Source organism: Sinomicrobium sp. (assembly GCA_029266035.1).
In the GTDB taxonomy this organism is placed as follows: Bacteria; Bacteroidota; Bacteroidia; order Flavobacteriales; family Flavobacteriaceae; genus Sinomicrobium.
In genome coordinates this window covers 1-223357 of sequence record JAJUFH010000002.1, presented here as the reverse complement: position 1 = coordinate 223357, position 223357 = coordinate 1, and the positions used below count along the sequence as shown (strand labels likewise).

At 42.4% G+C, this 223357-nt stretch carries 196 protein-coding genes, 5 tRNA genes and 1 riboswitch; of the genes, 130 read left to right on the top strand and 71 right to left on the bottom strand.

The features are described 5' to 3' along the window. Positions 1-156 precede the first annotated feature (156 nt). The 6 genes from ACYZZR_RS02800 (at position 157) to ACYZZR_RS02775 (ending at position 9581) form a co-directional block, all read left to right on the top strand. The gene (locus tag ACYZZR_RS02800) at positions 157-732 is read left to right on the top strand and encodes an RNA polymerase sigma-70 factor (RefSeq protein WP_461532471.1); all 576 of its coding nucleotides are present in this window, start codon (positions 157-159) and stop codon (positions 730-732) included. An 89-nt stretch (positions 733-821) separates the two neighbouring features. Next, positions 822-2051 carry a FecR family protein gene (locus tag ACYZZR_RS02795; protein ID WP_461532469.1) on the top strand — a complete coding sequence of 410 codons (1230 nt, stop codon included), beginning with the start codon at positions 822-824 and terminating at the stop codon, positions 2049-2051. 160 nt (positions 2052-2211) lie between these two features. Continuing rightward, positions 2212-5775, top strand: a complete 3564-nt coding sequence (locus ACYZZR_RS02790) for a SusC/RagA family TonB-linked outer membrane protein (protein ID WP_461532468.1) — start codon at positions 2212-2214, stop codon at positions 5773-5775. Positions 5776-5786: 11 nt separating this feature from the next. Further along, positions 5787-7304: a RagB/SusD family nutrient uptake outer membrane protein gene (locus tag ACYZZR_RS02785; RefSeq protein WP_461532467.1), complete on the top strand. Its 1518-nt coding sequence runs from the start codon at positions 5787-5789 to the stop codon at positions 7302-7304. Positions 7305-7322: 18 nt separating this feature from the next. Continuing rightward, the gene (locus ACYZZR_RS02780) at positions 7323-8210 is read left to right on the top strand and encodes a zinc-binding metallopeptidase (protein WP_461532466.1); all 888 of its coding nucleotides are present in this window, start codon (positions 7323-7325) and stop codon (positions 8208-8210) included. Positions 8211-8237: 27 nt separating this feature from the next. After that, positions 8238-9581 carry a DUF4302 domain-containing protein gene (locus ACYZZR_RS02775; RefSeq protein ID WP_461532465.1) on the top strand — a complete coding sequence of 448 codons (1344 nt, stop codon included), beginning with the start codon at positions 8238-8240 and terminating at the stop codon, positions 9579-9581. Positions 9582-9800: 219 nt separating this feature from the next. Here the strand turns inward: ACYZZR_RS02775 and ACYZZR_RS02770 are convergent, their stop codons facing one another. Next, positions 9801-10403, bottom strand: a complete 603-nt coding sequence (locus tag ACYZZR_RS02770) for an RNA polymerase sigma factor (RefSeq protein ID WP_461532464.1) — start codon at positions 10401-10403, stop codon at positions 9801-9803. A 96-nt stretch (positions 10404-10499) separates the two neighbouring features. Between ACYZZR_RS02770 and ACYZZR_RS02765 the strand changes: the two genes are divergently transcribed. The 12 genes from ACYZZR_RS02765 to ACYZZR_RS02710 all read left to right on the top strand — a co-directional run bounded on the left by ACYZZR_RS02765 (position 10500) and on the right by ACYZZR_RS02710 (position 29747). Further along, positions 10500-11651, top strand: coding sequence for a FecR family protein (locus ACYZZR_RS02765; protein ID WP_461532463.1), 1152 nt, complete (start codon positions 10500-10502; stop codon positions 11649-11651). 288 nt (positions 11652-11939) lie between these two features. Further along, complete coding sequence (locus tag ACYZZR_RS02760; protein ID WP_461532462.1) at positions 11940-15251, top strand: TonB-dependent receptor; 3312 nt, start codon at positions 11940-11942, stop codon at positions 15249-15251. A 34-nt stretch (positions 15252-15285) separates the two neighbouring features. After that, positions 15286-16698 (top strand): RagB/SusD family nutrient uptake outer membrane protein, encoded by a 1413-nt coding sequence (locus tag ACYZZR_RS02755; protein WP_461532461.1) that lies wholly within the window; start codon positions 15286-15288, stop codon positions 16696-16698. Between the two features lie 111 nt (positions 16699-16809). Next, positions 16810-17856 carry a hypothetical protein gene (locus ACYZZR_RS02750; RefSeq protein WP_461532460.1) on the top strand — a complete coding sequence of 349 codons (1047 nt, stop codon included), beginning with the start codon at positions 16810-16812 and terminating at the stop codon, positions 17854-17856. Between the two features lie 40 nt (positions 17857-17896). Then, a complete protein-coding gene (locus ACYZZR_RS02745) occupies positions 17897-19384 on the top strand; it encodes an alpha/beta fold hydrolase (protein ID WP_461532459.1) in 1488 nt (495 codons plus the stop codon). Between the two features lie 263 nt (positions 19385-19647). Continuing rightward, positions 19648-20208 carry an RNA polymerase sigma-70 factor gene (locus ACYZZR_RS02740; protein WP_461532458.1) on the top strand — a complete coding sequence of 187 codons (561 nt, stop codon included), beginning with the start codon at positions 19648-19650 and terminating at the stop codon, positions 20206-20208. A 234-nt stretch (positions 20209-20442) separates the two neighbouring features. Further along, the gene (locus ACYZZR_RS02735) at positions 20443-21612 is read left to right on the top strand and encodes a FecR family protein (protein ID WP_461532457.1); all 1170 of its coding nucleotides are present in this window, start codon (positions 20443-20445) and stop codon (positions 21610-21612) included. 90 nt (positions 21613-21702) lie between these two features. After that, positions 21703-25188, top strand: a complete 3486-nt coding sequence (locus ACYZZR_RS02730; protein ID WP_461532456.1) for a SusC/RagA family TonB-linked outer membrane protein — start codon at positions 21703-21705, stop codon at positions 25186-25188. Between the two features lie 67 nt (positions 25189-25255). Beyond that, positions 25256-26755: a RagB/SusD family nutrient uptake outer membrane protein gene (locus tag ACYZZR_RS02725; protein ID WP_461532455.1), complete on the top strand. Its 1500-nt coding sequence runs from the start codon at positions 25256-25258 to the stop codon at positions 26753-26755. A 53-nt stretch (positions 26756-26808) separates the two neighbouring features. Continuing rightward, positions 26809-28050, top strand: a complete 1242-nt coding sequence (locus tag ACYZZR_RS02720) for a redoxin domain-containing protein (RefSeq protein ID WP_461532454.1) — start codon at positions 26809-26811, stop codon at positions 28048-28050. A gap of 103 nt (positions 28051-28153) precedes the next feature. Next, positions 28154-29263, top strand: coding sequence for a redoxin domain-containing protein (locus tag ACYZZR_RS02715; protein ID WP_461532453.1), 1110 nt, complete (start codon positions 28154-28156; stop codon positions 29261-29263). Positions 29264-29450: 187 nt separating this feature from the next. Beyond that, on the top strand, positions 29451-29747 hold the full coding sequence (locus ACYZZR_RS02710) for a type II toxin-antitoxin system HigB family toxin (protein WP_461532452.1): 297 nt from the start codon (positions 29451-29453) through the stop codon (positions 29745-29747). A 299-nt stretch (positions 29748-30046) separates the two neighbouring features. Here ACYZZR_RS02710 and ACYZZR_RS02705 read toward each other — a convergent pair. Beyond that, positions 30047-30122 (bottom strand) — tRNA-Phe (locus tag ACYZZR_RS02705). A gap of 100 nt (positions 30123-30222) precedes the next feature. Here ACYZZR_RS02705 and ACYZZR_RS02700 point away from each other — a divergent pair. The 9 genes from ACYZZR_RS02700 to ACYZZR_RS02660 all read left to right on the top strand — a co-directional run bounded on the left by ACYZZR_RS02700 (position 30223) and on the right by ACYZZR_RS02660 (position 40352). Then, positions 30223-30954, top strand: a complete 732-nt coding sequence (locus tag ACYZZR_RS02700; protein ID WP_461532451.1) for a type III pantothenate kinase — start codon at positions 30223-30225, stop codon at positions 30952-30954. Further along, positions 30951-32249, top strand: a complete 1299-nt coding sequence (locus tag ACYZZR_RS02695) for a hypothetical protein (RefSeq protein WP_461532450.1) — start codon at positions 30951-30953, stop codon at positions 32247-32249. The genes ACYZZR_RS02700 and ACYZZR_RS02695 overlap by 4 nt, the downstream gene beginning before the upstream one ends. A gap of 30 nt (positions 32250-32279) precedes the next feature. After that, a complete protein-coding gene (locus ACYZZR_RS02690; RefSeq protein ID WP_461532449.1) occupies positions 32280-33656 on the top strand; it encodes a hypothetical protein in 1377 nt (458 codons plus the stop codon). Between the two features lie 5 nt (positions 33657-33661). Continuing rightward, a complete protein-coding gene (gene lptC / locus ACYZZR_RS02685) occupies positions 33662-34285 on the top strand; it encodes an LPS export ABC transporter periplasmic protein LptC (protein ID WP_461532448.1) in 624 nt (207 codons plus the stop codon). 307 nt (positions 34286-34592) lie between these two features. Then, a complete protein-coding gene (locus tag ACYZZR_RS02680) occupies positions 34593-35870 on the top strand; it encodes a hemolysin family protein (protein ID WP_461532447.1) in 1278 nt (425 codons plus the stop codon). 111 nt (positions 35871-35981) lie between these two features. Beyond that, on the top strand, positions 35982-38093 hold the full coding sequence (locus tag ACYZZR_RS02675; RefSeq protein WP_461532446.1) for a peptidylprolyl isomerase: 2112 nt from the start codon (positions 35982-35984) through the stop codon (positions 38091-38093). Positions 38094-38298: 205 nt separating this feature from the next. After that, entirely contained in the window at positions 38299-38667 is a 369-nt protein-coding gene (locus ACYZZR_RS02670; RefSeq protein ID WP_461532445.1) for a BlaI/MecI/CopY family transcriptional regulator, read from the top strand. Next, on the top strand, positions 38667-40079 hold the full coding sequence (locus ACYZZR_RS02665; RefSeq protein ID WP_461532444.1) for a M56 family metallopeptidase: 1413 nt from the start codon (positions 38667-38669) through the stop codon (positions 40077-40079). Before ACYZZR_RS02670 ends, ACYZZR_RS02665 begins: the two co-directional genes overlap by 1 nt. A 120-nt stretch (positions 40080-40199) precedes the next feature. Beyond that, positions 40200-40352, top strand: coding sequence for an SsrA-binding protein (locus ACYZZR_RS02660; protein WP_461532443.1), 153 nt, complete (start codon positions 40200-40202; stop codon positions 40350-40352). Between the two features lie 13 nt (positions 40353-40365). Here the strand turns inward: ACYZZR_RS02660 and ACYZZR_RS02655 are convergent, their stop codons facing one another. Next, positions 40366-41289, bottom strand: coding sequence for a GYDIA family GHMP kinase (locus ACYZZR_RS02655; protein WP_461532442.1), 924 nt, complete (start codon positions 41287-41289; stop codon positions 40366-40368). Positions 41290-41295: 6 nt separating this feature from the next. After that, complete coding sequence (locus ACYZZR_RS02650) at positions 41296-42618, bottom strand: hydroxymethylglutaryl-CoA reductase, degradative (RefSeq protein ID WP_461532441.1); 1323 nt, start codon at positions 42616-42618, stop codon at positions 41296-41298. A gap of 270 nt (positions 42619-42888) precedes the next feature. Between ACYZZR_RS02650 and ACYZZR_RS02645 the strand changes: the two genes are divergently transcribed. The 3 genes from ACYZZR_RS02645 (at position 42889) to ACYZZR_RS02635 (ending at position 48100) form a co-directional block, all read left to right on the top strand. Beyond that, positions 42889-44025 carry a hypothetical protein gene (locus tag ACYZZR_RS02645; protein WP_461532440.1) on the top strand — a complete coding sequence of 379 codons (1137 nt, stop codon included), beginning with the start codon at positions 42889-42891 and terminating at the stop codon, positions 44023-44025. A 119-nt stretch (positions 44026-44144) separates the two neighbouring features. After that, entirely contained in the window at positions 44145-46307 is a 2163-nt protein-coding gene (locus tag ACYZZR_RS02640; protein ID WP_461532439.1) for a S9 family peptidase, read from the top strand. A 17-nt stretch (positions 46308-46324) separates the two neighbouring features. Beyond that, on the top strand, positions 46325-48100 hold the full coding sequence (locus tag ACYZZR_RS02635) for a peptide MFS transporter (RefSeq protein WP_461532438.1): 1776 nt from the start codon (positions 46325-46327) through the stop codon (positions 48098-48100). Between the two features lie 18 nt (positions 48101-48118). Here ACYZZR_RS02635 and ACYZZR_RS02630 read toward each other — a convergent pair whose 3' ends face one another. From ACYZZR_RS02630 to surE, 5 genes are all read right to left on the bottom strand, one after another. Then, positions 48119-50149: a ComEC/Rec2 family competence protein gene (locus tag ACYZZR_RS02630; RefSeq protein WP_461532437.1), complete on the bottom strand. Its 2031-nt coding sequence runs from the start codon at positions 50147-50149 to the stop codon at positions 48119-48121. 43 nt (positions 50150-50192) lie between these two features. Then, entirely contained in the window at positions 50193-50684 is a 492-nt protein-coding gene (locus ACYZZR_RS02625; RefSeq protein ID WP_461532436.1) for a C40 family peptidase, read from the bottom strand. Positions 50685-50745: 61 nt separating this feature from the next. Then, entirely contained in the window at positions 50746-51870 is a 1125-nt protein-coding gene (gene lpxB, locus ACYZZR_RS02620; RefSeq protein WP_461532435.1) for a lipid-A-disaccharide synthase, read from the bottom strand. A gap of 76 nt (positions 51871-51946) precedes the next feature. Beyond that, positions 51947-52228, bottom strand: coding sequence for a hypothetical protein (locus ACYZZR_RS02615; RefSeq protein WP_461532434.1), 282 nt, complete (start codon positions 52226-52228; stop codon positions 51947-51949). Further along, positions 52221-52997 (bottom strand): 5'/3'-nucleotidase SurE, encoded by a 777-nt coding sequence (gene surE, locus ACYZZR_RS02610; RefSeq protein ID WP_461532433.1) that lies wholly within the window; start codon positions 52995-52997, stop codon positions 52221-52223. Before surE ends, ACYZZR_RS02615 begins: the two co-directional genes overlap by 8 nt. Positions 52998-53309: 312 nt before the next feature. Between surE and ACYZZR_RS02605 the strand changes: the two genes are divergently transcribed. Further along, complete coding sequence (locus ACYZZR_RS02605) at positions 53310-55436, top strand: carboxy terminal-processing peptidase (protein ID WP_461532432.1); 2127 nt, start codon at positions 53310-53312, stop codon at positions 55434-55436. Positions 55437-55532: 96 nt separating this feature from the next. Here the strand turns inward: ACYZZR_RS02605 and rodA are convergent, their stop codons facing one another. The 13 genes from rodA to ACYZZR_RS02540 form a co-directional block, all read right to left on the bottom strand. Beyond that, positions 55533-56834, bottom strand: a complete 1302-nt coding sequence (gene rodA / locus ACYZZR_RS02600; protein ID WP_461532431.1) for a rod shape-determining protein RodA — start codon at positions 56832-56834, stop codon at positions 55533-55535. Continuing rightward, positions 56827-58689 (bottom strand): penicillin-binding protein 2, encoded by a 1863-nt coding sequence (gene mrdA / locus ACYZZR_RS02595; protein ID WP_461532430.1) that lies wholly within the window; start codon positions 58687-58689, stop codon positions 56827-56829. Before mrdA ends, rodA begins: the two co-directional genes overlap by 8 nt. Then, positions 58686-59111 carry a rod shape-determining protein MreD gene (locus ACYZZR_RS02590; RefSeq protein ID WP_461532429.1) on the bottom strand — a complete coding sequence of 142 codons (426 nt, stop codon included), beginning with the start codon at positions 59109-59111 and terminating at the stop codon, positions 58686-58688. The genes mrdA and ACYZZR_RS02590 overlap by 4 nt, the downstream gene beginning before the upstream one ends. A 73-nt stretch (positions 59112-59184) precedes the next feature. Next, positions 59185-60018 carry a rod shape-determining protein MreC gene (gene mreC, locus ACYZZR_RS02585; protein ID WP_461532428.1) on the bottom strand — a complete coding sequence of 278 codons (834 nt, stop codon included), beginning with the start codon at positions 60016-60018 and terminating at the stop codon, positions 59185-59187. 15 nt (positions 60019-60033) lie between these two features. Beyond that, a complete protein-coding gene (locus tag ACYZZR_RS02580; protein WP_461532427.1) occupies positions 60034-61062 on the bottom strand; it encodes a rod shape-determining protein in 1029 nt (342 codons plus the stop codon). Between the two features lie 182 nt (positions 61063-61244). Next, positions 61245-62771, bottom strand: coding sequence for a bifunctional phosphoribosylaminoimidazolecarboxamide formyltransferase/IMP cyclohydrolase (gene purH, locus ACYZZR_RS02575; RefSeq protein ID WP_461532426.1), 1527 nt, complete (start codon positions 62769-62771; stop codon positions 61245-61247). A gap of 282 nt (positions 62772-63053) precedes the next feature. Continuing rightward, entirely contained in the window at positions 63054-64487 is a 1434-nt protein-coding gene (locus ACYZZR_RS02570) for a hypothetical protein (RefSeq protein ID WP_461532425.1), read from the bottom strand. Between the two features lie 152 nt (positions 64488-64639). Then, complete coding sequence (locus ACYZZR_RS02565; protein WP_461532424.1) at positions 64640-65230, bottom strand: hypothetical protein; 591 nt, start codon at positions 65228-65230, stop codon at positions 64640-64642. Positions 65231-65236: 6 nt separating this feature from the next. After that, on the bottom strand, positions 65237-66166 hold the full coding sequence (locus ACYZZR_RS02560; protein WP_461532423.1) for a hypothetical protein: 930 nt from the start codon (positions 66164-66166) through the stop codon (positions 65237-65239). 11 nt (positions 66167-66177) lie between these two features. Continuing rightward, the gene (locus ACYZZR_RS02555) at positions 66178-68010 is read right to left on the bottom strand and encodes a type VI secretion system Vgr family protein (RefSeq protein WP_461532422.1); all 1833 of its coding nucleotides are present in this window, start codon (positions 68008-68010) and stop codon (positions 66178-66180) included. Positions 68011-68250: 240 nt separating this feature from the next. Continuing rightward, on the bottom strand, positions 68251-69609 hold the full coding sequence (locus ACYZZR_RS02550; protein WP_461532421.1) for a DUF5458 family protein: 1359 nt from the start codon (positions 69607-69609) through the stop codon (positions 68251-68253). 8 nt (positions 69610-69617) lie between these two features. Continuing rightward, positions 69618-70079: a type VI secretion system contractile sheath small subunit gene (locus ACYZZR_RS02545; RefSeq protein ID WP_461532420.1), complete on the bottom strand. Its 462-nt coding sequence runs from the start codon at positions 70077-70079 to the stop codon at positions 69618-69620. A 57-nt stretch (positions 70080-70136) separates the two neighbouring features. After that, positions 70137-71174 (bottom strand): PKD domain-containing protein, encoded by a 1038-nt coding sequence (locus tag ACYZZR_RS02540; RefSeq protein WP_461532419.1) that lies wholly within the window; start codon positions 71172-71174, stop codon positions 70137-70139. Positions 71175-71638: 464 nt separating this feature from the next. Between ACYZZR_RS02540 and ACYZZR_RS02535 the strand changes: the two genes are divergently transcribed. The 12 genes from ACYZZR_RS02535 to secDF all read left to right on the top strand — a co-directional run bounded on the left by ACYZZR_RS02535 (position 71639) and on the right by secDF (position 88575). Beyond that, entirely contained in the window at positions 71639-72295 is a 657-nt protein-coding gene (locus tag ACYZZR_RS02535; protein ID WP_461532418.1) for a C40 family peptidase, read from the top strand. Between the two features lie 171 nt (positions 72296-72466). Continuing rightward, positions 72467-73468 (top strand): C40 family peptidase, encoded by a 1002-nt coding sequence (locus ACYZZR_RS02530; protein ID WP_461532417.1) that lies wholly within the window; start codon positions 72467-72469, stop codon positions 73466-73468. Further along, a complete protein-coding gene (locus ACYZZR_RS02525) occupies positions 73461-74387 on the top strand; it encodes a hypothetical protein (protein WP_461532416.1) in 927 nt (308 codons plus the stop codon). Before ACYZZR_RS02530 ends, ACYZZR_RS02525 begins: the two co-directional genes overlap by 8 nt. Positions 74388-74390: 3 nt before the next feature. After that, positions 74391-75254 carry a TssN family type VI secretion system protein gene (locus ACYZZR_RS02520; protein ID WP_461532415.1) on the top strand — a complete coding sequence of 288 codons (864 nt, stop codon included), beginning with the start codon at positions 74391-74393 and terminating at the stop codon, positions 75252-75254. Between the two features lie 46 nt (positions 75255-75300). Next, positions 75301-76509 (top strand): hypothetical protein, encoded by a 1209-nt coding sequence (locus ACYZZR_RS02515; RefSeq protein ID WP_461532414.1) that lies wholly within the window; start codon positions 75301-75303, stop codon positions 76507-76509. Positions 76510-76528: 19 nt separating this feature from the next. After that, a complete protein-coding gene (gene tssO, locus ACYZZR_RS02510) occupies positions 76529-77041 on the top strand; it encodes a type VI secretion system TssO (protein WP_461532413.1) in 513 nt (170 codons plus the stop codon). Positions 77042-77065: 24 nt separating this feature from the next. After that, on the top strand, positions 77066-79588 hold the full coding sequence (locus tag ACYZZR_RS02505; protein WP_461532412.1) for an AAA family ATPase: 2523 nt from the start codon (positions 77066-77068) through the stop codon (positions 79586-79588). A 12-nt stretch (positions 79589-79600) separates the two neighbouring features. Further along, a complete protein-coding gene (locus ACYZZR_RS02500; protein ID WP_461532411.1) occupies positions 79601-80032 on the top strand; it encodes a GPW/gp25 family protein in 432 nt (143 codons plus the stop codon). Positions 80033-80222: 190 nt separating this feature from the next. Further along, positions 80223-82091, top strand: coding sequence for a hypothetical protein (locus tag ACYZZR_RS02495; RefSeq protein WP_461532410.1), 1869 nt, complete (start codon positions 80223-80225; stop codon positions 82089-82091). Positions 82092-82276: 185 nt separating this feature from the next. Then, positions 82277-84214 (top strand): DNA topoisomerase (ATP-hydrolyzing) subunit B, encoded by a 1938-nt coding sequence (gyrB, locus tag ACYZZR_RS02490; RefSeq protein ID WP_461532409.1) that lies wholly within the window; start codon positions 82277-82279, stop codon positions 84212-84214. Positions 84215-84399: 185 nt separating this feature from the next. Next, positions 84400-85320 (top strand): malate dehydrogenase, encoded by a 921-nt coding sequence (gene mdh / locus ACYZZR_RS02485; RefSeq protein ID WP_461532408.1) that lies wholly within the window; start codon positions 84400-84402, stop codon positions 85318-85320. Positions 85321-85569: 249 nt separating this feature from the next. Beyond that, positions 85570-88575 (top strand): protein translocase subunit SecDF, encoded by a 3006-nt coding sequence (gene secDF, locus ACYZZR_RS02480; protein WP_461532407.1) that lies wholly within the window; start codon positions 85570-85572, stop codon positions 88573-88575. 195 nt (positions 88576-88770) lie between these two features. Here secDF and ACYZZR_RS02475 read toward each other — a convergent pair whose 3' ends face one another. Further along, positions 88771-89586 carry a 2,3,4,5-tetrahydropyridine-2,6-dicarboxylate N-succinyltransferase gene (locus tag ACYZZR_RS02475; RefSeq protein WP_461532406.1) on the bottom strand — a complete coding sequence of 272 codons (816 nt, stop codon included), beginning with the start codon at positions 89584-89586 and terminating at the stop codon, positions 88771-88773. A gap of 180 nt (positions 89587-89766) precedes the next feature. On the opposite strand from ACYZZR_RS02475, the gene ruvX reads away from it, so the two are divergent. From ruvX to ACYZZR_RS02440, 7 genes are all read left to right on the top strand, one after another. Next, complete coding sequence (ruvX, locus tag ACYZZR_RS02470; RefSeq protein WP_461532405.1) at positions 89767-90177, top strand: Holliday junction resolvase RuvX; 411 nt, start codon at positions 89767-89769, stop codon at positions 90175-90177. A 32-nt stretch (positions 90178-90209) separates the two neighbouring features. After that, positions 90210-90800: a peptide deformylase gene (gene def, locus ACYZZR_RS02465; RefSeq protein WP_461532404.1), complete on the top strand. Its 591-nt coding sequence runs from the start codon at positions 90210-90212 to the stop codon at positions 90798-90800. A 64-nt stretch (positions 90801-90864) separates the two neighbouring features. Continuing rightward, positions 90865-91314, top strand: a complete 450-nt coding sequence (locus ACYZZR_RS02460; RefSeq protein ID WP_461532403.1) for a DUF5606 family protein — start codon at positions 90865-90867, stop codon at positions 91312-91314. Between the two features lie 35 nt (positions 91315-91349). Beyond that, on the top strand, positions 91350-92129 hold the full coding sequence (mazG, locus tag ACYZZR_RS02455; protein ID WP_461532402.1) for a nucleoside triphosphate pyrophosphohydrolase: 780 nt from the start codon (positions 91350-91352) through the stop codon (positions 92127-92129). 78 nt (positions 92130-92207) lie between these two features. Beyond that, entirely contained in the window at positions 92208-93605 is a 1398-nt protein-coding gene (locus ACYZZR_RS02450) for an MATE family efflux transporter (RefSeq protein ID WP_461532401.1), read from the top strand. A gap of 45 nt (positions 93606-93650) precedes the next feature. After that, the gene (locus ACYZZR_RS02445) at positions 93651-93875 is read left to right on the top strand and encodes a hypothetical protein (RefSeq protein ID WP_461532400.1); all 225 of its coding nucleotides are present in this window, start codon (positions 93651-93653) and stop codon (positions 93873-93875) included. A gap of 51 nt (positions 93876-93926) precedes the next feature. After that, positions 93927-94502 carry a phosphatase PAP2 family protein gene (locus tag ACYZZR_RS02440; protein ID WP_461532399.1) on the top strand — a complete coding sequence of 192 codons (576 nt, stop codon included), beginning with the start codon at positions 93927-93929 and terminating at the stop codon, positions 94500-94502. Positions 94503-94509: 7 nt separating this feature from the next. Here ACYZZR_RS02440 and ACYZZR_RS02435 read toward each other — a convergent pair whose 3' ends face one another. The 9 genes from ACYZZR_RS02435 to ACYZZR_RS02395 form a co-directional block, all read right to left on the bottom strand. Beyond that, entirely contained in the window at positions 94510-95184 is a 675-nt protein-coding gene (locus ACYZZR_RS02435) for a hypothetical protein (RefSeq protein ID WP_461532398.1), read from the bottom strand. A gap of 61 nt (positions 95185-95245) precedes the next feature. Next, positions 95246-96889, bottom strand: a complete 1644-nt coding sequence (locus tag ACYZZR_RS02430) for an ArnT family glycosyltransferase (protein WP_461532397.1) — start codon at positions 96887-96889, stop codon at positions 95246-95248. Then, positions 96882-97505: a lipid-A-disaccharide synthase N-terminal domain-containing protein gene (locus ACYZZR_RS02425; RefSeq protein WP_461532396.1), complete on the bottom strand. Its 624-nt coding sequence runs from the start codon at positions 97503-97505 to the stop codon at positions 96882-96884. The genes ACYZZR_RS02430 and ACYZZR_RS02425 overlap by 8 nt, the downstream gene beginning before the upstream one ends. Further along, positions 97506-98219: a glycosyltransferase family 2 protein gene (locus ACYZZR_RS02420; RefSeq protein WP_461532395.1), complete on the bottom strand. Its 714-nt coding sequence runs from the start codon at positions 98217-98219 to the stop codon at positions 97506-97508. It abuts the gene before it with no gap. 124 nt (positions 98220-98343) lie between these two features. Further along, positions 98344-99396 (bottom strand): methylmalonyl Co-A mutase-associated GTPase MeaB, encoded by a 1053-nt coding sequence (meaB, locus tag ACYZZR_RS02415; RefSeq protein WP_461532394.1) that lies wholly within the window; start codon positions 99394-99396, stop codon positions 98344-98346. Positions 99397-99440: 44 nt separating this feature from the next. Next, positions 99441-100397, bottom strand: coding sequence for an aldose epimerase family protein (locus tag ACYZZR_RS02410; RefSeq protein WP_461532393.1), 957 nt, complete (start codon positions 100395-100397; stop codon positions 99441-99443). Between the two features lie 72 nt (positions 100398-100469). Beyond that, the gene (locus ACYZZR_RS02405) at positions 100470-101261 is read right to left on the bottom strand and encodes a patatin-like phospholipase family protein (protein ID WP_461532392.1); all 792 of its coding nucleotides are present in this window, start codon (positions 101259-101261) and stop codon (positions 100470-100472) included. Positions 101262-101272: 11 nt separating this feature from the next. Then, the gene (locus ACYZZR_RS02400) at positions 101273-102778 is read right to left on the bottom strand and encodes a S10 family peptidase (protein ID WP_461532391.1); all 1506 of its coding nucleotides are present in this window, start codon (positions 102776-102778) and stop codon (positions 101273-101275) included. Between the two features lie 54 nt (positions 102779-102832). Next, on the bottom strand, positions 102833-103621 hold the full coding sequence (locus ACYZZR_RS02395; protein WP_461532390.1) for a TIGR02757 family protein: 789 nt from the start codon (positions 103619-103621) through the stop codon (positions 102833-102835). 65 nt (positions 103622-103686) lie between these two features. Between ACYZZR_RS02395 and ACYZZR_RS02390 the strand changes: the two genes are divergently transcribed. The 3 genes from ACYZZR_RS02390 to ACYZZR_RS02380 all read left to right on the top strand — a co-directional run bounded on the left by ACYZZR_RS02390 (position 103687) and on the right by ACYZZR_RS02380 (position 106224). Continuing rightward, positions 103687-104076: an acyl-CoA thioesterase gene (locus ACYZZR_RS02390; RefSeq protein ID WP_461532389.1), complete on the top strand. Its 390-nt coding sequence runs from the start codon at positions 103687-103689 to the stop codon at positions 104074-104076. A 122-nt stretch (positions 104077-104198) separates the two neighbouring features. After that, positions 104199-105800 carry a DUF4139 domain-containing protein gene (locus tag ACYZZR_RS02385; RefSeq protein ID WP_461532388.1) on the top strand — a complete coding sequence of 534 codons (1602 nt, stop codon included), beginning with the start codon at positions 104199-104201 and terminating at the stop codon, positions 105798-105800. Positions 105801-106026: 226 nt separating this feature from the next. Next, on the top strand, positions 106027-106224 hold the full coding sequence (locus ACYZZR_RS02380; protein ID WP_461532387.1) for a hypothetical protein: 198 nt from the start codon (positions 106027-106029) through the stop codon (positions 106222-106224). 44 nt (positions 106225-106268) lie between these two features. Here ACYZZR_RS02380 and ACYZZR_RS02375 read toward each other — a convergent pair whose 3' ends face one another. Beyond that, a complete protein-coding gene (locus ACYZZR_RS02375) occupies positions 106269-107204 on the bottom strand; it encodes a LysR family transcriptional regulator (protein WP_461532386.1) in 936 nt (311 codons plus the stop codon). Positions 107205-107386: 182 nt separating this feature from the next. Here ACYZZR_RS02375 and ACYZZR_RS02370 point away from each other — a divergent pair, with 182 nt between their 5' ends. Next, positions 107387-107866, top strand: coding sequence for a Dps family protein (locus ACYZZR_RS02370; protein ID WP_461532385.1), 480 nt, complete (start codon positions 107387-107389; stop codon positions 107864-107866). Positions 107867-107973: 107 nt separating this feature from the next. Here ACYZZR_RS02370 and ACYZZR_RS02365 read toward each other — a convergent pair whose 3' ends face one another. From ACYZZR_RS02365 to ACYZZR_RS02335, 7 genes are all read right to left on the bottom strand, one after another. Next, complete coding sequence (locus ACYZZR_RS02365) at positions 107974-108387, bottom strand: DUF2141 domain-containing protein (protein ID WP_461532384.1); 414 nt, start codon at positions 108385-108387, stop codon at positions 107974-107976. Between the two features lie 210 nt (positions 108388-108597). Next, positions 108598-109929 carry a DUF58 domain-containing protein gene (locus tag ACYZZR_RS02360; protein ID WP_461532383.1) on the bottom strand — a complete coding sequence of 444 codons (1332 nt, stop codon included), beginning with the start codon at positions 109927-109929 and terminating at the stop codon, positions 108598-108600. Positions 109930-109961: 32 nt separating this feature from the next. Beyond that, positions 109962-111050 (bottom strand): AAA family ATPase, encoded by a 1089-nt coding sequence (locus ACYZZR_RS02355; RefSeq protein WP_461532382.1) that lies wholly within the window; start codon positions 111048-111050, stop codon positions 109962-109964. Beyond that, positions 111047-112258: a DUF4350 domain-containing protein gene (locus ACYZZR_RS02350; RefSeq protein WP_461532381.1), complete on the bottom strand. Its 1212-nt coding sequence runs from the start codon at positions 112256-112258 to the stop codon at positions 111047-111049. The genes ACYZZR_RS02355 and ACYZZR_RS02350 overlap by 4 nt, the downstream gene beginning before the upstream one ends. Then, the gene (locus tag ACYZZR_RS02345; RefSeq protein WP_461532380.1) at positions 112255-112986 is read right to left on the bottom strand and encodes a DUF4129 domain-containing protein; all 732 of its coding nucleotides are present in this window, start codon (positions 112984-112986) and stop codon (positions 112255-112257) included. Before ACYZZR_RS02345 ends, ACYZZR_RS02350 begins: the two co-directional genes overlap by 4 nt. Then, the gene (locus ACYZZR_RS02340; protein WP_461532379.1) at positions 112983-113915 is read right to left on the bottom strand and encodes a hypothetical protein; all 933 of its coding nucleotides are present in this window, start codon (positions 113913-113915) and stop codon (positions 112983-112985) included. The genes ACYZZR_RS02345 and ACYZZR_RS02340 overlap by 4 nt, the downstream gene beginning before the upstream one ends. Beyond that, positions 113912-114880 carry a stage II sporulation protein M gene (locus tag ACYZZR_RS02335; RefSeq protein ID WP_461532378.1) on the bottom strand — a complete coding sequence of 323 codons (969 nt, stop codon included), beginning with the start codon at positions 114878-114880 and terminating at the stop codon, positions 113912-113914. Before ACYZZR_RS02335 ends, ACYZZR_RS02340 begins: the two co-directional genes overlap by 4 nt. Positions 114881-115113: 233 nt before the next feature. Between ACYZZR_RS02335 and ACYZZR_RS02330 the strand changes: the two genes are divergently transcribed. The 8 genes from ACYZZR_RS02330 (at position 115114) to ACYZZR_RS02295 (ending at position 122471) form a co-directional block, all read left to right on the top strand. Further along, positions 115114-115854 carry an RDD family protein gene (locus tag ACYZZR_RS02330; protein ID WP_461532377.1) on the top strand — a complete coding sequence of 247 codons (741 nt, stop codon included), beginning with the start codon at positions 115114-115116 and terminating at the stop codon, positions 115852-115854. A gap of 38 nt (positions 115855-115892) precedes the next feature. Next, positions 115893-116516, top strand: coding sequence for a trimeric intracellular cation channel family protein (locus tag ACYZZR_RS02325; RefSeq protein WP_461532376.1), 624 nt, complete (start codon positions 115893-115895; stop codon positions 116514-116516). Between the two features lie 70 nt (positions 116517-116586). Next, positions 116587-117462: a Mur ligase domain-containing protein gene (locus tag ACYZZR_RS02320; RefSeq protein ID WP_461532375.1), complete on the top strand. Its 876-nt coding sequence runs from the start codon at positions 116587-116589 to the stop codon at positions 117460-117462. A gap of 66 nt (positions 117463-117528) precedes the next feature. Continuing rightward, the gene (gene radC, locus ACYZZR_RS02315) at positions 117529-118224 is read left to right on the top strand and encodes a RadC family protein (RefSeq protein WP_461532374.1); all 696 of its coding nucleotides are present in this window, start codon (positions 117529-117531) and stop codon (positions 118222-118224) included. 78 nt (positions 118225-118302) lie between these two features. Further along, the gene (locus ACYZZR_RS02310) at positions 118303-119619 is read left to right on the top strand and encodes a polysaccharide deacetylase family protein (protein WP_461532373.1); all 1317 of its coding nucleotides are present in this window, start codon (positions 118303-118305) and stop codon (positions 119617-119619) included. Positions 119620-119648: 29 nt separating this feature from the next. After that, positions 119649-120353 carry a YjjG family noncanonical pyrimidine nucleotidase gene (locus ACYZZR_RS02305; protein ID WP_461532372.1) on the top strand — a complete coding sequence of 235 codons (705 nt, stop codon included), beginning with the start codon at positions 119649-119651 and terminating at the stop codon, positions 120351-120353. Positions 120354-120376: 23 nt separating this feature from the next. Next, positions 120377-121033, top strand: coding sequence for a hypothetical protein (locus ACYZZR_RS02300; protein WP_461532371.1), 657 nt, complete (start codon positions 120377-120379; stop codon positions 121031-121033). Beyond that, complete coding sequence (locus tag ACYZZR_RS02295) at positions 121026-122471, top strand: DUF5723 family protein (RefSeq protein ID WP_461532370.1); 1446 nt, start codon at positions 121026-121028, stop codon at positions 122469-122471. The genes ACYZZR_RS02300 and ACYZZR_RS02295 overlap by 8 nt, the downstream gene beginning before the upstream one ends. Positions 122472-122513: 42 nt before the next feature. Here ACYZZR_RS02295 and ACYZZR_RS02290 read toward each other — a convergent pair whose 3' ends face one another. Continuing rightward, entirely contained in the window at positions 122514-123002 is a 489-nt protein-coding gene (locus tag ACYZZR_RS02290) for a DUF192 domain-containing protein (protein WP_461532369.1), read from the bottom strand. A gap of 10 nt (positions 123003-123012) precedes the next feature. Continuing rightward, positions 123013-123843 (bottom strand): prolipoprotein diacylglyceryl transferase, encoded by an 831-nt coding sequence (gene lgt, locus ACYZZR_RS02285; RefSeq protein ID WP_461532368.1) that lies wholly within the window; start codon positions 123841-123843, stop codon positions 123013-123015. A 165-nt stretch (positions 123844-124008) separates the two neighbouring features. Between lgt and ACYZZR_RS02280 the strand changes: the two genes are divergently transcribed. Together ACYZZR_RS02280 and ACYZZR_RS02275 are read left to right on the top strand one after the other, a co-directional pair. Next, positions 124009-124245, top strand: a complete 237-nt coding sequence (locus ACYZZR_RS02280; RefSeq protein WP_461532367.1) for a ribbon-helix-helix domain-containing protein — start codon at positions 124009-124011, stop codon at positions 124243-124245. Continuing rightward, positions 124242-124574: a type II toxin-antitoxin system PemK/MazF family toxin gene (locus ACYZZR_RS02275; RefSeq protein WP_461532366.1), complete on the top strand. Its 333-nt coding sequence runs from the start codon at positions 124242-124244 to the stop codon at positions 124572-124574. Before ACYZZR_RS02280 ends, ACYZZR_RS02275 begins: the two co-directional genes overlap by 4 nt. A 59-nt stretch (positions 124575-124633) precedes the next feature. On the opposite strand, the gene yidD is transcribed toward ACYZZR_RS02275, so the two are convergent. From yidD to ACYZZR_RS02250, 5 genes are all read right to left on the bottom strand, one after another. After that, positions 124634-124879, bottom strand: a complete 246-nt coding sequence (gene yidD, locus ACYZZR_RS02270; RefSeq protein WP_461532365.1) for a membrane protein insertion efficiency factor YidD — start codon at positions 124877-124879, stop codon at positions 124634-124636. A gap of 32 nt (positions 124880-124911) precedes the next feature. Then, complete coding sequence (cysS, locus tag ACYZZR_RS02265; RefSeq protein WP_461532364.1) at positions 124912-126399, bottom strand: cysteine--tRNA ligase; 1488 nt, start codon at positions 126397-126399, stop codon at positions 124912-124914. A 31-nt stretch (positions 126400-126430) separates the two neighbouring features. Next, on the bottom strand, positions 126431-127111 hold the full coding sequence (gene folE, locus ACYZZR_RS02260; protein WP_461532363.1) for a GTP cyclohydrolase I FolE: 681 nt from the start codon (positions 127109-127111) through the stop codon (positions 126431-126433). A gap of 154 nt (positions 127112-127265) precedes the next feature. Beyond that, a complete protein-coding gene (locus ACYZZR_RS02255; protein WP_461532362.1) occupies positions 127266-128765 on the bottom strand; it encodes an OmpP1/FadL family transporter in 1500 nt (499 codons plus the stop codon). Between the two features lie 190 nt (positions 128766-128955). Then, on the bottom strand, positions 128956-130086 hold the full coding sequence (locus ACYZZR_RS02250) for a hypothetical protein (protein ID WP_461532361.1): 1131 nt from the start codon (positions 130084-130086) through the stop codon (positions 128956-128958). Positions 130087-130187: 101 nt separating this feature from the next. On the opposite strand from ACYZZR_RS02250, the gene proS reads away from it, so the two are divergent. Then, positions 130188-131663, top strand: a complete 1476-nt coding sequence (proS, locus tag ACYZZR_RS02245) for a proline--tRNA ligase (RefSeq protein WP_461532360.1) — start codon at positions 130188-130190, stop codon at positions 131661-131663. A gap of 67 nt (positions 131664-131730) precedes the next feature. Here the strand turns inward: proS and ACYZZR_RS02240 are convergent, their stop codons facing one another. From ACYZZR_RS02240 to ACYZZR_RS02190, 11 genes are all read right to left on the bottom strand, one after another. Next, entirely contained in the window at positions 131731-131868 is a 138-nt protein-coding gene (locus ACYZZR_RS02240) for a 30S ribosomal protein THX (RefSeq protein WP_461532359.1), read from the bottom strand. 97 nt (positions 131869-131965) lie between these two features. Further along, complete coding sequence (gene trpA, locus ACYZZR_RS02235) at positions 131966-132733, bottom strand: tryptophan synthase subunit alpha (RefSeq protein ID WP_461532358.1); 768 nt, start codon at positions 132731-132733, stop codon at positions 131966-131968. A 46-nt stretch (positions 132734-132779) separates the two neighbouring features. Continuing rightward, positions 132780-134012 carry a tryptophan synthase subunit beta gene (gene trpB / locus ACYZZR_RS02230; protein WP_461532357.1) on the bottom strand — a complete coding sequence of 411 codons (1233 nt, stop codon included), beginning with the start codon at positions 134010-134012 and terminating at the stop codon, positions 132780-132782. After that, the gene (locus tag ACYZZR_RS02225; RefSeq protein WP_461532356.1) at positions 133997-134650 is read right to left on the bottom strand and encodes a phosphoribosylanthranilate isomerase; all 654 of its coding nucleotides are present in this window, start codon (positions 134648-134650) and stop codon (positions 133997-133999) included. Before ACYZZR_RS02225 ends, trpB begins: the two co-directional genes overlap by 16 nt. A gap of 5 nt (positions 134651-134655) precedes the next feature. Next, the gene (gene trpC, locus ACYZZR_RS02220; RefSeq protein WP_461532355.1) at positions 134656-135444 is read right to left on the bottom strand and encodes an indole-3-glycerol phosphate synthase TrpC; all 789 of its coding nucleotides are present in this window, start codon (positions 135442-135444) and stop codon (positions 134656-134658) included. A gap of 37 nt (positions 135445-135481) precedes the next feature. Further along, a complete protein-coding gene (gene trpD, locus ACYZZR_RS02215; protein WP_461532354.1) occupies positions 135482-136477 on the bottom strand; it encodes an anthranilate phosphoribosyltransferase in 996 nt (331 codons plus the stop codon). A gap of 190 nt (positions 136478-136667) precedes the next feature. Further along, positions 136668-137252, bottom strand: coding sequence for an anthranilate synthase component II (locus tag ACYZZR_RS02210; protein ID WP_461532353.1), 585 nt, complete (start codon positions 137250-137252; stop codon positions 136668-136670). A 20-nt stretch (positions 137253-137272) separates the two neighbouring features. After that, entirely contained in the window at positions 137273-138667 is a 1395-nt protein-coding gene (locus ACYZZR_RS02205; protein WP_461532352.1) for an anthranilate synthase component I family protein, read from the bottom strand. A gap of 421 nt (positions 138668-139088) precedes the next feature. Further along, positions 139089-139667, bottom strand: a complete 579-nt coding sequence (locus ACYZZR_RS02200; protein ID WP_461532351.1) for a YceI family protein — start codon at positions 139665-139667, stop codon at positions 139089-139091. A gap of 42 nt (positions 139668-139709) precedes the next feature. Then, on the bottom strand, positions 139710-140342 hold the full coding sequence (locus tag ACYZZR_RS02195; protein ID WP_461532350.1) for an NAD(P)H-dependent oxidoreductase: 633 nt from the start codon (positions 140340-140342) through the stop codon (positions 139710-139712). Between the two features lie 48 nt (positions 140343-140390). After that, the gene (locus ACYZZR_RS02190) at positions 140391-140807 is read right to left on the bottom strand and encodes a MarR family winged helix-turn-helix transcriptional regulator (protein ID WP_461532349.1); all 417 of its coding nucleotides are present in this window, start codon (positions 140805-140807) and stop codon (positions 140391-140393) included. 188 nt (positions 140808-140995) lie between these two features. On the opposite strand from ACYZZR_RS02190, the gene ACYZZR_RS02185 reads away from it, so the two are divergent. The 26 genes from ACYZZR_RS02185 to ACYZZR_RS02060 all read left to right on the top strand — a co-directional run bounded on the left by ACYZZR_RS02185 (position 140996) and on the right by ACYZZR_RS02060 (position 165555). After that, the gene (locus ACYZZR_RS02185; protein WP_461532348.1) at positions 140996-141310 is read left to right on the top strand and encodes a rhodanese-like domain-containing protein; all 315 of its coding nucleotides are present in this window, start codon (positions 140996-140998) and stop codon (positions 141308-141310) included. A gap of 103 nt (positions 141311-141413) precedes the next feature. Further along, on the top strand, positions 141414-142709 hold the full coding sequence (locus ACYZZR_RS02180) for a DUF2851 family protein (RefSeq protein ID WP_461532347.1): 1296 nt from the start codon (positions 141414-141416) through the stop codon (positions 142707-142709). 37 nt (positions 142710-142746) lie between these two features. Further along, positions 142747-142974, top strand: a complete 228-nt coding sequence (locus tag ACYZZR_RS02175; RefSeq protein WP_461532346.1) for a PspC domain-containing protein — start codon at positions 142747-142749, stop codon at positions 142972-142974. 166 nt (positions 142975-143140) lie between these two features. Continuing rightward, complete coding sequence (locus tag ACYZZR_RS02170) at positions 143141-144946, top strand: alanine/glycine:cation symporter family protein (RefSeq protein WP_461532345.1); 1806 nt, start codon at positions 143141-143143, stop codon at positions 144944-144946. A gap of 26 nt (positions 144947-144972) precedes the next feature. Beyond that, positions 144973-146646 carry a sodium-dependent transporter gene (locus tag ACYZZR_RS02165; RefSeq protein WP_461532344.1) on the top strand — a complete coding sequence of 558 codons (1674 nt, stop codon included), beginning with the start codon at positions 144973-144975 and terminating at the stop codon, positions 146644-146646. Continuing rightward, positions 146643-146786 (top strand): hypothetical protein, encoded by a 144-nt coding sequence (locus ACYZZR_RS02160; RefSeq protein WP_461532343.1) that lies wholly within the window; start codon positions 146643-146645, stop codon positions 146784-146786. Before ACYZZR_RS02165 ends, ACYZZR_RS02160 begins: the two co-directional genes overlap by 4 nt. A 31-nt stretch (positions 146787-146817) precedes the next feature. Beyond that, a complete protein-coding gene (locus ACYZZR_RS02155; protein ID WP_461532342.1) occupies positions 146818-147666 on the top strand; it encodes a ComEA family DNA-binding protein in 849 nt (282 codons plus the stop codon). A 234-nt stretch (positions 147667-147900) separates the two neighbouring features. Then, entirely contained in the window at positions 147901-149043 is a 1143-nt protein-coding gene (locus ACYZZR_RS02150) for an acyl-CoA dehydrogenase family protein (protein WP_461532470.1), read from the top strand. Positions 149044-149134: 91 nt separating this feature from the next. After that, positions 149135-149329 carry a 30S ribosomal protein S21 gene (gene rpsU, locus ACYZZR_RS02145; RefSeq protein WP_461532341.1) on the top strand — a complete coding sequence of 65 codons (195 nt, stop codon included), beginning with the start codon at positions 149135-149137 and terminating at the stop codon, positions 149327-149329. 109 nt (positions 149330-149438) lie between these two features. Continuing rightward, complete coding sequence (locus ACYZZR_RS02140; protein WP_461532340.1) at positions 149439-150329, top strand: tyrosine recombinase XerC; 891 nt, start codon at positions 149439-149441, stop codon at positions 150327-150329. Positions 150330-150409: 80 nt separating this feature from the next. After that, positions 150410-150712 carry a ribosome hibernation-promoting factor, HPF/YfiA family gene (hpf, locus tag ACYZZR_RS02135; RefSeq protein ID WP_461532339.1) on the top strand — a complete coding sequence of 101 codons (303 nt, stop codon included), beginning with the start codon at positions 150410-150412 and terminating at the stop codon, positions 150710-150712. Positions 150713-150873: 161 nt separating this feature from the next. Beyond that, a tRNA-Tyr gene (locus ACYZZR_RS02130) sits at positions 150874-150955 on the top strand. A gap of 322 nt (positions 150956-151277) precedes the next feature. After that, positions 151278-151350 (top strand) — tRNA-Gly (locus ACYZZR_RS02125). Between the two features lie 35 nt (positions 151351-151385). Continuing rightward, a tRNA-Thr gene (locus tag ACYZZR_RS02120) sits at positions 151386-151457 on the top strand. Between the two features lie 55 nt (positions 151458-151512). Continuing rightward, on the top strand, positions 151513-152700 hold the full coding sequence (gene tuf / locus ACYZZR_RS02115; protein WP_461532338.1) for an elongation factor Tu: 1188 nt from the start codon (positions 151513-151515) through the stop codon (positions 152698-152700). A 73-nt stretch (positions 152701-152773) separates the two neighbouring features. Further along, positions 152774-152844, top strand: a tRNA-Trp gene (locus ACYZZR_RS02110). A 14-nt stretch (positions 152845-152858) separates the two neighbouring features. After that, complete coding sequence (gene secE / locus ACYZZR_RS02105; RefSeq protein ID WP_461532337.1) at positions 152859-153050, top strand: preprotein translocase subunit SecE; 192 nt, start codon at positions 152859-152861, stop codon at positions 153048-153050. Positions 153051-153069: 19 nt separating this feature from the next. Beyond that, positions 153070-153621, top strand: a complete 552-nt coding sequence (nusG, locus tag ACYZZR_RS02100) for a transcription termination/antitermination protein NusG (RefSeq protein ID WP_461532336.1) — start codon at positions 153070-153072, stop codon at positions 153619-153621. A 66-nt stretch (positions 153622-153687) separates the two neighbouring features. Further along, entirely contained in the window at positions 153688-154125 is a 438-nt protein-coding gene (rplK, locus tag ACYZZR_RS02095; protein ID WP_112371059.1) for a 50S ribosomal protein L11, read from the top strand. Positions 154126-154144: 19 nt separating this feature from the next. After that, positions 154145-154834 (top strand): 50S ribosomal protein L1, encoded by a 690-nt coding sequence (rplA, locus tag ACYZZR_RS02090; RefSeq protein ID WP_461532335.1) that lies wholly within the window; start codon positions 154145-154147, stop codon positions 154832-154834. A 25-nt stretch (positions 154835-154859) separates the two neighbouring features. Continuing rightward, entirely contained in the window at positions 154860-155381 is a 522-nt protein-coding gene (gene rplJ, locus ACYZZR_RS02085; protein WP_461532334.1) for a 50S ribosomal protein L10, read from the top strand. 51 nt (positions 155382-155432) lie between these two features. After that, the gene (rplL, locus tag ACYZZR_RS02080; protein ID WP_461532333.1) at positions 155433-155813 is read left to right on the top strand and encodes a 50S ribosomal protein L7/L12; all 381 of its coding nucleotides are present in this window, start codon (positions 155433-155435) and stop codon (positions 155811-155813) included. A gap of 126 nt (positions 155814-155939) precedes the next feature. Beyond that, entirely contained in the window at positions 155940-159749 is a 3810-nt protein-coding gene (rpoB, locus tag ACYZZR_RS02075; RefSeq protein WP_461532332.1) for a DNA-directed RNA polymerase subunit beta, read from the top strand. An 82-nt stretch (positions 159750-159831) separates the two neighbouring features. Continuing rightward, on the top strand, positions 159832-164133 hold the full coding sequence (rpoC, locus tag ACYZZR_RS02070; RefSeq protein ID WP_461532331.1) for a DNA-directed RNA polymerase subunit beta': 4302 nt from the start codon (positions 159832-159834) through the stop codon (positions 164131-164133). A gap of 107 nt (positions 164134-164240) precedes the next feature. After that, positions 164241-164555 carry a DUF3467 domain-containing protein gene (locus tag ACYZZR_RS02065; protein WP_461532330.1) on the top strand — a complete coding sequence of 105 codons (315 nt, stop codon included), beginning with the start codon at positions 164241-164243 and terminating at the stop codon, positions 164553-164555. 226 nt (positions 164556-164781) lie between these two features. After that, complete coding sequence (locus ACYZZR_RS02060) at positions 164782-165555, top strand: hypothetical protein (protein WP_461532329.1); 774 nt, start codon at positions 164782-164784, stop codon at positions 165553-165555. A 27-nt stretch (positions 165556-165582) separates the two neighbouring features. Here ACYZZR_RS02060 and ACYZZR_RS02055 read toward each other — a convergent pair whose 3' ends face one another. Continuing rightward, entirely contained in the window at positions 165583-166293 is a 711-nt protein-coding gene (locus tag ACYZZR_RS02055; protein ID WP_461532328.1) for a rhomboid family intramembrane serine protease, read from the bottom strand. Between the two features lie 45 nt (positions 166294-166338). Here ACYZZR_RS02055 and ACYZZR_RS02050 point away from each other — a divergent pair, with 45 nt between their 5' ends. Continuing rightward, positions 166339-167616: a replication-associated recombination protein A gene (locus ACYZZR_RS02050; RefSeq protein WP_461532327.1), complete on the top strand. Its 1278-nt coding sequence runs from the start codon at positions 166339-166341 to the stop codon at positions 167614-167616. Between the two features lie 187 nt (positions 167617-167803). On the opposite strand, the gene dnaJ is transcribed toward ACYZZR_RS02050, so the two are convergent. Both dnaJ and ACYZZR_RS02040 read right to left on the bottom strand, forming a co-directional pair. Further along, positions 167804-168922 (bottom strand): molecular chaperone DnaJ, encoded by a 1119-nt coding sequence (dnaJ, locus tag ACYZZR_RS02045; protein WP_461532326.1) that lies wholly within the window; start codon positions 168920-168922, stop codon positions 167804-167806. Positions 168923-168961: 39 nt separating this feature from the next. Beyond that, positions 168962-169510: a nucleotide exchange factor GrpE gene (locus ACYZZR_RS02040; protein ID WP_461532325.1), complete on the bottom strand. Its 549-nt coding sequence runs from the start codon at positions 169508-169510 to the stop codon at positions 168962-168964. A 206-nt stretch (positions 169511-169716) separates the two neighbouring features. Here ACYZZR_RS02040 and ACYZZR_RS02035 point away from each other — a divergent pair, with 206 nt between their 5' ends. Beyond that, entirely contained in the window at positions 169717-170364 is a 648-nt protein-coding gene (locus ACYZZR_RS02035) for a DUF1684 domain-containing protein (RefSeq protein WP_461532324.1), read from the top strand. A 22-nt stretch (positions 170365-170386) separates the two neighbouring features. On the opposite strand, the gene ACYZZR_RS02030 is transcribed toward ACYZZR_RS02035, so the two are convergent. Next, a complete protein-coding gene (locus ACYZZR_RS02030; RefSeq protein WP_461532323.1) occupies positions 170387-171421 on the bottom strand; it encodes a GyrI-like domain-containing protein in 1035 nt (344 codons plus the stop codon). A 449-nt stretch (positions 171422-171870) separates the two neighbouring features. Next, the gene (locus ACYZZR_RS02025) at positions 171871-172059 is read right to left on the bottom strand and encodes a hypothetical protein (RefSeq protein ID WP_461532322.1); all 189 of its coding nucleotides are present in this window, start codon (positions 172057-172059) and stop codon (positions 171871-171873) included. A gap of 140 nt (positions 172060-172199) precedes the next feature. On the opposite strand from ACYZZR_RS02025, the gene ACYZZR_RS02020 reads away from it, so the two are divergent. Beyond that, the gene (locus tag ACYZZR_RS02020) at positions 172200-172589 is read left to right on the top strand and encodes a pyrophosphohydrolase domain-containing protein (protein ID WP_461532321.1); all 390 of its coding nucleotides are present in this window, start codon (positions 172200-172202) and stop codon (positions 172587-172589) included. Between the two features lie 117 nt (positions 172590-172706). On the opposite strand, the gene ACYZZR_RS02015 is transcribed toward ACYZZR_RS02020, so the two are convergent. After that, positions 172707-173777 carry a branched-chain amino acid aminotransferase gene (locus ACYZZR_RS02015; RefSeq protein WP_461532320.1) on the bottom strand — a complete coding sequence of 357 codons (1071 nt, stop codon included), beginning with the start codon at positions 173775-173777 and terminating at the stop codon, positions 172707-172709. Positions 173778-173951: 174 nt separating this feature from the next. Here ACYZZR_RS02015 and mnmC2 point away from each other — a divergent pair, with 174 nt between their 5' ends. Together mnmC2 and ACYZZR_RS02005 are read left to right on the top strand one after the other, a co-directional pair. Beyond that, a complete protein-coding gene (mnmC2, locus tag ACYZZR_RS02010) occupies positions 173952-174614 on the top strand; it encodes a tRNA (5-methylaminomethyl-2-thiouridine)(34)-methyltransferase MnmC2 (RefSeq protein WP_461532319.1) in 663 nt (220 codons plus the stop codon). An 88-nt stretch (positions 174615-174702) separates the two neighbouring features. Further along, positions 174703-176478 carry an aromatic amino acid hydroxylase gene (locus tag ACYZZR_RS02005; protein ID WP_461532318.1) on the top strand — a complete coding sequence of 592 codons (1776 nt, stop codon included), beginning with the start codon at positions 174703-174705 and terminating at the stop codon, positions 176476-176478. Position 176479: 1 nt separating this feature from the next. Here ACYZZR_RS02005 and ACYZZR_RS02000 read toward each other — a convergent pair whose 3' ends face one another. Next, entirely contained in the window at positions 176480-177154 is a 675-nt protein-coding gene (locus ACYZZR_RS02000; protein WP_461532317.1) for a PrsW family intramembrane metalloprotease, read from the bottom strand. Between the two features lie 224 nt (positions 177155-177378). On the opposite strand from ACYZZR_RS02000, the gene ACYZZR_RS01995 reads away from it, so the two are divergent. The 9 genes from ACYZZR_RS01995 (at position 177379) to ACYZZR_RS01955 (ending at position 189290) form a co-directional block, all read left to right on the top strand. Next, complete coding sequence (locus ACYZZR_RS01995) at positions 177379-179490, top strand: HEPN domain-containing protein (protein ID WP_461532316.1); 2112 nt, start codon at positions 177379-177381, stop codon at positions 179488-179490. 78 nt (positions 179491-179568) lie between these two features. Continuing rightward, positions 179569-180375, top strand: coding sequence for a uroporphyrinogen-III C-methyltransferase (gene cobA / locus ACYZZR_RS01990; RefSeq protein ID WP_461532315.1), 807 nt, complete (start codon positions 179569-179571; stop codon positions 180373-180375). Positions 180376-180407: 32 nt separating this feature from the next. Then, complete coding sequence (locus ACYZZR_RS01985) at positions 180408-181025, top strand: precorrin-2 dehydrogenase/sirohydrochlorin ferrochelatase family protein (protein WP_461532314.1); 618 nt, start codon at positions 180408-180410, stop codon at positions 181023-181025. A gap of 27 nt (positions 181026-181052) precedes the next feature. Continuing rightward, positions 181053-182111, top strand: a complete 1059-nt coding sequence (locus ACYZZR_RS01980) for an NAD(P)/FAD-dependent oxidoreductase (RefSeq protein WP_461532313.1) — start codon at positions 181053-181055, stop codon at positions 182109-182111. A 227-nt stretch (positions 182112-182338) separates the two neighbouring features. Continuing rightward, positions 182339-182448: riboswitch (SAM riboswitch) on the top strand. 110 nt (positions 182449-182558) lie between these two features. Beyond that, positions 182559-183563, top strand: a complete 1005-nt coding sequence (locus ACYZZR_RS01975; protein ID WP_461532312.1) for a homocysteine S-methyltransferase family protein — start codon at positions 182559-182561, stop codon at positions 183561-183563. A 55-nt stretch (positions 183564-183618) separates the two neighbouring features. Then, positions 183619-186360, top strand: a complete 2742-nt coding sequence (gene metH / locus ACYZZR_RS01970; RefSeq protein ID WP_461532311.1) for a methionine synthase — start codon at positions 183619-183621, stop codon at positions 186358-186360. Positions 186361-186411: 51 nt separating this feature from the next. Continuing rightward, on the top strand, positions 186412-187365 hold the full coding sequence (gene metF, locus ACYZZR_RS01965; RefSeq protein WP_461532310.1) for a methylenetetrahydrofolate reductase [NAD(P)H]: 954 nt from the start codon (positions 186412-186414) through the stop codon (positions 187363-187365). 33 nt (positions 187366-187398) lie between these two features. Next, complete coding sequence (locus ACYZZR_RS01960) at positions 187399-188499, top strand: acyloxyacyl hydrolase (RefSeq protein WP_461532309.1); 1101 nt, start codon at positions 187399-187401, stop codon at positions 188497-188499. Positions 188500-188540: 41 nt separating this feature from the next. Further along, positions 188541-189290, top strand: a complete 750-nt coding sequence (locus ACYZZR_RS01955) for a head GIN domain-containing protein (protein WP_461532308.1) — start codon at positions 188541-188543, stop codon at positions 189288-189290. Positions 189291-189341: 51 nt separating this feature from the next. On the opposite strand, the gene gldA is transcribed toward ACYZZR_RS01955, so the two are convergent. Continuing rightward, on the bottom strand, positions 189342-190250 hold the full coding sequence (gldA, locus tag ACYZZR_RS01950; RefSeq protein WP_461532307.1) for a gliding motility-associated ABC transporter ATP-binding subunit GldA: 909 nt from the start codon (positions 190248-190250) through the stop codon (positions 189342-189344). A gap of 198 nt (positions 190251-190448) precedes the next feature. On the opposite strand from gldA, the gene ACYZZR_RS01945 reads away from it, so the two are divergent. The 11 genes from ACYZZR_RS01945 (at position 190449) to dcm (ending at position 201905) form a co-directional block, all read left to right on the top strand. Continuing rightward, the gene (locus tag ACYZZR_RS01945; RefSeq protein ID WP_461532306.1) at positions 190449-192125 is read left to right on the top strand and encodes a sodium/sugar symporter; all 1677 of its coding nucleotides are present in this window, start codon (positions 190449-190451) and stop codon (positions 192123-192125) included. Positions 192126-192167: 42 nt separating this feature from the next. Then, complete coding sequence (locus ACYZZR_RS01940) at positions 192168-192863, top strand: hypothetical protein (RefSeq protein WP_461532305.1); 696 nt, start codon at positions 192168-192170, stop codon at positions 192861-192863. Positions 192864-193268: 405 nt separating this feature from the next. Beyond that, the gene (locus ACYZZR_RS01935; protein WP_461532304.1) at positions 193269-194096 is read left to right on the top strand and encodes a prephenate dehydratase; all 828 of its coding nucleotides are present in this window, start codon (positions 193269-193271) and stop codon (positions 194094-194096) included. Then, positions 194093-195238, top strand: a complete 1146-nt coding sequence (locus tag ACYZZR_RS01930; RefSeq protein WP_461532303.1) for a pyridoxal phosphate-dependent aminotransferase — start codon at positions 194093-194095, stop codon at positions 195236-195238. Before ACYZZR_RS01935 ends, ACYZZR_RS01930 begins: the two co-directional genes overlap by 4 nt. A 20-nt stretch (positions 195239-195258) precedes the next feature. Further along, positions 195259-196131: a prephenate dehydrogenase gene (locus ACYZZR_RS01925; protein WP_461532302.1), complete on the top strand. Its 873-nt coding sequence runs from the start codon at positions 195259-195261 to the stop codon at positions 196129-196131. Positions 196132-196159: 28 nt separating this feature from the next. Continuing rightward, entirely contained in the window at positions 196160-197242 is a 1083-nt protein-coding gene (locus ACYZZR_RS01920) for a chorismate mutase (RefSeq protein ID WP_461532301.1), read from the top strand. Between the two features lie 94 nt (positions 197243-197336). Next, complete coding sequence (gene rsgA, locus ACYZZR_RS01915; RefSeq protein ID WP_461532300.1) at positions 197337-198287, top strand: ribosome small subunit-dependent GTPase A; 951 nt, start codon at positions 197337-197339, stop codon at positions 198285-198287. A gap of 23 nt (positions 198288-198310) precedes the next feature. Continuing rightward, entirely contained in the window at positions 198311-198763 is a 453-nt protein-coding gene (gene dtd, locus ACYZZR_RS01910; protein ID WP_461532299.1) for a D-aminoacyl-tRNA deacylase, read from the top strand. Positions 198764-198897: 134 nt separating this feature from the next. Continuing rightward, positions 198898-199224: a nucleotide pyrophosphohydrolase gene (locus tag ACYZZR_RS01905; protein ID WP_461532298.1), complete on the top strand. Its 327-nt coding sequence runs from the start codon at positions 198898-198900 to the stop codon at positions 199222-199224. Positions 199225-199238: 14 nt separating this feature from the next. Then, a complete protein-coding gene (gene aroA, locus ACYZZR_RS01900; protein ID WP_461532297.1) occupies positions 199239-200468 on the top strand; it encodes a 3-phosphoshikimate 1-carboxyvinyltransferase in 1230 nt (409 codons plus the stop codon). Positions 200469-200666: 198 nt separating this feature from the next. Continuing rightward, the gene (gene dcm, locus ACYZZR_RS01895; protein ID WP_461532296.1) at positions 200667-201905 is read left to right on the top strand and encodes a DNA (cytosine-5-)-methyltransferase; all 1239 of its coding nucleotides are present in this window, start codon (positions 200667-200669) and stop codon (positions 201903-201905) included. Here dcm and ACYZZR_RS01890 read toward each other — a convergent pair. Beyond that, the gene (locus tag ACYZZR_RS01890; protein WP_461532295.1) at positions 201881-202645 is read right to left on the bottom strand and encodes an Eco47II family restriction endonuclease; all 765 of its coding nucleotides are present in this window, start codon (positions 202643-202645) and stop codon (positions 201881-201883) included. The two genes, dcm and ACYZZR_RS01890, sit on opposite strands and share 25 nt — an antisense overlap. A gap of 742 nt (positions 202646-203387) precedes the next feature. On the opposite strand from ACYZZR_RS01890, the gene queA reads away from it, so the two are divergent. Further along, on the top strand, positions 203388-204437 hold the full coding sequence (gene queA / locus ACYZZR_RS01885; protein ID WP_461532294.1) for a tRNA preQ1(34) S-adenosylmethionine ribosyltransferase-isomerase QueA: 1050 nt from the start codon (positions 203388-203390) through the stop codon (positions 204435-204437). An 86-nt stretch (positions 204438-204523) separates the two neighbouring features. Beyond that, complete coding sequence (gene rlmN, locus ACYZZR_RS01880) at positions 204524-205564, top strand: dual-specificity RNA methyltransferase RlmN (protein WP_461532293.1); 1041 nt, start codon at positions 204524-204526, stop codon at positions 205562-205564. Here the strand turns inward: rlmN and ACYZZR_RS01875 are convergent, their stop codons facing one another. The 3 genes from ACYZZR_RS01875 to ACYZZR_RS01865 all read right to left on the bottom strand — a co-directional run bounded on the left by ACYZZR_RS01875 (position 205565) and on the right by ACYZZR_RS01865 (position 207804). Further along, positions 205565-206479, bottom strand: coding sequence for an arginase family protein (locus ACYZZR_RS01875; protein WP_461532292.1), 915 nt, complete (start codon positions 206477-206479; stop codon positions 205565-205567). A gap of 141 nt (positions 206480-206620) precedes the next feature. Continuing rightward, positions 206621-207193 (bottom strand): uracil-DNA glycosylase family protein, encoded by a 573-nt coding sequence (locus tag ACYZZR_RS01870; RefSeq protein WP_461532291.1) that lies wholly within the window; start codon positions 207191-207193, stop codon positions 206621-206623. Between the two features lie 170 nt (positions 207194-207363). After that, positions 207364-207804 carry a DoxX family protein gene (locus tag ACYZZR_RS01865; protein WP_461532290.1) on the bottom strand — a complete coding sequence of 147 codons (441 nt, stop codon included), beginning with the start codon at positions 207802-207804 and terminating at the stop codon, positions 207364-207366. Between the two features lie 80 nt (positions 207805-207884). Here ACYZZR_RS01865 and pdxR point away from each other — a divergent pair, with 80 nt between their 5' ends. The 9 genes from pdxR (at position 207885) to ACYZZR_RS01820 (ending at position 217358) form a co-directional block, all read left to right on the top strand. Next, complete coding sequence (gene pdxR, locus ACYZZR_RS01860) at positions 207885-209348, top strand: MocR-like pyridoxine biosynthesis transcription factor PdxR (RefSeq protein WP_461532289.1); 1464 nt, start codon at positions 207885-207887, stop codon at positions 209346-209348. A gap of 232 nt (positions 209349-209580) precedes the next feature. Then, on the top strand, positions 209581-210081 hold the full coding sequence (locus tag ACYZZR_RS01855; protein WP_461532288.1) for a porin family protein: 501 nt from the start codon (positions 209581-209583) through the stop codon (positions 210079-210081). 145 nt (positions 210082-210226) lie between these two features. Then, positions 210227-211750: a hypothetical protein gene (locus tag ACYZZR_RS01850; RefSeq protein WP_461532287.1), complete on the top strand. Its 1524-nt coding sequence runs from the start codon at positions 210227-210229 to the stop codon at positions 211748-211750. Positions 211751-212154: 404 nt separating this feature from the next. Further along, positions 212155-212415, top strand: a complete 261-nt coding sequence (locus tag ACYZZR_RS01845) for an outer membrane beta-barrel protein (protein WP_461532286.1) — start codon at positions 212155-212157, stop codon at positions 212413-212415. A gap of 530 nt (positions 212416-212945) precedes the next feature. Then, positions 212946-213767 carry a pyrroline-5-carboxylate reductase gene (proC, locus tag ACYZZR_RS01840; protein WP_461532285.1) on the top strand — a complete coding sequence of 274 codons (822 nt, stop codon included), beginning with the start codon at positions 212946-212948 and terminating at the stop codon, positions 213765-213767. Further along, positions 213760-214530: a glutamate 5-kinase gene (gene proB, locus ACYZZR_RS01835; protein WP_461532284.1), complete on the top strand. Its 771-nt coding sequence runs from the start codon at positions 213760-213762 to the stop codon at positions 214528-214530. Before proC ends, proB begins: the two co-directional genes overlap by 8 nt. Positions 214531-214585: 55 nt before the next feature. Beyond that, entirely contained in the window at positions 214586-215788 is a 1203-nt protein-coding gene (locus ACYZZR_RS01830; RefSeq protein WP_461532283.1) for a glutamate-5-semialdehyde dehydrogenase, read from the top strand. A gap of 182 nt (positions 215789-215970) precedes the next feature. Further along, positions 215971-216387: a type II 3-dehydroquinate dehydratase gene (aroQ, locus tag ACYZZR_RS01825; RefSeq protein ID WP_461532282.1), complete on the top strand. Its 417-nt coding sequence runs from the start codon at positions 215971-215973 to the stop codon at positions 216385-216387. A gap of 53 nt (positions 216388-216440) precedes the next feature. After that, positions 216441-217358: a TIGR01777 family oxidoreductase gene (locus tag ACYZZR_RS01820; protein WP_461532281.1), complete on the top strand. Its 918-nt coding sequence runs from the start codon at positions 216441-216443 to the stop codon at positions 217356-217358. A 50-nt stretch (positions 217359-217408) separates the two neighbouring features. Here the strand turns inward: ACYZZR_RS01820 and typA are convergent, their stop codons facing one another. After that, complete coding sequence (typA, locus tag ACYZZR_RS01815; RefSeq protein WP_461532280.1) at positions 217409-219208, bottom strand: translational GTPase TypA; 1800 nt, start codon at positions 219206-219208, stop codon at positions 217409-217411. 325 nt (positions 219209-219533) lie between these two features. On the opposite strand from typA, the gene ACYZZR_RS01810 reads away from it, so the two are divergent. From ACYZZR_RS01810 to ACYZZR_RS01800, 3 genes are read left to right on the top strand one after another with little or no spacing between them, the layout of a single operon-like run. After that, positions 219534-220466 carry an ABC transporter ATP-binding protein gene (locus ACYZZR_RS01810; RefSeq protein WP_461532279.1) on the top strand — a complete coding sequence of 311 codons (933 nt, stop codon included), beginning with the start codon at positions 219534-219536 and terminating at the stop codon, positions 220464-220466. Then, the gene (locus ACYZZR_RS01805) at positions 220463-221803 is read left to right on the top strand and encodes an ABC transporter permease (RefSeq protein WP_461532278.1); all 1341 of its coding nucleotides are present in this window, start codon (positions 220463-220465) and stop codon (positions 221801-221803) included. The genes ACYZZR_RS01810 and ACYZZR_RS01805 overlap by 4 nt, the downstream gene beginning before the upstream one ends. Before the next feature lie 56 nt (positions 221804-221859). Continuing rightward, a complete protein-coding gene (locus ACYZZR_RS01800) occupies positions 221860-223023 on the top strand; it encodes a sigma-54-dependent transcriptional regulator (protein WP_461532277.1) in 1164 nt (387 codons plus the stop codon). Positions 223024-223357: the final 334 nt, after the last annotated feature.

Below are 223357 nucleotides of genomic sequence, written 5' to 3'. Positions count from 1 at the left end.
TCAACTCGGCCAAATAGCGCTTGCAGGAAGCATCATCCGGGAAAACTTTCAAAAAGTCTATGATATTTTGTCCTTTAAATTGTGTCATTTCCTTTGATTTTTAAGGAATAAAAATATAGAATTTATATACATAACTCAATTAATATTTTAGTTTAAATAATTATCAAATCGAAAAATCAAAATACTACTTTTTCTCAACATTCTTTCAGAGCGCTTTTTTACGAATTGTATCCACGGCTATTATCTAATTGTTTGAAATTTGTAAAAGACGAGTTTGCAGCTGAAGAAATTGTAGAAGACGCTATGTTGGCATTGTGGGATAGACGTGATAAGATTGTGGATATAAAAGACGTTAAATCTTATCTCTATGTGGTGGTTCGCAACAAAGCTTTGGCGTACCTCCGACAAAACAAAAAGGAAATCCCGTTAGATATATCCGGTATAGAGATTGAAGACCACGAGGGATATGACGCCTATATCATAGAAGAGGAGTTGCATACTATGCTGTTTAATGCATTAAAGGAATTACCCGACAGGTGTCGAGATGTCTTTTTGTTGTCTTGTATTTATCAAATGCCATATAAGGAGATTTCCAAAGAATTAGGGATATCTGTAAATACCGTAAAATCACAACGGACCAGAGCTATTGAACTCCTGAAAATGAAGCTGAAAAAACTTTATACCATATTGTTTTTAATTGAATATCCTCCTGAAATTTTAAGAAAAAAGTAATTTTTCTGATTTTTACTTACGCCCAATTGTAAAAATAACTACTCTTTATAAGTGAAACGGATATCTTAATATTCATAATTCACTTTTAAATGTCTGATAAGGATTATATATATCACATTGTAGATTTAATCTATAAATCGATTGCTGAACAGTTGGGGCAAACCGAGCGAGAGGAACTGGATCTCTGGTTGAGCGATGAAAGAAATTACAAACTTTACCAAACACTTATAGACAGAGGAAAATTCGAAAGAAATAAGGAAATTTATGAAACTGTTGACAAGGATAGGGCATATCAGCTCTTTGAAAAAAGGCTGGAGGAAAGAAGGGCAAAAACTGAAAGATTCAAAAAGAGGTATCGCTTAATACAATATGCGGCCATTTTTATCATAGCCCTTTCTGTAAGTGGTTACTTCTTGTTTTATGGAAGAGAAGAGAGTAGTCGAATTGAACCCGGTGTGGAGATCGTAAATACTATTAAGCCAGGGTATGAGAAGGCTACATTGATATTGGCAGATGGAAAAGAAATCAATTTGGAGAAAAATAAGGATCAATTTGTGATGGTCGACGATCTGGTAGAGGTAGAGAATAAAGATAATTTATTGATCTATAGGGGAAAGTCGGAAGCGAAAAGTGATGTCGTAAAGAAGAAGTACAATACCTTACACATCCCTAAAGGAGGGGTTTATAAGTTGGCGTTGCCCGATGGTTCTACAGTGTTGCTAAATTCTTCATCTTCCTTGAAATTCCCGGAATCTTTTTCGGAAGATACAAGGGTAGTTGAACTGGAAGGAGAGGGGTATTTTGATATTGTGAGAGATACATCCCGACCATTTATTGTAAAAACAGCTGTAAGAGATATCACTGTTCTCGGAACCCAATTTGATGTAAGTGCCTATATAGAGGATAATTTCTTCACGACCACTTTGGTCGAAGGTAGCGTAAAACTCGATAGTCCAAAAGATGAGGTTGATGACGGAACCTATTTGTCTCCAGGAGAGCAGATAATACTCGATATGGAAAATGGAACTGCAAATGTAAAAAAAGTAAATGCACAATTGTACACTGCTTGGAAAGATGGCAAGTTCTACTTTGAAAAGGAACGCTTAGATAATATACTCGTAAAACTTGGGCGATGGTATGACTTCGATTTTACTTTTACCAATCCGTCTCTTAAAAAAAGACTCTTTATAGGAGTAGCTAAAAGAGATTATTCGCTCCATCAAATCCTCGATATGATTGCGAGGACATCAAAAATAAACTATCAAATCAAACACCACAAAAACCGAAATGCCTATGAAGTAATTATTAGTGAAAATTAGGCGAAAAAAGGGGAATGTTGCAGCATCCCCCTAAGTATTTAGCCGCCGATTGTATGTAGATGCATTAATCAACAAACTAAAACGTAAAAGTATGGAAAAAATAATACCTGCAAAAATATGTGGGTTCTTGCAAAATCATAAGCTATTAATCTTACAGATTATGAAAAGATCTCAGCTTATATTGCTGATTTTGTTCAGTGTTTCGTCTTTCGCTTTTCCTCAGAAGATAACTGTCAAAATGGGGGAGGTGACACTTTCAGAAGCACTAAAAAAAGTCAGTGATGAATCCAATATCGACTTTTTTTACAATGCAGAGGTCTTCGACATGAAAAGACTGGTGAATGTCGACTTCGAAAATATGGATGTAGTAGATATCGTAGAGCGTATAGTAGGCGGCAACTACATTGTAGAACGTCAAGGAGATGGCGTTTTACTGATTATTCCCAATAAAGAAGCAAAACAACAACAACGAATCCTAGTCAAGGGAACAATAGTAGATGAAAACAGAGTAGCCTTACCTGGTGTTACGGTTATAGAGAAGGGTTCCGGCAACGGAACGACGACCGACTTTGACGGTAATTACGAGATTCGTGTGAGTTCTGATGCGGTGTTGATATTCAGTTATATAGGATATGTTAGCCAAGAAGTTCCGGTTGAAGGAAAAGAAGAAATTTCTCTTGAGATGGAACCCGATATTTCTGAATTGTCTGAAGTAGTAGTAACAGGGTATCAGAATATTCAAAAGAAGTTGTTTACAGGAGCTTCTTCTACTATTAATCCGGTAGATATACAGCAAGCTGGGGTGCCGGAAGTTTCCAGAATGCTTGAGGGTAAAGTGGCAGGAGTTTCTATCCAAAACGTCTCAGGAACTTTCGGTACCGGCCCGAAGATTACTATTCGAGGAGCCTCATCCATATATGGTGAAACCCGCCCTCTGTGGGTGGTAGATGGAGTAGTGCTCGAAAACGTAGTCAATATTACAGCGGATCAATTGTCTTCCGGAAATGCTAATACGGTAATAGCGTCGTCCATAGCTGGATTGAATGCCGAAGATATAGCATCTATAGAAGTACTTAAAGATGCTTCGGCGACCTCGCTTTATGGAGCTCGAGCAATGAATGGAGTTGTAGTAGTCACTACCAAAAGTGGAAAAAAAGGGAAGTTGTCTGTTAATTATTCAGGGCAATTTTCGGTAAACCTCAAGCCTACTTACAACAATTATAATATTATGAATTCCCAAGACCAAATTTCGGTACTTCGAGAGATGGATGCCAAAGGAAATCTGAATATTACCGATGTGGCAAATAATAGGAATGGAGGAATATTTAACTTGTATTACAATTCATTAGATCTCCTAAATAGCGATGGCTCTTTTGTTTACGATAATACCCCGGAAGGAAAGGCGAAATTTTTACAGCGTTATGAGTTGATAAATACAGATTGGTTTGATGAATTGTTCAATCTGTCGCAAACACAAACACATTCACTGAGCCTCTCCAGTGGAAGCGAGAAATCTCAGGTATATGCTTCTACTAGTTATTACCACGATCCAGGCTGGAGTAAAGCTAATAATACCAAAAGGTTGACAGCTAATATCAACGCTAATTTTCAGCTCAGTGAAAAACTGCAGTTTGGAGCACAAGCCAATCTATCTCTGAGAAAACAGCGATTACCCGGTACCTTTTCTAGAACTACTGATGTGGTTAATGGGCAATACGAAAGGAACTTTGATATCAATCCTTTCAGTTATGCCTTAAATACTAGTAGAGCTTCGCGAATATATGACGAAGAGGGAAATTATGAATATTACCGCATGAACTGGACCGATTTTAATATTCTCAAAGAGCTGGATAATAATTATATGGATATGGATGTGTTGGATACCAAAATTCAACTTAGCCTGAAGTATGATATTACTGATGATTTGTCGTGGAATTCCATTGGAAATATGCGTTACGTGAAGACTTCTCAAAAACATATTATAACTGAGAATTCCAATGCGGCAAATGCCTATCGAGCTGCCGACAATCCAATAGTACGTGAGGCCAATGTTTTCCTCTTTGAAGATCCGGATTACCCCAACCGATTACCTCAGGTAGTACTGCCTTATGGAGGGTTTTACAACAGGAATAATATCGACTTAGAGAGTTATTATTTTCGCAATACCCTCAATTATGAAAAGAATTTTAACAACCTACATGACTTGAATGTTTTTGTAGGACAGGAATTGCGATTTATAGATCGAGATTTTTCTCAATTCGAAGGTGTTGGAATACAATATGATAAGGGAAGTACTGTGTATGTAGATCCTAACTTTTACAAATTCCGGTCACTAACCAGCTCCAAGCCTTTTGGCGTAAGTGAAGAAAGGGAGCGTTTCCTCTCCTATTTTGCTCGTGTTAATTACGCTTATGACAGTAAATACATACTTACACTCACAGGAAGGTACGACGGTAGCAATAAACTGGGGAGTTCGCGTGAGGCACGCTGGCTACCTACCTGGAATATAGGTGGAGCCTGGGATATTAAAAGAGAAGCCTTTTTAGAAGATGTAGATTTTCTATCGAGGTTGAAATTACGTGCTACATATGGGCTTACGGCCAACTTAGGTGTGGCAGAAAATGCTTTGGCAATCTATCGATCATCGACTACCATACGAAGAGATGCAAGTCGTGTAGAAAACCAGATATATATCGATGCGTTAGAAAACAGTGAACTGACGTGGGAAAAACAACACGAATTGAATTTAGGACTGGATCTCGGATTCTTTAACAATAGAATCACACTGAATACAGATGTGTATTTTCGAAAGGGATTTGATCTTATAGATTATGTTAAAACTTCAGGAATAGGGGGGCAATACACCAAAGCGGCAAATTTTGCAGATATGTCTACTAATGGCGTAGAACTAACCTTAAGTACCAAAAACTTTAATACGGAAGATTTTAAATGGTCTACCAACTTTACTTTAGGACTTTATAAACAGGAAATTACTCGTCTGGAAAATGCACCAAGAGTAGTCGATTTGGTTTTAAGCGGAGGTGGCGCGTATGTAGGAGGGCCTCAGCGAGGGCTGTATTCTATTCCATTTGCAGGTTTGAATCAAGAAGGAATACCTACTTTCTACGGCGAGAACGGAGAGCGTACACAAGAGGTGAATTTTCAATCGATAGATGTAGACTTTCTCAAATACGAAGGACGTGTAGATCCCAATTTGACCATGGGTCTTACCAACCGTTTTCGATATAAGAATTTTGAGCTCGATTTTTTCCTGTCGTATCAAGGAGGAAATGTGATCCGTCTAGATCCGGCTTTTTCTGCCTCGTATAGCGATTTAAGTGTGTTTACCGAAGAGTTTAAGAACAGATGGTTGATTCCCGGGGATGAGAAAAGGACTAATATTCCCACTATTTTGTCTACTCCTCAACTCAGCAAAAATTCTAGTTTGAGAGTTACGTACAACAATTACAACTATTCTACGGAACGAGTGGCAAAGGGGGATTTCCTTCGGTTAAAAACAGTAGGTTTTACATATCACTTTGACGGTAGTACCTTGTCCAATTTAGGACTGTCCAATCTTTCCATGCAGCTACAGGCCGTAAACCCGTGGCTTATATTTTCGGATAAAAAATTACGCGGACAGGACCCGGAGTTTTTTAGGTCGGGAGGTGTTGCATACCCGATTACCAAAATAATCACTTATACCCTTAGAGTAGGGTTTTAAAATTGGAAATGATGAAAGCAATATATAAAATATTTAGTCTTTTGATTTTGTTGATGGTATGGGGGTGTGATGGATACCTCGATGAGGTGCCGGATAACAGGACTACGTTAGATTCTGCAGAGAAAATTAGAGAGTTATTAGTTGATGCTTATCCCCAGGCACTATATGTTTTTTTTACAGAATATATGAGTGATAATGCTGGTGACAAGGGGATTATTAGACCAGAAGCACATCAGATGTCTACCGATTCCTATTTTTGGAGAGAGAATTTTAGTTACATTAACCAAGATAGTCCGCAGTATTTCTGGAATAACAGTTACGCAAATATTGCAGCGGCCAATCAAGCCTTAAAAGGGCTAGAAGAGATAGAAGCCGATGAAGAAGAAGAGAGAGTGCTCCGGGCAGAGGCTAGGATTCCCCGAGCTTATGCACATTTTATGTTGGTAAACTTATGGGGAAAAACTTATAACCCCTTAACGGCCGATTCTGATCCGGGAGTTCCTTTGGTTACGGAACCTGAAACTGTTGTTTTTGAAGATTACAGCAGGGCTTCTGTACAGGAGATCTACGATTTTATAGAAAAAGAAATAGAAGAATCCATACCGGATATTCGAGATGATGCTTATGTGGTTGATGCAGTTAAATTTCACTTCAACAAGGAGGCTGCAAATGCTTTTGCTTGTCGTTTTTTTCTGTTTAAAGGCGATTGGGAAAAGGCAGAAACATATGCCAATGCTGTGTTAAGGGGAGATGTGATGTCGCGGCTTAGAGATTGGAACGGCAAAAAAAGCACAGATACCTTCGAAGAGCTAAAAGCAGAATATACTGATCCTACCAACGAAGCTAATTTAATGGTTACTGAATCTACATCGTGGTGGGGTAGGCGCTATACCAATCAAAGGTATGGAATTACCGTAGATATTCGAGATAATGTAATTAGACGCCACAATCCGACAGGAGGGGCATGGTCCTATCGAGTATTCGGCTCTACAGGGTATTACAATGTCCCGAAGTTTGCCGAGAATTTTGTACCCAACAGCCCGGGAGGAGATACAGGTAGAGGATATCTGGAATTTCCATTGTTTTCTATCGAAGAAGTACTTTTGAACAGAGCAGAAGCACGTTTAATGCAGGAGGGGAAAATAGCCTCAGCTATAGAAGACCTGAACCTTTTTTATTCCAAACGAATTTTAGACTATAGCAATAGTCATGTAGTCGATGCTTCATCCATAGGGGAATACTATGCAAAGTATCCGGAGTATGTAGAACCCCTAAACCCCTACTACGCCATTTCTGAGGATAGAAAATACGTGTTACAGGCAATAGTAGATGCTAGGCGTATAGAATTTATAGAAGAAGGAATGCGATGGTTTGATATTAGGCGCTTTCATATTCCCATAATACACCGTTATGGAGATTCGGAGTATTTGGTAGAGCAAAGTCCGAGAGAGCTGCCGGGGGATTCTCCAATACATCAATTGCAAATTCCTCAGACAGCCCTGTCTATTTTGGAGAAAAATCCCAGATAACTTTAATATTGATTAGTTATGAAAAACAACACTATATATACTATTGGAATACTCCTGTTTGGAGTGTTTGTTATCACTATTTCATGTAGTGGAGATGATGGACTCGAAGAAAGCCGGATCGATACCAGTACCCCTGAATTGTCTGAAATGGATATCTGGATTAGAGAAAACTTAACCACTCCCTATAATATTGCAGTTACTTATACATTCGACGATAATGAGTTAGATATCAACAGATACCTTACCCCTCCTAAAGAAGAGGAAGTGAAACCATTTCTGGATGCTTTTAAAAAAGTTATGATAGGACCTTTTGAAGAAACTTCTGGATCGGATTTTGTAAAAATGTATTTCCCGAAATTATTGGTGCTTGTAGGTAGTTATAATTATAATAACGATGGAACAAGACGTCTCGGAGTTGCCGAAGGAGGTAAAAAAGTGATGCTCTACGAACTCAATTATTTTACTGAACGCACAGCCGACGCTGCAACTTCGGCAGAATCGAGAGCGCGGTTCGCACGTTATTTTCATACTATAGAGCACGAGTTTGGCCATATTTTACAACAGACAAAGGAGTACGATAAGGAGAAATTTGGAGCCATTACACCGAGTTATAGGAGTACTTGGAATAATCTCGATGATCAGGAAGCCCTTGATTTGGGCTATATTTCACCTTATTCAGCTAAGAATATGGATGAGGATTTTGTTGAAATATTGGCTACTATGTTGACTACATCTGCCGAAGAGTTTGAGGAAATCCTGGATTCACCAGGGAACCAAGCCGCGAGAGATGCACTTAGGGCAAAGCTGGCGATTATTGTCGATTATTACAAAGAATCTTGGAATATAGATCTGTATGAGATGCAGGAGATTATTACGGAAAAAAGATTGTCCTATTTTGAGGAGTAATCTAAGAACACTTAAAAAGAGAAAACGATGAATATATATAGGTATATGCTATTGTGCTTGTTGTTGGGAATATGTTCTTGCGACAACACTGATGATAGTGAGATTTTTGATGTACCGGCCGATGAGAGAATGACCGAGCAATTATTGAGCTATAAAAATGAATTGACCACTGCCGGAGACGGCTGGAAAACCACTTTCTTCCCAGATACTACTCATACCGGAGGATGGAGTTTTGTAATGAAGTTTGATCAACAGAATGGGGTTCAGATGATTGGAGATGTATTAGAGAATCCCGAAGTTGAAAATGGGGTTTACGGACTGCTTTCTTCACAGGGGCCGGTATTGAGCTTTAAGTCGTATCTTCCTATTACTGAACTGAGCAACCCCTCTTCATCTCACCCGCAAGCAAGGTACGGGTCTAACGATTTTGTTTTTATAGGTGAACAGGAAAATGGAGATATCACATTAAAGAGTAAGAGGAATAATTCAGAATTGATATTGAAAAAAGCCTCGGAGGAGGATTGGGAAGATATAAAACTCAATATGGAAACAGAAGCTGCTTTTATTGGATCTCCTACTAGTTCAGTATATCGCTTTTTTACTATTGGTAATGGAACAGATTCTCTGGTGTATGAGGTGGTTTACGATAAATACTATCGACAGATGACGTTGACCAATGCCGATGAAGCTGTGGTACAATCCATAGATCGAGGGGTTGCATTTACCAAAGATAGTTTACTCATGCATTCACCTGTTAACTATCAGGGGTCAGCTATAGGGCAAATGTTCTATGAGGAAGATGAGGATCGATTTATAGGGGTGAATGGCGATGTTACGGCTAAACTGTATTACAGTTCGATTCCATATAATTTAGGAAATGATGTAGCTGATATCCACCTTACTAAAAATATGTTTAGTTATCGTGATGATACACTGGAGGATACGCCCTATACCTCACCTAACTTTGTAAATATCTACAACAACATCAATGAAAAAATGACAGGAGGGAGAATATTATGGCGTATAGAAATCCAGTTTATGACAGAAGATGAGGGAAGGGTGAGGTACCGCTATCGTGTTGGGGAAACTAATTATTCTGGATATCATTATTTTACATATCACGTAGAAGACAACAAGATGGTGCTTACCGAAAACATAGATGAAGACGAGTTTCCAGACGGTTGGAGTGGTACAAACTCAGCAGTTATTAGTGCTTTGGAAGATCTCGACACTTTACTTTTTAGCCCTGAGGGAATATTTGTAAAGAAATTATCAGAGACCTATACCTATACTAATGTGGTATATACTTTTACCAGTGCCAAAGACCCTTCTGTTCGTTTTCCTACTTATTCTGTTTTGAACACTTTTTAAATTTAGGATTTTAGAGAAGTTGAAGACGAAAAAATACATTGACAAATTAAAAAAACGCTCATTTTTTGGGCGTTTTTTCTATATGTGCTTCACTCACTGTGGGTTGTTAAAGAAAATATATGTTTTTGCTCTTTCTTCCCTGAGACTGACATTGACATACAAAACACGCCATAAACGCGTCTGTGTTTACGACATTAGGAGGCTCCTCTTCTACAAAAATCACTTTATTACCAGTGGGAAGAATTTTAAACCAGGCCTTTTTTTAAACAGTACAAACAACAAGGGTTTATGAGCTAATCGCTTTCGCAGTATGCTAAAAGCTTTGGTGATGTGGCTCTCTACCGTTTTTACTGAGATGTTCAGATATTCGGAGATTTCGATATTGGTGAGCCCCTCCTTTCTGCTTAACACAAAGGCCTCTCTGCATTTAGGAGGCAAATTTTCAATCTCTTTTTTGACCTGTTCGATCCGCTCTTCCAATTGGGTGGTGTCTGTGTCTTTAACCATTTTTAGCAGTGCCTCGTGGTATTTCAATTCCAGAAGCATAGTCGATCTGTTTTTCTTGTACTGGTTTATAAATTCGTTGTGAACCGATTTAAATAAATAGTTCTGAACAGAAGAATTTATGTACAGTCGACGCCGGTCTTCCCATGTCCTCAAGAAAATATTCTGGAGGATGTCTTCTGCCATCATATGGTTGTTGGTAAGAGACAGGGCATAGCCGTATAGCCTTTTGTTGTACTGGCTCACCATATAAACATAGGCTTTTTCGTCTCCTTCCTTCAACCCCTTTATCAGAAATGAATCATTGCTGTAGTCCATTGCAAAAATTGTTATTGCGCAATAAATAAATAAAAAAATTACACAAAAAGCAAGGGGATTTAAAATTTGCTTTGTCATTACTAAAAAAAGAACGATTTGAATCAGGATATAGAAAATAGTATTATCAGATATTTATCTCATGAAGCTACTCTAAAGGATCTTGAGCTTTTGAATGAATGGATCAGTGCAGACGAAAATCTGCCGATCTTCGAATCTTATGTAGCGCTACACTATCAAACCATTTCTGCTGTGAATGAACCGGACGTAGATAAAATAACAAAAACGCTTTTAGAGCGAATTAAAAAGGACAGGAGGGCTTCGGTAAGGGGCAGAATAAATCCGTATTTGAAATACGCCGCTATCGGGCTGTTGTTTTTCGGACTGGCTTATTGGTTTAAAAGAGGAGATGTTAAAGAGAAGCAAGGCTATAGTTTAGTATCTGAACAGAAAGAGGTGGTTATAGAACTCGAAGATGGAAGTGTAGCTGCTGTAGATCCCGATAATAAAGGTGAATTGCGAGATGCTCAAGGTGAAGTGATAGGCTATCAGGAGCAATCAAAGCTGATTTATACCCATACGCCAGTATCCGACAAACCGGAATACCAAACCATAAAGGTGCCTTACGGACAGAAATTCAATCTAGTACTTTCAGACAGTACAAGGGTATTTCTCAATGCTGGTACCTCTCTGAGATATCCGGTGAAATTTGTAAAAGATTCCGCTAGAAATGTCTATCTGACAGGAGAGGCCTATTTTGAAGTAACCGAAGATAAGAAGCGTCCTTTTACAGTCAGTGCCAACGGTGTGAAGGTGCAGGTATTAGGTACCAAGTTTAATGTGTCTCACTATCCGGAAGACGAGGATATCAATACCGTATTGGTTTCAGGATCGGTTTCGCTTTGGTCAACTGATATGGGACGAGAAAAAGCTCCGGTTTTGTTAAAACCCGGTGATAAGGGAGAGTGGGTAAAAGACAGTGGCGAAATACGTGTGGAAAAGGTGAATACAGAATTGTATACTGCGTGGATAAAAGGGAAACTCATGTTTCGCAATACTTCATTCCTGAAGATAAGGAGGGCCTTGGAACGCCGGTACAATACAAAGATTGTCAACAACAATACCACCTTAGACAAACAGCGGTTTGACGCCACCTTCGATGTGGAGACGATAGAGCAGGTATTGGAGGCTTTCAATAGAAGTTATGACATCGATTATGAGATAAAAGACAATAAGATAATTATCAACTAAACGATCTAAAAATCATTTGCCTATGAATAGATAAATCGTCAATTATTTGTGCTGTTGCAGTTTCACAAAGGTGTGCTGCCAAAATCAGTTTAAATAAGAATTTGGAAAAACTGAATTGTCTTCACCAATACCAGGGTGGAAAATAAAAAATCGGAAAATGATGCTGCATTTTCCGATTGGAAATTCAGTCGACTTAATTCTTGTCAACCAAGATAACATTGTAAAATTATGAAAAAACTTTTTAATGTAAAGGGTGTACCCTGTTGTGCCCTGAAATTAAGCTTAAAGATGAGAATCACCATTCTGCTCACGGTGCTTACTCTGTTTAATCTGCAGGCAAATACCTACTCTCAAAACGAAAAAATTTCGTTGGATATGGAAGAAGTATCTGTCCTGGAAGTACTCAAACAGATTGAGAGCACTACAAAGTTTAAGTTTTTGTTTAATCGGAACCATATCGATGTAAATCGAAAGGTTACGGTTAAGGCCGAAAAAAAAGCGATAAAGGCAATATTAGAGGAGCTTTTTAAAAACACTCCCGTAAAATTTGAGGTCTACGAAGAACAGATTATTTTGGGTAAGTCGACTACTTCAGCAAGCCTAAAAAATCGCGGCTCTAAAGCCAACCGTCCCCCGCTTCAAATGGTAGTCAAGGGTACGGTAACCGATGTAGATAATGCTCCTTTACCCGGTGTGAATGTAATTGAAGAAGGTACCTCCAACGGAGTGGTTACCGATTTTGACGGAAACTTCGAACTTCAATTGATCGACAATAGCCATCGCATTTCCTTTAGTTATATAGGATATCAGACTGTGGTTTTGGAGGCTGCCGGAGGGGAGATGAATGTGCAATTAAAAGAAGATGTTACCCAGTTAGAGGGTGTAACGGTGTCGGGTTATGGCATTCGAAGACGTACAGAAACCACAGGTTCTGTGTCTGCTATCACCGCCGAGGCTCTAGAAAACAGAAGTATACAAACCCCTGATCAGGCCTTACAGGGAAGAGCAACGGGTGTTCGCCTGATCAATACCAGTGGTGCCCCAGGTGCTAATGCCCGAGTGAGAATACGAGGTATAGGTTCGATCAACGCAGGAAGTACTCCACTCTGGGTGGTAGACGGTATTCGCATAGAAACCAGCAACCGAGGTACTCAGGCATCCACCAATATTATGTCGAGCCTCAATCCAGAAGATATCGAATCTATGGAAGTGCTTAAAGATGCTTCTGCCACGGCAATCTACGGTGCCGATGGTGCCAATGGTGTGGTGCTGATTACTACAAAACGAGGTCGTGAAGGAAAAACCCGCTTTAAATTTAGCAGCCAGTTCGGTATATCAAAATCACCACCTCTTTACCATGTGATGGACGGACCTGAGTTTGTAACTGCTATGCAGGAAGCCTATGCCAACCGTTATGAAGATTTAGGAACAACGGCTTTTGGTGGTATAGAATACGGAGACCCTCGGGAGGCCGGACGTCAGGCAGCTATTGCCAGTTTTGGGCATCCGGATGAGGTGGGTACCTACAACTGGGGTGAAGCGGTGCTACAGACCGGAATACAGCGAAGGACAAGTCTTTCGGCAACAGGGGGAAATGAAAAAACTACCTTTTATGTCTCTGCCGGATATAACAATCAGGAGGGAACGGTAAAAAGTGTAGAGTTTGAACGGATAACTCTGAATACCAATATTCACCACCAGGCGACCGATCGTCTTTCTTTCGACCTAAAAACTAACCTCGCCTATAGCAGAGCCACCGGACTGTCGGATAGTGATGGTTCTACTAGTGGAGCCAACAATACCAACAGCCCATTCCACGGAGCAGTAACCACACCGGTGACTATACCTATATACAATGAGGATGGCTCGTACCAAACTGACAATATCCCTGGAGTAAATTACAATATGGTTCAGGTACTCGATTTGGAAAAACGGGAAACGCGAAACTCTGAGTTGTTGGCCAGCTTTGCTGCAACCTATAAGATTACCGACGATCTGAGCTTTAGGTCGCGTTGGAATATAGACCACCGCTTTACCAGAGGGCATCGATTCTTCGACCCCCGAATACCTAGGTATGGCAATTACGGAGGAGGAGTATGGGAGCGTACTCGTATGGTGACCAGCTGGAATGCCGATCAGGTGTTCGACTACGCTCGCACCTTTGGAGAAGATCACAATCTAAGTGCCATAGTCGGTTTTGAATACCAGTCTATGCACAGTGAAGGTCAAATTGCACACGGTAGGGAATTGCCGAGTTATCTCTTTAGAACCCTAAATGCTACAGCGGTAAACTACGCTACCAGCGGAACTTATAACGATTATAAAAAAGCTGGTTTTTTTAGCCGGGTGACTTACGATTATAAAGGCAAGTATTTTGCCAATGCCTCTTTGCGTTACGACGGGCATTCGCGCTTTGGTGCAGATAGGAGATGGGGTACTTTTTACTCCCTCGGATTTGCTTGGGATGCAGCACGGGAGCCTTTTATGGAAAACAGTACTGTTTTTACCAAGTTAAAGCCAAGAATTAGCTACGGTACTACAGGAAATTCAAGTCTGAACAACTACGCCTCTATGGCGCTCTACGGAGTAGGGGGAAGTTATGATGGCAATAAAGGATTGCGCCCTATTCAGCTGGGTAATGCCAGCCTCACTTGGGAAGTGGCTCGTACCCTAGATATAGCCGTAGACTGGGCTCTTTTTGGAGGACGAGTGTACGGGGTGTTCGACTTTTTTAGAAAAAATAACGAAAGCCTGTTGTTGGAGCGAAACTTGCCGACCAATAGCGGATATTCCAGTATTTGGGACAATGTAGGAGTGGTGCGTAACCAAGGTTTTGAGGGTGAGCTAGGGGTACGCCTTCTAGATGTAGGGAAGTTTAAATGGACCTCAGAGTTTAATATCACTGTATTGGAGAGTGAGATCATCGACCTCGGGGGACAGCAGAATATAGGTAATACAGTTCGCCTGGGTGAGCCTATAAATTTGCGCTGGGGCTATTTTACAGCAGGGGTGAACCCTGCCGATGGTCGACCGATGTGGTATGACAAAGATGGAAATATCACCTATACCCCTTCCAGTACTGAAGATAGGGGGATTATCGGTAGCCAGCTTCCTGATTTCTACGGCGGGTTCTTTAACCGCTTTAGCTATGGGCCATTAAGCTTGGAGGTGTTGTTCCATTATGAATATGGTAGGGATATCCGAAATGTCCAGGGCGATCAGTTTTACGATCGACCGGATAAAGGAAGAACCCTAGGTACCCATATGTGGGATAGATGGCAACAACCGGGAGATATTACTCATATTCCCCGCTTTTATTCAACAGCTTCCTTCCCCGGAAGTGGTAATGTCTTTCCTTTTAGTACCCGTAGTATGCAGGACGGTTCTTTTATCCGTTTAAAAAACATCCGCCTGAATTACGAAGTGCCTAGCGAATGGCTCGAAAAGGCCGGAATTAGCAATCTATCAGTTTTTGTACAGGGAGAAAATCTGCTTACCTGGACAGAATTTGACGGTCCGGATCCGGAACTTATTTCTCAAGCACAGAATTTTTATCCGCAACCAAGGGTTTTCCTTGCGGGCTTGACCATGGGCTTTTAAACACAAAAGAGGTATCTTAAAACTATAGAGACAGATGAAAAACTATATAAATAACAAAATAATGACAACCGTAGGGCTGGGGATATTATTTTGCTTTACCGGTTGTGACTTAGATGTAGAACCGGCGGAAGAACTAGCGCCAGGACAAATACTAACTACCACAGAAGGTATGGAAGGTTTGGCTATTTCCCTTCACAGTCGACTCCGTGCTGCAGCGCGATACGGACGAGATTTGGTCTTATTACCCGATGTGCTGGCAGATAATACAGATCGCCATCCCATATCATCAGGAAGATATGTGGGGCAGTCAGTTAATCGACATGCGTCACATATGGGGCTTTGGGCTTCGGCATGGAACCCTATAAACGAAGCTAATATTATTATCGATGCCATAGATAATGTGGAGGAAATGTCTGAAGATGTACGCAATCGTTTGCTTGGAGAAGCCTATTTCCATCGGGCCTTTGCTTATCACGATCTGGTCAAGATATACGGTTATGAACCCGGTAGGGAGGTCGACGGCTGGGATTTGGGGGTGATGATACGAGAAACCCCAACCTACGATGTAAGCGATGCCGACGACCGTCCTCGAAGTACCAACAGAGAGGTCTATGATTTGATTGAATCAGATCTGGTGAAGGCAATAGAATTGCTTGCTCAGGGAGATCGTGGAGTGTATTACGCCAATCATACCGCTGCTCTTACCCTGATGGCACGGGTACAATTGTATTTGGAAAACTGGGAAAATGCCATTGATTACGCCACTCAGGCTATCAGTGCCTCAAACGTAGGTCTGGCTAGTCAGTCGGTCTATGCAGCTAATATGTATGAACAGGAACCCAATCCGGAATCGATATACGAATTGAGAATCGATCCGGAAAATGAGAGTTTAGGTAGCTCAGATGCTTTAGATCAATATATAAATCCATCAGGCTGGTTTGATATACTGCCGTCTCAATCCTTGATAGATAGCTACGAACCGGATGATGTGCGTCTTTCCCTAATTAAAACAAGTGATGATGGATTTCCATATTTTATCAAGTACAACGGTAGTGTAGGGGCCTATACCGACAATGTGCCTATATTCCGTTTTCCGGAACTCCTATTGATTCGCGCGGAGGCCAATGCAGAGTTAGGGAGCTTACAAGATGCCCGAGATGATCTCGAAACTCTTAGGGTAGCCCGAGGCTTGGCGGCCTACGGAGCAGGGAGTGTTACACCTTCGTCAAAGGCCGATGTAATAGAGGCTGTGATGAATGAACGTCGGCGAGAATTCGCCTTTGAAGGTCATCGTTGGTTCGACCTAAAACGCCGGGCTATGGATATCCCAAAACAAGCACCTCTGCCGACTATCAGTTACGACGATTATCGTATACTGGCTGAGATTCCCGCTTCAGAAATTGACGATTCGGAATTTGTCAATGTCGAACAAAATCCAGGTTATTAGCCATATAAAAGACGTAGTTGTCCTTCACAATAGTAGAGAATACTTAGCTGACCTCTCATTTTGTTGGACGACAACTACGAACTAACAAACTACGAACTAACATACTAAATTATGAAACGAAATAGTATAGTAATTTCCAGGATATTTTTGCCTTTAGTATTTCTGGCTTTATGCATAAGCGGCTGTTTTGAAGATCGTGAAGCGATATTTACCGGCCAACTCTTAGAATGGGAACCGCCCAACAGGGCGTCTAATGCACTATCTGCAGATATAGCATTGGGGGTTGATGAAACAGAAAACCAAATCATCCCATTGCGGGTACAATATGCTGGGGCTCATGTGCCGGATGCACTTACAGCAGTGTTTGAGGTGGAGCCTTCTGAAACCACAGCTATTGAAGGTGAACACTTCGCGATAAACGGGAAAAAATCCCTTACCATTCCGCCCAACAGCAGTTTTAGTGAGGAGACAGAAGTGGAGATATTTTCTGGAGCTGTCACTCAGGGTGATACTTTAAAGATTGTTTTACGACTTACCGAGGCAAGCAGTGTACCGCCTATGGTAAACTACCGGGATTTTGTGATTACGGTTACAAAAGACGTTCCTCCTACACTGGATGCCATTAGAGTTAGATTAGATCGTCCTGGGTATAATGCCAGCCTTAATATGTTGGATGTAATCAACGGAGATACCTACAGTAGGAATGAAGCAACAGAAGACTACAATATTCAACCGAGGATAGATTTTGGATTGTGGAACAGTGGCAGTACCGATTTTACCATGATATTACCTACAGGCGAGGACCGTTTGAGTGGATTTGGATCTGGCGCAAGGATTACAAATGAATGGACAACCAAAAATGATGGGGTGCTTATGAAGCTACCTGCCGATAGTGGTAACCGTGATCTTTTTGACGGACTGGAAACCGAAGAGGATATTCTTGCTGCATTTGAAACAGCTGAAGATAAGCTTGGTGAACTTGGACTTGGCGTAGATAATGGACCTGGAAAGTATATTCAGTGGATTAATTCTGGTGAGATGATTTTCTTCCACTCTTTTGACCGGAATGTATATATGGTGGCTATTGTTGAAGGTATTGATAATCAGAGTACAGGATATTTGGATTTGGACATAAAGCGAATAGTAGTTTCTGATTGAGATGTCTCACTTTAATAAGTAGTTCAGTAAAAACAAATCGATGAAAAAAGTAATATTTAAAATATTGTTAGGATTAATTGCACTGACGATCTGGTCGTGCGATACCGATAATGGCCTTACCGAGCGTGAGGCCTCGACTGATAAAATCAAATACGGGAGCGGAGATTTTGTATTTGACGCTTATGAACCCTTTCAAGATAGACCAATTAGGGTGTTTTATTACAATCCCGGCAATGCGGCCGACTTGCCTATTATGATTTATATGCACGGAAATGGTCGTAATGCAGAAGGTTATCGGAATGGAATAGCACAATATGCTCACGACCATAACTTTCTAGTGATTGTTCCTGAATTTACAGCCGAAGATTACCCCTCAAGAGAATACCATAGAGGAGGAGTGTTGGATGTGGATGGTGAGCCTGTAGACGAAGCAAACTGGACTTTCTCTATGATAGAACCCTTGTTTGATTATGTAAAAGAAGAGGTGGGTAGCAAAGAGGAGGATTATGTACTCTATGGTTTTTCTGCAGGTGGGCAATTTGTACACCGGTTTATATGGCATAAACCCGACAACCGCGCCAGACTTATGATAGCTGGGTCAGCTGGTTATTACACCATGCCCGATTGGAATGTAGATTACGCTTATGGGCTTAATAATACGGCGGTAGATGAAGCGATGGTAAAACAGGCACTTCAGAACAAGGTATATGTGATTGTAGGGGGTGATGACCAGGTACGTGATGATGAAGTAGTACAAACTGCAGCAGCTGATGCCGAGGGATGGAACCGTGTGGAAAGAGCTCGAAACTTCTATCTCGAAAGCCAGGCTTTGGCGGCTAATTACAATATTCCATTTAACTGGGGATTCGGAATAGCCCCGGGACAGGCACACTCTCATCAGGGAGTAGCAGCTTTGGCTTCCGAGATTGCTTTTGGTACACCACCCGAACCAGTTGCATTAGAGACTGTTCAGATAAGACTGGATCGGCCGGGTTATAATGCAGATGCTAACCTACTTGATGTGATGAATATGAAAAGACATAGCAGAAACGATGCACTGGAAGGGGCTGAAGCAGTTCAGCCTAAGATAGATTTGGGCTTGTGGAATAGTAGTAGAACTAATTTTACAATGATTCTACCCAGCGATAGTGATCGGCTTACTGGATTTGGTTCAGGTTCGACTATTATAGATGAATGGACCACAAGAAATGACGGTGTACTGATGAAGTTACCTGCCGATAGTGGTAATCAAGAATTGTTTGAGAGTTTGGAAACCCAAGAGGATATCCTCGCTGCATTTGAAGCCGCAGAAAGCAAGTTGGAAGAACTCGGACTTGACGAACCAGACGATCGCGGTGAGAGAGATTATGGGCCGGGTAAATATATCCAGCGAATTGCCAAAGGAGAACTGATCTTTTTCCATTCTACAGATCGAAATGTTTATATGGTAGGTATTGTAGATGACATGGATAATCAAAGTACAGGATATGCCGACTTAAGTGTAAAACGTATTGTCGTAGCCGATTGATCGATAGCTAATCGCATAGATAAAAGCTAAATATAGACTCATCCCGATTTTTTCTCGAATGGAAAGATCGGGATGAGTTTTTTATAAATAATACTAAAGCCAGGAGATGTTTGCTGTTTTTCAAAATAAATGCCCTTGACAGCTTTATACCCGAAGAATCTTTCGAGTATCCGCTTTTTGTTAGCGAGTTTAAAAGAACATTATGTTTTTTTTAACTCTTTGTGTTTTTTAAGTAGATTTGACCTGAGTTAAAACCGCAGGTCGTGCATAAGTCTGGCAAGTATAGCTTATCATTAAAAAAGTACAGGGATTTTTTTGTGGAATTCTACACCCCCTTATGCCTTTTTGCCAACAAATACCTAGATAATTTAGAATTGTCTCGCGACCTTGTTCAGGATGTATTTCTCAAGATATGGGAAGACAAAATTGAGTTCAGAGGGGAGGAACACATCAAATCGTTTCTGTATGTCTCGGTCAGAAACAAATGTCTTGACCACCTGAAGAGTAAGCGACACCTCACTACCGATGCCCTCGACGACAAGACGATAGAAAAACTAGAAGGTGAGGCTTATTTTTTGCGGGAGGTAGTGGTACAGGAAGCTTCCGGTATTGTCGAAAAGGCGATCAATACCCTGCCCGAACAGTGTGCTCGTGTGGTCAGGCTTAGTCTGCAGAGCTTGACCAATGCCGAAATAGCGGAAGAGATGGGGGTTTCGATTAATACCGTCAAAACCCAGAAAAAAATAGCCTATAAGAGATTGCGCCCACTGTTGGACAAATACTATATTCTCCTACTTAGTATCGCCTTGTGGGGAAATGCTTGATGTTGTTTTAAAGTTTTTATGGTTGTACCCCGATAATAAATGCTTTTAAGGCAAACATATTTGGAAGCGATAAGTCCTTTTTATTTTTTCTTGTTTGTTTTCGATATCCGTACCCTTTTTTAGAAAATTAAATTTTTTTCTTCTTTTTTTAACCCTCTTTTTATTTTTAATCGTCTTTATAGTAATGCAGGTGAATACTGCTTTGAAGTTTTTATAAAAAGTCAACCCTCTTAGATGTCAAATATTAAGGAAATTATAGCCTTGTCCAAGCGCATTGCAGCCTCGCTTCTCGGAGATAAAAAACCTATATCTCTCGAAGAGACTGAACTCTTTAGCGAGCTGGACAAACAGTATATTCTCGAGCATTTGACCGATGAAAGGCGGATAAGAGAACGGCTTGAACAAAAGGAGCACATAAACCCGGAAGAAGACTGGAAGAAGTTGAGGAGTAAAATGGAGGTGCCTGTGCGAAAATTGCGGTTGTGGCGCTATGCCGCTGCCGCGGTCTTGCTTCTCGGGCTGACCACATCTTATATTTTTAGAGATACGCTTTTTTACAGTTCTGAACCAACTCCTATGGTACGTATTGAAGCGGGGACAGATAAGGCTACATTGACTCTCGAAGGTGGGGAAGAGGTCGTTCTGGAAAAAGGCGCTGTGTATCAGTCTGAAAATGCGAGAAGCAATGGCGATCGCATAGTGTATGGTGAGATGTCGGGAGATCGAGAAGTACCAACAGAGGGAGAGGAAATAGCTTATAATTATTTGACCATACCCCGAGGGGGACAGTTTTACGTATTGCTTTCCGACAGTACCGGGGTGTGGCTAAACTCCGAGTCTAGATTGAAATACCCGGTGCATTTTGCAAAAGGTGAACCTCGAGAAGTAGAATTGGAATACGGGGAGGCCTATTTCGATGTGTCGCCCGCTTCTAAGCATGGCAATTCAACTTTTCAGGTAAAGACGAGAGGACAGCTGGTAGAAGTGCTGGGAACAGAGTTTAATATCAAGGCCTATCGAGATGAAGAACGGGTGAAGACTACGCTCGCAGAAGGAAAGGTGACAGTGAGCAACGGAACTCTAAAAGAGACGATTACTCCCGGGCAGCAATCTGTGGTGGAGATTACTACAGGAGCCCTCGAAGTTCGCAATGTAAGTGTGGCTCAGGAGATTGCCTGGAAAAACGGGATGTTTATATTCGATAATATGTCTTTAGAAAGAATAACGACCATCCTTTCGCGCTGGTATAATATAGAAGTGAAATTTGAGGATGACACTAAAAAAGACATAGTATTTTCAGGGGCTTTGAGCAGGTCGGAAAGTGTCAATACACTTTTGAATAAGATTGAGCGTATAGGCTGTGTGAGTTTTCAGTTGAGCGAAAAAACACTGATAGTAAAATAAAAAAGGAACAAAGCTGACATCTTTCCACGGACTAGCTTCATTCCTTTATGTGATCAATTAATATAAATTAACTAACCAAATTCCAAATTTATGAAAATTAAATGGAAGAGGGCTTCCTGTTCTCACGGGAGAAAGGTCCTGATATTAGCGATGAAAACCAGTATTCTCTTGTATTGCGCAGTGGCATTTAGTTTTGGCACTGTAAGCCGTGGGTTTTCACAGAATGCACGGATAAGGATCGCTACAGATATAACCCTGTCTGTAGCTCAGGTCTTCGACTTGATTCAAAACCAGACCAATTACGAATTTGTGTATCGTCCGGATCTTATCCGGGACATTCCTCCGGTAGAGATCGGTAAGGGAGAGATCAAAGCCTCCGACCTTTTGCGTATGGCGCTCCCCTCTGGAAAGTATTCCTACGATTTTTTTGACAATACCATAGTCGTAAAACGGAAGGAAGCCATATCGGTAAGCCCTCCTGAAATCCAACCTATTCAGATCGAAGGGGTGGTTACCGGTGAAGACGGACTGCCCCTGCCGGGGATTACGGTATATGTTTCTAATAACGAGCCCGTGGCCAACAAGCCGGTAAACCGAGACTTTATAGTAAGAGGAACATCTACCGATATAGACGGGAAATATACCCTGATGGCCGAGCCTGGTTATTTTTTGGTCGCTTCGAGCATAGGATATGAGTTTACCTACCAAAAAATCACCTCTGGAAAAACTACCTATAATATTGTTTTAAAGGAACAGATCAGTGCTCTCGATGAGGTTATGGTAGTGGGTTACGGAACTACTAAAAAACGTGACCTCACAGGTTCTGTGGGTTCGATGGATGCCGATGATATTCAGCAGATCAAAACACAATCTGTCGATCAGACCTTAGTGGGTAAGATTGCCGGTGTTCACGTGCAGACCAGAGGCGGACAGCCCGGGCAAGGAGCCTTTGTGCAGATCAGGGGATTGAGCCAGATAAGGGGCGACAACCAACCGCTCTATGTGGTAGATGGCGTGCCTATTACCATTACTCCTAATACAGAATCGCTGGGGTTGATCAATTATGGTGAAAGGGAAAATCCTTTGTTGGCTATCAATCCCAACGATATAGAACGTATCGATATCTTGAAAGATGCTTCGGCAGCAGCTATCTACGGTTCAAGAGGGGCTAATGGGGTAGTGATTATAACGACCAAAAGAGGAAAACGCAACTCCGAACCGCGGTTTTCATTTAATATAAGTACCACTATTCAAAACCCGGTTAAAACTTACGACTTTCTGAATGCCTCGCAATATAGGGATCTTACGATCAGTCAGGCGCAGAATACCTTGAATGACTACGATGAGTCGCTTTGGGAATTGTACTTCCCCAATGAGTACGGCATAGTGACTGATCCGGATAGCTACTTCGGTTCGGCCAATACCGACTGGCAGGATATGATCCTCAACAAAAATGCACTTTGGACACAGTATAACTTTAGCATGAGCGGTGGGACGGAAAAGGTGAACTACTTCACCTCTATATCCATCTCCGATCAGGAAGGTACGCTGATAGACAACAAATTTACACGTTATTCCTATAGCGGAAATCTCGATGCAAACGTCACCGATCACTTTAAGATAGGGGCATCTATAAGTTACAACTATTCCAAAAACAGGATAGGAGGGTTTAATAACTTGTACCATGCCGCATTCCGACCCGATTTGGCAGCCTATAATGCAGACGGTAGCTATACCACCTATATGGGTAGTTATGGCGAGCAATACACCTATTTTGGAAACGGGAAACAGAGTCGTAATAAAGCCATTTCCAAAAATATGCTGGGATCAGTTTACGGCGAAATAAATATTTTGGATGGACTTAAGTTCCGTTCACAGATCAATGTAGCGGTAAACCAAGATAGAACTGATAATTTCAGCACTTCGAAATCAGAAACAGCGCTGTTTGAAGAAATGTATTATTCGCGCCCCGGTGCAAGGCTCGGGGTTCAGACCAATAACAGTTGGGCGACCAATTTTACCAATACGCTAAACTACAACAAGACAATTTTCGAAGACCACACCATCGATGCCGTTGTCGGGGTGTCTTGGGATCGCACCCGATATGATGCGGAATCGCAAAACTACCGCGGCTTCCCAGACGATGATATTCTCACCGATATCAATTCGGCTAGCTTCTTTGATAGCGCAGAAAGCGAAAGCCTAGAACAAGGGCTTAACTCGCTGTTTGGAAGGGTAAATTACAACTATAAAAATAGATATCTGGCCACATTTACAGCGCGTCGGGATGGTTCGACAAAATTTGGTCCAGACAATCGCTATGGCTTTTTCCCCTCGGGAGCGCTGGCCTGGAATATGCACAATGAGCGTTTTATGGAAAAATTCGACCAAATCGATCAATTAAAACTCAGAGCATCTATAGGGCGCGTAGGTTCAGATAACCTTCCTTCTTTTACTTATCTCGCCTATTATCAGGCGTTGGAGAACAACGACTCTTTTTACGACGGACAAAATGGTATCGCAGTGACCGGTGTGCCTAATACTGGAATACGATGGGAGTCGACCGACCAATTGGATTTAGGGTTGGAATTCGATTTGTTTAATCACCGCCTGAATGGGGAGATTGTGTATTACGAAAAAAATACTTCGGGAATTATACTGTTTACCCCCATCCCTTCAGAAACAGGAGCGACTTCGTGGAATACCAATATAGCCGATGTGTCTAACAGAGGCTGGGAAATTACCGTAGGTGGTGATATTTTCAGAAATCAAGACTTTAGATGGAATTCTTCAATAAACTTTTCTACCTTAAAAAACAATGTAGATCAGTTGTACGGAGCAGATGCTGGTACCCAAACCGGAATTATAGAAGGACAGCCCATAGGGGTTATTACCGGATACGACGTTATAAAAATAGCACAAAGTCAAGATGAAATAGACGAATTGAACTCGGCAGCAGGAGGACTGTATCAGGAGAGTTTGACCCAAGAGGGAGATTATATTTTCCGCGATATTGACGGTGACGGAAAAATCACTACAGACGACCGGGGCCCTATAGGAAACCCTAATCCCGATTTCTTTGGTGGTTGGATTAACCAATTGTCTTACAAAAACTGGGATTTTACTATGAACTGGAACTTTGTTCACGGTACGGAGCGTCAGTACGATCAGATCTCGTCATTGTATTACCTTCAAACCAATAGTAATACGACTACGCTGGCATTGGATACTTGGACACCTGATTATAGAAATGCACCTTATGCGAGGTACGGTTCTCCAAGTCATGGGTACACCCCAACCTCTCGCTCTGTAGTAGATGCTTCTTATATCAAATTGAGATCGGTGTCTGTGAGTTACAACTTGCCCAAAGAATGGCTGAGTAAGTTTGGGGTGAGTAATACCCGATTGACGTTGAGCGGTAATAATCTGATTACGATAACGGATTATCCGGGGTTGGATCCTGAAGATGTGGTGACAACCGGATTTGCAAACAGGTCGACCAATTTTAATGCAGATGGCGGTCTCTCTTATCCGAACTCGAGAAACTTTACCTTTTCTCTAAATATTGCATTTTGATGTAAATGATGTTTAAACGACAGTGGTCAAGTCGCCAATAATAAAAGACAAACCAACAAACTGAAAAATGAAAAAATCAATTTTATATATAGCGTGTTTAGGTGTGGGAATATGCCTGAATTCGTGCCAGCTTACAGAAGATTTAGACGACTACAAACCGCTCTATTCTCTCGAAGCCGAGACGGCAATCAATACTCAAGAAACGGCCGAACTGGCATTGGTAGGGGCTTATGCAGCTTTTCGCCAAAAAAGCTCAGGAGGCGCTTTTCCGGAGATGTTTCTGATTCCGGATATTTTTAGCGGTTACTCCACCTCAGGATCTTTTTATGCCAGTCGCCCGGAAGATTCGGGTTGGGTCAGCAACAATCCTTTGGCTACCGGGGCGTCTACAACACTAAAGGTGTACACCGGCTTATACGATTTGGTCAACAGGACAAACTGGTTGATAGAAGCCGTAGAAAAACTGGATGAAAGCATCTTTGAACCCGCGATAAGGCGTTCGGAAATTTTGGCTGAAGCAAAAACGCTAAGAGCGCTGGGACATTTTTATCTGTTGCGAAATTTTGGGGAATTTTACGACACTGCTTCCGAATACGGAGTTAACCTGAGACTGGAACCGGTAAAATCGGATCAGGCCTTTCCGCGAAATACCGTTATGCAAACCTATGAAGCCATTCTTTCTGATTTGGAAATAGGTATAGCCGAGTGTCCGGTGCTGCGGTCTAAAAAATATGTCAACCAAACCTTTGCTAAGGCTTTAAAATCGAGAGTATTGTTGTATATGGGTGAATATGGGGAGGCTGCCGATTTGGCACAAGAGGTGGTAGACAATGTAACTCCCGATTTTATGCTGGAACCTGCCTATACAGATATTTTTGACGAACATGATTCGCCGGCTATCTTCGAGAGCTCGGAAATACTCTACGGTACTCCGGGAGAATCGGACGCAGGGATTGGAATAGGAAATTTCTACAGTGGATTTTCAGCCACCATCACTCAAAATTATCTGGATGCCGTTGGTGAATCCATAAATGTTGGCGGGCAGCAGATCGATATAGACGGAACGCAAAGGGCAGAGGCTATAGTTTTTCCAAATGTTTCGTATGGTGGGTTTTACTCTACGAAATACACCACCTATTTTACAGAAGGAACTTACGAAATGATATACCATATGCGTATGGCCGAAGTGTATTTGATACTGGCAGAGGCCAGTGCAAGGGCAAACAATGCGGTAACGCCTGAGGCTTTGAATGCACTTAATGCTATACGTATGAGAGCTGGTGCAACCACCACCGGAGGAGATGGTTTTGAAACCTACCCCGCAACTATAGATTTGGAGCAGTTTTTAACAGCGGTACGTTATGAAAAATTGGCAGAATTGCACACTGAGGGGGGAGAGCCTTGGTACGATTTGGTGAGGTACGACTATATAGACGGTTTTAATGGTGGATTTAAAGTTTCTGATGTAAAACCGACTGCGACTGACTACCATAAATTTATTTTGCCCATCCCTACGGAATCCAGAGATGCCGGAGGTAATGTGGTTGCACAAAATCCGGGGTACTAATTGTAGATATAAAGTTTAAATAAATACTTAAATAACCTCTAAAAACAAAGACCATGAAATACACACACCTTATGAGTATCGGAGCCTCCGTACTCCTTTTCGGATGTAATTCCGGAAAAAAAGAACTTCCCGAAAACAGCTTCCGACTCACGGGAAGCATCAAAGGGGTTGAAACAGGAATAGTCAAGATAAGTGCTATAGATGCAGAATCGCGAAACGCTACTACGCTCGACTCTGTAGCCTTTCAAAACGGAACTTTTACCCTAAGTGGTCCGCTGGATGCTCCTCGAGAACTAAACCTGAGCATTGAAAAAGATGGGGTGAATTACAATGCCGGAATTATGAGCGATAAGAGTGAAATGCAACTGCAACTTGACACGGCAAATTACGACAGGAAAATGGGTAACTATGTTATGCTGACACCGGAGCTTACAGGTTCTGCCTTTAATGAGGAATATCAAGTCTATCAGGCTCAGATAAAACCGATTAGAGAAAAGCTCAATAAAATAATGGATTCGTACAATGAATTAAATAAGCTTTATTCAGCTGCCAGAAGGGAGAAGGACGAGGAAGGTGCAGCGAAATACCTGGAGCAAATAGAAGGGGTGAAAGAACAAATGGAGCCGTTCCAAGAGCAGATCAGTTCGGTAACCGATGAGTATATCGCCGGACATAGCGACAGTCATGTCTCGGCCTATTTGATGGTTTACAATATGAAGGTGGCGAGCTATAAGCTGGAACAATCTGAAGAGATCTATGGGGCTATGTCTCCTGAAATACAAAACAGCGATTACGGCAAATCGATTAAATCGCAGATCGACAAACTCAAAAAAGCATCTCCCGGAGCTGAGGCCGCCTTGTTTGAAGCCACAGATATTAATGGAGAAACATTAAAACTCGCAGATTACAGGGGGCAGTATGTACTACTCGATTTCTGGGCGAGCTGGTGTGTGCCTTGTCGTAAAGGGAATCCACACCTGTTGGATCTCTATGCAAAATATCGCGATAAAGGCTTTGAAATCATCGGTATTTCAGACGACGATAGCAATCCTGACGCTTGGAGAAAAGCTGTGGAAGACGACGGTATAGGCGTGTGGAAGCACGTGTTGAGAGGAATGAAAGTAGATCGTAGCAACGGAGGCTTTAAGGTGTTGGACGACGGTATAAGCAAAGGTTATGATATTCACTTTCTACCTACAAAAATTCTCGTCGATCCGGAAGGAGTTATCATTGGTAGGTATGGCAGTGAAGAGGGTGAACTGGATGCCAAACTGAAAGAAGTATTCGGAGAGTAGATTGTTAAAGTGCGTTAAAAATCTGTGAGATTAAACAGTCTTATCTGTTTTTGAGTAATTTTAACGCACAGTTATAAATCAGAACTAAAAATAAACTGAAGTAATGAAGAAATTATTTGTAGTAGCTGCGGCGACGGGATTGCTCTGGAGCTGCGGGCAAAAAGCCGAGAAGAAAGGGACAGAGCAGGAGACCCCGGAAAAGAATACGGTGGCTCGCGTATCGGCAGAAATCAAGGGCTTGGAAGATACCAATATCGTTCTCTCTTATAAACTGGATGATGAACACAAAGCCGATACCATAGCTACCAAAGGGGGTAAGTTTACATGGGAAGGTAATATGCCTGAACCACAAAAAGTATATGTGATGTTCCCAAATCAGTATGTGCAGTTTTTTGTGGAAAGCGGAGATATCAATATTACAGGAGTAGCCGATTCGCTGCAACAACTCAAGATTACCGGGTCGAAGGTACAAGATGAGGCTATTGCTTATTACAATTCTTTGGAAGACCTTACCAGTCAGGAGTACGAATTGTATTCGCAATACGGGAAGGGAACTGATGAAGAACAACAGGCACTGGAAGCGAAACTGACGGATTTGCGCGGGCAAAAAAGAGAAAGGCTTGAAGCTTACCTCAAGGCCAATCCTAAAAGTATTTTTAGTCTTAATCTGTTAGCCGATAGGGCTATGATAGGGCATTATGAGGATATAAAACCACTCTATGAACTGTTGGATGCCTCAGTCCTAAACTCAAATGCAGGAAAAGATATTACCGAACGTCTCGATGTGCTAAAACGAAGCGCTATTGGAACAAAGATTCTCGATTTTACTCAAAACGATGTAGACGGTAAGCCCGTGAGCTATGCCGACTATGCAGGGAAGTATGTGTTTATCGATTTCTGGGCGAGCTGGTGCGGACCCTGCCGAGCCGAAAACCCCAATGTATTGAAGGCCTACAATACCTATAAGGATAAAAACTTTACCATCCTCGGTGTATCACTCGACGATGATGAAGCCAAGTGGAAAAAAGCCATAGCGGAAGACGGATTGCCTTGGACTCAAGTATCTGACCTAAAAGGTTTTAAAAATGAGATTTCCAGTTATTACGGTATACAGGGTATACCCAGCACCTTACTGATAGACCCCGAAGGAAAAATCATAGCCAAGGACCTCCGCGGTCAGGAGCTCCACCAAAAACTGGAGGAAATATTGTAAGACTTATAATTGTTTTTTCACAATAGGGTTTTTTATTGAGCCACGGCATATGCTATTTAAGTATGTGCCGTGGCTTTTTGCTGAAATGAGGAGTTCCTTTTGATAATAAATTACATTAATCAAAACTATATTTCGAATTTCACAACTATTGTGTAAGCTTTGTGATGGAATAATTGGGCTTTAAACAATGCGTATAATTACCTGTAAAAGGATAAAGGAGTTTGTGGAAATACATGGAGATAGCGAAATCCCTTTAAACTTTTGGTATCACGCTGTAACAGCAAAGAATTGGAGTAATATCAACGAATTGAAGCTGGATTTTAATAGCGTTGATTATGTGGGGAATCACCGTTTTGTTTTTAATATTAAGGGGAATAATTACGGATTGGTCGCCATTATTTCATTCAACGCTCAAAAAGTTTACATACGGTTTATAGGTACTCACTCGGAATACGACAAGATTAAAGACATTAAAAACATTTAGCTATGATTCGTACAGAAAAAGAATACAAGATCATTCTTGAACGTGTAGAAGAGCTTTTACAAATCTCCGATAATATCAAAACCAAGAAGCAAAAGCCTATGTAGAGCTCAATCTATTGTCCGATCTTGTAGCTGATTATGAAGAACGTCATTACCCGATTAAAAAACCCACATTGGTCGACGTGATTAAATTGCGCATGGTGGAAATTTTTGCATAAACACAACAATTGGGCATAATCCAGAATGTGTAGAAACAAAAAATCCACAACCTATTCATACAGAATTAGTTGCGGATTTTTGTGGTGGTGCCTCCAGGAATCGAACCAGGGACACAAGGATTTTCAGTCCTTTGCTCTACCAACTGAGCTAAGGCACCAGTTGCTTTATTGCGGGTGCAAATATAGGAGCAAAATTAATTTTTCCAAAACAAAACTCAAAAAAAAGTCTTTTGTAACTTTACGCCTTTGTATTTTGATATGACTATAGCTGTAGATGCGGGAAATACTTTTGTGAAAGTCGCTGTCTTTCGGGCGGATACTGTGGTGATGTATGAGAGATTTGAAAATGAGCATTTTCTTGAAAAAATTTCAAATCTCTTAAATCTCTACCCCGAGATTACCGATATGATGGTCGCATCGGTGTCGGATCTGGATGAAGACTCTTTGCGCACACTCGATACAAAGGTGAAGATTCACGTTTTGGACAGTCATTTTACGCTCCCTTTTGAAAACCTGTATGCCACTCCAAAAACACTTGGAGCCGATAGATTGGCTCTTGTTGCCGCAGCCAGTAGGGCATACCCGGGTCAAAATGTACTTGTCATCGATTCGGGAACCTGTATTACCTACGATTTTCTCGATGCACAAAATCGGTATTTAGGCGGTGCCATTTCGCCGGGAATACGGATGCGATATCACGCCTTACACGCCTTTACGGCCCGACTGCCTCTGCTCGATATTGTAGAGATAGACGATTTTATTGGAGATTCTACTTCGAGCGCTATGACATCGGGAGTGCTCAATGGTCTTGTAAATGAAATAGATGGGGTGATTGGGCAATACAGGGAGAGATTTCAGAATTTAACAGTTATTTTAACGGGTGGTGACCTCGATTTTTTGTCAGAACAATTAAAAAGTAGCATATTTGCCAATCCGAATTTCCTCCTGGAAGGGTTGAATTATATTTTGGAACTCAATAAGAACCCATGATTAGAAAGATATTTATTGTTTTGTTTGTCTGTATTTCGGGCAGTATTTATGCACAGCGAGGGTCTACCTCTCCCTATTCTTTTTACGGTATAGGAGATCAAAGGTTTAAAGGTACTACCGAAAACCGTTCTATGGGTGGGCTTACTGTTTATTCAGACAGTATACATCTCAATCTGAACAACCCGGCCGCTTATGGTGATCTTCACCTCACTACGTATATAGGAGGGGGATCTTATACAGGACTAAACTTAAAAAATCGCACTCAAAAGGAGAGTTCTTCCAATGTTTATCTCGATTATCTCGCACTTGGATTTCCCGTTGTCAGAGGGAAGTTGGGAGTGGGTTTCGGACTTATGCCATACACGTCTGTAGGGTATAATTTGATGCGTTCTGACGAAACAGTGATCGATGAATTTACAGGAGAAGGGGGAGCTAATAGGGTATTCTTTTCTGCAGGCTACAAGATCGTCGGCAATTTGAGTATAGGAGCTACTGTAAATTACGACTTCGGACAGTTGAAAACCCAATTCCACAGGACGATGCAAAATGTAGAGCGCCCCACTTATGAAGACAATACCTCGAGATTGTCTGGCTTGAATGTTAAACTGGCCCTTAACTACAAACAGATACTGAAGAATAATCTAACCCTTCGAGGGGCACTGACGTACTCGCCAGAGAGTATACTCTCCAGTGAAAATACCAGAGTGCTATCTTCGATTTCCAGAAATTCTCAAGGGCAACTTATAGCGGGTGAGTCGCGTGAAATAGATCTTGAAGCCTTAGGTCTTAAAAAAATAGATCTGAAGATGCCTCAGAGTGTTTCGGTAGGTATTGGTGTAGGTAAGGATAGGAAATGGTTTGCAGGAGCAGAATACGAACTCAAAAGCACCAGTGTATTTAGCAATCCGTTTATAACGGTAGAAGGAGTGGGATATGAAGATGCTAGCCGTTTTTCTGTGGGAGGTTTTTTTATTCCTGAATACAATTCTTTTACAAGTTACTGGAAGAGAATTGTTTATAGGGTTGGTTTGCGCTATGAGGAAACCGGACTTATGGTAAAAGATACTCCCGTAAACGACTTTGGCATATCTTTTGGTTTTGGATTGCCGATGGGAGCTGCAGTGCCAACCACCAATTCTCTGCCTTATGCAGGGATGTTTTCGAATGTCAATATAGGTTTCGAATTGGGTAAACGCGGTACTGTAACAAACGACCGTATTCAGGAAGAATATGTAAAGGTAAGTGTGAGCTTGTCTTTGAACGATAAATGGTTTGTAAAAAGAAAGTATGATTAACCGTAAAAATTTAAGATTAAAACAGTAAAGATGAAAAAGGAAGGATTATTGTTTTTGGCGGGCTTGATAGGGATCTCAAGCGCCGCATTTTCACAGGCCCAAAACCCAGAGTGTATGACCAACCTTTCCGTGTTTGGAGAACACGCTAAGGTAAAGAACTACGAGGCAGCTTATGAACCCTGGAAAATGGTGTTCGACAATTGTCCGGATCTTCACCCTGCCACTTATGTGTATGGGGAGCGCATCCTTAAAGACAGGATAGAAAAGTCGGAAGGGACAGAACAACAAGAATTGATAAACACCTTGATGTCGGTATACGATAAGGAATTGGAATATTTTCCTACTCGTTATAGCAAGGCTGATGTGCTAGCTAAAAAGGCATTGTTGATGTACGACCAGAAGACTGCAACGCCTTCTGAGATTTTTGCAGTTTTAGACGACGCTTTTCAAAATGACAGAGCTAACTTTAGTAGTCCTAAGGCACTTTATCTCTATTTTTCGTTAATGGTAGATGAGTACAATGCTGGGAATAAAGACCTTCAGCAGGTCTTTGATACCTACGATGGGGTGAACGAACGAATAGACGAAGAGCTGGCTTCGCTTTCTAAAGTATTAGACCAATACGTGGCTAAGGAAGAGGCAGGTGAAGCTCTCGATACCAAAAGCAAACAGCTATTTAATAATGCCAAAATCAATACAGCGTCTTATGGTACGATAAGCAATAGTATAGATAGCAAACTCGGTGATTTGGCGGACTGTGAAAACCTAATTCCACTATTGGAGAAAAATTTTGAGGCTAAAAAGGGCGATGCCCAATGGTTGAGACGCTCAGCTGCTCGTATGGATGGCAAAGAGTGTTCAGACGATCCTATGTTTATAAAACTTGTAGAGGCACTGCACCAAGTAGAGCCATCGTCGAGGTCAGCTTACTACCTCGGAGTGCTGAACGACAAGAAAGGAAATACTGCAGAGGCCATGAAATACTACAACGAGTCGGTAAGCCTCGAAACAGATAGCTATGCAAAAGCTAACACCTTGTTTAAGATAGGGGTTAAGTACAAAAATAGCGGAAAGAAAACTACTGCTTACAAGTATTTTAAACAGGTACTCGATGTGCAGCCGTCAAACGGTAAGGCATATCTGCAGATTGCAAGTTTGTATGCCGGAAGTGCAAACGAATGTGGAGCTACTCCTTTTGAAAAGAGAGCGGTGTATTGGAAAGCTGCCGAAATGGCGCGTAAAGCCGGGCAGGTAGATCCTTCTGTAAAAGCCCATGCAGCTCAAACTGCAGCTAGCTATGAAGGAAGAGCCCCCAGCAAGCAAGATATATTCAGCAGCGGAAGGGCAGGTGAAACCATTCAGTTTAACTGTTGGATAGGAGGAAGCGTTAAGGTGCCGAATATTTAATAAGGATGCGTAACAGGCATAAGAATATTTTTAAAAGCATTGTCACAACGATTGTTGTGGCAATGTTTTTTTCATGTAGTTCCAACTTAGAAGATGTGCGTAAGCTGAATGTACGCCAGCGTTTTCCAGTCGGAATAGCTGAAAATTATAGCCTGATATATACCGATTCGGCCAAAATTAAGGTAAGGCTTACCAGTCCGATAAGCGAAGATTATTCCAATCAAGAGTTTCCCTTTCAAGAATTTCCCGAAGGCTTGAAAGTGGAATTTTTTGATGCCGATAAAAACAAAAGTACCGTAATTGCCGATTACGGTATTATTTATCAATCCACTAAAATGGCCGATCTACAAGGCAATGTGGTGGTGTATACCTACGACGGGAAAAAACTGGAAACACCTCAATTGTACTGGGATCAGTTGAATAGATGGGTGTTTACCAGTGAAAAATTCACTTATACCAATCCGGAAGACGGCACGCTGATGAACGGTACCGGAATCGAATTTAGTCAGGATTTTGAAGAAGGACAACGCTATATCAAAGCATACCATGTAGACGGCTATCGCGATATGGATATAGAAGAGGAAAACCAGACCGAAGCGCCTCAGAAAACAGACAGTCTACAGCAGTGATAACAACTACTTTGTGTATATTTGTGTCGCTGTGCATTTTTATAAGGCGATATCAAGAGGCAAATTTTGAGTGTGAATTATGAAATACCTTAGATTTACAGAGATTTTATACCCCGCAGTAGCGGTTATCGCAGTGGTCGAAGCTATAAGAAGCTGGGAGGTCAACAGAAACCGGGCATATATGTTGCTTTTTTTTGCTGTAGTTTCGGTCGGGATGTTCTTTTTGAGAAGGTATTATCGCAAAAAGTTTGATCGCCGCCGTCGGGACCAAAATTAATTACTCGCTTACACGAGAATACCAGACTGTATGGATTATTCCGTCGTTATTATCATAATGTGTTTGCTGCTTTCGGCTTTCTTTTCGGGAATGGAAATAGCTTATGTTTCTTCCAATAAGATTCATATAGAAATCGAAAAAAAACAGGCGAGTTGGTTTGCCGGCATCCTCACCCGTCTCACAGCAAAACCGTCTAAATTTATTGCTACCATGTTGGTAGGTAACAATATAGTGCTGGTGATATACGGGTTTTACATGGGAGAGCTCATCGTGGGCTATTTGTATCCCGATTATGCAAAGGTGGAAGAATTACCCTTGCGTATTATCTTTGTTCAAACCCTACTATCTACTCTTGTTATTCTGATTACAGGTGAATTCCTGCCCAAAGTGCTTTTTCAGGTTTTTGCAAATAGGATGCTCAAAGTATTTGCCTTGCCAGCTTACGGGTTTTATCTGATCTTTTCGTTTATCTCAGAATTGGTGATTCGAATTTCAGACTTAGTGCTTAGAGTGGTGTTTAAATCTGGAGGTGATGAAGTAAATCTGAGTATTAGTAAGGTAGAACTGGGAGATTATATTTCAGAGCAGATGGAAGCGGTAGAAGACGAAGACGAAGTGGATTCTGAGATACAGATATTTCAGAATGCCTTGGAATTCTCGGAAGTAAAAGCGAGAGAAGTAATGGTGCCCCGTACCGAAATTGTAGGGGCCGAGCTTCACGAAGTTCCGAAAAACCTCATTGGTATATTTACGGAAACAGGGTATTCAAAACTGTTGATATACAAAGGTACTGTAGATAATATCATTGGTTATGTTCACTCTTTTGAACTCTTTAAAAAACCGAGAAGTATCAAAGGAATTATGCTACCTGTAGAATATGTGCCCGAAACTATGCTTATTAATGATATTCTCGGTATACTCACCAAAAAGAGAAAGAGTATAGCTGTTGTCCTTGACGAATACGGAGGGACTTCAGGGATACTTACCGTAGAGGATATTGTAGAAGAGCTGTTTGGAGAGATTGAAGACGAACACGATTCTACCGATCTGCTCGAAGAACAACTCGGAGAAAGAGAGTACAAGTTCTCCGCCCGCTTCGATGTCGACTACCTCAATGAAGAATACAAACTCGATTTACCCGAAAGTGAGAATTATGAAACGCTAGGAGGACTTATCGTGAATCATATTGGGGAAATACCGGAAAAAGGAGATGAAGTAATCGTTCAGCAGTACAGATTTACCATACTTGAAGTGAGTAGTACTAAAATAGATCTGGTACATTTATACGTGTTGGACGACAATGAGTGACGGTAATTTGAAGTTGACTTAGCACATTAGTTTTATAAAAAGAGAATACGGTTTTAATTATTGTAAAAAAATGGTATTTTCGCAAACTCAATTTTATAACTTTAACGACAAATGGCAGTTCTTGAAAATATAAGAAAGCGTTCGCTGATCCTGATACTGGTTATCGGTCTCGCTCTATTTTCTTTTGTTATTTCAGATCTCTTTAGAAATGGAGGAGGGATGAATAATATGACATCTTCGATAGGAGAGGTCAATGGAGAAGCACTATCACGTGCCGAATTTGCAAATGATGTAGAGTTTTTTGCCCGTCAATACGGAGAAGGAGCTTCTACGATACAGGTGGTAAACCAGGTGTGGGATATGAAAGTACAAGGTGCTTTGCTCGATCAACAGTGTGAGGCTTTGGGAATCAATATTGAAAAGGATCAGATTATCAACGTAGTGAAGTCGAATCCGGCTTTTGCTCAGGATTCTACCTTTTTGAACGATGCCGGTCTTTTTGACGAGGATAAGTTTATTGAGTTTATAGCCGATCTCAGGTTGAATAACCCTCAGGCTTATGAGCAGTGGAAATTACAGGAAGATGCCCTTATCAAATCGGCTAGAGAACAAACTTATTTCAATCTCATAAGAGCAGGGGTTGGAGCTACATTGAAAGAGGGAGAACTGGCCTATAAACTTGAAAATGACAAGGTCGATATCAAGTATGTAAAGGTGCCCTATAATACGATACCAGATAGCTTGGTAAGCGTTACTAGCAGTGAAATACAGAAGTATATAAACGAGCATAAGGAGGAGTATAAAGACGAGGCATCTCGCGATGTGCGATATGTTTATTTTGAAGAAAAGCCCTCTGCAGAAGATGAAAAGGCGATAAAAGATGCCGTTACTGCCTTGTTGAGCCAAAGAGTTGAATACAACAGTGCAACAGATGCCAACGATACGCTTCCCGGTTTTGCAGAAGTAGAGAATGTGGCTGATTTTGTAAATGCAAATTCTGATATTCCTTTCGATACAACTTATGTAGCCAAGAGTGCTCTGCCAGCCTCTCTTGCGGATACGCTTTTCGGTCTCGGAATAAATGAAGTATACGGACCGTATAAGGACGGAGGTTACTACAAATTATCTAGAATGCTGGCGAAAAAAGCCGGAGGTAGTGTAAAGGCCAGTCATGTACTTATCGCCTATCAAGGAGCGATGAGAGCCAATCCGCAAGTGAGCAGAACTAGAGAAGAAGCAGAAGCTAAGGCAAAAGAAATATTGGCGGAAGCTCAAAAAAGCGGAGCTGATTTTGCACAACTCGCCAGAGAAAATTCAGATGGACCTACAGCTCCAAGGGGAGGAGATCTCGGGTTCTTTACTGAAGGGATGATGGTAAAACCATTCAACGATTTTGTCTTTGCCAATTCGGTTGGAAAAGTGGGAATGGTAGAAACCGATTTCGGGTTTCACGTGATCAAAGTTACAGATAAGCAAGATGTAGTGCAGATCGCTACTATTGCAAGAGAGATAGAGCCCTCTCAAAACACTGTAAACAACCTGTTTACCGAGGCTACAAAATTTGAAATGGAAGCTGTAGAAGGCGACTTCTCAGAGGTGGCAAAAGGAATGGAGCTGCAAGTGCGTCCTGTGAATAATCTCAAGAGTATGGACGAACAACTTCCCGGAGTGGGCAGACAGCGGTCGTTGGTACAATGGGCTTTTAACAGTGAAACCGGAGTAGGGGATGTCAAGCGTTTTGATGTGTCTACAGGATATATTATAGCACAACTCACCAATAAGCGCAAAGCTGGCCTAGCCGAAGCTAAGGATGTTTCAGCCATAGTAGCTCCTATAATTCGAAGACAAAAGAAAGCACAAAAGATAGCTGAGGAAAGCAATACGTCATCGCTCGAGGATTTTGCAAACTCAAACAAGGTGTCAGTAGCTACTGCTACCGGACTGAATATGAAAACGCCTACGATATCAGGCGCAGGCCGTGAACCCAAAGTGGTGGGTACAGCCTTTGCTCTTGGAGAAGGAGAAACTTCAGGAGTGATAGAGGGAAGAGACGGAGCTTATATGGTAACCGTAACCAAAAAAAACGAAGCTCCCGCCCAGGAGAATTACGCTACTTATGCTAATACCCTGAAAACGACGAATAGAAATACAGTGAGCAGTAGAGTGCTTTCGGCCCTCCAAGAGACTGCTGAAATTGAAGATAACAGAGCGCTCTTTTATTAAGAGAACTGGCCTAATAAAAGGCTCGATTAGTATAAAGCCGGTAATTGAAATTTCAATTACCGGCTTTTCTTTTATAATCACCTATAATATGCCGTGTGAAATGTCTGGCTAACTGTATTTTTAGTTTTAAAACTGGTTTTATAGTTGTATAACTAAAAAAATAGTTTATATTTGTTGCTCTAATAGAGTAAATACACTTGTCACTATGAAAGTACTTCAAAAACTGACGCATAAAGAGGAGGAAGTAATGAAAATGCTTTGGAAGCTTGAAAGGGCTTTTGTAAAGGATATCTTAGCTGAGTACGAAGTAGATAAGCCGCATTACAACACCTTGTCTACTATGATTAGGAATCTGGAGGATAAAGGCTATGTAGCTCATGAGGCCTACGGCAATACCCATCGCTATTATCCGCTAGTGAAAAAAGAGGAGTACCGAAAAAAGTATATGAATAAGGTGATCTCCGATTACTTTAACAACTCATACAAGGGATTAGTGTCCTTTTTTGCTGAGGAAGAAAAGATTAGTGTAGAAGATTTAAGAGATATTGTGGCAGAAATAGAAAAGAAGAAGTGATGGAAGATATTTTGTGGTATACTGCCAAAAGCGGATCGTTGATCGCCTTGTTCTATCTGAGCTATTGCCTGCTTATACAAAGGCAGACCTTTTTCCGCCTAAACCGTTTTTTTCTGCTCTTCGGCTTGGGGGTTGCTGCAGTGTTACCCCTGATATTTGTTACAAAAATAGTATATGCAGATCACAGTTGGGTAACCGAAGACAGTATTACATCGCGCGGCGATGTCGGAGATTCTTATTCAGGTTTGGATATGGCAACGATTTTATTTGCGGTATATGCAGTAGGTGTACTGCTCTTTACAGGGCGATTACTGTTGCAATTACTCTCGGTTTGTACATTGCTTAAAAAATGCCGTAAAATACGTAGAGATGATGTCATTCTTGCCGAGATGAAAGAAGCTACATCTCCCTTCTCTTTTTTTGGGTTTGTAGTGTACAATCCGGAAATAAAAAACAGAGGAAAAGAATGGGATTCTATTCTGTTGCACGAACTGGCTCATATTCGCCAAAGACATTCATTCGACGCCATTGCGGCCAATCTGCTTGTGGTGTTTCAGTGGTGGAACCCATTGGCGTGGGGATATCGCAGGGTGATAATGCAGAATCTCGAGTTTCTAGCCGACGATTATGCGGCGGGATATCACAGTTCGGAAAAAGACTATCAGCGCTTGTTGCTCCGCAATGTAGGAGTGAGCTGTGACAATAACGTATTGACTAATACATTTTATAATTCATCAATCAAAAAGCGAATAGTTATGTTAAACAAAAACAGATCAGAGAGAAAACAGTTGTGGAGGTACACTGCGGTGATCCCGTTTTTAGCCTTCTTTTTACTAGGGGTAAACACCAAAACCGTAGCACAAGAAACAAACAGTGATAAGGGCGAAAATGAGCAGGTTCTTGTGGTGGTCGGAGAGAAGAGTATAGTGGTGACCAAAAACACTGCCGATCAGGAGTTGAAACAGAAGGTAGAAGAGATTATTTCTAAGGATAAGATCGATTTGTCCTTCGACGGAATCAAACGAAACTCAAAAGGTGAAATTATCGCAATTGCTTCTAAGTTTAAAGCCGGAGATAGCTCAGGAGCCTATAAGCTCAAATCGGATAAACCTATTAAGTCGTTTCGGTTTTATGTGAAGTACAATGGGGATGGCAGTGTAGACGAAGCGGGGTATTCAGCTCTTTCAACGAAGGGTTTTATGGCCGACTACCAGAAGTCTACAGAAGTCGATATAAGAACCAAGGACGGAAAGAAACCGCTATTGGTTGTCGACGATATGGTAGTAGATCAGGAAATGTTGCCTGCCCCAGAACAGATAAAGTCTGTCAATATTTTGAAAGAAGAGAAAGCCACCGCCAAATACGGCGACCAAGGTAAAAACGGGGTTATTCAAGTTATTACTAAAAAGTAAATCTAATTGTATGTAAAACAAAAGTTTAGGAAAACCGCCATCCAGCGGTTTTTTTGTATCTTGTGTTGTAATTGAGGTGAATGTTCGGTGTTGTGCAGTGATTTATAGAGACTAAATGATATGAAAAAACGTTTTTTTAAAATTCTTGCCCGTATTAACAAGACAGTATTGCCCTCGTTTAGCAAGCAGCAGTTGGATATAGCCAAAGCTGCAAAGTGGCAGCTGGCCATTATAGGGTGGCGAGCTTATGTTACCAAGAATGCTCTGGATTGAGTACTGCATGTTTTTAGCACAACACCATTTCTTCATAGGGAAGTAAGGTGCGATATCCTTTGGATGCAAAATATTCGCTGGGGTTGTTCCTAGCTGTAACCAGTGCGAAATCTCCACCCCATGCACCGAGACTTTTAATCACTCCCGGATAATCGGGAAATAAGTTTTCTTTTATAGGGGGTATATCTATCAGCGATGAGATGATATTTTCGTGACGAGAGAGTAATTGCTCGAATTCTTGTAGATTACGACAGTGAGGTAGTTGTTGCGAAATCTTGGTAATGTCTTCTATAGCTTGTTTTTTAGAAAGCTTTTGCCTGTGGTAATGTGCAATACCTTCACGACTGTCCTGTTTTCGGTTTAAGTACACAAAATAGAGACAGGATTTAAAGTCAGGTGAAAACCGGAGGGCTTTTATTTCCGGTAGCGGAGATCTGCTGCGATACAAAATGGCAAAATCATTTCTAGCACAGGCTATGTCGTATCCACTGCCGGAAAAAGTGCGTTCTAAGAGTAAGTACGGGTTTATGTTGGCCCAGTCGGCAATAGTACTTACCAGAGTAGAAGACGATCCCAATCCCCAATCGCGTGGAAAGCCCAGTCTTGTAGTAACTTTATAGCCTTGTTCAGGATGGAGAAAGTCGGGATTAAGGCTTTGAGCTTCGCGAAGCAGTGATGCCAGCCGAATTGCGATAGGGTCTTCGGTTTTGGAGTAGCTTTCCGGATTGTTGAAATCTCTCAGATCGAAGTTGTGTGAAAACCAGGGGTTGCCGTTGTGGTCTTCACTTACCCATAAAAGTGTAGCGGTAGTTCCAGAGATCACCGTCATTTGTTGTCCGTATACCGTGGGCAGAGCGAGGCATTGTGCACCGTCCAATACTACGTATTCTCCCGTGAGTAATAATTTGCCGTTGCCGTAAAACTTTTTTGTGCTCATATTGCGCTAAGCCTTTTCCCTTAGTTGCTGAAAAGTTTCGATTACCGATCGGTGTGTTACGGTTTTGTCTTTAAAATATTCCACAAAATACGCTTTTTCCGCTTCGGTGGCTCGCAACTGGTTGAGAATGTTGAGCAGATGCATTTTCATATGTCCTTGTTGTATTCCGGTGGTAATCAACGATCTTATCGCAGCGAAGTTCTGCGCCAGTCCGGCCACGGCCGTAATCTGCATGAGCTCTTCGGCCGATGGATGTCCCAGCATTTCTAAAGACAACTTCACCAATGGATGCAGTTTGGTGAGTCCGCCTACCGTACCCAAGGCAAGTGGGATTTCTATCTCAAAATTAAATACACCTTCATTCACCCATGCTTTGGTAAGACTGGTGTATCTTCCGTCTTTAGCGGCATAGGCGTGAACTCCGGCTTCTACAGCTCTAAAATCGTTACCTGTTGCCAGTACCACAGCATCTATACCATTCATAATTCCTTTGTTGTGAGTAACGGCTCTATACGGTTCTATCCGAGCAATATCTGTGGCTCGGATAAATTTTTCCACAAATTCTTCTGCGGGCATTCCGTCTTCGTTTAGCTCTTCTACTGCACAGGAAACCGAAGCTTTTACTCGACAGTTGGGGACGTAGTTGGAGAGTATACTTATCACCACTCGAATGTTCTTTTCCGATTCTGTGAATGCCGGGTATTGTTGAGCGTAGCTTTCAAAGCTTGAAGCGCATTGCTCCAAGCAGGAGTTGATAAAATTGGCGCCCATGGCATCCAGAGTCTCAAAGGTACAGTGCAGTTGATAATATCCCGGGAGCTTATCGGTCATATCGCGGAGTTCTATACTACTTATCCCTCCGCCTCTTTTGGTCATATTAGCCGTAATTTCTTCTGTGTCTTTGTACAACTGTGGTTTGACAGACTCAAAATACGCAGCTAGTGTTTTAGGATCACCTTCGTATATAAAATGAACCTGACCTACCTTTTCTGTTCCCACTACAGAAGTGTGAAAACCACCTTTTCCCAACCAGAATTTAGCGGCCTTTCCTGCAGCAGCAACTACCGAACTCTCTTCTATGGCCATTGGAATAGTGTAAAGGCGATCGTTGATCAGAAAATTGGGAGCTATACCGAGAGGGAGATAGTAGTTGGTAATCGTATTTTCTATAAACTCGTCGTGTAGCTGCTGTAGCTTTTTGTCGTCGTTCCAATATTTGGTGAATAGCGCTATCGCCTTATCGGGTTCAGCAAAATACGTTTTTGCCAGCCAATCTATTTTCTGTTTTTTACTCAGTTTAGAGAATCCTTCTACGGCTCGTTTAGTCATAATACATTACACATTGCAGTCCGAATCCCCTTGAGGGCTTCCGGCAAAATAGGTCGTGAGCAAAGATACTAAAGAAATTCGGGTAAGAAAGGTGTCAATGTTGGTCACAAGGGGTGAAATGATCTGAAATATCACAGTTTAAATGAAAAAATTTATTTTTTTTGCTAAAAAAGCAGTATAATTGGCAGGCTTTTATCGATTGGCGATAGCACGGACTGATATAGCTGATCGCTGGAAGTTTTTACAAAACATAACTGATTTAATTTAAGGATGAAAAAGGCGTTTGTCACCTCTTTGTTATTTGTGTGCTTTGGTCTTTGCTACGGTACATCTGTCACTGTTAATTCGAGTGATTTAGGCAGTGAAGAAAAACAATTAAGCGATTCTTTGGGCGTTGTGAAATACAAAGATAGCTGGTATCAGGTGGGAGATACTATTTTCGGATATAAAAAGTATGTGTACTTGGTGGTAGGCGATGCAGACAGTCCGTTGTTTTTAGGAGCGCCTCACGACGGTGTAGCTGTAGGAAATCCACCTATACCCGAAACCGGAAAGACAGGGCGAGATATTGCCACACATCCACTTGTCAATGCTATTGCAACTCTCTTTGAAAAAGACACTGATAAAAAACCTTGGATTATAGTCAACACCATTCACCGCAAGCGCGTGGATCCCAATACCTACCCAAATAAGGTTGATGGCCGCTATACAGATGCCGATGCAAAGGCAACCTATATGAGCTATCACGAACTCTTGAGTTTAGGTCGTTCAGTGATGGCGGAAAGACAGAAAGGCGGAAAAGGTGCATTATTTTTAGATGTACACGGGCATGCTCACAAGTATAGCGATGGTCTCGAACAGGAGTATGAGTCGGTAGTAACGGGGAAAACGAAGCTGAGTCGGTTTATTTGTCAAACAGAAATAGGCTATGCTTTGCCTAATCACGCCTTGGAGCAACCGGATGCTTATCTCGACAAATTGGCCGATTCTTCCAGTATAGCATCTCTGGCAGACCGACATCCAGATGTACCTTTTTCTCAGCTCATAAGAGGACCGAAAAGTTTTGGAGGTCTTTTGGCAGCCGAAAATGTAACGGCAGTACCGAGTGTTGAAATCCCTATTTTAGATCGCAATAAACGACTTTTCGGCCTGTCTAAGGGCAAAGCGAAACGCAGACCTTATTTTAACGGGGGGTATGTGACTCGAAAATACGGAAATGCACGTATCGGATCGACAACGGGCTTTGACGATAATATCATCGCAATACAGATAGAAACACCAGGGATTAACGTTCGCAACAATGCTAATATTCGCTTGCGTTCTAGCCATCAGTTTAAACGTGCTATTATCGAGTATTTAAACAGCTGGATGGGATACGATTTCCCCAATAGTCGCTATCCGTACTGATTTATAGCTTCTGTAGGTGGTAAAAAAGCACGGTGTTTTGAGAGCCTAGCAAACCGTGTTTTGTAGGTAGGGATGTCTTTTTTGTAAAAAGGCAATCTGAAAAATTTTAATTTATGTCTATGAAAAAACATTTTTTCTTTTTTCTTTTATTGATGGGATTTACAGGAGTACTCAGTGCGCAAAAGCAGATCACACTTGAAGAAATATGGGGGGGAACTTTTAGTACCCGAGGTATGGATGTACTGCACTCTATGAAGAATGGAAAACAGTATTCCATTCTCAATTTTGACGAGGAGCAGCGTGTAGTATCGGTAGATAAATACGATTACAGTACTCTCAAAAAGGTGGAAACCATAGTGTCCACCCGCGAGCTCAAAGAGATTTCTTATTTTACTTCCTATACCTTTAGTCAAGACGAGAGCAAGCTGTTGTTGGCTACGGATATGGAATCGGTTTATCGCCGATCGAAACTCGGAATTTATTATGTTTATAACCTAGCGGATCGCAAAACAGTGAAGTTGTCCGATAACAAAGTGCAAGAGCCTACTTTTTCACCCGATGGTACAAAAGTGGCTTTTGTGTTTAATAACAATATCTATATTAAAGATCTGCAAACTGGAGAGACCATACAACTCACTACAGATGGCAAAAAGAATAGCATAATCAATGGGGTTACTGATTGGGTATATGAAGAAGAGTTTGCCTTTGTAAGGGCATTTGAGTGGAATGCCGACGGTACTCATTTGGCGTATATAAAGTTTGACGAAAGTGAGGTGCCCGAGTTTTCCATGGATATTTACGGAAAGGAACTCTACCCTTCACAGCAGCTGTTTAAATACCCTAAAGCGGGAGAGAAGAATGCAGAGGTTGAGCTTTATGTCTACGATATAAACAGTGGTTCTACCAAAAAAGTCGATCTGGGGGAGGCGTACTACATTCCCAGAATACAGTGGACTAGCGATGCCGATCTGCTGAGTGTGCAGGTGTTAAACAGGCATCAAAATACCTTAGACCTTGTGCTTTACAGCATCAGTGAAAATAAAACCAGAGTTGCCCTTCACGAAACCGATGAGGCCTATATCGATATTACCGACAATCTTACTTTTTTGAAAGACAACAGCTTTATCTGGACTAGCGAACAAGACGGTTACAATCATATCTACCACTATAATATCGACGGAAAACTGATCGGCCAACTCACCAAAGGTCCTTGGGAGGTAACCCAGTATTATGGATACGATCAGAAGCGCAAACGCATATTCTATCAATCAGTTGAAAACGGTTCTATAAATAGAGATGTATATTCGGTAAAACTCAATGGCAAGGGAAAACTGCGACTCTCTTCTCAAGAGGGAACTAACAGTGCGACCTTTAGTGCCGATTTTAGTTATTTTATCAATGCTCATTCCAGCATTAGTTCACCCCCTCGCTATACCCTTAACGACGCGACGAGTGGTAAGGTGCTGAGAGAGATTGTAAACAATGAGGAGCTGCTGAAGAAATTGGAGCCATATAAATTGCCGGTCAAAGAATTTTCTACCATACATGTGAATGGCAATGATTTGAATATGTGGATGATTAAGCCTACAGATTTTGATCCTAGTAAAAAATATCCTCTGTTCATGTTTCAGTACAGCGGTCCCGGTTCTCAGCAAGTGGCTAACACATGGGGAGTGTCTAACGATTACTGGTATCAAATGTTGGCTCAACAAGGGTATGTCGTCGCCTGTGTTGATGGTAGAGGAACCGGTTTTAAGGGAGCTAAATTCAAAAAGCAAACTTATCAGGAATTGGGGAAATACGAGGTAGAAGATCAGATTTCAGCCGCTAGAGAACTGGGAAAAAGAACTTATATCGATGCTGAGCGCATCGGCATTTGGGGATGGAGTTATGGAGGTTTTATGGCGTCTAATTGCATTCTCAAAGGCAATGACGTCTTTAAGATGGCTATAGCCGTAGCACCAGTAACCAATTGGAGGTTTTACGATACCATCTATACCGAGCGCTATATGAGAACTCCACAGGAAAACCCTTCCGGTTATGACGATAATTCACCGGTAAATCACGCCGATAAACTCAAAGGAGCCTACTTGTTGGTACACGGTACAGCAGACGATAACGTACACGTACAGAATACTATGAGGATGATTGAGGCTTTGGTTCAAGCCAATAAACAGTTTGACTGGGCTATTTACCCGGATAAAAATCACGGAATATACGGAGGAAATACCAGACTGCAATTGTACACCAAAATGACCAATTTTATCAAAGAGAATCTATAGCATATAAATATTATTACATGGCAACGACTAGTACAAGTAAACCAGCACACCAGAGGGAATTATTCGGACACCCGGCAGGATTGTATATACTGTTTTTTACCGAAATGTGGGAGCGCTTCAGCTATTATGGAATGCGTGGAATATTGGTGCTCTATATAGCAGCATCGGCCACGGCAGTAGACCCGGGTTTGGGATGGAGTAATAAGGATGCGATTTGGCTGTATGGATGGTATACTATGCTGGTGTATGTGGCCTCAATTCCCGGTGGATGGGTAGCCGATAAATTACTGGGGCAGAAGAAGACTGTAATGCTGGGCGGACTGTTGTTATGTGTCGGGCATGGGGTCTTGGCTGTTCCTCAAGGATGGGCCTTTTTTACCGGACTGATATTGATTATTCTAGGAGTAGGAGGACTAAAACCCAATATCTCAACTATGGTAGGGGGGCTGTATGGAGAAGGAGACATTCGCAGAGATAGCGGATTTACTATTTTTTATATTGGAATAAATATAGGGGCATTCCTCGCCAGTATCAGCGTTGGACTGGTAGCCTATTACTACGGCTGGCATTACGGTTTCGGATTGGCAGGAATAGGGATGTTGATTGGACAGGTGGTGTATATTTGGGGACAAAAATTCCTCAAGGGAGTAGGTGAATTTTCGGGAGGAACACAGGTTTCTGAAGAAGAAAGAGCTGCAGCAAAGAGGCCTCTTACCAAGATAGAAAAAGACAGGGTGGTTGTACTGCTTATTTCGTTCTTGGTTGTAGTGGTGTTCTGGGGTGCCTTTGAACAGGCAGGAGGACTCATGAACCTGTATACCGATGCAAAGGTCAATAGATATATCGGATTGAGTTGGCTGGAAGAAATTCCCGCTGCAGTATTTCAATCTCTCAACGCCGGATATATCATTATTTTCGGAACAGTAATAGGAGGTTTTTGGATTTGGTGGAAGAAAAAAGGGCGAGAGTCTTCATCGCTGTTCAAGATGGCTATAGGTACTATTATTATGGGACTGGGGTATGTTTTTATGATGTTTGCTTCAAATGAAGCCAGTGCCGAAACATTTGGTAAGGCCGCCATGATTTGGATTTTTATGGCTTACCTTTTCCATACCTTGGGAGAACTCTGCCTTTCGCCGGTAGCGCTTTCATTTATTACGAAACTCGCTCCTCTAAAATACGCTTCGATTATGATGGGAGTGTATTTTGCAGCTACCGGTTTCGGAAACAGACTGGCAGGAAAGATTGGAGAATCAGCGCAATTGGAACCCTATAAGGGCGAAGTGATGGCTAGTAAGGAACAGATTATACCTCTGCTCAGCAAAGACTCTATAGAGGTTAAAAAAGGAAAAAATAAGATAGAAACTATATACGACTATCCGATTAATCTCGACAAGAATTTCGATGTTAAAACCGAGGTATACCTCGAAGGCGAAAACGTAGTTTTTAAAGATTATGAAAGCGGGCAACAACTGAACGGAATGTTTAGTTTCCCCGAAGATAAACTGAAGGCTTCGCTTAAAGAACAGGGGGTGGGTGAAGCTAATCCGTATCACGCTATACTCACTTTTGAAAAGGATGGAGATGCTGCTAAGATTGTTGAAAATATGGGTGATGGAAAAAATTACGGACTCACCTTTGTACTCGAAGAAGAGCAGAGTGAACAGGAACACAGTACCTTTATGTGGCTCACAATATTTACAGTATCTTTCGGAATTTTGCTACTCCTCTTCCTTAAAAAACTCAAAAAACTTACCCATGGCGCAGAAGATGCGGAGGGGAAAGTGAAGTAGCTAACATCTTGACAAGAGTTAAGGTTGTACAATATAGGCTCCCTTTTCATAAGTGCTGTGAAAAGGGAGTTTCTTTTTGGTACAGGTCGACCTCCACAATGCTACTAGATATTGAGCGTTGTCGCCATCGGCGATAACCGCTTTTGGACGGTGGTAGAGCAATAGGCGTTCAAGATTGATTTTTGGCGATTGAGATAACAAAAGGTAATCGGCTTGCGGAATGGAGAGGTAAGCTTGGATGTCTGATTGATTGATATAAAGTACAGATTGATTTTTGAACGTATAGCTGCTCAGAAGCTTGCTGCTATCTATTTTGTGTATGCGCTCTTCCCGGATGAAGTCGCCAAGAACTTTTTTTAGAGGAAGGCTGTCTAAAGAACGGTATGCGATTACTGTAGCTCCCGATTGTCGCGTGATGAGTGTTTTTCGGTATTGGTGCCAGATAATGAATTCTTCTTTTTGGGGCGGATAGAGATAGTTGTGCGCTGTAAGTATTATCAATAGGGCAATTGAGCTTCCCAAGACTAGCAAAACACCTCTTGTTTTTCTGACCGAGAGAAGGAGTAAGGAGGCGATGACAAGATAAGAGACTGCCAATTGATTTCCGCTAAAGTAAATGTCTTTGAAAATAAAGTGATCCAGACGACCAGCAAATGAGATAAGCGCATTCATCGCAGAGACGAGAAAGCTGTATATATCGACAAATACCGAAGGCAACAAGCCCGTCGAAGCCAGAATGAGAACGGCAATTCCGGCAGACATGATTAGACCAGTGAGGGGAACGACTATCATATTGATTGGAAGAAATAGGACGGGAAACTGGTGGAAGTAATAGAGACTGAGCGGAAGTACTCCCAGCTGTGCCGTAAAAGATACTCCGGCCAGTTGCCATAAATAGCGAAGTACAGAATTTTTAGGATTCCACAAAGACATCAAGACAGGGTGGAAGTACACTATGGAAAACACGGCTGCATAGCTCATCTGAAATCCGATGTCGAATAGAAATCCCGGTTTTATGAGGAGTAGTGTAAACATAGAGGCAAACAGCGTATTCTTTACATCGGGCGTGCGTCGCAATTGCATAGAGAAGGCGAGAAAACTAAACATAGTGGTAGCTCTGACTACCGAGGGCGTGAGCCCTGCGATAATCGCAAAAAACCAAAGGATAGAAATTGTAATCGGAAATTTTAGGATGCGACTGTGGCGACTGTAGTTCAGAGGAAATAAAGCACTGTGCAACAGTAGCAGTAGTATTCCTACGTGAAGACCGGAAATAGAAAGTATATGTATAACTCCTGCAGCCGAGTAATCGTCGTATAGCGTGTTGGGGATATCTTGTCGCTCTCCTAATAAAAGTGCCTGGGTAAGGGCGAGTACATCGCCTTGTACTCCGTTTTCTCTCAGTAAGCTGATTGTGCTTTTTCGCAGTGTCCCGGCCGAGCTGTATAGGTTGTTCTCACTGCCGGGGAGAGGTCGTAATCCAGAGGAGTCGAGGTAGAGTTGATGATAGATGAGTCGTCGTTGTAAATAACTGCGGTAGTCAAATTGGTGTGGATTTCTGGGAGGATGTATACTGCGTATATTGCCCTTTACAGTGTAAGAACAGCCTGTAATTGCATTTACTAAAGTGTCTTGTAAACTGATGTGACATAAGATTGTTCCTTGGGTTGTTTTTCCATTTACCTCATCAACTCTAGCAGTATAACGCTGGTTGTGCAATGTGGGCTTCAGTCGGTTGATAAGGGTGATAGTCAGGGAGTCGTTGCCCTGTATAAAATGAGAGTAATGGTTTTGGGTGTACTGTGGTTTTTCTACATTCACTCTGTACAATCCAATACAGCAAAGAAGTACAAATGCCAGTACCGTAAATACCTGATTGTCGGTGCGTCCGGAAATGGGAACGGAGTAATGAGAAATTCCCAAGAGGAGCAGTAATACAAAAGCAATGTACAGCGCTATTCCGGGTGGGACAGCATAGTTAAAACCGATGACAATACCCGAGCAAAGCGGCAGCAATAGCCGAAAACTGTTGTAATTCCAAGGAAGCATGATTTAAATGTAATCAAAAACTTCCTTTTTTTAAATAAAAAGATTACAAAATTTTACGAGCCTCGGAGAATGCGTGATCCCAATACCCTTCTTTTAATGAGGATATCAATACCCCTCTCGATGTCGTAGCGTGTATAAAGCGTATGTCCTTGCCCTTGACGTCTACCACCAGACCGACGTGGTTAATACGATTCTTTCTCCCGGTTTTAAAAAAGAGCAGATCTCCTTTTTGCACTTCTTTGAGTTTTATTTTTTTTCCTTGAGTAGCCATGCGATAGGAAACGCGTTGCAGGGGGATATTGTGCTCCAGGAATGAGACGTATATCAATCCTGAACAATCCATTCCCCTTTTGGTTGTTCCTCCGTATTTGTATCGGGTGCCGATATAAGACAAAGCGGTTTCTATAATGGGATTTGCTGCGCTCTTCTCCGATTTTTTCGTTTTTTTATCGTCTTCTATGGGCCAGGCTTCTGTCGCTACAGGGCGTTTGGAAATATCGGTTCCTTCTACAGATACGGTTCTTGGCTGTTCCACTGTTTTTTTGCCCGATTTGCAGGCACACAAACAAATAAACAAGCCACATATGAGGAGATTTCTATTCATGGTTTTTACATCTCTTTACAATGAGCTCTGCCGTTTTTTTACTCGCTCCTTGTCCTCCGAGTTCTTTTTCGAGTTCGTGATAATCCAGGAAAATCTGCTCTCGCTTTTCAGAGGTTAGCAATTTTTCCAGTTCTGTTTTCAACCGTTTTCGGTTCAGGTCGCCCTGAATGAGTTCGGTAACCACTTCCTTGTCCATCACAAGATTTACCAACGATATATATTTTAAGGTGATGATTCGCCTTGCAATTTGATAGGAAATCCAGTTGCCTTTATAACACACGATTTCCGGAACTTTAAACAGGGCGGTTTCTAAGGTAGCTGTACCACTGGTAACCAGAGCAGCAGTTGCTACGCTCAGTAAGTGGTATGTTTTATTCTGGATGAGATTGATGTTGGAATCTTTGAGAAAGGGGGTGTAAAACTCCCTTTCCTGTCCTGGAGCTCCAGCAATGACAAACTGATAATTTGGGAAGTGATGGGGCATTTCGAGCATCACCGACAACATTTTTCGTATTTCCTGTTTTCGGCTGCCTGGCAAAAGGGCTATAATTGGCTTTTTGGGATCGAGCTGGTATTTTTTTCGGAATTCGAGTTCGTCTACTACCGGCAATTGCGCAATAGCGTCGATCAATGGGTGTCCCACAAAATCTACTGGATAGTGGTGTTTTTTTTCGTAAAAGTCCTTTTCAAATGGAAGGATAACATACATGTGGTCGATATCCCTTTTTATTGCCTTAATTCTGTTTTCTTTCCAGGCCCATAACTGAGGAGATATGTAGTAATGTGTGCGGAATCCCTGCTTTCGTGCCCATTTGGCGATACGCATATTAAAGCCAGGGTAGTCTATAAATACAATGACATCCGGGTTGTATTGCGCAATATCCTTTTTGCAGAAATTTATATTGCCTAAAATGGTACGGATATTCATCAACACCTCTGCAAACCCCATAAAAGCGAGATCTTTGTAGTGTTTTACCAGTGTACCGCCCACACTATTCATCAATTCGCCTCCCCAAAACCGAAAATCAGCATTTTTATCTGCCTCTTTTAGGGCTTTCATAAGGTTGGAAGCGTGTAGATCTCCTGAAGCTTCTCCGGCAATGATATAGTATTTCATCGATTCTTGGTTTTTAATTTGCTGCTAGCAGCCAATTTAGTCAGGTCGTAAACTAACCTCCTTCGAACAAGACCTATCAGAATATTTTATACAAAAGCGTGAGCAAAGCTGTGAGTATAGTGGCCAGTAATACTCCTCGAGCGCGGTAATCTCTTTTTAAGCGCAAAAAGCCAAAAAAAGCAATTAGATTGAGCAGTGCACCGAGGGCTAAGAGGCTGCCTAAATACCCTTCTGCAAATGCCGCATTAATCGTGTCTGTAATCCCCATTTCAGAAAACGTGGCTATGTACAGCAATGTTCCAGCTATATTGGCTATAATACCAATTGCAAACCCTATCGCAATCTCTTTTCTAATCATTCAGTTTCCAGGTGTTTAAGGTTTGTATAGCGTGATGAGCTGTGAGGTCGAACTGTACGGGGACTACCGAAATATAGCCGTTGGCCAAGGCCCATTCGTCAGTGTCTTCACCTTGATCGAGATTGACGAATTTTCCGGCCAACCAGTAATACTCCCGTCCTTGCGGATTGGTTCGCTTGTCAAATTCTTCTGCCCAACGGGCGTTGGCCTGACGGCACACCCTGATGCCTTTTAGCTTTTCTTTGCTGAGTTTTGGAAAATTTACATTCAAGACAACTCCTTTTGGTATACCGTTTTGGAGGGCGTTTAGCGTGATGGTACGCACATATTCTTTGACAGCGCTAAAATCGGCGTCCCACGAGAAATCGCAAAGTGAAAAACCAATGGCGGGGATTCCTTCCAGACCGGCTTCTACTGCAGCACTCATAGTGCCGGAATAAATGACGTTTACCGAAGAATTTGATCCGTGGTTTATACCGCTTACACAAATATCAGGACGTTGTTTCATCAGTTCGTTTACAGCTAGTTTTACACAGTCGGCCGGAGTGCCCGAACAACTGTATTCTTCGGAAACCTCATCGTCTATGTTTATTTTATTGCAGAAGAGAGTAGCGTCGATGGTTACAGCATGACCCTTGCCCGATTGAGGGCTGTCTGGAGCCACGACTACCACATCGCCTATTTCTTTCATCACTTCGATTAATGCTCTTATGCCTGGGGCTGCAATTCCGTCGTCGTTGGTAACTAATATTAAAGGCTTTTTCTTCATCTGTGTACAATATACTTAAATTGGTATGCTAAAATAATCAATTATCGGCAGCTGCGTGCAAAACTTGCCTATTGCTTAAAAGCGGTCACAATTCCGGTCGTTTTTAAAATACCAGATGTGTAAGCGTTTAACAAAAAATTAGTATCATTGTATAGTGCTGGCATAGTTTTTTCAGTAATTTAGGGGTTTAAAATCGAAGGCAATTACAACAATGTATAAGGCCTGTCGTTTTGATATTAAGATAGAAAAACAAGCAAAGAATGAGAAGGCTCTCTTGTTGTAGAGAGACGACAATGTGTAAAAAAGGAACAGATGAAAAGAAATTTTGTGTATATACTGGCCGCACTGTTGATCTCGGCGGCATCGTGTAGTTTTACCAATAAAACATTTGACAATCCGGATAAAGACCGATTGTTGATAGAGTTACTTTCACATATAATACAAAAGTGGCACTTTAGTCCATCGGCGATAAATGACGATTTTTCTGAAGAGGTATTCGATGGCTATATCGGACTGCTGGATCCTTCCAAACGTTATTTTCTCCAGTCGGATATAGATGAGTTTTCGGAGTACAAAAAGAAGATAGATGACCAGATTAAAAATGCAGACATTAGCTTTTTCGACTTGGTTCACAATCGTTTTATGCAACGTTTGGTTGAAGGGGAAGAGATCTACAAAGGAATCTTAGACAAGCCTTTTGATTTTACCAAAGACGAGGAAATCAATATGGATTACGACAAGCTCTCATTCCCTAAGTCTGAGGAAGAACGCTTGGAACGATGGAGAAAATACCTCAAGTTCGCTACTTTAGGAGGGTATGCAAGCCGGATGGAAGACGAAAAGGACAAGAAGGAAAAAGATGCATCTTATGTCGTTAAATCGGAAAAAGATATCGAAAAGGAGGCGAGAGAATCTACCTTGAAAACACAAGGGGAGTACTTCGATATAATAGACGACTTGGAGCGAAGAGACTGGTTTGTGATGTATCTCAACGCTATCGTCACAGAATTTGATCCTCATACTTTTTATTTTGCCCCCGACGATAAAGATCGCTTCGACGCCAGTATTTCTGGTAAGTTTGAAGGCATAGGTGCCCGCTTACAACGCAAAAATGACCGGATAAAGATTGTGGAAATTATTTCGGGTGGCCCCGCTTGGAGAGGTAATGAATTGGAAGTAGGCGATGAGATTGTAAGAGTAGCCCAAGCTGAGGAAGAGGCGGTAGATATAATAGGGATGAGACTGGACGATGCTGTTAAACTTATCAAGGGACCTAAGGGCTCGGAAGTGAGACTGACTGTGAAAAAAGTAGACGGGACTACTGAAGTCATATCCATTATAAGAGATGTGGTAGAATTGGAAGAGTCTTATGCCAAGACTTCACTGGTGAAAAAAGACGGGAAAACATACGGAATTATCAATCTTCCCAAATTTTATATCGATTTTGAAGATTACAACAACCGCAATGCCGCTTCTGATGTAGAGAAGGAGATAGAACGACTCAAAAAAGAGGGAATGGAAGGCCTGGTACTCGACCTTAGAGACAATGGAGGTGGCTCACTGAAAACCGTTGTAGATATGGCCGGATTTTTTATTAAAGACGGACCTATTGTACAGGTAAAGTCTTCCGGGCAACAGCGAGAAGTACTTTCAGATACCGATAGCAGGGTACAATGGGATGGTCCTTTGGTTGTTTTGGTCAACGAACTTTCGGCTTCTGCTTCTGAAATACTCGCAGCTGCTATGCAGGATTATAAGAGAGCTGTGATTGTTGGAAGTAAGCAAACTTATGGAAAGGGTACAGTACAAAACGTAGTAAACCTAAACCAGTTCCTCGGGAATAAAAACGATTATGGCGATATAGGTGCCCTTAAACTTACCACTCAGAAATTTTATAGAATTAACGGAGGCTCGACTCAACTCGAAGGAGTGAAGAGCGATATTGTAATACCAGATCGTTACAGCTATATAGATATCGGAGAGAAAGACCAGATCAATCCACTCCCTTGGGACAAAATAGCCGAGGCAAATTACCGCCCTTTGGACGACTATGTGAATTACGATTACGCCATCTCCAAAAGCAAGGAACGAATGGCTAAAAGTAAACATATTAGCCTTCTTGAAGAAAATGCGAAGTGGATAAAAGAAAAGCAGGAGGAAAACAAGTTTTCATTGAACTATGAAGTGTATAACAGGAATGTAGAGAAGGATATGGAAATCGCTAAGAAATTTGATGAACTGTCGGAGTACAAAACCAATCTGACCTTTGAGTCGCTTCCTTATGAGGATGCTTTAATCGCCAAGGATACCGTATTGAAAGAAAGACGAGAGCGATGGCATAAAAACCTGGCTAAAGATCTCTATGTAGAGGAAGCACTCAATGTGTTGTCGGACCTGAGCAGCACAACCGGAAAGCGGTTGGTACAGATACGGAAATAGATGACATGGCCTGTTCTGCCTAGAGCACTATTATAAGAAGCTTACCATTTTGATTATTAGCGAAAGGATTCGAGCTATACAGATATCGCGTTCGTCTCATATCTCTTTCAAATCTTCCCACTCGTTAATTTGATTGGCGTCGAGTTTTATAAAGACAAACAAGAGCAAGGTAAAGGCCCATAACCCGGATCCTCCGTAGCTGAAAAAGGGTAGAGGGATTCCTACAGTTGGCAGTAATCCGATAACCATACCTATATTAATGGTGAAGTGTGAAAACAGTATGGCGGCTACTCCGTAACCGTATATACGGCTGAATTTGGATTTCTGGCGCTCTGCTAGGAATAATATGCGCAGCAGTAGAAAGCAAAACAGTAATATCACCACTGTGCTTCCTACAAAGCCCCATTCTTCACCCACGGTACTGAAGATGTAGTCGGTGTGTTGTTCGGGTACAAAACCACCTTTTGTGCGTGTACCTTCGAGGAAGCCCTTGCCGTAAAATCCACCCGAAGAAATAGCGGATTCCGACTGATAGGTGTTATATCCTATAGATCTGCGTATTTCCCTGAGTTTTTCAGGATCGTGCTCCAACTGAAGCCATAGGTTGATACGGTCGCGGTGGTGCTGCTTGAAGATGTGGTCGAAAGTGAAACGAACACTCGAGGTTACGAGTATTGTAATGATCATCAGGGTGAGAAAGGGAAGTACGGAAACCATTTTTTTCTTTCTCTTCCGCCATAAATAATACAGGCACAGAAGTACAAATACTGTGATGCATACTCCTATAGCTCCAAATATCAGGGTGGTGATAAATAGGGTGAGTATTCCCAAGCCGCAAAGCAGGTATTCCGAAGGTAGACCTTCGCGATACAATACCAAGAAGAAAGAGGTGAAAACCATAGCACTTCCCGGGTCGGGTTGCAGTAGGATGAATACAATAGGAGTGCCGATAATAAGAAAGGCTTTCAGTTGGTCCCTGAAATATTTGACATTGATCTGTGAGTCGCTGAGGTAGCCTGCTAATGCGAGTGCCGTGGCCGTTTTGGCAAACTCTGCAGGCTGTATACTCATAAAGCCGAAATTGTACCAAGCTGTTTGTCCCGCAATGTTCTTTCCAAAAATAAATACCCCGGCGAGAGAAGCTAAGGAGATAAAATAAATGATGCCCGAAAACCGCTGGTAAAACTTGGCGTCTATGGCTAGAATGAGTGCAATGAAAATAGTGCTCAACCCGATAAAAGTAAGTTGTTTTCCGTAATACTGTGAAAAATCAAATACAGAAGCGCCTGCCCTTTCGGTAATGCTGCTGGAGTAGATGTTGACCCATCCGGCAAAGACGAGGAGTGCATATAACAGCACAGTAAGCCAGTCTATATTTTTGATCACCGAATTATTCATTGATAGCAAAGGATTTTCCACTCAGGGGTTTTGCGTATTCATTTTCTAGGCTAGACTCTAACATGCGTTTTTCCAGATCTTTTCGTGTCACTTCGCCTTTGAGATATTTTTCGATCATAATGGAAGCGATGGGGCCGGCATATCTGGAACCCCAATAACCGTTTTCTACGAAAACCGCAATGGCTATTTTAGGATCTTCTACGGGAGCAAAGGCCACAAAAATAGAGTGGTCGGTAAGCTGAGCTCGCTTTCCATCAATACGTACAAAGTTTTCGGCAGTTCCTGTCTTTCCCGCGATGTTCACATCCGGAATTTGAAACCATCTCCCCGTTCCGGAGGTGTATACTTGAGCCATTCCGTCTATCACCGGTTTAAAATTTTCCGAATCTATAGTAGTGTTTTTCCTCGTGGTAAATTTGGGATTCTCAATAGGCTTGTTCTCTACACTTTTAAGTATGTGAGGGGTGTAATAATAGCCTCTATTGGCTATTGCGGCGGTGATATTAGCCAGTTGTATAGGGGTGGTGAGTATCTCTCCCTGTCCTATGGCATTCGACACATTGGTAGTAGAATACCAACGGCCTTTGCCGTACATTTGATTATATCGTTCTTTATCCGGTATCCTTCCCGCTTTTCCTATGGGAAGATCGTAGCCGAGATAGTCGCCCAATCCGAAACTTCGCATATGTTTTTCCCAAGCATCCATACCTTCTGCAGAGGTTGGGTATTTATCGATAATACGCCGGTATATATTGGCAAAATAACCATTGCAAGACAGGGCAACTCCCGTTTTTAGATCCCGCGATCCACCGCCGCAGTGACAACCCATAAGTCTTCTTCCATTGTAGTAATACCCGTTTTGGCACATAATTCGGGTATGTGGAGTTACAACATCTTCTTGTAGTGCGACGAGGGCATTGAGCGCTTTAAAGGGAGAGCCCGGAGGATACATTGCCAGGAGACTTCTGTCGTATAAAGGTTTGGCGATAGAGTCGTAGTAAAGCTTTGTGTAATTTTTGGAGCGTTCTCTACCTACCAATAGAGCTGGATCGTAATAAGGGGCGGTGACCAAGGCGAGTATCTCTCCTGTCTTGGGATCCAGTGCTACAATGCCTCCGCGTTTGTGAACCATAAGCTCTTCTCCGTACGCCTGAAGGTCGATGTCTATAGTGAGTGCAATATCCTTTCCTTGTACGGGGAGAGTATCGTATAAACCGTCTTTGTAGGGGCCTATTTCGCGATTAAAGCGGTCCTTCTGGATAAATTTAACCCCTTTCTTGCCTTTTAAGGTATCTTCGTAGTACTCTTCTACTCCCTGCTTTCCTATCAGTTCGCCCGACATATACTCGGGATTGTGCCTCAAATCGTATTCACTTACTTCTCTGATATAACCAAAAATATTGGCAGCATGACTAGTTTGATAATGTCTAAGGGAACGCTTTTGTATATAGAAGCCTTCGTACTTTCGCATTTTTTCCTGTAAGGCCGCGTATTCTGTCTTGGTGAGTTGAGGTAGAAATACTGAGGGTAAACGCGGAGAATAGGTATAGGCTTTCTGATATTTTTTGACAAAATCGTCTTTGCTGATATCCAGCATAGAGCAGAATTCTACGGTGTCGAGAGGCTTTACCTCTCGAGGAATTATCATAACGTCGTAGGAGGGCTGATTGGCCACCAGTAGTTTGCCGTTGCGATCGTAGATATACCCGCGTTCAGGGTAGTCGTAAACCTGCTTTATGGCTGTGTCGTTTAACGGACTGTCTCTGTTTCCCGAAATGAGTTGGAGATAGGCAAGCCTACCCGTATAAATCAGGGCCACTAGAATGATAATGGATGCCAGTAACAGTTTTCTCATTGGTTTTTAACACTAAATAACGGAATTAACAGTAGGCATAAAAGGAGGGTAAACACTCCCGATAACAATGTCTTTTCCAAAATGAGCAACAGATGTGTAAAGCTAAAAATCTCCAGTGAAAAAAGAATGAGATGATGTGTTAAAACTACAATGCCTATATATACAGCTCTTTGTCCGAGATCGGTATTTCTTATTTTTAAGGTTTGGTATTCGTAGGCGCTTCCAAAAGAAAACCGCAGTACTACGGGTCGTATATAGGCTATACAGAGCGAAGCTGCAGCGTGAATACCACCGCTATCACTGAAGATGTCGACGCTCAAACCTATCAAAAATGAAAGTAGAAGAAAGACTGCGCGGTTTTCGTCTTTTAAAGGATATAGCAAAATAAAGAGTATGTAGATATACGGACTGATGAATCCCAAAAACGAAATGTGATTGCAAATGAGAACCTGTACTAAAACAAGTACAATAAATCTAATGCTATTTGAGAAAACACTATTGTTCATTGACCGATTGTTCCAGTTCGAGAATTTCTTCCTTATTTGTATTTTCTATGACGTATACGTGTCCGAGATTTGTCATATCGTTAAACATCGCCACGTTTATAATATAATAATTTTCGGAGATATCGAGGTGATAACTCTCGATTACCCCTATGGGAACCCCTTTTGGGAATATGGTCGACATGCCTCCGGTAACTACAGTATCCCCTTCCTTTACCGGTGCAATGCGGGATATATCTACTAATTGCAATCTCTTTTCCGATTGCCCATCCCATTGCAGTGTTCCGAAGTGATTGGTGCTTTTTAGCTGAGCATTGATACGAGTCAATGTGTTTAGTACCGATTGTACGGTGGCGTAATGAGCTGAAGTGTTGTCTATAATCCCCACTATACCATTTGAGGTTATGACCCCCATATCCTGAGTAATTCCATCCTGTTCTCCTCGGTCTATGGTAATGTAGTTTTTTGGTGACTTATAACTGTTCTTAATTACAGAGGCCGTTCTCACCACATATTCCGAATTGCCCTGTAACAAAAGGGAATCGGGAGGGATGGTGTCTGACTGAGATGTTTGATTGCTAAAGAGTAAGGTGCGCAGCTTTCTGTTTTCTTCCAGTAGTTGAATGTTGTACGTCTTCAATCCGAAATAATCTGAAACACTGCTCGCAGCCTTATAAATTCCTCCGCTTACCCAGTTTGCCGAATTTATAAACTTGCTAGAGTGATAATTGTGCGATTGAATAGTTAACACGAGGGAAAATGACAGCAAAACAAAAAAAAGAAAGAAAAATCTGTTCTTTAGAAAAAAATTGATGATATTTTGCATGGCATCTTACCTTACCTATCTTACCAGTATACTTTTAAATCTTGAAATGTTTTTCAGGGCAATTCCGGTTCCTCTTACTACTGCTCTAAGCGGATCTTCAGCTATGTACACGGGCAGGTCGGTTTTTTGAGATAACCTTTTGTCAAGCCCTCTTAGCATAGAGCCTCCACCGGCGAGATAAATCCCGGTATTGTATATATCGGCTGCGAGTTCGGGAGGGGTTTGTGACAGGGTTTCCATCACAGCATCCTCTATTCGAAGAATGGATTTGTCGAGCGCTTTGGCAATTTCTCGATACGATACATGTACCTGCTTGGGCTTTCCTGTGAGGAGATCCCGTCCTTGAACGCTCATTTCTTCAGGTGGTGTTTCTAGATCCTCGGTAGCTGATCCGATCTGTATCTTGATATTTTCGGCAGTAGATTCCCCCACATACAGGTTGTGTTGGGTGCGCATATAGTATACGATGTCGTTGGTGAATACATCCCCCGCGATTTTTACCGATTTGTCACATACAATTCCACCCAATGCGATAACGGCTATTTCTGTAGTACCACCTCCAATGTCTACAATCATATTCCCTTTGGGTTCCATGATGTCTATCCCGATTCCTATGGCTGCGGCCATAGGCTCATGGATAAGATATACTTCCTTGCCGTTTACTCTTTCAGCCGATTCTTTTACCGCCCTCATTTCCACCTCGGTTATTCCCGAAGGGATGCAGATCACCATACGGAGTCCGGGCTGAAACAGTTTTCGCTTTAATGCCGGGATATTTTTGATAAACATGTTTATCATTTTCTCTGAGGCGTCAAAGTCGGCGATAACCCCGTCTTTCAAAGGGCGTATGGTCTTAATATTTTCATGGGTTTTTCCCTGCATCAGGTTGGCTTGCTGTCCTACGGCTATAATCTTTCCGGAAATGCGATCCCGGGCCACTATGGAAGGGCTGTCTACAACAACTTTGTCGTTGTGGATGATTAGCGTATTGGCCGTGCCGAGGTCCATCGCAATTTCCTCTGTTAAAAAGTCAAAAAATCCCATGTATGCGTAAAATTATTCAGTTTGTTCGTTTGTCTAAAGTATATCCTTCCGACTTTACCCCAAATGTAACAATACTTTACTGTATTTTATATGCTGTAATTCAATAAAATATGCCTTTTGAACCATTTTTGCCCGGAGGTTCTCCGGGCAATATCAAGGTTTATAACGAAAAACAGGTGTAATTAGTGTTTAAAATGCCGAGTTCCTGTAAAAACCATGGCCATATTGTGCTCGTTACAATAATCTATACTCAGTTGGTCTTTTATAGAACCTCCGGGTTGAATTACCGATCTTATCCCTGCCTTGTCTGCGATTTCCACACAGTCGGGGAAGGGGAAAAAAGCGTCGCTGGCCATAACCGCTCCTTCGAGTTCGAAATTGAAAGAACGCGCTTTCTCAATGGCCTGTCTCAGGGCGTCTACCCGACTGGTCTGTCCTGTACCACTGGCGCAGAGCTGAAGACCCTTTGCCAGAACTATGGTATTCGACTTGGTGTGTTTGCATATTTTTGAAGCAAAGAGCAAATCTTTTAACTCCTCACCCGAAGGTTTATTGTCGGTGCGATAGCTTATATCTTCTGCCGTGTCGGTCTTTTCGTTTTTTTCTTGAACGAGGAACCCGTTCAGGCAAGTTCTGACTTGGGTTTTGGGAAGGTTTACCTCCTTTTGTTCCAATAAGATACGATTTTTTTTCTGCCTCAGTATTTCCAGAGCTTCTTCGGAGTAGGCGGGGGCGATTACCACCTCACAGAAGAGAGAATTTATTTCTTCGGCCGTATCTTTGTCTATAGCTCTGTTGGCGATGAGTATACCTCCAAAAGCCGATACGGGATCTCCGGCTAACGCATCTTTATAGGCTTGGACGAGTGTGGGGCGAGTTGCTACTCCACAGGCGTTGTTGTGTTTTAGAATGGCAAAAGTGGGGTCGTCGTTTTTAAATTCTCCCATCAGATTTACCGCGGCATCTACATCCAATAGATTGTTGTAAGACAATTCCTTACCGTGAAGTTTGTTGAACATGCCTTCGAGATCTCCATAAAAGTATCCTTTCTGATGAGGGTTTTCTCCGTATCGGAGTTCTTGTCCTCGGGTTTCGCTTACCTTGAAAGCCGTTTCTTCTTCGTTAAAATAGTTGAAGATAGCGGTGTCGTAATGAGAAGATACGTTAAAGGCCTTGGCCGCAAATCGCTTGCGATCTTCAAGGGTAATGCTTCCGTCTTGGGCTGTAATGAGCTGCAGGAACTCGTCGTAGTCTTCTACAGAGGATACGCAGAGTACATCTTTGAAATTTTTTGCTGCTGCCCTGATCAGAGAAATGCCTCCTATGTCTATTTTTTCTACGATATCTTGTTCTGAGGCACCACTGGCTACGGTTTTTTCAAAGGGATAGAGGTCTACGATAACAATGTCAATCTGTGGGATTTCGTAAGCTTCGAGTTCGCTTTGATCTCCTTGGTGTTCCCTGCGGTTTAGGATACCTCCAAATACTTTTGGGTGCAAGGTTTTTACTCTCCCTCCGAGTATAGACGGATATCCGGTTACTTCTTCTACAGGAATGACGTCTATACCCAAATCGCGGATGAATTTTTCAGTTCCTCCGGTAGAGTACAGAGTTACCCCGAGATTACTCAGTTGTCGAATAATAGGCTCCAGCCCTTCTTTGCTGAAAACAGAAATTAAAGCAGACGTAGCTTTTTTAGTGGTACTCATATTTATAGTGTTGTTAACGCTTTATGAAAACAGTAAATCCGAATGTTTGAGATTTTACAATACCTGTACTACCCTTACTCATTCAGGTAGGAGAGTGTAAAATCCCATAAATTTGGCATATCGCCAAGTTTTAAATACAACGGGCTTATTTTGATTGCAAAAGTAGTTGTTTTGTAGCAATCATTTGATCGTCACAGGGAAAAATGTTGAAAAAGGAACGGGGAGCAGTGAATTTACTTTTTAGTACTGAGCGATATCGGTTGTTTTTTTGCAGTAGCCCTGTTAGTGATCTTTTGAAACTATACTGGTGCCATTGGCCATATCGGCCATAGCGGCGTCTGCTGCTACTTGTAAGGTTCCTTCGGTGAGGGCATTGGAGACAAAAGGAAGTACCAAACCTGCAACAGATACGGCTCCCATTCCACTATGGGCAATAACATTTCTTTGAATTTGACCTTTGTTGTTGTTGGCATTCGCCTGATACGTAGCTGTCCTGTTGTTTCTTTCTTGAAGGTTTTGGCCTTCTTTGAGAGTATTGCTGGCGTTGCGATAGTTGCTTTCCCGGTTCATTCCGGTGCCATTACCATTTTTGTTGGTAAATATGTTTCGCACTTCATGTCCGTATTTTCCACTTCGAGCATCTTGAAATATTTTTGCAGCCAAGGGGTTGTTGGCTTTAGAAAAGCCTTTTTCCTGTCCTATTTTGATGGCTTTGTCTATTTCTGCAATGCGGGCATTGATGGCAGCTGTCATTCTTTCTGATGCCCCTATCTTGGATAGGTCTGCACGTCTTTTTGCGAGGTTGTCGCGAACTTTGTTCAGACGGTCGAATGCAGATTTCAGGTTCCAACTACCTGCCATATCATCATCGTCCATAGGAGTGAATTCGGCCAGTGGTTCTTTGATGGGTTTTGGGAGAGGCAGATCGGGGACTAGAATATCCAAAATACCGGGACTTCCTCCGGTCATTCCATCGTAATATGGGTTGGCGTTGTCGTCGTATCCTTCTCGGATAATCAAATCTTGTATATCTATTGCCGGCTGGAATACCATTATGGAAAATCCGGTTCCCCAAAGCATTGATTTTCCCACTCCGAGAAGTCCGGAAGTCCCTCCGGTAAATCCGGTGGTCATCCCTCCGATAAAGGAGATTACTCCATTGAGCGCGATCTCACTTTTATTTCGAGAACCTATTTCTTGAGCTGCAGCTGCAGCGGCAGAGGCGCTGATAAAAGGCAGCAAAAACCCTCCTTCTTTACAAGAAATCATAGATTGTTTGGTCACTGCAGCATGCCCGTCGAAAGTGACAGTGGGATGAGGATTGAGCCAGGACGATTCCTGGTAGCTGATCATTTCGCTACAGGTGGGTTTGGGTTTGAACATTTGGAAAAGCCCGAAGGCCAAGCATCCTAAAGCGATGGCTCCTCCAATAATCCACCCGGCAACGGGAACGGTAGCAACAGCGGCGGCAACTCCCAATCCAGCCATAAGCCCTGCTCCGAATGCAATGGTGCCCACTCCGCTGCTCCAGCCTGTTTTGCAGGAAAACTGTCCCTCCAGTTTTTTGTCGACTTCAGTGAGCAAAGGTTGGCTCTTGGACTTAAAGATTACAGCAAGTTGCCCTCTGGCATCTGGATTGGTCAGCAACTTTCCGTAATTGGAAGCTGAGTTAAAGGTGCATACAGCATATACTTTTTCGGGTAGATAACTACTCATGATAAAACGGGATTTTCTGTTCCTGTTCCGAGCCGGAAAAACAGAAGTCTGTAATCGGCAATCGGTGATACCAAAGGTAGCCGGTGGATGTTATCTCAAGTTTAGGACTGTGATAAGGAATTGTTGTGCAAAAGTTAAGAAGTTGATCTAACTTATACTTCCCTGTATTCGGGATTTTTGTACTCTACGTATTTAACTCCCTGCCAGTTGTGTGTCCAGATGGAAAATGGCACCTCACTTTCTGTAAATTGTAATGTTTTATTGCAGTACAAGCAAAATTCGTCAAATTGTTGTTTACCTTCCTTATTCATGGCTGAGGTAAGGTTAATTTTCCGGTCTCTAAAGAAAAGTTCGGCCTGTATATCTCCTTTTTTGTTGGAGTGGTGAAGGGTGCGGATAGCTTTAAAATCACTGAGCAAACCGCTGAATTCGTCTTTGCCGTCGTAAATGATCTTTATTGCGTTTTTGCTGATGAGCAGCTTGACACTTTCTTTTTTGTATTTTTTTTGGATAAAATATATGCCTGTAAAGAAGAGTGTTAATACCAGTAATATACTGTAGTGTATGGGGAGTATACCCAACATGTCTCCGAGGATGATTTTTATACCGACGAAAGAGATGAAAACCAAAATTCCCCACCATATATACCACTTTCCTACTTGTATTGTCATAATCTCACCTAAGGCAAAATCTCTGACTCCTTTCCACTTTTCTTTTGCATCCATTTTTAACTGCTCGTCCATTTCAATCTACAATTTACGTATTTTAAATTCGCAAAAGTTTTCAGCATTGTCTTTTATGGATTCGTTCCATATCAACCTGGCTTCGTCTATGAGTCGGGTTTCAGGGTTTACCTCGTAGGTTTGTCTGAATTCCAGTTTGTATTCTGTGAAATTGTAGTGAATTTGAGGTTTGTAATAGCGGTCGTGTTTTTCAGTGATGTCTTTGATCAGTTCTTCACTGAGTTGAGCGGAGCCGACCTTTCTCAATTTTAAAACCTCGCTGTCGGCTTTTAACACATCACAGCGAAATTCCATAGGGACGATAAGGTCGGGCAGAAGGATGGATCGGTACAAAAATTCGTTTTGTTGTATCGAGGTATTGTCGTCCGATACGAGTTGCCAATCGAATAGGGCGGAATAAAACAGTTCTCGTCGCAATTCTTCTTCCGAATCGTGGGAAAGGGAGAATTGACGGTCCCCAGATTTGATAATCTGCTCTAAGGCTTGTTCGTTGTTTTCTTCCATATTGCTGATGAACTCGGTGCGAAATGCATTGGAGTTTTTAAAAGCTCTCCATTTTTCTGCCTGTTCTTCCTTGTTTAATACCTCTGCTACGGTGCCGTCTTCTCCGTATCTCAAGTATAGGTCGTGTCGGATGAGCTCTGTTTGTGTGATAAAGTCGAATACCTTGTTCAACACCGGAGGATCCATGCTGTAATAGTGATCCTCCAACTTTACCCTGGCAGTCTTGTCGAGTGGGTTTAACTCTACTGAGAACTGGAATTTTTGGGTAGAATTTCCGGTGAGCATGCCGTCTATTTTAGTGGTGTTTAATTGCTCACATCTATATTTTGCAAAAATAATATTTTGCGTCTGTAGGGATTCTTCGGCTTCTCGCTTCTCCCTCGTCTCTGGATATTCTTTGTCTCCTGCGTAAAAACTGTACTTGTCCGACATGCTGTTTTGAATTAATTGATGTCTACTTCCGCTCCTTTGATAATGACATTGCCGCCATTGGGTTGAATGGTGACATCGCCGGTTGGGCTTATAGTGACTGCCTCACCGTCTATTTTTGTTATGGTTTCTCCGGTAATGGTGTTGTCTTTACCTGTTAGAGTGAAAGTGTCTTTACCTTTTACATCTATCGATTTGCTTTCGAGAGTGATGTTCTCTTCGGTGATATCAATCACGGTACTTCCTACCTTGAATTTTATATTGGTATCTCCTTCTACTAAGATATTTCCACCGCTGTCCATCGAGATCAAGGCATTGCTTTCGCCTACGGTTATAGAGACGGAGGAGTTTGCATTTAGGGCGAAGTTTCCTGCGCCATCAAAGAAAGAAGAGGCTCCTCCTTGGTCGGAAATAAGCACAGAGCCACTGTTGTCGTCCATTACAACCTTACTACCGCTCCTGCTTTGTATGGCTTTTAGGTTGTTGTTGGGGTCGGCATAACCACTGTTGGCACTTCCGTGTTGGACACATCCGGTAACATAGGGCATTTCGGCATTTCCGCTCTGGAAGTCTACCATAACAGTTTCGCCTATTTCAGGAATAAAGTGGAAACCTTTGCCCGAACCTCCGTTGGGAGAAGAGAGAGGAATCCAATCGGTGGTTTGTCCGTTGGTCTTTTGCCATGCCATTTGTACCTTTATACGACCGAGTCCGCGAGGATCGTTGTTGTCGATAACAGTAGCGGGTTGACTTTCGCATTTTGGATAATTGCCCGGACTGGAATAGGGTGATATGTTTACTACGGCGGGAACAGCTTTGAAGGTGTTTTCGTAATCGCCGGTATCTGTACAGCGATGGGTAGTGGCAATAACTTTGTAACTACCTGCCGGATTGCCGTTCTCGTCGGTGATTCTTATTGGAGTGCCGGGGCGGAGTGCCGGGTTTTCACTTCTGCCGTATACAAAAATCATGTTGGCAACCTTATTCTCAAAATTGAGTTGGGCATAGTGGTCTATATCCGACTGCCCATTACCTTCGTTGACCAAGAGATTGTGCTGTACTATGGTCTCTTTGTCAAAAATTCTTGCAGACGACCGGATGAGCTCGCCTGTAACCCCGTTGATGGAATTTTCGAAGGGAAGCGTTGAACTAAAATGTGATGATCCCTCAGAGAGGTCGTTGCCGTGATATTTAAACCGGGTGGGTTGTAATGTCATTTCCAGATCAAACTCGGTGAGGTTGTATCCGTAGTGTAGATCGATATCATCTCCGGCATTTTCCTGTCCGATAACGAGTTGTACACCGTTGTAATAAAACCATTCCCCCTGTCTGGAGCACATGCGCTTTATAAAGTCGTAATCGCTTTCGTTGTACTGTACGATATAAGGATAAACACTGTTTTTGGCAGGATTGGTGCTGATGTTTAGCATATCGCTGCTGTACACCCTGAATGTATTGTGAACGATATGGATAAAGTCTTTTTTGAGAAAGGATAAGGATTCCGGACCGTTGTCCATCAAGATGGTGGGGCTATGTGCTTTAAAGAGCAGTCGCTTACCTGTGTGGTCGTCAGAGTTTCTAGCTTTTACCCGAGTGACTATACCTTTAAAATACCCGGTATGGGTAGAAAACATACCGTCTGTTCCTTTCATAGTGATGAGTATCTTTTCGCCTATGAGTTTTTGATAATTGCCATAGAGCTCGGGATACAGCAGGTAAACTTCGTCTTCCCTGCATTCCAAAGTAAGTTCGTGGTGATCGTCTATGTTTTGATCGAGTTTGAGGTTTAGGAAAGTGTTGAGTCTGAATTCGCCTATTTTTATGGTAAAATCGGTTTGCAGTGCCATAGCTGTTTTTTTGGTGTAATATATAGTTGAAAATGACTAAGACAAATAGTAAAAACAGTCTAAAAGTAGAAAAAAGGTACTGTCGTTCAAAGCGGTAAGAGACAGATAGAGCAAAGAAAACGATTTTTTGATATTGGGGTAAAAGTTCGGTAACACAAAAGGAAAAACCCGTCTGAAATTCACTTTTTTCAGACGGGTTTTTTTACGGGCAGCTCTTTGTGTGCTGCACCTTATGTCTAATTATTGTTCTGCGTATTCAGTGTCCCATTCGGTACCGTCATCTCCTTTTTGTCCATCCATTTTAATGAGGAAGTTTTTAGCGGGGAAATACGGTTTAAGGCGAATGTCCAGGAAAATACGATCTTTTTGATTAGGATCCTGTTCAAACTTGGTGATATCGAAATCTTCGATCAACTTATCTGGTCCGGAAACGCTGTCCAAAAACTTTATTACCTGATTGAGTATCTGTTTGCGAGTCTTGGCATTGAAGTTTTCAAAAGCCCTTCTGTTTAAGAAGTCCATCATCACTTTGGTGACATAGTCAAACACTCGAACTACAGAATAGGTTTGGAGTCCGAGGTTGTCGCCGTTGAACAGTGTTTTTCCAGAAAAGGCCATAACCTTGTTGTACTCGTTGACCATAGGCACGAGTCCGAGGTGTTCGAGATCGGCTATTTCGCTTTTCTTTAGGTCGAATTTTACACCGTCTACTTCGTTGATGCCTCCAAATTTTTTACCCGCAGTGATTTGCGACATCAGGGTGTTGTATATTTTTCCAGCTAAGGCAGTAGAGGGGGCGATAAAAAGGTGATCTTCTTCTCCAATTTCATCGTTTTTTCCTCTGCCTACGAGCCAGTTACAGGTCATAATAACATTAGATCTATAGATGTCTCCTCCGGTGAGGTTGGCCATTTCAAACATTTCGATCACATCGTCTGGTTCGTCTAGATGTTGGAAGTCGGTAACCAGCATCACCTTGTTGTTATGAGCTATTTTTGCCCATTTTTCAACCACTTTGTTCGATCCGAGATATCCTGGAATTACCAACAGAGCATAGTTGTTTCTCAAATCCAGTCTGTCGTAATTGTTTACCAGTTCGTCTTCAATATAGTCGATAAACCTAGTGTTGTCGAGATCTTTGAGTTGATCGAGTTCGGCATTTATGATAGATACGTTTTTTACCTTGCTCTCCTCTGTGTTTTTATAAAACATAGCCAGGGTGCGATAGGCTTCTTCCAGTTCTCTAGTTTCTTTAGTGGCTTCGACCAAGTTTTTTTTGAGGGTCTGTTCAGCGGTTTCGGCCTTTGTCTGGCAATCGTCTACGAGATCTACGAGGTTATCAGAAGACTTAAGGGTGTCTGCCCACAATTTTAACACTCTTTTCAGGTTCTGACGCTCTGTTTTTTTACCGCTTTCGTTTAGGAATATATTTCTTCTAGCCTTTCTTTCCGGGCTCAGGTTTTGCACTCCTTCAATAGCGCTTTCCAGTAGGTCAAAGCCTCCGTATTGGATAAAAGATTCGAGTTGTTGTTCCAGACTGGGCTTCTGACCCTCTCTGAGCTGTTGTTCTGCAGCAGTCGATGATTTCTGATTCTTCATAAGTCGCGCTATTTATCGTTTTCTTCAATCTCCCGTACCAGGGCTTCTATGGTTTCTATGATCGATTTCTTGGCTTCGGGATCTTGGAGTGCCAACTTCAAAACCTTGTTGGTTTTGAGTTGCTTGATCATTTTGCTGTATTGTTCTTTCTTGGTCTGAAGATCGGTGAGGAACTCACTCTGTTCTGTAATACCTTTTACCGAAAAATCGGAGACATTCTTGAATTTGAGCTCCTCCCTTACGGTCATGCCCTGTTCGTCTTCAAAATTTACATTCATTTTAGGATCGAAATGTTCGAATACTTCATCCATATTCTTCAATCCGCTCACCACTTCGGGGCGTACTGGAGTATTGGGAGTGAGTTTTTGAGCGATGAGAGTGCGGTTTTGTGGGATGTCCACAATGCTTTCTTCGCCTTCCGGCTTCACCTCATTTCCCCCTATACCATAACTGTTAGAAAGATTTGCCATAATGTTAATTTTAGCTAAATATAATAAAAATTACGTATTGAGTATGCATTTTCTTGTTTAGAATAGTCCTTTTCGCTTATAGTCAAGTATGATAAGGCTTACGCAATTTGTTTGCTTGTTCCTCACCATAGATACCTTTTTCACGTCTATTTTCTTGCCACGTATCATATTGTACAGGTAGTATATAGATACTGTTTCCCCGTTGTTCAACTGTACACTTGGCAGTGCATCCTTGCAGAAATAACGCGTAAAGTTTTTGAAAGACAATTTGTTTACCGATACACCTACTATCATACCTGCTAGCTTGCTCTCGTCTATTACAGGAATTTCTTCTTCTACTACCGGATCTTCTACAATCTCCTCTTTCTTTTCTGGTTCTGACGGTTTCTCCGGAACCTTATCTATAAATGCATCTACTACATCTCTGTCTCTGGTATCTCGAATAATATCTGCCATATTAATTCGCTCTTTTTTCTTGCGAGATGCCAGTACTGTTATTTTTTTGTGCGTCAGGTATTTGGTGTCGTCGTTTACAATGAGATACACCGTTTTTATGCCCGGAGTCTTGTAGGTGTATGAAGGGTTTTTGTCTATGGCGTCTATCGCATTTCCCTCTCCTTCTCCAAATCGCCATTCCCAACTTTTGGCATGAGGGGTGTAATCGGTGAAATTCACAGGCTCGTCTACATAGGCTACTTCTGGTAAATTGAATCTAGGGAACAAAGTAGAGTCGATCAATTCTTCCTTAGGGAGGATTTTTACAATTTTTGAAACATTACAATTTTTATTGACCCATAGATTTACCACGTATTCACCAGGTTCTTTGTATTGGTGGGCCACTTTGGAACGATTGACACTTGTATTGCCGTCGCCAAAGTTCCACCTCCACTCGTGGGCGTTGTCGGTATAGTCGGAAAAGGTTATAATCTCTCCGGCTTTAAGGGAAGAGGCATCGATGTTGAACGAGGAAACAAGGCAGGGCTCGTTTTTATTTGACTTGTAAGCCAACACAGCCCCTGCTATAAAAAGCAGAACGATAAATGACAATAATACCCTTGCGTCGAAATGTGTTTTTATATGAGAATTCTTATTCATAAATAAAAGTAATTGTACAGCATAAATTTAATAAAAAACAACAAATACAGTCAGAAATACATAAACCATAAGAGCGTTTTCAAGCTTATTCCAAAAATACACTATTCGCGATTTGTGTAAAATAACGGAAAACAAGTATTTCAAAGTAATATAAAAATATTGTATTTTCGTACGAAAATTTTGTGGGGGACAAGCTAATAAAAATAGATGAAACTCTGTAGTGGGCATAGCGTAAAGTTGTGGTTGTTAGTGGTAAAATAACGTATTGTTCACTTGTGCTTAAAGTAAACTTAATGTTTTACCGATTTATTTGTACTCGTTAATAAAAACACGTTCTGAATACTGTGATTGTAAAGAGTAGAGAATACAAGGCTGTAAAAAAGCAAAATGCGAAGTCGGAAAACAATACATGTGAAGACAGTTTATTCTTTGTCGGTATACGGTGTGATAATAATTTTTCAGCTATGAAGTGTGTAAGGTGGATTGCGATAATATCGGTTGCTATCTTTTGCGGGAGTTGTAATGCTAAAAAAGAAGCGGTGTACGCTATTACCGATCCTTATGTGAATGCAGAACTAGGGAAGACTCCCAAGCTCGAAGAAGTGAAGGTAGTTCGCGATTTGGAAGAGGAGTTGAAAGAAGAGAAAAAGGAACCCGAACTCATAACAATAGAGCAGAAGCGCTATTTTGCGCGTAAGCTCGGTGTACCTGTGTCTGAGATTACCAATCAGAAGCTTTATGCCTATATCGTCGAATGGGAAGGAGTTCCCTATCTGTACGGCGGAAATACCAAGAGGGGAATAGATTGCTCTGCTCTTATGAAAAATTTGTATCAGGAGGTTTACGGGGTAGAGTTACCGCGGACGGCCTCCGAAATTTTGCTTCACGACGAGCAGGTAGAGCCTTTTCGGTCTACAGAATATCTGCAAGAAGGAGATTTGGTGTTTTTTCGTTCCGGAAATGAAAAAGTGATGACGCATGTGGGGATATATCTCGGGAATATGAGGTTTTTGTCTGCCACCGAGTCAAAAGGCGTTCAGATTACCAGTTTGAAAGACCCGTATTGGCGCAACAGCTATCGGGTGAGTGGCAGGGTGAAATCGCTGGTGGCTTTGCAGTAGTGATATCAAATTGTCAAAGGATTATCCCTCGTGGAGGTGAATGTTTTACAAGAGATTATTTAGGCTTGCTTTGCCGAAAAAAGACGGTCTTTGTGCTTGGTTGAAAATTACCGATAAGGTATTTGAGGTGATGAAGAAAGTAATGCCATTTGAAATATATAAAATGTAAGTATGATAAGAGTACTGGTGTGTTTACTAATGATGATTGTAGTAGTGTCTTGTAAGACTACACAAAATATTGTTCCCGTTACCGATGAGTATGTGAATATGGAATTCGGAGAGCTGCCAGATTTAGGGAAAGATGAAGATACCGATGACGAATCTTATCTCATTATAGCTCCGATTACCGACGAGGATATAGAGAAGGAATTTGGAGAGACCGAAAGTGTAACTGCGACTACTCCAACTCCAACTCCCATACCCCAAAGGGTTCAGTCTTCTCCGGAAGCGGTGACAAACACAAAATTTTCTACAGTAAATACTGAGTTGCCAGAAATGGATGCAGAACCTTTGAATGCAGCTATAGAGCTGGAAACAGGACAGCTGTTGCTCACCGATAGTGAATCGTCTATTATGTTGGACGAGGTTGAAGTGGTAGGGATACGAAGAGAAGAACAGTTTACACTCGAGTCTCTTTCAGGCTATCACTTGATATATCTGAAGCACAGAGTGCCTCAGTCATCTCCATTGGTCAGAGAGGTGAGAATAAAGGAGTATTCACCTATAACCGTAGAAGATAAAATATACTTTGGTAAGCGATTGAAGGTAAGACCTATCAAAGTCAAGAATGCACGTTTGTACGCTTTTGTGAGAGATAATTTAGGAAAACCTTATCGAAAAAATAGCCGTGATCATCTCACCTTGATGCAAAACCTGTATCGGGAAGTGTATGAAATCAATTTTCCTCGAACTACTTCAAAAGCTGTTCTCAATAATTACACCGAAGATAAAATTCATTATACCAAGGATATGGAAGAAGGAGATTTGCTGTTTTTCCGCTTGAGGCAAAGGGGTAGAGGGCCGTATACGCATATGGGAATTTACCTGCAAAACAACAGATTTCTCACGGTAACCCCTTCGGGTGGTGTAGTGATTACCAATCTCAGAAACAAGGAGTGGAGAACGACCTATATAGGACGGGGCAGGGTTAAAAATATGGTGGTCGATGAATAGTGAAGACAAGATTATAGGTGCATTACAGGAGCTTCCTGTCTTCGATTTGAGGGCAGAATTACTCTTCGATGCTCTGTTGGGACAACGAGTGAAAGACAGAGATGTTACGGTGTTTCCTAAAGGGAATTTTTTTAGGAAATACAACCGCGATGTCATGGAAGTAGCACTCGATATGAACCGTGCAGATATGTGGACCATGATGTTGAGTCGAGATGGGTTTTACGATATACTGCCGGAAGGACTGTCTCACAACTACAGAAACCGAACCAAAAATGAAGATCCGGTAGAGGAGTATAAGAAACGAAAGCGAGAAGAGGCAGAAGCCCGTCACTTTTACAGTCCTCTGGAGAATGAATTTTTTCGTTTTAGACATCAGATTGAAAGGTATGAGGCCGATTTTTTCAGGGAGATTAATGCCTATGGTCTGTCTGATGTGATACGGACTATTCTCGGGGTGTCTGAAAACGTTCCACCTAGGTTGCTTGTACGGATGTTTTTTCTGTTGATGCGGCAGAAAGACTATGTGAGCCGAAACCTCGATGAGGTGTGTAAGGGGCTGGAATTTATCATTGGAGAAAAAGTTAAAATTGTCATTGAAAATATAAAACTCGAACAGGGATTTGATCCGTTTGAAAAACAAGAGGATATGCTTTTGGGGATCAATACAACACTGGAGAGCAAGGAAGAGATATTTTTGAAGAAATATCATTTTGTAATAGGCCCCTTGAACGACTCAAAAGCGCTTGTAGATTATGTGAATCACGGACAAATGGAAAGTTTTCTAGAAGCTTTTTTCTATTTATTTCTGCCCTGTCAGGTTCAGTTTTCATACGAGTTGTTGCTCAACGACCGCGATCAGGTTTTTGAGCTGCAAGAAAATGTTTATCAATCGCGTTTGGGAATATCAACAGTTATTTGATTTATGAGGAAAATTTTAGATTATATCGTTACCGGTGAAACTATGACACTACTTCTCATAGTGCTTGCAGTGTCTTTTATTCTGAGTATGCTCTTTGCTATCAAAGCGCCTAAATTTCGCAAGAAGAAATGGAGGTATTTTTTGTATGTGCTAATCATGGGAGTGTTGGTCATAGGGTATGGGGCAGTGCTGTACAACCTGAAGTCTACTACTTTAACGATTCGTTTTGTTTCTTTTCAGGTATTGATGTTCTTGTTGGGAATAGGGCATATAGTCGTATTTAATAAGATTTTTTCCCGTTTTGAGACCACAAAAATTTTTCAAGAAATTTTTTTGGCATTCATTACAGCGCTATACGCCGGATGTTTTATGATATTGGTGGTGTCGTATTTTGCTGAATTTAGGTTTATCTATTACTTTTCGGGGAGCTTGCTGGTATTCCTGATTCCTACCTTGGTCGTCATCTTATTTGAAACAGCCATTACTATTCCGGCAAAGCTGTTCAAGAGATGGTTTTATCCACTCAACAACAAATACCCCAATCCGCAGATTACAGAAATGCGCAATATGATATTGCTCAATCTGGTTTTTCAGAAAAAACCGAACGACCGACATATGATAAATTTCAAGGTAAAAGCCCCTAGAGCCATGGAGTTTGGCAGATTGTTTTACTATTTTATCAACGATTACAACGACAAGCATCCCAATAGTCAAATTCATTTTAAAGACGATAAAAACGAACCTTATGGCTGGTATTTCCACACCAAACCACGTTGGTTTAGTTCTACAGATCATATAGATCCCGACGAATCTGTAGATCGCAACGATATGAAAGATGGCAATACCATTATTTGTCAGCGTATATAAGGTAGAGAAGCCTTTGCGCTGTACTTGAATTTTAAAAGTTAAAACTATGGCAGAAGATATTCGATATTTCCCGGTCAACTGGATCGACGGAATGAAAATCAACAAAAATCACTTTATCGACCTACAAGATAATGTGGAAGATTTGGTGCGCGACGCCAGGGGACTTGCGATAAATCCGATGTGCTACGGATTGGTCTCTACCCGGTTTAAATCGTCTTCGGAGTACAGGGTAATTATAGACGAACACAACGAGCTAAATGTGTCGATAAAATTTCTCAAAGCGGTAACTCCGGGAGGAGGGCGCATTGAAATCACCGATTTTACAGGAGAATTTTCAGAGAAAATTGCCCTGGAGAATTACGATTTTAAAGAGAATAGTCGCTTTCTGTTGCTCAATGTAGACCCTTTTAACAGAGTGCCTACAGGAGTGCAAAACATGGAGGAGATACCTCCTCGTTTTCCCTTTGCTATGCCGCGTTATTACCTGACTACGGTTGCGGAAAGTGAGGTGACACAGAACAATATAGGACCGCTGCAGTTGCCTATTGCTAAGTTTTCGTCTAAGGGAAGTGTGTTTGAAGTAAACGACGCCTATATTCCGCCCTGTATTTCGGTAAACGACCACCCTGCTCTGATAAGACTGTTTGAAGCCTACGACGCCTTTTTTAAACAGATGGAATTCTACGCTATACAGATTTGTCAGAAAATACGATTCAGAAGACTTAGTGGCGATGAAAATCTCATAGCCGATATAGTGTTTGACACCTTGGAGTGTATACGAGGCTACGTAGGGCAGCACATTAATGCAAACCGCTGGAATGGCTTGTACGCATCGCCTATGGATGTGCTGGATAAAGTAGTGAGTTTGGCGAGAATTATGAAAAATAGCTTCGATTCTTTTTCGGGAGACGGAAAGGAAATGGTGTTCAACTATTTTTCGGAGTGGACAGTAGGACAGGGAAGTGGAGATTATGAAAAACTGTTCTCAGAAACCATAAACATCAAATACAACAGCTATGATATTGCCCCTTGTGTGCAAGCTGTGATGGAATTTATTGAGAAAACAGATCAGTTGTTCTCTATTCTCAACCAGCTCGACTACATCGGAAGGAAAAAAGATTCCGGTATATTTGTCAATGAAAATATAATAAAAACAGAGCGCTCTTCCGGTATATTCTTCCGTCAGGAAGATTCGAGTGACGAAACAGATAGGAAAGATGTGCGCGGTGAAGGAACGTCATTTCTGGCTGACTGATAAAATATAAAAGTACATCATGGAAATACTTAATAAAAAAGAAAGAATATCTGCGTTTTTGTTGTTTCTCCTCATGCTGATCATCACAGTAGGAGCTCTCATTTTTGCTGTTTTTTTCAACTACCAGTTGCCCTGGAAGGAAAACGAGGCGCTCAAGCTGGAAAACGACCGTATTATGAACGAATTCTACTATCAGGATAAGTTTTCTTCCAAATTGAATGAGCTCACAGCGAGCATAGACTCTTTGGATAGAGCTGAAGATGGTTTTCAGTTTCTGGAACAGACTATAAACCTGGAGCTCGCCAAATTACAGGAGGGAGTGCCCACAGATAGGGAGGCCTACAAACAGACGTTGATGTACAATAATGTCATTCTCAATCTCAAGGGGTTTGTCAACGCCAAGAGAAAGTTACAACTGCTGAAAACCTCGGAGGAAGAGATCGATGACCTGAAATCACAGGTGTCTGAATACGAAGATATTATAAATGACCTGAGAAAACAGTTGGAACTTTGTAGGCAGTTGAATAGATAATGTGAACTTCTAAAAACCAAACCCATGTTGACACCTGAAAGTACCCAGGCCATACACGTCGCACGACGTATTGCTCTGGAAAATCTCAACCCTGCTTATGCCCCGGCTCACTTGCTGAAGGCATTGCTCAACCGTCAGTTCGATTTTATAAAGGAACTGGATGCGGTAGGAGTAGATGTGTTTTATATGGACGAATGGGCGGATATCCGAATTGAGGAATACGACAAAACGAGTAGACCGGGAGAAGATATCCGCGCTACTCCATCTGCCGAAACAGTGTTTGAGGAAGCCGAAGACATAGCTCGTAAGGCCGGTAGGGAAGTGGTGGATTTTGTTCCCCTGCTCATGGCACTGCTTACACCAGGAGTGGGATTCACTCATGATGAACTTAAAGCTATGCCGGTTACAGCTGGCGAAATAGCTGCGAGAATAGGGTACTGGAATAAAGGGGAAAACACGGGAGAACAGTTGACTGCATTACCTGGAACTGCAGATGTTCCAGTCTCAGCTTCAGGGAGCTCGTCATCGTCGGGAGTATTGCAAAAATACTGCGTCGATAAGGTCAGAGCATATCGGGAAGGAAAAGACGTTCCTCTGGTAGGTAGAGATGAGGAGCTCAAGACTATTACCGAAATTCTGAATAGAAAACTCAAACCTCATGTTGTTGTAACCGGAGAAGCCGGAGTGGGAAAAACGACACTTATAGAGGGGTTTTGCGGAAAGATAGCCGATGGTCATATCATAGCCCCTCTACAGGGAGCTACCGTTATGGAAGTGAATACAGGGGCGCTCTTTGCAGGGGCATCGTATAAGGGAGAGGTTGAAGATAGATTGCAGAAGATCTTTGCCGAGATAAAGAAATACCCTCGGCCTATACTTTTTATAGACGATATTCACGAATTGTTTGATGCCAATCAAGGCAGTGGTATAGCTAGTGTAGTTAAATCTGAATTGGCCAAGGGGGAAATTACCTTTATAGGAGCTACTACCACCGAAAAATATCGCAAAACCTTAGGTAAAGACGATGCTCTAAACAGGAGGTTTGAAACATTTGAAGTACAAGAGCCGGGGCAAGACCTAGCGTTGCGAATGATAGGGAATGTGATTTCTCGCTACGAAGATCACCACCAATTTAAAATCGAAGAGACAGCGCTGAAAGAAGCCATTCGCCTTTCGAGTAGGTACCTCAAGGAAAAGTCACTGCCAGATTCTGCTTTAGACCTCATCGACCGGACAATGTCTTCGCTAAGGGTGGCCAAGGAAGTGATTTCCGACGAACTTCCCGATCTCAGAACTCGTTTGGAAGCCTTGAAGAAATCTCGAAAAAAGGATAGAGAGGAAGAATTACAATGGTTGTATCGCGATATAGTAGACAAATCGGGAGAGCTGCTGGATGAAGATAGTTCAGATACCAATTTTGAATCTCAGAAGGCTGTTTCGGCCAAGGTAGCATATCTCGGGAAGTTGCTAGACCAACTCCAACAGATAGCCGCAGGAGATAATGTGGTAGGTGCTCATCACTTGTCTGCAGTTGTTTCGGGCATTACCGGAATTCCTGCGGGAAAGGTGAAAAGCGAAGAACGAGAACGACTTCTCGATATAGAACAAGAACTTAAAAAGAGGGTTGTAGGGCAAGACCACGCCGTAAAAGTAGTGGCTGATGCTATTTTGGAATCGCGATCCGGACTTACCAAACCCGGGCAACCAATAGGTTCGTTTTTCTTTCTCGGACCCACTGGAACAGGAAAAACTGAGCTCGCCAAGTCGTTGGCCGATTTTCTGTTTGGAGATGAAAACGCGATTATCAGACTGGATATGTCTGAGTTTAAAGAAGAGCATTCTGCAGCATTGCTCTACGGAGCTCCTCCAGGATATGTTGGATATGAAGAAGGAGGGTTACTGGTAAATAAGATTCGGCAAAATCCTTATTCGATAGTGCTTTTTGACGAGATTGAAAAAGCACACCGATCGGTTTTTGATGTTTTTCTACAAATTTTGGACGAGGGGAAACTTCACGATCGCTTGGGAAAAGAGGGTGATTTTTCGAATGCAGTGGTGCTCTTTACTTCCAATATAGGCTCTGATTTTGTAGTGAAATCATTTTCGGAAGGCAGTATTCCGGCGTCTAATACACTGCTAGATATCATGTCTGGCTATTTCAGACCCGAATTCCTAGGGAGACTTACGGAAATAGTGCCATTTGCCCCGATAAGCAGAAAGAGCGTAGTGAAAATATTTGACATCCACCTGGAAAAGGAACTGCTGAGTTTGCTTTCACGTATGGATATTAGCCTGAAAATGTCGGATAAAGTGAAGGAAGAAGTGGCGCTGATGGGGTTTAGTCCAGAGTATGGAGCGAGACCTATTAAGGGAGCGATAAGAAATCGATTGAAACGACCGCTGGCGCGCAAGCTTATCTCGGGTGAAGTAAAGCCGGGAGATGTGCTTACCGTTAAGATAGCCAAAAACGGCGATATAGAGTTTGTGATCAAAAGTTCGTCAAAAAAACAAGAGAAGCCAAGAGAGAACAGTGTTCTGAATACCTAAAACAGCTAATCATTGAAAGATCTCTATTATAAAATTCCCATCGATTACAAAAGGATAACTGAGGGGCATGACTTGCGCAAGGTGACGCTTGAAGAGTCTTTGGCTCAATATATATCTCTCGTTATAACCACCATTTTCGGCGAATACCGTTACGACAAGGAGTTTGGTACAGCTATCTGGGATACCGATTTCGACCTCTTGTCTAACGTAAATCAATTAAAAGACAAGATTAAAGAATCTGTTTTTGAAAAGGTGAGGAAGTATGAAAAACGACTTGTGGTAACCGATGTAAGCCTTGCTATAGGAGAAGATACTATCGCTTATAATCCGAATATCCGTGTGAAAAAAAGGCTGGATATCGTAGTTTATGGAGTGATAAAAAAAACTAATGAGCCTTATTATTACAAGAGTTCTTACTACCTGGCTCCGTTTTCGTACAGGTGAGGCGGGAAGTTGAAAGTTCTTCCCAGTCGCAGTCGAGGAATCTCGGCTCTTTCGGCTGTGTTGTTGAAGTTGTTTTGAGCCGGGGTATAAATGATTTGCTGTCTACAAACTGGTGGTAGGCGGTTCTGAGTGATAATTAAGATCGGTTCAGTTCGACTAAGAACTACCAACTAAAAAACTAAAAAACTAAATGAAACAATTGTCCAAAGATCAGATTAAAGACCGCTTGCTGAAACGCGCTGCCCAGCAATGGGGGTATTCTGATGTGGAATTGGAAAATGTATTCGATCCTATCGTCAATTTACTCTTTGATGTCTGTGCCAAGGAATTGGAGAATATATCGCATGAGATATTTTCCAGCCGTAGGCGTATCACAGAGCGTTTGGTAGATATTCTTACCCCTATTGCCTCATCGAGATCCATGCCCGCCCGAGCGATTATGCAGGTTTTTCCGGCAGAGGATGAGATGAGTTTGAACGACCATCATCAGTTCTTCTTTCAAAAGCGACAACACAACCCGTACAACCCGGGAGAAAAACTGATCAAAGAATTCTTTTTCGGTCCAACCAAGCCCGTAAAAGTAGCGCGAAATGTCTTGAAGTATGTGGTGTTGCCCAACGGTGTACAAGACGCCTCAAACGGGCAGTTTAGAGAGTTTCTCGGAGAAGATGCATTTCTCAAGCCCACACCGCACGGAATTATATGGCTGGGAATAGACCACAAAGGAGAGGGGATACTCAAAAACCTAATGTTCTATTTTTATCTGAAAAACAATTACCAAAGAGATACTTTCTTTCACTTTCTTCCCCGTGCTAAATGGTATTTTAACGAACATAAACTCACCGTGGCACAGGGCTATAATACACAGGGTAACATGGTCGGAGGGGAGCGCCATATGGTGCACGAAGATTTTCATCACCTTCGAAGCGTGGAAGAGCACGTAAATGATTATTACGAGAAAAATTTTGTCACCGTCAAGGATGTCATCAACACAGGGAATTCTGAAAACACTGTGCCCGCAGAATTCAGTACACTTATTCCAGAAGATGTTCTGGCAGCTATGAAAGAAGAGCATCTACTGTGGTTCCGCATAGAGTTTCCCAACGTTATCGGTAAAGAGATTCTGTCGGAAGTGTTCTGCGCTACCAATTGTTTTCCTGTGATCAATAAAAAACTCAATGAAACCCAGGGCAATATAAAGAAGTTGCTCAATATATACCCCTTGAGTATAGGAGAAGAATTCTTTCTCGAATTGTATTCTGTACTCGACGACCGTAGTCGCCAATTTGATGTAATCGCAAAAAATCAACAGGAATTCACGGAAGATTTTGCCTATCTCCGCTTTGGTGGTGTAGCTCGTTTTGACGAACGCGACGCTACTGAAATGATTAATTATATGGTGGATTTGGTGAGAGACGAAGCAGCGGCATTTTCGCGATTGGAAGCTGATTTTATGGAGGCGAATTTACACGAGATCAACCAGATTATATCCAGATTCCGGAACAAGATGGCGCAGACCGGAATGCACAACAAAAACACTCCATACCTGGTGTTGAATACACGGGAAGAAAGCAATGGGACACTGTTTGTGAAATATTGGACCACCAATGGGGAAGAAGCGAATAAGATCAATACCTTTTCCAGACTACAGGCACATCGTGGAGCCGATTTTGAAAAGGACTCCATACAGTTTCTCTCTACCACTCAAGGAGGAAGGGATGAGTTGATTAATTCTGATAAAATATACGCCTACAGAGAAAATATAGTGTCAAACCAAAGAGTGGTTACCCGTCAAGACATTATTATACTGTGTAAAAACCACTATGGAGAGGCTGTGACCAATATCGAGATAAAAAATGGAATACAGACCAGTTTAGAAGATCATGTCGGTTATACACCTACCATAGATATTCTGCTCGAGAAAAACGAGAAAGCCGAATATTCGGAGGAGGAATGGGAGTTTCTTAGCGATGACCTCCGATTACTGCTGCGGAACAGGGCGGTAAATATAGTTCCTTTTAGAGTGATGTATACAGAAAAAAACACTGAGACTAGTTGAGTTTAATTTCAACCCTTTTAGTGTCTTCGGGTTGATAAAATGTGCATAACTTGATCCATTGTAGTTGTGGTATAGGTGACTACTCTCTTCTGAATTTACTATATTTGTCCGTTGTCGTATGACGACGCCCGACATTGTGCCCGGGCTGTTTGTTTTTATGCACTTTAAAAAAACAGATTTGATTTATGAGTGAAGAAATTAAAAAGCAGTATTCCGCAGATAGTATTCAGGCCTTAGAGGGGATGGAGCACGTGCGGATGCGCCCTTCCATGTACATTGGAGACGTAGGGGTTAGAGGGTTACACCACCTAGTGTATGAAGTAGTGGATAACTCTATTGATGAAGCGCTGGCTGGGCACTGCGATACTATTGCCGTTACCATAAATGAGGATAATTCTATTACTGTAGAAGATAACGGACGTGGTATACCTGTGGATATCCATAAAAAAGAAGGAGTCTCTGCCCTTGAAGTGGTTATGACTAAGATTGGAGCTGGAGGTAAGTTTGACAAAGACTCTTATAAGGTTTCTGGAGGGCTACACGGAGTAGGGGTTTCTGTGGTAAATGCACTTTCCGACGAACTTAAAGCTACCGTTCATCGCGATGGTAAAATATGGGAACAGGAATACGAAAGAGGAAAGCCTCTCTATCCTGTGAAAACTGTGGGAGAAACAGATAAAACCGGAACTGTTGTAACTTTTAAACCCGATACCAGTATATTCCAACAGACTGTAGAATACAGTTACGATACATTGGCCAGCAGAATGAGAGAGTTGGCATTCCTAAACAGAGGAATATCGATTACACTTACAGATAGAAGGAACACCGACGAGAAGGGAGAATTTATCTACGAGCGTTTTTACTCGGAAGACGGTTTGAAGGAGTTTATCCGTTTTCTAGACGGCAATAGAGAGCCGCTCACTGCTGATGTTATTTCTATGGAGGGAGAGAAAAATGATATACCGGTAGAAGTAGCTATGGTGTACAATACCTCGTTTAATGAAAACCTCCACTCTTATGTAAACAATATAAATACACATGAGGGAGGAACGCACCTCGCAGGTTTTAGGAGAGGACTTACCACTACGCTGAAAAAATATGCCGATGCTTCCGGAATGCTCGACAAGCTCAAATTTGAGATCTCCGGAGACGATTTTAGAGAGGGTCTTACCGCTATTGTGTCTGTGAAAGTTGCAGAGCCTCAATTTGAAGGGCAAACCAAGACAAAATTGGGTAACCGCGAGGTAACCGCTGCGGTATCACAGGCGGTGTCGGAAATGCTTGAAAATTATCTGGAGGAGCACCCGAACGATGCAAAGACTATAGTACAAAAGGTTATTCTCGCAGCTCAGGCACGTCACGCTGCGCGTAAGGCAAGAGAAATGGTGCAGCGAAAAACTCCTATGGGAGGTAGTGGATTGCCCGGTAAACTCTCCGACTGCTCTGAGCAGGATCCGGAAAAATGCGAAGTCTTCCTTGTAGAGGGAGATTCGGCCGGTGGTACCGCCAAACAAGGGCGTGACCGTAATTTTCAGGCTATACTCCCGTTGAGAGGTAAGATACTGAATGTGGAGAAAGCTATGCATCACAAGGTGTTTGAGAATGAAGAGATCAGGAATATATTTACAGCGCTAGGAGTTACTGTAGGAACAGAGGAAGATAGCAAGGCGCTCAATATTGAAAAGCTGAGATATCACAAGGTGGTAATTATGTGTGATGCCGATGTGGATGGTAGCCATATTGCTACATTGATATTGACGTTCTTTTTCCGTTATATGAGAGAACTCATCGAAAACGGACACGTATATATCGCTACACCTCCGCTGTATCTCGTGAAAAAAGGAAGCAAGAAAGTCTACGCCTGGAACGATCAGGAGAGAGATAGATTGCTGGAAGAATTTGGTAGTGGAAGTAGCTTACAGCGTTATAAAGGTCTGGGGGAGATGAATGCAGAGCAGTTGTGGGATACAACGATGAATCCTGATAACCGTACACTCCGTCAGGTAACCATAGAGAACGGAGGAGAAGCTGATAGGATTTTCTCTATGCTGATGGGCGATGAGGTTCCGCCGAGAAGGGAGTTTATAGAAAAAAACGCAGTTTATGCCAATATAGACGCGTAAACTACAAAGTAAAAAGGCATCCGAGTATGGATGCTTTTTTTTTGCGGTGTTAAAATAGCCTGAAAGTGTACGTAGAAATTAAAAAATATAACTGCTGTAATTAGGTATGTTTCAATGGGTTCATTTACTGCTAAAATGACTAACTTTGTCGAATTAAAAATATAATCACTCAAAAAAAATATCATATGAAAGTTACAATTGTGGGTGCCGGAGCGGTTGGTGCCAGTTGTGCGGAGTACATTGCAATGAAGAATTTTGCTTCAGATGTCGTTTTGTTGGATATCAAGGAAGGGGTTGCTGAAGGTAAGGCGATGGATTTGATGCAAACGGCTTCGTTGAACGGTTTTGACACCAGAATTACCGGATCGACCAACGATTATTCTAAAACAGCCGGCAGCCATATCGCAGTAGTGACCAGCGGGATACCTAGAAAGCCGGGAATGACCCGTGAAGAACTTATAGGTATCAATGCGGGAATAGTGAAAGACGTAGTGTCTAGCCTGATCGAGCATTCGCCTGAGGTTATCGTTGTTGTGGTGAGTAATCCGATGGATACCATGGCATATCTTACACACAAGGCAACCGGACTGCCTAAAAATCGAATTATAGGAATGGGAGGAGCGCTTGACAGTGCTCGTTTCAGATACAGACTTGGTGAGGCTCTGGGATGCCCTTCATCTAACGTAGAAGGTATGGTAATCGGTGGGCATAGTGATACAGGTATGATTCCTCTTACTCGTCTCGCTGCATGGAACAGTGTGCCGGTAAGCGAGTTTTTGAGTGAGGAAAGACTGAAGCAGGTAGCTGAAGATACAAAGGTAGGAGGAGCTACACTCACCAAATTGTTGGGAACAAGTGCCTGGTATGCCCCGGGAGCCGCTGTTTCTGCGTTGGTACAGGCCATCGCTTGCGATCAGAAAAAAATGTTCCCATGTTCTGCATTGCTCAACGGAGAATACGGATTGAGTGATATTTGTATAGGAGTGCCTGTTATTCTCGGAAAAAACGGTATAGAGAAGATTGTAGAGATAGAACTGGACGATGCAGAAAAAGCAAAACTCCAGGAAAGTGCTGAGGCAGTTAGAAAGGTGAACGCCCTACTGTAATTGAGCCTATTTCTATCCTAAAAATTATGGCTGCGTATAAAACTCCTGTCATGAAGGAGTTTTGCGCAGCTTTTTTTGTCGAATAGAATGGCCTCTGTGGTACAGTTGTGAGCTGATTTACAAGGAGGTATGTGTAAGTGGCTGTATCCGAAACACTAAGGGAATAAAACGGGGAAATAAATTGTTTTATCCTGTTGTAAATTATATATTTGCTCGTTTCAAAAAAAAGATTAATTAATTAAAATAAGAATGCAAAACAAGGGACTTATCAAGCTTTTTGCTATTTTATTTGGTATTGTAAGTATCTATCAGTTGTCTTTCACTTTTGTGACCAATAAGGTGGAAAGCAAGGCAGAAGAGTTTGCAGTGCAGAAAATTTCCGAAAGCACGGAAGACTATGTAGTAAAGAGAGAGGCTGAAGAAACTAGGTATCTGGACTCTATAGGGAATACGACGGTTTTTGATATAGGAATTACCAGTTTTACCTACAATGAAGCCAAGGAAAAAGAACTCAATAAGGGGTTGGACTTAAAAGGAGGAATTAACGTCATTCTCGAGATTTCGGTAAAAGATATCATTGCAGGACTCGCTAACGATTCTAAAAACCCGGTATTCAACAAGGCATTGGCCAATACTGATAAGGCAGCACGGAATAGTGATAAACCCTATGTAGATTTGTTCTTTGAGGAATTTGACGCTATTAAAGGAGATACCAAACTGGCCTCTCCCGAAATATTTGCCAATAAAATGCTCAGCGAGGAGATCAATTTTCAGATGCCAGACAACGAGGTGCGACCTATTATTCGAAGAAAGGTTGATGAGTCCATAATCTCTGCATTCGAAGTGTTGCGCAAGCGTATAGACCGTTTTGGAGTAACTCAGCCCAATATCCAGCGTCTCGGTGCTACAGGAAGGATACTCGTAGAACTCCCGGGAGCTAAGGATATCAATCGTGTAAAGCGACTGTTGCAAAGTACGGCTCAGTTGGAATTCTGGGAAACGTATAAGAATGAAGAAGTGATGCCATACCTGCTTCAGGTAAACGAAAGACTTAAAACTCTTGTAGATAATTCTAAAGCAGAAGACAGTACGGGACAGTCTACGGATGAATCTTCAGAACTCGACGAGCTACTCGCAGATACAGAAAAGGATTCTCTCGAAAATATAGGAGGGGCTAATCCACTATTCGATTTGGCTGTTGCTCCAGGTATGCAGGGAGGTCCAGTATTGATGAGTTTTGCTACCAAAGATACGGCTAAGGTGAACAGTTATCTCCAAATGCGCGAAATCAAGCAATTGCTTCCTGCTGAATTGCAGAACCTCAGTTTTGCTTGGAGTAAACCTGGAGCCAATCAGGAAATGATAGAACTCTATGCTCTTAAGTCGAATAGAGAAAACCTGCCCCCTTTGAGTGGAGGTGTGGTTATCGATGCTCAACAGACTTATGACCAAAGAGGGAACCCGGCGGTATCTATGCAGATGGATGGCAAGGGGTCTAAAATATGGGAAGAGCTTACCGGTAAGGCTTATCGTCAGGGAGGCTTTATTGCGATAGTACTTGACAATATAGTGTATTCTGCCCCAGGAGTTACCAGTGGTCCTATTTCGGGTGGAAGCTCTGAAATTACAGGACAGTTTTCCCTGAATGAAGCTATTGACCTTGCCAACGTATTACGCGCAGGTAAATTGCCCGCTTCAGCTGATATTGTTCAAAGTGAGGTAGTCGGACCTTCACTGGGGCAAGAGGCTATAGATAGCGGAATGATCTCTTTTGTGATAGCCATGTCGCTTGTACTCGTGTGGATGATGTTCTATTACGGAAGAGCTGGATGGTTTGCAGATGTTGCTCTCATATTGAATATAGTGCTGATTTTCGGAATACTTGCAGGTCTCGGGGCAGTACTGACCTTGCCGGGTATTGCGGGGATAGTGCTTACCATAGGGATGTCAGTAGATGCTAACGTGCTGATCTTTGAACGAGCCAAAGAAGAGCTGTCTAAAGGGAAAGGACAGAAACAGGCTGTTCAGGACGGGTTGGGAAATGCGCTTTCGTCTATTCTAGATGCCAATATTACTACAGGACTTACTGCGGTTATACTCTTTGTATTCGGTACTGGACCTATTCGAGGATTTGCAACTACTCTGATGATTGGTATCGCGACTTCTTTGTTTACCGCTATTTTTATCACTCGACTATTGGTCGATTGGTATATCGGAAGGAAGAAATCCCTTCAATTCTCCACACCTCTTACTAAAAACCTGTTTAGAAATCTGAATGTGGATTTTCTCGGGAAGAGAAAAATCACTTATACTATATCAGGAATTTTATTATTGGTGTCACTGGCTTCCCTGTTTACCCAAGGGCTTAATCAAGGGATTGACTTTGTAGGAGGAAGGTCTTATCAAGTGCGATTTGAGCATCCTGTTGTACCCAGCGAATTGGCTTCCGACCTTTCGGAAACCTTGGGTACTGTAGAAGTGAAAACCTTTGGTGCGGCAAATCAGGTAAAGATTACTACTAAGTATAAGGTTGATGAAGAGGGAACTCAGGTGGATGATGAAATACAGACTATACTTTACACCTCTTTGAAGAAACACTTACCCGAAAATCTTACCGAAGAAGAGTTTGTCGGAACCGGTGGGGATAAAGGAAACTACGGTATTGTTCAGTCGTTAAAGGTAGGGCCTACTATAGCCGATGACATTAAGAGAGATGCCTTATGGGCTGTATTGGGTTCACTAGTGGTGATTTTTATGTACATACTCTTGCGTTTTAGAAGATGGCAATTTTCTGCCGGAGCGGTTATAGCACTGAGCCATGATGTCTTGATTGTTCTCGGGGTATTTTCGCTTACCTATAAGTTTATGCCCTTTAACCTTGAGATCGATCAGGCTTTTATAGCGGCTATTCTTACGGTAATCGGATATTCGATTAACGATACAGTGGTGGTATTCGACCGTATTCGAGAGATCACTTCAGAGCGCGGTTGGAAAGGAGGAGCCTTTATAAATCTTGCGATCAACAGTACGTTGAGCCGTACCTTGAATACCTCCCTGACTACCTTAATCGTACTTCTGGCTATCTTTATCTTCGGAGGTGAATCAATACGAGGATTTATGTTTGCTCTGATTGTAGGGGTTGTTGTAGGTACGTATTCTTCAATCTTTGTTGCGACTCCTATTATGTATGATACCCTAAAAGACAAAGGGAAGGACGTGCTGACCAAGAAAGAGAGCGAGAGTGTGGAAAGCTAATTGGCAGTCACTTGTTAAAATAAATAAACCCCGTCGGTTATCGATGGGGTTTGTTGTTTTTGGAGAAATGCTCACCCCCGTAAAAGAGATGTTCTTTGCATTACTACTTTGGAGTTTTAGAGGCTAAGAAAATAAAAAGACCGTCCCTATTAAAGTCAGGAACGGTCTAATACTTTATAAGCTTTTGCCTGACGATTAGACAGCTACATTGTACTCTCTAAGAGCGTCGTTAAGCGATGTCTTGAGGTCGGTAGAGGCTTTTCGCTGACCGATAATCAGTGCACAGGGAACTTGGTATTCTCCTGCGGCAAATTTTTTGGTGTAACTTCCCGGTATGACTACCGATCTCGCAGGAACCACTCCTTTGCGTTCTACGGGTTCGCTTCCCGTAACATCTATTATTTTTGTCGAGGCTGTAAGTACTACATTGGCTCCCAAAACAGCTTCCTTCTCCACTCTTACACCTTCTACTACTATACAGCGAGAACCGATAAAAGCGTTGTCTTCAATAATTACAGGGGCTGCCTGCAGGGGTTCAAGTACTCCGCCTATGCCCACACCTCCACTCAGGTGAACGTTTTTGCCGATCTGTGCACAACTACCTACGGTGGCCCAGGTGTCTACCATAGTTCCTTCATCTACATAAGCCCCAATGTTTACATAGCTGGGCATCATCACAACTCCCGATGACACATAGGCTCCATGACGGGCAATGGCGTGAGGTACCACGCGGATGCCTTTTGCGGCATAACCGGTTTTTAAAGGAATTTTGTCGTGGAATTCCAACGGTCCAGCCTCTATAGTCTTCATCTGTTGTATGGGAAAATACAGGACTACAGCTTTTTTGACCCATTCGTTTACCTGCCAACCGTCATCTTTTGGTTCGGCTACTCGCAGTGAGCCCTCGTCGAGCTGACGAATAACTTCTCTAATAGTTTCCTGAGTGCTTTCTGTTTTTAACAATTCCCTGTTATTCCAGGCTTCCTCAATATGTTTTCTGATGTTTTCCATATTAGTGAATTATATAATCTGATCGTAAATGTTCTGTGATAGTCTTTTCGGTACAACATTTGCGGTAGTGTATCGCAAAATCACACCGCCGTATGGGAGACAAATATAAAGGCTTATAATTTAATAAGAGTGCGATTTTAGAGTTATAACAATTTAAATATTAAATTTGCCAAAAAATTGATGGGAAGGATAATGGCCATAGATTATGGTACCAAGCGTACCGGGATTGCAATAACCGATGAATTACAGCTTATTGCATCCGGATTGACTACGGTGTCTACAGTAGATCTCATGGACTTTATCCTCGATTACACCCAAAAAGAGCAGGTAGAACGCATTGTGGTAGGTTTACCTAAGCGACACAATAACGAAGCTTCAGAAAGTGAGGTTTATATTCAGAAGTTTCTGAAAATTCTGGAGAAATCCCTCCCGGAGATTCCCGTAGAACGGGTAGATGAACGCTTTACCTCCAAAATGGCTTTTCAGGCGATGATAGATGGGGGACTGAAAAAAAAGCAACGACAGAACAAAGCTCTTATAGATGAAATAAGCGCTGCGATAATACTGCAATCTTATCTGTACGGAAGATAGTAGTACGCAGCTTAATTATTAATAACAACAATATGATATTACCGATCGTAGCCTATGGCGATCCTGTGTTGAGAAAAAAGACGGTTGAGGTAGAAAAGGATTATCCGAATCTCGACGGCCTTATAGAAAATATGTTCGAAACCATGTATAACGCATACGGGGTGGGGCTCGCCGCACCTCAGATAGGGCTTCCCATTAGGTTGTTTGTTATAGATGCCAGTCCTTTTGCTGACGATGAGGAACTCTCTGAAGACGAACGGCGGCAACTTCAGGATTTTAAAAAAGTGTTTATCAATGCCAAAATATTGGAGGAGAACGGAAAAGAGTGGGCCTTTAACGAAGGTTGTCTCAGCATCCCCAATATTAGAGAAGATGTGTTGCGACAAGACACTGTAAAAATTGAGTATTTCGACGAGAATTTTAACAAGAAAGTAGAAGAGTTCACTGGTCGGGCAGCACGCGTGATACAGCACGAATACGACCATATAGAAGGGGTGCTGTTTACCGATAAACTGTCGGGTCTCAAAAAGAGATTGTTAAAGGGTAAATTGTCCAATATTTCTAAAGGAAAGGTCAAAGCCGATTATAAAATGCGCTTTCCCGAAGCGAAAAAAGGGAGATAGCAGCTGTATTACATCACAAAATCATTTAAAAAACAAAGCAACTTAATTATAACTATAGTATTATATGAGTTTAGACAAAATACTGGCCATTTCAGGCAAACCGGGATTGTATGAGTTGAAAACACAAACGCGTAGTGGATTTGTGGCAGAGTCTCTCCTCGATGGCAAACGCATCACTGTGGGACTTCGAAACAATGTGAGTCTGTTGTCTGAAATTGCAGTCTACACCCTGAAAGAAGAAGTGCCGCTGAGGGAGGTCTTTGGAAAAATCAGTGAGAAGGAAAACGGCGGACAAACCTCAGTAGGACACAAAGAGGACAAAATCAGGCTGGAAGAGTATTTTTTTGAAGTGCTTCCCGACTACGACGAAGACAGAGTATATCCTGGAGATATCAAGAAGATTATACAGTGGTACAATCTGCTCCAAGCAAAGGGAATTACCGATTTTGAGGTAGAAGAGACTTCTTCGGAAGATACAGAGGAAAAGGGAGAAGAAGCTTCAGGAGAGGCGTAACACAGGCAAAGAACACCTCTGAAAATACAGGAGTAATGGCAAACACCAGGGAAGAGCAGTTAGCGGCAATTGACAGGTTGCTCACCATCATGAACGAGCTTCGTGAGGGATGTCCATGGGATAGAAAACAGACTATGGAGAGTCTCCGACATCTTACGATAGAGGAGGTTTATGAACTGGGTGACGCCATACTCGACAAGGATACGGAAGAGATAAAAAAGGAGCTGGGGGATATTTTACTCCACATAGTGTTCTACTCGAAAATAGGAAGTGAAACCGGCGATTTTGATATTGCCGATGTAGCTAATGCGATCTGTGACAAGCTAATAGTGCGACACCCTCATATTTACGGAGATGTAAAGGTGGAAAATGAAGAGGACGTAAAAAGAAATTGGGAACAGATTAAGCTCAATGAGGGGAAGAAAAGCGTACTGCAGGGAGTACCTCGAAGTTTACCAGCACTGGTCAAGGCGAGCAGGATACAGGAAAAAGTTGCCGGCGTAGGTTTTGATTGGGAACGTCCCGGACAGGTGTGGGAAAAATTGCAAGAGGAATTACAGGAGTTTAAAGAAGAGGTAGATGCTGACGATCAGGATAAGATGGAGGCCGAATTTGGCGATCTGCTGTTTAGTGTAATCAATTATGCCAGATTTTTGAATATAGACCCTGAAAGCGCGCTTGAAAGGACTAATAAGAAGTTTATAAAGCGCTTTCAATTTCTCGAACAAAAAGCTGCTGAAAATTCGAAGGCACTCAGTGATATGTCGTTGGAAGAAATGGATGTGTTTTGGGAAGAAGCCAAGAAACTTCCCTGAGCTAAAACCGAATTAATTACTGCCTGAAATGGCGGGGAGCGCGTAAATCTCTATCATTGTCCATTTAATTTTCAGGATATGTTTTTACAGTACACTAGGGAATTTTCCTATAATCTCAAATTGTCTTTTCCCGTTATGCTGGGAATGCTCGGGCACACCTTTGTTGCCTTTGCAGACAACGTCATGGTAGGGCAACTGGGTACTGCAGAGCTGGCAGCCGTTTCTCTCGGCAATAGTTTTGTTTTTATAGCCATGTCGCTGGGAATAGGTTTTTCTACTGCAATCACTCCTCTCGTAGCCGAGGCAGATGGCGCTGGAGATGTAGCCAAAGGTAGGGCGGCACTTAAACACGGATTGGTGCTCTGTATTGGTATGGGGATGCTTCTGTTTGCTGTGCTGATGTTTGCCAAGCCCATGATGCACGCGATGAATCAACCTCCGGAGGTTGTAGAATACGCCATGCCATATCTCGATCTCGTTGCCTTTTCACTTATTCCACTTATCGTTTTTCAAGCCCTTAAACAGTTCTCCGATGGACTTTCGGAAACGAGATATCCCATGTATGCGGTTATAGTCGCTAATGTTGTCAATATTGTACTGAACTATTTGCTGATTTTTGGAAATTTTGGCTTTCCAAAAATGGGCGTTATGGGAGCCGCAGTAGGTACCTTGGTTTCGAGGGTGGTAATGGTTGTTTTTCTGTGGTATATTTTTCAGAAGAATTCTAAATTTCACCAATATATTTCAGCAATTCAGTTTAGAAGATACAGCAAGGCTGTCTTCTCCAAAATCGTGAATTTGGGTTTCCCTTCTGCGCTGCAAATGCTTTTTGAAGTAGGTGTATTTACATCTGCGGTTTGGATAAGTGGGGTGTTGGGCAAAAACCCCCAAGCTGCCAATCAAATTGCACTCAACTTGTCGAGTATGACCTTTATGGTTGCCTCAGGGCTCAGTGTCGCAGCGATGATACGTGTTGGAAACCAAAAAGGACTCGGTAATTTTCGCGCCTTGCGCAAAATCGCTTTTTCGGTGTTTATACTCACCGTGTTGTTGGACGTGATTTTCGCGCTTTGTTTTTGGGTATTTCGAGATTGGCTCCCTACAGTATATCTAGATCAGAACGACTTAGCCGATAAGATAAACAGTATGGAGGTGGTAGCTACAGCCTCGCGCTTGCTTATGGTAGCTGCCATATTTCAGATTTCCGATGGTTTGCAGGTAGCGGTATTAGGAGCACTAAGAGGACTACAGGATGTGAAAATCCCCACTTTTATTACTTTTGTAGCCTATTGGTTGGTAGGATTTCCAATATCCTTTTACCTCGGTTTGCACACGGAGTGGAAGAGTATAGGCATATGGATAGGGTTACTCGCCGGGCTCTCGGTGTCGGCTGTATTGCTGTTTATAAGATTTAATTATTTGTCGAATAAACTGATAAGAACATCACATGTCGATACAGATGCAGAGATGCTGTGAATATCGTATGGTAAACGAAATATTTAATTCCAAAAGAGAAAGTATATGGAACTTCCTAAATTCCTACTCGGTGATAATACCGATTATCCCAATGCCATTTATATAATACATACTGATTACCCCCGTTTTATTATCAACCTCGCAGACGACGAGGTAGAATGGCTGGAAGAATTCGATCCGTCGGATGAAAAAGAACTGGAAACAGAGATGGAAAATCTCATCAATCAGGCCAATAATTTTTACGATCGAGAAGTAGGGCGATACGAATGATGATTTTTACGGAATGCTACAACTTACCGGATATAAGACAACTGGCAGTTTATGTGGGATAAATTGATTATATACGACCGCGAGCTCCTTCTTCTGCTGAACAATCTCGGTACCGAAGAGTGGGACGGCTTTTGGCTCTTTATTACAGACAAGCTGGCGTCGATTCCGCTGTATTTGTTGCTGTTGTATATGTGCGTTAGAAACCTCGGGTGGAAATCTACAGTGTGGGTGCTGCTCGTAACAGCTTTGATGATTGGTTGTACAGATCAGTTGGCCAACGTTTTTAAAGACGGTTTTGAACGTCTGCGTCCTTGCCATGACCCCTTTCTTAAAGACAGTATGCGCATACTGAAATGCGGAGGAAAATTTGGCTATTTTTCTGCACATGCCGCAAGTACTTTCGCCGTGGCTACTTTCTTTTCACTGCTGTTAAAACCCTATTGTCGAATACTTCCACCTTTGCTGTTCCTCTGGGCATGTGTGGTGTCGTACAGCCGTATTTATCTCGGGGTTCACTTTCCAGGAGATGTGCTTACCGGAGTGTTTTTCGGACTGCTGATAGGAAGGCTGTTACTGCTATTGCTGCGGCAATTCTTGAGCCGCTTTGTAGGAAAGTCTGAAGACTGAAAACACACTATTCCTGCTTTCCTTCAAAAATATGTCGGTTCAAGGGAGCTAAGAAGATCAGGAAAAACAGTATTCCAAATGCGAGTTCGTATACCTCCCATTTCCGATCGGCAGGAATGATGCTCACCAGCACAGTACAGCCAATAAATGCAATGGTGTGTTTCCATTCTACTATAGGAACGGCAAAGGTGTCGGCCAGATTTTTTACCCATCTAGTCTTGCGGTATAACAGAGGAATAACGAGCAGATAGGTAACCATAACCACCATTAACAACTGACTAAAAATAAGTTTGTTTATCTTGGTGTCGCCTACAACCATATTGTGTAGATTGGTCTCTCCCTGTGCATTGTGCTCTATGAAAAATTCACTTGAAGTTAGCCCGAATATCCGCTGTCCCCACGATATCTCTTCTCCTGCGGCAAAAAAGAAGAGTATAGCAAAGATGATAGTGCCTGTTTTCCAAAGTGCCTTTTTGTGTTTCCACAATTTAAAAAGGTGGTATAGGCAAAGCAAACTCACTCCGAGAAGCATCAGGGCTGTCTCGTTTTCCACAAGGCCATCTTCCTGTGCGTAGTGTTCGTTGAATAGCATTTCGTCAGTAAAACCGAAATAGAGACTGTTTACAAAGGTTACGAGAAGGAACATAAATCCCAATAGTTCTATTTTGCTTAGATTTTTCATGCTGTTGTGTTTTAGCTTTTAATTAGTGACTACACAGATTGAAATAATCAATCCCGGTAATTTACTTTTCCGTAAGTATATAATACTGGGATAGTAGCCGGAGTTTGTAGCTTTTTTCGGTCTTTCCGGCAGTGTAATTGAGGTCGTATGTCGCTCTGAGCCGGAGGTCGTATTCTGCAGCAAAGATACGTTTAAATTCGTCTTCTGCTGCGGGAGGCACCAATACTCCGAATTTTTTTTCGCTGGGTGTAAAGGGTGAATGTGGTGCGTCTATTCGAGGAGCGGCCTGTCCGAATTCCCAAACGGACTCGGGGGCAATTTCTCCGTAGGAGTAAACAGGAATGCCCTCTTCTGCCGCTTCTTGTGCCAGTAGATTGATATTGTTAAAGTCTGGATTGTTGTTGCTGAATGTATTTTCAAGGGGAAATCCAAAGACTACAATACACATAATAAAGGCTATTGTAAGAAAGAAGGCGCGGTGTATGTTTTTTTGTATCAGACTTTTCAGCATAAGGATTCCTATGGCAAAAAGAAATATCGAAGCCGAGATAAAGGCAAACCATAGCCCTTGTAATTCTTTGCCGAAAAACAAATATCCGGCTACGGGGAAGGAGATTCCGATCAGTGCTATAAGTCCGTAATTGAAATAAACCGGAAACTTTTCTGCCCTGTTTTTAATTTTGGGAAAGCTGCGCACCAGATATTCGATATAAAAAGCTGTATTCATAGCTAGTGGAATGAGTACAGGGAGCAGATAACGCGATTTCTTTTCGGGGATAATAGACAGTAGTATTACCGCACTTATCGTCCATAAAAACGAGAATAAATACGCTTTTTTATCGCTTACTCGGTGTTTTAGGTATGGGTATAAAAGTGCGACAAAGGCCGGAATGGTCCATACACCACTTTGAGTAAAGAAACTCCAATAGTAGTAGAAAGGTCGTATATTGTAGCCCGACCAGTTTGCTGTTTCTTCACTTGCGATAGCTATAAATGCTACTGGGTCGGCAAGGCGTACATATACAAACCACCAGAGTCCTGAAACTATTGAGACGATGAGGTACAGTAAAAAAGGTCCGAGTCTTTTTCTGAAATTTTCGAATCTGTAAACGATGCCATAAGCAATGATAAAGGGCAAAAAGAGAGCGTATAGTGAGACAGGTCCTTTGCTCAGAAAAGAAGCTCCGGCTAAAAGTCCTGCAAAAAGAGCATTTCTCCAAATATTTTCCGCCTTTTGGAAAAGGAGGTAGAAGAAGTATATGGAAGCGCCCATAAAGCTATGGGTAAAAATGTCCCACTGTCCATTGCGCCCTGAAAAAATGATATAGAAAGACGTGGCGAGTATTAAGCTGGTATAGAGGCTTGTATTTTGTTGTCCGTGTAGTTTTTTGCCGAATTTGTACATTACAAAGACTAGCAATGTAGCGGCGAGGGCGGCCGGAATCCGAAGCCCAAACAAACTCTTTAATCCGAAAATAGCTCCCGACAGGGCGGTGATCCAGGTAGGGAGTGGTGGTTTTTCGTAACGGGGCATACCATTTAGGGTGGTGAGTAACCAGTTTCCGTTGTGAAGCATCTCACGTGCCGAAATAAAATTTCTGGCTTCCATGATGTTTACATACAGTTCGCCCAGGTTACAGAAGAAGACTGCAAGGCATGACAGTAGCAATACCATTACGGGATATTTTTCGATAAATTTAGTCATGTTGTTTTCTTAAGATCATGAGGTTTCTCGTATAGACGACACAACCGAACAGATGTCCGGTGAGCAGCACGGGATCCTTTCGCAGTATAGCGTAAATCAGGATGAGCAGCGCTCCGCTGAGGCTCAGTATCCAGAAGCCGGCGGGGAGTAGCGATTCCTTTTTGCGTTCGGAGTATATCCATTGGTATACAAAGCGAAAGGTAAAGATCAGTTGAGCGGCGCTTCCGAGGAAGAGAAGCCACAGTGGAATCTCTTCATTTTGGAAGAGATTGGCGATATCCATCGTATTGTTGTTGTAGTAATAGACTATTATGGCAAATGGGAAAAGCCATAAAAAAATGCGAAAAATTATAGGGAGTTGTCTCCATCCTCCTTGTATTTGCATATTTCTTATGTAGATGAAATAGGTGAGGGTTTGCCCTAGCATAATGGCAAAATCGTGTCGCAAATAGCCGTATACGAACAGCAGGAAAGAAGCCAATAGACTCAGCTGCCAAAAGAGTTTAGGAGTGAGTACCGTTTTGTTTTTTTCAGAGATTATCCACTGAAGTAGCAGCCTGCTCGAAAATAACAATTGGGCGACGAAACCTATAGTGTAAATGATCCAGTTTTGCATTTAACCCTTCCTGCTTATGGTATAGTTGATGTATTTCTTTTTCATCCAGAGGTAGGCAAAGCAGTCGGCAAGTGGTCCGAGAAGTCTATTCCAAAGTCCGAACTTAGCCTTTCCGGCTATTCTGGGAAAATGTCGGACCGGAACCTGTAAAATTTTGCCTTTCTGGAGCAGTATCATAGCCGGTAAAAAGCGATGCAGTCCCTTGAACATGGGAATGCGCTTGGCGTATTCTGTTTTGATTACCTTGAGCGGACAGCCCGTATCGTCCATTCCATCCTTGGTGAAAGCCCTTCGTATCTTGTTGGCAATCATAGATGAAATATTTTTTGTGAACGAATCTTTTCGGTTTGCTCTTACCCCGGTAACCAGATCGTATTCTCCTATGTGTTGCAACAGCAAATCAAAATCTTCGGGAGTTGTTTGCAAATCAGAGTCCATATACCCTACCAGAGGAGTATCTGCATGGTCGAATCCGGCTTTAATGGCAGCGCTTAAACCTCGATTTTGTTCAAATTCCAAAAAGTGAAAATCCGAGTGTTGCGCACAGATATCGTCTATGAGCTGCTGACTGCGATCGGAAGAGCCGTCATTGACGAGAAGTACCTGAGTAGGGGTTTTTGTACTGGAAATATACGCGCTGAGTTCTTGTTCTAAGCGTTTGAGGTTCTCTTCTTCGTTGTATATAGGGACAATAATAGTAAACTCGTAATTCATCCTCGATAGTAATAATGGCACCGATAAAACTGGCTATACTTTCAACAGGCAAAGATGAAAAAAATATCTGGTTTTGCCGGTAAATAGTGATGTATATGCAAAAATAAACTTCTGATTTTTCCTCTCAGGAGTTTCTGTTCCAGGTTTTTAAAAGTGTATCGGCAGCTCTGAATGCAGTGGTTCTGTTTTGTTCCAAATCGGTAAAGACCTCTTTTAGTATTTTTTTTATCTCTTTATCTCCGTAAAAAGTGTTTTTCAGGCGTTCTTCTACGGTTTGCACAAGCCAGTATTTATTTTGGTCGATGCGTTTTCTTTCAAAAGAGCCGTTTGATGTATTGGTTTTAACATAATCACTGATGAGCTCCCATATTTCGGAAATCCCGTTCTTTTCTATGGCAGAAATGGTCAGTACTTTTGGTGTCCATCCGTTTTCTTTGGGAGGGAAAAGATGTAGCGCTCTGGCAAATTCGCTTCTGGCTTTTCGAGCTGCCTCGATATTGTTTCCATCTGCCTTGTTAATTGCGATGGCATCTGCCATTTCCACGATACCTCGTTTTATTCCCTGTAATTCATCACCCGCCCCTGCGATTTTCAACAACAGAAAAAAATCGACCATACCGTGTACGGCGATCTCTCCTTGTCCCACTCCCACAGTTTCCACGATAATAATATCAAAACCGCAAGCCTCGCAGAGTACAATACTCTCCCTTGTTTTTCGGGCTACTCCTCCGGGTGAAGCTCCTGAGGGTGAAGGGCGGATAAAAGCATTGGGGTCGCGAACGAGTTCTTCCATTCGAGTTTTGTCGCCGAGTATACTTCCGCGGCTCAGAGTACTGCTGGGATCTACTGCCAATACTGCAACTTTCTTCCCCAAGGCTGTGAGGTGTTTTCCAAAGGCCTCGATAAAGGTGCTCTTTCCGGCACCGGGAACTCCGGTAATACCTATGCGAACCGAACGATTGGATTGAGGGAGACACTTTTCTATGATAGTCTGTGCATCAAGCTGGTGCTCCGGATGAGTACTTTCTACCAAAGTGATGGCACGACTGAGAGCAACAGTATCTCCACTACACAGCTTTTCGGTGAGTTCATTCGGATTTATTTTTGTCCTTTTAAAATTTTTCCGAATGTTTCCCGAAGCTTCTTTACCACCGCCTGATGTTTTCTTGTCGTTCAAAAGTATCTATGAGTTGCGTTGTCAATTGTGCTTAAAATTTAGTTTTAACGGATGGAAAACTCAAATTCCGTCTCGTTACAATAGGTGTCTCCCGCCTTTAATACTGCCGAGGGGAATGCGTCTTGGTTGGGCGCATCTGGAAAGTTTTCGGCCTCAAAACAGATGGAAGAGTAGGTTTGGTATGAGGCACCTCCAACAAAGGGGAGGGAGCCCAACTCTTTTGGAGTGTAAATAACTACAGCTTTTTGGTTGGTAGAGACTTTCATTGCAATTCCGGTTTTTTGGGAATACAACAGTGCCGCTTCAGAGGAAGGGTCGAGTACAAACACATCGTCTATACCCGAAAAACCAGCTTGTTGCCCTATGATTGTGGGTGTGCAAAAATCGTATGCTGTACCCGCTACCTCATTGAAATTTCCTGTAGGGAGCAATTTGTCGTCCAGTTCTAAAAATGTCTTGCTGTTGAGTTTTAATTCGTGATCCAGTACAGAGCCCTCACCATTCAGATTAAAATAGGCGTGATTGGTGAGGTTGACTACCGTATCTCTATCTGAAATAGCCTTGTAGGTTATTTTTAGTGATTGATTTTCAAGCCGGTAGGTGGCGGTGATTTTTAGATTTCCAGGATAGCCTTCCTCGAGATGCGGACTCGTAATACTGTAGGTAATAAAGGGGTGTTCTCCTTCTTCTGAAAGTGCTTCCAGTTGCCAATTTTGTTTGCTTAGGCCGTTCTTTCCACCGTGGAGGTGAACGCCGTTTTCCTGATATAGGTCGTAATGTGCGCCGTTCAGGCTAAATCCTCGCCCATCAATACGCCCAGCATAGCGCCCCACGGAAGCTCCTAAATACGAAGTGTCGTGTAGATAGTCGTCCTCTTTGTCTAGTCCCAGTACAACATTGATGTCTTTGCCGTTCTTGTCCTTTACCCTTAGTTGCTGTATGGTAGCTCCGTAATTTAAGGTACTTAGTGAGATATATTGATTTTTAATAGTGTGTTTCACAGTATTTCCTGTTGTTTTGTGTTTACAAGGGTAAATTTAATAAATCACTGTCGATAAACCACCAGTGAAGCCTCATGGTTTTGACGTGATGTTTAAGCTCTTTGTGTATTCATAACCAATGAGAAACATCTGTTCTGCCTTGGAAGCATCGAGTATGGGGTAATTGTACAATTCTGGGGGTTCTATATAGATATCGCAATTTTCTTTCTTCTGGTATGAGGTTGCATCTACACTGAGGTGGAATGTTCTGGTGGCAATGTCTATAAGGTTGCTTAGTTTTTCTACGCGTTGGGTGGGGCTTATGTTGATGGCTATTGTTATTTCGCATTGTTCCTTTAGCGGCGCTATAGGAATATTGTCGAAGATACCGCCATCTACATATTTCTTACCGTCTATATTTACCGGAGAAAACAATACCGGGATCGAGGCTGAAGCCTGAACGATTTTGCCCAAATTGCCACGGTGAAAATACTCTACTTTGCCATCGTTGAGATTGGAGGCTGCCGCATAGAAGGGAATGGGGAGGTCTTCTATGTTTTTAGCCGGAATATAGCGTGCAATAGTGTGTTGAAGTTTGTCGAAATTGAGAAGTCCATCTCTCGGAATTTGCATGCTAGTAAAGTTTCCTAGCCTGTTTTCTTTCATGATCTCGAATACCTCATCGGGAGAAAAACCCCCCGCTATAAAGGCACCTGCAATAGCTCCTGCACTTACTCCTGAAATGACATCCGGTTTTATTCCCAGTTCTTCCAGAGCTTTGAGTACTCCAAGGTGAGCAAAACCTCTTGCTCCACCGCCGCCCAAGGCAATACCATAGCGATAAGGGGGGGTGAATTTCTTGGTGAAAAACAGTGATTTTAGCATATGTGATGGACTTAATGGCCTTCTTGTAATTTATACTGTGCGGGTGCCCCTTTTTCGGGAAGGGATTTCTTTATAAAATTGCGAATATCTTCGTTGGCTGTTTTAAGATCCTCTTTTCTCAAATACATCATATGTCCGCTTTTATAGGTTTTAAACTGCATTCTACTGCTTAGCTTTCCTGCGGGGTCCATTTGCCGTATAGTGTATTTGGCATTAAAATAAGTACAAGCACCGTCAAAATACCCCGATTGTACCATGAGGTGCAGGTAAGGGTTTTGAGCCATGGCCTGCCTCAAATTTTCACCTGTGCGATCTTTAGTCCTATCCCAGGGATGTACAGGGCCAAACATATTGTATTTTACATCTGTACTGAAGTTGAGTTGTTCTTTGATATAATAGTTCATTGCGGGAGTAAAAGAGTGCAGCCACGAATTGAGTTCCGCATTGTAGTCGGGAGCCTCTCCAGCGTCCTCCCGATCCATGCCGAGGTATCGTGAGTCGAGTCGGCCAATGGTATACCCTTGATCGCGGAGTAACTCTTTCCAGTAGAATCGGTAGGGAATATCTAGGTTGTGCTGCAGTATTACCTTTTTGGACAGTCCGGAATACCGAGCCATTTTTTCTGCAATAGCCTCTTTCTTCACCTTGTCCAGTTGTCCGCCCATAGCTAGGGCGGGAAGGAGTTGACTAGTGCTATACTCTTCTACTTCGGGTAATATTTCTTCCAGTTCTCTCTGTTGCAAATCAGGGGGTAGCATGCGGTGATACCAGGCAGCCGCGGCGAAATAGGGAAGTCTATTGGCAATCTCTACGGGACCATCTCGTTTAATACCCAGTTCGGTGGGAGAAACGAGAATAACACCGTTGAGGTACATCCATTGCTGATTTTGCAGTTCGAGGGCAAGTCCAGAAACACGTGTGGTACCGTAACTTTCTCCGATAAGGTATTTAGGAGATCGCCAGCGATTGATACGACTTACAAAAGTATTCAGCCATTCGGCCAGATATTTGATATCTGCATTAACTCCAAAAAAATCCGACTTTTCCGGTTTCTGATCTTTGGTTTCGATAATACGGGAATATCCTGTATTTACAGGGTTGACATATACAATATCCGCTATATCCAAAATGGAATATGGGTTTTCTTTAATACCGTATGGCATGACTGGATATCCTTCCTCGTCTATATTCAGTAATCTCGGTCCCGTATAAGCGATATGCATCCACACCGAAGCCGAACCCGGTCCGCCGTTAAAAGAAATTACCAAGGGTCTAGAAGCCCTGTCTTTAACGTTTTTTCTTTCGTAATAGGTGTAGTACAGCGTTGCTATAGCCTTGTCGTCTTTTCCCCATACCGGCTGCATACCCGTTGTTGCGGTGTAGGAAAAACGAGAGCCGTTTACGCTGAGTTCGTGCGTTGTGATCACTGCAGTATCGGCAGGGATAGTTCGTTTTTGTGCTGAGAGAATGCTGTAAAAGGACAAGCTGACAAGAAAGAGGGATAGTTGGTGTCTCATAAAACAAATTGATTTAGGCTTTTTGCATAGAAAGTTCTAAAATACCACAAATAATCAAAACTTTTCAAATGCCCCGAGGCCAAACAGAGCAAAATCGTATTTTACAGGGTCTTTGGGATCCATTTTCCGGAGACTGTGATCCAGTTCTACCAGTGCTTTGGCGTCGTTCTGCCTTCTGTTGAGCAGTCCAAGTTTCCTCGCAATATTACCTGTGTGTACATCTAAAGGGCAAGATAGCTGGCTCGGCGAGAGTTGGTTCCAGATTCCGAAATCTACTCCGGCATTGTCCTGTCTTACCATCCATCGCAGGAACATATTAATGCGTTTTGCCGACGATCCTTTTAAGGGGTCGGACAGATGTTTTTCGATGCGTTTTTCATGGGGAATTTCAAAAAAGTGCATTCTAAACCGGTGGATGGCGGTTTGCAGGGAATCGACTTCGGCATACTTTGCAAATAGGGATTCCATTCCCCCGTATTCTGAATAGATGTGACGGAGTGAACGAATAAAGCCTTGAAAGTCTGTGCCGTTGAAGGTGCGATGAACAAAATGCTCTACGGTTTTGAGTTGTTCTTCGCTATGCGACATCACAAAATCGTATGGTGCATTGCCCATCAGACGCATCATCTTTTGGGCGTTGGTAATAATAGATTTGCGATTGCCCCAAGCGATAGTTGCCGAGAGGAAACCGGAAATTTCAATATCTTCTCTATCGGAAAAATGATGCGGTATTTGTATGGGGTCGGTAGTGATAAACTCTGTGTTGTTGTATTGTGTAGCCTTTAGATCGAGAAACTCTTTGAGTTCGCTACCGTCAAGTATATGGGAAATCTTTGTCGCCAAAATGTTTTTTTAGGTTATCTGCTGCAAAATAAATAATTTTAGGGAATAATTATAAAGTAGACACTATGAGATTTCACACCCGAAAATGGGTTAAGCCCGAAGATTTAAATCCCAATGGTACACTTTTTGGGGGGCGTCTTTTGCAGTGGATAGATGAAGAAGCTGCCTTGTATACCATAATACAACTCGAAAACAAAAAAGTGGTTACCAAGTTTATGTCTGATATCAATTTTGTCGATTCCGCCAGGGAGGGAGATATCGTAGAAATTGGGATTGACGTGGTAGAGTTTGGAAGGAGTTCTGTCACTCTACGATGCAGGGTGAGAAACACAATGACCAGGGCTACGATCATTTCTATCGATAGGATTGTAATGGTAAATCTCGGTGCGGATGGAAGACCTCAAGCACACGGCAAGACACAGATAGAATACGTTAAAGACAGGTTGGGACAATAGATATTTTTAGTTTAAACAATTGGATGTTTCTATTGATCTTTTCGCTTTAAGGCATCATAACTATTGCGATAAACTCAAGTGTGGAAACGGACAAATAAGAGATTTCTTTTAAAACTAATGTTATGGTGAAAAATATTATATCGCTGATTGTATGGCTTGTTTTTGTAAGCTTTTCCTTTGCTCAAGAAGCTATTGTACAGAAGGCGATATTAGAAAATGTGACTGTTTTTAGTCGTGCAGCTGAGCTAAATCACAAAGCACAGGTCAACCTTCCAGCCGGAAGCAGTGAAATTGTATTTACCCATGTTGCGAGTACCATAGACGAAAACAGCATACAGCTTGGTGTAAGTTCCGGTGTTTCGGTGTTGTCGGTGCGCTCTACCACAAATTATATCGAAGCTGATGTTAAAACAGAGGGATACATCAAGGTAGAAAAGGCTTATAAAAGTGCTTTACACACCTTCAAGGAGCTGGAAAATAAAAAAGCGGCGGAAGAGAGTATGCTCAAACTACTAGAACAGAATCAGAAAATATCCAGTAGCAACAGTGGAACTACAGTTGCCGAACTAGCAAAAATGACAGAATTCTACAAGCCCAAGTATCTGGAAGTGAAAAATAATATTACCGCTTTAGAAGAAGAGATTGCCGAACAGCAGGATGTCGTAAACAAAGCTAAAGTACAGTTTGACGAGTTTGCCGGGCAAACCACTGGCTCGGGCGGACAATTGATAGTTCAAGTGATTTCCGATAAATCTGGTAGTTTTCCGTTCAGCATATCTTATCTGACACCGCAATCGAATTGGAATGCTTCCTATGAGTTGCGAGCGAAGGATATTTCGTCTCCCTTACAAATAGTTTATAAGGCGAATATATCACAGCAAACAGGTGTAGACTGGGAGCAGGTGAATTTGCGTTTGTCTACCGCCAATCCGTCGCAAGGAGGAGTGGCTCCTGTGCTTAGTCCGTGGCATTTGTACTACAATCAAATGACGGCAAGAGCATTGCAGGGGAGAGCTTCAGGTATACCAGTACGAAGCGCTGCTTTGAATCAAGAAGTTGTCGAAAAAGTCGCTCGACCGGCGGCTTTGAACGATGCCGTTCAACAGACGGAACACCAACTCAATACTACTTTCGATATAGATATTCCGTATACTGTAGTTTCCAACGGTAAGCCACATGCGGTCAATTTGAAAGCGGAGAGTCATTCAGCTAGCTATCGGTATTACGTTGCACCTAGCAAAAGTTCGGAAGTTTTTTTAATGGCAGAGCTCACAGATTATGAAAAACTCAATCTGATTGCTGGGCAGGCCAATGTGATGTTTGAAAATATGCTGGTCGGCAAGACGTATATCAATCCTAATGAGGCTACAGATACTCTTAAATTGAGCTTGGGAAGGGATAAGATGATAGCCGTAAAACGCGAAAAAATCAATGAGCTGTCGTCCTCAAAACTATTTGGAAACAGTAAGACAGATATGGTGATGTATGAAACTACCATAAAAAACAATAAGAAAACCGCAGTACAGCTCACTGTACAGGATCAATATCCCTTGGCTACCGACAAATCTATGGAGATTAAACTGGAAGAACGCAATGGTGGGAAGGTCGATCCCGAAAGTGGTATAGTGACTTGGACACTAAACATACCGGCAGGGGCAACTCATAAATTAAAATTTGGTTATTCGGTAAAATATCCCAAGAATAGGTCTGTCACTATTCGGTGATTTCAGATTTGTAAGAGTACTACCGGACGTTATATATCTCCTTGGTGCGAGTTACTCTTTCTATTTTTTTTGCTAATTGATTACTATATTTTAAAAGTATAGCGAGGTCAATTAGTAAATATTTAACGATTAGCTGAAATAAAGGGAACACAAAAATTCTTATATTTGGTGTAATTATGTTTCCGGTTGTAATACCGGAGTGAAATCTTAAAAAATGTTCATTACTATGGCAAGAGCTATGTTTGAGTATACTCAGGTCGTACTCCAGAAAGTGAGCTTTGATTCTGTTCTCTTCTGCAAGGAAGTAGAAAAAGCGGTTCAACGATTACTACCCTATGAATTGGAAGAACTCAGAATATGGTTAAACCAGTTCATATCGGAAAAACCCGAACTTTCCCATTGTCTAATCCATTTAAATGCATAAAAATAACCCGCCGAGGCGGGTTTTTTGTTTGTCGATTTTGCACATTATTTCACTGGACTTATAATCTTGACATTTTGAAAAGCGATAGCTCCTCTTACTATGCCGAGAATAACATCTCTCAAAGCCTCTATGAGCTGGAGTTTTAATTCGCTTTTGTGATAGATAAGGCTAACCTCGCGTGCGGGATTGGGATCGTTGAAGAAACGCAGATTTTTTTTCTCGTTTTCCGAAAGCTTAAGAGTGTGAAGATATGGGAGTAGCGTCATCCCCATACCTTCGTCGGCCAGTCTAATCATGGTTTCAAAACTCCCGCTTTCCAACTGAAAACGATCGTCTTTATGATTGGGGAGTGCTTTGCACAAGTTGATAACACCATCGCGAAAACAATGTCCATCTCTGAGCAGTAACAGGTCGTCTATTTTTAAATCCGATGTGTCTATTTTTGTATTGGAGTGCAGACGGTGGTTTTCCGGGATATAAGCTACAAAAGGTTCGTAATACAAAACCCTTTCTTTGATTTGTTCATTGTCTAAAGGGGTGGCAGCAATGGCAGCATCTAAGTGGCCCTCTGAGAGTTTTTGTACCAAAGTGGCAGTGTTTTGTTCCTCTATTCTGATATTTACCTTGGGATACTTATTGATGAAATTGCGGAGAAACATCGGGAGTAGAGTAGGCATTATAGTTGGGATAATACCCAACCTAAACTCACCACCTATATACCCCTTTTCCTGATCTACAATATCCTTGATTCTACCCGATTCATTTACGATATTCCTCGCTTGAGCCACTATTTTTCTTCCTACCTCTGTGAGTTGAATAGGTTTTTTACTACGGTCGAAGATCTGAATGTCCAATTCGTCTTCGAGTTTTTGAATCTGCATGCTCAAGGTGGGCTGGGTTACAAAAGATTTTTCTGCAGCGAGAGTGAAATTCTGATATTCGGCTACAGCTAGTACATACTGTAATTGTGTGATAGTCATGTCTGTAGGTCTTTTCGCTTTTTGTCAGTAAAAAACAGTTATAAGCTGTTCTTTTCGGATTGATATTTATATAGTTTTATTCGATAAAAATATAAAAACTATTGATAAATCTTATGTTTATAAGCTCTTAAATAATCAGTAAATTTGTTGTAAATTAATAAGGAACTTAAAATGATGTTATTATGAAAGTAAACACCTTAGGACTGGATGTCAACAAGACTGAAAAACTGGTTAAGGATCTGAATAATCTTCTTGCAAATTTTCAATTGTATTATCAGAATTTGAGGGGGATTCATTGGAATATACGGGGTAAGCGTTTTTTTGATTTACACCCTAAATTTGAAGAGCTTTACAACGATAGCCAGGAAAAGATAGATTTGATTGCGGAGCGGGTACTTACGTTGGGGGGCGTTCCGCTACACACTTTTGAAGATTATATCAAGGCTGGAAAAGTACCGGTGGGAAAAAATATTCACCAGGATGAAGCTGCTGTGAGCATGATTGTAAATTCGCTTACTGAATTACTCAAAATAGAAAGGATAATCCTTGAAGAGTCGGATGATGCCAATGACGAAGGAACTAATTCGATGATGAGTGATTTTATCACAGAACAGGAAAAGACAGTCTGGATGATGAAAGCTTGGTTGGACGAGAAAATATGATTTGATTCAAATCAAAAAATAAAGGCGCAGATACAGCGCCTTTATTTTTTTTGCAGTCATATTACAGGTTAGGCAATAAATTTGACAGGGAAAATCTAAGGAGTTTTTTAAAAACTTATCTCAAAGTGTAGATCTTTGTTTTTAAGTGTGAATTTAGAGCGGTTAAATTCGGGGGGACCGTAGTTGTTACCGCTTACCCAGTTGCCTTCTGCCGGCATACCCGAGGAATCAAAATCCATGCGATAGTTTTTGTTCTCGTCGTGAATTGCCATAATAGCGTATTCTCCTTTTGGGATGTTTTTAAAAACAGCGCGGATGTTTTTGCTGTTTGCCGGTATCATAGTGTCTTTTATTCCCCTTCCCTTCATAAAGTTTTCTTCGGTGTACAATCCTATTAGAATCTGTCCTTCTTCACTCAAGGGTTTTTCGACAGTTACTGTAATATTCTTTGCTTCGTCATTTTGAGCCCGTAGCGCAAAAGAGCAGAGTAATGCACATAAAAATAACATTGGTGTTCTCATAGTTACAGTGTTTGTAGCGGAGTGGTCTAAATGTATCGAGCGTATAGGTTTCTATAGCAAAAGTTAAGTTTAGTGTAGTCCGCGATTAGTTGTGGGAAAGGTCAATAAGGCTAGCCAGAAAAGCCAAAAAAGAGTGCTGAATTGTAATATAATGAGGATAGTTTGTTGTAAATCGTTTTTTTCGCTTTTTGGATTTCAGAATCGAAGGGGCTACAACAACCCTCTAGCCTTTATTTCGAGGTATTTGTTGATGGTGTCTATGGTGAGGTTTTCGGGAGTGGTAAGAATGGAATAAATACCATGTTTTTTGAGTTCGTTGACGATGAGTCGTTTTTCAAAGTCAAACTTTTCTGCGATTACTTTATCGTATACTTGCTGTATGTTCTCCGCCGGCTTATCGATAAGTTGATTTAGCTCTGTATTTTTAAAAAACACAGTGACCAATAAGTGATTTTTGGCAATGCCCTTCAGATATGGGAGTTGACGGTGTAAGCCGTCGAGTGTTTCGAAATTGGTAAAGAGCAGAAGCAGACTTCGCTGTGGGATATTCCTTTTGATATCTCCGTAGAGTCGCCCGAAATCAGACTCGAAAAAGTCGGTTTCTATATTGTATAGGGTTTCAAGGATAAGTCCCATTTGTGAATTTCTCCTTTCTGCAACGACGATATTCTCCACTTTTTTGGAGAAAGTGAACATCCCGGCCTTGTCCTGTTTTTTCAGTATGATATTACTCAAAACCAAGCTTGCGTTGATGGCGTAATCTAGTAGACTGAGACCTTCAAATGGCATTTTCATAACCCTCCCTTTGTCGATAACCGAATACACGGGTTGGGATTTTTCGTCCTGGAACTGATTTACCATAAGCTGGTTCTTTTTGGCGGTAGCCTTCCAGTTGACAGTGCGCAAGTCGTCTCCTTGTACGTATTCTTTGATCTGTTCAAATTCGAGGGTGTGACCTATGCGTCGGATTTTTTTTATACCGTATTGATTCAGGCGGTTAGAAAATGCGAGGAGGTCGTATTTTCTGAGTTGCAAAAAAGCGGGGTAGGTGGGAATCATTACCTTTTCGGAACACCTATATCTCCGAGCTACCAAATTGAGTGCGGAGGAAATATACACATTCAGCTCACCGAAATGGTATTCACCTCGTTCTGTAGGTCTTAGGTCGTATTCTGCCGTTAGGGATGACGATGCGGAGAGTTTTCTTTTCAGACTGAAATTGCGCAGCTGAAACTGTTCCGGTATCTCGTCGATAATCCTGGCGTTTACAGGAAAACTGTAGTGGTTGTCAATGGCGATACCAACTGGGTTCTGATCGCCGTTGGAAAATTTTTCAGGACATATCCGCTTTGCCCTTATCCCTGATTTGATATAGAAAAGGATAAAAATATCCATCGCGGTAAACGCGAGCAGTACGATTAGTCCGAGTTGAGCTACAAAGAACAAGCGGTCTAATATAAAACTTGTGACAAACAGGATTATTACGGCGATACAGCCGTAAAAAAATCGATTTTGCAGGTATAAAGGCTTAAGGAATTTCAAATTTTAGAGTTTTATAAAATGTAATATAGCCATTATCTCGGAATCTCGACAGTCTGGATGATCTGTTGTATTACCTGTTTTGCTGTAACCCCTTCCATCTCTCTTTCGGGTGTAATGATAATGCGGTGTTGTAGTACAGGAACTGCCACCAGCTTTATGTCTTCTGGAGTTACAAAGTCACGTCCGTTAATTGCAGCATAGGCTTTAGAAGCCTTTAGCATGGCGATTGAGGCTCGAGGAGAGGCACCTAGATACAAGAAAGGGTTATTTCTCGTATTGATTATAATTTCTGCGATGTATTTTAAAAGATGAGGTTCTATTCGAAGCTCATTTACCAACTTTTGATACTCGGAAATCTGCTCTTTGGAGAGGAATGCATTTACCTTATCAGTTTTAGGAGTATCTCCCAGTATGTGTTCACGGGTGATAATTTCTATTTCTTCCTCGAGTGAAGGGTATCCCACATCAATTTTAAACAGAAAACGATCCAGTTGAGCTTCGGGTAGGCGATATGTCCCTTCCTGTTCCACCGGATTTTGGGTGGCGAGTACCATAAAGGGAGGAGGAAGTAGTAAGCGTTGACCGTCTATGGTAACCTGTCGCTCTTCCATGACCTCAAATAGGGCTGCTTGGGTTTTTGCCGGTGCCCGGTTAATCTCATCTATGAGCAGCATATTTGAAAATACCGGTCCCTTTCTGAATTCGAATTCTGACTTCTTGAGGTCGAATACCGAGGTTCCCAGTATGTCAGATGGCATCAAGTCTGGCGTAAACTGTATTCTGCTGAAATCGACTGTCAGGGCACGCGACAAGAGTTTGGCTGTAATGGTTTTGGCCACTCCGGGAACTCCTTCTATAAGCACATGGCCGTTTGCAAGCAAGGCTGTGAGTAGCATATCTATCATATGAGTTTGGCCTACGATAACTCCAGAAAGCTCTTTTCGCATTTGGGTTACAGCAGCTTGTAGCCGAGAGAGGTCTATGCGCGACTCAAACTCCAGAGGTTCTTCGGGTGAGGAAGTTTCTGCAGTCTGTTCCTGCACAGGGTTTTCTGTTTGGTCGTGGTGTTGTGCTTCTTCCTTTCTTTCGTTTTCTTCAGGTATGCGATCTTCGGTATTCATGTTTCTTTATTTTTATCTGTGTTATCAGTGTAAAACTGTTCTATAGCCCTGTTGAGTTCCAGCAGATCCTGCTCACTATAAGTTGTGCGGTTCTGCAGGCTATTAATGAGTTTTACGATGTGTTCTATGAGCGATTTTTTCTTTCCTGTTTTTGCGGCGAGATTGCCCACAAATTTTTCGTTGAGTTGTGTGGTGTCTATATGATATCGGTTTCGTATTCCCTCCAAGAAATAAGTAATCTTTTTTTCTACTAGATTACTGTGCTCTCCTGTTTCGTAATACAGGTTGCTGATGGTCTTTACAAAGTCGACCGTAGTATTAGGTACAGGTGGGATAACCCTGATGATGCGTTGTTTTCTCTTGGCGTTAAACAGCATAAAGACCAATAGCGTAAGCAGGGCAGTAAACCACGCCCATTGGAGGGGAGCTTGCGAATTGATAAACCTCAGCGGGGAATTCCCGAGTACTTTCATTCTGCGATCTTTGGCTTTATAATACAAATTATCGGAGGGAAGATAAGAGAATACCCCCGATGCGTATTCCATATTTCGGTCTTTGAGCAGGTAGTAATTGGTAAAGGCGTAGGGATAAGAATGGAGAAGAAAGTTTCCTTTTCCAAATTGGATGCTCACGTAGTTTATCTGGGTTTCATTAAAATCCTGATAGCCGAGAACAGTGGTTTTTAGAGAATCTAAGTCTGAAAAATACATCCCTGCAGTTCCTTGTTTTACAGAGGCACTATCTTGTTTTAGTGTGGGATTGGCGAATTTTAAAACCCCGTCTTTGTCGTAAGTGGCACTGTAATCCGTTTTAAAGCCGAGGGTGTCGACCAGTGTGGAACCGAAGTAAAGAGAGGAGATAAAAGCGGTATTACCAGCCTCAACATATTTGAGCAATTCGGAAACTGAGGTGTCGTCAAGTTCAAACCTACTGTCAATATAAACGAAATCCGGTCCTTTGGAATAGACGGTATCGGTATAAGACAGGGTGCCAGACAGGAACTCGTAGGGGGAAACTTCAATGTCTTCAACATCGTCGAAGGCTTGCTGAAGCTCGGTGTGTAGTACTTTTAAGGCATAGGGTATTGTCTGTGTCTCGTTAAAAGTAGGGCTCCAGTCTATCGGTTTGGGTCTTGAAACCTCAAAGACTACCGCAGCTACCATAAGAAGTACCAGTATCGCTATGTATATCTTTATACTGTTCTTCATTTGGACACCGATTTTATAAGTCCGGAAAAAGTTCTGGCAGCATTGGAGTACTGCAGTTTATCTATGTCAAACTCACCGTACCAAATGTAAGTGTAGAGGTAGGCGGCATATCTGAATTCTGGATAGATAGCGTGATCTAATAATTCTGTTTGATAGTCGTTGTTTGTCTTCTCTACATCATAGGCAATGAGTTCTTTTTCGGAGAGTTCTTTTAACAGCCACAGGTAGTAATACCTGATGGCTTCCCTGTAATTTTTTGAAGCTACGGCTTCCCCGACAAGAGCTTGGAAATCGACGATGTGGATGTTGTTTTCTATATCTCTTGCTACAAGGATATTGCGGTTTGTGTTTTTTTTAAAAATCCACCGCCCTTCTCGATTGACAATAACTCTGATTATAAAGTAGATAACGACTAGGACAATTGCTACGTATAGTATTTTGACGATAAGATCGGTGATTTCTTCCGCTTTATGCTGTGATTCCAGCCGAAACAAGTTTTTCATTTTCAGTATAAACCATTCCTTAAACCTGGAAAACCATCCACTAGTAGTTTCGTATTCGTAGATGTATTCGCTGCCCTTGTATTTTTGCTCCGGATTTTTGGTAAAAGCTCTTTTTACCACGGGCGAGCGATCAATACGAATACTGTCTCCAAGACTCTGTGCAGAGACGGAAGGAAGGAATATAAATGCGAGTATAAATGTTATAAGTTGTATTTTCAAAGTCATTGGGATCCTATCTGATCAATAACAGAAGCGGTATTGATATTTTCCGTTTCCTCTTTGAGGCTAAAATAAACCACACCCTGATTTATCTGTATAAAAGTATTGCCTATTAAACTCAGTATAAACGAAATGAGGTAAGATACCATCATTATGGTCATCATAAGCGCCGCGCTTTCTTCCGAACTTCCCGATCCTGTAGTAGTGATTACCGATACCATGCCCACCATATACGGGATTAGAGAGACTAGTCCTTGAACAATCTGTATTATAAAATAAAACAATGCTACACTACCCACACTGGTCCAGAATCTTTTAAAGGTGAGTTTCATGCCGTATTCAAAGCATTCAAAAGCTCCTTTGTCCGACCCTAAGTATTCCATCAAGGCATTGTTGTAGGTAAGGGTGACAATAGCCAAAAGAAGCGGGAGGAAAAAAATTCCTATAATGGTTACAACCATTATGGCCGCTACAATGCCTGCTGCGATAAATACAGGAATGGCCAATAGTAGGCACATCAGTATAAAAGTAATCAGTTTTCCGCTATTGTCTTTGAGCATTTTTACAATTTCTTTTCTTCCAAAATCGGTATTCCCCGTCCGCGAATACAGCCATAGATATATAGGGGTGTAAGCATAGGTGATAAAGCCCACCACGAGGGCTACCAGTACAAAGAGGATGACAAAGATGCCGATAAAGGTGGCATTGTTGTTAAAGTAATCCTCCAGCATAGTATTTGAGGCATACAAGGCAGAGCCAGTAAGTAGTATGCTATACATCTTCATAAAGAAATAGGTAAATACCATCAACACTAGGATAAAAGCCCCGTTGATTATCAAGTAATTCTTGAAAAAATGTTTGCCGTGCTGTTTGATAAAGGCAAAGGTGTCTGAAAAGAGTTCGCCAAACTCCCTTTTTTTATAAAGCTCTATCATAGTGAATTAGTTGTTTTTCGGTGTGTGATAAAGGGATACACGAGGTAGTAATACGATATGAGGCACAGGGTGCCAAGTATGATGATTAGTGCTAGTGTATCTGACATGACATTGGCATATCGGGTGACGAAGCCTTCGAGGAAACCGGCTGCGACAAAGAATGGAATAACACTCATCAAAATCTTGATACCGTCTTTAAAAGCCATTTTAAAGGAGGTTTTTCGCGAATATGTTTTTGGGAAGAGGATGCCCGCTCCAAGAATAAAGCCTGCAGCGCCGGTAACCACTATGGAAAAAATTTCCATTGCTCCGTGTATCCAGATTCCTCTCACACTTTCCCACAGTACACCTTCGGCGTAAAACATATATTGAAAAGCTCCCAGCATAATACCGTTGTGAAGCAATATCCACCCCGTTCCGAGTCCCCCGAAAACACCGTAAACAAAAGCGCGCATACTCACGTAAATATTGTTTAGGGTAATCCCGATAAAACTCCCCCAGTTGCTTCCGCTCTTATAAACCGCTACGGGGTCGCCGTTGTTGATGTTTTCCATTGTCATATTCACATAGCCATTGCCGAGAATTAACCGTACAAAGCTGTCGTCGTGAGCTGCAGAGATCACTCCTATTCCGACAAATATAAAAAACAGCGCAAAGGCGTAGGCAAAATATCTACGGTGTTGGTATACGATGAGGGGAACCTCGGTGCGAAAAAAGTACAACAGTTGGTTGGTGTCTTGTCGACGAGTGCGATAAATGCGTTGAAAGGCCTTGGCCGCTAATTGGTTTAAGTAAGTGATGGTTTTGCTGTTGGGGTAGTAGGTCTGTGCATACGACAGGTCGTTCACAATATGAATATACAGAGAAGCCAGCTCGTCCGGATCCTTAAATCGTCGACGAAATACGGCTTGTTCAAAATTGAGCCACTTCTCCTTGTTTTGTGTAATAAATGCAACTTCTCTCATTTGTTTATCTTATAATTCCACCAATCATAATAAAGTCTGAAATGGAAATGACGGTGGAAAATAAAAGGTGTGTTCGAACCGTAAAGTTAAAAGAAAACAGATACTTTTATACTCGGGATATTGTAATTTTACGCAAAATACTTGTTTTAAGGGATAAAATAGTAATGAAAGTAAATAGTAACTTGGCAGTCTGATAGTAAGGAATACACGAGGTTTTTGCAAACGTACTCATTATGGCAGAATTACAGATCAACACCACACAAAATGTAAACATCAGCTTTACCGCGGCCTCTATAGGAGAGCGTATACTTGCCTATGCGATCGATTTTTTGATTAAAATAGCCTATGTGGTTGTGGTCTTTCAATTGGCTGATCTTTTAGGAGTTGACCAGGTGGTAAAAGATATGGATCAATGGTCGTTTATCGCTGTTATTCTGACTTTTTTAATTCCGGTTATTTTTTATACCCTTGTCTTTGAATCCCTTCTCGAAGGACAGACTCCAGGAAAGAGGTTGTTGAAGGTAAAGGTGGTAAAGATAGATGGTTATCAGGCATCTTTTGGCGATTACCTCATACGCTGGTTTTTTCGCCTTGTGGATATTAATATGATGGGAGGAGTTGTCGCCATAGTGGGCATAGTGAGTAGTGACAAAAGTCAGCGATTGGGAGATATGACTGCAGGTACTTCTGTAATTAGTTTAAAAGATAAGGTAAGTATAAGCCACACTATACTAGAAAACTTACAAGAAGACTATCAACCAGTGTATCCTTCGGTGATACGCCTGTCGGACAATGATATTAGAATTGTAAAGGACACCTATTACTCTGCCCGAAAATCGGGGGACAGAGAGTTGTTGATAAAGCTCAAGGAGAAGGTAGAAGATGTAATTCAAGCTCCGGCTGCTGAGCCTACCGTAGGAGCATTTATAGAACGCGTATTGAAAGATTATAATTATTTTACTCAGCATATGTAACTCCAATAACACAGTGGTAATTTAAAACAGAATACAAAATGTTTTATCTCGTAATAGATCTTCTCGGAGTCGTTTCCTTTGCAATCTCGGGGGTATTGGCAGCCTTGGACAAGAAGCTCGATATTTTTGGAGTTTTTATCATTGCTTTTGTAACCGCGGTTGGAGGGGGAACTATCAGAGATATTCTACTCGGTGTAGAGCCAGTTACCTGGTTGCAGAGCAATGTGTATATGTATACCATTATTGTTACCGTAATTACGGGATTGCTGTTCAGAAAGAAACTAAAATACCTCAGAACATCTCTTTTTCTGTTCGACACCATAGGCATTGGTTTGTACACCTTAGTAGGTGTGGAAAAAGGGGTAGACGCGGGATTGAGTGCTGTGATGTGTATGACACTCGGTACTATCACAGCTTGTTTTGGTGGAGTAGTAAGAGATACTCTGTGCAATGAAATTCCTGTTATTTTTCATCGGGAGATTTATGCTACGGCCTGTGTTTCGGGTGCGGCAGCCTATTTTCTGCTTCGGACGCTGCCTATTTCTGATGATGTGATTTTTTTAATCTCTATTGCCATTGTTATCGCGATAAGATTGCTGGCTGTTCGGTTTGGGTTGGCACTTCCCAATATTTATAAAAAAGAGAGCAAGAGCGCAGATTAACGGGTTTTTCTTTTTTTTTGAGTAGGAGTGTATATGCTTTTTTATCTTTATGCCTTCAAATAGAAAAAATATGCGTTTACATTGTGTGGGTCTAGATGATCCTAAGCTTTTTGCCCTCGCCTGTACACTTGGTGATTTTGGTTATGAATTAAGTAGGAACAAGGAGAACCTCGAGCGCGAAAAGAAGGAAGAACTTTTGAAAGGCGATGTACAGTTATCTGAAAAAGAGTGGTGGTTAGACTTTAATGCTAAAAGTGGCGACGGACTAGTTATTGGAGCGGGTATAGGCAAAGACAATCAGGAGCTAAAACGAGCCCGAGACCTAGGACTCCCAGTGTATACTGTACCAGAAGTATTGTATGAGTTGACCCGCAACAAGACAAGGGTGGTGATTGCAGGAGGTGATTACAGCAGTAAACTACTCAGATTGGTACTGCACGTGATGAAATACCACAACAAGAGTGTCGATGCGATAATAGAAAAAGACGGGAGCATGCAATTGCAGCTCTCAGAAGATAACGAGTTTGTACTGCTCGCTGGTAGTCATCTTCCCGCTTCTGCTCTCGACCCACAACCGCAATTTTATCACTATCACCCCAATATAGCATGGCTGACATCACTTCCGGGGGGATCTACAGATATAGCGCAAACACTTACAGATCGCATTGTAAAAGGAGGTATTGTGGTTTACAATGAAGACAATCTGGAACTAAAAGCTGTAATAGAAGCTTCAGAGAACCCTATACGAAAACATTCATATGGAATGTTGACTGGTGATGAAGACAGCGGAGAGCTAGTACTCGATACTCCTGAGGGACCTCTGCCTCTGGAGATTGATGAGGCCGATATCACTGGGCATCTTTTGGGAGCCAAGTGGTTGTGTCAGCATCTCGGTATAGATGAAGACGATTTTTACGATGGAATATACTCGTATGAAAATTCTTGATATTGATTAAAGAAATTATTTGAATTCTTATTGGTTAGTCTTATCTTTATTGGAAATTACAAACCGATGAAAGAAGCACTACCCTTATCGATAAAGTACTGGAAAGAAGGCGACCGTCCGAGAGAAAAGTTGTTGAACAAAGGCAAACAGGCGCTCACCGATGCCGAACTAATAGCCATACTCTTGGGCAGTGGCAACAGGGAAGAAAGTGCCGTAGGGCTTTCACAACGAATTCTCGGTGCTGCCAACCACAATCTCAATGAACTGGGTAGGTTTTCCGTAGCAAAACTCATGCGTTTTAAGGGTATAGGGGAGGCCAAGGCCATTGCGATTACAGCTGCTTTGGAACTTGGTAGGCGCCGAAGGGTAGAAAAAGCACTCGAGCGTTTTAAAGTAACTAGCAGTGCTTCGGTATTCGAGCTTATGCAACCCGTTTTGGGTGAATTGCCACATGAAGAGTTTTGGATTATTTACCTCAACAATTCAAATCGGCTCATTCAGTATGTACAGTTGAGCAAAGGAGGTATCACCGGTACCTTGGTAGATATTAGGTTGGCTTTAAAAACAGCTCTAGAATTGGGGTCTACCTCTATAGTACTTACCCATAATCACCCTTCAGGGACTTTGGAACCAAGTGATGCCGATAAAAAACTGACACAAAAAATGAAGCTCGCTTCCGAAAGTCTGGATATTCGTGTATTAGATCACCTGATAATCACAGAAAAAAGCTATTTTAGCTTTGCAGACCATCGTATTTTATAGATTTTTGTTTCAGTCTATCGATGGACGGAACTTTTGAAGAGGTTTCTAACTGAGAGACCGGGAAATCGAATATTGGACATGTTATTAGTTTACACCCATAAAATAACTCCTAGGGTTACCTATATCATGAAGCATATCTTTGTAAATATGCTTCAGATGGAGTTGAAGATCACAGATAAAGTAGAGGATTTTATCGCTCATTCCGAAGCTAAAATTACATACACCAAGCACCCGCTTCAAAACGAATTTTTTATCCGAAGTCACGATATTCTTTTTGAGCAGGGAATATCTGCCATAGATATCAATGTTCAGAAATGGGACGATATACCCTGCTTTTTTGCTACGAGCGATAAGTCTAGCATTCCGTTTGATGTTTTTGCAGCCGGATTTTATCTGTTGAGTCGCTACGAAGAGTATTTGCCACATGTAAAGGATGAACACGGCAGATACCCCGCCAAAGAGAGTCTTGCCTGGGAGCATGGTTTTCTCGAACTTCCAGTAGTAGATTTATGGGTTAGAAAACTCGCTGTGGCACTTCAGAAGAGGTTCCCGGATGCCGGTTTTGTAAAGCGAAGTACAGAATTTGTTTCAGTAATAGATATTGCAGTAGCCTATGCGTATCGCAAAAAGGGAATTATAAGAACCCTTGCCGGTACCGTGATGGATTTGATAGCTTTAAAACCCGCCAAGATATTGGAACGCTATTTGGTGCTTCTCCGACTTAAAAAGGATCCTTACGACTTTTTTAGTGAACTCATTGAAGCGCATCGAAAATACGGTGTTAAGTCTGTTTTTTTCTTCCTGCTGGGAGATTATTCAGCCTACGACAAAAATATTCCATACAATAAGAGTTCATTTCAAACCTTGATAAAATCGGTGGCCGATTATCACGTGGTTTCCCTGATGTCGTCTTATTATGTGGTAGACAATGCCCAGGCACTTAAGAAGGAGCGACTTCGGCTAAAAGAGATTATCAACAGACCTGTAAAGAGAGTTAGAGCTCGTTACAACCGCTCCTTTATTCCGGAATCGTACAAGGCTGCAGTAGAAGCCGAATTTAACGAGGATTACACCATGGGATATTCCGATGTGCTAGGATTTAGAGCTGGTAGTTGTATCCCTTTTTACTTTTACGATATAAGTTATGAAATACAATTGCCTTTAAAAGTCAACCCCTTCTGTATTCAGGATTCTGCCTTGCTCAGTTTGAAAGATGAGGAAGAGGCTTTAAAGAAAATGGATGAATTGTACAGTTATGTAGAACGCAGTGGAGGGGATTTTATAACAGTATTTTCCAATGAGCGATGGACAGAGGAAATGTCACTCGATCTAAAAGATGTATATTTCAAATGGATTTCAAAACGCTATGAGGAGCGCAAAGGATCTTCAGTTTAATTGGTTTTGAAAAAGTAAATGATTTCCAAATGAAAGCCGGCAAAAACTACATCACAGCAATCACCGATATTTTTTTCGATCTCGATCACACGCTTTGGGACTTCGAGAAGAATTCGGCTCTTGCTTTCGAATACATCCTGAAAATCCGTGAGGTTGAAGTGAAATCGTCAGATTTTATGAGGGTGTACACCCCTATAAATCGAGATTGTTGGAAGGCGTATAGGGAAAACAGAATCACTCAAGACGAATTGCGGCGATCTAGGCTAGAACGCACTTTTTCAATGTTGGGAAAGGAGGTAAACAGCGAGCTGATAGAGCTGCTCGTAGAAGATTATGTTGTACATCTCACCGAAAATAATCACCTCTTTCAATACGCCAAAGAGATATTGCAGTATCTCAAAAGCAGATACAGTTTGCACATTATTACCAATGGTTTTGAAGAGGTGCAGCACAAAAAGCTCATCAATTCAGGCATAGCTCCCTATTTTACCCATGTGGTGTGTTCTGAGCCTTCCGGAGTAAAAAAACCGGATCCGGGTATTTTTCACTACGCGCTACAACAGGCCGGTATTACGGCTGCAAATGCAGTGATGATAGGAGACGATCTCGAAGCCGATATCTACGGAGCTCAGCGGGTAGGGATGAAAGCTATTCACTACAATACCCGTGAGGAAAAATCGGAAGAGGATATTCTCACTATAAACAACCTCCTAGAGATAAAGCATCATTTGTGAAAGGACGCAGAAAAAAATACTGGATGTTACTAACGGTCCTTCTGAGCAGCGTGTTCGGGGGATGCTTGAAGGATGTAGATTTTGATCAAGTCGATGATTTTGCTTTTAAACCCGAATTGGAAACGGGATTGGTATATGTAGATACGCTTACCTCTTGTGAATTGCTAAACGAGATGAACCCTAATGTGCAGTTGTGCGATCTGATTCCTGTAGAGACGATTAATGTAAAGGAATTGACTAAGTTGCCTATAGACACTGATTTAATAAAAGATATTGAGGGTATTATTGAGAAGCCTAATCCAATAGAAAAGGACCTTAGTTTTGATTTTTTTTCTGAAAAGTATGTTGTAGATCATTTAGAATCGGCCTCTTTGGTATTTGAAGTGGGGAGTACTTTTAATACAGCGACTTCGGTGAGTGTGGCTTTGACCGGTGTTGCCGAGGAAAATCCGAAACGTATTGAAATCAATCTGGAGCCCTCCCGAGATGGTGTAGAGTATACCGGACGAGATACTCTGAAATATTCAGCTGCAGAAATAGATCAACTAAAGAAAGTAGACCACATACATATTAGCGTGGAGATAGAAGGGCTGGAAGAATTGGATAAGAAAGACTTTATCCGTTTGAAATCTATGGCCTTTTTTCAATTGGGTATCAATGTGAAGAAGGGAAATGAATAGGACGGTAGGCTTGTTATATCTGTTGTTGCAACTCTGTTTTTCTGGGTTCTATGCGCATTCCCAAAACAAAGCCTTGCTATATGATTTTACGGCCGTACCACAGTCGTTATTACTCAATCCGGCTGCCGAAGTAGACCAACAGTGGTATGTAGGGATACCGTTGCTGTCGGGAGTTCGAGTAGGCGTAGGGTCGAGTGGTTTCTCGATCTACGATCTATTTTCAGACGATGAGGTGAGTTTTAACGACAAGGTGGGAAAGCTGATAGACCGAATGTCTCCAAAGGATGTGATTTCTGTCAATCAGCAGTTGGAGTTGTTCAATATTGGCTTTAAAGGCAATTGGATGAGCAGGGATTATTTCTCTTTTGGGATGTATCAGGAAACCGATGTCTTTATGTACTGGCCAGATGATTTTGCAAAATTTGCTTATTATGGGAACAAGGGTAGAATAGGGGAAAAAATGGATTTAGCACAGCTCGATATTTCGGCAGAAATACTCACAGTACTTCACTTTGGGTGGCGCAGAAAAATCAGCGACCGACTACAAGTGGGAGTGAGGGCTAAGTGGTATTCGGGCATGGTCGATATACACTCTTCTGGCAACTCGGGTTACTTTGTTACCGAAAACGATGCGAGCAACTTCTATATGCATCGTATTATGGCCGATGTAGCCATTCGCACTTCCGGGTATAAATCGCTGGACGAAACCCCTGAAAAGGGCGAAGATGGAGAAGAAGCCCGGGAAAAATTGAGAAGTCGAATGTTGTTCAGTGGTAATTTCGGCTTGGGTTTTGATTTCGGAATGAGCTATCATCCGTCACCGCAGTGGACCGTTACAGCCAGCTTGCTCGATTTCGGATTTATCAGGCATACCGAGGATGTTAGGAATTATGAGCTTGAAGGGAATTACGAACTGGAAGGAGTGGAGTTGTTTCTCAACGGTGCCGAGGGTTCGTCGGTTGGAGATTACTGGGAGAACCTAAAAGATGAAATAGAGGATAACTTATCTTATGATAAAAACAATAACAAGTATACGACTCAAAGGGCGTACAAAATTTACGGAGCGGTAAATTATGCCTTTGGAATTCGGAAAGATAAAAAGAACCACCACCTCACCGATTATGAAAACTATATCAATAAGGTAGGAGTCCAGTTGTTTGTGATAAACCGTCCGCAAGGACCTATAGCATCTGTAACGGGATTTTACAGTAGACAACTTACGAACTTTCTGGAAGCTAAATTGAGTTATACTGCCGATCGTTATTCTCAGACCAATATCGGAGTCGGACTAGCAACAAGACTTGGAAAAGTACAGTTTTACCTATTGGCCGACGATATTCCCGGCCTTCTCAATCTGGGAAAAGCTAATTACGGCGGACTTCAGTTCGGATTTAACTATATTTTTTCGAATCCTGAGCCTCCCTTTAAAGAGCTATAAGCACAAGTTGTTCTCGTATTTGAGAAGGTGCCTGTCCGATTCTCAATTGCGTTGATAACTGATAGAGTCGCCCGGTTGGAGTCCCCATTTTTTAGCCATCCCAGCATTGACTTCAAGTACGTATTGTGCGGGGAAGTCGGAAGGGATTGAGTTTTCGTTGAGCGGTTCCGCGTTGGCTTTGATGCTCACAATTTTCTGAGTAGCGTCGATATAGATAATATCTAAGGGGATATAAGTGTTTTTCATGTAGAAGTAACGCAGTTCTTCGTTGTCAAACACAAAGAGCATCCCTCGGTTTTCAGCCATTTCCGTACGGTACATCAAGCCGGTTTCGACCTGGTATTCGTCGTCGGCAATCTCTATTTCCAGTCGCTTAAGAAGTGTGGCATCAGTATTAAACAGGTTTAACTCTCCCTCTTTGGTAAAGTGGATTTCCTGTGTTTTTACCGAAGAGCTTTTTTTATCTCCCTTACAGGAAGTATTTAAAATCAATAGACCTCCAAAGATAATGACGATGAGTATTCTGAACATATCTTGCTATTTATGCGTTATTCGACTGTTCGTCTTTCCGGTTTCTAAGCACGAGATAAATTCCGAAGAGGATAAAAGGTATACTCAGCCACTGTCCCATATTTAAAGACAATTGATCTTCGAAAGGAACCTGGTTTTCCTTGAAAAATTCAACGATAAACCTCACAGCCCACAACAAGATGAGGAATACACCGAAGATATATCCGAGTTTGTTCCTCTTTTCGGTTTTCCAATAGATGTACCAAAGTATGAGAAATACCAGTAAATATCCCGATGCTTCGTATAATTGAGTGGGATGTCTGGGGAAATCTTCGCGAAGTTTTTCAAAAATAACTCCGTAATCACCATTTGTAGGTTTTCCGATAATCTCCGAATTCATGAAGTTCCCAATACGGACAAATATTCCTCCGAGGGATACGGGAATGACAATGCGATCTAATATCCAAAGTATTGGTTTGTGGATTATCTTTTTGCTGTAATAGAACATGGCGATAATAATCCCGATAGCTGCTCCGTGACTGGCGAGCCCCCGAAAGCCTACAATGCGAAATTTCGGACTGAATTCTACAGGAAGAAAGATATGGAGCGGATCTTTGATAAACATCTCGGGTTCGTAAAAGAGAAAATGCCCCAAGCGAGCTCCGATAAGAGTAGCCAGTACTGTATAGATAAACAGGGAGTCGAGCTCATTGACCGTCAGTCCTTCACGCTCGTATATTTTTTTCATAATAAACCAGCCTAGTACAAAAGCTACGACAAACATCAGGCTGTAATAGCGCAGCATAAAAAAACCGAGATCTATGCCCTCGCTGGGGTTCCAGTGTATACTTAAAAAGTGCATTTCTTTTATTTATGAGAGTGTAAATATAGGGAAACCAAAAACAAAATAGCGAAAAGAGCGATTAAAAATCCATACATATTAAAATGAGTATAAATATAAATTGTAAATATTAAATATATTTTTAAAACCAAAATAAAATTAATACATTTGTGGGAAAGTAAAGATATGGCTACATTTACCAGTACACTACCCGATCATCTTCTTCAAATGCTCAAATCAAGAGCAAAGCAAATGTCTATGCCCATAAATAAGCTAATAGAAAATGCCCTGACGCTATATTTGGAACACCTTGAAAGAGCCGAGTATATACAGTCTTATAAACAGGCATCTACAGACGAAAACCTTTTGTCTTTAGCCGAAGAAGGAATGGAAGATTACCTGAAACAACTCGAAGACCAATGAAGCAAGGAGATATCTGGTATGCTGATTTAAATCCTACCAGAGGGAGTGAACAAGCTGGTTATCGACCGGTAGTGGTTGTGAGTGGTAATCTGTTGAACAAGTATCTCAATGTGGTAATAGTGGTGCCTTTGACGACTAAAATCAAGAGGTATAAAGGAAATCCAATACTTCTTCCCAATGAGGTTAATGGGCTTAAAAAGGAGTCAGAGATGTTGATTTTTCACCTTCGCTCTGTTTCTAAGTACAGGCTAGTAGAGAAACTGGGAGTTATAAACCCTGAAGAACTCGCCCTTGCTGTGAAAACGCTGAACGATATTCTCAAGTATTGAAATCTTAGTCTGAGATTAGTTTTGTAGTTTTTGAATCACCTTCTATCTTTGTCAATTACTCAGTTCTCTTCCTTATCAGGTACAGGGTCGTAACCTGAACCGCCCCAGGGGTGACAACTGAATATTCTTTTTAGAGCCAGTTTTCCTCCCCTAAAAAGTCCGTGTTTTTGTAGAGCTTCTACGGTGTATTGAGAACAGCTAGGGCTGTACCTGCAGCTTGCCGGGGTGAGGGGAGAAATCAGGTATTGGTACACTTTTACCAAAAATATAAACGGGAAGCTGAGTATTTTTAGTAAGAGTGTCATGTACTGCCTGTTTTGTATAGGTGCAATAGAGGTCAGGAGAGAGAGAAAGTAGTTCCCTCTTTTCCGTCCTTGAGTTGAATTCCCATTGCGGAGAGTTCATCTCTTATTTTGTCGGATGTGGCAAAATCTTTATTTGCTCTCGCTTCCGCTCTGAGATTGATCAGCAATTCTACCACGCCAGATAGTTTGTCTGTGTCTCCCTCATTAGAGATAGCGCTGTCTACCAGTCCGAGTACATCAAAAACAAAAGCGTTTATAGTTTCCTTTAGCAATCTCAAATCGTCTGCAGAAACGCTGGCCTTCCCTTCTTTGAGTTGGTTGATAAACTTGACAGCTTCAAAGAGGTGGGCGATGAGTACAGGACTGTTGAAGTCGTCGTTCATCGCATCGTAGCATTTTTGTTTCCACTCATTTACATCAAAACCTCGAGTATCTTGTGAAACCTGAAGTTCATCGAGAAGATGGATGGCTTCCATTAGTCTGTTGAAACCTTTTTCTGAAGCGATCAGAGCATCGTTGCTAAAATCCAAAACACTTCTGTAGTGCGCCTGTAGTATAAAAAAACGCGTTACTGTGGGAGTGAATGGTTTGCTCAGTATATTGTTGTCGCCTGTAAAAATCTCGTTGGGCAAAATATTATTGCCTGTAGACTTGGCCATTTTTTTACCGTTGAGGGTGAGCATATTGGCGTGCATCCAGTAGTTTACTGGTGAGTGACCGTTGCAAGCTTCTGCCTGTGCGATCTCGCATTCGTGGTGAGGGAATTTCAAATCCATTCCCCCTCCGTGGATATCAAATTTTTCTCCGAGGTACTTAGTGCTCATAGCGGTACACTCGAGGTGCCATCCGGGGAAACCATCACTCCAGGGTGAAGGCCATCTCATAATGTGTTGGGGTTCGGCCTTTTTCCACAACGCAAAGTCCTGCGGATTTTTCTTGTCGCTTTGTCCGTCTAATTCACGAGTATTGTGTATCAGGTCTTCGACATTTCTTCCACTCAGTTTACCGTATTTGGTAGTATTGTTGAATTTGATAACATCGAAATACACCGAACCGTTGACCTCATAGGCAAATCCTTTGTCTAAAATATCCTTAATAATATCGATTTGCTCGATGATGTGTCCTGTAGCAGTAGGTTCTATACTGGGAGGCAAATTGTTAAAGCGGTTCAGGGTATTGTGGAAATCTACGGTATATCGCTGTACCACTTCCATGGGCTCTATCTGTTCGAGCCTTGCTTTTTTCGCGATGCGATCCTCACCTTCGTCGGCGTCGTTTTCCAAGTGTCCAGCGTCGGTAATATTTCTCACATACCTCACCTTGTAACCGAGATGCCGGAGATAACGGAAAACCAAATCGAAAGATATAAACGTCCTGCAATTCCCGAGATGTACGTAATTGTAAACCGTTGGTCCACATACATACATTCCTGCATGACCTTCATTGATGGGTTCAAATACTTCCTTCTGTCCGTTAAGCGAATTGTATATCTTTAACTTTTGGTCTCGGTATAACTGCATTTCGAGCTGTGTAATTTTAGAGGGTGGTGAACTAAAATTCGGTATCCATTTTTATATAATCCAGGAATTCTCTACGCACTGCGGGGTCTTTAAATTTACCTCCAAACTCTGCGGTAACGGTACTGCTCTCGATGTCTCGTATTCCCCTAGAATTTACGCAGAGGTGCTTGGCATCTACAACGCAGGCTACATCCTCTGTATTTAGAGCCTTTTGCAGTTCCTGAACAATCTGCATAGTCATTCTTTCCTGTACCTGTGGTCTTTTGGCGTAGTAATCGACGATGCGATTCATTTTGGAGAGCCCTATAACGTTGCCTTTGGAAATATAGGCCACATGTGCTCGTCCTACTATGGGGAGCAAGTGGTGCTCGCAGGTAGAATATACGGTAATATTTTTTTCTACCAACATCTCTCCATATTTGTACTTGTTTTGAAAGGTGGATGCCTTTGGTTTTCTTTCCGGGTGCAGCCCACTAAAAATTTCCTTTACAAACATTTTGGCTACCCTTCTCGGTGTCCCTTTCAGGCTGTCGTCGGTAAGATCGAGTCCGAGAGTATCCATAATGTGGTACACGTCTTGTTCTATACGCTCCATTTTTTCATCGTCAGAAAGCTCAAATGCATCTTCCCTCAACGGGGTGTCTGCCGAAGACGATGCGTGATTGTCACCAATCTCTTCAAACTGCTCTTCCAAGGCTTTGTCTATTTTCATCGATTTAGCATTTATATTTCCCGGTACAGCAGATGTGAAAATCGCATTTTTGACTGCACCTTTTTACTACTTTGCTACAAATATATATTGCAGCAATTAGTAAGAGGATGCAAAGATACGCATTTCTTAAGGACAAATAGCTGTTTGACGAATTTTACAAGTTAAAGGTAAGCGACAGGGTGACGTTTGTGTTTTTGCTGTCTATATCGGCCGTATTGGTAAGCCCCTGTTCGTATAGCGGGGATTTGTAATCTCTCATATACTGGCCGAAAGTGGCATCAATTCTCGTGCTCCCAAAATCGTATCCGAGTCCTACAGAATACCCGTTCAGGTCGCCTATCATATCGCTGTCATAGGGGCTTTGTTCGTAGCGGTATCCACCTCGGAGACTAAAGTGATTTATACGGTATTCACCACCAAGTCGTACAGTAGAAACAGCCTGAAGGTTGTTACTTATATATTGGTTTTCCGTTTGATAGGCCGGAACAGAAGTGGGTTTAAGCTTGGCATTACTCATGTCTTGGTAGGAGTAGTCGAGACTAATCAGACCTTGTTGCCCGAATATCAGCGCTACACTTCCGGTGTATTTTGAAGGAATCTGTATTTTGTAATCTTCCAACACGTTGACGTAGTTTAAGTCGATTTCTGCCAATCGAGAGTCTTCGTTACTCGTCTCCATACGTTGAGATAGCTCATCGTTGAGATTGTACCAAGTTGGAGATTGGTAGGAAAGACCTAAGCGCACCATTTCGCCTACTCGTGCTATCCCTCCGAGAGAAAATGAAAAAGCACTCCCCTGAGTAAACAACAGGTTGTCGAAAGTGATAAATTCCATAGCAGGAGAGGAGTATCCATCTTCGTCTAGTTGAGTGTATTTTTCGTATTGAACGTCGTGAAAGTTAAGCGACGCTCCTACGTAGAAATTCTCGGTATACTGTCCGGCCACATTTACGGTAAACTTGTTGTTGTAGCCGGTGGTGCTCTGTAGAAAGTATTGGTTTACCGATCCTCCTGGGACGTTAGATACGTATTCCGTATTGTTGTCGTCTGTATCTACTGGATCGAATATCCCTCCGTAGTACCCCAAGAACGCTTGTTGTGTTCCAAATCCGTACGCAGAACCTATATCCAGATAAGCATCCCCCATAAATTCATCGTCAAAAACACCGAGGTCACCCAGAGGGGTACCGTTGGCAAAGCTCATAAAATAACGATCGATAGACTGGTCACTGGTGCCGGAAGCAATAAATTCGTTCTCGAAGTTGTTTGTCTTCTCAAAATTAAATGCGAGAGAGATTTTTTTCCAGTCCGATCCACTATTGTTGTGAAATACCAATACGCCTCCTAATTGGTTGAGGTCGAAGTCGGAAGCATCTGTATTGGTGTAATTGCCAAAATATCCCGTTTTGTTTTTGGTGTTGTAACTGTTTCCTGAAATGGTAAGCATACCATTGTTGAATACAGCTGAACCAGCGGGGTTGTTGTTCAGTGCTGAAAGATCACCTCCAAGAGCTCCGAATGCACCACTCATAGATTGATATCGCGCTGTCCCTTGAATATTTTCAGAACCGAATCTTAGGACATCGTTTATAGTTTGAGCCTGTATCTGAGTTGCAACACCCAAAGCGGCCAGAGTTATCAGTACTTTTTTCATAAGAATCTGTGTTTATGAGAATCTGTATATGTTTGTTGTCGAGCAAAAAACAACCATGACTGTGAAAAATCACGGTTATTTTTCTCAATTTCAAGTTGCTGTTGTGTTTGGCATCAGTTTTTTAGGAAGCGGCATGCGGTTGTTTTGCAATGGTGAACATTTCGTTTTGCTACCGGTTTTTATTCACTTTCTATCGCCTTCTGCCGGTAGACCGGGTGGCTCCACCTCCCGAAGATCTCGACGGGCTATACGACCGTACTGACGAACTACTTCGGGTGGATCTTGTGGGAGTGCTGTATGAGCGAGTAGATCTCGATGGAGTGCTATAAGACCTTCTGGTAGACCTAGACCTTGTCGGAGTATTGTACGATCTTTGACTTTGCCTGGGAGTACTGCTGCGATAAGTTCTTCGAGTCGTCGCTTCCGAATTACTACTCCTGTAGGTACGTCGGTTTGTAGCATTTGTGTTAGAGTTACGGTATGTGTTTCTTCCTGCATTGATATTAGAACTGTTTCTGTATGTTCTTCTATTGGTACTAGCTCCACTGGTATTGCGGTACGATCTTCTATTAGTACTCGCTTCAGTGTTATTTCTGTAATACCTTCTGCTGGTAGAAGTACTCCTGTTGGTATTGGTCAAACTGTTTCTGTTGTAATACCTTCTCGTGTTGGTGTAGGCATAAGTTCTCCTTCCGTAGTGGTAATAATACGGGCTATAATAGTGGTAATAGCCTCCGCCCCAGTAGGGATAACCTCCACCCCAGTAGCTCCATCCAATGCTCCATCCCGGGCTGTACCATCCGTTGTAGTACCAAGAGTTGTAACCCCATCCACCCCAATAGGGATCATACCAACCACCTCCCCAATAGGGACTGTACAAACCGCTGCTCCAATAAGGGCTATACCATCCACCCCAAGAGTTGTTGTATATGTTTATCGAAGTGGTTTGTGGGTTGTCTCCCCATCCTGGGTAGCCTCCTTGATAATCGTAGCGGTAATCGTCAGCTACGATATCGGTAGAGTCATTTATCTGATTGCTGGAATATCCATCGATATCTGTAAAGATGTAGTCGTTACTGGTCATAGCATTCAATTCTTCCGATTTTCGGGAAAAATAAGACTGATAGCCAGAAGGTTCTTCTGTGTTGCTGCGGTACTGTTCCTGGGCTCGTCCATAACTGTAATCGGTAGTATTTCCGTAGATTCCGTCGGCATCGTAATAGGAAGCCTGCTGGTAGGAACCACATGAAGATAGGAAAATTCCGGAGACTGCACCAGCTAGCAGAAAACGGAATTTTTTAATATTTTTTAAAGTATTCATCATTGCAAATTTTTATTGTTGAACATAGCAAAAATAGTTAGTTTTGCCAAACTATATTTCTACTTTAACAGAAGTGCAATATTTGTGCCAAACTACAGATAATGGGTAAGAACTTAACAAAGCGAAGCGAAGACTATTCCAAATGGTATAACGAGCTAGTCATCAAGGCCGACCTGGCCGAAAACTCAGGAGTGAGAGGGTGTATGGTGATAAAACCCTACGGTTATGCTATATGGGAAAAGATGCAGACTGAATTGGATAGAATGTTTAAGGAAACTGGGCATGAGAATGCTTACTTTCCCTTGTTTATACCCAAATCGTATTTGAGCCGGGAGGCCGATCACGTAGAAGGCTTTGCTAAGGAGTGTGCAGTAGTAACACATTATCGACTCAAAAATGCCGAAGACGGTAGTGGAGTGGTGGTAGACCCCGAGGCCAAGCTAGAAGAGGAGCTTATCGTACGCCCTACTTCCGAAACGATAATTTGGGATACTTATCGCAAGTGGATACAATCGTACCGCGACCTGCCGGTATTGGTCAACCAATGGGCGAATGTGGTGCGTTGGGAGATGCGTACTCGTCTGTTTTTGCGCACAGCCGAATTTTTATGGCAGGAAGGACATACGGCACATGCCACAAGAGAAGAAGCCATAGCTGAGGCAGAGCAGATGATGGGAGTATACGCCGATTTTGCCGAAAACTTTATGGGAGTTCCCGTAATCAGAGGAGTGAAGTCGGAAAGTGAGCGTTTTGCCGGTGCGGTAGAGACCTATTGCATCGAGGCACTGATGCAGGACGGCAAAGCTTTGCAAGCGGGTACCTCTCATTTTTTGGGACAGAATTTTGCCAAGGCTTTTGACGTGAAATATGCCAATAAAGAAGGACAACAGGAATATGTATGGGCCACTTCCTGGGGAGTGTCTACTCGATTGATGGGGGCTCTTGTTATGACCCATAGCGATGACAACGGTTTGGTACTTCCTCCAAAACTCGCACCAATACAAGTGGTTATTGTGCCTATTTACAAAGGGGAAGATCAGCTGGATGCTATTTCCGATCACGTAGCACCTTTGGTACAAGAACTTCGCAGTAGAGGAATTTCTGTGAAGTACGACAATAGAGATACGCAGAAACCCGGATGGAAATTCAACGAATACGAACTCAAAGGGGTTCCAGTGCGCTTGGCTATAGGTCCCAGAGACTTGGAAAACGGTACCTACGAGGTGGCGCGTAGAGATACCATGGAGAAAGAAATTGTAAAAGGAGAAGAGGTTGTAGACAGGATAGAATTTCTTTTAGACGATATACAGAAAAATATATATAGCAAAGCCCTTAATTATAGGGAAGAACATATTACAAAGGTAGATTCTTACGAAGAATTCAAGGAGCTGTTGGAATCTAAAGGAGGGTTCTTTTCGGCGCATTGGGACGGCACGGTCGAAACAGAAGATGCTATTAAAGAAGAGACCAAGGCCACAATACGCTGTATTCCTTTGGATGCAGAGGAAGGAGAAGGAGTTTGTATGTACAGTGGCAAGCCTTCTAAGCGAAGAGTATTGTTTGCCAAAGCGTACTAAAAAGTAGAAAGACAATAATACAGCAAAGGCCATTCTCGATTAGAGCAATGGCCTTTGTGTTTTTGAGTTAGGATTTCTTTGAATCTGGACTCTCTGCCTTGATGTGTTGAGAGCGCAATCTAAAATTACGACGCTTGGGGCGCAATTTTCCGTATGACCCCATGATTATTTTTCCTCTTCTGGTTTTTTTATCACCTTTTCCCATTGTTAAATCATTTGGTTAAACTTCGCTACAAGTTAAGAAATTCAATTCAAATGGGCTAACAGCTGATTTAGAGAATACCCTTGTTACAATTTTAGGATTAGCGAATAGACTGCACAAATTCGGGAATGGCATCAATGCCCTTTTCGTTCAGAAATTTGATAAAAGCCGAACCGATGATGGCTCCTTTGGCTCTATTGGTCGCTGTTTCAAAAGTATCGGCATTGCTTATTCCGAAACCGACAATCTGCGGGTTTTTTAATTGCAGACTGTGAATGCGTTCGAAATACTGTTTCTGAACATCTCCAAAAGTGCTTTTGGCTCCGGTGACACTAGCCGAACTGACCATATAGATAAAGCCGTCGGAAACGGAATCGATATAGCGAATGCGCTCGTCGGGTGTCTGCGGTGTGATAAGGAAAATATTTGCCAACCCGTATTTTTCGAACAGGGACTTGTAGTCTTCTTCGTAGACGTCGACAGGAAGATCGGGAACGATAAGTCCGTCGATGCCTATCTCTGCACATTTTGCACAAAAAGCTTCTACCCCGTATTGCATAATAGGGTTGAAATACCCCATAATAATCAAGGGGATGTGTACGCTATTCCTGATGTCTTTCAACTGTTTGAAGAGCTCGTTGGTCGTCATGCCGTTTTTCAGAGCTTGAGTTGAACTTTCTTGTATGGTAGGTCCGTCAGCAAGAGGGTCGCTAAAGGGCAATCCGATCTCTAGCATATCCACTCCGCTGTTCTGTAGGTTTTCAATAATAGACACTGTATCTTCCAACCTGGGATAACCTGCGGTAAAATAAATGGACAGGATCTTTTTGTCTTCCTGCAATTTTTGATGAATTCTATTTGTCGTCATAGTGATGTGATTAGTCTGTAATATATGAAGCTTTCAGTACAGCAAGTTAAAGACTGAAATAATCGATATAAGTATTCAAGTCTTTATCTCCCCGGCCGGACAATGCCACGACGACAATATCGTCTTTGCCGAATTTTTGATGTTCAAAAACGGCTAGAGCATGACTACTTTCGATAGCGGGAATAATACCTTCGAGCTGGCATAGTTGAAGTCCGGCTTTCATAGCATCGCTGTCGGTTATGGCTTTGAATTCAGCTCTTCCCGATTTAAACAGATGGGCGTGCATAGGGCCTACACCGGGATAGTCGAGTCCGGCTGAAATAGAATAAGGTTCAGTAATCTGTCCGTCTTCCGTTTGCATCAGCAGTGTTCTGCAGCCGTGAATAATGCCTTGATGCCCCAGTACTGAGGTAGCTGCACTTTCTCCAGAATCGATACCTTTACCCGCAGCTTCTACTGCAATGATGTTTACATCTTCCTCGTCGAGAAAATGGTAAAAAGTTCCGGCAGCATTACTTCCTCCTCCTATACAAGCGACTACGTAGTCTGGGTTTTCCCTGCCCTCTTGTTCGAGGAGCTGCGCTCTGATCTCTTCGGAAATTACGCTTTGAAAGCGAGTCACCATATCGGGATATGGATGAGGTCCAATAGCCGAACCGATGATGTAATGAGTGTCTACAGGATTGTTGATCCAATCGCGAATAGCTTCGTTGGTAGCGTCTTTCAGGGTTCGGCTTCCAGACAGGGCCGGGCGAACTTCAGCGCCGAGCATTTTCATGCGAGCTACATTGGGAGCCTGGCGAGCGATATCGATTTCACCCATATAGACTACACATTCCATTCCGGTAAGGGCACAGACGGTAGCTGTAGCCACCCCGTGCTGTCCTGCGCCTGTTTCGGCAATGATTCTCGTTTTACCGAGGCGTCTGGCCATAAGGATTTGTCCAATGGTGTTGTTTATTTTGTGAGCCCCGGTATGGTTGAGATCTTCCCGTTTCAGGTAGATACGAGTTTCGTATTTTTCCGACATACGCTTTGCAAAATACAAGGGAGAGGGCCGGCCTACATAATCTTTGAGAAGCTTATTGAACTCTTGCTTGAATGAAGGTTCACTCATCACTTCAAGGTATTTTTGGCGCAGTTCTTCAACATTCGGATATAACATTTCCGGGATAAAAGCTCCCCCAAACTCACCGTAGTACCCGCGTTCGCTTACGTGATAGGCTCCTTTCCCTGCATTTCCTCCGATAGGAGTGATGCTGTTTATTGTTGCTGACATACTATTTTTGATTTAAATTCTTTCAGATCTCCAGTGTTTTTATAACCGGGTTTTGTTTCAAATTTGCTGTTTAAATCGATGGCGTGGCACAGGCGAGCCACACTTTTATATTCCGGGCTGTTCAGAAATTCACAGACCTTTTCGACTTCTTCCAAGCCTATGCCTCCACTGAGGAAAAAGGGTTTTTCGGAAGGATAGTTTTTAAGAACTCTCCAATCGAAGGTATAGCCGTTGCCTCCGGGGTGTTTTCCCTTGGTGTCGAAAAGGAAATAGTTAGCGGTATTTTCAAAAGGGAGGAGTTGTTGGAAATCGAACTCGTCCTTTACTGAAAACACCTTGATAATCTCTACATCTGGCACAGTATTGCCCAATTCTGTACAATAGTCCGCAGATTCCCCGCCGTGTAGTTGTACTGCTCGTAAACCAAACTGTTCTACTTTGTCGGCGATCTCTTTTACAGATGCATTTACAAACACCCCTGTCTTTTTTATGTGTTGAGGTATTTCGGGTATATCACCTTCAAAATACCTCGGAGATTTGCGGTAAAAGATAAAACCGAGGTAATCCGGTTTTAGCTCACCGACTTCCCTGATGTTGTCTGGGAATTTCATGCCGCATATCTTGAGTTTTACAGCCATGCTTTTCAGTTTGTTAGATTTCTGATAAAAGCTGTCGCACTTTCCCCTGGATTAGGAGTTTTCATAAAATTCTCCCCGACGAGAAATCCGCGGTAACCGAAATCCCTAAGTCCGACAATGGTGTTGTAATCGCTGATACCACTTTCAGAAACTTTGACAAAATCGTCAGGGATTAGGGTTGAAAGTCTTTCGCTGGTTGCTATGCTCACTTCAAAAGTTTTTAGATTTCGGTTGTTGACTCCCAACATATTCAATGAAGGCATTACCGATTTGTGGAGTTCTTCTTCGTTGTGAACTTCGAGCAATACTTCCAGGGAGAGGCTCTGAGCCAATTCGGAGAAGGATTTGATCTCTTCTCTTGTGAGTGCCGATGCGATGAGTAGTATGACGTCTGCACCATAAGATTTGGCTTCTATGATTTGGTATTCGTCGACGATAAATTCCTTTCGCAGCAGGGGGATGGAAGTACTGGCTCGTGCAATCCAGAGGTCTTCGGGAGAGCCTCCGAAATACTTTCCGTCGGTGAGCACAGACATTCCACAAACCCCGGCTTTTTCATAGCCAGAAGCTACGTCGTACACGCTGAGGTCGTGGTTGATAACCGCTCGGGAAGGCGATCGCCTTTTATGCTCGGCAATGATTCCGGTAGCGCTTTCATTCAGTCTGGATGCCATAGAAAGAGTAGATCTTTCAAACAGTGAAGCAGCTTCGAGTTGAGCTACCGGGATGATTGTTTTTTTTAGGGCGACTTCCCTGCGTTTGTCGGTGATAATCCTATCCAGTATATCAGGCATTTTTTAATGTTTTAGAGTTAGATTTTAGCGATTGTATTTAACTGGCAGAGAGGCTTCGGAGTTTTTCGAGAGAATTAAGTGCCTTACCGGATGTCAAACTTTCTCTAGCCATGTCGAGGGCTTGTTGCGGATTTGTTTGTTGAGCTGTGGCAATTGCCAAAGCAGCATTAGCACAGACAACATTGTTCTGGGCTTCTGTTCCTTTTCCCTGAAGTACATTCATAAAAATGGCAGCGGATTCTTCAATCGAATTACCTCCTTTTATATCTTTTTGTTGCAAAGGAGCCAATCCGAAGTCGGCTGGGTGGAGCATTTCTTCCGACTGATTCCTAATCGCTTTGGCCGGTCCGGTGAGCGAGAGCTCGTCATAGCCGTCTAAAGCGTGAAGTATGGTGTAGTTCTTATCGGTATTCTGATATAGATATCCGTACATTCTCGCCAGTTCGAGATTGAATACACCCACCATTTGGTTTTTTGGGAAGGCGGGATTGACCATGGGACCAAGCATATTAAAAAATGTTTTTACAGCCAGCTCTTTCCTGATAGGACCTACATTTTTCATGGCAGGGTGAAACAAGGGGGCGTGAAGGACGCAGATATTAGTTTCGTCCAACGATCTTCGGAGGAAGTCTACATCATTAGAAAACCGTATTCCGAGAAATTCCATAACATTGCTGGAGCCACATTTTGAAGAGACACCGTAATTACCGTGTTTAGCTACCGGCACCCCGGCGCCTGCAGTGACAAAAGAGGCGAGAGTAGAGATGTTGAAGGTGTCCTTTCCGTCTCCTCCGGTTCCGCAGAGGTCGATTACCTCTGTGCCGTTCAAATCTACCGCGATACACAATTCTAGCAAAGCATCGCGGAAGCCTTCTAGTTCTTCCACTGTAATGCTGCGCATCATATAAACCGTGAGAAAAGCGGCGATCTGGCTGGTGTTATACGCTCCTCCGGAGATGTTGACCAAAACATTTCTGGCCTCTTCTTTGGAGATAGTTTCGTGATTGATCAGTCTGTTTAATATAGCTTTCATATTTGAAAGGTTTAGATAGAGATGATGTTATTATTATGTTGGGGCGGTTGGGGCGGTTGGGGCAGGTTGGGGCAGGTTGGGGCAGGTTGGGGCGAATTGCAATTCGCCCTTACTCGCCTTACTCGCCTTACTCTCCCTTACGCGCTTGCGCTTTTACCCGGATACCCATACCACGATACGGAGCGTATCATTATGCGTCTTTACCGGGAGACGAGTTTAGCCAGTTTTTGAGTATTTTTTTTCCGTCGGGTGTCAGTACCGATTCTGGATGGTATTGTACCCCTTTGACGTCAAATTCACGGTGACGTAGCGACATGACCTGTCCGTTCTCATCAAAGGAAGTAGCTTCAAGGGCTTCCGGAAGTTGAGGATCTACCACCCAAGAGTGATAACGGCCTGCTTCTATCTCTTTGTCTAAGCCATCGAAGAGCGGCTCGTCGTTTGCAGTAATGGTGACCCTAGTGGACACCCCGTGATACACCTTGTTGAGATTTACAATCTTACCACCAAAAACTTCGCCTATAGCCTGTTGCCCCAAGCAAACTCCGAGTATACTCTTAGACGGGGCATAGCGCTTTATAATCGCTTTCAATAGCCCTGCTTCGTCTGGAATCCCCGGGCCAGGGGATAGCAGTATTTTGTCGAATACTTCTACATCGTCCAGTTCTAGCTGATCGTTTCGCCTTACAGTAACTCGGGCCCCAAATTCTTCGAGATAATGCACTAGATTGTAGGTGAAACTGTCGTAATTGTCTATAACGAGAATTGATTGCATTGTTTTAAATTTTGAAATTTTTAAATAGTTTCGGCTAGTTCCATGGCTTTGTTTAGGGCTCCGAGTTTGTTGTATACTTCTTGTAATTCGCTTTCCGGGCTCGATTCAGATACGATTCCGGCACCTGCTTGGTAGTGAAGCCTGTGATTTTTGCTTAGGAAGGTGCGTATCATAATGGCGTGGTTAAAATTGCCTTCAAAATCCATAAAGCCTATGGCGCCCCCGTAAAAGTCGCGGTTGCAGTTTTCGTATTTGTCAATGAGTTGCATGGCCATGTGTTTAGGAGCTCCGCTCAAAGTACCGGCAGGGAAGGTGTCGGCTACCACCTGCATAGTAGAAGCGTGATCGTGTAGTCTACCTGTTACTTTCGATACGAGGTGGATTACATGAGAGAAGAACTGTACCTCGCGGTAGTTTTCTACTTTTACCTGATGCCCATTGCGACTGAGATCGTTTCTCGCAAGATCGACGAGCATGACGTGTTCTGCATTTTCCTTAGCATCTTCAGAGAGTTGTTTGGCAAGGGCGCTGTCTTTTTCGTCATTTCCAGTACGCTTAAAGGTGCCGGCTATGGGGTGTATCTCAGCTTTCCTATCTTTTACTACAAGCTGGGCCTCGGGCGATGAACCAAATATCTTAAAATTGCCGTAGTCGAAGAAAAAGAGGTAAGGTGAGGGGTTTATACTTCGCAATGCCCGGTATACATTGAACTCATCACCTTTGAATTGTTGAGAAAATCTCCGAGATAGTACCAGCTGAAATACATCGCCGCGATAACAGTGTTGTTTGGCGTAGTCTACGTTTTGTTTGTAAGCTTCGTCAGTGAGGTTGGAGGTGGCATCTCCTGTTTTTGAGAAGTTGTAAGAGGCAAAATTTTTCGATTGTAAGAGTTGTTCTACATCGTCTATATTGCTGACGCCATCGGTGCTGTGACAAAAAATATAGGCTTCGTTTTTAAAGTGGTTTATGGCGATGATATTCTGATACACTGCGTAGTGGATGTCGGGAATATCGAGAGTGTCTTCTTTTTTAGAGATCGTAATGTCTTCAAAATACCGCACTCCGTCATAGGCGATATATCCGAAGAGTCCTTTGTTGATAAACTTGAAGCCGTTGTCTTCAGTTTTGAAAGCTGATGCAAAACGGTGAATGGCTTGTGGTACATCGGTATCTCCGTTTACAGTAGATTTTTTGTATGTTCCATCCGGATAGGTTTCACTTATGGTATTGTTCTTTACAGAAATACTCGCTATGGGATTACAACATATATAGGAGAAACTATTGTTGCTGGCGTGGTAGTCGCTACTTTCCAGCAACAGACTGTTTGGGAAGCGATCTCGTATTTTGAGGTAAACACTTACTGGGGTTATGGTATCGGCTAAGATTTGTTTGAAGTGTGTGGTTAGGTGTATCATTGCATTTTAGAAAATTATAAGGTCTTAAAAACAAAAAAAGGCTTGTCGTGATTGACAAGCCTTATATTTTTTATTAAAAATACCAGTAACAGGGCTTAGCTCACGACTTGTCGACGTAAGTTGCTCCACCACCAGATATTGTTTAATGAATTGTTCATCGTTTATATTTGACCACAAATTTAGAAAGGAAATTGAAATGTGCAAGCGCTTCTACCTTTTTATAACATTTTTTTGTGGATAGATAACCAAAAATAGTGCAGTCTTTTGATTTTTACAGTTAAGGTTTTACGGTTTAAGAGTTGTCGGTGCATGTCTGAACTCCTTTAACAGTGGAGTTTCAGAGAAAAAAGAAAAGGGAGCATTGTATGTCGGCTCCCTTCTCATATTTTTCATTCTGCAATTTTTTCCCTTTTGGAGAGTATTAGAAATTGAGATCTACTACAAGGTCAAACTCGTCGTAAATAGTTTTGTCGCCGAGATTGTCAAAAAAGCTTCCCGATCCGTAGCGAACGTTGTATTTGGAGCGGTCGATTTTTACACCTCCTGTAGCTTTACTTCCGTATACTGAAAGGGTGAAAGTTACGGGGTGAGTCTCACTTTTAATGGTGAGGTCGGCAGTTATCTCGTAGGCGTTTTTTCCAGAAGGGGTAACTTTTGTGAAAACCATTTTGGCAGTAGGGTGTTTTTCAACTCCGAAGAAATCGTCAGATTTGAGATGTCCGTCGAGATTTTCTTTGTTTTCTCCGCTCAGGTCAGTGGAGCCTATAGTGGTCATATCTACAATGAATTCTCCTCCGACAAGTTGATTGTCGTCAAAGCTTAGCGATCCTTTTTGAAGGTGTATAATACCTTCGTGTGAACCAGTAACTTTATAGCCTTTCCAGGTGATTTTGCTAGTTTTTACATCTACTTCTTTAGTCTCGTTGTCGTTGGTAGAAAAAGCTGATGAACCAATGGCCACTACAAGGGTAAGAGCTACTTGTGTTAATTTGTTTTTCATGTGTTTAGGATTAAGCGTTTTTATTTAATGATGATTGTTTAATTATATTTCTGTAAAAAAATCTTCTGGGGCTCGTCGTACTTTGGGTAATCCTTGAAACGGGTCACTTTCAGAGCGATAACCAATAGCGGCGATAACGGCTGCATTCAGTCCTTTTTCCTCTAGTTTGAGAATGCGATTGTAAGCTTGGGTGTCAAAGCCTTCCATTGGGCAGGCATCTATTCGCAATTGAGCGGCGGTAGAGAGCAAATTTCCCAAAGCGATATAGGCTTGCTTGGCCGACCAATTAGCCTTGTCTTCTGTAGGTCTATTTACCACATTGTTGTTGATCATATCGTTTAGCCCACCCAACTCATCTGTCGGGATATTTCTCGTTTTACTGAGGTTGTTTACGTAGGCCTCAGTGTCGTTGGGGGTGACGTCTTTTTTGTTGGCAAAAACGATTAGATGTGAGGCGTCGGTTACCTGAGACTGACCCCAGGAAGCTTCTCTCAATTCCTTTCTTATCTCTGGGTTTTCGATTACAAATACTTCATAAGGTTGCATTCCGTAGGAAGAGGCGGAAAGCCGGATGGCTTCTTTAAGTGTTGTGAGATCTTCTTCAGATATTTTTCTGGAAGCGTCAAACTGTTTGGTTGCGTACCTCCAATTTAAAGATTCGAGTATCGGACTCATAGTTATTTACTTTTATTATTGTAATTATTGTGTTTGTACTTATTATTCCTAGCTTCTGAGCTTCGTAAGAGCAGTGTTCAGTCCGTCTATTTCCCCGGAGGTGAGCTTGTTTATCATTTCTTTTTCAACCGCAGCCACCGCAGTACTGGCCTGGTCCACTAATTCCACCCCCTCTGAGGTGATAAAAATCTCCACTTTTCTGCGATTTTGCGGACACTGTTCGCGACGTACTAAGCCTTTGTCTATAAGCCGGTCTATGATGCGAGTAGTATTGCTCATCTTTGCAATCATGCGCTCCTGTATGGTGCACAAATTTGCCGGATGCCCCTTTTGCCCCTTTAAAATACGCAATACGTTGAACTGAGGTATGGAAATATCACAAGGCTTTAGCGCATCAGCAATCTTATTCTCTATGTTGTGAGCCGTATAAAAAACGTTTATTACGGTGCGAGTATGGTCTTGCATATTTTGCGCTTTAATAATGTTTTCAATATCTATTGTCAGTACAATTATTGTTGGTACAAATGTATAAAGGTATAACGAGATATCTATAAAAAATGGGTTGTAAATTTTTGTTAAAATTGCATTTACGGAGAAGGGCAATGCTCTGTTGCTATATTTTTTAGTTTTGCGTAATTTTGAAAAAAATAATTATGGCAGATTTAACTCAAGAAGAATGGGTAGAGCAGCTCGGAAGTAATTCTGATGCGGTAATTTTGGATGTACGTACTGCAGACGAATTTGACGAAGGTTATATTCCGAATGCGATAAATATAGATATCCGACAAGGGCAAGGTTTTCTAGACGAATTGGAAAAGCTCGACAAGAATAAGTCCTATTACGTGTATTGTCGTTCGGGAGCCAGAAGTGCTCAAGCGTGTTCGGTGATGGAACAATTGGGCTTTGAAGAGCCTCACAACCTGCTTGGAGGTATATTAGAGTGGGAAGGTGAGATAGTAGAAGCTTGACGGTATAGGCATCCGAGTTTGGCGAGTGTGAAATATTTTTCTTATATTTAGATGTTTTTTCTTTCATCTTTTATAAGATATGTATTATTTTTAAACTCGCGTTATGAGGGAGGAGTTTTTACATTATGTATGGAAATTCCGGAAGTGGAAAGGGGTTTTGCTATACACTACAGCAGGTGAAGAGGTAAATGTATTGAGTACGGGGCGTTATAATAGAAATTCCGGCCCCGATTTTTTTAATGCACAGCTTCGCATCGGCGGTCAATTGTGGGTAGGTAATGTAGAGGTTCATCTCAAATCCTCAGACTGGTATGCGCATCGTCATCAGACAGACGAGGCTTACGACAATGTGATACTCCACGTAGTCTGGAAAGACGATATTCCCGTGTTCTATCCAAATAACACCCCGATACCTGTGGTGGTATTGGAGGGAGTAGTTCCTGCTGTACTTTATGCAAAGTACAGCAAACTTCAGATAGCGGATTATCACTTTATAAGGTGTGAACGAGAAATATCAACTGTGGCATCTCCTTTGGTAGATGGTTTTGTAAATCAGTTGTATTTCGAGCGTCTTTATAGAAAATCAAAACGTATCGGAGAGCGGTTATCACAATTGCAAAGCGATTGGGAAGCCGTTTTTTTTGAAAGTCTGATGAATAGTTTTGGGCTTTCTGTCAATGGAGATGCGTTTAGGAGTATAGCATCGTCGGTTCGATTTTCTGTAATTAGAAAAGTGCAGCAAAATCGATTGGAACTGGAGGCTTTGTTGTTTGGCCAAGCGGGTTTGTTGCGCATAGAGGGGGTGCGAGATTCTCATGAAAAGGAACTTGTGGACGAATATCTATATCTCAAAAGAAAATTCGGGTTGCACAGTGAGCACGTGATAGCCGCTCGTTTTCACCGTCTTCGACCGCTTAACTTTCCAACGCTAAGGTTGTCCCAATTGGCCGATTTGTACCACAGACGAAAATCTTTTTTTACCGATGTGATGAGGGCTGAAACTCTCTCGGAATTGTACGATATTTTCAACGGAGAGGCCTCGGTCTATTGGGATACTCATTATGTTTTTGGCAAAAGATCCCGATTTTTAAAAAAGAGAATTTCTCAGCGGTTTATTCACTTGTTGTTGCTCAACACAGTATTGCCTGTTAAATACTGTTACCATTATCATCAGGGTGAAGAAGGAGTGAAAAGTGTAGTGGCTATTGCCAGACAGATAAAGGCAGAAACCAACAGTGTGATTTCAGCTTATGTAGCATTGGGTATAAAACCAGATAATGCTGCAGAAAGTCAAGGCTTACTCCGCTTGTACCATTTCTATTGTGAACCGGGTAAATGTTTGGATTGTACCGTAGGGAGGCAGCTGATGTCGGTAAGAGAGCAACTGAATACAAAATAATTGCATTGTCTACAGAGAATTACTTAACTTCGCTGATGTGAAAGTACTAAACGATATAAGGTATTTTTTTGAAAAACACGGTTTTGCCGTTTCTTCACGTCTTGCCGACAGGCTTGGAATGAAAGCCAAGAATGTTCGATTGTTTTTTATATACGTCTCCTTTGCAACTTTAGGGGTATGGTTTGCGGTGTATCTCACTTTGGCTTTTGTGCTTAAACTCAAGGATATGGTGTATACCAAAAGATCTTCTGTGTTCGATTTGTAAAATAATGTTCTACAATTCGCCTTTTTGTTAGTATATAGTAAAAACCAAATCAAAATTTGATTTAGCTCGTTTTTTTTCAGATATTGCCTGCTTTTATTAATTAAAATACAATTTTGTAAATTTTCACACTCTAACTGACTACAATTTTAAATTAAAACTATCTTTTATGAGAAATGGACTTCTCTTTCTTTTTCTAACGTTTGCAACCCTTAAATTATTTTCACAACATCTTACCGTAACGGAAAATCTCATCAATCCTTCTCCAGAGATTAACGACGCTATGGTTGAGTTGAAAGTGGAAGGTGGCCAAGAGCCGTATACCTATAAGTGGAGTCATCAGCAGACTCCATTGAGTTCTTCTAAGGCATTGAAACTTACAGAGGGCATATCTTATGCGGTGACGATTACAGATGCCAACGGCCTTACGACAGATAAGGAGTATATTGTGCCAGCCGAATCAATCACTGAAAATTTTAACGGAACCACTCAGCCTATAGTAGATGCGATTGGTTCCGTTTTGTTTTGGGATCCTTTTGCAGCTTTGGGAATTTACGACCCTGTTATTTATGACGATAACGGGGCAGCTATGTTGCATCCGAACGGCGATGCGCGCACCATTTCGGTACCCTTTATTGTGGTGTGGCTTATTATAGGAGGCTTGTTTTTTACACTGCGGATGGGATTTATCAATGTCAGGGGTTTTAAGCACGCCATACAACTGGCTAGAGGCAAGTACGACGAGCCCGATGCCCCAGGAAGTGTAACTCATTTCCAAGCGTTGTCTACCGCAGTTTCAGGTACAGTTGGGCTCGGAAATATTGCCGGAGTAGCTATTGCCATAGCTATAGGAGGCCCTGGAGCTACCTTTTGGATGATTCTTGCAGGACTTCTCGGGATGTCATCCAAGTTTGTAGAGTGTACCCTCGGGGTGAAATACAGAGATATAAGTGAAGATGGCCGGATCTTTGGAGGGCCTATGAGTTATCTCGTAAAAGGTTTGAAAGCGAGAGGTAAGGGGAAATTTGGGAAGGTGTTGGCTGTTGTCTTCGCTGTATTGTGTATAGGTGCTTCTTTCGGATCTGGTAATATGTTTCAGGCCAACCAAGCTTTCGATCAGCTGCAAGGGCAATTTCCGATGTTGGAGGGTAATGGATTTTGGTTTGGGATTGTGATGGCTCTGCTCGTCGGAGCTGTCATCCTTGGAGGGATAAAAAGTATAGCCAAGGTAACCGAAAAAATAGTGCCTTTTATGGCATCGCTCTACGTGTTTTTTGCTTTGGTTGTCATAGTTGTAAATATTAGTCATATAGGAGATGCAGTAGCCACCATTTTTGATGGAGCTTTTAATCCGGATGCGCTTAAAGGAGGGGTTATAGGAGTACTTATCCAAGGATTCCGAAGAGGTACTTTCTCCAACGAGGCTGGAGTAGGGTCGGCAGCTATTGCGCACTCTACAGCTAAGACAAAACATCCGGTGTCGGAAGGGTTTGTGGCTTTGCTCGAGCCTTTTATAGATACGGTAGTAGTCTGTACGCTTACCGCACTTGTACTTGTGTTTTCGGGGGTGTATCACGATGCTGAGGGCTTGGGAGGTTCTCAACTTACTTCTGCTGCATTCGGGAGTGTGATTTCTTGGTTTCCTTATGTGTTGACTTTCGCTATATTCCTATTTGCTTTTTCTACTGCTATCTCATGGTCGTATTACGGGATGCGAGCGGCAACTTTTCTATTCGGCAAAAGCAAAAAGGTGGAATTTGTTTACAAGCTATTGTTTTTAATGTTTGTAGTTTTGGGAGCTTCTATCAGTCTGGGAGCTGTATTGGAGTTTTCAGATATGATGCTTCTCGCCATGGCAGTACCTAATATTATAGGACTTTATATCATGTCGGGTGAAGTTAGAAAGGATATGGTAGAATACTTGAGAAAACTGAATGCGAATGAGCTTTTTAGAAAACCAGATAGAACTAAATAACTGAGGTTGAACTATTGTAAACTAATATGACAAAGACTACAGAATCCTGGGGTTCCAGGGTTGGATTGATTCTCGCTATGGCCGGAAATGCCGTGGGTCTGGGAAACTTTTTGAGATTTCCTGTGCAGGCAGTACAAAACGGTGGCGGGGCATTTATTATTCCATATATTGTGTGTTTTCTTCTTATGGGAATTCCTCTGTTGTTTATCGAATGGTCATCCGGTCGTTACGGAGGTAGATTCGGCAATCACAGTACGCCTTATATCCTCGATACTATGAGTAAAGGACGCATCCTGAAGTATATAGGAGTGTTTGGTATTTTTACCAATATAGCCGTAGCGGCGTATTACGCTTATATCGAATCGTGGTCCATGTCTTATGTGTTGCATTCGATAAAGGGAACTTTTGTAGGAATGGATCAGTCGCAGGTTGCAGAATTTTTTAATTCTTATGTCGATGTGTTTCACAGTACTACCGGAATACCTTTTGAAGCGGTGATTTTCTATATTCTCTGTCTCACTATTAATGTCTGGGTACTATCTAAAGGGCTTGAAGGTGTGGAAAAGGTAGCTAAGATAGGGATGCCTCTGCTTATAATTTTTGGGGTAGTATTGGCAGTGAAAGGGGTTACTTTGGGTACCAGTGGTGCTTCGGAAGTGTTTCCGAATGCCAATGCTTGGGACGGATTGAATTTCTTGTGGACACTCGAATACAGCTCTTTGATGGATCTCAAGGTGTGGATGGCAGCAGCCGGACAGGTGTTTTTTACGTTGTCGGTGGGAATGGGTACAGTACATTGCTATGCGGCCTATGTGAAAAGTAAAGACGATATTGCGCTGAATTCGCTTTCAGCTGGCTTTATGAACGAGTTTATCGAGATTGTTATAGGTAGTTCTATTGTAATACCGATTGCAGCCGGATATCTCGGACTGGATTGGGTGATAGAAAACGCCGGTTTTGGTATGGCTTTTCAAACCATGCCCTACCTCTTCCAACAATGGGGAACCGTATTTGCAGCTATAGCCGGGGTAATGTGGTTCGGACTGCTGTTTTTCTCCGGAATCACCAGTTCTTTAGCTATGGGAACACCCTGCGTGAGTTTTATGCAAGACGAATTTGGGTGGAATCGCAAAAGGGGAGCTTTGGGCTTTGGTCTGGTAACTTTACTGATGGGACTGCCTACGGTATTTTTCTTTCGGCAGGGAGTGTTTGACGAGTATGATTACTGGGCCGGAACTGTGAGTTTGGTGGTATTTGCTATGTTGGAGACTATTCTTTTCTCTTGGGTGTTCGGAATAAAAAAGGGATGGAGAGAGATTATTATGGGGGCGGATGTTAAAGTGCCCGGAATCTACAAGTATATCATAAAATATGTGACTCCGGTTATTTTGATTGTGATTTTTATCGGTACTGTTTTTGCGCCAAAAGACAACGACTGGTCGGGCAATGTGAGTAGTCTGTTTTCTGGCAACGGATGGTCGTTGGACAATATGTCAATCATAAAAAAAATCACAAATGCTGGGATTAACGAGCAGATAGCTAATGCTACAGATCCTGCTGAAATACAGAGATTGCAGGAAAGTTTGGTCGCTGTAAATTCGGCTCGTGGCTTGCTTTTGGCCTTGCTTATATTTATATTAGTGCTAATTTATATGTCTTACCGTAAAAGAGTAAAAGAAGGGAGGGTAACAGGAGTATGAATACATCAGCTATAATTACTATGATTGTCGTTCAGGGAGTGGTTACTGTAATAACGGCATACTTTTTTTACAAGGTATTGGCTACACCACCAAAATCTGAACCCGATTCGTATTCGGATAATGACGACGAAGTAGCCTGACGATTTTATCGTAGGGTATAAAACTTTTATCATGATATTCAGAAGAATGCAATCCCGTTTTCGTTTCGATAAAAAGGAACGAAGCGGGATTTTCTTTTTATCGGCCTTTGTCTTGCTGTTACAGCCACTTGTTTTCGGTTGGGAAAACGCCTTTGCTACCCTCGCTCCGGAAGGTGTAAAATCGAGTACAGCTGAAACAGCTTACCATGAGCTGTATTCGAGTAAATACACTTACAATCCTAACTTTCTCACCGACTACCGAGGATATGTACTGGGGATGACTACAGAAGAAATAGACCGACTTCACCGCTTTAGAGAAAAAGGAAGGTATGTGATAGATGCTAGTCAATTTTTACAACTTACCGGTATGGACGCCGAAAAATTTAGGCATATAGAGCCCCAGCTTCGCTTCCCTGATCCGACAGTAGTTAAAAAAAGGAAACAACCAGTAGCTTTAAATGAAAAGAGATACGTAAAAAAGTCTGATCTCAATACGGCAGATGAAGCTGAGTTCGATCGAGTATATGGAATAGGAAAGACCTTGTCGCATCGTATTGTAAAATACCGAAAGCTACTAGGGGGGTTCTCGCTAGACGAACAGTTGTTTGAAGTGTATGGCTTAGATTCGTCTACAGTACGTCGGGTGCTGGAACGCTTTGAGGTGAAGACTATTCCGAGTATCAGTAAACTCGATATTAATAAGGTTTCTGTAAAAGAATTACAATCACTGCCTTATTTGAATAGGGATGAATCGATGAAGATAGTAGCCTATCGCACAGCAAAGGGAAATATAAAAACTGTAGATGAGCTCCGTAAAATTGAGGGTTTTCCGGCGGTAAAGATTGACAGAATTAAACTATATTTGGCCGTTGAACCATAGATGGCGTTAAGTGTTGTTTGTCGGAGTTTTGGTGTGCAATTTGTCCAGATAGAAAAAGATGAAAAATCTATGGGTGTCAGAGATATGATATTTCTATTTGGTTTTTAGGTTTATTTTAAGGATTTTTGGTTTGGTAGTTGTATTTGACTATCGTAATTTTGACGTGCTTTATTGTTTGGTTATCATGTATTTAATAAAATAAAAAGACAGATGGGTATCGATGTGATGGATGTTATGAACTTCGATTATTCCGAGACACAGGGAATGGTCAAGGCTTCTGCAAAAGACTTTGCAATACAATTTATAAAACCTCATGTTTCAGAATGGGATGAAACTCAGGAGTTTCCTGTTGAATTGTTTAAAAAGGCAGGTGAGTTTGGATTTATGGGAGTGTTGGTGCCCGAGGAATACGGAGGTTCCGGGTTGGGGTATCACGAGTATATCGCAGTGATAGAAGAGGTGTCGAAAATTGATCCGTCTATAGGACTTTCTCTCGCGGCGCACAATTCGCTGTGTACGAATCACATACTGGAGTTTGGGAATGAGGAGCAAAAGCGACGATGGCTGCCGAAGTTGGCTACTGGGGAGTGGATTGGTGCGTGGGGGCTCACCGAACACAATACTGGTTCTGATGCAGGGGGAATGAATACTACTGCAGTGAGAGACGGGCAGGAATGGGTGATAAATGGAGCTAAGAATTTTATTACACATGGTAAGAGCGGAGATATTGCGGTGGTGATTGTGCGTACCGGTGATAAGGGAGATTCTCGTGGGATGACTGCTTTTGCAATCGAACGAGGTACTCCTGGTTTCAGCAGTGGAAAAAAGGAAGATAAACTCGGGATGAGGGCCAGTGAAACCGCCGAACTGATATTTGATAATTGCCGTATTCCGGATGCTAATAGGCTAGGTGAGGTGGGTGAAGGTTTTGTTCAGTCGATGAAAGTGCTCGACGGAGGACGTATTTCTATCGGTGCCTTATCGCTGGGAATAGCTAAAGGAGCTTATGAGGCTGCGCTAAAATACTCTAAAGAAAGACATCAATTTGGAAAACCGATATGTGAATTTCAGGGGATCTCGTTTAAGTTGGCCGATATGGCTACCGAAATAGAAGCTTCGGAGCTCTTGTTGCACAAAGCGGCCTTCGGAAAGAATGCGGGAAGGTCGGTGACTCGTATAAGTGCAATGGCAAAGATGTATGCGTCTGAAACCTGTGTAAAGGTGGCTAATGAGGCTGTGCAGATTCACGGAGGGTATGGCTATACCAAGGATTTTCCCGTGGAAAAGTTTTACCGGGATGCAAAATTGTGTACCATAGGAGAGGGTACTACAGAAATACAAAAACTTGTCGTTTCACGGCAAATTCTAAAAGAGTAAACTCGAGCTAAATAAAAAAACATTTTGTGGTTGTGTGTGTTGTTTTGATGTTGTACCTTTGCAATCCCAAAAGAAAGGAGGTGGTTAAGATATGTTGATAATACCGATTAAAGAAGGAGAAAATATAGACAGAGCGCTAAAGCGTTTTAAAAGAAAATTCGATCGTACAGGGACGATGCGTCAGTTGCGTTCAAGACAGCAATTTACTAAGCCTTCAGTACGAAAGAGAGAGCAATTGCAAAAAGCGCAATACATCCAGCACTTGAGAGATCAAGAAGATATCTAGATTGCTGGGCGTTCCGATTTTCGGATCTGTTTTGAAATACAAAATCCTTCCGTGGTTTGCACGGGGGGATTTTTTTTTGTTTCTTATCTTTACAGAAAGAAAGAATCTTATGTCTGTAAAGGCTTTTTTAGATTATTTGAAGCTGGAAAAAAAATATTCGCCTCACACGGTTAAAGCCTATGGGCGAGATTTACTTTTTTTTGCAGATTTCTGCGATTCCGAATTTGGACTTCTCGATATATCGGAGGCTGCTTATGCTTTGGTAAGAGCTTGGATAGTCAGCATGGTCGATGAAGGGATAGATAACAGATCTGTAAATAGGAAAGTAGCTGCTTTGAATTCTTATTACAGGTTTTTGGTTAGGACAGGGGTGAGGAATGACAATCCGCTATCCACTCATAAATCGCTAAAAGTATCCAAAAAAATTGAGGTGCCTTTTTCCGAGGAAGAGATGAGGAAGGTGCTCGACGACATCCCTTATCCAGATACGTTTGAGGGAGTGCGCGATCGATGTATCATAGAGCTATTGTACGGTACGGGTATGAGGAGAAGTGAACTCGTAGGGCTTGAGTTGGGGGATCTCGATTTGAATGCCGGGACTGTCAGGGTTCTCGGTAAGCGCAATAAAGAGCGCATTGTGCCTGTTTTGTCACGTCTCAAAACTTTGTTGAGTGAATATGTAAGAGAGAGGCTCTCGGTGGCTAACGAAAATTCAGGAGAAGTTTTATTTTTAGTTAAAAGTGGTCATAAAGTTTATCCTACTCTTGTTTATAGGTTAATAAATAGTTACCTTAGTAAGGTGTCTTTGAAAGCTAAAAAGAGTCCGCATGTGCTTCGGCATACTTTTGCGACTCATGTGCTCAACAAAGGTGCTGACCTAAATTCGGTAAAGGAGTTGCTGGGGCATTCCAGCCTTGCATCCACTCAGGTGTATACTCATAATAGTATAGCACAACTGAAAAAAGTATACGGCAATGCCCATCCGAGGAGTAAGAAGTGATTTCTAAACCGTTGAACTATGTTTAATCTATGGGGGCTTGTGTTTTGAAAAACGATGCCCTCGAAATACCTTTAAGTGTTATGAGAGTGAACACGCAATCAGTAAATTTTACCATCGATGCAAAATTGGTAGATTTTATTCAGAAGAGAATGGATAAACTGGATACTTATTACGACAGAATAGTGTCTTCTGATGTTTATCTCAAAGTGGAGAACACCAGTGTAAAAGAGAATAAGATTGTCGAAGTGAAAGTTTGTGTTCCTGGAGATGAATTTATAGTGAAAAAACAGTGTAAGAGTTTTGAAGAAGGTATTGATATTGCAGCTGATTCTCTAGGGCGATTACTTGTGAAAAGGAAGGAGAAACTCAGGGCTCGTGTGTGATTAAAAAAAATGGAAAAATGTTTTGAATAAAAAAATAAATATATACATTTGCAGTCCGTTAGAAATAGCGGACTTTTTTTATGGATTAAAGTTGACTGTTTGGGCTTTCCTGACTTTTGGGAAAGGGAAGTGGGAATAGTTGTTGAAATTTTGATTTTAGAGGGGAGATACTCAAGCGGCCAACGAGGACAGACTGTAAATCTGTTGGTTTTACCTTCGCAGGTTCGAATCCTGCTCTCCCCACAAAGTTTTCAGCAGTCCGGTGTCAAAAGCCGCAGGTTTTTGTAAGCCGGGCAGCTGAAAACTTTGAGTAAGGGTTCCCCTTACGGATCACCGAGCCGAGCGAGGTAATCCTGTTTTTTGAAAGAAAGTTGTCAAAAGCCGCAGGTTTTTGTAAGCCGGGCAGCTGAAAACTTTGAGTAAGGGTTCCCCTTACGGATCACCGAGCCGAGCGAGGTAGTCCCTTTTTAAATGGTGGTTTCATAAGTGTCGAGTGTAAGGTGTAGATGCCTTGTGGAGAGGAGATTGCTTATTTGTGAGCGGAATAAAAAAAATGGAATAATAAGCGGGAGTAGCTCAGTTGGTAGAGCGTCAGCCTTCCAAGCTGAATGTCGCGAGTTCGAACCTCGTCTCCCGCTCTTGTGTATCTCTTTTTTTAGAAGGGGTATTTTTTGCCGACGTAGCTCAGGGGTAGAGCGTTTCCTTGGTAAGGAAGAGGTCATGGGTTCAAATCCCATCGTTGGCTCACGGAGAACTTAAATTTGAACACTAATATATAACTAAGATTAAATTATTGAATCATGGCAAAGGAAACTTTTGATCGTTCCAAACCGCACCTCAATATTGGTACTATTGGACACGTGGATCACGGTAAAACAACTTTAACCGCAGCTATTAGTAAAGTTTTGGCGGATGCTGGCTTTTCTGAAGCAAGAAGTTTTGATCAGATTGATAACGCTCCGGAAGAAAAAGAAAGGGGTATCACCATTAATACGTCTCACGTAGAATACCAGACTGCAAATCGTCACTACGCACACGTTGACTGTCCTGGTCACGCCGACTATGTAAAGAACATGGTTACTGGTGCTGCTCAGATGGACGGTGCTATTTTGGTTGTTGCTGCTACTGACGGTCCTATGCCTCAGACTCGTGAGCACATCCTTCTCGGACGTCAGGTTGGTGTTCCTCGTATTGTAGTTTTCCTGAACAAAGTTGACCTTGTTGACGATCCAGAACTTCTGGAACTCGTTGATATGGAAGTAAGAGATTTGTTGAGCTTCTACGATTATGACGGAGATAACGGTCCTGTTATTCAGGGATCAGCTCTTGGTGCACTGAACGGTGAAAAAGAGTGGGTTGATACTGTGATGCAACTTATGGAAGCTGTAGATAATTGGATCGAATTGCCAGAAAGGGATGTAGATAAGGATTTCTTGATGCCTGTAGAAGATGTGTTTACTATTACAGGTCGTGGTACCGTAGCTACAGGACGTATCGAAACTGGTGTTGCTAAAACTGGTGATCCTGTTGAGATTATCGGTATGGGAGCTGAGAAATTGACTTCTACTATCACAGGGGTTGAGATGTTCCGTAAGATATTGGATAGAGGAGAAGCTGGAGATAACGTAGGTCTTCTTCTTAGAGGTATTGAGAAAACCGATATCAAAAGAGGTATGGTTATCTGTAAGCCTGGATCTGTAACTCCTCACTCTAAATTCAAAGCTGAGGTGTATATCTTGAAAAAAGAAGAAGGTGGACGTCACACTCCATTCCACAACAACTATCGTCCTCAGTTTTACGTACGTACAACTGACGTTACAGGTACTATTTCTCTACCTGATGGAGTTGAGATGGTGATGCCTGGTGATAACCTCAGCATTACTGTTGAATTGATCCAGCCTATTGCACTTAATGTAGGTTTGCGTTTTGCTATCCGCGAAGGTGGTAGAACAGTAGGTGCTGGACAGGTTACTGAAATATTAGACTAATTACTATAGTCTTGGTTTTATATAAGTAAAAGGCCGAAAGAGCTTGAAAACTCAAGCTCTTTCGGCTTTACCAACGGGTGTAGTTCAAGGGTAGAATAGCGGTCTCCAAAACCGTTGATGGGAGTTCGAATCTCTCCACCCGTGCAAATAAAGTAAAGATGACAATAATAAGTTATATCAAGGAATCCTTCGGAGAATTGAAGAATAACGTTACATGGACATCCTGGCCAGAAGCACAGAGGCTCATGGTCGTTGTAGCGGTTTTTTCCATATTGTTTTCTTTGGCTATATGGGGGGTTGATCTGTCTCTTGGGGAATTGATTAGCCTTTATTATAATAGTTTAAGTTAACATACGAGAATAGATAGTAATGGCAGAAGCGTTAGCGAAACAATGGTATGTGGTCAGAGCGGTTAGTGGCCAAGAAAATAAAGTGAAATCGTATATTGAAAACGAGATCGCTCGGCTTGGGTATTCAGACTATGTAGATGAAGTGCTCGTGCCCACCGAAAAAGTGGTTCAGATACGCAACGGAAAAAAGGTAAATAAAGAACGTGTTTATTTTCCGGGATATGTAATGGTTAAGGCTAATCTTGGAGGCGAGGTAGCCCATATTGTAAAATCGGTTACCGGAGTAATTGGCTTTTTGGGTGAGGTTAAAGGTGGTGATCCGGTGCCATTGCGTAAATCTGAAGTAAACAGAATGCTCGGAAAAGTGGATGAACTTTCTGTTAAAACGGACAATGTTATTATTCCTTATACTGTCGGAGAAACCGTAAAAGTTATTGATGGGCCGTTTAACGGCTTTAACGGTACAGTGGAGAAAGTGAATGAAGAAAAGCGAAAGCTGGAGGTTATGGTGAAGATTTTTGGTCGAAAAACCCCTCTGGAATTGAGTTATATGCAAGTAGAGAAAATTTAAATGTTACATATACAGAAGTGTCTTGCTTCCTTGAATAAGGCGCTTCCTTATATCAAATTTTGAACAATGGCAAAAGAAGTTAGTAAAGTAGTTAAACTACAAGTTAGGGGAGGTGCTGCGAATCCGTCGCCACCGGTTGGACCCGCTTTAGGTGCTGCCGGCGTTAACATCATGGAGTTCTGTAAGCAGTTTAATGCACGTACACAGGACAAACAAGGTAAGGTTTTACCTGTTGTTATCACGGTTTATAAAGATAAGTCTTTTGACTTTATCGTAAAGACACCGCCGGCGGCAGTTCAATTGAAGGAAGCGGCTAAGATTAAAAGTGGTTCCGGAGAGCCTAACCGTAAAAAAGTAGCTAGCATTACCTGGGATCAGGTGAAAGCTATCGCAGAAGACAAAATGCAAGATCTAAATGCCTTTACCGTAGAGTCTGCCATGAGTATGGTGGCTGGTACGGCCAGATCTATGGGGATAACGGTTAGTGGTGAGAAGCCCTTTTAAATCTTAAAAGACAAGGAAAATGGCAAAATTGACAAAAAAGCAAAAAGAAGCTTTGGCGAAAATAGACCGAAACAAGTTGTATTCGGTAGATGAAGCTTCTGCCTTGGTAAAAGAGGTTACGAATGTTAAGTTTGATGCTTCTGTAGATATCGCAGTGAGATTAGGTGTAGATCCGCGTAAAGCAAACCAGATGGTTCGCGGCGTGGTAACACTTCCTCACGGTACCGGTAAGGATGTGAAGGTTCTCGCTTTGGTAACTCCAGATAAAGAGGCTGAAGCTAAAGAGGCTGGTGCAGATTACGTAGGACTCGATGAATATCTGCAAAAGATAAAAGACGGTTGGACCGATGTAGACGTTATTATTACTATGCCTAGTGTTATGGGAAAATTAGGCCCACTCGGTCGCGTGTTAGGTCCCCGTGGCTTGATGCCCAATCCCAAGACAGGTACAGTGACTATGGATGTAGCTAAAGCGGTGTCTGAAGTGAAGGCAGGTAAAATTGACTTTAAAGTTGATAAAACCGGTATCGTTCATGCAGCCATAGGAAAGGCATCGTTTTCTCCCGACAAAATTGCGGGTAATGCGAATGAGCTTATTCAAACATTAATCAAATTAAAGCCTACTACAGCAAAAGGTACTTATATCAAGAGTATTCATATGTCGAGCACTATGAGTCCGAGTGTGCCTGTAGATCCTAAAGCAGTATAATAGGTAGTTAATAATTCCGTTAATCATGACAAGAGAAGAAAAAGCAGCGGTAATCAGTGATTTGACTTCACAGTTGGCAGATAATACCAATATCTACCTTGCAGACATATCCGGTCTGGATGCGACAACTACCTCCAACCTACGTAGGGCGTGTTTCAAGGCAAATATAAAGCTTGCAATTGTAAAAAATACGTTGCTTGCTAAAGCCATGGAGGCTTCAGATAAGGATTTTGGTGAATTGCCTACTATATTGAAAGGCAATACTTCGCTGATGTTTTCCGAAACTGGAAATGGCCCAGCAAAACTGATAAAAGAATTTCGTAAAAAATCAGATAAACCCTTGTTAAAAGGAGCTTTTATCGAGGAGGCAATTTACGTTGGCGACGATCAGCTGGATGCTCTAGTGAGTATCAAATCTAAAGAGGAAGTTATTGGAGATATCATTGCACTGCTTCAATCTCCAGCTAAAAACGTTATCTCCGGCTTGAAATCAGGTGGAGGAAAACTGGCTGGAATCCTCAAAACCCTTTCCGAAAAAGGAGAGTAAAACGAACGCACTTAATAACAATTATATTTAATTTTTTTAAAAACGATAGAAATGGCAGATTTGAAAGATTTTGCAGAACAATTAGTTAACCTTACTGTTAAGGAAGTAAATGAGTTGGCTGACATACTGAAAGAAGAATACGGTATCGAGCCCGCTGCTGCAGCTGTTGCTGTTGCTGGTGGTGGAGCTGCTGCCGGAGGCGGAGATGCTGCTGAGGAAAAATCTGAATTTGATGTTATCCTGAAAGCTGCCGGAGGTTCTAAACTCGCAGTTGTAAAACTGGTTAAAGAACTTACTGGTCTTGGGCTCAAAGAAGCTAAAGAAATCGTTGACAGCGCTCCTAAAGCTGTTAAAGAAGGAGTGTCTAAAGATGAGGCAGAAGGAATCAAATCTTCATTAGAAGAAGCAGGAGCTGAGGTTGAACTTAAATAAGTTCCCGACGTCTTAAAGCCTTGGTTTAGGTCTTTTCGCTATGTGCGAATTAGGCCTAAACCCTTTTGCATATATAATTATATGCAGTATTTATATCTATCATTTTAATCAAAATTTTGTCCATTGATGTTCACAAATCAGACTGAAAGAATAAGCTTCGCCTCAGCCAAGAACACTCCGGATTACCCGGATTTCTTGGACATTCAGATCAAGTCCTTCCAGGATTTCTTTCAACTGGAGACTAAGTCTGAAGAGCGGGGACGTGAGGGTTTGTACAATACCTTCATGGAAAACTTCCCGATTACTGATACACGCAATCAGTTTGTATTAGAGTTTTTAGATTACTTTGTGGACCCTCCGAGGTATACGATACAGGAATGTATAGAGAGAGGGTTGACCTACAGTGTGCCTTTAAAAGCAAGGCTTAAGCTGTATTGTACCGACCCGGAACACGAGGACTTTGAAACTATCGTACAGGATGTTTACCTAGGGACAATTCCTTATATGACCCCCAGTGGAACCTTTGTGATCAACGGAGCTGAAAGGGTAGTCGTTTCACAATTGCACCGTTCTCCCGGAGTATTCTTTGGGCAATCTTTTCACGCTAACGGTACTAAACTGTACTCCGCAAGGGTAATTCCTTTTAAAGGGTCATGGATCGAATTTGCGACCGACATCAACAGTGTGATGTACGCTTATATCGACCGTAAGAAAAAATTGCCGGTTACTACCTTGTTCCGAGCTATCGGATATGAAAGGGATAAAGATATCCTCGAAATATTCGACTTGGCAGAGGAGGTTAAGGTGTCAAAAACCGGATTGAAAAAAGTACTTGGCCGCAAGTTGGCTGCAAGGGTGCTCAATACTTGGCACGAAGACTTTGTGGATGAAGACACTGGTGAAGTTGTATCTATAGAGCGTAACGAAATTGTGCTCGACAGAGATACCGTACTAGAGAAAGAGCATATCGATGAAATTATCGATGCCGATGTCAAAACTATTCTCCTGCACAAGGAAGATAGTCAGACTGCCGATTACGCCATCATTCACAATACATTGCAAAAGGATCCTACAAACTCCGAAAAGGAGGCTGTAGAACACATATACAGACAATTGCGTAATGCCGAACCGCCCGATGAGGAAACAGCAAGAGGTATCATAGATAAACTCTTCTTTTCCGATCAGAGGTACAACCTCGGAGATGTGGGACGGTATAGAATGAACAAAAAACTCGGTCTCGATATCGATATGGACAAGCAGGTGCTTACCAAAGAAGATATCATCACCATCATAAAATATCTGATAGAACTCATCAGTGCTAAGGCAGAAGTGGACGATATAGACCACTTGTCTAACAGACGTGTGAGAACTGTTGGAGAGCAGCTGTCTGCGCAGTTTGGCGTAGGTCTTGCACGTATGGCAAGAACCATTAGAGAACGAATGAACGTAAGGGATAACGAGGTGTTTACTCCGATAGACCTTATCAACGCCAAGACCTTGTCTTCGGTGATCAATTCTTTCTTCGGTACCAATCAGCTGTCTCAGTTTATGGACCAGACGAATCCGTTGGCAGAAATTACTCATAAACGACGTCTGTCTGCACTCGGACCAGGTGGACTCTCAAGGGAGCGTGCCGGGTTTGAGGTGCGTGACGTACACTACACCCACTACGGACGTCTGTGCCCTATCGAAACTCCGGAAGGACCTAATATCGGGCTTATATCTTCGCTGAGCGTTTTTGCCAAAGTGAACAATATGGGCTTTATAGAAACTCCCTATAGAGAGGTTAAAGACGGGAAAGTAGATCTGTCTCAATTCAGATACCTGAGCGCAGAGGAGGAAGAGGAAAAACTGATAGCACAGGCCAATATTCCTATGGATGAGAAAGGAAATGTGCTTGTAGATAAAGTTATTGCCCGAGAAGAGGGTGATTTCCCTGTGGTAGAACCTACACAGTTGGACTACACCGATGTAGCGCCAAACCAAATCGCTTCAATCTCGGCTTCGCTTATTCCTTTCTTGGAACACGACGATGCAAACCGTGCGCTGATGGGGTCAAACATGATGCGTCAGGCCGTACCGATACTCAAACCGGAAGCCCCGGTGGTAGGTACGGGACTGGAGCGTAGAGTAGCATCAGATTCAAGGGTGCTTATCAACGCCGAAGGCAATGGAGAGGTAGAGTATGTAGACGCCAATAAAATCGTAATAAAATACGATCGCACTGACGAGGAAAGATTGGTGAGCTTTGACGGAGACTCCAAAACTTATGAGTTGATTAAGTTTAGAAAGACAAACCAAGGTACCTCTATAAACCTGAAGCCAATCGTTCGCAAGGGAGACCGAGTTGAAAAAGGACAGGTACTCTGTGAAGGATATGCTACAGAACAGGGAGAACTAGCTCTCGGAAGAAATATGCAGGTGGCATTTATGCCTTGGAAAGGGTATAACTTTGAGGATGCAATTGTGATTTCCGAAAGAGTGGTACGCGAAGATATCTTTACCTCTATTCACATAGACGAGTACTCGCTGGAAGTGAGAGATACCAAGCTTGGAGCTGAAGAGCTTACCAACGATATACCCAATGTTTCTGAAGAGGCTACCAAAGACCTTGACGAACAAGGAATGATTAGAATTGGTGCAGAGGTTAAACCCGGAGATATTCTCATCGGTAAGATCACTCCAAAAGGAGAGTCAGATCCTACCCCAGAGGAAAAACTGCTCAGAGCTATCTTCGGTGACAAGGCTGGTGATGTAAAAGATGCTTCACTGAAAGCTTCTCCCTCACTGCGAGGAGTGGTTATCGACAAGAAGTTGTTTGCGAGAGCGATTAAAGACAAGCGAAAAAGAGCCAAAGACAAAGAGGATATCGCTAAACTTGACCTCGAATACAACACTAAGTTCGAAGGACTGAAAGATGTATTGGTAGAGAAGCTGTTCAATCTCGTCAATGGAAAGACCTCTCAAGGGGTGCTAAACGACTTGGGGGAAGAAGTACTGCCCAAAGGGAAGAAGTATACCCTCAAGATGCTCAACGGAGTAGAAGACTTTGCGCATCTCGTAGGAGGAACCTGGACTACAGATGACAGCACAAATGCATTGATCGCTGATCTGTTGCACAATTACAAGATTAAGCTAAACGACCTTCAGGGAGCACTTCGCAGAGACAAGTTTACCATTTCGGTGGGAGACGAACTACCTGCAGGTATCATGAAGCTCGCCAAGGTATATATCGCCAAGAAGCGAAAGTTGAAAGTTGGGGATAAAATGGCCGGACGTCACGGAAATAAAGGTATTGTGGCGCGTATTGTGCGTCAGGAAGATATGCCTTTCCTCGAAGATGGTACTCCGGTAGATATCGTACTCAACCCGCTTGGTGTACCTTCTCGTATGAATATCGGACAGATCTATGAAACAGTTCTCGGATGGGCTGGTAAAAAACTCGGTAAGAAGTTTGCTACCCCTATTTTTGACGGGGCAGAGCTCGATGAGATCAACAAGTATACCGACGCGGCGGGAATACCTCGTTTTGGACATACTTACCTCTACGATGGAGGTACCGGAGAGCGATTTGACCAGCCTGCAACAGTCGGGGTTATCTATATGATTAAGCTCGGTCACATGATCGACGACAAGATGCATGCCCGTTCTATCGGACCTTACTCTCTTATTACTCAGCAGCCGCTCGGTGGTAAGGCACAGTTTGGAGGACAGCGTTTTGGAGAGATGGAAGTGTGGGCACTCGAAGCCTATGGAGCATCTAGCACATTGAGAGAGATACTCACTGTAAAATCGGATGATGTGATAGGACGTGCCAAAACTTACGAAGCTATTGTAAAAGGAGAGGCTATGCCCGAACCGGGACTGCCAGAATCCTTTAACGTGTTGATGCACGAACTCAAAGGTCTGGGGCTCGATATCAGGCTGGAGGAATAATTTACAAGGTGCTATTCGGTTTGTTCTTATACAGTAAACCGAATAGTACCAAATTACACTTAATTCATTATCACCATATATCATGGCAAGAGGAAAAGATAAGAATACAGTAACAAGGTTCAACAAAATCTCTATAGGTCTGGCATCGCCGGAATCTATCCTGGCCGAATCCCGAGGAGAGGTTTTAAAACCGGAAACCATTAACTACCGGACACACAAGCCAGAGCGTGACGGATTGTTTTGTGAGCGGATATTCGGTCCGGTAAAAGACTACGAATGTGCCTGTGGTAAGTACAAGAGAATACGGTATAAAGGAATTGTATGCGACAGATGTGGTGTAGAAGTTACTGAGAAAAAAGTACGAAGAGACCGCGTTGGGCATATCAATTTAGTAGTGCCTATCGCTCATATTTGGTATTTCAGATCGCTGCCCAATAAGATAGGCTACCTACTCGGACTGCCGTCTAAAAAGCTCGATATGATTATTTATTACGAGCGCTATGTGGTGATACAGCCGGGTAATGCAAAAAATGCAGAAGGTGAAGATCTTCAGGTAATGGACTTCCTCACAGAAGAAGAATACTTGAATATCTTGGACAGTCTGCCTCAAGACAATCAGTATCTCGAAGATACCGACCCCAATAAGTTTATTGCCAAAATGGGGGCTGAGTGTATTATCGAGTTGCTCAGAAGAATAGATCTAGATGCTCTGTCTTACGATTTGAGACACAAGGCGAATAACGAGACTTCCAAACAGCGCAAGACAGAAGCCCTGAAAAGACTTCAGGTAGTAGAGGCCTTCCGCGAGTCTCAGCAAAACAGGGAGAATCTGCCAGAGTGGATGATACTCAAGGTGATTCCCGTAATCCCACCCGAATTGAGACCTTTGGTGCCTCTGGATGGTGGTCGTTTTGCTACTTCAGATCTCAACGATTTGTACAGAAGGGTTATCATTAGAAATAACCGTCTTAAGAGACTGATGGAAATAAAAGCACCTGAGGTGATTCTCCGAAACGAAAAGAGGATGCTTCAGGAGTCTGTAGATTCACTGTTCGACAATACCAGAAAGTCGTCTGCAGTAAAAACAGAATCCAACAGACCGCTTAAATCACTTTCCGATTCTCTCAAGGGTAAACAAGGGCGTTTCCGTCAGAACCTGCTCGGTAAAAGGGTAGATTATTCTGCTCGTTCTGTTATTGTGGTAGGACCTGAACTGAAAATGTATGAGTGTGGTTTGCCTAAGGATATGGCTGCCGAGATATACAAACCTTTTGTAATCAGAAAATTGATAGAAAGAGGTATTGTAAAAACGGTAAAATCGGCCAAAAAGATTATAGACAGAAAGGAACCTGTGGTTTGGGATATCTTAGACAACGTAATCAAAGGACATCCTGTACTTCTCAACCGGGCTCCTACTCTGCACAGATTGGGTATACAGGCATTCCAGCCCAAGTTGATAGAAGGTAAGGCCATTCAGTTGCACCCCTTGGCGTGTACGGCGTTTAACGCCGACTTCGACGGTGACCAGATGGCGGTACACCTTCCGTTAGGACCAGAAGCTATACTCGAAGCTCAGCTTCTTATGCTGGCATCGCACAATATTCTCAATCCGGCCAACGGATCACCTATTACCGTACCTTCACAGGATATGGTACTGGGCTTGTACTATATGACCAAAGAGCGCAAGAGTGACGATACGGTCAAAGTAAAAGGAGAAGGGTTGACCTTCTATTCTCCCGAAGAGGTTATCATAGCCTACAACGAGAAAAAGGCAGATCTGAATGCAGGAATCAAAGTGAGAACACAAGACCTGGATGAAAATGGAGAACAGGTTACCAAGATTATATCGACTACTGTTGGACGCGTAATGTTTAACGAAGTGGTACCTCCACAAGCCGGTTATATCAATACCGTATTGACAAAGAAATCACTTCGAGATATTATCGGACACGTATTGAAAGTGACCGACGTGCCTACAGCTTCTGATTTCCTCGACAGGATTAAAAACCTCGGATACCGATTGGCATTCCAAGGTGGACTGTCGTTCAGTCTCGGAGATATTATTATCCCGAAAGAGAAAGTCAAGATGATTGAGGAGGCTAACGAACAGGTAGACGGCATCATGATGAACTACAATATGGGGCTGATTACCAACAACGAGCGCTACAATCAGGTGATCGATGTGTGGACCTCTACCAATGCTATGCTTACTGAATTGGCTATGAAGCGAATTAGAGAAGACAAGCAAGGGTTTAATTCGGTGTATATGATGCTCGATTCAGGAGCGAGGGGATCTAAAGAACAGATCAGACAGCTTACCGGTATGCGAGGACTTATGGCCAAGCCTAAAAAATCTACTGCCGGTGGGGGTGAGATTATCGAAAACCCTATCCTCTCTAACTTTAAGGAAGGACTTTCTATACTTGAGTACTTTATTTCTACCCACGGTGCCCGTAAAGGTCTGGCCGATACTGCTCTTAAAACAGCGGATGCTGGTTACCTGACACGTCGTTTGGTAGACGTTTCTCAAGACGTTATCATCAATTCGGAAGATTGTGGTACGCTGAGAGGTGTGGAGGTAGAAGCCCTTAAAAAGAATGAGGAAGTGGTAGAATCGCTCGGAGATCGTATACTCGGAAGGGTATCGCTTCACGATGTACACCATCCGCTTACACAAGAGTTGCTCTTGGCTGCAGGTGAAGAGATCGGAGAAGATGCCGCTAAAAAGATAGATGCTGCTCCTATAGAACGAGTAGAAGTGCGTTCTGCACTTACCTGTGAAGCAAAACAAGGGATCTGTGCTAAATGTTACGGACGAAACCTCGCTACCGGAAAAATGGTACAGAAAGGAGAAGCCGTCGGTGTTATTGCAGCACAGTCTATCGGAGAACCGGGAACTCAGCTTACCCTGCGTACATTCCACGTGGGAGGTATTGCGGGTAACATCTCGGAAGAGAGTAAATTGCTGGCTAAGTTCGACGGTAAGGTCACTATAGAAGACCTCAAGATAGTGAAGAGTCAAACTGTAGATGGCCAAGAGGGAGAGGTGGTTATCTCGAGAACCTCAGAGGTTAAGATTGTCGATGAGAAAACAGGTATTGTTTTGAGTACAAATAATATACCTTACGGTTCTCAATTGTTTATTCACGATGGAGATAAAATCAGCAAAGGAGATGTTATCTGCCAGTGGGATCCTTACAACGGTGTAATTATTTCTGAATTCTCAGGAAGTATCACTTACGAAAATATCGAACAAGGAGTTACCTATCAGGTAGAGATCGACGAGCAAACTGGTTTCCAAGAAAAAGTGATCTCTGAGTCTAGAAATAAAAAGCTTATTCCTACCCTTCTCATCAAGGGAAGTAAGGGAGAAGTGCTCCGTTCGTACAACCTGCCAGTGGGCGCCCACATCATGGTCGATGACGGTGAGAAGATCCACGAGGGTAAAGTCCTTGTCAAAATACCGAGAAGGTCTGCCAAAGCTGGGGATATTACAGGAGGTTTGCCAAGGGTGACAGAGCTTTTCGAAGCGCGTAACCCCTCAAACCCAGCTGTGGTTTCCGAAATCGACGGAGTGGTTTCTTTCGGTAAAATCAAGCGTGGTAACCGCGAGATCATTGTAGAGTCGAAGTTAGGAGAGGTGAAAAAGTATCTCGTAAAACTTTCCAACCAGATATTGGTTCAGGAAAACGACTTTGTGAGAGCTGGAATGCCACTTTCTGACGGATCGGTAACTCCGGAAGATATCTTGAATATCAAAGGCCCCTCTGCAGTGCAACAGTATCTTGTGAATGAAGTTCAGGAGGTATACCGATTGCAGGGAGTTAAGATCAACGATAAGCACTTTGAAGTGGTGGTGAGACAAATGATGCGAAAAGTGCAAATCAACGATCCAGGTGATACTATTTTCCTCGAAGGTCAACTGGTACACAAAGATGATTTTATCGAAGAAAACGACAGACTGTTTGGCAAAAAAGTAATAGAGGATGCAGGAGAATCTGAAAACCTCAAAGCCGGACAAATTGTTACGCTGCGACAATTGCGGGATGAAAATTCTATCCTGAAAAGAGCCGACAAACAGCTTGTTGTTGCCCGTGATATTATTCCAGCTACAGCTTCACCTGTGCTCCAAGGTATTACCAGAGCGTCGTTGCAGACCAAGTCATTTATCTCTGCAGCTTCGTTCCAGGAAACTACCAAGGTGCTCAACGAAGCAGCGGTGAGCGGAAAAGTAGACACGTTGGAAGGACTGAAAGAGAATGTAATTGTAGGACATAAAATTCCTGCGGGTACCGGTATGCGCGATTACGATAATATCATTGTAGGTTCAAAAGAAGAATACAATGAGATTATGAGTGGCAAACAGGAGGCAAGTCTCTATTAAGACCGATAATTTATACAGATTTTTAAAGGGCCGGGAAGTGTTTTTCCGGCCTTTTTTTTATTTTAGCATTACAGCCGCATTAAAGCGGTTGTATAAACTTTACTATTATGAGCGATCAAAACAATCCGAATCGGGATCAAATAGATATAGAATTGGACGAGAATATTGCTGAGGGAACCTATTCCAACCTTGCAATTATCAATCACTCTGTTTCTGAATTTGTAGTAGATTTTATCAGTATCATGCCCGGAACTCCCAAAGCTAAGGTTAAAAGTCGCATTATCCTTACTCCCCAGCACGCCAAGCGTTTTCTCAAGGCGCTCACAGACAATGTAAACCGATTTGAATCGACCCATGGAGAGATAAAGGATTACGATCAACCACCTGTGCCACTTAATTTCGGTCCGACCGGTGAGGCGTGATCTTAGCTGTGTCATAGCCTGAAAATTGCTTTTTTGGCGTATGAAGTGACTCTGTTTTATGTTTCACATTACGTTGAAATAAACTTGTTGGCGATATGGTTATTTCAAATAGCAATGGAGCGGTCTAATTTGCCCGTGACGATGGATATTTGATTAAAATTTTAGAAATTAGCATAAACGGAATACTTTCTGTATATTGAACATATACACTATTAAAATCTGTGTCATGAAAAAAATATTGGTCATTTTTATAGCCATTTTTAGTGTGTCTCACGCATTTGGACAAAGCAGTGTAGACGGATATAAGTATGTTATAGTCCCAAAGAAATTCGATTTTTTGAGAAGTGAAGATCAATATCAGGTAAATGCGCTCACCAAATTTTTGTTTGAAAAGTACAACTTTACCGCGGTTTATGCCGACGAAATGAGTGCGGAAATACAGTCGAATACTTGCTTGGGATTGAGAGCTGATGTAAAAAATGAATCCAATTTATTTACCACCAAACTTAAAGTGGAATTGACCAATTGTAGAGGAGAGTTGGTTTTTGCTTCGGAAATTGGAAGTAGTAAGGAGAAGGATTACAAAGGAGCTTATCACGAGGCTCTGAGAAAGGCTTTTAAGTCTATAGAGATGCTCAATTACAGTTACGATGCTTCTAAGAGTATTGTAGCTTCACAAAATCCTGTGGTATCGGTGCCGGCTAAAGCTACAAACCCAGAGCCTGTCGCAGAACACAAAACCCCACCAAGTTCCGCACCTGCAGTACAACAGGCCGCAAAAGCGACAGGAGAAGTGTTGTATGCTCAACCCATAGAGTACGGATACCAGCTGGTAGACCAAACACCCAAAATTGTTTTTGTACTACAGAACACCAGTGTGGAAAACGTTTTTATCATAAAAGACAAGAACGGAATGCTCACACTCAAAGACGGAAAGTGGATTGCGGAGTACTACGAAAACGGGGAACGCGTACTTCAGGAGCTGGAGATTAGGTTTTAGTTTTTACCACTTTGAAAAAAACAGCCTTTACAGAGAAACATTGTCTGGATCATCCTCCTCAGATTCGGGGGATTCAATGAAATTTCCATCGTCGTCAAAATGCCTTATGAAGGGGTCGCTCTTTTCGTCGAAGTCGTCTTTTTCCCATTCGTATTTATGAGGTGTAACAAGATTTTCTTTGATGCTTAGAGCGAGAATCAGTCCGCTTATAAAACCGGATAAGTGACCTTCCCAGGAAACATTATTGTCGATGGGAAATACATACCACAACATACTGCCGTAAACAAAGACTACGAGTAGCGAAAGAGCTACCAATCTGTAGTGTCGAGCGACGATACCTTTGAAGAATATAAAAGAGAACAAGGTATAGATGAGTCCGCTGGCACCTATGTGATAGGCCGGTCTGCCTATAATCCAGGTGAGTATTCCAGAGAGCAGCAGTCCGTATAGCAGTACCCTCAGGCTCTGGTGTCGGTAGAAGTGAAGGAGTATGCCACCTAAAACCAATACGGGAATGGAGTTGTTGTACAAATGTTGTACAGAACCGTGTAGAAGGGGACTGCAGACAATACCTTTTAGACCGGAGAGCTTTCTCGGATATATTCCAAAACTGGTAAAATCGTAGCTAAACCTTATCTGAATCCAGTACACAACCCAGGCTAATACCACAAAAAGAAATGGGTATAGTATTGTAGCGATGGAGAATTGAATGTCTTTATGATCCTGTGTTTTATCCATTAGCGAGCGGTAGTATTATCAAATTAAATATAGTAATTTTACCGTATGAATGAACCGCTTGCAGAAAGAATACGTCCCAAGAGTCTGGAAGAGTACATCAGTCAGTCTCATTTGGTAGGAAAAACCGGATCGCTCACGCGTCAGATTCGGACGGGGATGATTCCATCCCTGATTTTATGGGGGCCACCCGGCACCGGGAAAACTACCTTGGCCAATATAATAGCAAGCGAGAGCGGCAGACCTTTCTATACCCTCAGTGCCATAAATAGCGGTGTTAAGGATGTGCGTGAAGTGATCGAAAAGGCCAAACATGGAAGCGGACTTTTTACGACTAAAAACCCTATACTCTTTATCGATGAGATACATAGGTTTAGCAAATCTCAACAAGACTCTCTGTTGGGAGCGGTAGAAAAAGGATGGGTTACCCTTATAGGAGCCACCACAGAAAATCCCAGTTTTGAAGTCATTCCCGCCTTGTTGTCCAGGTGTCAGGTTTATGTGTTGAATGCTTTTGACAAAAAGGATATGGAAGCCCTGTTGCAACGAGCAATGGAGCGCGATACTGTGCTTTCTGGCATAGAAATAGATCTCAGGGAAACCGAGGCTCTTTTAAGACTTTCGGGGGGTGATGGACGTAAACTGCTGAATATATTTGAATTGGTGATCAATTCTGAAGGTACCGATAAGGTGACGATTACCAACGATATGGTACTTGAAAAAGTACAGAAAAATACGGTGCGTTACGACAAGACCGGAGAGCAACACTACGACATAATTTCGGCCTTTATCAAATCGATAAGAGGGAGTGATCCCAATGGAGCTGTGTATTGGCTTGCGCGAATGATAGAGGGTGGAGAAGACGTGAAATTTATAGCGAGACGAATGATTATTTCGGCTTCTGAAGATATAGGGATAGCCAATCCGACCGCTCTGGTTATCGCCAACAATACTTTTCAAGCGGTAACTACTGTAGGTTATCCAGAGGCCAGGATAATATTGAGTCAGTGCGCAATTTATTTAGCTACTTCTCCCAAGAGCAACACTGCCTATATGGCCGTAAACCGAGCCTTGGAGGCAGTACGGCAAACGGGTGATCTTTCCGTGCCCTTGCACCTGAGAAACGCACCTACTAAGCTGATGAAAGAACTCGGGTATGGCGAAGATTACAAATACGCTCACGATTATGCGGGAAATTTTGTAAATCAGGAATTTTTACCAGACGATTTGAAAGGCACGGTCTTTTATTCACCAGGTCGTAATTCGAGAGAAGAGCAACTACGCGATTTTATTCAGAAACGCTGGGGTGATAAATACAGCGAGTAGAAAAGAAAAACCCATCCTTAAAAGGGATCAAGGATGGGAAAAAATTGCTATGAAAAAGAAAAAAATTAACACTAAGATGTCTTAGCGGTTTTCCAAATATAGTATTTTTTTAAGATATTATTATGAAAGTGTAAAAAAATAATTAAACTTTCATATTTGATACGAGTTCAATCTGTCGACCTTGAGCTCAAGAGAACATGTCTTTTACCTTTTCAAAAAACGATTTATCGCTTTTTTCCGGTTTTGGAGTAAAGTGTTCGTCCTGGAGCATTTGTTCGAAAAATTCTTTTTGTTCCTTGCTGAGTGTTTTAGGAGTCCATACGTTGATATGAACCAGAAGGTCACCGCTTCCGTAGCCGTTGATACTCGGGATACCCTTGCCCCTTAACCTGAGAATCTTTCCAGATTGTATACCGGCTTCCAGTTTGATCCTTACCTTTCCGCCTACTGCATCGATCTCTTTTGAGGTGCCGAGTATTGCTTCGGGAACACTTACATATAGGTCGTAGTGAAGGTTGTCTCCTTCCCTTTTTAAGGTAGGGTGTTCCGATTCGCTGATCACAACCAGCAAATCTCCCGAAATACCGTTGCCCGGAGCTTCATTTCCCTTTCCGGTAACTTTGAGCTGCATACCGTCGGCCACTCCTGCCGGTATTTTTATCGATACTGTTTCTTCGGCTATTTTGAGTCCTTGTGCATCGGCATCAGCTGGCTTGTGGTCTATTATCTGTCCGCTACCACCACAGGCATTACAGGGAGCTGAAGTTTGCATCCGCCCCAGTATGGTATTGGTTACGCGGGTTACTTGTCCTGTACCGTGGCAAGTGGGGCATGTTTTGTATGACACTCCCGGAGCCTGGACTTTACGTCTCACCTTTACCTTTTTCTCCACGCCTTGAGCTATCTCTTCTAAGGTGAGTTTTACATGGATGCGAAGATTGCTGCCTTTTACGCGTCTCTGACTACCAAAACCGCCGCTAAATCCACCAAATCCACCGCCAAAGGCACCTCCGAAAATATCGCCAAACTGACTGAAGATGTCTTCCATATTCATACCGCCACCGCCGCTAAATCCACCATTTCCTTCAAATGCAGAATGGCCGTGCCGGTCGTATCGAGCCTTTTTGTCCGGATCACTGAGTACTTCGTAGGCCTCTGCTGCTTTTTTGAACATTTTTTCTGCATGTGCATCACCCGGATTTTTGTCAGGGTGATACTGTATGGCCTTTTTGCGATAAGCTTTCTTGATCTCCGCTGCCGAAGCGCTTTTTTCTATTCCCAGTATTTCGTAATAATCTTCTTTCATCTAAATTGTTTTTTACCCCTTACGGAGATACCGGTTCTCTTAGTTTCCCACAACTACTTTGGGGTACCGAATGATCTTTTCTCCAAGTTTGTACCCTTTTTCTATCACATCAATAATCTTGCCTTTCATGTCTTCAGACGGAGCAGAAATTTGGGTGATGGCTTCGTGTAGTTCGGCGTCAAAAGTATCTCCTTGATTTACCTCGATTAGTGTAAGCCCTTTGTTTTTAAGGGTTTCTGTAAATTTGCTGTTTATCAGCTCTACACCTTTTAGTAACTCATTTACAATACCCGTCTCTTCTTCTGTCGACTTTTTGATCTCTGCAATGGCCCTGTCAAAATCGTCCAATACCGGAAGCATGGCAGATAAGACATCCTGTCCTGCCGTTTTAAAGAGGTCTATGCGCTCTTTAGCTGTTCGCTTTTTGTAATTTTCAAATTCAGCGAAGAGGCGGAGAAATTTGTCCTTTTCCTTGCTCAGCTCTTCTTTTAGTTGTTCTTCAATGCTAAGTTCTTGTTCTTCAGAGTTTTTGACTTCTGTTGCAACATCTTTGTTTTCTTCTGTATTGTGCTTATTTTTTTTTGCCATGGGTTCTGTCATTTATTCTGACCAAGCATATAGCAAAAGTGTTGCCAAACCTCAAAAGTCGGTTTTTAAACATATTTGGGGTGTTTTAAGCCTCTTTGTCTATGCCAAAATGTCACCGGTCTCCACAGGGATGAAGCGGTGGATTATGCGATAATAGTTTACCTTTGTGCTGGGTTGATAATAAATTGTTTAATATGTGTTTGGGAGTGAAAAGGCAATGTCTGTTTGCCGTGTTAATTATCGCCTTTCTGGGCTGTAAAGGAGATAAAAGATATCACGATGAGTCTACAATTGTGAAAGATTCTACTGATATTTTTTGGGAAATAGCGCAATTCCAAAAGGAGTTGAATAAAGAATTCATGGATCCTGATCGATCCCCGCTAAAAAAGCGCGATCTCAAGAATTTTAAGGAATTGGATTTTTTTCCTGTAGATAGCTTATTTCGTGTAGAGGCCAGGTTAGAGCGTACCCCAGATTCTTCTCCTTTTTTTATGCCTACTACAACAGATAGGGTTTCTGAAGAGTTGAGATACGGAATATTGTATTTTGAGATAGACGGAAAGGAATATAAGCTCAATGTCTACCAAAACCAGGAACTGATTACCCAAGAGGGGTACGAAGATTATCTGTTTCTGCCTTTTTCCGACCCTACAAATGGAGAGGAAACCTATGGGGGTGGTCGGTATATCGATTTGAGAATTCCTAAAGGCGATACGATTGTCTTAGATTTTAACAAGGCTTACAATCCCTATTGCGCATACAACCCCACTTATTCGTGTCCAATAGTACCTGATGAAAATACCCTGTCTATTCCCATTAGGGCAGGGGTAAAAGATTTTCATCCTATGAATTGAGATCTCTTTACAATTGAGCTGCTTACTCTACTATAGGAGGCATATTTATTTCGTGTACCGGTATAAGTATTTCGGTGACCCATTTAGCTGGATTGGGAGTACTGCTGGCATCGGAGGGATAAAATTCCATATATGGACCCGTAGAATCTTGAGCTATTTGTCTTTCCTTGAGGTAAGAGAAAGCACTTTTCCAGGCTTCGGGTAGATTTTTGGTGTCTCCGTTTAAAGTTACTTTCAGTGCCTTAAAAGGTTCTATCTTACCGGTGAGTATATTGCTTTCCGGATCGGTAATAACTCTGGAAGTTGTAAAAACTCCGTTGGAAAATATAACCGCGTTGTTTTCTTCGTCTCTGGAGTGATAATAAGTAAACGGGATTCCCGTATTGCTTATGTTGTTTTCCTTTATATAGGTGTTGATGTCTTTCAGTTGCGTCGCAATTTTTTTACCGCTGTCTGACATTCTGCTCGAAGTTGTGGTATAGAGATAAAAACCACCGCTCTGTTCCGTTATTCCATCTATGCTGATACTGTACTGTTTTAGATTTTCGGTGATAGTGCTGTCTATGAGTTTAAAACTCTTGTACACCTCTGGTTCTATACTGTGTTTCGATGATCTGTAATACAATGCCTTGGCCTTGTCTGTGAAATCCATTTTACCATCAATGGTCAATGAAACTTCCGTATTTTGATCTTGTTCCCGAAATTCCCAAGACAATACGGCTTTTTTTTGTTTTTCAGTACTCAGTTCCTGTTCTATATGAGTGTAGGGAGTCGCTGAAATTGTAGTTAGGTTAAAGGTTTCTTTCCCGCTACTCCAACTGTAATTACCACCTATTCCCATAAAAGGCTCTCCGTAGCTTGGATTGTTGTCGTCAGGAAAAAAAGACCACGCTTTCCAGTTTTTTAGATTGGAAATATAGCTGTATACCAATTGCGGATTGCCGTGAATTAAACGGGAGTGATGGATGCGATATTCTGATGGCTGTGTGGCTATGTAAACCGATAGTCCAACAAAGAGTATTAGGATTAGAAAGAAAAGATATTTGAGAATTTTCATGTAATATTCTTTTTAGGACGATGCTAATTTACGCAATAACGTAAAATTTTGCACAAAAGAACCCTAATTGCTTTCCAAATTTAGGAAAAACACCCTTTCTGCGATCTCTGTCAGAATAAAAAAAACGCCGTCTAAATCGCTTCCCTATAGTTTTTTATATTAAAACTCGGGGAATAACCTCTATTTTTCTCTTCGATATGAAATCGAAAAGGCTTCTTCGCTTTTTTCTCCGTTTTGTTGATACTGAAAACCAGTAACAATACATTCAGGAGAATAAGCGAAAACAGCACACTTACGAATGTAATCATTGCTTTTTTATTTTAAAACCACAGCGCTAAGGTAGGTCTTTTTTTAATAAAAGACAATGAAGCGATGTTAAAAAGGAGATTTGAGTCTCTCGATCAAAGGAGGATGTGTCTGTATTTTGGAAGTAATACAGCTTAGAATGCTCAGTGTTTAACCCATGATTTTAGCAGTAAAAGGATTGCGAGAAACAGTATAAATGCTATTAGAATTTTACTGCTTCCTCTGTATTGTTTTAGGTGTAATTTTTTGTCTTTTTTATAGCTGATAAACATAACACTTACAAAAGCGATGAGAAAAAAAAGAGCAAATATGAGTTGTCCTGTTGTGAACATATCTTTATTTTTAGCAAAAATAATCATTTTATCCGCAGCAATGGGAAGATATCTCATGCGTTGCGAGAGAAAAAGCCTTTTGGGGGAGAAGTTTCTCCGAATGGAATAGTGTTGAATACAAACTAAAATTTAATATTGCGATGAAGAGAAAACTCGAGGCGGTAGGCGAATTTCACAAGGCATTCGGATTAGGTATATCCGATACACCTTTGGCAAACTTGGGGTCAGATAAAAACAAACTGCGCTTTAATCTGATGGCAGAGGAAAATGAAGAGTACCTAGAGGCTGCAGAAAACGACGATTTGGTAGAGGTGGCCGATGCGCTTGGTGATATGCTCTATATTTTGTGTGGTACTATATTGGAGCACGGTATGCAGCACAAGATAGAAGAAGTTTTTGAGGAGATACAGCGCAGCAATATGAGTAAACTCGGAGCAGACGGTAAGCCGATTTACAGAGAGGATGGAAAGGTGATGAAGGGACCGGATTATTTTAAACCGAATATAGCGGCAATACTCAACGAGGAGTAAACAGTAGATTTAGGACAGGTTTTAGCTTGAAAAAAACAAGGGGTTATTGAGGTGTTAGCAATGTGCTATGTAACTCAATAACCCCTTTGTAAAATATATTGCCTACTTGATAATAGATCAATCAATTTTATAACGCCATCCGTAAGGATCCTCAGCCTTGTTGTACTGAATGTCTACAATAGCTTTTTTGATCAGGGAAGCGTATGAATTGTCTACAGAGGGCAGTTCAAACCTTTCGTCTTTATATCCAAAACCTACGATAGGATTGATGACTGCGGCCGTACCACTTCCGAAAATTTCTTTTAAACTTCCGTCTTTGGCGGCGACTATGATTTCGTCAACTCTAACGGGTCTTACTTCTACGTTTATCCCTTTAGACTCTGCAACGGTGATTACGCTTTTTCGGGTTACACCATCCAGTATTCTATCGCTGGTAGGAGCGGTATATAGACTGTCTCCAATACGAAAAAATACGTTCATGGTTCCCGCTTCTTCCAAGAATTCGTGAGCATTGGCATCGGTCCATATCACTTGTTGAAAGCCTTCCTTATTGGCCAGGGAGGTAGGGTAGAATTGCGCGCCGTAGTTGGCTGCAGCCTTGGCTGAACCTATACCTCCTGAAGCTGCACGGCTGTAGTGATCTGCAATTTTTACACGAACCTCACCACCGTAGTACGACTGTGCAGGCGAACAGATGATGATAAATTTGTACTGGTTAGACGGAGAAGCCATGACCCCAGATTCGGTAGCTATCACAAAAGGCCGGATGTACAGAGAATTTCCGTCACCCCCCTTAATCCACTGTTCGTCCAGCTTTAAGAGTGTTTCGAGTCCGTCGAAAAAGTAGTTTTCCGGAAAAACAGGCATAGCCATGCGTTCGCAAGACTTGTTAATTCTTATAAAATTATCTTTAGGACGGAATAGCCAGATTTGGTCTTGCTCGTCTCTATAGGCCTTCATGCCTTCAAACACCGCTTGTCCGTAGTGAAATACACGTGCAGAAGGATCAAGTGCTAGAGGTTGATAAGGTTTTATTTCGGGTGTTTGCCATTCACCATCCTTAAAATCACAGACAAACATATGGTCGGTAAACACACTTCCAAAAGTGAGCTTGTTAAAATCTACCTGCTCTATTCTAGAAGCAGCCACCTTTTCCACCTTTATCGGAGTAACTTTTTCTGTATTCATATTTCAAAAAAATTTATCAGCTAAATTAATCATTTTAATAAGTATATCGGAATAAAAATATTGTAAAATTTATTTATTTTGTAGTGCTGTACAGCCCTGTATGTACTTTGGTTTGGAAGTTATAACAAAGAAGAGATATATCGCGAGGCACAGCATTTTTAGAAGAAATAACCATTGAAGAGAAAGATCATTACTACGGCCGACGGTTCTACCACCATCCAACTCGAAGAGTGGAACGAGCAGTACCACTCTGTACACGGTGCTGTTCGCGAAGCAAAACACGTATTTATTGATCAGGGGTTGGACTGTTTTAAATCGGACTATCTGTCTGTGCTCGAAATAGGCTTCGGAACAGGTCTTAACGCTTTTATTAGCCTGTTGGAAGGGGAAGAGCGAAACACAGAGATACACTATACCGGGGTTGAAGCATATCCCGTATCTGCCGAAGAGGTAGCACAACTAAACTACGTACAGGCTCTGGGAGCTGAAAAACAACGAGATTTATACAGACGATTACACGAGAGTCCTTGGGAAACCCCTCAGAAAATTACAGATAAATTTACATTGCTAAAGCGAAAGCAATCTTTTGCTGATATAGAAGATAAAGAGTGTTTCGATCTCGTTTATTTCGATGCATTCGGTCCGAGGGTGCAACCTGAATTGTGGACGGAAGAGATTTTTCAAAAAATGTATGAAGCCCTGAAAGCCGGAGGGGTGCTGGTTACCTATTCGGCCAAAGGGAGTGTGAGAAGAGCTATGCAATCCGTCGGTTTTACCGTAGAGCGCCTGCCAGGACCTCCCGGAAAAAGAGAGATGCTCAGGGCATCCAAATCCTGATACCGATATTTTGCTGTGGTATACATTGGCGTTTTTTACAGTGCATCCCTTTTCGTATCTTTGGGAGAAACTGTAATTCGATTAAGCCATGGAAGGACAAGCGTATCAAAGTAATCCAGTTCTAGACAAGCTACCGGCACACCTGAAACAGTTTATCAAGCCGCAGCACTATGAAGACTATTCTCCTATAGATCAAGCGGTATGGCGCTATGTGATGTGCAAAAACGTAGATTATTTGAGTAAGGTAGCTCATGGTTCTTATCTAGAAGGACTCAGAAAAACCGGAATATCCATAGAGCGTATTCCGGATATGTATGGAATGAACCGCATTCTCAAAGAAATAGGTTGGGCGGCGGTAGCGGTAGACGGCTTTATTCCTCCTTCTGCTTTTATGGAATTTCAGGCGTACAATGTGCTGGTTATCGCTTCCGATATTCGACAGTTGAAACATATAGAATACACTCCTGCACCCGATATAATACACGAAGGAGCTGGGCATGCACCTATCATTGCCAATCCGGAGTACGCCGAATATCTGAGGCGATTTGGAGAGATTGGAAGTAAAGCAATTTCCAGTGCTCACGACTACGAGATGTACGAAGCCATACGACATCTTTCTATTATTAAAGAGGCTCCCAATACTACAGAAAAAGAAATAGAAGAAGCTGAAAAGCGCGTCGATATGCTACAGCGCGATATGGGAGAGCCTAGTGAAATGGCCTTGATTAGAAATCTGCATTGGTGGACGGTAGAGTACGGATTGATAGGAGACCTAGACAAACCTCAGATTTACGGTGCCGGTCTGCTCTCTTCCATAGGAGAAAGTGCCTGGTGTATGACGGAGGAGGTGACAAAAATACCCTATACCCTAGCGGCCGCCTACCAGGATTTTGATATTACCAAACCGCAGCCACAGCTGTACGTTACCCCCGATTTTGCGCATCTGAGCTCCGTGTTAGAAGAATTTGCAAATACTATGGCGGTGCGAAAGGGGGGCTTGCAGGGAGTGCACAAATTGATAGGCTCGAGAGCACTGGGTACAGTAGAGCTAAGTACCGGATTGCAGATTTCAGGAGTGTTTACTGAAGTGCTGGAAGACGAAGGAAAACCGGTTTACATACAAACCCGTGGAAAAACTGCACTGTCCTATCGCGAAAAAGAGTTGGTAGGACACGGTACCGCCAGCCACGCAGATGGCTATGGAAGTCCAGTAGGCAAGTTAAAGGGAATAAATCTCGCTATAGAAGATATGAGTCCTAGAGATCTCAAAGCCTATGATATCTACGAAGGAGAACGGGTAACACTTCTCTTTGAAGGAGGAATAGAAGTGAGTGGAAATATCATTACCGGTACGCGAAACCTGCAGGGGAAAATCATTCTCGTCAGCTTTGAAAACTGTGCCGTACGTCAGGGAGAAAGACTGTTGTTTCGTCCCGAATGGGGAGTTTACGATATGGCGGTGGGAAAAGAGGTGGTCTCTGCATTTGCCGGTCCGGCCGATACTTCGAGCTTCGACCTGATAAGTCATGTGCCTTCCGAAAAAACACAGCCCAAAGAGAAGAGTAAAGCAGTAAAAAACCTTGAGAATTTGTATAAAAAGGTCAGGGAAATCAGGGAAGGGAAAAGTGAAGCTGACAAACTATACGACATATTCGAGCAACTGAAGAAGTCACATTCCGAAGACTGGTTGTTGCCAGTAGAATTGTGCGAACTCGCAGTAGGTAGAAACGATGAGAGTTTGCTGCTCAATATCAAAGCACATCTACATCAAATAAAATCAAATCAACCACAGGTCGAACGCCTGATAGACGACGGCTTGTCGCTTATCGAACTCCAGGCTTCGATAACAGAAGACAACCGGTAGTTTAGATACGAAAACGGGAATTGTTCTGATGTTTCTTGATTGCTTTTCTAGATAACAAAAGAGCGATGCCAAGCGAGATAAATGCCCCTGTCCAGGTCCCGGGAATAAAGCTGATAAACAGGAAGAAATCGTATGCCCCGTGGAATAATGCTGCTAGTAGTAATCCACATAAATTCAGAGCGGTTCTGTTTTTTGAAAATTTGGCCTTTCCCATAAAATACCCCATCAGTATACCAAAACAAGCATGTGCAGGTACTGCAGTAAACGCGCGCAGCAGAGCCGTTTGGTGTCCGCTGCTCATTACGTACAACAGATTTTCTGTGGCGGCAAAACCCATAGAGACCATCACCGCATAGACAATGCCGTCGAAAGTTTCGTTAAAGTCCCTCTTGGGCTGTATGTAATACCTCACGATGAGGTATTTGCTAAATTCTTCGGTAAGCCCTACCACTACAAAAGCTTTCAAAAACATCTGGATCACGCTGTTGTTGTCGGGTAGGGGGAGTAGGAAGTCGAATATTCGCGAGAGTAGTAAGGTGATGATTACACTGGCTATGGCTCCTAGTAAAAAACATCGTAGAAGTAAGCCGATAGGCTCTTTTTCATATTTGTCCTTTATATAGATGTACAGGACAATGGCCACGATGGGAGCAAGGGCTGCGAGTATGAGATCCATGTGGGCAAATTAATAAAATTTGTGACATATCCGACAGATTTTAAAATAGAAAGTGACAATATAAGCAGGTCAGACATGGTGTATAAAGTCACAAAATTGCCCGTAGTATTTCCGCAAATGCAAAATGCTGTAAAAAATCTCCCCATTCTATTAGGATATCTCCAATTATCTCTTACATTTGCATCACAAACCTATAAATCTATCGATTAAATAGACTAATAGATATGCAGAGCTTTAGAACAGAAATTGAAAATCCGGTTGTAGCAAAAGATATTATAGCCCTCGAGCGTAAAATACGCGAATTCAGAGAAGGGAAAGTAGACGATGAGCACTTTCGAAGTCTTCGTTTAGCGAGAGGTATTTACGGGCAAAGACAGCCCGGAGTACAGATGGTGCGGATAAAACTTCCCTATGGAAAAGTGACCAGCGAGCAGCTGCACCGTATTTCTGATGTGTCTGATAAGTATTCGAGAGGGCGGCTGCATATCACTACCCGCCAGGATATACAGATACATTATGTAAGCTTAGACAGAACACCTGAGTTGTGGTCTGAATTGGAAAAAGACAATGTCACTATCCGCGAGGCTTGTGGAAATACCGTGCGTAATGTTACGGCTAGTGAAACGGCGGGGATTGACCCCGCAGAGCCTTTTGATGTCACCCCTTATGCCGATGCAACCTATAGGTATATGCTCAGAAATCCTATAGGGCAGGAAATGGGACGAAAATTCAAAATATCTTTTTCTTCTTCCGATGCCGATACCGCCTTGAGCTATATGCACGATCTCGGTTTTATCCCCAAAATAAAAGATGGAAAACACGGGTTTAAAGTCTTGTTGGGTGGAGGATTAGGCTCTCAACCAAGGCATGCCGATTTGATCTACGAATTTCTCGAAGCCGATCGAGTTATCCCCCTTATCGAAGGAGTGGTAAGGGTTTTTGATCGCTATGGAGAGCGTTCGAGAAGGATGAAAGCCAGGATGAAATTCCTTATAAAAGATATAGGCTTAGACGCGTTTATCCGTTTGGTTAAAGAAGAAGAGAAAGCAGTGCCTTTTGAGACCTACACGATAAAAACCGAAGGATTTGACAGTTTTCCGATAGCACTTGCCAATTTGGAAAAAATCGAGATTCCAAAAGTAGAGATCGATGATGTGGCGGCGTATGAACACTGGAAGAAAAACAGTGTTTTTCCACAAAAACAAGAAGGGTTTGTAGCTGTTGGAATAAAAGTAGTTATAGGAGATTTTTATACCAATCAGGCTAGAATATTAGCCGATTTGGTTAGAAAATATGCCGGTAATGAATTGCGTTTTTCACTTCGGCAAAACATATTGCTACGTCACGTTCGCGAAGACTTACTTCCCTTCTTCTACAAGGAGCTCAGCGCACTCGGATTTACTCAAATAGGATATGAAAGTACTGCCGATGTTACCGCTTGTCCTGGTACAGATACTTGTAATTTGGGAATAGCGAACAGTACAGGTATAGCACAGGTTTTAGAGGATGTGCTCCGAGAAGAGTATCCCGAATATCTCGACAACAAAGAAATGGCTATCAAGATAAGTGGTTGTATGAATGCCTGTGGACAGCATATGATGTCTCATATCGGTTTTCAAGGAATGTCTATCCGTTCGGGTAAATTGGTAGCTCCCGCACTTCAGGTGTTGTTGGGAGGAGGAGCTCTCGGCGATGGTAAAGGAAGGTTTGCCGATAAGGTGATTAAAATTCCAAGTAAGCGTGGACCACAGGCGTTGCGTACTGTACTGGACGATTTTAAGGCTAATTCTCAGGCGGAGGAGAATTTTTTAAACTATTACGATCGTCAGGGGAAAACCTATTTTTACGATATTTTAAAAGAGCTCTCGGATACAGACAATCTCTCCGAAGATGATTTTAAAGACTGGGGGCATACTGAAGACTACAGACAGGAAGTAGGTGTGGGAGAATGTGCAGGAGTGGTGATCGATCTCGTAGCTACCTTGCTCTATGAAAGTGAAGAAAAGATAAAATCGGCGCAAAGTGCTCTGGAAGGTAAAGAATGGTCAAACAGTATTTACTATTCGTATACCTCGATTGTAAATACTGCAAAGGCATTGCTTATTTCTGAGGGTAAGAAAACCAATACCCACGTGGGGATTGTCGATCAGTTTCAGGAGGTTTTTGTAGCGACAGCTAAAGTGGAACTACGCAACGGAATCAACTTTACAGATTTTATCTATCAGATTAAGGAAAATGAGCCCACTGCCGATTTTGCAGAGAAATATCTAAAGGACGCTACCGCTTTTGTAAATCAGGTGAAGTCGTATCGAGAAAGAGATTTGGTGGCGAATTAAGCCTTTGTTTATAAACTGTTCAGTGAGCCCGGTTTGAATATTTTATTTGGGGCAGCTGAGTGATAAGGAGATTATTACGTGAAAAGACCAAAATTAATACTAGTAGGAGCGGGACCCGGAGATGCAGAGCTCATCACGCTAAAAGGAATAAAAGCCTTACAGCAAGCCGATGTGGTGTTATACGATGCCTTGATCAACAGGGAGTTGTTAGACTATGCCCCGGGAGCTCATAAAATTTTTGTGGGAAAGCGAAAGGGATACCACAGTCATTCTCAAGACGAGATCAATCGCCTTATTGTCAGTAATGCCTTAGCTCATGGCACAGTGGTGAGACTAAAGGGAGGAGATCCTTTTATCTTTGGCCGCGGAACGGAAGAGATCGATTATGCAGATAGTTTCGGATTGGAAACGGAAGTGGTGCCAGGGATAACTTCTTCTATAGCTGTACCTGCCAATCAGGGCATATCGCTCACCAAGAGAAGCATTGCCGAGAGCTTTTGGGTGATTACCGGAACCACCTCCTCGGGAAAATTGTCTGATGATATTCGTCTCGCAGCGCAGTCTACCGCTACCGTTGTAATACTGATGGGAATGGGTAAGCTAAGCGAAATTATGGAATACTTCGACCAGGAGGGAAAAGGAGAGGTGCCGGTAGCTGTAATTCAGAACGGAACTACCGTCAACGAAAATCTCGGATGTGGAACTGTAAACACCATAGTAGATATTGCTCGGGATAAAAAACTGGGAGCACCGGCCATTATCGTTATCGGAGAGGTGGTTCGCGAAAGTGTACGCTTGAAACAGCTGTACGAAACAGTCAGTGCTATGCCCGAACAGGAAAAATACGATAGCATCCCTGAAAAAGTCACACTTTTTAAGAGTTGATAAATCAGCTTGAACCAACACAAAAAATAAAGATGGAGAAAAACGAACTATATCCGGTGTTTTTAAAGGTCAGCGAACTGAATGTACTGCTGGTAGGAGCCGGAAAGGTAGGATACGAAAAACTTTCATTCCTGCTTAAATCGAGTCCGAAGGCAAAGATTATTGTCGCTGCCGATAGTTTTAGCAGTGAGGTAAAACAATTGGCAGAAAAACACGATATTCCCCTGGTATTCCGTCCTTATTCGTCAAACTTGCTCCACAAAAAACACCTGGTCATTGCGGCGACGAACGCCCCGGAAGTAAATAGACGGATTTGTGAAGAAGCCAGAGCGAGAAATATTTTGGTCAATGTGGCCGATACTCCGGAGCTCTGTGATTTTTATCTCGGAGGTATCGTTACCAAAGGACAACTTAAAATAGCTATCTCTACCAATGGTCAATCGCCGACCATAGCCAAGCGGTTGCGACAGTTTTTTGAGGAAGTACTTCCGGATGATATCGATCTATTGGTAAAAAATCTCAATCGCTATCGCAGTACGCTTAAAGAGAGTTTTGACAGTAAGGTAACTCAACTTAACCGCCTTACCCAATCCTTTATCAAGGCGGATAGCTCAAGCCCGTTGATAGAAAATGACAAACAGACATCATAACTATAAATCACACAGAAACTGAACGAGATGATAAAGACGGATATTTTGATTATCGGTGCCGGCCCTACAGGATTGTTTACTGTATTTGAAGCCGGACTGTTGAAATTAAAGACACACCTTATCGATGCCCTTCCACAGCCGGGTGGGCAGTGTGCGGAGTTGTATCCGAAAAAACCTATTTACGATATCCCAGGTTTTCCAGAGGTGAAAGCAGGAGCCTTGGTAGATAATCTGATGGAACAAATCAAACCCTTTAGTCCCGGATTTACATTGGGAGAACGGGCGGAGACCATAGAAAAATTGGACGATGGTAGCTTTATAGTGACCACCAACAAAGGAACCCAACACCACGCTCCCGTAGTTGCCATAGCAGGTGGTCTGGGTTCTTTTGAGCCCAAAAAACCGCTGATAGACAATATCGCAGACTATGAAGAAAAAGGCGTGACCTATATGATTAAAGATCCGGAGGTATATCGCGATAAGCGCGTGGTGATCGCTGGAGGGGGAGACTCTGCTCTCGATTGGTCCATTTTCCTAGCCGATGTTGCCTCTGAAGTGACGTTGGTTCACCGAAGAAGCGAATTTAGAGGCGCTTTGGATTCTGTAGACAAAGTAGGCGAACTGGCTAAACTCGGAAAAATAAACCTGGTAACCCGTGCCGAAGTGGTAGGACTTTCAGGAGAAGGACAGTTGGAGTCGGTACGCATCAGTCATCAAGACCGAGGTGAGTTTACTCAAGAGACCGATTATTTTATTCCCTTGTTCGGACTGTCGCCCAAGCTCGGTCCCATAGCCGACTGGGGACTTGAAATAGAGAAAAACGCCATCAAGGTTGACAACTCCTACGATTACGCTACCAATATTCCCGGGATATACGCCATAGGAGATGTGAATACCTACAAGGGAAAACTGAAACTGATTTTGTCAGGTTTTCACGAAGCTGCCATCATGTGTCAGAGTGCCTATCAGCGCATTTTCCCCGATAAGAAGTACATTATGAAGTATACCACTGTAGGTGGAATTCAAGGTTTTGACGGAACCAAAAAAGAAGCCAAAAAAGAGGTTATCAAAGCCATAGAGGTATAATCTATAAAACCCAATCCTGGTAGAGATACACGGCCGTGCATCTCTACGGGCCGTGTATCTCAACAGTCGTTGTCTTATTTTGGTTGGGTACCGCGGTTGCGTATTTCGTAAAAGTTTGAGAAACAGTCCTGTGAAACAATAGTCTACACAGGGCTGTTTTTATGAGAAAAACAGCAATTAGTTTGCAAAAGAAAAAGGTATTGTATTTCTTTGCATCAGTTTTATTGCAGTTATCAAGAAAGGCAGAGGGAATAGACCCGTTGACGCCTTAGCAACCCTCCGAGCCTGAAGCGGAGAAGGTGCTAAATTCTACCCTGAATTCAGGGACAGATGACGAGGATACTTCATGTATTTTTCCCTGCATTCTGATAACTTATAATTTTAACGGTTTTTGTCCGGGCTGAATAGTATTACTATATGGTCGGGATAAAGATTAAAAATCGAGTTATGAGCAAATTAAAGGCAGAGCTCGCCAAGCGGATTCTGGTACTTGACGGAGCCATGGGAACCATGCTTCAACAATACCGGTTTTCGGAAGAAGACTTCAGGGGCGAGCGTTTTAAGGATTACAACTACCCTTTGAAAGGGAATAACGACCTGTTGTCTCTTACACAACCACAGGCTATAGCCGAAATACACTCAAAGTATTTTGAAGTGGGAGCAGATATCGTAGAGACCAATACCTTTTCCAGTACTACCATAGCCATGGCCGATTACCATATGGAAGATTTGGTCTATGAGCTCAACTACGAATCGGCGCGGATTGCACGAGAGGTAGCCGACAGCTTTACCGCAAAGAATCCCGAGAAGCCTCGATTTGTAGCCGGAGCAATGGGACCTACCAACAAAACAGCGAGTATGTCGCCCGATGTCAACGATCCCGGCTATAGAGCTATTACTTTCGACCAACTCAGAACGGCCTATAAGCAGCAGGCGGAGGCGTTGATAGACGGGGGAGTGGACATACTGCTTGTAGAAACTGTTTTCGATACCCTCAATGCCAAAGCAGCTCTGTTTGCTATAGAAGAGGTAAAAGAAGAACGCAATATAGATATTGCGGTTATGGTGAGTGGTACGATTACAGATGCCTCCGGGAGAACACTGTCTGGGCAGACCGTGGAGGCTTTCCTGATTTCTATTTCACATATTCCCTTACTCAGTGTAGGGTTTAATTGTGCTCTTGGAGCCGATTTGCTAAAACCTTATCTAAAGCGATTGGGACTGCAAACGGAGCTGAATGTTTCTGCGCATCCCAATGCCGGACTACCCAATGCCTTTGGGGAATACGATCAGACTCCCGAGGAGATGCAGATGTTGATAAAAGATTACCTCGAGGAACATCTGGTGAATATAATAGGAGGGTGCTGTGGTACTACTCCAGAACACATCAGACTCATCGCAGAGGTTGCAGCAGCTTACGAACCGCGAAAACTCAAGACCTCGGTTTTGTAAGTCTGACAGGAAAACAAAAGGCAGTAGCAAATAATCACAGGTAGAAAGGAGTACAATGGACAATATCAACAACAGAGCAGAAGATAAATTGACGGGAAAACGATCTGATCTGCCAATCCGACCCCTAAAGTTGTCGGGATTGGAACCGCTGATCGTTACCCCCGAGAGCAATTTTATAAATATAGGAGAGCGTACCAATGTCACCGGATCGCGAAAATTTTTGAGACTTGTTAAGGAAGAGAAATATGAGGAAGCACTAAACGTAGCACGAGCACAGGTAGAGGGAGGAGCCCAGGTGATAGACGTTAATATGGACGAGGGAATGATCGATGGAGTGCAGGCTATGACCACTTTCCTCAATCTTATCGCTTCAGAACCCGATATCGCCAGAGTACCCTTGATGATAGATAGTTCTAAATGGGAAATTATCGAAGCCGGACTCAAGGTAGTGCAGGGAAAGTGTATTGTTAATTCCATCAGCCTTAAAGAGGGAGAAGATGTTTTTATTCATCACGCAAAGACCATTATGCGATACGGGGCCGCGGTAATTGTCATGGCATTCGACGAGGTAGGACAGGCCGATAATTACGAACGGAGGATAGAGATTTGTAAACGCTCTTACGATATACTCGTAAACAAGGTGGGATTTGCACCGGAAGACATTATTTTCGACCCTAATATTTTCCCCGTGGGTACCGGAATGGAAGAGCATCGCAAGAATGCGGTCGATTTCTTCAGAGCTACACAGTGGATCAGAGAAAATCTGCCTTACGCCAATGTGAGTGGAGGGGTGAGTAATGTGTCCTTTTCCTTCAGAGGGAATAACGCAGTGCGAGAGGCTATGAACGCCGCGTTTTTGTACCACGCTATACAGCACGGTATGAATATGGGAATTGTAAACCCCGAAATGCTGGAGGTATACGACGAGATACCAAAAGAACTACTCACTTATATAGAAGACGTATTGCTCGATAGGAGAGACGATGCTACCGAACGCCTGTTAGACTATGCAGAACAGGTAAAAGAAGGTGAAAAGTCGGGAGACAAAAAAACGCAGGAGTGGCGTGCAGAAGATTTGCAGCAACGCATCACCCACGCACTGGTAAAGGGTATTGACGAATTTATAGAAGAGGATGTAGAAGAAGCCCGTTTGCAGGTTAGCAAACCCATAGAGGTTATTGAAACCCATCTGATGAACGGGATGAATGTAGTTGGTGATCTGTTTGGAAGTGGAAAGATGTTCTTGCCCCAGGTAGTAAAATCGGCTAGGGTTATGAAAAAGGCAGTGGCCTATCTACTGCCCTTTATCGAAGAAGAAAAGAAAAAATTTCCGGCTGGAGAAGGTAGTTCTCAAGCAGCCGGAAAGGTGTTGATGGCTACTGTAAAAGGAGATGTACACGATATAGGAAAAAATATCGTGAGCGTAGTGCTGGGCTGTAATAACTACGAGGTAGTGGACCTTGGGGTGATGGTACCTCCAGAAAAAATAATACAAACTGCCTTAGACGAAAAAGTAGATATAATAGGGCTAAGTGGATTGATAACCCCTTCCTTAGACGAAATGGTATATCTGGCACAAGAGCTGGACAAACTCAATATCAATATTCCCGTACTGATAGGTGGAGCGACAACTTCGCGGGCACATACCGCGGTAAAGATTGCCCCTGCCTATAGGGAAACCGTAGTTCACGTAAACGACGCTTCCCGTGCTGTTACAGTAGCTAGTAACCTGCTCAACGAAAAGACAAAGGTTGAATATTGCCGTTCCGTAAGGGAAGAGTACGACAAATTGAGAGAAGGATTTCTAAACCGTTCTAAGGTAAAGGAATATCTGACCATAGAAGAAGCTCGAAACAATAAGTTGCAGTTGGATTGGGAAGGGTATACACCTTTCAAGCCAAACAAGCTCGGAGTGTATCAGGTAAGTGTAAAACCGGAAGAACTGTTAGATTATATCGACTGGACTCCGTTTTTCAGAACTTGGCAGTTGCACGGTAAATACCCTGCCATACTCACCGATGAGGTAGTGGGTGAGCAGGCTAGCTTGTTGTTTGAAGAGGCGAATACGATGTTGAATCAGCTCATCGAGGAGGAATGGCTACAAGCAAAAGGGGTGTATGGAATTTTTGCGGCCAATCAGATAGATGAAGACGATATCGCGATTTACGATGAGAGTGGAAAACAGATAACTAGTTTTCTCACCCTGCGGCAACAGTCCAAAAAGAACAAACGAGCTGCCAATATCGCTCTCGCCGATTTTGTCGCTCCAAAAAGTGGAGGTGTTACTGATTATGTAGGGGCGTTTGCTGTCTCTGCAGGCTTTGGAGTAGAGGAGAGAGCAGCCGAATTTCAAAAAAATAACGACGACTACAACTCTATAATGATAAAAGCTCTGGCCGATCGTTTTGCCGAGGCTTTTGCTGAATACCTACACGAGAAAGTAAGAAAAGAATACTGGGGGTACGCCGTAGATGAGGCCTTAGACAACGAAGAGCTCATAAAGGAATCGTACAAAGGGATAAGACCCGCCCCGGGATATCCCTCCTGTCCAGATCACTTGGAGAAAAAAACAATATGGAGTCTACTTGACGTAGAGAAAAACTCGGGTATTCAACTCACCGAAAGCCTCGCCATGTGGCCGGCCTCTTCGGTTTCGGGATATTATTTCGGCCATCCCGAAAGCAAGTACTTCGGCCTTGGAAAAATTAAGGAAGACCAAGTAGCCGATTATGCTGTCAGAAGGGGTATTTCTGAAGAGGAAGCCAAGAAATGGCTGAACCCAAACATAGCTGATTAATTTAGATTACAAATAAAAAACAGTGTTCCGGACAAACCGGAAGACCGCGATATGAAAGTTACAGAACACATAGAAAATGCCAAAGGAAAAACCCTGTTTTCCTTTGAAGTAGTTCCGCCTCAGAAAGGAAAAAATATACAGGACCTCTACGATAATATAGATCCTCTGATGGAGTTCAAACCACCCTTTATAGATGTCACTACCTCGAGAGAAGAGTTTGTGTACATAGAAAAGGAAGGTCTTCTAGATCGAAGAATAGTGCGTATGCGTCCCGGAACAGTTGGGATATGTGCATCGATAAAACACAAGTATCAGGTAGACACGGTACCTCATGTTTTATGTGGTGGGTTTACCAGAGAAGAGACAGAGTATATGCTGGTAGATTGCCATTATCTCGGTATAGAAAATGTTATGGCACTGCGCGGCGATGCTATGAAACACCAGCGTTATTTCGAACCTACACAGGGTGGACATACCTATGCCAACGAACTGGTCAGTCAGATAAAAGATATTACCCGAGGGAAATATTTGCACGACACAGTAGAGGCCGTTAACAAGCCCGATTTTTGTGTTGGTGTGGCAGGCTATCCCGAAAAACATTTGGAGGCTCCTTCGCTGGAATACGATCTTAAAAGACTACAAGACAAAGTAGATGCAGGAGCTGATTATGTAGTGACTCAAATGTTTTTTGACAATAAGAAGTTCTTCGAGTTTGTAGAAAGAGCCAGAGCCATGGGGATAGATGTTCCAATTATTCCCGGACTTAAGCCCATAGCGGTGGCAAGGCATCTCCAACTCTTGCCACAGGTGTTCAAAATCGATATGCCTGAAGACCTTATCAAGGCTGTAGAACAGTGTAAGAACAATAAGGATGTAAGGCAGGTTGGAGTAGAATGGTGTATACAACAATCTAAGGAACTAAAAGAGGCCGGTGTTCCGGTACTGCATTATTATTCTATGGGAAAATCGGATAATGTCAAAGCTGTAGCCTCGGCAGTATTTTAAAAATAAGAGCTACATTTGTGCCGAACCAGTGGTATGAAAAACCTGTATATTGTTTTTATTCTGGTAGCTCAAGTGTTTGTTTCTGCCCAGGAGAAGGCCGAAAGCAGGCATTTCTCTTCTGTAGATATTAACTATTTCTACGGCAATATAGCCCTGCACAACAAAGATATACGACATTTGGTGACCGGTCATCCGGAAGGCTTTATTCTCAGTTGGAACAAGAAGACTTTTGGTTTTGAAGGCTGGGAGCAGTATTACAACTATCCCGATTACGGGGTCTCTTTTGCCTATCAGAATTTAAAAAATAGTGCTTTGGGCGAGAACTACGCTCTTTACGGTCACTATAATTTTTATTTCTTTAAGCGAAATCTCATGCTCCGATTGGGGCAGGGATTGGCCTATGCCACCTCGCCGTACGACAGAGAAGAGAATTACAGAAACGTCGCTTTTGGCTCGCGTTTGCTCAGCAGTACTTACCTGATGCTCAACTTCAAAAAAGAAAACCTGTGGAAGGGAATAGGGTTTCAGATGGGCTTGTCGCTCATACATTATTCCAACGCCAATGTAAAAGCGCCAAATACCAGTGTAAACAGCGTGACATTCAATATAGGGTTGAACTACCAGTTGCAAGACAATTTACCGGATTACTATTCCTATCCCCAGGTAGAAAAATACACCGAACCCATTCGTTACAATGCAGTTTTTAGAGCTGGAGTAAACGAAAGCGATATAATCGGTAGTGGACAATATCCCTTTTACGTGTTCTCTTTCTACGCCGATAAGCGATTGGGCAGGAAAAGTGCAATTCAGCTCGGGACAGATGTTTTTTACTCCAATTTCCTCAAAGAATACATACGTTATAAAAGTATAGCCTTTCCGGAAGAAGGAATCACCGGAAGGGAGGATCACAAGCGAGCCGGGATATTTGTGGGGCACGAACTGTTTGTAAACAGTCTGTCTCTGATTACCCAGTTGGGATATTATGTGTATTATCCGGTAGAATTTGAAGGGCGACTTTACCAGAGGGTGGGCGTGAAGTACTATCTCGGAAAGAAACTCTTTGCAGCATTGACACTAAAAACACATGCTGCCAAAGCAGAAGCGGTAGAATTGGGAGTTGGAATACGTTTGTAATGTGCTTGAAATACTCGGTCGGATAAAAAAATAAATAGGTTGTGGTAAAAAAAACACTCTTATATCTTTTAGTGTTCTGGATGTTTTCCTGTGATAGCGAAGGGGGGAGCGACTGTGTTAAATTGGCAGGCTATACCGTGAGTAGAGAGATCGATGTCGCTCCTTTTTCGGCGATTACGGCAGGAGAGGGAGTGCAGGTGGTTATCCGGGAAGATGAGGAATACAGCGTGGTGGTTAAAACCGGGAAAAATTTGATAGACGATATCAAGGTTGAGGTAAAAGAGAATCGACTGTTGTTGTCTGATGAAACCAGTTGCAATCTTTTCCGTGAATACGACAACACCGTGGTGTATGTGTCGGCTCCAGCCCTTTCCGAAATTAGGAGTTCTACACAGTTCGATATACGTTCGCAGGGGGTATTGACCTATCCTTCACTGCGGATTGTTTCAGAAGATTACGGAACCGACTACAACAATACCGGTAATTTCTATCTACGCGTTGAGAATGCCAGCATCAGTGTATTGTTCAACAACCTTTCCAACTGTTATCTCAGTGGCACTACAGAGAAATTGGATATTTACCTCGCTGCCGGAAACTCTCGTGTGGAAGCCGAAGAGCTCACAGCAACCGAAGTGAACTTTTACCACCGAGGTTCCAACGATATTGTTGTAAATCCGACCTATCGCTTGAAAGGTGATATTTACGGTACAGGGAATGTAATTGCAGTAAACAAACCAGAGCTAACGGAAGTTCAAACCCACTATCGAGGAGAGTTGTTATTCAGGGAATAATGAAATATGGCAATCGGTTGTGTTTTGCGCCTATAGTTCAGATTGCAAAAATTACCGTGTCAGTTCCCGGAACAAGCTTTCCAAATTTCGATTTTTGTGGTGGAGCTGCAGTGTTTTTAGTCCGTTGTCGTGTGCAAAATCAAAAATGGCAGGTCGCATATCGATAGAGGTTTTGAAGTGCAGTTCATATACGCAATCGTATATGTTGTTTACTTCGGTTATATAGGGCAGATCTTGCAGCAGACGCGGTTCTACCAGAAAGTCAAACTCCACTTCAACCACCTGCGCTTCACCCTCTTTGAGGACAGAAAGCTGTTTATCAGCCACTACCTGTCCGCGGTTTATAATGATTACCCGATCGCACATGGCCTCTACTTCCTGCATGATATGAGTAGACAGTAGTACGGTTTTTTCCCTTCCTGCATTTCGAATCAACTTCCTGATTTCAATAATCTGATTCGGATCGAGTCCTGTGGTAGGCTCGTCGAGAATCAGTACCTCCGGATCGTGTATCACGGCAGCGGCAAGTCCGGTTCGCTGTCTGTATCCTTTAGAGAGCTGACCTATTTTTTTATAGGCTTCCGATTGGAGTCCGGTGAGCTCTAATGCGCGTTCTACGGCCTCCTTTCCAATCCTTTTATTCGATGTGCGATACAGTGAAGCCGTAAAATTTAGGTATTCCCGTACATACATATCCAAGTATAGTGGGTTGTGCTCGGGCAGATAACCTATACTTTGCTGTACTTCCTTTTTTTGGCTGAGAATGTCAAAGCCATTTACCGCAGCAGAACCCGATGTGGGGCGAATATAGGTGGTGAGGGTCTTCATTAAAGTGGATTTCCCAGCTCCGTTGGGTCCCAGTAATCCTACAATCTCCCCCTTTTTTATCGAAAAGGAAACAGCGTCCAGAGCTTTCCGGTTTCCGTAATTCTTTGTGATATTACTGAGGTCTATAGACATTTTGTACCGTTGTCGTTTTTGTCACAGTCAAAAATACAAAACGAGAGCCAAGAGTGAACAAATAACTGACAAATAATATTATCTTTGTCTTTTTTACACTTAAAATCATTTGATGTGCTAGTCGATTAAAATATAACTTTTATCTTTAGCAGATTTTTTTAGAAACCACCGTAAAAAATACCAATAAACAACAACTGTATGGAATTCGGATTACTTGACAAAATTATATTTGCAGCTTATGCCGTGCTCATCATAGGTATAGGCTTATGGGTGTCGAGAGGAAAAGGAGAAACCTCCGAAGATTATTTTCTAGCGAGTAAATCACTGCCTTGGTGGGCCATAGGTGCATCACTTATCGCTGCCAATATTTCTGCTGAACAGTTTATAGGGATGTCCGGATCGGGATTTGCCATTGGGCTAGCTATAGCTTCGTACGAGTGGATGGCTGCCATCACTCTGTTGGTTGTAGGGAAGTATTTCCTTCCTATTTTTATCGAGAAAAAGCTGTATACCATACCCGAATTCGTAGAAGTACGCTACAACAAAACCTTAAAAACCATATTAGCGGTATTTTGGGTGTGTCTCTTTGTTTTTGTAAACCTCACTTCGGTACTGTATCTCGGAGCTACGGCTCTCGATACCATACTCGGAACAGGAGACGGATCCTTGTTTTTGTGGACTATATTCGGGCTGGCTCTCTTCGCAGCAGCCTACTCCTTATACGGAGGACTCTCGGCGGTGGCTTGGACCGATGTGGTACAGGTAGTGCTGCTCGTAATCGGTGGTCTTATCACTACCTATATTGGACTGACTCATATTTCTACCGATGGTAGTGCGGTTTCTGGAATGGTAGAACTCTATGAAAAAGTGCCACAGAAATTCTCCATGATTCTTGAAAAAGGCGAGATTTTTACACCCAACGGAAAAGACGCTTGGTGGGATTTGCCGGGTATAGCCGTGCTTATTGGCGGACTTTGGGTGGCCAACCTGTATTACTGGGGCTTTAATCAGTACATTATTCAACGTACTTTGGCAGCCAAGAGTTTGCGCGAATCCCAGAAGGGAATTATCCTTGCCGGCTTTTTAAAGATACTGATTCCCCTTATGGTGGTGATTCCCGGTATCATAGCTTATGTAATGAATATGGATCCGGAAGGAAATATTACACAGGCTTCAGCATCCTCTTCATTCTTTAGTACTTCTGGTGCGATAATTAACGATAACGCTGCCCCTTGGTTGATACGCGAGTTTGTCCCCGCAGGAATAAAAGGATTAGTGGTTTCGGCATTGGCTGCTGCCATTGTTTCCTCTATCGCGTCTATGCTCAACTCTACGGCGACCATTTTTACCATGGATATTTACAAACCTTATATCCAGAAAAACGCTTCGGAGAAAAAATTGGTAAGAGTAGGGCGTTTGTCCGCTGCTTTAGCCTTGGTAGTAGCCGTTATTTTGGCTCCACAACTGGCCAATCTAGGGCAGGTATTCCAATATATCCAAGAGTACACAGGTTTGGTGAGTCCGGGTATACTCGCAGTGTTCATGTTGGGGCTGTTCTGGAAGAAAACAACCAGTAGAGCCGCTATTATCGGGGTGTTGGCCTCTATTCCTATCGCCCTGTATTTTAAAGTCGGACCCAATGGCTGGATACACAGTCCACTGTTTGTTGAGTTGCCTTTTATGAACCAGATGATGATAACCTGGATTATTACCATGCTAATCATGATTGTAGTGAGCTATACAGAAAGCAAAGGTAAAGATCACCCTAAGGCTATCGCGATAAGCAAATCTATGTTTAAAACCGGACCGGCATTCAATATAGGTGCTTTTGCAATCTTGCTCATTGTAGCGATGTTCTATGCCTTGTTCTGGTAAGTCCAGAGATTAGTAGGATTAAATCGTTAACCATAGACTAGTATGTGGATAAGAATAACAGATATCAGTGTAAAGCGAGTCGATGCCAATAACCTGGAAAATCTTGAGAACCCAGGTAATCATATGCTGCTCGACCTTTTTCAGCGAGAGACGAGTACAGCCTTTTTTGTGACAAAAAACAAAAGGGTGTATTTTCGATATATAGAGACCGCTACAGGGAAAACAGTGCCCAGACGGAAGTGGACCGAACCGATGAAAACCTTTGCACAAAGGGAGCTGGAGCAGATTCCACTTCAAAAATCCGTGTTTAGACTTACAGTTGTCGGTTGGATTTTTCTTCTCGGTGCATTAGTGCTGTTTGGTTACCTCGCTTATGACGGACTAGTCGCAGCGCCCGAACGGACAGAGCAACACGAAAAACGACGTGCCGAATTGACGCAGCTACACCCAGGTGATATCTACCTCGGACGTATAGAAGTTTATAAAGAAAAGGGAAATCCGCTAGGAATGCAAGGAGAATTTGGTTGTTTTAAAGTAGTCAGCATAGATGGTGATACCTACCATCTGGCAAAAAGTATTGAAATGAGCAAAACGGCACGCCCTATCGAACAGATGAACAGCAGTGATTTTGAAGAGCAAACCATAGAAGTGAAAGCAAAAGAGCTGAGTGCTTATTACAAAACATTTGCTTCTGAAGACGGCTTGACCCAAATCTCGTTTCGGGAAAAGAAAGAATGAGAACTGCAAATAGCTGAGGAGTTTGTCCTTTAAAAAACACTGGAAACGATGATACTAGTCGTCTCGGCTATAATAAACGGGACTGATTACAGCCAAATAAGTGTGGTAAACAGACGGAAATAAGGATGTGAATTGATCTTTTTGTGAAAAAACAAAAAAAATATCACCAATCACTTGTCCGTTTCATATTTATAATTACTTTAGCAGCGTCAAATAGAATGAACGAATGACTCAAACTGTTTATAACTGGAACTTTTATTTTTTCTTCTTTTATTTTTTTAAAGGAAGAACGGGACAGTTATAGGCTATTTTGAGCATGATATATAGATAACAAGTCCCGGAAAATTCCGGGATTTTTTTTTGTGAAAAAAGTAAAACAGTAAAGATGCAACCAATCGCAACACTATGAAAAGAAAGATAGCCATACAAGGGGTTAGGGGTTCTTTTCATCACCAGGTAGCCAGAGAGTTTTTCGGTGGAAATACAGAAGTACTCGAATGTCTTTCTTTCGACAAACTGGTAGACTGTCTGCTCGACAAGAGTTCAGACGTGGCTGTTATGGCCATAGAGAATTCTATAGCGGGTTCTATTATTCCCAATTACGCTCTTATCGACAACAATAACCTGCACATCATAGGGGAACACTATGTAAACATACACCACAATCTGATGGCTCTTCCCGGCCAAAGCATAGCCGAAATTAAAGAGGTGCATTCACACCCTATGGCCTTGTTGCAGTGCAAGAAGTTTTTTAGGGAGTATCCCCATATCAAATTGGTAGAAGATGTCGATACGGCTGAGACAGCGCGGAGAATACGCCAAGGCGAGATCACTTCAATCGGAGCCATAGCCAGCAAAACAGCTGCCGAACTCTTCAATATGGAAATACTGGCAGAAAATATTCAGACCATTCAAGATAATTCCACCCGTTTTGTCGTCGTACAGACACAAAACTCGGTATTGCCCGAAGCGGAGATCAATAAGGCTTCGATAAAATTTAAGACAGAACACAAAAGAGGAAGCCTGGCTACGGTGCTCAATGTGATGAGCGATTGCCGACTAAACCTTACCAAAATACAATCCCTTCCCGTTATAGAAACACCCTGGAAATATTCCTTTTTTGTAGATGTGACTTTTGAGAAATACGACGATTTTAAGAAAGCAAAATCACTACTCGGGATTATGACAGACGAGTTTAAGATACTCGGAGAATACAAAAATGCAAAATCATGATAGCAGTTGCACAACGACTAAATACAGTAGAAGAATACTACTTCTCTAGGAAACTCCGCGAGGTACGACAACTGATAGCTGAGGGGAATCCTGTGATTAATATGGGAATAGGAAGTCCGGATCTCCACCCTGCACCAGAGGTGATCGATGCCCTGAAAAATTCGGTGAGCGACCCTATGGCGCATCAATATCAAAGCTATCAAGGACTGCCTGAGTTACGCGAAAATATGGCCGGTTTTTACCGCAAGCATTTCGGAGTAGCACTGGACAGCAACCGAGAAGTGCTGCCACTTATGGGGTCTAAGGAAGGTATAATGCATATTTCACTGGCTTTTCTGAACGAAGGAGATGAGGTGCTTATTCCCGATCCGGGATATCCCACTTATACTTCGGTAACTCGGTTGGTAGGTGCTACACCCAGGTATTACGATCTTACGGAAGCCCAAGGGTGGCTGCCCGATTTGGATGCTCTGGAAAGCACAGACCTCTCTCGGGTAAAACTCATGTGGCTCAACTATCCACATATGCCCACAGGGACAAATGGCAACACTGAGCTTTACGACAAATTGGTGGCTTTTGCAAAGCGAAACAATATATTGCTGGTAAACGACAATCCGTATAGTTTTGTGCTCAACAACAATCCTCGAAGTATACTACAGGTAGATGGAGCCAAAGAAGTGGCGATGGAGTTGAATTCGCTGAGCAAGACCTTTAATATGGCCGGATGGCGTGTGGGGATGGTGCTGGGAAGTGCAGACCATATAGATGCAGTGCTCAAAGTAAAGAGCAATATGGACAGCGGAATGTTTTACGGTATACAGAAGGGAGCTGTTGCAGCATTACAGTGTTCCGACAACTGGTATAAAGAGATGAATGACGTGTATGCCAAACGTAGAGAACTCATATACAAACTGGTTGAAAAACTGGACTGTTCATACAGCAAAGACGCGGTGGGAATGTTTGTCTGGGCGCGTTTGCCCGAAGGAGTTAGCGAGGCTGAAGAATTTATCGACAGCATACTTTACGACAAGCATATTTTTATTACTCCGGGAACTATTTTTGGTAAAAACGGTCAGGGTTATATACGCTTTTCACTGTGTACTCCCGAAGAAAAAATAGAAGAAGCCATCAGTAGGTTGTAACCAGAGAAAAAGCTATTGAAATGACAAATGTATTTGTAATAGGACTCGGGCTTATAGGAGGGTCTTTTGCTCTGGATATCCGAGAAGTTTGTGAGGAGACTAGAGTGTACGGAATAGACCGTAACGAAGATCACCTGGAGCAGGCATTGGAATTGGGATTGATAGACCAAAAAGCTACTGTAGACGATTTGGATAAAGCAGATGTGGTTATAGTCGCAGTGCCGGTAAACGCTAGTATAGACTTGCTTAAGGAGGTCCTCGACCGGGTGTCTGACAACGCTGTGGTTTGCGATGCGGGCTCAACTAAGTTGCAAGTGTGTGAAGCACTGGCTTCACATCCTAAACGCCGTAATTTTCTTGCGGCTCACCCCATAGCGGGTACCGAATTTTCCGGACCTTCGGCTGCGTTGAGAGGATTGTACAAAGACAAGGTAAACATTATCTGTGAGGTAGAAAAAACGGCATTCAAACTACAGGAAAGGGCACTGAAACTCTTTTCCGATATAGGAATGCGCATCCGTTATATGGATCCGGCAGCTCACGACCGACATATAGCCTATGTGTCACATTTGTCACATATCAGCTCTTTTATGTTGGGAAAGACCGTTATCGAAAAAGAAAAGAACGAACGTGATATTTTTGACATGGCAGGGAGTGGTTTTGAGAGTACAGTGAGATTGGCAAAAAGCTCTCCCGCTATGTGGGCACCCATTTTTGAGCAAAACAAAGCTAATGTTATGGAGACCCTTGACGAATATATAGCCAATCTACAGCACTTCAGAACGCTGATGGAAGAAGGTGATTTTGAAGGGATTTTTAAGGAGATGGAAAATACCAACAGAATTAAGGAAATATTAAAGGGAATATCCGTTCCCGCCTCTGATAAAAAATAGTAAAACCGGAATACAAATTAAAACGATTATGGAAAATTCGAAAGAGATGAGAACGTGGCTGAACGACCTGGGGTTAGATCATCCCTTGGTCATTGCAGGGCCCTGTAGTGCAGAAACTGAAGAGCAAGTACTGCGTATAGCACACGCCTTAAAAGACACCGATGTAACCTATCTCCGCGCAGGAATATGGAAACCCCGTACCCGTCCCGGAAATTTTGAAGGTGTAGGTGCATTAGGACTGAAATGGTTGCAAAGAGCCAAGGAAGAAACCGGAATGCTCGTAGGTACCGAAGTGGCCAATGCTGCTCATGTACAATTGGCTTTGGAACACGATATAGACTTGTTGTGGATAGGAGCACGATCTACTGTAAGCCCATTTATTGTACAGGAAATAGCCGATGCCCTGAAGGGAACAGATAAGGTAGTACTAGTCAAAAACCCGGTAAACCCCGATCTGTCTCTATGGCTGGGAGGTATAGAACGACTGTATACTGCAGATATCAAAAAACTCGGTGTCATCCACCGCGGATTTTCCACCTATGAAAAAAGCAAATACCGCAATATACCCGAGTGGCAACTAGCTATCGAACTTCAGAGCAGATTCCCCGACTTACCTCTGATATGCGATCCGTCTCATATCACCGGAAATAGAGATATGATTTTCGATGTGTCTCAAACCGCTCTCGATCTGAATTTCGACGGACTGATGATAGAAACTCACGACGATCCGGATAATGCGTGGAGCGATGCAGCTCAACAAGTAACTCCCGACGTATTGATCCAGATTATGAAAGATCTCAAAATACGAAAGGAAAGCGATGCCGAAGCGGAGTACAACAGCAAACTCGGAACACTGCGCGCGCAAATCGACGTGATAGATAACGGACTGATTGAGACTATAGGTAAGCGAATGAGAATATCCGACGAAATCGGTCAGCTCAAAAAACAGAAAAACGTCGCGATACTCCAGAATAAAAGATGGAACGAAATACTCGGTAGAATGATACTGGAAGGTCAGGAAAAAGGACTTAGTGAAGAGTTTATCTTAAAAATGTTTAAGGCTATTCACCAGGAGTCTATCAATCACCAAGAGAAAATATTAAAAGCGTAAATTTGCCACAGTACAGATTTCGCAATTAATATCAAATGAGGTCTGAAGCTGTACTGAGTTTAGCGAAGTACGCCCAGACCTCTTTGCAAAACCTATGACAGGAACAGTCTATAAATCTACAGGTAGCTGGTATACCGTTAAAACTGCCGAGGCTCAGACCTATGAGTGCAGGATTAAGGGTAAATTCCGCATTCGCGGCATCAAGAGTACCAATCCGGTTGCTGTAGGCGATGTAGTAGACTTTACACTCGAAACGGAAGTAGAGGGGAATACAGGGGTTATCACCCATATTCACGACAGGAAGAACTATATCGTCAGAAAATCGGTAAACCTGTCAAAGCAGAAGCATATTATCGCTTCTAATATAGATCAGGTGTTTTTGCTGGTAACCCTTAAAAACCCAATGACCCTTACTACCTTTATCGATCGATTTCTGGTAACTGCCGAGGCGTATGATATAGATACTGTATTGCTTTTCAATAAGTCGGATCAGTACGATGAAGAAGAGTTGCTCGAAGTGAAATACCTCGCCAATATGTACAGAGATATAGGTTATGAATGTCTGGGAGTATCGGCTCTTACCGGGAAAAATACAGACAAACTAAAGGCGTATATGAAAGATAAGGTAAGTGTGTTTTCAGGGCATTCAGGAGTGGGGAAATCAACGCTTATCAACGCTGTGGAGCCCGGGCTCGACCTCAAGACAGCCGAAATATCTGAACAGCACCGACAAGGGCAGCACACCACTACCTTTGCCGAGATGTTCGACCTCAGCTTTGGAGCTAGAATTATCGATACCCCGGGGATAAAGGGCTTCGGGATTATCGATATGGAGAAAGAAGAAATCGGCGATTACTTTCCCGAATTTTTTGCCAGAAAAGGAGAGTGCAGATTTAACAACTGCCTCCATCTCGAAGAACCACACTGCGCCGTAAAACAAGGTCTTGAAGATGGAGAAATCTCGTGGAGTAGGTATAAGAGCTACCTTCAGATACTGGAAGGCGAAGCAGAAAACTATCGAACCGACAATTACGGGGAAGACTAACTTTTTCTTAAGCTTGTTTTTTTATGAGAGCAGTAATACAACGTGTTAGCCAAGCAGAAGTAGTAATAGAAGGACAACTCAAATCGTCTATAGGAGGCGGACTTCTCGTATTGCTCGGTATAGAAGATGCCGATAGTGAAGAAGATATAGATTGGCTGACGCGTAAAATCGCAAATCTCAGAATATTCGGAGATGAAAACGGAGTGATGAATAAATCGGTCAAGGAGGTCGAGGGCGATATACTGGTTGTGAGCCAGTTTACGCTCCATGCTTCCACCAAAAAAGGCAATCGCCCTTCGTATATCAAGGCGGCAAAACCCGAACGGTCTGTACCCCTCTACGAAGCTTTTGTAAGACGTATCAGCGCCGAGCTCGGAAAAGAAGTAGGTACCGGAGAATTTGGTGCAGATATGAGAGTATCCCTACTCAACGACGGTCCGGTAACAATTGTTATCGATACCAAAAACAAAGAGTAAGATTGTTGTAAAGATTATATCATCTCTAGTTTGTAAAGGACGAAATAACAGAAAGCAGAAGTCCAACCCGCAAACCACAAACCGCAAACCACAAACCACAAACAATAAACAATAAACACCAAACCACAAACCAAATGAATATCAAAAACGCCCAGCAAGAAGTAGATGATTGGATAAAAACACACGGGGTTCGCTATTTTAACGAACTTACCAATATGGCACAACTCACCGAAGAGGTAGGCGAGGTGGCTCGTATAATTGCCAGAAGGTACGGAGAGCAGAGCGAGAAGGAGAGCGATAAAGACAAAGACCTCGGAGAAGAACTGGCCGATGTGGTATTTGTGGTGTTGTGCCTGGCAAATCAGACCGGAATAGACTTACAAGAAGCCTTCGACCGCAAGATGGACAAAAAAACCCGTCGCGATCACGATAGGCATCACAACAACGAGAAATTAAAATAAGGCGAGGAATATCCATGAATCTCAGAATTTTCAATCCCCAAAAACTCATAAAGGGAAATATAAAAATCACCGGATCCAAGAGTGAATCCAATAGGTTGTTGCTACTACAAGCGCTATATCCCGATATAGCTATCGAAAACCTTTCCAATTCCGACGACTCCGTAGTGATGCAAAAGGCACTGACTACCGATGAGGAGGTGGTAGATATTCACCATGCCGGTACGGCCATGAGGTTTCTCACCGCCTTTTTTGCCACCCGTCCGGGTAGAGAAGTGACCCTTACAGGATCGAAACGCATGACCGAAAGGCCTATTAAAATTCTGGTTGATGCGCTGAGACAATTGGGTGCAGATATTACCTATACGGTAAACGAAGGTTATCCGCCACTACACATAAAAGGCAAGCAGCCCGAGACAAACAAAGTGTCTTTACAGGCCGGAGTAAGCAGTCAGTACATATCGGCCTTATTGCTGGTAGGACCGACGCTTCCGGGAGGATTGGAACTCACTCTAGAAGGGAAAATAACATCAGTGCCTTATATAAAAATGACACTTGCTCTGTTGGAAGAAGTAGGGGTGACCACCGCTTTTGAAGGACAAAAAATTACCGTAAGCCATACCCCCGAAATAAATCCCGCAACACTTACCGTGGAATCGGATTGGAGTTCAGCCTCTTATTTTTACAGCATAGCCGCTCTTGCAGAAGAAGGAGCGGAAATAAACCTATCCGCATACAAAGAATCCAGTTTGCAAGGCGATAGTGTACTGGCAGAAATATACGAACAATTTGGAGTGAACACTGTTTTTAAAGAAAATAGTATTAGCCTGATTAAAGAAAGCGAAGCCTCTTCGGCTCCCCTTGTTTTAGACTTGTCCAATGCTCCCGACATAGCCCAAACTATCGCTGTGACCTGTTTTGGATTGGGTAGAGGATGTCAGCTCAAAGGACTACACACCCTAAAAATAAAGGAAACCGACCGATTGGAAGCACTTCGCAACGAGCTTACCAAATTGGGTGCAACGATTAGAGTGACAGATGCCGAGCTCTTCTTGGAGCCGGCAAAAACAATAAAGGAAAATATTTCCATATCCACCTACAACGATCACAGAATGGCTATGGCCTTTGCGCCACTCGGATTAAAAGTACCCTTGATTGTCGAAGACGCCGGAGTAGTGAGCAAATCGTATCCAGACTTCTGGAAAGACATGGAAAACCTAGGGTATAAAACAGAAGGTAGAGGATGACCTAGTGTCATCCTATGTTTGTACCAAGAGATTACCACATCGGCTCTTTGTTATGATGAAGTGAAGGGGAATTTCTGAAAACCAAAATTGTGTAGGGGGTACTGAAGTTACCTGTTGTTCTTTTTTTATTCGGTTGTTTGTCAATTCGAAATTTCATATTAAATTTGTAACCAATGTCTAATGTTGTATAATTTGGTTATGAGTGTTTATTTGACGATTTCAGAAGCTGCGAAATTACTGAATAAAAGTACTAAAACGCTTCGCCGTTGGGACGAAGAAGGTAAACTTTCTGCGATTCGTGAACCGATAAGCAATTATCGTGTGTATCGAAAATCCGATGTTTTAAAGTTGTTTTCTGATTTCATTCAAACTGATGCAACCGAAACAATTTCCAATTTTGTAGAACCCAATCACGAATATAAAGTTTTAGAGCTTTTTGCTGGTGCAGGTGGTTTGGCTGTTGGAATGGAAAGGGCTGGTTTAAAATGCGAAGCACTTAATGAAATTGATAAATTTGCTTGTCAAACTTTGCGTAAAAATCGTCCGAATTGGAAAGTTTTAGAAGGTGATATTAAAGACTTTGATTTTTCGGATTATAAAGGAAAAATTGATGTAGTAACGGGTGGTTTTCCTTGTCAAGCCTTTAGTTATGCAGGGAAAAAGTTAGGTTTGGCAGATGCTCGTGGAACACTTTTTTACGAGTTTGCGAGAGTTGTGAAAGAAGTTAATCCACCGATTTGTATAGGTGAAAATGTTCGTGGCTTGTTGAGCCACGACAATGGAAAAACTTTGCAAGGAATGATTTCTATTTTGGACGAAATCGGTTATAATGTTGTTCCTGTCGAAGTTTTAAAAGCGATTCATTACAAAGTTCCGCAAAAAAGAGAGCGATTAATTTTGGTTGGAATTAGAAAGGATATTAACGTAAAATACGAATATCCTAAACCTCATAAAAAGATTTATAGTTTAAAAGACGCTCTGAAAAAGGGCGAATTGTTCGATTGTGATGTTCCGGAATCTAAGGGAGCAAAATATCCTGAAAGTAAAAAAGCTGTGTTGGATTTGGTTCCGCCAAAAGGATATTGGCGCGATTTGCCTTTGGAGATTCAAAAAGTTTATATGGGTGGAAGTTTCTATTTAGGTGGTGGAAAAACGGGAATGGCGCGAAGAATTGGTTGGGACGAACCTTGTTTAACATTGACTTGCAGTCCGGCGCAAAAGCAAACCGAACGTTGTCATCCTGACGAAACTCGCCCGTTTACAGTTCGGGAATATGCACGAATTCAAACTTTCCCCGATGATTGGGAATTTGCAGGTTCGTTGGCACAACAATACAAACAAATTGGAAACGCGGTTCCCGTTAATTTTGGTCGTGAAGTAGGCTATTCGATTGTGAAATTTTTGAATGATTATTACAGTTTGTCAAATCCCAAATAATAGCTGTAATTTTCGAAAGTAATTTGGTCAAGAATAGAACGTTTTGATTGTTCGGTTTCTGATGTAATTTCATCTAAAGCCGAATTTTCTTTTATGTTGTCATCTTTTTCAACGGATTTTAAATAGTCGTTAATTGCTTTTGGAAGTACCTTGTACAATTGAAAAAGAGCATCATCTTGTCCGGAAAGTAAAGCATAAAATTGGTCGCCCGAAATCTTAAAAACTCGAGAATGGCTATATTCTTTCCCATTAATTTCGCCTTGCCAATGTTCGTTGAAACTATTTTTTGCTAAAATCTGAACCCAATAACATTTTGCTTTTTTGTAATCGTTTGCATAACGAGCTAGTTTTTGAAATAAAGCTTCCGCCGAACTACTGTTCATCGTATTGTGTTTGTTTTTGATGTCTGCGAATAAAGTATCATCATTTGCTTTGATGTCAAAACCGCTTAAATTTCCCATTTCGTAACCGGTAATTCCACCCAAAATTTGTTCGTGAAAAGTTCCGATAGAATTGTTGATTGATTTATCGATTTGCCGAAGAATTTCAGACTGAATTAAATCTTCTTCGTTGATGTTATTGAATTTAGCATCAAATGTCAATTTAATCGTATCAATTTTATTTTTATAAAATTGCTTTTTGTTAATTTCACTTTTAGCACTTAAATACGATTTATGTAAATTTTCAATACAATTTAATAGGTGATTATCTGAAATAAAGTTTAGGTATTTGTTTGCCATTGGATTTTATCGTTAATAGTTCGGTTGCCAATTTACAAAATTAGTTCAATGGTTTTCGTTTGTTTATTTTTAGTGGTTTTTACAAAATGATCGTTAATGTTGTGTAGTTTTGTATTTCATAGGAATAAAGAAGCCGGAACTCCAACTCCCAAATATACATAATAATATCATGTACATGAAGATGTCTTTTTTTCTATTTTGCTCTTAGAAATGATTGTTTTTAAGTTCTGTAGTTGATTAGTTCGTAGTGGTGTTTTGCTTTTTGTTTTTCTGTTTTGTAAGAGCTATTCCCCTTCCTTATTTTTGCAATCTTGAAGTCTTTTCAGAAATAAGCTGTATCCCCACGGAATCGCATTTGCGCAGCAAAAGGAGCGAGGAGTGGGAATTCAGCTGGTTTTCCGGTGTGCCGGGAAAATTTCCTTAGAGGCTTCTTGATTTTTTAGTTCGTTTTGTATCAAGACAAAATGAACAGAGGGAGTGTCATGGGGCGAGTTGGAGACTTGGAGACGAGGAAAAAGGGAGATGAGGAGAAGTTTTTCCGGGCTGAAAGCCAGTACAATTCTTAGGTGTTAACTATCTTAAGAGCGACCGAATAGCTCCTATCAAATAAATTCGTGTATTTCCTTGACATCCCCTCTCTCGGCATTGTATATTTGCAGCTTCGTATAAATGAGTGGAGAAAGATCTTCCGGGCATATTGCAATAGCTTCTGCCAATAGTGCCTTTAAAAAAAATGTACAGCATGAAATTATCACATTTTAATTTTGACCTTCCAAAAGAATTACTCGCTGAATACCCATCAGAAAACCGGGATGAAGCAAGACTTATGGTCGTAAACCGCAAAGACGGGACTATAGAACACAAGATGTTTAAAGACCTGATCGACTATTTCGATGAGGGAGATGTCATGGTGCTGAACAATACCAAGGTCTTTCCGGCTCGTTTATACGGAAATAAAGAAAAGACAGGGGCGAGAATTGAGGTTTTCCTGTTGAGAGAACTCAATGAAGAACAACGCCTCTGGGATGTGCTTGTAGATCCGGCAAGGAAGATACGAATAGGGAATAAACTCTATTTCGGTGAGGATGAAAGTTTGGTAGCTGAGGTGATAGACAACACTACATCCAGAGGAAGAACATTGCGATTCTTATACGACGGTTCGTATGAAGATTTTAGAGTTAAGCTCAAAGAGTTGGGCGAAACTCCTCTGCCCAAATACATAAAAAGAGAAGTAGAGCCGGAAGATGAGGAGCGATATCAAACCATCTACGCAAAGCACGAAGGAGCTGTAGCAGCACCTACTGCCGGATTGCACTTCTCTAAACACCTTTTGAAACGACTGGAAATTAAAGGTGTAGAATTTGCCGAGGTAACCTTGCATGTCGGACTAGGAACCTTCAATCCGGTAGAGGTAGAAGACCTGTCTAAGCACAAGATGGACAGTGAAGAGCTGTCTATTCTCCCCGCAGCTACCGAAGTGGTCAATGCCGCCAAGCGCAATAAAAAAAGAGTATGTGCGGTAGGAACTACGGTGATGAGAGCTATGGAAAGTGCAGTGTCGTCTGAAAGAACGTTGAACACTTTTGAGGGGTGGACCAACAAGTTTATATTTCCTCCATACGAATTCAGTATTGCCGATTGTATGATCACCAACTTCCACACACCAAAATCAACACTGTTGATGATGGTATCGGCCTTTGCCGGTCACGATCTGATCAAAAAAGCCTATGAGGAAGCAGTTAAGGAAAAGTATAAATTCTATTCCTACGGCGACGCCATGCTGATTATTTGATGTAGGGGGGGAGTTTGTGGTTTGTGGTTTGTGGTTTGTGGTTTGTGGTTGATGGTTTATTACTGCAGGCTTCCAATTTAAGGTAGATGCTAACTGAAAAACGAGATATAAGAGCACTGAGTCGTGATCAGTTGCGGGATTTTTTTACTTCTAAGGGAGATAAAGCCTTTAGGGGGAATCAGGTGTACGAATGGTTGTGGACTAAAGGAGCGCATAGCTTTGAAGGGATGACCAATCTCTCCTTGCAGACGAGGCAGATGCTTGAAGCTCATTTTGTGATCAATCACATTCGGGTAGACCGCATGCAGCGCAGTAGTGACGGAACGATTAAGAATGCGGTAAAACTACACGACGGACTTGTAGTAGAGTCGGTGCTTATTCCCACCGATACCCGTACTACGGCTTGTGTTTCTAGTCAGGTGGGATGTAGTTTAGACTGCAAGTTTTGCGCTACAGCCAAGTTGAAACGGATGAGAAACCTTCAGCCCGACGAGATTTACGATCAGGTGGTGGCCATAGACCGACAGAGCAGGCTGTATTACAACAGGCCGTTGAGCAATATTGTCTTTATGGGCATGGGCGAACCGCTTATGAACTACAGTAATCTAATCAAAGCAATCGACAGGATAACCGCCTCCGATGGTCTCGGAATGTCGCCCAAGCGCATTACAGTGTCGACTTCAGGAGTGCCTAAAATGATTAGAAAACTGGCCGACGACGAGGTGAAATTCAAATTGGCAGTTTCCTTGCATTCGGCTATCGACGATATCCGCACATCCATTATGCCCTTCAACGAGCATTTTCCGCTAAAAGACCTTCGCGAAGCGTTGCAGTACTGGTATCAGAAAACCAAGAGCAGAATTACCTACGAATACGTGGTTTGGAAAGGAATCAACGACCAGCGTAAAGACGCCGAGGCCCTGGCCCGCTTTTGCAGATTTGCTCCCTCTAAGGTAAATATCATAGAATACAACCCCATAGGGGATGAAGAATTCGCACAGGCAAATCCGGCAGCACTCGAACGCTATAAAGAGGTTTTGGAAGACAGTGGTATCACTGTTACTATACGCCGTTCGAGAGGTAAGGATATCGATGCAGCCTGCGGTCAGCTAGCCAATAAATCCTGATTAGGCCATAGAGTGCTTATTGGCGTCGATAATACACTTTCCTATATTGGCAATAAACTCACGCGTGTACTCCGCCGTAGGATCCAAATTCGGATCCAATAAGGTAATCTCCAAGCCGGCAGCCTTGTCGTGTGTGAGCAATTTCTCCATAATGTGATTCAACTCGGCATAGGTAAGCCCTTCGTCAGATCTGCTCAAGGCCGGAGGCATCACCATATCGTCCATCACATCGGTATCTACGTGAATAAAATAACCGTCCAGATTTTTCTCTTCTACCATTTGGAGAAATGCATTGGTACAGTGTTCTGTCCCCCGGTGTTGCAAAGTGTCCAAATCCATATAGTGTATATCCGATTCCTGTATTGTGTTTAGGTGCTCCTCTTCGCATTCGCGATTGCCCACACACCAAATGTGCTCTTCTTTAAAATACGGAGACAATCCGTCTATATCGCTCAGTTTAGGATGTCCCTGTCCGGAAACTACAGCGAGATTCTGTTCTGCCAATCCGTCGGATTGCGAAAAGGGAGGAACCACGTAATTTGTCTGTCCGTTGAGGTAAAAAAGTCCGTAATCCCCTTTTTTCTTGAGAGCCATAGCGTTTCCTACCAATATGCTACAGTCCCCACCAATAATTACCGGAAAAGGATCTTCATCCAAAACTTCTTCGAGTAGCTCGGCCTGTTGTTTTGCAAAGTTTACAATAGCGGTACCGTTTAGAATACCCGTTTCCGGATCGCGACGAGCGCTGTAAGCAGGTGCTTTGGCTGTGTATATATTTTGTGGTTTTAGCATATCGTAAAATCCGTTCTCGCGGAGCCAGGAAGGCAACTTTTTTACACCCGGCTCCTTACCGGGAGCAGGTTCTTCAAGGCCGAGATTAGAGGGAAATTCTACGATATTGATATTGTGGTTCATGAGTGAAAAATAAATTTTTATTTCCCATAAAGATAAGAAATAAAAATTTTATCTGTCCTTTATACTCATTTAGCGCGCCCTATTTCCGCCTGTTCAGGTGCTTTTTGGCGGGTTAACCGTGACTCAAATCTCCAAAGCGGTTTAAATATCTAGAGATTTTACTTTTTCGCGCAATACGGGTATCAGAGTTTCTTTAAACCAAGGGTGTTTCTTCTGCCAGATGTTATTTCGCGGTGACGGATGCGGTAAAGGGATGATATCGGGCAGATATTCCTCGTAGTTTTGTACGGTTTCTGTCAGCGTCTTTTTGGCGCGCTCTCTTAAGTAGTACTTCTGAGCGTACAGTCCGATTAACAAAGTCAGTTTTATATCCGGCATGGAGTGCAGTAGTTTTTGGTGCCATAGCGGAGCACATTCCGGTCTTGGCGGCAAGTCGCCCGATTTTCCACTACCCGGAAAGCAAAAGCCCATAGGGATAAGAGCAAAGATTTTCTCGTCGTAAAAGACATCCTTCTCTACACCCAGCCACTCTCTCAGATTGTCACCGCTGGGATCGTTCCAAGCAATACCACTATCCTGTACCCTCTTACCAGGAGCCTGACCTATGACAACGATTTGTGAAGTGCTACTCGCCTGAACAATAGGCCTTGGAGGGTAGGGTAAAAAATCTTTACAAACCGTACAACTCCTGATATCAGAAAGTAATTTATCCATTGTGATACAAATTCCTTACCCTGGTCGTATAAAGTTTTCGTCCCTTATTCCGATTGTAGCGTTATATTCACAAAGCCATATAGCTCGCGAGAGAAGAAGACGATTTACAATCAGCTACTAAGTGCTACTTTCTGTAAAAGTAACAAATTTTTGAAGACGATAGCTGTGACTTATGGAGTGGAAGTCTTTTGTAAAAGCTCGTCTATACTCCATTTGTAGTTGGGAATGCAGGCCAGTAAAAATGCCGCACTACAATCTACCCACACGCTGTAGTCTAAAGGAGCTTTTATCCCAAACGAAAGGCTCATGGCTAGGGCAAAGGCCAGTGTAAGTATAGCAGTACCCAAAGCAGCCCATCGGGTTTTGTAACCTACAATCAACAATACACCCAATACAATTTCCAGCACCGTAGCGCTTTGGGCCAAAAACGGAATCAGCCCCACTGGGGCAAACGAATTAACCGATGCGGTATACTCCAAAAAGTTATTCCAAGTTCCCCAAGTCGAAATTTTGGCAGCCCATAAACCAAACCTGTCGGCTACGGCAGATAGCATTGTAGCTGCCAATCCAAGTCTCAACAATAGCGAGGCTACTGGTAATTTTGTTCCCATAAGTTCACAGTTTTCACTTCAAATTTATACTTTTAATGGATGAATTGTATAATCCAGTTTTTACTCAATAACTAATCCAGATGACTTCCTTTCAGGATATATTGAATATTGACAGGTCGGCTAATGTGCCGATTTACCTGCAACTTACCAATGCGGTGATTCGTCAAATTAGAAGTGGTCGTTTGCGCAGGGGACTGAAATTACCGGGGTCGAGAAGTCTTGCAGAGCGGCTGTCTGTAAATCGTATGACGGTAGTAGCAGCTTACGATGAACTACAGGCTCAAGGGTGGATAGAGCAAAAACCGAGAAAGGGCAGTTTTGTCAGCGATGAATTGCCGGAGCTGATGCCAAAATCCATAGGGGAGTCCGATCTCGTTCAGAAGGTATCCGACAGCATACCGTTTGAGGTCGATAAAAATTTGATTGGAGTATCTCATATAAAGTTTGCTTCAGGCAGGCGACTCGTGATCGACGATGGCTTTCCCGATCCGCGTTTAGCACCCGTAGATGAGCTGACCCGATCTATGAGGGGACTGTCTAAAACACCTGCCTATAAAAAGTACTTGCTCTACGGCGATACAAAAGGAAATGGGCAGTTGCGCGAGGTGCTGGCCAATTATCTGAATGACACCAGGGGGATGCCTGTGAGACCTGATAATTTGTTGTTGACACGAGGTGCTACTATGGGAATTTATATCGCTGCCCGTGTAATTACTAAGCCGGGTGATCATGTTATTATGAGTAAACCAGGATTCCGCTTTGTCCGCGAGCTCTTTCAGCAACTACAACTCAATATTCACGAAGTAAGTGTGGACAAATACGGACTTGATATAGAAGATGTAGAGCGCATTTGCAAGAGGGAGAATACAGCTTTAATCTATACCGTTCCCCATCATCATTTTCCCACTACGGTAACCATGTCTCCCGAGAGGCGCATCAGATTGTTAGAGCTGGCACAAGATTATAACTTTGCGATTGTAGAAGACGATTACGACTACGATTTTCACTATGCCAGTACACCTATGTTGCCAATGGCGAGTATAGATAGATATGGAAGTGTAGTTTATATAGGGACACTGACTAAAACTCTGGCGCCGGCCGTTCGGGTGGGCTTTCTGTCGGGTGTGGAAAAATTTGTCGATGCTGCCACCTCCTACCGAAGGTTACTCGACTTTCAGGGAGATACGCTTTTGGAATTGGGACTCGCCCAACTTTATCGCGATGGTGTTGTAGAAAAACACATTAAAAAATCACTAAAAATTTACAAGCAGCGAAGAGATCACTTTTGCGAATTGTTGAAAAACGAGCTGGGTGACAAGCTGAGTTTCACAATTCCCAACGGAGGAATGTCGGTATGGACAAAATTTAACGATATCAATCTAAAAAAACTCTCTGAAAAAGCCGGCAAAAAAGGATTGGCAATAAGCGACGGATCGTATTACGACTCGGTAGACCAACAGTACAATGCTGCCAGAATGGGCTTTGCCAGTTTAGATCTGGCAGAGCAGGAGCAAGCTGTCAAAATCCTGAAATCCTGTATATAGATAGCCCAATAAAGCTCCGAAAAGCTGACTGATGTCGCGATGAGATTGCCGTGTTGTAACAAGAGTAGAGTTAGGGGCTTCTACCTTCTTTATACTAGTTGAATATGGTAGTTTATTGCCGATTAAGAGCGATGCAACTATAGCAAATAGATTATAAACTAAAAATTAAAAAATACCGGTAAATAAATTAATGAGTATATTTACCACCGAGAAACTATTAAAACCTTAAACAATGAAAACAACTTTTTTAGCAATTGCAGCTGTTATCGGTTTTGCTTTTTTTGGAAATGCACAAAACCTTCATTTTGGAGCCAAAGGTGGGGTTAACTTCGCCAGCATCAGTGATGTAGATGCCGACGGGCGTACCGGTTTTCACCTCGGTTTGGTGGGAGAGGTAGGACTCGGTAAGTTCTCTATTCAACCCGAAGTACTGTATTCGGCTCAGGGACTTAAAGATCTCAATCTCGACTATCTCAACATTCCCGTACTCGCTAAGTACTATGTAGTACAGAATTTCAGCCTTATGGCCGGTCCGCAATTCGGTTTCAATACCAAAGACGACGATATTAGCGAAATCAAATCTTTTGATATGGGAGGTGCCGTAGGTGTAGAATACAAGATAGGAAGCCTGTTTGCACAAGCGCGCTACAACTTCGGTTTGAGCGATGTAGCTGATGGCGGTTCAGGAAAAAACTCTGTGTTCCAAATATCTTTGGGATACCTGTTTTTCTAAGAAGACATAAGTATTAAACATACCAAAAGCGAAAGACTACAGCTGGTCTTTCGCTTTTTTGTGTTTAAAAAGTAGGTTTTTTCTTTATTATTTGTATATTTATAAACGTATAATCTTACAAATAAGTAACGTAAAATCTTTTATTATGAAAAAAACTTGCTTTTTTTACTTATGTCTATCACTGACCCTATTGTGGTCGTGTGAGCAGGAAACTCCGCATGCCGAAGTCTCGGCAGATGATGCGGGTATGGAGGAGACTGTGACTGTCAATGCCAGCGACAGTACAGCGATAAGCTTTGCAAAGGCCTTGGCTGGAGCCATGCACAAGAGCGAGACCTTGAGGATCTTTTTGAAAGAAGAGGCCCTACAGATGTTCAACAACGATTACGATGTGCTTTATCACGCTGTTAAAGACGAACAGCTCGCAGACGGCAGTACATTTGCCGCTCTGTTGGCAGAGGAAAGAGGAGAGGATAAGGAAGCTTTTGCCGCGATTTTAGAGGGCGTACCGGGACTTACCGTCTTTGTACCTTCTCTTCCTATGGACACCTTTTCTGCCCATAACTGGAATACTTCGACGCAAATTCCTTGGGTTGCCGTGGCTTTGAGCGATGGTGAGAAAGTGTATTACGTAAGTGGAACGGGAGAAGAGGAGATGGCAGAAGCTAAAATGATACCCGCCTTTCCAGTTGTAGTAGTTAAGGAAAACGAAAGGGTAATTACAGGCGAAGGTTTGTATTCATCGACCGCTAAATCAATGGGGGTTACTGTATTTCGAGGTGGAGTGAATTATCGTTTTCTCGACGAGGTATTCGATGGAAGTCTTAGGCAAAACGACAAACAGCGCACTATGGCTGCGAGGCAGATTTCCAGTCCGGATCAAAAACTAAAAGAAGCCTATGAAGTCTTTGAAGGTACTAATGGTTGGCATCGAGATTATATTTATTACGGGATGACACCAGATACTACCGAAGGAGAGTTTTCATACGACTATCAGGAACACATCAGCTTTTTTGCCATGAAAGGAGGAGAGGGAGCACTTGGTAAAGTAAGTGACCAGGATGACGACCCGATGAGGAAAATAAGCTACAATCCCTCCGATCCCGATTGGACAGATGGTTTTTTAGAGTTTAAAGTCAGCGTTTTGATCAATGCAAGGAATGGTATAGGCGACGAATACATCACATATTTTTCCGCTGCACCCGACGATTTGTTCGAGATGAATTACGAAAGTCGATGTGGCTCAAGTGGATTTTTTAAACTGTTTTACTGTCCCGAGTTTATAGGATTTAAAGAACTTCAGTTAAATCTTCCACTATTTCAATGGGATTTGAATCAGTACGCTTCTTCGATAAAGATAGCAATTGAAGAAGTAGACCTGGAAGTTACCACCACCATCACCGATACTAGAACAGTGAAATTTGCCAATAATTTTGATATACAGGGCGATGTGCTCAAAAAGATAGGATTGAAGTTTGGAGCCAAACTGGAAACTACCGAATCCCAGAGCATAAAGAAAACCTTTACCCAGGGGAATGACCAGCTAGGTGAAGTTATAGTAAATTTTGCCGATAAAGTGCTACTCGGTAAAGAGGATGAAAATTGGAAGACAAGGGAATACGAAACTGGCTGGTACAGAATAGGAGTAGCGCCGAGAAGAGTACAGTAGTACAAGTTTCAACAATTAGAAGGATTAAAGTGATAAATTGCCCACTAGGTGCATTTCTAAAGAGAATAATGGAAATAACGTTTATATTAGCACTCTAAACTTTAACACTTTTAATTGTGAAAAAACTTTTGCTTGTAGCCGCAATGGCATTCGGAACTGTATCAATGGCTAATGACAAGAAGTGACCTTCGGTCTTAAAGCAGGGGTTAACTTTTCAAATATCAAGTTTGATGCAAATGGTATTGGTGCTACACCCGACGGAAAAACAGGATTCTATGTAGGGGATTGGCAGATTTCACAATCTCTGAAATATTTCACATTCAACCCGAGGCTTTGTATTCCAGTGAAGGTGTTGATGCAGGGCATGTATCGTTTGTGAATATTCCCGTTCTTGCAAGTATTATGTGATAGAAGGACTCAGTGTTCATGCGGGACCTCAATTTGGAATATTGGTGGATGCCGACGGAGGTACTGAAGGTTTTAAAAAAACCAATTTCGGACTGAATATCGGAGCTGGCTATGAACTTGCAGGAGGGATCTTCTTTGATGCGAGATATACTATTGGTGTAAGCGATATAGCCGATTTAGATGGATATGATACGGGTGGTTACGATCTATCAGTAAAAACTCGCAATTTCCAAATCGGTTTCGGATACCGTTTCTAAATTTGAAATAGAAAGTAGATATAAACCTATTTACTCAAAAGACTGCTTTAAATTTTAAGGCAGTCTTTTTTGTTGTAAGCCGTACAAATTAGTAGCAAAACATACCGTGAAAAAGTATTGATTTAGTTTTTTTTAAGCAGAGTTTGAAACCATATCGAAAATGGTAGAACGAGAGAATGCAGATCCTTGTCTTATACATTTAAAACACTCCTATTTCAGGTAAGACACTATTCCTTTGGTGGTTGAAATCATATCAATGTGTTGTATAAATCAAAGTATGTTGATTATACAACATAAAACCTGCCGTTTTTTCAGGGAGGGTGCATATATGTCGGATTCCTGTCAGGCCTCATAAAGTTGGTGAATACTGTTATATATATAACTTACATGTATTTAAGTTGTTGTTTTTCAGGTTATTGCGGTATTTTTGTTTGGTTATTTTTTAGTGTATAGGAAATTTGTATGAAATTTCAGCACGTTCCTTGCGGTGTCAGTAGGTGAAATAATTATTAATCTTAAAAACCTATTAAATGAAAGTTCTTGTAATTGGCGCCGGCAATATGGGGCTAACCTACGCCCAGGGCATGGCCCAATCAGACTTATTGAGAAAAAAGGATCTTATGATTTTGGACAGTGCCCAGGAGAAAACCCAGGCGCTAAAAGAAAATGGCGCGTTTGATGTCTACGAAAGGATAGAAGACTGCCTTCCTAAGGCCGATATTGTTTTTATCGCCGTAAAGCCGTACAATAGCGATGCGCTTTTTGAAGTGATTCGCAACTACAAAAAACCCGATCAGATTTTTGTTTCCATCATGGCAGGAGTAACCATACAAACCATGAGAGAAGCAATGGATATCAGAAAGATTGTGAGAGCGATGCCCAATCTTCCGGCTAAGGTAGGTCAAGGGTTTACCTCGTTTACAGCCTCTGAGGAAGTTTCCAGATTGGAGCTGCTCACGGTAGAACGGCTTATAGATACCACCGGAAGATCGGTACGTGTGGCCGACGAAACGGAAATTGACAAATCTACCGGAATATCTGGTTCCGGTCCGGCATACATTTTCTATTTTATGCAGTCGATGATGGAAGCTGCTCATAAAATGGGATTTTCCCAAAGGGATGCGCGACTTATGGTGACCCAAACTTTTCAAGGAGCGGTAGAGCTGTTCAACAGTTCAGATCTCGATCCCGACGCTTGGATGGACCGAGTGGCCTCAAAAGGAGGGACTACTCGTGCAGCACTCGACTCTATGGAGGAGAACAATGTAAAAGAATTAATCAAAGAAGCGGCTTATGCAGCTTTTGAAAGGGCGGTTGAGCTCGGAAAGGAGAGTGGTAAGCAACATGTCTAAGAAACGAATAGTGGTAAAGGTTGGAACCAATGTAATGATCAATAAAGACAATCGCATTGTACAACCTATACTGAAAAAATTGGTTGATCAGATTGCCGAATTGTATGAAAACGACGTACTGACAGTTTTGGTAAGTTCTGGGTCGGCCAACGCTGGTCGGGAAATACTGGGAGATAGTGAAATTAAAAACAAATCGATAAGAAGACAGGTGTACTCCGCCATAGGGCAGCCTCGACTGATGAGGTATTACTACTCCATGTTTCACGATTACGGAATGCGTTGCGCCCAAGTACTGGCTACTAAACGCGATTTTAAACCAGGAGAACACCGCGAGAACATGATCAATTGTTATGAGGGCTTGCTCTCTGAAGGAGTGATACCCGTAGCCAATGAAGACGATGCCACCTCAGTAACACATTCTATGTTTTCAGACAACGATGAGTTGGCTAGCCTTATAGCCGAACTCATCCATGCCGATATGCTGATTATCCTTACCGATATAGACGGCTTCTATACCGGGCATCCGGATAATGACGATTCTGAACTCCTTTCGGAAGTAAAGGTAAATCAGCGTGTAGAACAGTATATCGAGGAAACCGATAAAGGGGAAACCTCCGGAAGGGGAGGCATGGCTTCCAAACTGAAAATTGCCAAAAGTACAGCAGCCAAAAATATCCCTACCTATATAGCCAACGGTAAAAAAGATAGAGTAATACTCGATATCGTGGCAGGGAAAAATGTGGGAACCCGAATCGTAGAATAAGCGGGTGCTTTTCAAAGCACTACGAACTACGAACTAAAAAACTAATAAAACTACAATGAAACTTTTATCAGAAGATATTAAAAATAAAGTGCTTCAATCTATGGAACGCATACTCGACGAGGAGCGGAATACTATAATTGAAGCCAATAAGAATGACCTCGATGCCTTTAACAGTGACGACAAGGCCATGTACGATCGCCTAGTAGTCAATAAGTCAAAGATAGACGGCATGATACAAGCCGTAAGAGAGGTGCGAGAGCAACAAGATCCGGTAGGCAAGCTGAAATCGTCACGCGAACTCGACAACGGATTGCGTATAGAAAACCGGACCGCTCCCTTCGGAACCATTATGATTATCTATGAGTCGCGCCCAGATGTCACCATAGAAGCAGCAGTGCTGGCGTTTAAGGCCAACAATAAAATACTGCTCAAAGGTGGAAAAGAAGCCCGGTTTAGCAATGAAAAATTGGAAAAGTGCTGGCATAAAGCCTTGGAGGAAAACGGCCTAGAACCCGAAAACTGGATAAAGTTGCTGCAGATGAACCGCGAGGAAACACAGGAATTCCTTAAACATCCAACCGAAAAGCTAGATCTGGTAGTGCCTCGTGGAGGAGAACGATTGATACGCTTTGTAAAAGACAATGCCGAATGTGCAGTGCTGATTAGCGGAAGAGGAAATAACTTTTTGTACGTACACAAGGAAGGAGACTGGGATTGCGCCCTCGATGTCATTGTAAATGCCAAAACCGATAAGATATCGGCCTGTAATGCGCTCGACAAAATATTGGTCGACCGACAGCTGCCCGGCTTTGAAGATAAAGTAAAACAACTCGCATCAGTACTCAGAGAGCACAAAGTAGAGCTACTTACAGATAGAGAGCTTCAATCGCTACTTCCCGAAGCCGAACTTATTGAAGATGAATCGGTTTGGTATGAAGAATTCCTGGCATTAAAAGCCGTTATCGCCGCTACAGATGGGATAGACGATGCTATTGAGAGAATCAATACCTATTCCGGTGGGCATTCGGCCTCCGTGATTACCAGAGATAGCGATACTGCGCGAAGTTTTATGGAACAGGTAGATAGCGCTGCCGTATATCAGAATGCCTCGACAAGGTTTACCGATGGCGGACAGATGGGAGTAGGAGCTGAACTTGCGATAAGTACAGACAAACTCCACCACCGCGGTCCCCTTGGACTAGAGCAGTTAGTCACCAACAAGTATTACGTATACGGTAACGGACAGGTAAGAGCCTGATAACACGCCTTATAAATAACGGCAAAACCCCGGACAGCCCACAGGTGCTACCGGGGTTTTGTATTTGTGTGTTTTTCCTTTTTTATACAGTTGAAATTGGATATTTTTACAAAAAATGTTAGTATTGAGGTGTTAGAAGAACTATAAACCACAAACTAACAACTACGAACTAACAACTACAAATGAAACTTATTATTATCAACGGCCCCAATTTGAATCTTCTCGGAAAACGCGAACCGGAAATATACGGGTCTGAAACTTTTGAAGAGTATTTAGGGCAATTGCAAAGACGTTTTCCAGATGTCCACTTAGATTACTATCAGTCCAATATCGAGGGCGAAATTATCGATAAACTCCACGAAACCGGCTTCTCTTACGACGGTATTATCCTTAATGCAGGAGCTTATACACACACTTCAGTGGGAATTGGCGATGCTGTAAAAGGGATTACTACTCCAGTGATAGAGGTGCATATATCCAATACTTTCGGAAGAGAAGCTTTCCGGCATCAGTCGTATCTGTCTGCTCATGCAAGGGGAGTGATTCTAGGCTTTGGAATGCAGGGATATGCACTGGCTATTCACAGCTTTGTAGATTAAGAGTCGTAGCCAGAGTTGAATGTAAATGGCTTCCCAATATAACATAATGAAGTATGCGTATTTTAATTACAGGAGCTACAGGATTGGTAGGGAGTGAAATTATTGCCCTTTGTAAAACACAGGGTGTAGAAGTGCATTATCTCACCACAAACCGTTCTAAAATAAAAGAAACTGAATCCGTCAAAGGATTTTACTGGAATCCGAAATCGGGAGAAATAGACCGAGAGTGTTTTGAAGGAGTAGAGGCTATTGTCAATCTTGCAGGAGAACCAATAGCACAGCGGTGGACATCCACCGCAAAAAAAGAGATTGTAGACAGCAGAGTGAAAGCATTGCAGTTGCTACACCGTGCATTGGCCTACGAAGAGAAACACAAGGTGCGCATACTGCTGACAGCTTCGGCTATAGGTGTCTATCCGGATTCTTTGGGGCATTATTATGAGGAGACCGAAAAAAATACAGATCCCAGCTTGCCCGGAAGAGTAGTACAACAATGGGAAGCCGCTGCCGATTCGATAGAGAGACTCGGTATTAAGGTGGCAAAAATACGAATAGGATTGGTGCTTTCAAGTAGAGGAGGAGCACTGCCTCGTATGAGCCGCCCTATAAAATACTGGTTAGGAGCCCCACTTGGCCGTGGTACACAGTGGCAGTCGTGGATACACATTTCCGATTTGGCTCAGCTTTTTCTCTTTGTCGTAAATCGCAATCTTCCCGGAGTGTTCAACGGAGTAGCACCAGAGCCGGTGACCAATACGGTGCTGACCAAAAAAATAGCTGCAAAATTGAAAAAGCCCTTACTGATGCCTAAGCTGCCCTCTTTTCTGCTCTACTGGTCGTTGGGCAAAATGGCATATCTGCTGTTGAGCAGTCAGAGAGTGAGCTCTCGTAAAGTAACCGATATGGGCTTTTCTTTTCAGTACACTACCCTCGACCAGGCGCTAGATGCGTTGTGTGATGAAGAAAAATAAAAGGTATAAAAAAAGCTACCCTTTTGAAGTAGCTTTTTTTTATACTATTATTATGCAATCTTATTGCGTTTCCGGTCGTTTTCAGTGAGAAATATTTTCCGAAGTCGAAGACTTATCGGAGTTACTTCGACGTATTCGTCTTTTTGTATGTACTCCAAAGCCTCTTCGAGAGAGAACTTGATAGCCGGAACTATCTTGGCCTTCTCATCGGCTCCTGAAGAGCGCACGTTAGACAATTTTTTGGTCTTGGTGACATTGACAGTCATATCGTCACCTCTCGAGTTTTCACCGATTACCTGACCTTCGTATATATCTTCGTTCGGGTCTACAAAAAACTTACCTCTCTCTTGTAGTTTGTCAATAGAGTAAGGAATCGCTTTTCCGTTTTCCATAGAGATCAGCGAACCGTTGCTTCTTCCTGGAATCTCCCCTTTGTAGGGTTGGTATTCCAAGAAGCGGTGCGACATAATAGCCTCTCCTGCAGTAGCGGTGAGCAACTGGTTTCGGAGTCCGATAATCCCTCTCGATGGGATGTGGAATACGCAGATCATACGATCCCCGCGAGGTTCCATGCTCAGCATATCTCCTTTGCGAAGGCTCACAAATTCTACAGCCTTTCCGGATAAGTTTTCCGGGAGGTCTATGGTGAGCTCTTCAACGGGTTCGCATTTTACACCGTCTATCTCCTTGATGATTACTTGTGGCTGACCGATTTGCAGCTCATAACCTTCGCGTCTCATGGTTTCTATAAGTACGGAAAGGTGAAGTACACCGCGTCCGAAAACCATAAATTTATCAGCGCTATCGGTTTCTTCCACACGAAGAGCCAAGTTTTTTTCCAGCTCTTTTTCCAATCTTTCCTTGATGTGACGAGAAGTTACAAATTTACCTTCCTTACCAAAAAAAGGTGAGTCGTTTATAGTGAAGAGCATACTCATAGTAGGCTCGTCTATGGCGATCGATTTAAGTGCTTCCGGGTTTTCTGCATCGGCAATGGTATCTCCGATCTCAAAACCGTCTAGTCCTACTACAGCACATATATCCCCGGCTTTTACTTCGCTTATCTTTTTTCTGCCCAGTCCTTCAAAGGTGTGCAGTTCCTTGATGCGTGATTTCAGTATGCTGCCGTCGCGTTTTACCAACGATACAGACATCCCTTCGGTAAGTGTACCTCGCTGTAGTCTTCCTATAGCAATACGCCCGGTAAAGCTGGAGAAGTCTAATGAGGTGATGAGCATTTGAGGCGTTCCTTCAGAAACTTTAGGAGCCGGAATATGTTCCAGTACCATATCGAGTAAGGGCTCGATATTTTCAGTTTGCTTTTTCCAGTCTTCAGACATCCAGTTGTTCTTGGCAGAGCCGTATACGGTGGGGAAGTCCAACTGCCACTCTTCTGCACCGAGTTCAAACATAAGGTCGAATACCTTTTCGTGAACCTCTTCGGGAGTACAGTTTTCCTTGTCTACTTTGTTGATTACTACACAGGGTTTAAGTCCGAGATCGATAGCCTTCTGCAATACAAAACGAGTTTGTGGCATGGGGCCTTCAAAAGCGTCGACCAGCAACAATACCCCGTCGGCCATATTCAGAACCCGTTCTACCTCTCCTCCAAAATCGGCGTGTCCGGGAGTGTCTATAATATTGATCTTGGTACCTTTGTAGTTTACCGCCACATTCTTCGACGTGATGGTAATCCCCCGCTCGCGTTCAATGTCGTTGTTGTCGAGGATAAGGTCTCCCGTATTTTCGTTCTCGCGGAACAATTGGCAGTGATACATGATCTTGTCTACCATCGTTGTTTTTCCGTGGTCTACGTGGGCAATAATGGCAATGTTTCTGATATCTGTCATTCTTTTGACTCGATTTTTCTGTTCGTACTACCCTGCTTTTTCCTTCAGGGAAAAACAAGGGCGCAAATATACACTATATTCATCTTTTTTTCGGTATTAAATTATTGTTTTTTAAGGGAATGATGTCTGTTTTTTTGTGCGTAATGGCTGTTTTTGTCGCACTAATTAGGAGTCGATGTATAAATAAATACCTCAATTTTCCCGGCGTTAATAGCGATTTCAATATCTTTGAAGATTGCTAATACAGGAGCTGAATAGCAATCCATATTGTTGGGATGCCTGTTAGTTGCCTGTGATTTTGTCGGATGAAAACTGATTATAACTTATGAATAACTTGCTGGAAGTGAACGAGGTTTCCAAAAAGTACGGATCGTATACTGCTTTGGACAAGGTGTCACTACAAGTTCCGAAAGGCAGTATTTTTGGATTGTTGGGACCCAATGGGGCGGGAAAAACCAGTCTGATCCGTATTGTTAACCAAATTACTTATCCCGATCAGGGCGCAGTGCTCTTCGATGGCACACCGTTAAACCCGGAACATATAGCCAATATCGGTTATCTACCCGAAGAACGCGGACTGTACAAAAGCATGAAGGTAGGAGAGCAGGCACTCTACCTCGCTCGCTTAAAAGGCTTGTCGTCTGCAGAGGCAAAAGAAAGACTCAAGTATTGGTTTGATAGGTTGGAGATAGGAGATTGGTGGAATAAAAAAATACAGGAACTCTCCAAAGGGATGGCTCAAAAAATACAATTTGTGGTCACCGTGCTTCACCGACCTTCCTTACTGATTTTCGACGAACCTTTTAGCGGTTTCGACCCTATCAATGCCAATCTTATAAAAGACGAGATTCTCCACTTGAGAGATCAGGGAGCAACGGTAATTTTCTCTACCCACCGTATGGAGTCGGTAGAAGAGCTTTGCGATGATATAGCCCTGATCAACAAGTCGAAAAAACTACTCGAAGGCAAGCTTGTAGATATTAAAAAACAGTATAGGAGTAATACTTTTGAAGTGGGGCTCGACGTTTCCGATCAAGTAGTAATCCGATCTGAGATTGAACAGAAATTTCAAGTATCCGACGCCAGCTTTAAGTCCCTTTCCGATGAACTCAAACTAAAAATACATCTAGATGAAAACGGGACCCCCAACGATTTGTTGGCCTATCTTGTCAATCGGGGTAATGTAACTCATTTTGTAGAAGTAATCCCTACAGTAAACGACATTTTTATTCAAACCGTAAAAGACAGTGATTTATGAACAAGCTGCCACTGATTATAAAAAGAGAATACATCGCAAAGGTGCGCAACCGGTCTTTTATTGTGATGACTATACTGAGCCCTCTTCTTGTAGTAGGTATGGTCGCTTTGGTGTTTTTTCTCACCAGTGCCAACAACGACGAAGCCAAAGTGATAGCCGTACTCGATGAAGGACAGTTTTTTGAAGGAAGTTTTCAAAATACTTCGACCCTCTCTTATGTGTCTTTTGAAGGGATGCCGCTAGAAGCGGCCAAAGATTCGGCCCAGCACAAGAACTATTACGGCTTGTTGTATATTCCTCAAAAATCGGATATAGAACAGGTGGCCAAAAATATTGAGTTTTTCTGTCGAGAATCGCCCGGAATGGGAGTGTTGTCGGGTATGGAAAATGTCATACAGCGCAATATCAGAGCGGCAAAACTGCGCGATTTTGGGGTGTCAGATCAGGTGATGAAAGACCTTGAAAGAGGCTATCAGATCAATGTGGAAAATTTTACCGGGGAAAAGAAATTACGAGGTATCAATGAGATGAAAGCCGTTATTGGCGGAGGCTTCGGTTATCTCATTATGATGTTTATCATTATTTACGGAGCCTTTGTAATGCGAAGTGTTATCGAAGAAAAGACCAGCCGTATTATAGAAGTTATTATCTCATCGGTAAAACCCTTTCAATTGATGTTGGGTAAAATTATAGGTACCTCTTTGGCGGGAATTACACAGTTTCTCATTTGGATTGTGTTGGCCGGAGTGTTGGGAGTAATTCTGGCCGGAGTATTGGGTATCAGTGCCGATCAGTTAGGATCGCAAGCCATGTCGCCCGAGGCCACCCAAGCCGTGAACGGAATGTCGGAAGGCGTAGGAGAAAACCTCACGCCTTATATAGTAGAGCTGATGAAAATCTCCTGGGGGTGGCTGTTGTTTTCTTTTGTTATATACTTTATATTAGGCTATTTGATATACAGCTCTATTTATGCAGCTATAGGAGCAGCAGTAGATAATGAAACCGATACACAGCAATTTATGTTTCCCGTTATCATGCCCCTGATGCTAGCCGTATACGTAGGCTTCTTTTCGGTTTTTAACAACCCACACGGCCCGATAGCCGTGGGCTTTTCGCTCTTTCCTCTCACCTCGCCCATAGTGATGCTGATGAGGCTTCCGGGAGGTATAGGTGAAGGAGGGGTGCCGCTGTGGCAGTTTATCACCTCGGTGGTCTTACTAGTGACTACCTTCCTGTTTATCGTTTGGATCGCAGCGCGAATATACCGGGTAGGTATACTCATGTACGGCAAAAAACCGAGTTATAAAGAGTTGTACCGATGGCTTAAGTATAATTAGATACTTGATAGCGAAGTGCTAACCACAGATAAATTTAATTGTAAACAAGAGATATCATGCCCTCAATTTTAGTTGTAGAAGATGAAGTTGCCATTAGAAGAGTACTGGTCAAAATATTGGCCGAAGAGAGCAAGGACTACCAAGTAGATGAAGCAGAAGACGGCTCGTCCGCAATGGATAAAATTCGCAATAACGATTACGATCTGGTACTTTGCGACATAAAAATGCCAAAGATGGATGGGGTAGAAGTGCTGGAAGCTGCCGCTAAGGAAAAACCGGATATCCCATTTGTGATGATTTCCGGACACGGCGATCTAGACACCGCAGTGCACACGATGAGGCTCGGGGCATACGACTATATTTCAAAACCGCCCGATCTCAACCGCTTGCTCAATACGGTGCGAAATGCCCTGGATAAGAAAGAGCTGGTGCGAGAAAATAAACGCCTTAAAAAGAAAGTTGGCAAGAATTACGAAATGATAGGGGATAGTGAGGCTATAACACAGATTAAGGAGATGATCGACAAGGTAGCCCCTACCGATGCCCGAGTGTTGATTACCGGTTCCAACGGTACGGGAAAAGAATTGGTAGCCCATTGGTTGCACGAAAAAAGCGATAGGAACAAGGCTCCTTTGGTAGAAGTCAATTGCGCCGCGATTCCTTCAGAACTCATAGAAAGCGAACTCTTTGGTCATGTAAAAGGAGCGTTTACCTCGGCAGTAAAAGATCGCGCTGGGAAGTTTGAGGCCGCAGATAAAGGAACTATTTTCTTAGACGAAATTGGCGATATGAGCCTCTCTGCCCAAGCTAAGGTGTTGCGCGCACTACAGGAAAACAAGATCTCACGAGTGGGGAGCGATAAAGATATTAAAGTAGATGTACGCGTAATTGCAGCGACCAATAAAAACCTGAAAGAGGAGATAGAAAAGGGAAAATTTAGAGAAGACCTCTACCACCGACTCGCAGTAATACTCATTCACGTTCCCGCACTAAACGATCGCCGAGAAGATATACCACAGTTGGTAGCACACTTCAGTGAGAAAGTGGCCAAAGAACAGGGTATGGGAGCAAAAAAATTTAGTGCATCCGCTGTAAAGTTGTTGCAGGAATACGATTGGACCGGAAACATCAGAGAACTGCGCAATGTAGTAGAACGACTGATGATACTCGGTGGAAAAGAAGTGAGTGAAAGCGACGTAAAACTCTTTGCGAGCAAATAAGGAAGGTTTTGGAGACATGGAGATGAGGAGACTTGGAGATGCGGAGACTTGGTGATGCGGAGACATGGAGGTAGTTGACTAGTTGTTTATGTTTTTTCGTGTTTCTGCATTTTTGTTTTTTTGCTTTGCACGAATCACAGTTCGATATTTCCTAAGTTCGAAGCCTTTTCAGAAATAAGCTGAATTCCCGCGAAATTGCGTTCGCGGTAGCGAAAAGAGCATGAAGCGGGAATTCAGCTGGTTTCCCGGTAGGCCGGGGAAATTTCCTTAAAGGCTTCTTGACTTTTTGCTTCGTTTTGTGTCAAGACAAAATGAAGGAAAGATTTTGTTGATG

Coding starts and splice junctions, on each gene's coding strand:
- ruvX (WP_461532405.1), top strand. CDS start 89,767: ATGGGAAGGATAATGGCCATAGATTATGGTACCAAGCGTACCGGGATT.
- ACYZZR_RS02785 (WP_461532467.1), top strand. CDS start 5,787: ATGAAAGCAATATATAAAATATTTAGTCTTTTGATTTTGTTGATGGTA.
- ACYZZR_RS02425 (WP_461532396.1), bottom strand. CDS start 97,505: ATGCAAAACTGGATCATTTACACTATAGGTTTCGTCGCCCAATTGTTA.
- ACYZZR_RS02745 (WP_461532459.1), top strand. CDS start 17,897: ATGAAAAAAGTAATATTTAAAATATTGTTAGGATTAATTGCACTGACG.
- ACYZZR_RS02505 (WP_461532412.1), top strand. CDS start 77,066: ATGTTGACACCTGAAAGTACCCAGGCCATACACGTCGCACGACGTATT.
- ACYZZR_RS02405 (WP_461532392.1), bottom strand. CDS start 101,261: ATGCTAAAATCACTGTTTTTCACCAAGAAATTCACCCCCCCTTATCGC.
- ACYZZR_RS01945 (WP_461532306.1), top strand. CDS start 190,449: ATGGAATTCGGATTACTTGACAAAATTATATTTGCAGCTTATGCCGTG.
- ACYZZR_RS02210 (WP_461532353.1), bottom strand. CDS start 137,252: ATGCAATCAATTCTCGTTATAGACAATTACGACAGTTTCACCTACAAT.
- ACYZZR_RS01935 (WP_461532304.1), top strand. CDS start 193,269: ATGAAAAGAAAGATAGCCATACAAGGGGTTAGGGGTTCTTTTCATCAC.
- ACYZZR_RS02295 (WP_461532370.1), top strand. CDS start 121,026: ATGAATAGGACGGTAGGCTTGTTATATCTGTTGTTGCAACTCTGTTTT.
- dnaJ (WP_461532326.1), bottom strand. CDS start 168,922: ATGAAAGAAGATTATTACGAAATACTGGGAATAGAAAAAAGCGCTTCG.
- ACYZZR_RS02015 (WP_461532320.1), bottom strand. CDS start 173,777: ATGAATACAGAAAAAGTTACTCCGATAAAGGTGGAAAAGGTGGCTGCT.
- ACYZZR_RS02460 (WP_461532403.1), top strand. CDS start 90,865: ATGAGTTTAGACAAAATACTGGCCATTTCAGGCAAACCGGGATTGTAT.
- ACYZZR_RS01975 (WP_461532312.1), top strand. CDS start 182,559: ATGAGCAAATTAAAGGCAGAGCTCGCCAAGCGGATTCTGGTACTTGAC.
- ACYZZR_RS02645 (WP_461532440.1), top strand. CDS start 42,889: ATGAAAAAGGCGTTTGTCACCTCTTTGTTATTTGTGTGCTTTGGTCTT.
- ACYZZR_RS01925 (WP_461532302.1), top strand. CDS start 195,259: ATGACAAATGTATTTGTAATAGGACTCGGGCTTATAGGAGGGTCTTTT.
- ACYZZR_RS02605 (WP_461532432.1), top strand. CDS start 53,310: ATGAAAAGAAATTTTGTGTATATACTGGCCGCACTGTTGATCTCGGCG.
- pdxR (WP_461532289.1), top strand. CDS start 207,885: ATGACTTCCTTTCAGGATATATTGAATATTGACAGGTCGGCTAATGTG.
- proC (WP_461532285.1), top strand. CDS start 212,946: ATGAAAGTTCTTGTAATTGGCGCCGGCAATATGGGGCTAACCTACGCC.
- ACYZZR_RS02055 (WP_461532328.1), bottom strand. CDS start 166,293: ATGGATAAAACACAGGATCATAAAGACATTCAATTCTCCATCGCTACA.
- aroQ (WP_461532282.1), top strand. CDS start 215,971: ATGAAACTTATTATTATCAACGGCCCCAATTTGAATCTTCTCGGAAAA.
- ACYZZR_RS02250 (WP_461532361.1), bottom strand. CDS start 130,086: ATGAATACTTTAAAAAATATTAAAAAATTCCGTTTTCTGCTAGCTGGT.
- ACYZZR_RS02540 (WP_461532419.1), bottom strand. CDS start 71,174: ATGAATAAGAATTCTCATATAAAAACACATTTCGACGCAAGGGTATTA.
- ACYZZR_RS02525 (WP_461532416.1), top strand. CDS start 73,461: ATGAATAGTGAAGACAAGATTATAGGTGCATTACAGGAGCTTCCTGTC.
- ACYZZR_RS01820 (WP_461532281.1), top strand. CDS start 216,441: ATGCGTATTTTAATTACAGGAGCTACAGGATTGGTAGGGAGTGAAATT.
- hpf (WP_461532339.1), top strand. CDS start 150,410: ATGAGAGTGAACACGCAATCAGTAAATTTTACCATCGATGCAAAATTG.
- ACYZZR_RS02345 (WP_461532380.1), bottom strand. CDS start 112,986: ATGACTTTGAAAATACAACTTATAACATTTATACTCGCATTTATATTC.
- ACYZZR_RS02170 (WP_461532345.1), top strand. CDS start 143,141: ATGAGAAATGGACTTCTCTTTCTTTTTCTAACGTTTGCAACCCTTAAA.
- purH (WP_461532426.1), bottom strand. CDS start 62,771: ATGAGTACCACTAAAAAAGCTACGTCTGCTTTAATTTCTGTTTTCAGC.
- ACYZZR_RS02640 (WP_461532439.1), top strand. CDS start 44,145: ATGAAAAAACATTTTTTCTTTTTTCTTTTATTGATGGGATTTACAGGA.
- ACYZZR_RS02140 (WP_461532340.1), top strand. CDS start 149,439: ATGTCTGTAAAGGCTTTTTTAGATTATTTGAAGCTGGAAAAAAAATAT.
- ACYZZR_RS01930 (WP_461532303.1), top strand. CDS start 194,093: ATGATAGCAGTTGCACAACGACTAAATACAGTAGAAGAATACTACTTC.
- ACYZZR_RS02340 (WP_461532379.1), bottom strand. CDS start 113,915: ATGATAGAGCTTTATAAAAAAAGGGAGTTTGGCGAACTCTTTTCAGAC.
- rlmN (WP_461532293.1), top strand. CDS start 204,524: ATGCTAACTGAAAAACGAGATATAAGAGCACTGAGTCGTGATCAGTTG.
- ACYZZR_RS02520 (WP_461532415.1), top strand. CDS start 74,391: ATGAGGAAAATTTTAGATTATATCGTTACCGGTGAAACTATGACACTA.
- ACYZZR_RS02355 (WP_461532382.1), bottom strand. CDS start 111,050: ATGAATACCGAAGATCGCATACCTGAAGAAAACGAAAGAAAGGAAGAA.
- radC (WP_461532374.1), top strand. CDS start 117,529: ATGAAAGAAGCACTACCCTTATCGATAAAGTACTGGAAAGAAGGCGAC.
- ACYZZR_RS02665 (WP_461532444.1), top strand. CDS start 38,667: ATGGAAGATATTTTGTGGTATACTGCCAAAAGCGGATCGTTGATCGCC.
- aroA (WP_461532297.1), top strand. CDS start 199,239: ATGAATCTCAGAATTTTCAATCCCCAAAAACTCATAAAGGGAAATATA.
- ACYZZR_RS02240 (WP_461532359.1), bottom strand. CDS start 131,868: ATGGGAAAAGGTGATAAAAAAACCAGAAGAGGAAAAATAATCATGGGG.
- ACYZZR_RS02165 (WP_461532344.1), top strand. CDS start 144,973: ATGACAAAGACTACAGAATCCTGGGGTTCCAGGGTTGGATTGATTCTC.
- ACYZZR_RS01875 (WP_461532292.1), bottom strand. CDS start 206,479: ATGAACCACAATATCAATATCGTAGAATTTCCCTCTAATCTCGGCCTT.
- ACYZZR_RS01985 (WP_461532314.1), top strand. CDS start 180,408: ATGGAGAAAAACGAACTATATCCGGTGTTTTTAAAGGTCAGCGAACTG.
- ACYZZR_RS01800 (WP_461532277.1), top strand. CDS start 221,860: ATGCCCTCAATTTTAGTTGTAGAAGATGAAGTTGCCATTAGAAGAGTA.
- ACYZZR_RS02535 (WP_461532418.1), top strand. CDS start 71,639: ATGAAGTGTGTAAGGTGGATTGCGATAATATCGGTTGCTATCTTTTGC.
- ACYZZR_RS01865 (WP_461532290.1), bottom strand. CDS start 207,804: ATGGGAACAAAATTACCAGTAGCCTCGCTATTGTTGAGACTTGGATTG.
- ACYZZR_RS02325 (WP_461532376.1), top strand. CDS start 115,893: ATGTTTTATCTCGTAATAGATCTTCTCGGAGTCGTTTCCTTTGCAATC.
- ACYZZR_RS02060 (WP_461532329.1), top strand. CDS start 164,782: ATGAAAAAAATATTGGTCATTTTTATAGCCATTTTTAGTGTGTCTCAC.
- ACYZZR_RS02515 (WP_461532414.1), top strand. CDS start 75,301: ATGGCAGAAGATATTCGATATTTCCCGGTCAACTGGATCGACGGAATG.
- ACYZZR_RS02635 (WP_461532438.1), top strand. CDS start 46,325: ATGGCAACGACTAGTACAAGTAAACCAGCACACCAGAGGGAATTATTC.
- ACYZZR_RS02530 (WP_461532417.1), top strand. CDS start 72,467: ATGATAAGAGTACTGGTGTGTTTACTAATGATGATTGTAGTAGTGTCT.
- ACYZZR_RS02675 (WP_461532446.1), top strand. CDS start 35,982: ATGGCAGTTCTTGAAAATATAAGAAAGCGTTCGCTGATCCTGATACTG.
- rplL (WP_461532333.1), top strand. CDS start 155,433: ATGGCAGATTTGAAAGATTTTGCAGAACAATTAGTTAACCTTACTGTT.
- mazG (WP_461532402.1), top strand. CDS start 91,350: ATGGCAAACACCAGGGAAGAGCAGTTAGCGGCAATTGACAGGTTGCTC.
- ACYZZR_RS02155 (WP_461532342.1), top strand. CDS start 146,818: ATGATATTCAGAAGAATGCAATCCCGTTTTCGTTTCGATAAAAAGGAA.
- ACYZZR_RS02195 (WP_461532350.1), bottom strand. CDS start 140,342: ATGAGTCCGATACTCGAATCTTTAAATTGGAGGTACGCAACCAAACAG.
- ACYZZR_RS02445 (WP_461532400.1), top strand. CDS start 93,651: ATGGAACTTCCTAAATTCCTACTCGGTGATAATACCGATTATCCCAAT.
- ACYZZR_RS02780 (WP_461532466.1), top strand. CDS start 7,323: ATGAAAAACAACACTATATATACTATTGGAATACTCCTGTTTGGAGTG.
- ACYZZR_RS02305 (WP_461532372.1), top strand. CDS start 119,649: ATGAAAGCCGGCAAAAACTACATCACAGCAATCACCGATATTTTTTTC.
- ACYZZR_RS02755 (WP_461532461.1), top strand. CDS start 15,286: ATGAAAAACTATATAAATAACAAAATAATGACAACCGTAGGGCTGGGG.
- ACYZZR_RS02700 (WP_461532451.1), top strand. CDS start 30,223: ATGACTATAGCTGTAGATGCGGGAAATACTTTTGTGAAAGTCGCTGTC.
- rodA (WP_461532431.1), bottom strand. CDS start 56,834: ATGAATAATTCGGTGATCAAAAATATAGACTGGCTTACTGTGCTGTTA.
- ACYZZR_RS02550 (WP_461532421.1), bottom strand. CDS start 69,609: ATGAAGAATCAGAAATCATCGACTGCTGCAGAACAACAGCTCAGAGAG.
- ACYZZR_RS02670 (WP_461532445.1), top strand. CDS start 38,299: ATGAAAGTACTTCAAAAACTGACGCATAAAGAGGAGGAAGTAATGAAA.
- ACYZZR_RS02630 (WP_461532437.1), bottom strand. CDS start 50,149: ATGCTTCCTTGGAATTACAACAGTTTTCGGCTATTGCTGCCGCTTTGC.
- ACYZZR_RS02555 (WP_461532422.1), bottom strand. CDS start 68,010: ATGGCACTGCAAACCGATTTTACCATAAAAATAGGCGAATTCAGACTC.
- ACYZZR_RS02330 (WP_461532377.1), top strand. CDS start 115,114: ATGGCAGAATTACAGATCAACACCACACAAAATGTAAACATCAGCTTT.
- ACYZZR_RS02185 (WP_461532348.1), top strand. CDS start 140,996: ATGGCAGATTTAACTCAAGAAGAATGGGTAGAGCAGCTCGGAAGTAAT.
- ACYZZR_RS02400 (WP_461532391.1), bottom strand. CDS start 102,778: ATGAGACACCAACTATCCCTCTTTCTTGTCAGCTTGTCCTTTTACAGC.
- ACYZZR_RS02580 (WP_461532427.1), bottom strand. CDS start 61,062: ATGGGATTTTTTGACTTTTTAACAGAGGAAATTGCGATGGACCTCGGC.
- ACYZZR_RS02440 (WP_461532399.1), top strand. CDS start 93,927: ATGTGGGATAAATTGATTATATACGACCGCGAGCTCCTTCTTCTGCTG.
- ACYZZR_RS02660 (WP_461532443.1), top strand. CDS start 40,200: ATGAAAAAACGTTTTTTTAAAATTCTTGCCCGTATTAACAAGACAGTA.
- ACYZZR_RS01940 (WP_461532305.1), top strand. CDS start 192,168: ATGTGGATAAGAATAACAGATATCAGTGTAAAGCGAGTCGATGCCAAT.
- ACYZZR_RS02290 (WP_461532369.1), bottom strand. CDS start 123,002: ATGTTCAGAATACTCATCGTCATTATCTTTGGAGGTCTATTGATTTTA.
- ACYZZR_RS02380 (WP_461532387.1), top strand. CDS start 106,027: ATGGCAAGAGCTATGTTTGAGTATACTCAGGTCGTACTCCAGAAAGTG.
- ACYZZR_RS02065 (WP_461532330.1), top strand. CDS start 164,241: ATGAGCGATCAAAACAATCCGAATCGGGATCAAATAGATATAGAATTG.
- trpD (WP_461532354.1), bottom strand. CDS start 136,477: ATGAAAGCTATATTAAACAGACTGATCAATCACGAAACTATCTCCAAA.
- mrdA (WP_461532430.1), bottom strand. CDS start 58,689: ATGAGAAAACTGTTACTGGCATCCATTATCATTCTAGTGGCCCTGATT.
- ACYZZR_RS02280 (WP_461532367.1), top strand. CDS start 124,009: ATGGCTACATTTACCAGTACACTACCCGATCATCTTCTTCAAATGCTC.
- ACYZZR_RS02430 (WP_461532397.1), bottom strand. CDS start 96,889: ATGACTAAATTTATCGAAAAATATCCCGTAATGGTATTGCTACTGTCA.
- ACYZZR_RS02030 (WP_461532323.1), bottom strand. CDS start 171,421: ATGAAAATTCTCAAATATCTTTTCTTTCTAATCCTAATACTCTTTGTT.
- ACYZZR_RS01850 (WP_461532287.1), top strand. CDS start 210,227: ATGAAAAAAACTTGCTTTTTTTACTTATGTCTATCACTGACCCTATTG.
- ACYZZR_RS02200 (WP_461532351.1), bottom strand. CDS start 139,667: ATGAAAAACAAATTAACACAAGTAGCTCTTACCCTTGTAGTGGCCATT.
- ACYZZR_RS02320 (WP_461532375.1), top strand. CDS start 116,587: ATGCGTTTACATTGTGTGGGTCTAGATGATCCTAAGCTTTTTGCCCTC.
- ACYZZR_RS02450 (WP_461532401.1), top strand. CDS start 92,208: ATGTTTTTACAGTACACTAGGGAATTTTCCTATAATCTCAAATTGTCT.
- tssO (WP_461532413.1), top strand. CDS start 76,529: ATGGAAATACTTAATAAAAAAGAAAGAATATCTGCGTTTTTGTTGTTT.
- proS (WP_461532360.1), top strand. CDS start 130,188: ATGGGTAAGAACTTAACAAAGCGAAGCGAAGACTATTCCAAATGGTAT.
- ACYZZR_RS02385 (WP_461532388.1), top strand. CDS start 104,199: ATGGTGAAAAATATTATATCGCTGATTGTATGGCTTGTTTTTGTAAGC.
- ACYZZR_RS01960 (WP_461532309.1), top strand. CDS start 187,399: ATGAAAAACCTGTATATTGTTTTTATTCTGGTAGCTCAAGTGTTTGTT.
- ACYZZR_RS02735 (WP_461532457.1), top strand. CDS start 20,443: ATGTCAAATATTAAGGAAATTATAGCCTTGTCCAAGCGCATTGCAGCC.
- cysS (WP_461532364.1), bottom strand. CDS start 126,399: ATGCAGTTATACCGAGACCAAAAGTTAAAGATATACAATTCGCTTAAC.
- ACYZZR_RS02615 (WP_461532434.1), bottom strand. CDS start 52,228: ATGATTAGAAAAGAGATTGCGATAGGGTTTGCAATTGGTATTATAGCC.
- ACYZZR_RS01890 (WP_461532295.1), bottom strand. CDS start 202,645: ATGGCAAACAAATACCTAAACTTTATTTCAGATAATCACCTATTAAAT.
- ACYZZR_RS01805 (WP_461532278.1), top strand. CDS start 220,463: ATGAACAAGCTGCCACTGATTATAAAAAGAGAATACATCGCAAAGGTG.
- rplJ (WP_461532334.1), top strand. CDS start 154,860: ATGACAAGAGAAGAAAAAGCAGCGGTAATCAGTGATTTGACTTCACAG.
- ACYZZR_RS01905 (WP_461532298.1), top strand. CDS start 198,898: ATGAATATCAAAAACGCCCAGCAAGAAGTAGATGATTGGATAAAAACA.
- folE (WP_461532363.1), bottom strand. CDS start 127,111: ATGAAAATAGACAAAGCCTTGGAAGAGCAGTTTGAAGAGATTGGTGAC.
- ACYZZR_RS02475 (WP_461532406.1), bottom strand. CDS start 89,586: ATGGAAAACATCAGAAAACATATTGAGGAAGCCTGGAATAACAGGGAA.
- ACYZZR_RS02775 (WP_461532465.1), top strand. CDS start 8,238: ATGAATATATATAGGTATATGCTATTGTGCTTGTTGTTGGGAATATGT.
- ACYZZR_RS02225 (WP_461532356.1), bottom strand. CDS start 134,650: ATGGCTGTAAAACTCAAGATATGCGGCATGAAATTCCCAGACAACATC.
- dcm (WP_461532296.1), top strand. CDS start 200,667: ATGAGTGTTTATTTGACGATTTCAGAAGCTGCGAAATTACTGAATAAA.
- secDF (WP_461532407.1), top strand. CDS start 85,570: ATGCAAAACAAGGGACTTATCAAGCTTTTTGCTATTTTATTTGGTATT.
- ACYZZR_RS02150 (WP_461532470.1), top strand. CDS start 147,901: ATGAACTTCGATTATTCCGAGACACAGGGAATGGTCAAGGCTTCTGCA.
- ACYZZR_RS02390 (WP_461532389.1), top strand. CDS start 103,687: ATGAGATTTCACACCCGAAAATGGGTTAAGCCCGAAGATTTAAATCCC.
- ACYZZR_RS02000 (WP_461532317.1), bottom strand. CDS start 177,154: ATGGATCTCATACTCGCAGCCCTTGCTCCCATCGTGGCCATTGTCCTG.
- ACYZZR_RS02205 (WP_461532352.1), bottom strand. CDS start 138,667: ATGATACACCTAACCACACACTTCAAACAAATCTTAGCCGATACCATA.
- ACYZZR_RS02545 (WP_461532420.1), bottom strand. CDS start 70,079: ATGGCAAATCTTTCTAACAGTTATGGTATAGGGGGAAATGAGGTGAAG.
- ACYZZR_RS02650 (WP_461532441.1), bottom strand. CDS start 42,618: ATGACTAAACGAGCCGTAGAAGGATTCTCTAAACTGAGTAAAAAACAG.
- gldA (WP_461532307.1), bottom strand. CDS start 190,250: ATGTCTATAGACCTCAGTAATATCACAAAGAATTACGGAAACCGGAAA.
- ACYZZR_RS02025 (WP_461532322.1), bottom strand. CDS start 172,059: ATGTTCACAACAGGACAACTCATATTTGCTCTTTTTTTTCTCATCGCT.
- queA (WP_461532294.1), top strand. CDS start 203,388: ATGAAATTATCACATTTTAATTTTGACCTTCCAAAAGAATTACTCGCT.
- metH (WP_461532311.1), top strand. CDS start 183,619: ATGGACAATATCAACAACAGAGCAGAAGATAAATTGACGGGAAAACGA.
- lgt (WP_461532368.1), bottom strand. CDS start 123,843: ATGCACTTTTTAAGTATACACTGGAACCCCAGCGAGGGCATAGATCTC.
- ACYZZR_RS02180 (WP_461532347.1), top strand. CDS start 141,414: ATGAGGGAGGAGTTTTTACATTATGTATGGAAATTCCGGAAGTGGAAA.
- ACYZZR_RS02790 (WP_461532468.1), top strand. CDS start 2,212: ATGAAAAGATCTCAGCTTATATTGCTGATTTTGTTCAGTGTTTCGTCT.
- rplA (WP_461532335.1), top strand. CDS start 154,145: ATGGCAAAATTGACAAAAAAGCAAAAAGAAGCTTTGGCGAAAATAGAC.
- ACYZZR_RS01870 (WP_461532291.1), bottom strand. CDS start 207,193: ATGGATAAATTACTTTCTGATATCAGGAGTTGTACGGTTTGTAAAGAT.
- ACYZZR_RS02495 (WP_461532410.1), top strand. CDS start 80,223: ATGAAACAATTGTCCAAAGATCAGATTAAAGACCGCTTGCTGAAACGC.
- rpsU (WP_461532341.1), top strand. CDS start 149,135: ATGTTGATAATACCGATTAAAGAAGGAGAAAATATAGACAGAGCGCTA.
- ACYZZR_RS02770 (WP_461532464.1), bottom strand. CDS start 10,403: ATGGACTACAGCAATGATTCATTTCTGATAAAGGGGTTGAAGGAAGGA.
- secE (WP_461532337.1), top strand. CDS start 152,859: ATGACAATAATAAGTTATATCAAGGAATCCTTCGGAGAATTGAAGAAT.
- rpoB (WP_461532332.1), top strand. CDS start 155,940: ATGTTCACAAATCAGACTGAAAGAATAAGCTTCGCCTCAGCCAAGAAC.
- ACYZZR_RS02695 (WP_461532450.1), top strand. CDS start 30,951: ATGATTAGAAAGATATTTATTGTTTTGTTTGTCTGTATTTCGGGCAGT.
- trpB (WP_461532357.1), bottom strand. CDS start 134,012: ATGTCAGCAACAATAAACAGCATCACTCCTATCGGAGGAAATGCAGGG.
- typA (WP_461532280.1), bottom strand. CDS start 219,208: ATGACAGATATCAGAAACATTGCCATTATTGCCCACGTAGACCACGGA.
- dtd (WP_461532299.1), top strand. CDS start 198,311: ATGAGAGCAGTAATACAACGTGTTAGCCAAGCAGAAGTAGTAATAGAA.
- ACYZZR_RS02560 (WP_461532423.1), bottom strand. CDS start 66,166: ATGTCGGACAAGTACAGTTTTTACGCAGGAGACAAAGAATATCCAGAG.
- ACYZZR_RS02760 (WP_461532462.1), top strand. CDS start 11,940: ATGAGAATCACCATTCTGCTCACGGTGCTTACTCTGTTTAATCTGCAG.
- lptC (WP_461532448.1), top strand. CDS start 33,662: ATGCGTAACAGGCATAAGAATATTTTTAAAAGCATTGTCACAACGATT.
- ACYZZR_RS02725 (WP_461532455.1), top strand. CDS start 25,256: ATGAAAAAATCAATTTTATATATAGCGTGTTTAGGTGTGGGAATATGC.
- ACYZZR_RS01830 (WP_461532283.1), top strand. CDS start 214,586: ATGAAACTTTTATCAGAAGATATTAAAAATAAAGTGCTTCAATCTATG.
- ACYZZR_RS01920 (WP_461532301.1), top strand. CDS start 196,160: ATGGAAAATTCGAAAGAGATGAGAACGTGGCTGAACGACCTGGGGTTA.
- ACYZZR_RS02750 (WP_461532460.1), top strand. CDS start 16,810: ATGAAACGAAATAGTATAGTAATTTCCAGGATATTTTTGCCTTTAGTA.
- ACYZZR_RS02680 (WP_461532447.1), top strand. CDS start 34,593: ATGGATTATTCCGTCGTTATTATCATAATGTGTTTGCTGCTTTCGGCT.
- ACYZZR_RS02005 (WP_461532318.1), top strand. CDS start 174,703: ATGGAAGGACAAGCGTATCAAAGTAATCCAGTTCTAGACAAGCTACCG.
- ACYZZR_RS02275 (WP_461532366.1), top strand. CDS start 124,242: ATGAAGCAAGGAGATATCTGGTATGCTGATTTAAATCCTACCAGAGGG.
- metF (WP_461532310.1), top strand. CDS start 186,412: ATGAAAGTTACAGAACACATAGAAAATGCCAAAGGAAAAACCCTGTTT.
- ACYZZR_RS01810 (WP_461532279.1), top strand. CDS start 219,534: ATGAATAACTTGCTGGAAGTGAACGAGGTTTCCAAAAAGTACGGATCG.
- def (WP_461532404.1), top strand. CDS start 90,210: ATGATATTACCGATCGTAGCCTATGGCGATCCTGTGTTGAGAAAAAAG.
- ACYZZR_RS02040 (WP_461532325.1), bottom strand. CDS start 169,510: ATGGCAAAAAAAAATAAGCACAATACAGAAGAAAACAAAGATGTTGCA.
- ACYZZR_RS02435 (WP_461532398.1), bottom strand. CDS start 95,184: ATGAAAAATCTAAGCAAAATAGAACTATTGGGATTTATGTTCCTTCTC.
- ACYZZR_RS01855 (WP_461532288.1), top strand. CDS start 209,581: ATGAAAACAACTTTTTTAGCAATTGCAGCTGTTATCGGTTTTGCTTTT.
- ACYZZR_RS02350 (WP_461532381.1), bottom strand. CDS start 112,258: ATGAAGAACAGTATAAAGATATACATAGCGATACTGGTACTTCTTATG.
- rplK (WP_112371059.1), top strand. CDS start 153,688: ATGGCAAAAGAAGTTAGTAAAGTAGTTAAACTACAAGTTAGGGGAGGT.
- mreC (WP_461532428.1), bottom strand. CDS start 60,018: ATGCAAAATATCATCAATTTTTTTCTAAAGAACAGATTTTTCTTTCTT.
- ACYZZR_RS02365 (WP_461532384.1), bottom strand. CDS start 108,387: ATGAGAACACCAATGTTATTTTTATGTGCATTACTCTGCTCTTTTGCG.
- ACYZZR_RS02335 (WP_461532378.1), bottom strand. CDS start 114,880: ATGAGAGAAGTTGCATTTATTACACAAAACAAGGAGAAGTGGCTCAAT.
- ACYZZR_RS02655 (WP_461532442.1), bottom strand. CDS start 41,289: ATGAGCACAAAAAAGTTTTACGGCAACGGCAAATTATTACTCACGGGA.
- surE (WP_461532433.1), bottom strand. CDS start 52,997: ATGAAGAAAAAGCCTTTAATATTAGTTACCAACGACGACGGAATTGCA.
- ACYZZR_RS02300 (WP_461532371.1), top strand. CDS start 120,377: ATGTTACTAACGGTCCTTCTGAGCAGCGTGTTCGGGGGATGCTTGAAG.
- ACYZZR_RS02570 (WP_461532425.1), bottom strand. CDS start 64,487: ATGAGTAGTTATCTACCCGAAAAAGTATATGCTGTATGCACCTTTAAC.
- ACYZZR_RS01980 (WP_461532313.1), top strand. CDS start 181,053: ATGATAAAGACGGATATTTTGATTATCGGTGCCGGCCCTACAGGATTG.
- lpxB (WP_461532435.1), bottom strand. CDS start 51,870: ATGAAATACTATATCATTGCCGGAGAAGCTTCAGGAGATCTACACGCT.
- gyrB (WP_461532409.1), top strand. CDS start 82,277: ATGAGTGAAGAAATTAAAAAGCAGTATTCCGCAGATAGTATTCAGGCC.
- ACYZZR_RS02160 (WP_461532343.1), top strand. CDS start 146,643: ATGAATACATCAGCTATAATTACTATGATTGTCGTTCAGGGAGTGGTT.
- ACYZZR_RS02310 (WP_461532373.1), top strand. CDS start 118,303: ATGTTATTAGTTTACACCCATAAAATAACTCCTAGGGTTACCTATATC.
- ACYZZR_RS01995 (WP_461532316.1), top strand. CDS start 177,379: ATGCAGAGCTTTAGAACAGAAATTGAAAATCCGGTTGTAGCAAAAGAT.
- tuf (WP_461532338.1), top strand. CDS start 151,513: ATGGCAAAGGAAACTTTTGATCGTTCCAAACCGCACCTCAATATTGGT.
- ACYZZR_RS02050 (WP_461532327.1), top strand. CDS start 166,339: ATGAATGAACCGCTTGCAGAAAGAATACGTCCCAAGAGTCTGGAAGAG.
- trpC (WP_461532355.1), bottom strand. CDS start 135,444: ATGCCTGATATACTGGATAGGATTATCACCGACAAACGCAGGGAAGTC.
- ACYZZR_RS02690 (WP_461532449.1), top strand. CDS start 32,280: ATGAAAAAGGAAGGATTATTGTTTTTGGCGGGCTTGATAGGGATCTCA.
- ACYZZR_RS02375 (WP_461532386.1), bottom strand. CDS start 107,204: ATGACTATCACACAATTACAGTATGTACTAGCTGTAGCCGAATATCAG.
- rsgA (WP_461532300.1), top strand. CDS start 197,337: ATGACAGGAACAGTCTATAAATCTACAGGTAGCTGGTATACCGTTAAA.
- ACYZZR_RS02730 (WP_461532456.1), top strand. CDS start 21,703: ATGAAAATTAAATGGAAGAGGGCTTCCTGTTCTCACGGGAGAAAGGTC.
- nusG (WP_461532336.1), top strand. CDS start 153,070: ATGGCAGAAGCGTTAGCGAAACAATGGTATGTGGTCAGAGCGGTTAGT.
- proB (WP_461532284.1), top strand. CDS start 213,760: ATGTCTAAGAAACGAATAGTGGTAAAGGTTGGAACCAATGTAATGATC.
- rpoC (WP_461532331.1), top strand. CDS start 159,832: ATGGCAAGAGGAAAAGATAAGAATACAGTAACAAGGTTCAACAAAATC.
- ACYZZR_RS02715 (WP_461532453.1), top strand. CDS start 28,154: ATGAAGAAATTATTTGTAGTAGCTGCGGCGACGGGATTGCTCTGGAGC.
- ACYZZR_RS02720 (WP_461532454.1), top strand. CDS start 26,809: ATGAAATACACACACCTTATGAGTATCGGAGCCTCCGTACTCCTTTTC.
- ACYZZR_RS02020 (WP_461532321.1), top strand. CDS start 172,200: ATGAAGAGAAAACTCGAGGCGGTAGGCGAATTTCACAAGGCATTCGGA.
- ACYZZR_RS02190 (WP_461532349.1), bottom strand. CDS start 140,807: ATGCAAGACCATACTCGCACCGTAATAAACGTTTTTTATACGGCTCAC.
- ACYZZR_RS02255 (WP_461532362.1), bottom strand. CDS start 128,765: ATGAAAAAAGTACTGATAACTCTGGCCGCTTTGGGTGTTGCAACTCAG.
- mdh (WP_461532408.1), top strand. CDS start 84,400: ATGAAAGTTACAATTGTGGGTGCCGGAGCGGTTGGTGCCAGTTGTGCG.
- ACYZZR_RS02710 (WP_461532452.1), top strand. CDS start 29,451: ATGCGTATAATTACCTGTAAAAGGATAAAGGAGTTTGTGGAAATACAT.
- trpA (WP_461532358.1), bottom strand. CDS start 132,733: ATGACGACAAATAGAATTCATCAAAAATTGCAGGAAGACAAAAAGATC.
- ACYZZR_RS02370 (WP_461532385.1), top strand. CDS start 107,387: ATGAAAGTAAACACCTTAGGACTGGATGTCAACAAGACTGAAAAACTG.
- ACYZZR_RS02565 (WP_461532424.1), bottom strand. CDS start 65,230: ATGGACGAGCAGTTAAAAATGGATGCAAAAGAAAAGTGGAAAGGAGTC.
- ACYZZR_RS02420 (WP_461532395.1), bottom strand. CDS start 98,219: ATGAATTACGAGTTTACTATTATTGTCCCTATATACAACGAAGAAGAG.
- ACYZZR_RS02795 (WP_461532469.1), top strand. CDS start 822: ATGTCTGATAAGGATTATATATATCACATTGTAGATTTAATCTATAAA.
- yidD (WP_461532365.1), bottom strand. CDS start 124,879: ATGACACTCTTACTAAAAATACTCAGCTTCCCGTTTATATTTTTGGTA.